This is a genomic window from Pseudomonas sp. B15(2017), from assembly GCF_002113215.1.
Taxonomy (GTDB): domain Bacteria; phylum Pseudomonadota; class Gammaproteobacteria; order Pseudomonadales; family Pseudomonadaceae; genus Aquipseudomonas.
The window spans coordinates 1-215,750 of the sequence record NZ_NEJZ01000013.1; the positions used below are offsets into that span (position 1 = coordinate 1).

The window sequence follows — 215,750 nt, forward strand, 5'->3', positions numbered from 1 at the left end:
AGGTCCGCGTGTAATCACGCTGACTGCGCCTTTTTCCTGTATTCATTACTCCCTCCTGAGAATGGGTCAGAAGGTGTAAACCTTATTCAGGACGAGACACAGACAACAAAAAAGGGCCCACCTTTCGGTGAGCCCTTTCAGACCGCCCAGCAGAGCGGATTTTGTTTGGTAGGCGCGATTGGACTCGAACCAACGACCCCCACCATGTCAAGGTGGTGCTCTAACCAACTGAGCTACGTGCCTGCTGTGAGGCGGCATTCTACGGAATTCCGGAGGGGTGTCAACACCTTTTTTTCACCTAACCCTATGAATATGCAAAATATTTAATTTCGACCCGCCACAAGAAGATTTCCCGGTGGCTGGCGGAGGTTTTTCAACTGGGGTAGGATCGCCTCACTCGTAAAATATATTAAACAGAGGCTGCAGGATGGCGAACACCCCTTACCCAGAGTCTTATTACGCTGCGTCGGCCAACGCCGTACCACCACGCCCTGCCCTGCAGGATGACGTGGAGACGGATGTCTGTGTGATCGGTGCTGGTTATACGGGACTGTCCTCGGCTCTGTTCCTGCTTGAGAACGGTTTTCGCGTGACCGTGCTGGAGGCCGCCAAGGTTGGCTTCGGTGCTTCGGGGCGCAATGGCGGGCAAATCGTCAACAGCTACAGCCGTGACATTGACGTGATCGAACGTAGCGTCGGCCCAAAACAGGCACAACTGCTCGGGCAGATGGCGTTCGAGGGCGGCCGGATCATTCGTGAGCGCATCAGCAAGTACAACATTCAGTGCGACTTGAAGGACGGTGGCGTATTCGCCGCCCTCACCGCCAAGCAAATGGGCCACCTGGAATCGCAGAAGCGCTTGTGGGAACGCTTCGGCCACACCCAACTGGAACTGCTCGATCAACGCCGCATCCGCGAAGTGGTGGCTTGCGATCAATACGTTGGCGGCATGCTCGACATGAGCGGCGGCCACATCCACCCGCTTAACCTTGCTTTGGGCGAAGCCGCTGCCGTGGAATCCCTGGGCGGTGCCATCTATGAACAGTCGCCGGCCGTGCGCATCGAACGTGGCGCCAATCCGATCGTGTACACGCCGCAGGGCAAAGTCAGGGCCAAACTCATCATCGTCGCCGGCAACGCCTACCTCGGCAATCTGGTGCCGGAGCTGGCGGCCAAATCGATGCCGTGCGGTACTCAGGTGATCACCACCGAGCCATTGGGCGATGAGCTGGCGAAATCGCTCCTGCCACAGGACTACTGCGTCGAAGACTGCAATTACCTGCTCGACTACTACCGCCTGACCGGCGACAAACGCCTGATCTTCGGCGGTGGCGTGGTGTATGGCGCGCGGGATCCGGCGAACATCGAGGCGATCATCCGCCCAAAAATGCTCAAGGCCTTCCCGCAGCTCAAGGACGTGAAGATCGACTACGCCTGGACCGGCAATTTCCTGCTGACCCTGTCGCGCCTGCCGCAGGTCGGACGCCTGGGCGACAATATCTATTACTCCCAGGGTTGCAGCGGCCACGGCGTGACGTACACGCATCTGGCCGGCAAGGTATTGGCCGAGGCACTGCGCGGACAAGCCGAGCGCTTCGATGCATTTGCCGATCTGCCGCACTACCCGTTCCCCGGCGGGCAACTGCTGCGCACACCATTTGCCGCACTGGGCGCGTGGTACTACGGACTGCGCGACAAGCTCGGTTTCTGATGAGCAAAAAAAGGGCCGCTGAACAGCGGCCCTTTTAACATCCGGCATCAATCACAACTGATCCCGCGCGATCCCGTTGCGAATCCGCAGGATATCCGCCAGCACCGCCAAAGCGATTTCAGACGGGGTCTTGCTGCCCAGATTAAGGCCGATCGGCGCATGAATCCGCGCCAGCTCGCCCTCCCCCAGACTACCGATCCGGCGCAAGCGCTCGAAGCGCTTCTGTGACGTCTGCAACGAACCCATCACGCCGATGTAGAAAGCCTCGGTGCGTACGGCCTCCATCATCGCCAGATCGTCGATGCGCGGATCGTGGGTCAACGCCACCACCGCCGTATCACGGTGGCACCCGCCATCGGCGATGAACACCGACGGCAGTTGCCGGCGAATCTCCACACCGCTGAGCGATACGCCTTCCAGTACTTCATCACGCGGGTCGCAGAGAATCACTTCGAAGCCGAGACCGACCGCGAATTCCGCACAGGCCTGCGCCACGCTGGAATACCCCGCCAGGAGCAAACGCTGAGCGGCACCGATGCGAATCCGCACCCGGTCGATTTCACGCTCGATCCGTGCACCTTGCTCGCGATCGGCAAACAGGCTACGCGCGCCCGTGGCCAGATCGACCTCGCGAATCAATCGACGCTGCCCCAGCAATGCCGATTCGAGTTCACGCAGGTGCGCCTGCACATCGCAGTCGGCGTCAAATTTCTCTACCAGCACGTCGAGAATGCCACCGCACGGCAGGCTGACCCGCGAGCGCGGATCGTCACCTTCGCCATAACGCACGACGTTGATCGCATCGAGAAACGCACCCTCGGCGACGCGCTCGAGAAAGTCTTCCTCGACGCAACCACCGGACAGCGACCCGATCCACTGCCCGCCGTCGTTCACCGCCAGTAGCGAACCCGGCGCGCGCGGCGCCGAACCGTAGGTCGTCAGGACGGTGCAGAACCAGATGCGCCGCCCCGCCGTCGACCACTCCAGCGCCCGACGCACAACCTGCAGATCGAGATGCTGCATGATCAGTGCGCCTTGTGCTCGATAGACGGGGCGTCAGCCTGAAGCTTCTGCACATCGCCGACCGCCAACTCGGCCGACTGACCACCCCAACCCTGGCGCAGGTAGTTCAGCAGATCGGTCAGCTGTTCGGCACTGAGCTTGTCGGCAAAACCCGGCATTGGCTGCATGTGTTCGAACCCGGCGAATTTCTGTTCGCCGATACCATCCTCGATCACTCGCAACAGGTTGCGTGGGTCTTCCAGGCGCAGCGTAGTGTTGCCGCGCATGGCCACCGCGATGTGCGGCTTGCCCTCGCCCCCGGCCGCGTGACAGCCGGCGCAGACGTTCAAGTATTCCTGTCGGCCGCGTTGAGCGCTGGCACTGAGTTTTTCCAGGGGCACTTCGGTCAGTTCTTTTGCCGCTGGCGGCTTGTCGCCGAGCAGGAAGGTTGCCATCGCTGCCAGATCCGGATCATTCAGGCCCTGAGTGCTGTTGTGGAACACCGGGAACATCTCGTTGAACATCGTGCCCTGGGCGCTCATGCCGTGCTTGAGGAACGTGCTCAGATCTTGATGATTCCAGCCGCGCGCCGCCAGATCAGTGGCCAGCAGGCTCGGTGCCAGATAGCCATTGAGGATGCCGCCGGTCAGGCGCTTGTCCAACTGCATCGCGCCAGGGAGGCCGCGTGGTGTGTGGCATTCGCCGCAGTGGCCGAGCACTTCGACCATGTACTGGCCGCGTTTCCAGGCGTCGCTTTTTCCTTCGGCCGGTTCCAGCTTCAAGGCTTTGCCGTACATCATGTTCCAGCCGATCAAGCCCGGACGGACGTTGAACGGAAAGCTCAGACTTGTCACCGGCGCTGCACGCTCAATCGGCTCGATGGTTTTCAGATACGCATGAATCGCATCCGAATCGGCACGCGGCATCAAGTGATACGAGGTATACGGCATCGCCGGGTACAGATTGGCGCCGTCACGACGCTTGCCTTCGGTGAGCGCGGCGAAGAACTCTTCATCGGTGTAAAGACCGATGCCGTGCTCCTTGCTTGGAGTGATGTTGGTGCCATAGATCGTGCCGAACGGCGACACGATCGGCAGGCCGCCGGCAAACGGCGCGCCGCCTGGTGCTGTATGGCAAGCCATGCAGTCGGCAGCGCGGGCGAGGTATTCGCCGCGCCTGACCTGATCATCCGCGTGCACCGCCAACACAGGCACGGCCAGCCCGACCGCCAGGGTCAGGCGGGTCAGTAATTGCTTCATGCTTAACCCTCCTTGACCAGGCCGAGATCGGTCAGCACGTTGCGGGTGGCGTTGTAGTAACGCACGTACCCGGTGCAACGGCAGACGTGATGGCCGAGGCTGTCCTCGATGACTTGTTCCAGTTTGCTTTTGACGATCGGCTGGCGTTGCAGCTTTTCCACCAGCACGGTTGCGGCGTTGACGAAGCCTGGGGCGCAGTAGCTGCACTGGAAGGCGAATTCGTCGACGAAACGCTGCTGGATCGGGTTCAGCTCGGTGACCTGACCTTGCTCGTCACGTTTGGCGTGGCCTTCGATGGTGCGGACTTTCTTGCCCTCGAAGTAATGCGCGCCGGTGATGCAGGTGCGCACTTCTTCGCTGGTGCCGTCCGGGTTGTCGACGATCACCACGCAGGCGTGACAGATGCCTTGCCCGCAACCCAGGCGCGAGCCGGTGAGGTTCTTGTATTCGTGCAGGTAATCGATCATCGGCAGGTCATCAGGGATGTCCACCGGGCCGACGGATTGACCGTTGAGGGTCAGTTGAAGCGGACGGTTAGCCATTGAGGGCCTCCTTGATGCGCGCAGCAGTGATTGGCAAATCGCGAACACGTTTACCGATGGCGTGGGCCACGGCGTTACCGATGGCACCGACCACCGGGATCATCACCACTTCGGCGATGCCTTTTGACGGGTCGCTTGGGGACAGCGGCGGCAGGATTTCCGACGTCTGCTTCCACACCGCCACATGGCGCGCCATCGGCAGGCGATAACGGTTGAAGTTCCAGTCACCCTCCCCCGGCCCGCCTTCGTACAGCGGCATCTCTTCCATCAAGGCGTGACCGATGCCCATGGCGATTCCGCCTTCCAGCTGGCCACGCACCAGTTCTTCGACCAGTACTCGACCGCATTCCAGCCACGAGTGATGGTTGAGCACTTCGACTTCTGCCGAACCTTTGTTGACCTTCAACTCGACCAGCGTTGCGACCGGGCTGTAGTAGGTCACGGCGGCGTTGTTCAGTTGAACCACCGGATAGGCGATGTTCTGCCGATCCAGCAGGTGGAAACCGGCACTGGTCATCTGTGCCTTTTTCGCTTTTGGCGCACCATCACCGTATTTCACCGCCAGACCGTCGAGCGGCAGACGTTCGCGCACGCCGTCGATGCTGTATTCAGCTTCTGCCCAGCTCCAGCGGTTGAAACCGTGAACCGTGGCGCCAGTAACCAGACCGCGCTCGTGAGCACGCTTGGCCAGCTCTTCGAAGGTCAGCGGCTGCATGCCGTTGGCAGTGAGTTTGCCGTCAACCCAATGCGCATCTTCGCGGCGCACCACGTAGGGGTTGGCCTGGCCGCCGTATGGACCCTGACGCCAGATCTCCAGCGCCGCCGGCCACAGGCCGTGGTTGAACAGCACGCGCGCCGCTTCACGAGTAGCGTGGCTGAAGTAGTAGGCGGAGTTGGTCGCGGACGAGGCCGATGCCAGCTTGCCGACCCAGCGCGGATTGCGCAGGAAGTTGTCCTGCTCGGCCTGGCTCATGATGTAAGGGTTGCCGGCGGTCACCAGCTGCAGTTCATCCCACTCGGTTTCACCGGTCTTCACATCGTGAGCCGCGCTGCCGAGGAAGTCAGCCACCACCAACGCTTGCGAGGTGGACATGCCGGTACCGATCTCGATACCGATGTGCCGCAGGGAAATGCGCCCGTCGGCGGTGAACTCGATGCTGGCCATCGGCGCTTCGGAACCGGTGCCGAAGTCTTTCTGGCAAATGGCGAAACCTACGCCATACCAGTTGTCCGGGTCTGCCGCTTCACGCTGTTTCTTGATCGCGTCGCGGTTTTTCCAGACTTCGTGCAGCGAAGCCTTGTCGAGAATTTCGTGCAGGCGCAACGCACCGGCCGGGATCGCACCCTGGGTGTTTTTCATCCCAGAACGCAACGCATTCTTGCGGCGCAGATCAATCGCGTCGACACCAAGGCGATCGGCAATTTCGTCGACCATCATCTCGGTGGAAGCCATGCTCTGCAGCGTGCCGTAGCCGCGCATCGAACCCGCCTCAACCGCGCGAGAATGGTAAGCGGTGACCTGCAGGTCGTTCTGCGACATGTAGTAGATAGACTGCGCCGCCGTGGCGCCAACGGCCGCTACCGACGGGCTGTAGTTGATCCGGCCGCCACCGTCGACGCTCATCTCGGCACGGAAAATCTTGAAGCTGTGATCGGTCTTGTCCACTGCCAACTGGTAGCGAATGTCGAACGGGTGACGCTTGATGCCGCTCTGGAACTGCTCGTAGCGGTCGTTGGCCAGGCGGATCGGCACACCTGCGCCGTACAACGCTGCCAGAGCCGCGTAGTAGACGAAAATGTTGTGGTCCTTGGAGCCGTAACCGACGGTGTAACCCGGGTGCATGTTCAGGTTCGCCAGGCCGAAACGCGACGGCCCGATCATCTTCGCGGTCTCGGTAGCGGTTTCCAGCGGACATTGGGTGGCGACGACGAAATGCAGGGTCTTGGTCGCCGGGTCGTACCAGCCGTTACCGTTGTCCGGTTCCATTGCGGCCGGTTCGATCGACGGGGTTTTGTAGCGCTCGTCGAACACCAGCCAGTTGTCCGGCGGGGTGTCGATCTCTTTCTTCATGCGGTCGGCGTAAAACAGGCCGCGCTCGGTCAGGTTGCCGTGCAGGTTCGGCTGGGAATTCCACACCGGACGACGGTTTTTCAGCATCGGGAACAGGATCGAATCCTTGAGGCTGGCGAACTCATCCTCGTCCGCCGACGTCGGGCCACCGACGCGCACGTAGCGGAAACTGCCATAGGGATCGCCTTCGTAGAACGGTACTTGGGCACCGTAACGAATTGCCTTGTCATTGAATTTGAGTTTGTTCTTGGCCTGGCGGAAACGCTCGAAGTCGTTCCAGATCAGGATCGCGACCGGGTGACCGATGAACATCGGTACCTTGCCTTCCGGCAGTAGAGGATCCGGCGCGTGCTCTTCAGGGAACACGATGCCGTCCTTGTCCAGATCGGCGGCGGTAACGATACGATCAGGCTGCAGATCGGCGCCGAGCCACGACAGGTCGTATCCGTCGTAGATGCGGTCGGCCTTGATGGTTTTCAGCAACATGGCGTGGCCTTGCTGCTGGGGCCAGCCCGGCATGTCCTTGGAACGGATGTCGCGGGCAAATACCTTGCTGCCGCAGACCTTGGACAAGGCATCGTTACGCTGGCGTGCCTTGCCATTGTTGCCGAGCCACTGCTCGGACGGCACGGTCACGCTGTTTTCCATCAAGGCACCGAGCGCCTGACTGCTGAGCGGTGTGAGTGTAACGCTCACACCCGCCACCAGCCCGCCCTGAAGGAACGAGCGCCGGGATATTTCACGGTTGGACATGGATCATCCTCTGGACGGTTATGGATCCGCCCTTCTGGTTATCTACTGGGAATCTCGAGTCTTGCAGAAGCCCTTTTTGGCTAAACAAAGGGCGTGATGACAGTGCAAAGCTGACCGAAAGGTTAACTTTAAAGGTTTCTGGGCTCGCAGCAAACAACCAGTTACAAAAATTTGACCAAAGAATCAAAAATCAATGCGGCATTGCAGCGCAGCGGCCCGTGGCCGCAGGCCAGATTGCGCGGCAGCATCGAACGAGCCACGGCTCGCGCTCATCGCCGGCTAAAGAGGAGAAGTTTGGGAAAGGTCAAATTTCAGACACAAAAAACCCCGGTCTTTCGACCAGGGTCTTTGCTATCGATTCCGAATCAACCAGAGGTTGCTTTCGGTGTCTCAAGGCGTTCAGTAGTCCTTGAAACAGATATGGCGCAGCGGACGGGACTCGAACCCGCGACCCCCGGCGTGACAGGCCGGTATTCTAACCGACTGAACTACCGCTGCGTATCGCTTTGAGCTTGAACTCAAGTAACTCGTTTGACTGAAAGCTTCGGTGCTTTTCAATCGCGAACCAGACAGTGCCTGATTCGTTAAATATGGCGCAGCGGACGGGACTCGAACCCGCGACCCCCGGCGTGACAGGCCGGTATTCTAACCGACTGAACTACCGCTGCGCGTCGGTGCAGGCACTTTCAGCCTACGTTCTTGCTTACGCAAGTATCTCGGGAGTGGTGGGTGATGACGGGATCGAACCGCCGACATTCTGCTTGTAAGGCAGACGCTCTCCCAGCTGAGCTAATCACCCGTTTGCATCTCCGAGGCCGCGAAATTTACGCAGGTAGCGAACCTAAGTCAATAGCAGGATTGAAGTTTTTCTAAAAAAGACGAAATTGCTTCATTCCGTATAAATCATCTTCTTGGTCATGCCGCCATCGACCACGAATTCCTGCCCGGTCACAAACCCTGCATTCTTCGACAGCAACCACGCCACCATCGCCGCAACGTCCTCGACCGTACCTACCCTGCCCGCAGGATGCTGGGCATGATCGGTATCGCTCAGCGGCTCCGCGCGTCGGGCAGAAGGGTCCCGCGCATCGATCCAGCCCGGGCTGACCGCATTGACGCGAATCTCCGGCCCCAGACTGACCGCCAGCGCGTGCGTCAGTGCCAGCAATCCGCCCTTGCTCGCGGCATACGCCTCCGAATCCGGCTCCGACTGCGCCGCACGGGTCGAGGCCAGATTGACGATCGCACCGTTGTGCGCACGCAGATACGGCGCGCAGTGCTTGGCCAGCAACATCGGCCCACCGAGGTTCACTGCCAGCACCCGATTCCAGTAAGCCAGATCGAGGCTTTCCAGCGTGATGTTGTGCGGATCGGCCACGGCAGCATTGCACACCAGCGCATCCAGGCGGCCAAACTGCCCGAGCACTTCCGCGACTCCGAGCGCCACCTGACTTTCGTCCGCCACGTCCATGGCGATGAACCAGGCGTTTTCGCCCAGCACCTTTGCCACTTTCGAACCCCGCGCACGATCCAGGTCCGTCAGCACCACCTGCCAGCCTTCGCTGATCAGCCACGCTGCGATTCCCAGACCTATCCCGCGCGCAGCACCCGTGACCAATGCAACGCGGCCATGGGTGCCAGTCTTCGGCGTAGGCAACTCGATCACAACGCCGCCAGGCCGCGTGACAGGTCGGCTTGCAGGTCAGCCACGTCTTCCAGACCGACCGCAATGCGGATAAGACTGTCACGAATCCCGGCAGCTTCACGTTCCTGCGGCGCCAGACGGCCGTGGGACGTCGTGCTCGGGTGAGTGATGGTGGTCTTGCTGTCACCGAGATTGGCGGTGATCGAAATCAAACGGGTCGCATCGATGAAACGCCAAGCGCCCTCTTTGCCACCCTTCACCTCAAAACTGACAACTGCGCCGAAGCCTTTTTGTTGACGCCGAGCCAACTCGTGTTGCGGATGGCTCTTGAGACCGGCGTAATGCACCTTCTCGATGCCGTCCTGCTGCTCCAGCCATTCAGCCAGTTGCTGGGCGTTGGCGCAGTGCGCCTTCATCCGCAGGTTCAGGGTTTCCAGACCCTTGAGGAAGATCCAGGCGTTGAACGGGCTCAGGGTCGGCCCGGCCGTCCTCAGGAAACCGACGACTTCTTTCATCTGCTCGCTGCGACCAGCAACCACGCCGCCCATGCAACGGCCCTGGCCATCGATGAACTTGGTGGCCGAGTGCACAACGATATCTGCGCCCAACTTCAGCGGCTGCTGCAAGGCAGGCGTGCAGAAGCAGTTGTCGACCACCAGCATCGCGCCCTTGGCGTGCGCGATTTCCGACAGCGCGGTGATATCCACCAGCTCAGCCAACGGATTGGACGGCGACTCGACGAACAGCAATTTGGTGTTGGACTTGATCGCTGCGTCCCAGGCCGACAGATCGGCCAACGGCACATAATCGACTTCCACGCCAAAACGCTTGAAGTACTTCTCGAACAGGCTGATGGTCGAACCGAATACGCTGCGCGACACCAGCACATGATCGCCGGCACTGCACAGGCTCATCACCACCGCCATGATCGCGGCCATGCCGGTCGCCGTGGCCACCGCTTGCTCGGCGCTTTCCAGCGCCGCAATGCGCTCTTCGAACGCGCGGACGGTCGGGTTGGTGTAGCGCGAGTAAACGTTGCCCGGCACTTCCCCGGCAAACCGTGCGGCGGCGTCAGCGGCGGTACGGAACACGTAGCTGGAAGTGAAGAACATCGGATCACCGTGCTCGCCTTCCGGCGTACGGTGCTGACCGGCACGTACGGCCAGGGTATCGAACGCTACGCCTTCGAGGTCGCTGTCCAGCCGACCGGCATCCCATTCCTGACTCATGCTGTCACTCCTTGCCCTTTTCTCGATAAATAAAAAGTCTTTTGCCAGATACAAAACCGGCCCCTAAGGGCCGGTTGAAACTCAGTTGTTGTACAGATCAATGATCGCACTGACCGCCTGGGTCTTGACCTTCGAGGCATCGTTGCGTGCCTGTTCGATCTTGTTCAGGTAAGCCTCGTCGACGTCGCCGGTGACGTACTTGCCGTCGAACACTGCACAATCGAAGTTTTCGATCTTGATCTTGCCGCCACCAACCGCTTCGATCAAGTCAGGCAGATCCTGATAGATCAGCCAGTCGGCGCCGATCAGATCAGCCACATCCTGGGTCGAACGGTTGTGCGCGATCAACTCGTGAGCGCTCGGCATGTCGATGCCGTAAACGTTCGGGAAGCGAACGGCCGGAGCCGCCGAGCAGAAGTAGACGTTTTTCGCGCCGGCTTCACGGGCCATCTGGATGATCTGCTTGCAGGTGGTGCCGCGAACGATCGAGTCGTCCACCAGCATCACGTTCTTGCCGCGGAATTCCAGCTCGATGGCGTTGAGCTTCTGACGTACCGACTTCTTGCGCGCAGCCTGGCCGGGCATGATGAAGGTACGACCGATGTAACGGTTCTTGACGAAGCCTTCGCGGAATTTCACGCCCAGATGGTTGGCCAGCTCCAGCGCGGCAGTGCGGCTGGTGTCCGGAATAGGGATGACCACGTCGATGTCGTGCTCCGGGCGCTCGCGCAGGATCTTCTCGGCCAGCTTTTCACCCATGCGCAGACGGGCCTTGTAGACCGACACGCCGTCGATGATCGAATCCGGACGCGCCAGGTAGACGTGCTCGAAGATGCACGGGGTCAGGGACGGGTTGGTCGCGCATTGACGGGTGTGCAGCTTGCCGTCTTCAGTGATGTACACCGCTTCGCCCGGCGCCAGGTCGCGAATCAGGGTGAAGCCGAGCACGTCCAGCGAAACGCTTTCGGAGGCGATCATGTACTCGACGCCTTCGTCGGTGTGACGCTGGCCGAACACGATCGGACGGATGCCGTGCGGATCACGGAAGCCGACGATGCCGTAACCGGTCACCATTGCCACGACGGCGTAACCACCGACGCAACGGTTGTGCACGTCGGTCACGGCGGCAAACACGTCTTCTTCGGTCGGTTGCAGCTTGCCGCGCTGGGCCAGCTCATGGGCGAACACGTTGAGCAACACTTCCGAGTCGGAACTGGTGTTGACGTGACGCAGATCGGATTCGTAGATCTCTTTGGCCAACTGTTCAACGTTGGTCAGGTTACCGTTGTGCGCCAGGGTGATGCCGTACGGCGAGTTGACGTAGAACGGCTGAGCCTCGGCCGACGTCGAGCTGCCGGCAGTCGGGTAACGGACGTGGCCGATACCCATGTGGCCGACCAGGCGCTGCATGTGACGCTGCTGAAACACGTCACGCACCAGGCCATTGTCCTTGCGCAAGAACAACCGGCCATCATGGCTGGTCACGATACCGGCAGCGTCCTGGCCGCGGTGCTGGAGCACGGTTAGCGCGTCATACAGCGCCTGATTGACGTTCGACTTACCGACGATACCGACGATGCCACACATGCGACGCAACCCCTACTTAATGGATCTGAACTGAACAACACTCACTGAGGCGTTTTGGCCGACGGCAAGAGTTGTTCCTTGAACGGAATATCAGCGGGTACGCTGATTCCGCTGGCAAGCCACTGACTGCTCCACCCAAGAATCAGGTTTTTGGACCAGTCTGCGACCAATAGAAACTTTGGCACGAGCTGTGATTCTTTCCACCACCCGTCCTGCTGTACCGGCCCCAGGCTCAATAGCCCGACCGCCACGACCACCAGCAACACGCCACGCGCAGCGCCGAAGGCCATGCCGAGGAATCGATCGGTCCCGGACAACCCGGTGACGCGAACCAACTCGCCGATAAGATAATTGATCATTGCGCCCACGATCAGTGTGGCGACAAACATGATGGCACAGCCCGTGATCACACGAGCCGACGGTGTTTCGATGTATCCGGCGAGGTACTCGGACAGTGAGCCACCGAACATCCAGGCAACAACTCCTGCGATGATCCAGGTCACCAGCGACAATGCTTCTTTGACGAAGCCGCGGCTCAAACTGATCAAAGCGGAGATGGCGATGATTGCAACGATCGCCCAGTCAACCCAGGTAAATGGCACAGTGCAGCCTACAGACGGATAAGGCGGCGCATTTTAGCAGAGCGCAGGGCTGTCGGTAAGCTGCGAATGTCAGTGCATTTCAATCGGGGCGATAGATTTCAGCCACGCTCAGGCTGGAAGCGCACCACAAACCCCTTCAGGTTCTGCTGGCGGCTCAAAAGATCACGCAGACGATCGGCTTCGGCGCGCTCGATCAGCGGACCGACGAACACCCGGTTCTTGCCATCGGCGGAACGGATGTAAGCGTTATAGCCCTGGCTACGCAGGGTTTTCTGCAGGCTTTCGGCGCTGGCGCGACTCGACAGACTGGCCAGTTGCACCGACCAGCTCACCGACAGGCCATTGGCGTCGACGCGGCTTTGAGTGGTATCAGGCTTGGTGGAAAGCGCGGCGATCGGCTGAGCAGGTGCTGTAGCAGGTTTTACCACCGGAGCGGGAGCCGGAGCCGGCGCAACCGGTTTGGCTACCGGCGCCGGAGCCGGGGCTGGTGCAGCGGAAGCAATCGGCGCTGCTGGCGCCGATTGCTCGGCGACTTCGTCATCGCTTGGTACTGGCTCTTGCGGCAGAACCTGCGGCTCGGGCACGGCCACGGTTTCCATCTGGATTTGCGCCACGGCAGGCGCTTGCGGCGCTGCCGGTGCCTCGACGGTTACCTGACGCTGTTCATCCTGACGGGAAAACAGCATCGGCAGGAAAATCACCGCCAGCGCCACCAGCACCAGGGCACCGACCATGCGCTGCTTGTACGCTTTATCCAGCAAAGCCATTTGCCGCTTCCTCCGTGGAGCGCCGAGACAGCCATTCGAGGGCCTCGGCGACACAATAAAATGATCCGAACAGCAAGATCTCGTCGTCGCTGGTGGCCACTGCACACTGCCCTTCCAAAGCGGCCGCCACGCTGTCATAAGACGTGACCGACGCGCCAAGGTTCTGCAGTGCAGCATTCAATTCGGCCACCGGACGCGCACGCGGCGAATCCAACGGCGCCACCGCCCAATGCTGGACGCTGGCATTCAATTCACCGATGACACCGTCCAGATCCTTGTCCGCCAACAGGCCGAACACCGCCAGACGCTTGCCGACCGGCGGACGCGCAGCCAGACGCCGCGCCAGATATTCCGCCGCATGCGGGTTATGGCCAACGTCCAGCAGCAGATTCAGACGCTTGCCATTCCATTCGAACGAACGACGATCAAGACGACCGACCACGCGAGTCGCCTGCAACGCCGCAACAATCTGCCCGGCATTCCATGGCAAACCGAGCAGCAGATAAGCCTGCAACGCCAGCGCGGCGTTCTCCATCGGCAGATCGAGCAAAGGCAAATCGTGCAGCTCGACGAGCTGACCCTCAGCATCGGTGCCGCGCCATTGCCAGAACTGATCCGTGATACCCAGATCGAAATCACGCCCGCGCAGGAAGAACGGGCAAGCCAGCTCGCGCGCCTTGTCCAGCAGGGGTTGTGGAGGATTCAGATCGCCGCACAGCGCGGGTTTGCCCTGACGGAAAATACCGGCCTTCTCGAAAGCCACGGATTCGCGGGTATTGCCCAGGTAATCGGCATGATCGACGCCAATGCTGGTGACCAGCGCGATATCGGCATCGACCACGTTGACCGTGTCCAGGCGCCCGCCCAGCCCGACTTCCAGCACCACCGCGTCGAGCCCGGCCTGTTGAAACAGCCAGAACGCCGCCAGGGTGCCCATTTCGAAGTAAGTCAGGGAAGTGTCGCCGCGCCCCGCCTCGACCGCTGCGAAGGCTTCGCACAACTGCGCATCAGTGGCTTCGACGCCATTGAGCTGCACCCGCTCGTTGTAACGCAACAGGTGCGGAGAATTGTAGACACCGACGTTGAGGCCCTGCGCCCGCAGCAATGAAGCCATGAAAGCGCAGGTCGAACCCTTGCCGTTGGTGCCAGTGACCGTAATCACCCGTGGCGCCGGCTGGCCCAGTCCCATGCGGGACGCTACCTGTTGCGAACGCTCCAGCCCCATGTCGATGGCCGATGGATGCAACTGTTCGAGGTAGGCGAGCCACTCGCCAAGGGTGCGCTCGGTCATACGTTGGCAGGCACCGGCGGAACGACGATCGGCTCAACAGGTGCAGCGACAAATGTCGGCGTGGGCTGACCAGTCAGCTGCGCCAACAGGTTGCCCAGACGCGGACGCAGCTCGCGACGGTCGATGATCAGGTCGATTGCACCGTGTTCCAGCAGGAATTCGCTGCGCTGGAAGCCTTCCGGCAGTTTTTCACGCACGGTCTGCTCGATTACGCGCGGACCGGCAAAGCCGATCAGGGCTTTTGGCTCGCCGACAATCACGTCACCCAGCATCGCCAGACTGGCGGAAACGCCGCCGTAGACCGGGTCGGTCAGCACGGAGATGAACGGAATGCCTTCTTCACGCAGACGCGCCAGCACAGCCGACGTCTTGGCCATCTGCATCAACGAGATCAGGGCTTCCTGCATCCGCGCACCACCGGAGGCGGAGAAGCAGACCATCGGGCAACGGTTTTCCAGCGCGTAGTTGGCGGCGCGCACAAAGCGCTCACCGACGATGGCGCCCATGGAGCCGCCCATGAAGCTGAATTCGAACGCCGAAACCACGACAGGCATGCCCAGCAGGGTGCCGCTCATGGAAACCAGCGCGTCTTTCTCGCCGGTCTGCTTCTGCGCAGCAGTCAGGCGATCCTTGTACTTCTTGCCGTCACGAAATTTCAGACGGTCAACCGGCTCCAGGTCGGCACCCAGCTCAACACGACCTTCTGCATCCAGGAAGATGTCGATGCGCGCGCGTGCCCCGATGCGCATGTGGTGGTTGCATTTAGGGCAAACGTCCAGGGTCTTTTCCAGCTCCGGACGATACAGCACGGCCTCGCAGGACGGGCATTTGTGCCACAGACCTTCAGGCACCGAGCTCTTCTTGACCTCGGAACGCATGATCGAAGGGATCAGCTTGTCTACCAACCAGTTGCTCATGCTTTCTTTCTCCAGTACCGGCGGCCCGAACGCTCTGGTTCGCGGCCCCGCGTATGCCCTTCAGCTAAATTCATGTGTGGCGATGATCGTCCGGGCTGCCGGGTCAGCGGAACTGACCTGCGTACACCCCGAAAAGACCCTCAGCCTCTTTTCTACAGAGCTGTGGACGGCGGCAGTCTGCCAGCCGTCACATCAGCGTACGGCGTTGATGAATGCACGAATCTTTGCGTGATCCTTGATGCCCTTGCTCGCCTCCACCCCACCGCTGACATCCACCGCATACGGCCGCACCCGGGCGACCGCATCGGCGACGTTCTCCGGCGTCAGGCCGCCGGCCAGAATCAACGGCTTGCTCAAGCCTTGCGGAATCAATGACCAGTCAAACGCTTCGCCGGTTCCGCCGGGCACGCCTTCGACATAAGTGTCGAGCAGCACGCCGCTGGCACTCGGGTAGGCATCGCAGGCGGCGGCAATGTCATCGCCCGCCTTGACCCGCAAGGCCTTGATGTATGGCCGGTGCCAGCCTTCACACTCGGCGGCGGTTTCGTCGCCGTGGAACTGCAGCAGATCCAGCGGCACGGCATCGAGGATTTCCCCAAGCTCGCAGCGGCTGGCATTGACGAACAGCCCGACCGTGGTCACGAACGGCGGCAAGGCGGCGATGATCGCCCGCGCCTGCTGCACGGTCACCGCCCGGGGACTTTTGGCGTAGAACACAAATCCGATGGCATCGGCCCCGGCCTCGACGGCTGCCAACGCATCTTCCATGCGGGTAATCCCGCAAATCTTGCTGCGAACGGCTGACATGTCGATAAAAACCCCAAGGCAAACCCGAGAAAGTCCCGGATGGTAACAAATGCGTTCGAGGGCGTCAGCCGTCAAGTTCCGAGAAACCCGTAAGGAAATGTGGCCCGATGAAACGCTCGGGCAACGGGAACTCGTCGTGGTACTCGACCTGCACCAGATACAGACCGAACGGATGCGCCGTGACGCCGCCGGAACGCCGCTCGCGACTCTCCAGCACTTCTTTCATCCACTCCACCGGCCGCTCGCCCGCACCGATGGTCATCAGCACGCCGGCGATGTTGCGAACCATGTGGTGCAGGAACGCGTTAGCGCGGATATCCAGAACGATCATTTTGCCGTGACGGGTCACGCGCAAGTGATGCATCTTCTTGATCGGCGACTTGGCCTGGCACTGGCCAGCACGGAAGGCACTGAAATCATGGGTACCGATCAGGTACTGCGCGGCTTCGGCCATGCGTTCGACGTCCAGCGGACGGTGATTCCAGGTGATCTCTTCGTTGAGATGCGCCGGGCGGATCTGATCGTTGTAGATCACGTAGCGATAGCGTCGGGCAATTGCCTTGAATCGCGCATGGAAATGCGCCGGCATGACCTTCGCCCAACTGACGCTGATGTCGTGGGGCAGATTGATGTTGGCGCCCATGACCCAGGCCTTCAGCGAGCGGTCGACCCGGGTATCGAAATGCACCACTTGCCCGCAGGCATGCACACCGGCGTCAGTGCGCCCGGCGCATTGCAGCGAGATCGGCGAATCGGCGACCTTCGACAGGGCGTTTTCCAGGGTTTCCTGCACGGTGAGCACACCGGTGGACTGGCGCTGCCAGCCGCTGTAGCGCGAGCCCTTGTATTCAACGCCCAGCGCGACGCGGAAAAAGCCTTCGGGGGCCATTTCGGCGGCCGGGTTATCTATGTTTGCCAAGTCGGTACAGCCTGCTGATCTACAAAGGCGGGCATTATAAGGCGGCGGGACGGGGAAACCAGACCCAAACAAAAACGGCAGCCTCATGGGCTGCCGTTTTGTTTAGTGCTGAATGCCGACTCAGGCCAGATGCGAGAGCATTTCGCTCGCTTCGCTCTTCTGCTTGTCGTTCCCCTCGCTGATGACTTCATTGAGGATATCCCGTGCACCGTCGTTGTCGCCCATGTCGATGTAGGCCTGAGCCAGATCGAGTTTGGTAGCGGCTTCGTCGGTGCCGGACAGGAAGTCGAAGTCATCCTCACCCAGATCATCGCCCAACGCGGCATCAGCTTCGGTGAAGCTTGGCTCGTTGATGCTACTCGACAGGCGATCCAGCTCGGCGTTGACGTCGTCCAGTTCGGCGGCGAACGCATCCGGCTCGGCAGGCGCCGCGTCCATTTCGTCAGCCAGAGACAGGTCGAAATCGGCTGGCAGTTCCAGATCGTCCTGCGGCACGTCGGCCACGGCCGGGGTGTCGACCAGCGGCAGATCCTTCACGCCTTCGTCCAGATCCAGCAGGAAATCATCGTCCGCCAGCTCGACCGGCGTAGGCGCAGGATCGGCACCGAGGTCCAGATCCAGGTCGAAGTCCGACAGGTCGTCGAGGTTTTCCTTGATGTCGGTCTGCTGTTGCAGAACCGACTCGAAGCTCAAATCGTCGTCAGTCGGGAATGCGTCCAGCTCGACCGGCGCTTCCGGCTCGACAGCAGCCACAGGTTCTACCGGCGTGATGTTGTCGAGATCGTCGAGGCTCAGGTCGAAAGCGCTGTCCAGTTCGTTATCTGCCGCAGCAGGCGCTTCAGGCTCATCGAGCAACAGCTCCTTGACGTATTCCGCGTCCAGCTCGGCAGCAATGGCCGCTGCTGCCAGGCCGCTGGCCGCGACGACCGCCATGGCCGGGAAGCGGCTTTTCAGCTCTTCGACCTTGGCGAAGTTGTCGCCATTGGCAACCAGTTGGCGCTCCTGACCGACGAAGGCATCGCGATCACCCTGGCGACCGTAAACTTCCATCAGTTTCAGACGCAGATCGCTGCGCTGCGGCTCCAGGCTCACGCCCTCCTCCAGCAACGCGGCGGCCTGGTTCAGACGACCGCCGTCGATGTGCGACTGCGCCTTGTCCAGCACGTCGTCGGAACGCTCGGCAGCCGGCGCCACCAACGGCGCGGCGATCGGCTCGGCCATTACCACCGGAGCAACCACGGCAGCGGCAGCAGGTGCCGGAGCCGGAGCCGGAGCCGGAGCCGGGGTCAGCTTGACGCTGGCGGCTGGTACTTCCAGACCTTCGAAGCTGCTTTCCGGCAGGTCGAAGTCCTGGGAGAAGGATTGTTCCTCCAGAGCACGGGCCATACGCAAGTGCTTTTCGGCTTCCTGTTGCGCCTTGCGGCGACGCGCCAGCAGCAACAGCAGGAGCAGCAGAACCACTGCACCGCCACCAACCAGACCCAGCAGGATCGGATTGGTCAGCAGTTCATTGAAGTTCTTCTCGTCATCGGCGGCGGGCGTGGTTTCAACCACAGGCTCGACAACCGGCTCGACCGGGGCCGGAGCAGCAGCCTCAGGCACAGGCGCGGCCGGAGCAGCCTCTGCCGGAGTTGCCGGCGGCGTGGCAGCCAGTTCCGCGGTGATCGCCGGCACCACTGGCGCAGTGGCAGCGCCGGCAGTGGCAGCGCCCGAGCCTTCGGCCTGCATTTTCGCCAGTTGATTGTTCTTCAGCTCGATCAGGCGCTGCAGCTTGTCCAGCTGACTTTGCAGATCGGCCATGCGGCTTTTCAGTTCTTCGTTGTCGCGACGGGTGGTGTCGAGACTTTCCTGGGTCACCGCCAGTTTGTTGCTCAGGGCCTTGGCATCGCCGGCCGGCCCCTTGCCACGCGCCTTGGCGCTTTCGGCGGACACCAGGCTCAGGTTGTCCTTGGTGTTTTGCGCAGCGCCGGTATTGGCGCGACCACGATTGGTCGCATCGAGCTGCTGCTGACCGGTGCCCGGCCTGGCCGCATAACGACGGCCCTGACGCCAGGCTTCGTTCTGCGCGGCCACTTCGGCAATGGCCTTGGATTGCGGTAGCGCAGTGCTTTGCACCTGATCCGGCAGACGCAGCACCTGACCGGTTTTCAGGCGGTTGATGTTGCCGTCGATGAACGCGTCCGGGTTCAGGGCCTGGATCGCCAGCATGGTCTGCTGCACCGAACCGCCGTTGCGCGCCTTGGCGGCGATTTCCCACAGGGTGTCGCGCGGCGTGGTGGTGTGGGTCGAATGCGTGGCACCGGTGGTCGGTGCGGTGATGGTTTGCGCTGGCGCCGGTTGAGCGGCAGCATCAGCGGTCTGCGGCGAGAACTTCGACGGATCCAGCAGGACGCTGTAGTCACGCAGCAGACGGCCGTTTGGCCACATCACCTGCACGAGGAATTTCACCATCGGTTCCGACAGCGGCTTGCTCGACGTTACGCGCAGCACGCTTTTGCCGCTGGCGTTGAGCACCGGGGTGAAGGTCAGATCATTGAGGAAGGCCTGGCGATCGACGCCGGCCTTGGCGAAATCTTCCGGCGAGGCCAGGCTCGGCACCACTTCGGCAGCGGTCAGATCCTTGACATCGAGCAGCTCGATTTCCGCCACCAGCGGCTGGTTCAGGGTCGACTTCAGGGTCAGCTCCCCGAGCCCGAGGGCATGCGCCATACCGGAGGACAGCGCCGAGGCGGCCGCTATTGCTAACACCAGTTTGCGAACTTGAACCATAGCCTCTTCCTTTGTTTGAACGTTCCTCGGCCAGCGAGAAGATGTTGATTGTCGCTGCCGTAAGGCATTGCGCGCGACGACGACAGCATGCCGCGCGCGATCATTTCTTTGATGCCCCGGAAAGTCCCGGAGGGTGACACGTCATCGAGTGCTCGGGGCAAGCATAGCGCTCACCTAGAATCAGTCGACAAATTGTTGCCAAGTATCTTTTACAGCAGGTCTTTTATCAACAACTCGGCGACCTGCACGGCGTTGAGGGCCGCACCCTTGCGTACGTTATCTGACGTCAGCCACAGATTAAGTTCCGACGGCTCGTCGACACCGGCGCGCACCCGCCCGACATAGACCACGTCCTGCCCGACCGCATCACCGACAGCAGTCGGATAATCGCCGGCCTCCACCAGCTCGATACCCTCGGCATCTTCAAGCGCAGCATTGACCTTTTCCAGGTCGACCGCGCTCGCTGACTGCAAGGTCACGCTAAAGCTATCGCCAAAAAACACCGGGGCTTGAATGCAAGTCGCGGAAATCTTTAAAGAAGGCTGCGCCAGCACCTGACGCAGTTCGCGCACCAGGCGCTTTTCCAGCAGCGTATGGCCTTGCGCATCCGGCGTACCGACCTGGGCCAGTACGTTGAATGCCACCTGCCGATCAAAGAATTTCGGCTCCAGCGGACGCAGATTCAACAGTTCAGCGGTCTGGCGCGCCAGCTCGGAGACTGCTTCGCGCCCCTGAGCGGAAATGGCCAGACTGGCGGTGACATGCACGTATTGCAGCTCGATCAGCTCGCGCAATGGCGCCAGCACCACGGCCAGCGCAGTGGCCGACGGGCTCGGGCTGCTGACCTGAAACGGCGCTTTCAGACCGGCCAACACCTCGACATTGGCTTCCGGCACCACTTGCGGGGCCTGGTCGGCCGGCAAGGCACCGGACAGATCGATCAGCGAACAACCCGCGGCATGAGCGCGAGCCGCGTAACTCAGGGTGACCGCAGGCCCCGCGGTAAAGAAAACCAGTTTGACCTTGGCGAAGTCGAACTCATCGACCTCACGCACCCGCACGTTCTTGCCACGATACGACACTGAGCTGCCAGCCGATTCGCTGCTGGCCAACAGATGCAGTGTGCCAACCGGGAAGTCGCGCTCTTCGAGAATCTGCACAAGCGTTTCGCCGACAGTACCGGTGGCGCCGATCACGGCAATATCAAGGGTCTGGGTCATGTTGCTACCTCTGGCGAAACGGGGGGAGCGGCACTTTACCGGGTGAGTCGCACACAGGCAATTCGCGCCCGCCGCGAAGAGCGGACGCGGAGCGTCCATGGCTGCATTTCCCACACAGAGCGTGGGAACGATCAACAGGTACAAAAAAACCCGCGCCTCTTGCAAGGCGCGGGTTCTTTCATTGCGTCAAGCGATCAACGCTCCAGCAGGATCCGCAGCATGCGACGCAGCGGCTCGGCAGCGCCCCACAGCAACTGGTCGCCGACGGTGAACGCGCCAACGAACTGCGAACCCATGTTCAGCTTGCGCAAACGACCGACCGGTACGTTCAGCGTGCCGGTGACTTTCGTCGGGCTCAGCTCCTGCATGCTGATTTCACGGTTGTTCGGCACCAGCTTGACCCAAGGGTTGTGCTGGCTGATCAACCCTTCGATGTCGGCGATCGGCACATCCTTGTTCAGCTTGATGGTCAGCGCCTGGCTGTGGCAACGCATGGCGCCGATGCGCACGCAGATGCCGTCGACCGGGATCGGGCTCTTGAAGCGGCCGAGGATCTTGTTGGTTTCGGCCTGGGCCTTCCACTCTTCACGACTCTGGCCGTTCGGCAGTTCCTTGTCGATCCAAGGGATCAGGCTGCCGGCCAGCGGCACGCCGAAGTTTTCGGTCGGGTATGCGTCGCTGCGCATGGCTTCGGCCACACGACGGTCGATGTCGAGAATCGCGCTGGCCGGATCGGCCAGTTGATCGGCGACAGCGGCGTGGGTCGCCCCCATCTGCTTGATCAGTTCACGCATGTTCTGCGCGCCGGCACCCGAGGCCGCCTGATAGGTCATGGCGCTCATCCACTCGACCAGACCGGCCTCGAACAGGCCGCCCAGGCCCATCAGCATCAGGCTGACGGTGCAGTTGCCGCCGATGTAGTTCTTGGTGCCCGCGTCGAGCTGCTGGTCGATGACCTTGCGGTTGACCGGGTCGAGGATGATGACGGCGTCGTCGTTCATCCGCAGGCTCGAGGCCGCGTCGATCCAGTAACCCTGCCAGCCGGCTTCGCGCAGCTTGGGGAATACTTCGCTGGTGTAGTCGCCGCCCTGGCAGGTCAGGATCACGTCGAGGGTCTTCAGCTCTTCAATGCTGTAAGCGTCCTTGAGCGGAGCAATGTCCTTGCCCACGGACGGGCCTTGGCCACCGACATTGGAAGTGGTGAAAAACACCGGCTCGATAAGATCGAAATCCTGCTCTTCCAGCATCCGCTGCATGAGCACGGAACCGACCATGCCGCGCCAACCGATCAGACCTACACGTTTCATCGCAACTACACCTTCTTGAAAAGTGGGCCGCTGCTTTGTATTGAATTTCGCAGCGGGCCCGAGAGATTACAGATTCCGCAGCGCGGCGACTACTGCGTCACCCATTTCCTGCGTACCGACTTTAGTGCAACCGGTCGAAAAGATGTCGCCGGTGCGCAGGCCTTGATCCAGCACCACGCTGACCGCTTTCTCGATGGCATCCGCCGCTTCGTGCAGATTGAAGCTGTAACGCAGCATCATCGACACCGACAGGATGGTCGCCAGCGGGTTGGCGATGCCTTGGCCGGCGATGTCCGGTGCCGAACCGTGGCAAGGCTCGTACATGCCCTTGTTGTTGGCATCCAGCGAGGCCGACGGCAGCATGCCGATGGAGCCGGTGAGCATCGACGCTTCGTCGGACAGAATGTCGCCGAACATGTTGTCGGTGACGATCACGTCGAACTGCTTCGGTGCGCGCACCAGTTGCATGGCGGCGTTGTCGACGTACATGTGACTCAGTTCGACTTCAGGGTAATCCTTGGCCACCTGCTCGACCACTTCACGCCACAACTGGCTGGACGCCAGCACGTTGGCCTTGTCCACCGAGCACAGCTTCTTGCCGCGGACCATGGCCATGTCGAAACCGACACGGGCGATGCGGCGGATTTCGCTTTCGCTGTACGGCAGCGTGTCGTAGGACTGGCGCTCGCCGTTTTCCAGGGTACGAGTGCCGCGCGGCGCACCGAAATAGATGCCGCCGGTCAGCTCACGGACGATCAGGATGTCCAGGCCGGAAACGATTTCCGGTTTCAGGCTCGAAGCGTCAGCCAGTTGCGGGTAAAGGATCGCCGGACGCAGGTTGCCGAACAGGCCCAGTTGCGCACGGATTTTCAGCAGGCCGCGCTCGGGGCGGATGTCACGCTCGATGGTGTCCCATTTCGGGCCGCCCACGGCGCCCAGCAGCACGGCATCGGCAGCGCGAGCGCGATCGAGCGTTTCGTCGGCCAGCGGCACGCCGTGCTTGTCGATGGCGGCGCCACCGATCACGTCATGGCTCAGCTCGAAACCCAGGCTGTACTTGTCGTTGGCCAGCTCCAGCACCTTGACCGCTTCGGCCATGATTTCCGGACCAATACCGTCGCCTGGGAGAATCAGAATCTGCTTGCTCATGCTTTCCTCGTGTCTTCAATCGGTGCCCCATCGACTGGCGCGCCCGGAAAAATGCTTGTCGTTCTAAGTTTATTTCTCGGCCCAGAGCACCAGTACATCTGTACTGAACGATCCATCAGCCTCAATCTCAAAATATTCGCGCACTTCGTTGCCCATCGATTGCTGCAACTGGCGGATCGCGGCGCGCATCACTTCTGGCGTGCGCATGCGCTCGACCCAACTGCTGTACTCCAGACGCAGGCGCTGACGCGTGGTGCTGCGTGTGTGCAGACCGGCCTCGCTGACCTGGCGCAACCACTCACCGGCCGAATAATCGCGCACATGACTGGTGTCGCGCAGCACTTCGACGCTCTGCAGATAGGTGTCGAACAGCGGACTGCCCGGCGACAGCACATCAATGAATGCCGCCACGCCGCCCGGTTTCAGCACCCGGCGCACTTCGCGCAAGGCCACGCCGAGGTCGCTCCAGTGGTGCGCCGAATAGCGGCTGAACACGAAGTCGAATTCGCCATCGGCAAACGGCAGACGCTCGGCGGCGCCGTTGACCGTGGACACGTTGCTCAATCCGCGATCAACGGCAGCGGCGGCGACCACGTCGAGCATCTGCTGCGACAGGTCGTACGCGACCACTTCCTTCACCAACGGAGCAACGTGAAAACTCACGTGCCCGGCGCCGCAACCCAGATCCAGCACCCGCGCCTCGCCCTGCCCCGCCAGCTCAGCCTGCAGCAGCGCAAATTCAGTGCCTTGAGCGTGAACGGCGCTGCTCAGGTAGGCGGCGGCCTGCTCACCGAATTGCTTTTGTACAACCTGACTGTGGGCGGTGCTGGTCATGGTCACATCCTGATTCCTATGTTGTTTGAACTGCCCTTTTCGCGAGCAAGCTCGCTCCCACAGGGGAATGCACTTCAAATGTGGGAGCGGGCTTGCCCGCGAAGGGGCCAGCCCTGACTACATCATCTCGAATCAATCACGCGTCGCGGAACAACCACGGCTGGCTCGCGCGATGCCGGGCTTCAAACGCGGCAATGGCATCGCCGTCCTGCAGGGTCAGGCCGATGTCGTCCAGGCCATTGAGCAGGCAGTGTTTGCGGAAGGCATCGATCTCGAAGCGATAGACCTTGCCGTTCGGGCTGGTCACGGTCTGTTCTTGCAGATCGATCTGCAACTGATAGCCCGGCTCGGCCTCGACCTGCTTGAACAGCTCGTCGACCTCTGCGTCGCTCAGGATGATCGGCAGCAAACCGTTCTTGAAGCTGTTGTTGAAGAAGATGTCGGCGTAGCTCGGCGCGATGATGCTGCGGAACCCGTATTCTTCCAGCGCCCACGGCGCGTGCTCACGGCTGGAACCGCAACCGAAGTTCTCGCGGGCCAGCAACACGCTGGCGCCTTGATAACGCTCGGCGTTGAGCACGAATTCCTTGTTCAGCGGGCGCTTGGAGTTGTCCTGATACGGCTGCCCCACATCGAGATAACGCCATTCGTCGAACAGGTTCGGGCCGAAGCCGGTGCGCTTGATCGATTTCAAGAACTGCTTCGGGATGATCTGGTCGGTGTCGACGTTGGCACGATCCAGAGGCGCGACAAGGCCGGTGTGCTGGGTAAAAGCTTTCATGCTGCGCTCCTCAGATCAATTCACGAACGTCGATGAAACGACCGTTCACCGCCGCCGCAGCGGCCATGGCCGGGCTGACGAGGTGGGTACGGCCACCGGCGCCCTGACGGCCTTCGAAGTTACGGTTGGAGGTCGACGCACAGTGCTCGCCGGACTCCAAACGGTCCGGGTTCATCGCCAGGCACATCGAGCAACCCGGCTCGCGCCACTCGAAACCGGCTTCCAGGAAAATCTTGTCCAGACCTTCGGCTTCAGCCTGTGCCTTCACCAGACCCGAACCCGGCACCACGATGGCCTGTTTGATGGTCGACGCAACTTTGCGGCCCTTGGCGATCACCGCGGCAGCGCGCAAATCTTCGATGCGCGAGTTGGTGCAGGAGCCGATGAATACGCGATCGAGCTGAATATCTGTGATCGCCTGATTGGCGGTCAAACCCATGTATTTCAAGGCACGGACGATCGAGTCGCGTTTGACCAGATCCATTTCCTTGGCCGGGTCCGGCACGTTCTGATCAACGGCCAAGACCATTTCCGGCGAAGTGCCCCAGCTGACCTGCGGCTTGATCTGCGCGGCGTCGAGCTCGACCACGGTGTCAAAATGCGCGTCGGCGTCGGACACCAGATCTTTCCAGGACTCGACCGCCAGATCCCACTCGGCGCCTTTCGGTGCGAACGGACGACCCTTGACGTAATCCACCGTCTTCTGGTCCGCCGCTACCAGACCCACGCGGGCGCCGGCTTCGATGGACATGTTGCAGATGGTCATGCGGCCTTCGATCGACAGATCACGGATCGCGCTGCCGGCGAACTCGATGGCATGGCCATTACCGCCAGCCGTGCCGATCTTGCCAATGACGGCGAGGACGATGTCCTTGGCGGTCACGCCGAACGGCAACTGGCCTTCGACGCGCACCAGCATGTTCTTCATTTTCTTGGCGACCAGGCACTGGGTGGCGAGTACGTGCTCGACCTCGGAAGTGCCAATACCGTGAGCCAGGGCGCCGAACGCGCCGTGAGTCGAGGTGTGCGAGTCGCCGCAGACCACGGTCATGCCCGGCAAGGTCGCGCCCTGCTCCGGGCTGATCACGTGGACAATGCCCTGTCGCACGTCATTCATCTTGAACTCGACGATGCCGTATTCATCGCAGTTGTCATCGAGGGTCTGAACCTGCAAACGCGAGACCTGGTCGGCAATGGCTTCGATGCCGCCCTTGCGCTCCGGGGTGGTCGGTACGTTGTGGTCCGGGGTGGCGATGTTGGCATCGATGCGCCACGGCTTGCGCCCGGCCAGACGCAAGCCTTCGAAGGCCTGCGGCGAGGTCACTTCGTGAATGATGTGACGATCGATATAGATCAGCGCCGAGCCATCGTCGCGCTGCTTGACCAAATGCGAATCCCAGAGCTTGTCGTAGAGCGTTTTGCCGGCCATCAGACGGTTCCTCATCAGCTTGTTTCTATGCCCTGGGCTTATCAATAACCCTTTGGCTTGTGAGGCCGATCCTATGGGGTTAGATTAAATAACTCAAATTCATATTTTTTATGCTTTGGATAACCAGCTGGAATACAAACATGGACCTGGCCAACCTCAATGCTTTTATCGCGATTGCAGAAACCGGAAGCTTCTCCGGCGCCGGTGAACGCCTGCACCTGACGCAACCGGCCATCAGCAAACGCATCGCCGGGCTGGAGCAGCAATTGAATGTGCGACTGTTCGACCGGCTCGGTCGTGAAGTGGGCCTGACCGAGGCCGGCCGGGCCCTGTTGCCACGGGCTTATCAGATTCTCAACGTGCTGGACGACACGCGCCGCGCCCTGACCAACCTGACCGGCGAAGTCACGGGCCGCCTGACCCTGGCCACCAGTCACCACATCGGTCTGCACCGCTTGCCGCCCTTATTAAGGGAATACACTCGCCGCTACCCACAGGTTGCGTTGGATATTCAGTTCCTCGATTCGGAAGTGGCCTACGAAGAGATTCTTCACGGCCGGGCGGAACTGGCGGTCATCACGCTCGCGCCGGAACCACATACGCTGGTCAAGGCCACGCCGGTCTGGGATGACCCGCTGGATTTCGTGGTCGCCCCCGAACATTCATTGATCAGCAACGGCGCCGTCACATTGGCGGACATTGCCGGTCATCCGGCAGTTTTCCCCGGCGGCAACACCTTCACCCACCATATTGTCCAACGGCTGTTCGAGGCTCAGGGCCTGACGCCGAACATCGCGATGAGCACCAACTACCTGGAAACCATCAAGATGATGGTGTCGATCGGCCTGGCGTGGAGCGTTTTGCCGCGCACGATGCTCGATGAACAGGTGGCGCGCATACCTTTACCGGGCATACAGCTCCGTCGCCAGCTAGGCTATATCCTGCACACTGAAAGGACGCTGTCGAATGCTGCACGGGCATTTATGGCCCTGCTGGACGCTCAAATCGATCTGCCAGGGACTCTCGGCTAACTTGTGCTACTCCTATAGAGCTGCCGTCCCTGTGCCAAACGCCCACATCAGCTCAAGGCCCCTTAACAATGCCGAAATCTGTTGACCGTATTCCGCCGATGCCGCGTATTCAGGCCATTGATCCACGGCGTTCCGAGCAGAGCTGGGAGAGCGCGCCGCAATTGCTCGCGGCGCTCAACGGCGCTCGGCTTGGCGCCTGGTATTGGGATATCGAGCGCGGGCAGATCAGTTGGTCGCGCGGCACTCAGGCCCTGTTCGGCTTCGACCCGCGGCAACCGCTGCCCGAAGACCTGGAATACCTCGACTTGTTGCCGCCGGAAGACCGGGCGAAAACCATTCGCGCCTTCCACGCGGTCATCGCCGGCGCGCCGCTGGAACAGGCGATGCACCACCGCATCCGCTGGCCCGACGGCAGCCTGCACTGGCTGGAAATCAACGGCAGCCTGCTGCCGGACAAACACGGCCGGCCCCGAATGATCGGGGTCATCCGCGAAATCACCCACCAAAGGCAAAGGGAACAGGCGCTCAGCAGCTCTGAAAAACGTTTCGCCACGCTGTTTCACCTGTGCCCGAACATGGTGCTGCTGACCCGTCAGGAGGACGGCCTGATCAGCGAGGCCAACCAGTATTTCGAAAGCTTGTTCGGCTGGCCGGTGCAGAGCGCCATCGGTCGCACCACCCTGGAGCTGGGCCTGTGGGTCCATCCCGAACAACGGGCGGAGCTGGTCAAGAAGACCAAGGCCAAGGGCGAACTGATCAGCATGGAGGTGCAGTTCCGCGCCAGCAACGGCCAGATCCACGACGGCATCCTCAGCGCGCAAAAGGTCGAACTCGAAGGCCAGCCGTACCTGCTCAGCACCTTTCTCGACACCACCGAACGCAAGGCCGCCGAGCATGCCCTGAAGGACAGTCAGGAACGCCTCGACCTGGCGCTGGATTCGGCACAGCTCGGCACCTGGGACTGGCACATTCCCAGCGGCATGCTCTACGGCTCGGCCCGGGCCGCGCAATTGCACGGTCTTGAGCCGAAACCATTTCATGAATCGTTCGAAGAATTCTTCGAGGGCGTCCCCGGCGAAGAGCGCGACAGCATGCGCGACGCCTATCGCAGCCTGCGCGAAGGCCCGGCGGGCAATTATCAGCTGACTTACCGCGTGCAACTGCCGGATGGCAGCTCGCGCTACCTGGAAAGCCGCGCCCGCCTCTATCGCGACGACAACGGCGTACCGCTGCGGATGGCCGGCACCCTGCTGGACATCACCGATCAGGTCGAGCGCGAACAACGACTGGTGGCTTCGGAAGAGAAATTCGCCACGCTGTTCCAGGTCAGTCCCGACCCGATATGCGTGACGCGCCAGGAAACCGGGGAATTCATCGAGATCAATTCCAGCTTTTCCCAGACTTTCGGCTGGAGCGCCAGCGATGTGATCGGCCATACCGCCGAAGAAATCGGCCTGTGGGACGCCTCGGCGAAAAGTCTGCAACGCATCGAACGGGTGATCCGCGAACAGGGCCTGAGCAATGTCGCGATCATCGTCCAGCACAAAGACGGCCAGTCGCTGACCTGCGTGATTTCCAGCCGCCAGATCAGCGTTGGCAACCAGCCGTGCATCGTCACCACATTGCGCGACATTACTCAGCAACAGCGCTCGGAAGCGGCACTCAAGGCCAGTGAAGAGAAATTCGCCAAGGCGTTTCACTCAAGCCCCGACGCCATCACCATCACCGAACGCGACACCGGGCGCTATCTGGAGGTCAATGACGGTTTCTGCCGCCTGACCGGTTACCGCGCCGACGAAGTGGTGGGTAAAACCGTGTATCAGATCGGCATCTGGGCCGAGGAAAAACAGCGTTCGGCGTTGCTCGCCGAACTTCAGATCAAAGGCCGCGTGCATCATCAGGAAATGCTCGGGCGCAACAAGCGCGGCGAGATACTGACGGTGGAAGTCTCGGTCGAACCGATCACCCTCAATGAAACCGCCTGCCTGTTGCTCACGGCCCGGGATGTCAGCCTGCTGAAGAACGCCGAGGCGCAGATCCGCCACCTGGCCTATCACGATCCGCTGACCAACCTGCCCAACCGCGCGCTGCTGATGGATCGACTGAGCCAGCAGATCGCCCTGCTCAAGCGCCACAACCTGCGAGGCGCGCTGCTGTTTCTCGATCTGGATCACTTCAAGCACATCAACGACTCACTGGGTCACCCGGTCGGCGACACCGTGCTGAAAATCATCACCGCGCGGCTTGAAGCCAGCGTACGCATGGAAGACACCGTGGCGCGGCTCGGTGGCGATGAATTCGTGGTGCTGCTCAGCGGCCTGGAAGGCACGCGTAATGAAGTCAGCGCCCAGGTGCGCGAGCTGGCCGACACCATTCGCGAGTTGCTGTCGGAGCCGATGTTCCTCGACGGCCAGCGCCTGCAAGTGACGCCGAGCATCGGCGTGGCGCTGATTCCCGATCACGGCTCGACGCCGACCGATCTGCTCAAACGTGCCGACATTGCGCTGTACCGCGCCAAGGATTCCGGACGAAATACCACGCAGATGTACCACAACACCATGCAGAAAGCGGCCAGCGAACGGCTGCGTATGGAGACCGACCTGCGCCTGGCGCTGTCCCGGGGGGAATTCGACGTTCATTACCAACCGCAGATCGACGCCCGGGACAATCGCATCATCGGCGCTGAAGCCCTGGTGCGCTGGAACCACCCGGAACTCGGCGCGCAATCGCCCGCCGAATTCATCAAGGTCCTGGAGGACAGCGGGCTGATTCTGGAGGTCGGCACCTGGATCCTCGATGAGGCGTGCGAAGCTTTCAAGCAATTGATCGCCGAACAGCTGATCGATCCTCTGGCCTTCACCCTGTGCGTGAACATCAGCCCCCGGCAGTTCCGCCAGAACGACTTCGTCGAGCGCATCGAGCACAGCATGAGCAGCCACGGCCTGCCCTGCTCACTGCTGAAACTGGAAATTACCGAAGGCATCGTCATCCAGAACCTGGAAGACACCATCAGCAAAATGCGTCGCCTGAAAAAACTCGGCGTGAGCTTTGCCATGGACGATTTCGGCACCGGCTATTCATCGCTGACCTACCTGAAGCGATTGCCGGTGGACACGCTGAAGATCGATCAATCGTTTATCCGTGACGCCACCAGCGACCCCAACGACGCCGAAATCATCCGCGCCATTGTCGCCATGGCCCGCAGCCTGGAACTGGAAGTGATCGCCGAAGGCGTGGAAACCCCGGAACAGCTGGCCTTCCTGCAGGGGCTGGGTTGCCATTTGTATCAGGGTTATCTGCACAGCCGGCCGTTGCCGCTGGAGGGGTTGAAAGGATTGCTGGAATGACGGGCACAAAAAAGGGCGCCTTTCGGCGCCCTTCTTCCCGGTCGGCTTATTGCAGGACCGGCTTCTCCGCCCCGTTGATCGGGATGCGCTTGGCTTTCGCTTCTTCCGGGATCACTCGCAGCAGGTCAATGCTCAACAGACCGTTACGCAGGTCGGCAGCCTTGATCTCGATGTGATCGGCCAGGCGGAAGGACAGCTTGAATGCACGTTGGGCGATGCCCTGGTGCAGGAAAGTGACACCTTCGTTCGCGTCACGCTTGCCGCCACTGATGGTCAGCACACCTTTCTCGACTTGCAGTTCCAGGTCTTCTTCCTGGAAACCGGCCGCCGCCACGACGATGCGGTATTGATCGTCACCGTGTTTTTCGACGTTGTAAGGAGGATAGCTGCTGCCTGGCTCGTTGCGCAGGGCGGTTTCGAACAGGTCGTTGAAACGGTCGAAACCTACCGAGGAACGGAACAGTGGAGCGAGGGAAAATGCAGTACTCATGGTTCAAATCTCCTGAAAACAATCAGCAAGTTTTTTTGTCTCCGCGACCCGAATTCGGCATCGCGTAACCCTTAGATAGGGACCTGCATTTTGTTTTCAAGAGACGATTTGAAGATTTTTTTCAGGCCGCTTCGGCGACCGGCAAGCCCAGCAAACGCGAGACCTGATCCGGTTCGGTTTCGCGGCGAAGCACGGTAAACAGCTCGGTGGCTTCGGAATAATTGCGGGTCAGCATCGCCAGCCATTGCTTCAGGCGGCCCGGCGATTGACGCGCGGTCATCTGTGCCTTGGCTTGCAGCCAGAAGTCCTGGATCAGCGGCAGCAGCTCGGCCCAGGTCATCTCGACGACTTCCTCGCCGGCACGAGCGGCGGCGATCTGACGGGCCAGATCCGGACGCGACACCAGGCCACGACCGAGCATGATGTCTTCGACACCGCTGATTTCCCGGCAGCGACGCCAGTCTTCGACGCTCCAGATGTCGCCATTGGCAAACACCGGCACCTTGACCACGTCCTGCACACGCGGAATCCACTCCCAATGCGCCGGCGGTTTGTAGCCGTCCATCTTGGTCCGGGCGTGAACCACGATGTGCTCGGCACCGCCCTCGGCCAGCGCCGTGGCGCATACCAGCGAACCATCGGGGCTGTCGAAACCCAGGCGCATCTTGGCAGTGACCGGAATGTGCGCAGGGACAGCGCGACGGACGTGCTCGACGATCTGGTTGAGCAGTTCCGGCTCCTTGAGCAGAACCGCACCGCCACGGGACTTGTTGACGGTCTTGGCGGGGCAGCCGAAGTTCAGGTCAATCACCTCAGAACCCAACTCGCAGGCCAGTGCCGCGTTTTCCGCCAGGCACACCGGATCGGAACCCAGCAACTGCACGCGCAGTGGCACGCCGGAAGCCGTGCGCGCACCGTTGAGCAGTTCGGGGCCGAACTTGTGGAAATAGGCCGGGGTCAGCAACTGATCGTTGACCCGGATGAACTCGGTCACACACCAGTCAATACCGCCGACACGGGTCAGGACATCGCGCAGGATGTCGTCGACCAACCCTTCCATCGGCGCCAGAGCAATTTGCATGGGAAACACACACTCAAGGAAAAACGTGCGGCAGTTTACTGGGTTTCGCGGGTTAAACCCATGTCCGCTGTCTGGATGGCCGGGCCGTAGCCTTCGATGAACTCGGCGGGCATGCGCTTGGGCCTGCCGGTCGACAGCTCAATGCAGACGAAGGTGGTCTGGGCGCGCAGCAGCGTGGCGTTGTCGCTAGGGCGAATCAACTGGAAGTGACGGGTCATTTTCAGGCGCTGATCCCAATCGACGATCCAGGTCGCCAGTTGCAGCTCGTCGCCTTCGTAGGCAGCCGCCAGGTAATCGATTTCGTGTCGTACAACGGCCATTGCCCGATCCAGACGCCGGTACTCGACCAGATCCAGACCCAGGCGCTGCGAGTGGCGCCAGGCGCAGCGCTCGAGCCAGGTCACGTACACCGCGTTGTTGGCGTGGCCCAGCCCGTCGATGTCCTCGGCGCCCACTTGCAGATCAATGGTAAACGGCGTCGCCCGATCCCAGCCCATGCCCTACTCCCGGTCAGATTATTCAAACGGGGCAGTGTAACGGATGACTACGCCGATTGCCGCGCCTGAAGGCTTCGCCCGGCCAGCAGTGATAACACACCATCAATCACCCGAGGGTCGGCCAGCACTCGCTGATGGCCGCCGGTTTCCAGACGCAGCAAGCGGCTGTCGAACCAGGATTCGTGGATCAGTCGGGATTCCTTGACCGGGACGAAAGTGTCGTCCTCGGCATGTACGATCAGGCCTGGCATATCCAGTTGATAGTGGGCGACATCGAGCGTGGCTGCGCGCATGCCAACGTCCTGCTCGACTTGACGAATGAACGCGGAACGAGCTCTGGGTGGCATACCGACGTAGCGGGCGAATCCGCGCAAAACACCAAGGATTCGCGCCGGAGCGGCGATGCTCACCAGGGTTTCAGTGCGCAAGCCCAATTGCACGGCGAGCATGGCGCTGGCACCACCCATGGAGTGGCCAATGACCGCTTGCAACGGTGGCAACTCTGCAGCGGCCTCAAGCATCGCACGAGCGAACAACACCACATTGGCTTCGCGCCCCGGCGAGCGGCCGTGGGCCGGGCCATCCAGCGCGACAACGGTGTAACCCGCTTCAACCAGCGCCGTGATCAACGCGGCAAACTGGGTGGGCCGCCCTTCCCAGCCGTGCATCAGCAAGACAGTCGGGCCTTGCCCCCAACGCAGGGCCGAGAGACCGAAACGCAACGTGATGCGCTCGGATTTCTCCAGCAGCGGCAATTCCCAGTCCCGCGGCGCATTCGCGCGCGGCGTCATGAACGCCAGCCGCATTTTGCTCGCCACCAGTTTCGGTGCAAACCAGCCCAAGGTGCCATTAACGCCACGAACCCACTTCAACGTGCTCATCGCTCTCTCCTCGGGCTTGTAGCCTTCAGGTCAACGCACCGCCGACTTGGCGGCACGCAGCAATCGATCGGATAAATCCCCAGGACCCAACGCCCTCGCGAGCGCCAGACCACCTACCATCAAGGCCACGTCGGCCAACGCTTTATCGGTGTCTTCCGGCGTTGCGGCCAACTGCGCAATCATCAATTCCAGGTGTTCGTTCAATGCGATCCGGAACGCTTCTGGCAGACGGCCCAGCTCACCAATGGAGGCCGGAATCGGGCACGCCGAATCGCTGGAATCGCGATGTTTGCGCGACAGGTAGAACGCAGCCACCAGGGCGCGGCGCTCTTCACCGGTCAGCTCGCTGTCCATGTCGGCAATCAGGTCGCGACGGCGACCGAGCAATTGCTTGAACGCCTCGAGCATCATTGCGTCCTTGCTTTCGAAGTGCGCGTAGAAGCCACCGACGGTCAGGCCGGCAGCACCCATCACTTCGCCCACGCTCGGTTCAGCGGGGCCGCGCTGGATCAGTGCAGCGCTGGCGGCCTTGAGAATGCGTTCGCGGGTTTGAGCTTTCTTGTCGTTCATCGTCGCCTCCGAATATTACGATAGCAATATTATTCTCATAATAATATTCCGCAAGTCACACGCGTGACCGCTGGTCTGAAGCACAGTGTTAAGGAAAAAGAGGATTTGGCCAAACGCCAGACAAACAAAAGGGCCATTCAATAATTGAATGACCCTTATAAAATCCCGCAAAGCGGGTAATCGTGGCGTCCCCTAGGGGACTCGAACCCCTGTTACCGCCGTGAAAGGGCGGTGTCCTAGGCCACTAGACGAAGGGGACACAAACCTTCTATACAACTGATCAGCGCTGAGTACTGATCGATTCAAGGCCGGTGTGGCCAGACCTTGAACTGTAAATTGGTGGAGCTAAGCGGGATCGAACCGCTGACCTCCTGCATGCCATGCAGGCGCTCTCCCAGCTGAGCTATAGCCCCGAATTTTTCGCCTCTCGGCGGAGCGACATCTTGCAACATCGCTTCTGTAAAACTGGCGTCCCCTAGGGGACTCGAACCCCTGTTACCGCCGTGAAAGGGCGGTGTCCTAGGCCACTAGACGAAGGGGACGCAAACCCTTCTATACAACTGATCAACGCTGAGTGTTGATCGCTTCGAAGCCGGTGTGGCCAGGCTTCGAAGTGTAAATTGGTGGAGCTAGACGGGATCGAACCGTCGACCTCTTGCATGCCATGCAAGCGCTCTCCCAGCTGAGCTATAGCCCCTCATCGTTGATGTCATCGCTGAGGACGGGGCGAATCTTAAGGGCGTATCGAAAGGCTGTCAAACTTATTTTTGAAAAATTTCAAAATTTTTTGTCGGCATAACAATCACTTACCATCCTCCCCCCATAAATTCGGGAGAAAACGCCGAAGGACGGGATCAAAAGATCCTGACCTGCGGCGCATCCTGCAGAGTCAAACCCAATCAGGCGATGGCGCCCAACAGCTTTTCCCACTCTTTGTTTTCTTTCTTCGACACGCCGCCCAGCAGGTCAATCGCCTGGCGCAGACGGAAACGGGTCAGGTCCGGCCCGAGGATTTCCATCGCATCAAGCACCGACACCGAGCTCGCCTGACCGGTGATCGCCGCAAACATCAGCGGCATCGCATCACGCAGCTTCAGCTCGAGGGATTCGACCACCGCCTGAATCGTCGCGGTGATGCTGTCCTTCTCCCACTGACGCAGGCTTTCCAGTTTCCACAGGATCAATTGCATCAGTTGACGAACCTGATCACCCGAGAGCTTTTTCGACTCGAACAGCTTGGCATCCGGATTCACGCCACCGGCGAAGAAGAATCCGGCCAGTGGTGCAACCTGGCTGAAAGTTTCGACACGGCCCTGAACGTGCGGCGCGATCTTCATCATGTATTCGGAGTTGAACGCCCACTTCTGTACGCGAGCGGCAAACTCTTCCACCGGCAGGTCACGCAGCCACTGGCCGTTGAGCCACGACAGCTTCTCGATGTCGAAAATCGGCCCGCCCAGCGACACACGCTTGAGGTCGAAGTTGTCGACCATTTCCTGCAGCGAGAACTTCTCGCGCTCGTCCGGCATCGACCAGCCCATGCGGCCCAGGTAGTTGAGCATCGCTTCCGGCATGAAGCCCATGCGCTCGTAGAACGTCACCGACGTCGGGTTCTTGCGCTTGGACAGCTTGCTCTTGTCCGGGTTACGCAGCAGCGGCATGTAGCACAGCTGCGGTTGTTCCCAACCGAAGTATTCATAGAGCAGGATCAGTTTCGGCGCCGACGGCAGCCATTCCTCACCGCGCAGCACGTGGGTGATGCCCATCAGGTGATCGTCGACCACGTTGGCCAGGAAGTACGTCGGCAGGCCGTCGGTCTTCATCAGCACCTGCATGTCCATGCGATCCCACGGGATCTCGACGTCGCCACGCAGCATGTCCGGCACCACGCAGACGCCTTCGGTCGGCACTTTCATGCGGATCACGTGGGGTTCGCCGGCAGCCAGGCGACGGGCGACTTCTTCTTTGGACAGCAGCAGTGCACGGCCGTCGTAACGCGGGGTTTCGCCGCGCGCCATTTGCTCGGCGCGCATCTGGTCCAGCTCTTCGGCGGTGCAGAAGCACGGGAAGGCGTGGCCCATGTCGACCAGTTGCTGGCAGTACTTCTGGTAGATATCGCCGCGCTCGCTTTGACGGTAAGGACCGTGCGGGCCGCCGACGTCCGGGCCTTCGCTCCAGTCGATACCCAGCCAGCGCAAAGCGTCGAAGATCTGCTGTTCGGACTCGCGGGTCGAACGCAACTGATCGGTGTCTTCGATCCGCAGGATGAACTCACCGCCGTGCTGCTTGGCAAAGCAGTAGTTGAACAGTGCGATGTAAGCGGTACCTACGTGGGGATCCCCGGTAGGCGATGGCGCGATGCGAGTGCGGACGGTGGTCATGGCATGTCTCGAAAAGAATGAAAAGCAAAGAACAATCAAGCGGCGAATGGTAACAGGCGACACCCGCCCCGCTCCAGCGGGCAGGGCATTTAAGCCAAGGTTGCGTCTGGAACGCCCGTTGGCCGTGATGAATGGCCGATTATCAACAGACGGCATTTACCGCTCATCGGCTGTATGCCAGATTCGCCTGCTGATAACTTTCCTTACAATTCCTCGACTACAGTTTGCCCATGCCTGCCCAACTCAAGCGTCGCCTGTTCATTTTCCTGTTGCTGGTCCTGTTGATTGCCGGGGGCTTTTTCGCCCATTGGTTTTTCAAGGGCCGCTTTTATGAAAGCACCGACAACGCCTATGTCCAGGGTGAAATCACCCGTGTGTCGAGCCAGTTGAGCGCGCGTATCGACGAAGTGCTGGTGCAGGACAATCAGCACGTGGAAAAAGGCCAATTGCTGATCCGTCTCGAAGGCGATGACTTTCGCCTTGCCGTCGATCGGGCCAACGCCGCCCTCGCCACCCGCGAGGCCGAGCGTCTGCAAGCCCAGAGCAAACTGACCCAGCAAGCCAGCCTGATCGCCGCCAGCGACGCACAAGTGGCCACCACCCAGGCGACACTCGGCCGCTCGCAGGTGGATTTGTCGCGGGCAGAAACCCTGCGCAAACCCGGCTACGTTTCCGAGGAGCGTGTCACCACCCTTTCTGCCGAAGCCCACATCGCCCGCTCGCAAGTGGCCAAGGCGCAAGCCGATGCCCAGAGCCAGCGCCAGCAGGTCAATGCACTGACCGCCGAAGTCAAACGCCTCGACGCGCAGATCGCCAACGCCCGCGCCGACCTTGCCCAGGCCGAACTGAACCTGACCCGCAGCGAAATCCACGCACCGATCAGCGGCCTGATCGGCCAGCGCGCCGCCCGCAACGGGCAAGTTGTGCAGGCCGGCGCCTATCTTTTGTCGATCGTTCCGGACGAAGACATCTGGGTCCAGGCCAACTTCAAGGAAACCCAGATCGGCCACATGCAACCGGGCCAGAAGGCCGAACTGCTCTTCGACGCCTATGGTGATACGCCGATTGAAGCCCGGGTCGACAGCCTGTTCGCCGCCTCCGGCGCGCAGTTCAGCCTGTTGCCGCCGGACAACGCCACCGGCAACTTCACCAAGGTCGTGCAGCGGATTCCGGTCAAGCTGACCTTCAAGGCGGATAACCCGCTGCACGGTAAGATCCGTCCGGGCATGTCCGTCACCGCCACCGTGAACATCAAAGACGCCTCTGACAATGGCCGGTGATTCACTGATCCGCCCGGTCGGCGAACCGACCCGGCGGGACTGGATCGCGGTGATGAGCGTGATGCTCGGCGCCTTCATGGCGGTGCTCGACATCCAGATCACCAACTCATCGCTCAAGGACATTCAAGGCGCCCTGTCGGCGACGCTGGAAGAAGGCTCGTGGATTTCGACGTCTTATCTGGTGGCGGAAATCATCATGATTCCGCTGACCGCCTGGCTGGTGCAGTTGCTGTCGGCCCGGCGGCTGGCGGTGTGGGTTTCGCTGGGTTTTCTGATTTCGTCGCTGCTGTGCTCGATGGCCTGGAGCCTGGAAAGCATGATCGTGTTTCGCGCCATGCAAGGCTTCACCGGCGGCGCGCTGATCCCGCTGGCGTTCACCCTGACGCTGATCAAACTCCCCGAACACCACCGGGCCAAAGGCATGGCCATGTTTGCCATGACCGCCACCTTCGCCCCGTCCATCGGCCCGACCCTCGGCGGCTGGCTCACGGAAAACTGGGGCTGGGAGTACATCTTCTATATCAACATCCCGCCGGGACTGATCATGATCGCCGGGCTGATGTACGGCCTGGAGAAGAAAGAAGCGCACTGGGAACTGCTGAAAAGCACCGATTACACCGGCATTCTCACGCTGGGCGTCGGCCTCGGTTGCTTGCAGGTTTTCCTTGAGGAAGGCCATCGCAAGGACTGGCTGGAATCGAATCTGATAGTGACGCTGGGCAGCATCGCCCTGCTGAGCCTGATCACCTTCGTGATCGTGCAGATCTCCAAGCCCAATCCGCTGATCAACCTGGGCATCCTGCGCAACCGCAATTTCGGTCTGTCGAGTATTTCCAGCCTCGGCATGGGCGTCGGGCTGTACGGCTCGATCTATCTGTTGCCGCTGTACCTGGCACAGATCCAGAACTACAACGCCCTGCAGATCGGTGAGGTGATCATGTGGATGGGCGTGCCGCAGCTGTTTCTGATTCCGCTGGTGCCGAAGCTGATGAAATTCGTCTCGCCAAAATGGCTGTGCACGATCGGTTTTGGCCTGTTCGGGCTGGCGAGTTTTTCATCTGGCGTGCTAAACCCGGATTTTGCCGGGCCGCAGTTCAATCAGATCCAGATTATCCGCGCCCTCGGTCAACCACTGATCATGGTGACCATTTCGCTGATCGCCACGGCTTACATCCTGCCGCAGGACGCGGGCTCGGCGTCAAGTCTGTTCAACATTTTGCGCAACCTCGGCGGCGCCATCGGCATCGCCCTGCTTGCGACGTTGCTGGACGCGCGCACCAAGACTTACTTCGATTACTTGCGTGAAGCGGTGGTGCCGACCAATCCGCAGGTGGCCGAACGCCTGGCGTCGATGACCGATCGGTTCGGCAGTGACACGGCGGCGTTGGGCAAATTAAGCGAGATCGTTCATCAGCAGGCGCTGATCATGGCCTACAACGATGCGTTTCATTTTGTCGGGATTGCGTTGGGGATCAGCATGTTGGCGATCTTGCTCACCAAGAAACTGCCCGCCGGACTGAAGGCCGGGGAGTCTCATTAAGACCGAGTCGCCCCATTCGCGAGCAAGCTCGCTCCCACAGTTTTTTTGTGAACGACACAACTCCAATGTGGGAGCGAGCTTGCTCGCGAAGAGGCCCGACCAAACACTGCAAACCTTCAGACGGCCAAAAGGCGCTCACGCAACTTTGCAATTTCGTCGCGCATTTGCGCCGCCGCTTCGAACTCCAGGTCGCGGGCCAACTGGTACATCTTCTCTTCAAGTTGGCGGATGCGCTTGGTGATCTCGCTCGGCGAGCGCAGTTCGGCTTCGTACTTGGCGCTCTCTTCGGCGGCCTTGGCCATGCCCTTGCGCTTCTTGCTGCGCGAACCGGGCACGGTGGCGCCTTCCATGATGTCGGCGACGTCCTTGAACACACCCTTGGGCGTGATGCCATTGGCCAGGTTGAAGGCGATCTGCTTGTCGCGACGGCGCTCGGTTTCGCCGATGGCGCGCTCCATCGAACCAGTCATGCGATCCGCGTAGAGAATCGCCCGGCCATTGAGGTTACGCGCCGCCCGGCCGATGGTCTGAATCAGCGAGCGCTCGGAACGCAGGAAACCTTCCTTGTCCGCGTCGAGAATCGCCACCAGTGACACTTCCGGCATGTCCAGGCCTTCACGCAGCAGGTTGATCCCCACCAGCACATCGAACGTGCCGAGACGCAGGTCGCGGATGATTTCGACCCGTTCGACGGTGTCGATGTCCGAGTGCAGATAACGCACACGAATGCCGTGGTCGGCCAGGTAATCGGTCAGGTCTTCGGCCATGCGCTTGGTCAGCGTGGTGACCAGCACCCGCTCCTCCAGCGCCACCCGCTTGGTGATTTCCGACAAAAGATCGTCGACCTGGGTCAGCGCCGGGCGTACTTCAACCTGCGGATCGACCAGACCGGTCGGTCGCACCACTTGCTCGATCACCCGACCGGCGTGCTCGGCTTCGTAGTTGCCGGGCGTGGCCGAAACGAAGATCGTCTGCGGGCTCACCCCTTCCCACTCGTCGAAACGCATCGGCCGGTTATCCAGCGCCGATGGCAGGCGGAAACCGTATTCCACCAGTGTTTCCTTACGTGAACGGTCGCCCTTATACATCGCGCCGACCTGCGGCACGCTGACATGGGACTCGTCGATCACCAGCAACGCGTCGGCCGGCAGGTAATCGTAGAGGGTCGGCGGCGGCGCGCCAGCCGGCCGGCCCGACAGGTAGCGCGAGTAGTTCTCGATGCCGTTGCAGTAGCCGAGTTCGAGGATCATCTCCAGGTCGAACCGGGTGCGCTGCTCCAGCCGCTGGGCTTCCACCAGTTTGTTGTTATTGCGCAGGTATTCCAGGCGCTCCTGCAACTCGACCTTGATCCCCTCGATGGCGTCGAGCAAGGTTTCCCGGGGCGTCACGTAGTGGCTCTTCGGGTAAAAGGTGAAACGCGGCAGCTTGCGGATGACCTCACCGGTCAGAGGGTCGAACGCGGAAATACTTTCTACTTCGTCATCGAACAGCTCGATCCGGATCGCTTCGAGGTCGGATTCGGCCGGATAAATGTCGATCACGTCGCCGCGTACCCGAAACGTCGCCCGGGCGAAATCCATGTCGTTGCGGGTGTATTGCAGGTCGGCCAGGCGCCGCACCAGCGCACGCTGATCGAGCTTGTCGCCGCGATCGACGTGCAAGACCATTTTCAAATAGGTTTCCGGGCTGCCCAGACCGTAGATGCACGACACCGTGGTGACGATGATCGCGTCCTTGCGCTCAAGCAAGGCCTTGGTCGCCGACAGCCGCATCTGCTCGATGTGGTCGTTGATCGACGCATCCTTCTCGATGAAGGTGTCGGACGACGGCACATAGGCTTCGGGCTGGTAATAGTCGTAGTAGGAAACGAAGTACTCGACGGCGTTGTTCGGGAAGAACGACTTGAACTCGCCGTACAACTGCGCAGCCAGGGTCTTGTTCGGCGCCAGCACCAGGGTCGGACGCTGCACCTGGGCGATCACGTTGGCGATGCTGAAGGTCTTGCCCGACCCGGTCACCCCGAGCAGCGTCTGGTGCGCCAGCCCGGCTTCGATGCCTTCGACCATCTGGCGAATGGCTTCGGGTTGATCGCCGGCGGGGTCGAAACGGGTGACGAGCTGGAATTCAGACATAAACACCTCTGGAGTCGCGACGCCGACGACAAAGCGCAGGCCCACGAGAAAGACCGCAAACGACCGATGTCGCGCAAGGAAAAACGAAGATTGTGCTGAATGTGGAGCCGATTGCCTCGCCTTTCAAGGCAAACGTCCTACATCCGGTAAAGCTTCTGACAAATCCATTCGACTAACGGTCGAGAAATAATCGGAAAAACTTACCTTAAAAGCCGATTCGCCTGTCGCCATTGATCGATGATGGCCTCTATACTAGCTCCCCGTTTGTGCACCGCTCTAGTGCATTCGGCTGGAGCGCCACACGTCCCTCCACTCTCCATTAGAGCTGCCGTAAAAATGAGCCTGTTCTCCGCTGTCGAAATGGCACCCCGCGATCCAATCCTGGGCCTCAACGAAGCATTCAACGCCGATACCCGGACCAATAAGGTCAATCTCGGGGTGGGTGTGTACTGCAACGAAGAGGGGCGAATTCCACTCCTGCGCGCCGTCATCGAAGCCGAAACCATTCGCGCCGCTCAGCACGCCTCGCGCGGCTACCTGCCAATCGACGGCATCGCCGCTTACGATCAGGCCGTGCAAAAGCTGCTGTTCGGCAATGATTCGCCACTGCTGGCAGCTGGCCGCGTTGTCACCACTCAGGCCGTCGGCGGGACCGGCGCACTGAAAATCGGTGCCGACTTCCTCAAGCAACTGCTGCCGAATGCCGTTGTGGCGATCAGCGACCCGAGCTGGGAAAACCACCGCGCGCTGTTCGAAACCGCCGGTTTCCCGGTGCAGAACTACCGCTACTACGACGCCGCCACCCACGATGTGAACCGTGCCGGCCTGCTGGAAGACCTCAACGCCCTGCCGAACGGCTCGATCATCGTGCTGCACGCCTGCTGCCACAACCCGACCGGCGTCGACCTGAGCCCTTCGGACTGGAACAACGTGCTGGAGGCGGTCAAGGCCAAAGGTCACGTGCCGTTCCTCGACATGGCTTACCAGGGTTTCGGTGACGGCATTGCCGAAGACGCCGCTGCCGTGCGCCTGTTCGCCGAATCCGGCCTGACCTTCTTCGTGTCGAGCTCGTTCTCCAAGTCGTTCTCGCTGTACGGCGAGCGCGTCGGTGCGCTGTCGATCGTCAGCGAATCGAAAGAGGAAAGCGCCCGCGTCCTGTCGCAAGTCAAACGCGTGATCCGCACCAACTACTCCAACCCGCCGACCCACGGTGCAAGCGTGGTCGCCGCCGTGCTGAACAGCCCGGAACTGCGCGCCCAGTGGGAAGCCGAACTGGCCGAGATGCGTCTGCGCATTCGCGGCATGCGCGAGCAGATGGTTGCTCTGCTGGCAAAGAAAGCCCCGCAGCGTGACTTCAGCTTCGTCGGTCGTCAGCGCGGCATGTTCTCCTACTCCGGCCTGACCACCGAACAGGTTCACCGCCTGCGCAACGAGTTCGGCATCTACGCCCTGGACACCGGCCGCATCTGCGTGGCCGCGCTGAACCAGAGCAACATCGAAGCCGTAACAGACGCCATCGTTCAGGTCATCTGATCCGGCGCCGCACTGAAAACGGGAAGCCTTCGGGCTTCCCGTTTTTTATTTGTCTGAAGAAATGCCGCTACACCCTCTAGACTGCACACAGACGATATTTCAGAGAGCCGACATGAAAAACGATGACCTGCGCGCCGACCGCGATGAGCTGGACTACTATCCACCCCGCACCTCGGGCAAACGCGAAAAGAGCCTGGTGCTGCAAGTGGCGGCCGGGGTGTTTCTCGGCGGACTGGCCTTGTGGCTCGTGCAACTGGCGGCCACGGCGTTGTACGCAAAACTGCTGATGGGGACCTTTACCTTCGGTGGCTGAAAGCCGTTCGGTAAAAAAATCACGCCGATGCTTGACTAGTCTTTTTAAATCAGTAACATACGCACCAATTCCGCAATAGCTCAGTTGGTAGAGCAAGTGACTGTTAATCACTGGGTCCCTGGTTCGAGTCCAGGTTGTGGAGCCAAATACAGAGCCCCTGAATCGAAAGATTCAGGGGCTTTTTTGTCGGCATTGAAAAAGTCGGCCCTTTTCTATTCAGCAACAGCTGTCAGACGTGCTCGCTGCTCTTGGCGTGTACCTTTGGCGCGCCATGAACGTGATCCGAATCCGGATCGATCACCGGCACTTCATTGCCATCGCAGTCATGCAGCTTGCCGTCGCTGAAGTAGTCGCCTTCACGCAGCGCTGCCAGATCGCGATAACGCAGGGTCCGCTCTTCTGCCGCCGCAAACACCGACTGCTGATCCGAGTTGCCCGCCGTGAAGTGGTTGAACGCCAGGTTCAGCAGAATTGCCATGATCGCCGACGAGCTGATGCCCGAATGGAAAATGGTCGCGAACCAGCTCGGGAAGTGATCGTAGAAGTTCGGCGCGGCAATCGGGATCATGCCGAAGCCGATCGAGGTGGCAACGATGATCAGGTTGACGTTGTTGCGGTAATCAACCTTGGACAACGTGCGGATGCCACTAGCCGCCACCGTGCCGAACAGCACGATACCGGCGCCGCCGAGCACCGAAGTCGGTACTGCCGCGATGACCCGGCCCATGAACGGCAGCAGGCCGAGGATCACCAGGAAGATACCGCCGGTGGCCACCACATAACGGCTCTTGATCCCGGTCACCGCCACCAGCCCGACGTTCTGGGCGAAGGCGCTCTGGGTGAACGAGCCGAAGATCGGCGCAAACATGCTCGACAGCATGTCCGCCCGCAGGCCGTTGCCCAGACGCTTGGAGTCGACCTTGGTGCCGATGATTTCACCGACTGCCAGGATGTCCGCCGAGGTTTCCACCAGAGTCACCATGACCACAATGCACATCGACAGGATTGCAGCGAAGTGGAAGGTCGGCATGCCGAAATGGAAAGGTGTCGGGAAGCCGAACATCGGGCCCTGGGTGACGTTGGAGAAGTCCGCCATGCCGAGGAACACCGCCAGCACCGTGCCGATCACCATGGCCAACAGGATCGACAGACGCGAGATAGTGGAGCTGCCGACTTTGCTCAGCAGCAACACCAGCACCAGCGTGACCGCCGCCAGACCGATGTTCTGCATGCTGCCGAAGTCAGGCGCGTGACTGTTGCCGCCCATGGCCCAACGTGCAGCCACCGGCATCAGCGTCAGACCGATGGTGGTGATCACGATGCCCGTGACCAGCGGCGGGAAAAACTTGGTGATTCGTGAAAACACCGGCGTGATCAGCAAGCCAATCAGCGACGCCGCAATCACCGCGCCAAGCACCGACTGGAAGCCGCCCTCCCCGCCACTGCTGACAATCGCCACCATAGTGGCAACGCCGGAGAACGACACGCCCTGCACCAGCGGCAACTGACAGCCGAAAAACGGTAAACCCAGGGTTTGCAGCAACGTGGCCAGCCCCCCCGCAAACAATGAAGCAGCAATCAACAGACCAATGTCCGCAGGCGAAAGCCCGGCGGCCTGACCGATGATCAATGGCACCGCGACGATACCGCCATACATGGTCAGAACGTGTTGCAGGCCGTAAGCCATATTCGCGCCGACCCCGAGATTCTCGTCCTCGGGCCGTTGGTGTGAAACATGGGGCGTTTTCATGGTGGGGGAGTTCCCTGGTTTTTGTTATGCGCACACTGTATGCAAGAGTCAGGACAAATGTCCATAGACTTGTATACAACTTATCAGTCACATAATGGTTAGCTAGCCACCCAACCTTCTATCCCGCTGCTTTCATCCCCCACAAATCCGGCAACACATCCTCATTCGAGTCCACGTTTTATCCGCCCAGGCTGAAGTGTTCATGGCGACCGACGGCGCGGCCGCATCCTTTTTTATACATATAAAGTATGCATAATGAAGTCATTCAAGATTCAGTTCGACAAAAGCAAGAATGCTGCCAACGCATTCGAGCCCAGCAAGCGAGGGCAACTTTGCGCAGAGGTGATCAATGAAGGATGAGTACGATTTCAGCCAAGGTAAACGCGGCGCCATCGCGCCCACCAAGGGCAAAACCCGCATCACCATCATGCTCGATGACGCAGTGATCGAAGCCGCGCGCGAGGTCGCTGAGAGCGAGGGCTATGGCTATCAGACGGTAATCAACAACACCCTGCGCCGCGCGTTGCTCGACAGCCGTGGCGCCACTGAGGAACTCGAACATTCAATCGGGCAATTCAGCGCCACCGACCTCAAGAGCCTCGAGAAAAAACTGTCGGCAGCGGTGAACGAGATCCGGCGGGTGCTCGAGCCGGAGGCAAAACCTTAGGTTTCAGACTGGCTGAATCAAGCGCGCCAGCGCCAGACGTGCACCGGGCTGGTGCGGCAAGCGCAGGCCGAACTCCCGTTCCAGCAGTTCGATCAGCTCATCGATATCCGTTACCTCACGCCGCTCGCTCTCGGCGCCCATGCGGTGGATCGCGAAACTGCCGTTGTTCAGCGTACGTCGCCAGCCGTCGCCGGTCCGCGCGACCATCAGGCGCTGGGCGAATGGCGAGTCCGGGTGAGTCGAGACATACCAGTTGCCGAGGGTGTAATCGATGTCTTCCTGGCGTTGCAGGTCAAACAGGTACATCGGCCGCCATTCGCCAGCGACCCTGGCCCGCAGCATGTAGCCATCGGCCTGCACTTCGATGCGATACGGTTCGTGCGGCGTGGATTGCTCAGCGTCGGTATCCAGCACCAGCGGTGCGGTCGGCACCATGCCGCCGAAGCCGACATCGGTGATGTAGCGCACGCCGTCGAGGGTCACCAGACTCAAGCGATGGGTGCGCTCCGTCCAGCTGCCTTCGGGCCGATTAATGACCACACGTCCACTGATGCCCCGCGCCTCGAACCCCAGTTCCAGCAACAGCGCCAGAAACAGATTGTTCAGCTCGTAGCAGTAGCCGCCACGGGCATCGTTAAAGACCTTGCGTTCGATGGAGGGCAGATCGATCAGAACGGGTTCACCACTGAGCGTCGACAGGTTTTCGAAAGGAAAGGCGCCGGTATGGCGCAATTGCAACAGGCGCAGGGTTTCAAGGGTCGGTGCCGGAGGCGCATCGAATCCCAGGCGTTGCAGGTACTGTTTCAGATTCGTCAGGCGTGGCTCGCTCATTGCCGGGTCCTTTTGCATGGGCGCGGATCGTTCCGCCGATGGTCGCCATGTATACGGGATCCGGGCATCGAATCGACAATTGAATTAACCAATCACCTTTTTAGCGTCGTTTACGGGAGTCGATGCGAATCCACGTCGGCGCGTGGTCGCTGGCATGCGGTTCGTTGCGCACCCAGGCATCCACACCGGCCTCATGCAGATAAGGGCTCAGCTTGGGATTGAGCAGCAGATGGTCGATCCGCAGCCCGGAGTTCTTCTGCCAGTGCTGGCGGAAATAATCCCAGAAGGTATACAGCCGATCTTCGGGATAAAGATGCCGCAACGAATCCGTCCAGCCCTGATCCAGCAATCGCTGGTAGCACTCGCGGCTTTGCGGTTGCAACAACGCATCCTTGAGCCAGGATCGAGTGTTGTAGATATCCAGATCCGTGGGCACCACGTTGTAATCGCCGGCCAGCACCACCGGGTGATCGCTGCTTTGCAGATCCCGGGCGTAATTGATCAGGCGCTCGAACCAGGCCAGCTTGTAGTCGAACTTCGGCCCCGGTTGCGGATTGCCATTGGGCAGGTACAGGCACCCCACCAACACCCCGTGCACCGCCGCTTCGAGGTAGCGGCTGTGTTTATCGTCGGGATCGCCGGGCAGACCGCGCCGGCTCTCCAGCGGTTGCGCATCGCGGGCAAGAATTGCCACGCCGTTCCATGACGCCTGACCGTGCCAGATGGCGCCGTAACCGGCGGCCTCCAGATCGGCGGCAGGAAACGCGCTGTCCACCAGCTTCAGTTCCTGCAAACAGACGATGTCCGGCTGCTCGCGCCTCAGCCACTCCAGCAGATTCGGCAGACGGGCCCGCAGGCCGTTGACGTTGAACGTGGCAATGCGCATTTTTTTCATCGTCCGGGTTCCTGCCATTGACCGATAAAAACTGTGACACCAGGCGCACCGCGACGGTTGCGTTGGATCCTCCGTTTACACGCGGTTGCGCAACCATTGCAGGAAACCTTTTTTCGGCACTGTCACCGGTGTTTCTTCCGTCAGTGATTGCGCCTTGTGCAGGCGGAAATCGAGCAGCGCCTTCATCGCGTCGTTGATGTCGTGACGGGCGTCCAGACAGGGTTTGAGATAAGACTTCTCGATGCGATACAGCGCACAGAAGGTCTTGGCGGAGAAGTCGGCCGGCAATGACGTATCGGACAGTATTCCCGCTTCGCCGATCACTTCGCCCGGTCCCATCCGTCCGGACTCGAACGGCGTGCCGTGGCGTTTGAGCGTCACCGAGACCACACCGGATTCGATGATGAACAGGTGATCACTGACCTCGCCGCCCGCAAGAATCACCTCGCCGGCACGGAAAGTTTGCAGGGTCATGTTCTGGCTGAAGGTTTCTTTCTCTTCCTGACGAAGCGTAGAGAAAATCGGCGAGCTGTCGAGCAACGCCCGTGGCCGCGAGAGATTGCTCGACACGCCCGGCTCAACGCTCGACAGCAGATTGACCCCGGACGCCTGCAGGTGCCGGTACGCCAGATCAAACAGCTGATTGCGCACCATACGTTTTTCGCTCATCGAGGCGACAAACCCGCTGATTTCATATTCGGTGCCGGCACTGCTGGAGCTCTTCAGCGCGACACTCGGCGCGGGGCTCTCCAGCAATTGGCGACAGCCCTGCATCGCCCGTTCCAGGGCATCGATCACCGAGCTGGGCCGCGCATGGGGGCTGACCTGCACGCTGACGGCAACCCCGAACATATTGCTCGGCCGGCTGAAGTTGATGATCTTGGCCTTGGCCGCCAGCGAGTTGGGAATCACCGCCATGCTGCCCTGACTGGTTTGCAGGCGCGTGGCGCGCCAGTCGATGTCGGTGACCCGCCCTTCCGTACCGTCGATGGAAATCCAGTCATCCAGTTGATAAGGCTTGGTGGTGTTGAGCACGATCCCGGAAAACACGTCGCTCAAGGTGCTCTGCAACGCCAGACCGACGATGATCGCCAACGCCCCGGACGTCGCCAGTACGCCTTTGACCGGCAGGTCCAGCACGTAGGCCAGCGCCGCGATGATCGCAATCAGGAAGATCACCGCACCCAGCAGATCCTGCAACAGCCGCCCGGTGTGCCCGACCCGCTGCATCATCACCGCGCCGATCAACACCGTCAGGGTGCGCGCGCCGAACAGCCACCAGCCGATCTGCAACCCGGTCGCCGCCAGGTGCAACGGCACGTTGTCGGCCCACGGCGCAGGCTCCATCGGGTTGAGCCCTTCGTTGAACAGCAGAAAGCTGAATAGAGCAAAGATCAGCACCCGTACCAACAGTTTCCACGCACTGCCGTGGGAGCTGATCAGACGCCACAGACCGAGATCGATCAGGATCAGGATCAAGGCGCAAAACAACGGATGATCGGTGAGCAGAGACAGCATCAAACAACTCCGACAGGGGCCAATCGCGAGAAGATCGCACAGATTGGGCTCAGTGTAGGAGTAATTGATTTGGCCGGATGAGTGCCACTGCGCACGCGCGAAAAAAACCGGCAGGCGCGCGTGGCGCCTGCCGGGATTTTCAGCCGTGCATCTGGCCGAAGCGGCCGGACTGGAAGTCGGCAAAAGCCTGGTGGATTTCCTGCTCGGTGTTCATCACGAACGGGCCGTGGCCGACGATCGGCTCGTCAATCGGCTCGCCACTGAGCAGCAACACCACCGCGTCCTGGCTGGCTTCGAGGGTGATTCGCTTGCCATCACGTTCAAACAGCGCCAGTTGCCCTTCGCGCATCGACTCCACACCGTTGATCCGGACCGACCCCTTCAACACCACCAACGCCGTGTTACGGCCTTCGTGCAGATCCAGCGAAAGCAACTTGCCGGTGTTCAGTCGCAGATCCCACACATCGATAGGCGTGAACGTGCGGGACGGGCCCTTCTGACCGTCGAACTCGCCGGCGATCAGGCGCAGGCTGCCGGCGCCGTCCTTGAGCGCGATTTGCGGGATATCACTGTCCAGAATGGTCTGGTAACCCGGCGCGGCCATTTTGTCCTTGGCTGGCAGATTCACCCACAGCTGCACCATTTCCAGGTTGCCGCCGGTTCTGGCGAAATTTTCCGAATGGAATTCTTCATGCAGGATTCCCGAAGCCGCGGTCATCCACTGCACATCGCCCGGGCCAATGGTGCCGCCACTGCCGGTGGAGTCGCGGTGCTGCACTTCGCCTTCGTACACGATGGTGACGGTCTCGAAGCCACGGTGCGGATGCTGGCCCACGCCACGACGTTCGGTGGTCGGGGTGAATTGCGCAGGCCCGGCGTGATCCAGCAGCAGGAACGGGCTGATGTGCTTGCCCAGGTTGTCGTAGGAAAACAGGGTACGCACCGGAAACCCATCGCCGACCCAGTGGCCGCGAGGGCTGGTGTAGATACCGATAAGGTTTTTCATGGTGGACTCCGTCATCAGGTTGATCGTGGGGGCCGATCATAAATTCGCTACGTATTTAGCACTAGTCGGCCAAAACCGTCCTCATCGTTCTATTAATGGAACGATGAGCAAGCGTGGTGATTCGTGACTTTCAGTCAACAGTACTTTGTGCCGACAGCGGTTTTTCCCAAGGAATCAGACGCGGATACTCCTGCTCATTCCCACTGCAACCCCTGGAGTCCTGCATGTCTGTTCCCGCTTTCGGTCTTGGTACGTTTCGTCTGCAAGGTCAGGTGGTCATCGATTCGGTGAGCACTGCCCTTGAGCTCGGTTACCGGGTCATCGACACCGCACAGATCTACGAAAACGAAGCCGACGTGGGCGAGGCCATCGCTGCCAGCGGCATCGCCCGCGACGAACTGTTCATCACCAGCAAGATCTGGATCGCCAACTTCGCCAAAGACCGCCTGATTGAAAGCCTCAAGGAGAGCCTGCAAAAGTTGCAGACCGACTACCTCGACCTGACGCTGATCCACTGGCCGTCGCCGGAAGATCAGGTATCGGTCGAGGAATTCATGGGCGCCCTGCTGGAAGCAAAGCGCCTGGGTCTGACCCGGCAGATCGGCGTGTCCAACTTCACCATCGACCTGATGAAACAGGCAATTGCTGCGGTCGGTGCGCAGAACATCGCCACCAACCAGATCGAACTGCACCCGTACCTGCAAAACCGCAAGGTCGTGGAATTCGCCCGGAGTCAGGGCATTCAGATCACGTCGTACATGACCCTGGCCTATGGTGAAGTGCTGAAGGATCCGCTGATCGTACAGATCGCCGAGCGCCTGCTAGCCACTCCGGCTCAGGTCACCCTGGCGTGGGCGATGCAGTCGGGATACGCGGTGATTCCGTCGTCGACCAAACGCACCAACCTGCAAGGCAACCTGGGCGCCACGGCGTTGACCCTGAGCGACGCCGACATGGCGCTGATCGCCACACTGGATCGCAGCCATCGCCTGACCAGCCCCACAGGCATCGCGCCGCAGTGGGACTGACCGGTCAGGCCTGAAGCTGCTGCGCGAGGTCTTGCATGGCCACGCGCAGCAAATCGATGGCGGCCGTCAATGCCGCGTCGGATTGATCGTCATGGCAGGCTTGCTCAAGTCCTCGACACGCCGAGATCACGCGCTCGGCACCGATCATGTGTGCCCCGCCCGTGACGTGATGCGCCAGATCCCGCAATCCCGCGCGATCACCGTGTCGGCCTGATTCGTCCAGACGCTGCAGGTCGATGCGCAAGCTGCTCAGCACTTCCCCACGCAACTGTTCGATCAGTGGATTGTCGGCGCCTGCCAGTTGCAACAGCGCACTCAGGTCGAACTCGGCCACTGCCGAATCGTCCACGCTGGCCGCCTGCGCGCCCTCCGGTACGGCGGCTATCAGGGCCTGGTTCAATTCGTGCAGCAGCACCGGTTTGAACAGGCAATCGTCCATCCCGGCCGCCCGGCATCGCTGCTTTTCTTCCATCTGTGCATTGGCGGTAAAGCCGAGGATCAGGCAGGGCGCCCTGCCCGTCGCGGCTTCTTCCTGGCGCACTGCTCGCGCCAGCTCGTAACCGTTGAGCCCGTGCATGTTGATATCGGTGATCAGCGCATCGAAGGATTGCCTGCGCCACAGCACCAGCCCCTCTTCACCGCCACCGGAGTCGACGGCGCGATGCCCCAGTTCACTCAACTGCCGACACAACAACAGGCGATTCACCGGATGGTCATCCACGACCAGCACGTTCAGCGACTTCACCGTCGTCGCCACTGGTGGCGGTGCAGCTTCTTGCCCGAGTGGCGCCAGCACAGGCAGCTCCAGGCGCAGCATGAGCTGAGTGCCGCGGTTCAACTCGCTGCTCATCCACAAATCACCGCCCATCATCCGGCACAGGTTGCGACTGATCACCAACCCCAGACCTGAACCGCCATGCGCCACGGACTGATGATCGCCGACCTGTACAAACGGATTGAACAGTCGCTGCTGATCCTCAATGCTGATCCCCCGCCCACTGTCTTCGATGATCACGCCCACTTCAATCAGCCCGTCCCGTTCTGAAAACACGCGCAAGCGCAGGCTCACCTCGCCGTTGTCGGTGAATTTGATGGCATTGCTCAACAGGTTCGACAGCACTTGCTTGAAACGCAGGGGATCGAGCATCACCTCGACGTTGCTGAGCTCATCCAGTTCGACATGCCACAACAATTGTTTCTGCCGGGCCAGACCCTCGAAAATCCGACACACCGACACGACCACTTCGCGCAGATTGGCGCGCTCGGGGGCCAGTGACAAATGCCCGGACTCGATGCGTGCGATGTCGAGAATGTCGCCGATCAATGCCAGCAATTGCTGCCCGGCAGTGGACGCGACTTCGATAGCCTGGCGATCGGTCACGCCTTCATCGGCACGTTTGAGCGCCAGTTCGAGCATGCCGGTCAGGGCATTCATCGGTGTGCGGATTTCATGACTCATGGTCGCCAGAAACGTACTTTTGGCACGATTGGCTTCGTCGGCCGCCTCCTTGGCCTCCTGCAACTGACTTAGCCATTGCTGACGCTGGCGGATCTGCCGACGCTGAAAACCGATCCAGCCCAATGCCAGCAACAGCAACCCGGCAGCAACGGCAAACCCGCGCAATATTTGCTCGCGATGACGCTGCCAATAGCTGTCTTGCAGCACCACGTTACGACTCCAGCGTGCGACCAGACCGTCGATTTCCTGCGGCGCGATGCTCAGCAGTGCCTTGTTCAGAATCGATTGCAACTGAGGCGAGTCGAGCGCCGTGGCCATGGCAACCCGGGCCGGCTGATCGCCCAGCGTGGAGACAATCCGCAAGCGATCGCGGTACTGGTGATCGATCTGGTAGCGCGCCACCAACAACGAACTCAATGTCGCATCAGCCCGCCCGTCGAGCAGCGCCCGTGTGCCATCGGCCGGACTCGGCAACTCGATCAGGTTGATCTGCGGCACATGCTCCAGCAGGTAATCACGCAACGGATCGCCGCGATAAAGCGCCACACGCTTGCCCGTCATGTCGTCCAGGCTACGCGGCCCCTGTGCCTTCGAATCGGCAATCAGCACAAAGGGGCTGTTGACGTACGACCGGGTGAACAGCATTTCTGTTTCGCGCTCGCGGCTCAGTGTCATCACAGACAACAGGTCCAGTTTTCCGCTTCTGAGTTGTTCGACCTGACGATCAAGAGACTGACCGCGCACCACCTCGAACGTCAGCCCGCTGCGCTGACTGATCAGGTTGAGCAGTTGGGCCGCCAGCCCACTGAAGCGACCGTCGGCGTCAAAGAACGCGAGTGGCGCAAAGTCATCGACAGCACCGACCCGCACTACCGGATGCTGATCCAGCCATTGTTGCTCGCTGTCGCTCAGGCTTACCCGCGACTGCGCCGCCCTGTCGGCGCGCCCGGCACTCCAGCGCAACTCCATCGCCAGCCGCTGCTCCATGGGAATCGCCAGCAGGGCTTTGTCGACCAGACGTTTCAAGCGGTTGTTGCTGCGGGTCAGGGCAAAACCGAAGGGGTTGGCGTCCAGGCCCGAGGGCCCGGCCAGTTGCAGGTCGTTTTGAAAATGGGTGTTGATCAGGTAGCTGGCGCTGATGAAATCGCCGAGGTACAGATCATCCCGGCCAAACGCGACGGCGCCGAGGGCATCGAGGATCGATCGATAGCGCTGCAGGGAAGCTTGCGGGTAAGCCTCTTCGATGGTCGAAGCGGGCAGATAGTCGTCCACCATGGCGATGCGTTTGCCGTTGAGATCACTCGGCAACGCCTCATTGAGCCGGGTCAGCCACATCGGCTGATCCTCGGCATAGGCGCGCGACAGCATCAGTTGGGGATCGGCGATTTCGAAGTTGTTCGACGTGCCCAGCAGGTCAAGATCCCCGGCCTTGAGCGCGGCCATGGCGCTTTCGCGGTCGGGATAGCACCAGACCTCGACGGCAATGTTAAGTATCTGGGCGATCGCGTCGGCGTAATCGGCCGTGAGACCTTCCAGTTCATGGCGTTTGCGGGTCAGTTCAAAGGGCGGGTAATCCGGCCAGGAGGCACCGATGCGCAATACCCGGTGCGCGCTCAGCCACTGTCTGTCCTGCTCATCCAGACGAATCTGCACCCCCTCCAGACGGGTGCGGGAGACGATTTCCAGCCTTTGCGCCTCGGAGGCGTGCACTGCGCTTGCAAGCAACAGTATCGACAGAAGCACAACCCGCAGACGACCTATCATGGGGCAACCGATCAAAACAGGCCGTTGCGTTTGACGAACTCTCGCAACACCACCAGCGAGGTCACTCCGAGTTTCTGCATCAAGCGGGTCTTGTAGGTACTGATGGTTTTGTGACTGAGGTTCATCGCCAGAGCAATGTGCTTGTTGGACTCGCCTCTGGCCAGCTTGAGCATGATCTCCATTTCACGGGTGGACAGAAGTGCGATCAGCTCTCGCTCATCGCGATGCGCTTCGGTTTGCCCGGTATTGACCGCAGGCATTTCGGGGAAGTAGGTGTAACCCGACCGCACGGCCTTGATTGCATTTTGCAAATGCTGCATCGAGGCGGACTTGGCGACAAAAGCCATCGCCCCCGCACGTCGGCAGCGCATCAGATAGTGTTCAGGATCGGCCGAGGTGAAAATCACCACCTTGCAGACCAGCCCGACGGCCCTGATGCGCGCCAACACCTCAAGACCACCGAATCCGTTGAGCTTCAGGTCGAGCACGACCAGTTCCGGCGCGTGCTCCCGGAGCATTGGCACCACATCGACACCGCTGGTAGTCACATGAATCGGTTGGTAACCCGCCGACTCCAGAACCAGGCGAAGGGCACCCACCACCACCGGATGATCATCGACGATCAATGCTGAACCCATGACCACTCCCGAGGCGAATACATGCCATGACGCCGCCGATCTTGCATGAACGGGACTATTGGTAGCCGCGCTACAACTGTTGCACGGTGTGAACGCTGGATCACCTGTCAGATCTGACAGTTGTTCGATAGAGCGATCTGTGATTGAGCACGCGATGAGGGCCCAAACGAAGCCTCGACCGAAGTCATCAACTGCTCGATCGCGCGGATTGAAGGCAGAGGCGCAGGACTGGTGATGATCTTTGCGCCAAAGTGCTCGGGAACCCCTGAGGCGTCCGCCGGTTCACCGTAGACCAGCGCCCGCCGGACTTGCGGATGATCAAACAGGAAACCACGAAGATCCGCTATCCCGCCCGCCAGTTCGGCATTGATCACCAGGACATCGAATGGCTCACAGCCGTAATCGACCAGCGTCAGCAGTTCGGCAAGGTTTTGCACCGGGGCAATGCGGTAGTAATCGAGCCCATTGAACAGGCGCTCGATCTTCATCCGGTGAAAGTGCTGCAAGTCGGCGATCAGGATGCGCAGGGTTTTGTCGGTCAACGTGAAAGTCCGGGTAGTCGCTTCAAGTGGCGGCAAGACTACCCAAGCGCCGAGGCTTGCTCTGTAGGACTTTTCCGAAAAAAGATGTCACTCATCCGGACAAAAAAGTTACTCCGTGGTACTCGGACTCCAGAACGCCTGCACCACCAGCGCCGAGGTCGAGATACGCGCTACCAGCGCATCCAGCTCATCACCGTCCACCGAAGTCGTCGCCAGAGTGGCTTCGATCTCGATTTCATCGGCTCCGAAAGCGTGCACATCGACATCACTGGCCGGGTAATTGCTGCGTTCCAGCTCGGCTTCAAGCAGCGCAAACACGGCTTTCTGCTGCGAACGCCGGGCGATGACGTAAACGATGTTGGTGACTTCTGCCGAAACCACATCGAGCGGCTGACGGTTGATGTTGTTGACGATCGGCCGCAGCAAGGTGTTGGCGGCGAGCACGAACAAGGTGCCCAGCACCGCTTCGGCCAGCAGGTCGGCGCCGGCACAGGCGCCGACCGCTGCCGAGGTCCAGAGTGTGGCGGCGGTGTTGAGGCCGCGCACGTTGCCCTCTTCGCGCATGATCACCCCGGCACCGAGAAAGCCGATACCGGACACCACGTAGGCGACCACCCGCACCGCACCTTCGGCACCGGCCAGACGGTTGGCCATGTCGACGAAAATCGCCGCACCGACCGCCACCAGCACGTTGGTGCGCAAACCCGCCGTGCGTTGCCGGTACTGGCGTTCGAAGCCGATCAGGCCGCCGAGGATGAAGGCCGCGCTGAGACTGACCAGGGTGTCGAGCAATGAGGTGAGGTTGAGATTGTTGATGGCTTGCATGTTGAACTCCTTGAAACCGCCCCCCTTGCTCCCACAAGGGGGGAAACTTGCCTGTTACTGCCAGCCGAACCGGCGGATGTAGAAGCCTTTCACGGCCTGAGTCAGTGCCATGTACGCCAGCAGGATCACCGGCAGGAACACGAAGTACATTGACGGCAGCGCCTGCAATTTGAAGTAGTGCGCCAGCGGTCCCATCGGCAGGAAGATGCCCACGGCCATGATGATTGCGGTCATCACCAGCAACGGCATGGCCGCACGGCTTTGCAGGAACGGAATCTTCGGCGTGCGGATCATGTGCACGATCAGCGTCTGGGTCAGCAGTCCCACGACGAACCAGCCGGACTGGAACAGAGTCTGGTGATCCGGGGTGTTGGCATCGAACACGTACCACATCAAGGCGAACGTTGTGATGTCGAAGATCGAGCTGATCGGGCCGAAGAACAGCATGAAGCGCCCCACATCACCCGGCTGCCAGCGCTGCGGCTGTTTCAGCATTTCGTCGTCAACGTTGTCGAACGGGATCGCGATCTGCGAAATGTCATACAACAGGTTCTGCACCAGCAGGTGCATCGGCAGCATCGGCAGAAACGGAATGAACGCACTGGCCACCAGCACCGAGAACACGTTGCCGAAGTTCGAGCTGGCGGTCATCTTGATGTACTTGAGCATGTTGGCGAAGGTCCGGCGCCCTTCCAGCACGCCCTCCTCCAGCACCATCAGGCTCTTCTCCAGCAGGATGATGTCGGCCGCTTCCTTGGCGATGTCCACCGCGCTGTCCACGGAGATCCCGATGTCTGCGGTGCGCAGCGCCGGCGCGTCGTTGATGCCGTCACCCATGAACCCGACCACATGACCGTTGCCCTTGAGGATGCGCACGATGCGCTCCTTGTGCGACGGCGTCAGCCTGGCGAACACGTTGGTGGTTTCCACCGCCACCGCAAGTTCAGCATCGCTCATGCGTTCGATGTCATTGCCCATCAGCAGGCCTTGCTGGGCCAGGCCCACTTCGCGGCAGATCTTGGCGGTCACCAGTTCGTTGTCGCCGGTCAGCACTTTCACGGCCACGCCGTGTTCGGCCAGGGCCTTGAGCGCCGGCGCGGTGCTTTCCTTGGGTGGATCGAGAAACGCCACGTAACCGATCAGCGTCAGCTCCTGCTCGTCGCTCAGGCTGTAAGTGTCGCGCCCTTGCGGCATCGAGCGGGCCGCCACCGCTACCACGCGCAGGCCTTCAGCGTTGAATGCTGCTGTGACCTGACGGATTTTCGCCAGCAATTCATCGCTCAAGGCTTCGTCCACTTCACCGTGACGAACCCGGCTGCACACCGACAGAACCTCTTCCACCGCACCCTTGCAGATCAGTTGATGCGGCTGACCGCGCCCTTCGACCACCACCGACATGCGCCGGCGGTTGAAGTCGAACGGGATTTCATCGACCTTGCGAAACGCCGTGCCGACCTTCAGCTCACGGTGGATTTCCACGTGCTCCAGCACCGCCACATCCAGCAGGTTTTTCAGGCCGGTCTGGTAGTAGCTGTTGAGGTAGGCCATTTCCAGCACGTCATCGGAGTCTTCGCCCCAGACGTCGACGTTGCGTGCCAGGAAAATTTTGTCCTGGGTCAGGGTGCCGGTCTTGTCGGTGCACAGCACGTCCATGGCGCCGAAGTTCTGGATCGCGTCCAGGCGTTTGACGATGACTTTCTTGCGCGACAGAAACACCGCGCCTTTGGCCAGGGTCGAGGTGACGATCATCGGCAGCATTTCCGGGGTCAGGCCCACGGCAATCGACAGCGCGAACAACAGTGCTTCGGTCCAGTCGCCCTTGGTGAAACCGTTGATGAACAACACCAGTGGCGCCATCACGAACATGAAGCGGATCAGCAGCCAGCTGACTTTGTTCACGCCTTGCTGAAACGAAGTCACCGCGCGATCAGTCGCCCCGACCCGCTGCGCCAGCGCACCGAAATAGGTGCTGTTGCCGGTGGTGAGAATCACCGCCACCGCCGTGCCGGACACCACGTTGGTGCCCATGAACAGAATGTTGTCGAGCTCCAGCGGATTGCGCGTATCGCGATCGGCCTGACGCGGGAATTTCTCTACCGGCATCGATTCACCGGTCATCGCTGCCTGGCTGACGAACAGGTCCTTGGCGCTGAGCACCCGACAATCGGCAGGAATCATGTCGCCGGCCGACAGCACGATCAGATCGCCGGGCACCAGCTGTTTGATCGGCAGTTCAGCACGCGGCGCATCCCGGCGCAGCACGGTTGCAGTGTTGCTGACCATCGCTTTGAGCGCATCGGCCGCCTGATTGGATTTGCTTTCCTGCCAGAAGCGCAGCAGCGTCGACAGCACCACCATCGAGAAAATCACGATGGCGGCCTTGAGGTCTTCGGTCAGCCACGAGATCACCGCCAACAGGGTCAGCAGCAGATTGAAAGGGTTTTTGTAGCAATGCCACAGGTGGGTCCACCACGGCAGCGGTTGCTCGTGTTCGACTTCGTTGAGGCCATGCTGCGCACGCAGCACATCGACTTCGAAATCGGTCAGGCCGTCGGTGTGGGTGCCGAGGTTGGTCAGCAGCACGCCGCTGTCGCAATGGGCGGCGTCCACCAGTGTATTGGCCAGAGTGGGCGGCACTTCACGGCTGACCGTGGTGTCGCCGAGGGTTTCCAGCAAGGCCAGGCGACGGAAGTGCCGGGCGATGTGACGGGTCCGCAGGAAGCCTGCGAAAAATTCCTTGAGCGTAAGTTTCATGGCTGTTGCCCCTATGGTCAGCCGGGAAACCGTCGAGCAGGTACGTCCTCGTCCTGGGCACCGCAAAACCGGCACGGCAAGGCGTGGCGCGCCGGTCAGAAAGACAGGCGTGTCGATAGGCTGCAATGACGACGATGAAGTCGACTTCACAGGCTTTTCAGTGTCGATGAGAAGGACGTCGGGACATGACCGGGACCGGTCATGATCGGGATGCCGCTGCTCGCTGTTCGGCGAGACAACGGCACAAAGGAATGCGCGTTATCTTGCCGAGAATCCGCCGGTTACAAGGACCGGCCGACAACTGTCACTCGAACAAGTACCCACTGTGGGTCTCCGCTATTGATGAAAACGCGCGAAGCTTACGCCCCGATATCTGGAGAGTAAACCCGGAAAAGGAAGTGCGTCGGGGAATGTGTCGGGTGTTCAGGAAGGGTTCAGGATTGCCCCCGAGATCGCCGAGATCGTTCCCACGCTCTGCGTGGGAATGCAACCGGGGACGCTCTGCGCCCCATTGGAACGCGGAGCGTCCCTTGAGGCATTCCCACGCAGAGCGTGGGAACGATCAGTGTGGAGGCTGAAAGGATACTTAGCTGGCAGTCGCCAGCAACAGATCCGCCATCGAACGGCTGTGCCCACGGTTCTTGCCATGCTCATACAGCGAGCCGGCAATCTCGTCCGCACGGATCGGCAGGATCGACAACAGCGTATCGCTCAGACCATGGCTGGCCTGGCAGAAGCCCTGCATGTACAGACCGGCCTTGCAGCGCTCGTCGGTGATCAGCTTGTAGTTGCGATCGACTTCGAAGTCGCCCAGGTACTCTTCCAGCGGCGCGAGCAGTTTGCGGTGCATCTGACGCTCGTAACCGGTGGCCAGCACGACCGCGTCGTAGACACGCACGGTGACTTCGCCGGTGGCGTTGTTGCGCACAGTCAGTTCGATACCGCGTTCGGTGGCGGTGGCTTGCTCGACGGTGGTCAGGGTACGGAACGCATGACGGGCAACACCGGAGACCTTCTGGCGGTAGAAGATGCCGTAGATGCGTTCGATCAGGTCGATGTCGACCACCGAGTAGTTGGTGTTGTGGTACTCGTTGACCAGACGCTCACGCTCGCTGCTCTTCTGCTGGAAGATCAGATCAGTGAACTCCGGCGAGAACACTTCGTTGACGAACGGGCTGTCGTCCGCCGGTTTCAGGGCCGAGCCGCGCAGGATCATGTCGACCTGCACCGACGGGAACGAATCGTTCAGATCGATAAAGGCTTCCGCCGCGCTCTGCCCGCCACCGATGATCGCGATGCTCATCGGCTGATTGTTCACGCACGGCTGCTTGGCCATTTCCGCCAGGTACTGCGAGTGGTGGAACACCCGACCGTCGCCCTTCAGCGCCTTGAACGCCTCGGGAATGCGTGGCGTGCCGCCGGCGCTGACCACAACGGAACGCGCGGTGCGCACGAACTGCTGGCCGTCCGTACCACGGGAAATCACCCGCAGCGCTTCAACCTGATGGTTGTGCAGCACCGGCTCGATGGTCAGCACTTCTTCGCCATAGCGGCTCTGTTCGGTGAACTGCGCGGCCACCCAGCGCAGGTAGTCGTTGTACTCCATGCGGCACGGGTAGAAGGTCCCGAGGTTGATGAAGTCCACCAGACGACCGTGGTGCTTGAGGTAGTTGACGAACGAATACGGGCTGGTCGGGTTGCGCAGGGTCACCAGATCCTTGAGGAAGGAAATCTGCAGCTCGCTCTGGGTCGACAGGGTATTGCCGTGCCAGCTGTAGTTGGGTTGCTTGTCGAGAAACAGCACATCCAGCTCGCCCTGGATCGGGCCGCGCTCTTGCAGAGCGATGGCCAGCGCCAGGTTCGAAGGGCCGAAACCGACGCCGATCAGGTCGTGAACGATGGGCGATGCAATTGCCTGTGTCATTTCCAGTGTCCTCTGGATGAACCCCCGAACAGCGCGGAGGAAGAGCTTGGGTGACCGGCCGGCCCGGAGCAGGACAGCAGATCGTCTGTTGAGTAGGAACGAGGACAGTGAAATGAAATTTAACGACGACGGCTCAATGGGCATCCCATTGCTTGATGCGCACGCGGCAATGTTTCATGGCGTTGACGATGTGCTTTTCCACCAGAGCCTTGGAAATGCCAAGGCGCTCGGCGATCTCGGGGTGCGACAGGCCTTCGATCTTGCGCAACAGAAAGCTCTCGCGGCACAGCGGTGAAAGCTCGGCCAGCGCACGCTGCAACATCTCCAGACGTTGACCATGATCGAGGGTGCTGTGGGGGGACGGGGTGAAATAGCGCTCTTCGCTGTCGAGCACTTCCAGCGACTCGACCTGACGCAGGGCATTGCGCCGGTGGTCGTCGATCACCAGGTTCAGCGCGGTGCGATAAAGGAAGGCCCGGGGTTGTTCGATCGGCGTATCGCTGGAACGCTCCAGGACCCGCACATAAGCGTCATGCACCACATCTTCGGCCACCTGACGGTTGCCGAGCTTGGCGTTCAGGAAACACACCAGCTCTCGATAGTAGTTTTCCAACATGACTCCCGGCCGCCTGAATGCGGGTTCTGTCCTTGAGCACACCGTTCTGCTGAGCCGCACAAGGCAGTAGCAAGATAGTGGCAACTTGAGGCGCGTAATTTATAGTAATTCTCATATAGATTTAAAGTGGTGTTTGTCGTTGCCCGACAAATAGTGTCCGGCTATACCTACAGATTGCTGTAACAACCTGTGTCGCCGCTTAAATTCCGCTCCGCTTTCATCGTTTACAGGACAGCTCCCCGTGTCTGTCGCGCCCTGCGGCAGCGTTCAACGGTGCCCGATCCTGCGCACTCCTCTGAATGACGGGCCGATTTCCACTGGCCGGAACCCTGCATGAAACGTCCCCGCCCCGCCCGACGCGCCCTGCTCGTAGTCCTTTGTCTGATCCCTGTTGTCGCCTACGCCGCCTGGCAGATCCTGCCTCCCGGACGGGACAAGTTCGCCACCGTGCAAGTGACCCGCGGCGATATCGAAAGCAGCGTCACCGCGCTGGGCACCCTGCAACCACGGCGTTATGTGGACGTCGGCGCCCAGGCGTCGGGGCAGATCCGCAAGATCCACGTGGAAGTCGGCGACGTGGTCAAGGAAGGTCAACTGCTGGTGGAAATCGATCCGTCCACCCAGAAAGCCAAACTCGACGCCGGACGTTTCTCCATCGAAAACCTCAAGGCCCAGTTGCAGGAACAGAAAGCCCAGCACGAGCTCGCGCAGCAGAAATACCAGCGTCAGCAGAACCTGGCCGCTGGCGGCGCCACCCGCGAAGAAGACGTGCAGACCGCCCGCGCCGAACTGAAAGCCACCCAGGCGCGCATCGACATGTTCCAGGCCCAGATCCGTCAGGCCGAAGCCAGCCTGCGCAGCGATCAGGCCGAGCTCGGCTATACCCGCATTTATGCGCCAATGGCCGGCACCGTGGTTGCCCTCGATGCCCGCGAAGGCCAGACCCTCAACGCCCAACAACAGACACCGCTGATCCTGCGGATCGCCAAGCTGTCGCCGATGACCGTGTGGGCGGAAGTTTCCGAAGCCGATATCGGCCACGTCAAACCGGGCATGACCGCCTACTTCACCACCCTCAGCGGCGGCCATCGACGCTGGACCAGCACCGTGCGGCAAATCCTGCCGGTACCGCCCAAACCCCTGGATCAGACCAGCCAGGGCGGCGGCAGTCCTGCCAGTTCCAGCAAAAGCGGCAGCGCGCGCGTGGTGCTCTATACCGTGCTGCTGGATGTCGACAACGCCGACAACGCACTGATGGCGGAAATGACCACCCAGGTATTCTTCGTCGCCAGCCAGGCAAAAGACGTTCTCACTGCACCGGTTGCCGCCCTGCAAGGCACAGCCACCGCGAACCGGCAGACCGCGCAGGTGATTGCCGCCAATGGCGACATCCAGTCCCGCGAAGTGCACACCGGCATCAGCGACCGCTTGAAAGTCCAGGTGCTGGAAGGCTTGAACGAAGGCGATCACCTGTTGATCGGCCCGGCCGACGGCAGCGGTGGCTAAATGCAGACGCCCTTGATCGACCTGCGGGACATCCGCAAATCCTATGGCGGTGGCGACGCCCCTGAAGTGCATGTGTTGCGCGGGATCGACCTGTCGATCCACGCCGGGGAATTCGTGGCGATTGTCGGCGCGTCCGGCTCCGGCAAATCGACGCTGATGAACATCCTCGGCTGCCTCGACCGGCCCACCTGCGGCGAATACCGTTTCGCCGGGGAAAACGTCGCCGACCTCGACACCGACGAGTTGGCCTGGCTGCGGCGCGAAGCCTTCGGTTTCGTGTTTCAGGGCTATCACCTGATTCCGTCCGGCTCGGCCCAGGAGAACGTCGAGATGCCGGCAATCTACGCCGGCACTCCCGCCGCCGAACGCCACGCCCGCGCTGCCGCCCTGCTCGACCGCCTCGGCCTGGCCTCGCGCACCGGCAACCGCCCCCATCAATTGTCAGGCGGTCAGCAGCAGCGGGTGTCGATCGCCCGGGCACTGATGAACGGCGGCCACATCATCCTCGCCGACGAACCCACCGGCGCCCTCGACAGCCACAGCGGCAAAGAAGTCATGGCGTTGCTTGACGAGCTGGCGAGCCAGGGCCACGTGGTGATCCTGATCACCCACGACCGCGAAGTCGCAGCGCGGGCCAAGCGCATTATCGAGATCCGCGACGGCCTGATCATCAGCGACAGCGCCCAGGACAGTCCCGACGCCCGGACCACAGCCAGCCCAGGCGCCCTGCAAGCGGTCGACCTGCGCAAACGCCTGACCGAGGGCGCACAAGCCTCGGGGGCCTGGAAAGGCGAACTGGTGGACGCTCTGCACGCCGCATGGCGGGTGATGTGGATCAACCGCTTCCGCACCGCGCTGACCCTGCTCGGGATCATCATCGGCGTCGCTTCGGTGGTGGTCATGCTCGCAGTGGGCGAAGGCAGCAAGCGTCAGGTCATGGCGCAGATGGGCGCTTTCGGTTCGAACATCATTTACCTCAGCGGCTCGGCACCCAATCCGCGCACGCCGCCGGGCATCATCACCCTCGATGACGTGGCGGCGCTGGCCAGCCTGCCGCAGGTCAAACGGATCATGCCGGTCAACGGCGCGGAGGCTGGTGTGCGGTTTGGCAACGCCGACCACATGAGCTACGTCGGCGGCAACGACACCAACTTCCCGGCGATCTTCAACTGGCCGGTGGTCGAGGGCAGCTACTTCACCGATGCCGATGAGCGCAACGCCAGCGCGGTGGCGGTGATCGGCAAGAAGGTTCGCGACAAACTGCTCAAGGATGTGCTCAACCCCATCGGCCAATACATCCTGATCGAGAACGTGCCGTTCCAGGTGGTCGGCGTGCTCCAGGAAAAAGGCGCCAGCTCCGGCGATCAGGACAGCGACGACCGCATCGCCATCCCCTACTCCGCTGCCAGCGTGCGGCTGTTCGGCACGCGCAATCCGGAATACGTCGCCATCGCCGCGGCGGATGCACGCAAGGTCAAGGAAGCCGAACACGCCATCGAGCAATTGATGCTGCGCCTGCACAACGGCAAAAAGGATTTCGAACTGACCAACAACGCCGCCATGATCCAGGCCGAAGCGCGCACGCAAAATACCCTGTCGCTGATGCTCGGCTCGATTGCGGCGATTTCGCTGCTGGTCGGCGGGATTGGCGTGATGAACATCATGCTCATGACCGTGCGCGAACGCACCCGCGAGATCGGCATTCGCATGGCCACCGGCGCTCGCCAGCGCGACATTCTGCGGCAGTTCCTCACCGAAGCGGTGATGCTCTCGGTGGTCGGCGGGATCACCGGGATTGGCTTGGCGCTGATCGTCGGCGGCGTGCTGATCCTCAGCGACGTTGCCGTCGCCTTCTCGTTGCTGGCGGTGCTCGGCGCTTTTGGCTGCGCCCTTGTCACCGGCGTTGTCTTCGGCTTCATGCCGGCCCGCAAAGCTGCCCGGCTCGACCCGGTCACGGCCCTTACCAGTGAATGATCGATCTATGAAACCGCGCCTCAGTTTATTGACCGTGTGCCTGTTGCTCAGCGCCTGCGGCAGTCCCGCCCAGCGTCCCGACAGCGGGTTGCAACCGCCCGCCAACTGGCAATCGCCCCACGGCGCCAGCGTCGACCGCATCAATGCGCAATGGTGGAAACAATTCGGCAGCCAGGAACTTGATCGTCTGATCGAACAGGCTCGCGCCGGCAGTTTCGACCTCGCCGCCGCCATGGCCCGGGTACGCCAGGCCCGGGCCGGCACCGTGATCGCCGGCGGCTCACAACTGCCTGAAGTGCAGGCCAGGCTCAATGCCAATCGGCAGAAACTGTTGCGCGGCAATGGCTACAGCCAACTGGACGCCGACAGCAGCAACAAGGCCGTGGATTACTTCGACGCCAATCTGAATGCCAGTTACGAAATCGACTTCTGGGGTGGCAAACAGGCCTTGCGCGACAGTGCGCAATTCGCCTTGCAGGCCAGCGAGTTCGACCGTGCCACGGTGGAGTTGACCTTGTTCGGCAGTGTCGCCGACACCTATGCGCAAACCTTGTCGCTGCGCGAGCAGAGCCGCATTGCCGAACTCAATCTGGCCAACGCGCAAAACGTTTTGAAACTGGTGCAAACGCGTTTTGACTCAGGCTCGGCAACCGCCCTGGAACTGGCTCAGCAGAAAAGCCTGGTAGCCGCCCAGCTACGGCAATTGCCGCGGGTGCAGCAACAGGCCCGGGACGCTTCAATCAGCCTTGCAGCCCTGCTGGGCCGCCCGGTTCAGGAACTTGCGCTGAACCGGGAATCGTTCGATCAACTGCATTGGCCGGAAATCGCCGCGGGCGTGCCAAGCGATCTGCTCAATCGCCGCCCGGACATCGCCCGCGCCGAAGCACAACTGGCCGCCGCCAAGGCCGACGTCAAAGTCGCCCGCGCCGCGATGCTGCCCACTGTCACTTTGAGTGCCAGTATCGGCTCGGGGGCCGACCAGTTCCGCGACGTTCTGCGCAGCCCCTTCTATAACCTGACCGCCGGACTCATCGGGCCGGTCTTCAATAACGGTCGTCTCGGCGCAGAGCGCGACAAGGCCACTGCACGTCAGGATGAACTGCTGCAGAACTATCGCGGCGCGATCATCAACGGCTTCGCCGATGTCGAAAAAGCCTTGAACAGCATTCGCGGCCTCGATGAACAACGGCAATGGCAAAGCGAGGAACTGCGGCAAGCGCAGACGGCGTTCGACATCGCCCAGAGTCGCTACCAGGCCGGCGCAGAGGATTTGCTGACGGTACTGGAAACCCAGCGCACGCTCTATGCCGCGCAGGACTTGAATGTGCAGTTGCGATTGTCGCGAATGCAGGCAAGCATCGCGTTGTACAAGGCGTTGGGCGGCGGCTGGCAGACACTGGCATCACGCTGACCTGCAAATGCAATCGCCAGCAGGCCGAAGCCCACAACATTCATCGATGCAACTGAATGCGTGGGCGTCGACCTGCCGGCGAGTGCAGTGAAGAGCGTCTCAGACCGGCGTCTGTCTGGGCTTCAGATGACGCGCATACCATGGACGCCGCGGCACCTTGCGGAACAACGACGACAACACCTTCTCGTCGTCGCTGAAGGTGATGCGCAGGGCCAGCTTCATGGTTTCCGGATCCATCTCCACGGACTTGCCAGGCTGCAGGCCCGGCACCGTGCTGCAGCCGTGAGTGATCGGCCCGAGCCACGGGTCGGCGACTTCCACCCAGCGTCCCGGTGCAAACCACGGCACACCATTGACCTGCAAGCGACTGACCTCGCCCGGATGAAAGCGTTCGTGCGCGCGGAACCAGTCCTCCAGGCGATCATCGATCCAGCCATGGAACGCCCAGAACACCGGGCTCACATGAGAGGAGAACGGATCACCCAGAAAATCGTTTTCAGCGGCGTACCAGCGCGCGGAAAAATCGGCCGGATCACGCGCAAACGGCACCGGTTGCCCGTTGGAAGGATCGCGCGGCACGGACGCCCAGCGCATGTGCAGCCAGTCGTGCAGCCCCAGTTCAACTTCCGAGCCAAACTGTCCCAGGGTCAGTTTGGCCAGGTAGCGCGGGTCACGGTAGCGCGATTCCCACACCAGGAAATTACTGTGATACGTCTCGGCCGTCTTGATGTCGCTGACCCATTGCGAATATTCGTCATCGTCCTCGGCCAGCCAGGTCGGCGGCAGCGAAGTGCCGTCGTGGTTGTCGAAGTAGGCGGCGAAACCCTGGCGATCGCGGATCAACTCCGGCTGCGGCAGCGGAAAATGCTGCCACGACGGCAGATCCTGCATTGAACGCGCCGTGCCCAGCATGTGGCGGTGCATGAAGAAGAAATCGATCCCCGAACCATTGCGATCCTTGCGCGGGCCACGGGCGTCACGCTCCTTGTCACGCGGGCCGGGCTGCCAGCCGATACCGCGCAGGGCGCCGCGTTTTTCCTCGCTCAAGGTATGCCACTTGTCGCGGCTGGCGTGCCAGAGCTGATGGAACAAGCGGTGCTCGGGAGAGATCAGCCAGGCCAGCAACGTCGGGTTCAACCCTGTGCGTTCGCGGGCCTCGGGGAACACACGCTTGACGGCAATGAAACGATGGTCCTGCGCCGGCAGCATCAAGGGTCGATCAAGGTTGAGGACGCGCCCGCTGAGGCTGCCGCTGCCGGCGTTGCCGAAACCGCCCCAGACTTCATCCAGCGCCATGTTGAATTCGTAGTCCGGTGCACCGTCGGCCGCCGATGTGCTGACCAGACGCCAACTCAATTGCGAGGCTTTGACGTCGGCGAGGTCCGCGAGAATTCGATAGCGCGGCGCCTGTGACGAGCGCAAACGCTCGGCCGTGTCGAGAAAACCGGTCACGCCGCGCCCTTTGTGGGCAACATCGAGAAACACTTCCAGACCGTCTCTGGGCAAACCCGCGATACCGGCGTCATGGCCCTCGAAACGAATCTGCCAGACACCGCGCAACGCATCCGCCAGGCGTTGCCCGGCGACATCCGCGACATCGAACGACGCCTCACCCGGGGTGATCGTCGGATCCGGCTTCGTCCATTCACGATGCCCAAAATACGCTGCAGGCACAGCGGCGCCGGTCAATGCCAGGCCCGCCATGAACCATCGTCGAGAAATCTTCATTGCCCTACCTGTGTCAGCCATGAAGCAGGCTTTATCCAAGCTAGAACGTTTGTTGCAGAGGGAAATTTATGGCGTCCCGGAAAGATCGCAGCCTTGGGCAGTGCCTGCCTCAAGCTGTGTTCTTTCGCGCCAGACCTAAATTACCCGGCTGCTCAGTCGTTCCACCCAGATAGCAAAGGCCCTTGCGCCTGCACCTCGACGGCGAACCTGACTGAGATGGCAATGACAAAACCACGTTCGAAAAAGGCTCTTTACATCGGCCTGCCGCTGGCCCTGGCGATCAGTGCTGCCGCAGGCTTTGCGGTCTGGGAGCACTGGTTCAAGGACAATCCCGGTTACCCGGTCAAAGTCATGCAGCAAGCCGATGCGCTGCAGGATCGCATCCTCTCTTTCGACAGCCACATCACCGTGCCGCTGGATTTCGGCACGGCCGGCAACGAAGCCGACAAGGATGGCAGCGGCCAGTTCGATCTGGTGAAAACCGCCCGCGGACGCCTGTCCGGGGCCGCCCTGACGATCTTCGGCTGGCCGGAAATCTGGAACGGCGCCAACGCGCCACACCGTCCGACTGCCGGGTTTGTCGAAGAAGCACGCTTGGAACAGGAAACCCGCTACAAGATCATCAGCTCCCTGGTGCGCGATTTCCCCAATCAGGTTGCCATCGCCTACACCCCGGACGATTTCCGCCGCCTGCATGGCGAAGGCAAGTTTGCGATTTTCATGAGCATGCTCAACGCCTATCCACTGGGCAACGATCTGAACGCCCTGGACAAGTGGGCCGCACGCGGCATGCGCATGTTCGGTTTCAGTTACGTGGGCAACAACGACTGGGCCGATTCTTCACGACCACTGCCGTTTTTCAATGACACCCGCGATGCGCTTGGCGGTCTGTCGGACATTGGCAAGCAAGCCGTGCATCGCCTCAACGATCTGGGCGTCATCATCGATGTCTCGCAGATGTCGACCAAGGCACTGGAACAGGTCGCACAGCTGAGTCGCGCACCGATCGTGGCCTCCCATTCGGCACCGCGGGCGCTGGTGGATATCCCGCGCAATATCAGCGACCAGGAAATGCAACTGATCAAGAACAGCGGCGGCGTGGTGCAGATCGTCGGTTTCCCGACTTACTTGCGTCCGTTGAGCCAGGCGACCCGGGACAAGCTCAACGCATTGCGGGCCAGGTTTGACCTGCAGCCGTTGCAGGGCCTGGAGATGGCACTGATGCCGGGCGACCCGATCATCACCGTGTGGCCGGAACAACGCTTTGGCGAGTACGCCGGCCAGCTCTACGCAATCGTCGACGAAGAGCCCAAAGCCAACCTCAAGGATTTCGGCGACGCCATTGATTACGCCGTGAAGAAAATCGGTATCGACCATGTCGGGATCAGTTCCGACTTCAACGACGGCGGCGGCCTGGACGGCTGGAAGGACGTCAGCGAAGCGCGCAACGTAACCGCCGAGTTGATCTCCCGTGGTTACAGCGAGGCCGACATTGCCAAATTGTGGGGCGGCAACTTCCTGCGAGTCTGGGAACAGGTACAAAAATCCTCCAAACCTGTCGTCAACCGCTGACACCTCTCGAACAAGCGATCAGAACTCATGACCAACCGTCGTTCTTTCCTCAAGCAGGCCGGCATCCTTGCCGCCGGCCTGCCCCTGGGCGCTGCCATCAACCTGCCGGCCCGCGCCGCCAACCCACAACCGCTCGCCGGGAACAAATGGGACCGATTGCGCCAGCTGTTCGATCAGGATCCGGATTATCTGCATTTCGCCAACTTCCTCGTGACATCCCATCCGCGCCCGGTACGCGAAGCCATCGAACGCTATCGAGTGACCCTCGACCGCAATCCCGGACGGGCGATGGACTGGGATCTGGGTGAAACCGAAAAACGCGAGCAAGCCGTGCGCGAATGGGCCGGTCGCTACCTCAAGGCCAAGCCCGAACAGATCGCCCTCACCGGCAGCACCACCGAAGGTCTGGCGCTGATCTATGGCGGCATCCATGTGCGTGCCGATCAGGAAATTCTCACCACCGAACACGAGCACTACTCAACCCACTACACGCTGGGTTATCGCCAACAGAAAGATGGCGTAAAGGTGCGCAAACTGAAGTTGTTCGACAGCAGCGCAAAGGCGTCCGTCGACGAAATACTGACCCGTATCGACCAGGGCATTCGCCCCGAAACCCGCGTACTGGGCATGACCTGGGTGCAATCGGGCAGCGGCGTGAAACTGCCGATCGGCGAGATCGGCAAACTGGTGGACCGGCACAATCGCCAGCGAGAGGAAAAGGATCGCATCCTGTACGTCGTCGACGGCGTGCATGGTTTCGGTGTCGACGACCTCGACTTCCCCGACATGCACTGCGACTTCTTTATCGCCGGCACCCACAAGTGGATGTTCGGCCCCCGCGGCACCGGGATCATTTGCGCACGCTCCAGCGAACTCAAGGACGTCACCCCGACCATCCCGACCTTCTCTGAAGCCACCACGTTCTCGACCATCATGACCCCCGGCGGGTATCACAGTTTCGAACACCGCTGGGCGCTGGACGAAGCGTTCAAGCTGCATTTGTCGCTGGGCAAGCGCGAGGTGCAAACGCGCATTCACGAACTCAACACCTACGCCAAGAACCGCTTGCTGGAACACCGCTCGATTGAACTGGTGACACCCCGCAGCACCGATCTGTCCGCCGGTTTCACCTTCTTCCGGATCAAGGATCGCGACTGCGATCAGGTCGCCGCCCGGCTCATGCAAAACCGCGTGGTGTGTGACGCGGTGGAGCGCGACGTCGGCCCGGTGATCCGCATCGCACCCGGCCTGCTGAACAGCGAAAACGACATCGAGCGTTTCATGGCCGTACTCGACAAACAGTTGTGACACCCCGCTTTCCTTTAAACGAGATGACTCATGAAACGTGATCTGTTGACCCCTGCCCACGGCGCCAGCGCGCTCAAGGCACTGGCCCTCGCCGCCCTCATGACCGGTCTGCTGCCGAGCGCCGCGCAGGCCGCGACACCGCCCGCCGCAGGCAAAGTATTCAAGGACTGCAAAGACTGCCCGGAAATGGTCGTACTGCCGGCCGGCACCTTCACCATGGGCACGCCGGAGGATGAAGTGGGCCGCGAACCCGACGAGGGCCCGATGCATGAAGTGACCTTCGCCAAACCCTTCGCCATGAGCCGCTTCCAGATCACCGCGGGTGAATGGGACAGCTACATTCGCGAGAGCGGTGCGGTGATCGCCAACGGCGACACGCGCCCTGGTCGCGAGTGCATCGCAAGCAAACCGCGCTACCCGCAAACCCCGCGTCAGCCGGCCGTGTGCATGGATTTCCAGGACATCAAGAACTACGTCGCCTGGCTGTCGAAAAAAACCGGGCAGAAATACAGCATGCTCAGCGAAGCCCAGCGCGAATACGGTGCCCGGGCAGGATCCAAAGGACCGTTCCCCTTCCCGTTCGACGAGGGCAAGGGCTACAGCATCGCCAAACACGCCAACACCTACGGCCCGGCGGACGGTTACAGCTTCAGCTCGCCGGTGGGCAGCTACCCGGCCAATGCCTTTGGCCTGTACGACATGCACGGCAATGTCTATGAGTGGGTCGAAGACTGCTATCACCCGGACTACAACGGTGCGCCAACCGATGGCAGCGCGTGGCTTGAACCCAACTGCGAGACCCTGCGCATTCGCGGCAATGACTGGGGTGAAGCGCCGGTATTCTCCCGCTCGGGCAACCGCAACGACATCGATCCGAAAACCCGTGGCGACTGGATCGGTTTCCGTGTCGTGCGTGAGTTGTAATCGGCAGTAACGCTTCTCCCCCTCCCCCGGTCGCCGCCAGTCGGCGACCGTCTAAATTACGCACCGGATCAGACGTTCTACTGGGTATCTGCCTTACGACCCAAGGAACTGTCCTGTCATGACCCAGCCTACGCGCGGTGCAATTCATGAATTGTTCACCCTACTCAAACCTTTTCGGCTCGTCGTCGCACTGTCGGTCATTCTGGGTATGGTCGGTGGCCTGAGTGTCACGGTCCTGCTGGCCACCATCAATAATGCGCTGCACTCCGAATCCGGTCTGACCCAAGGCGTAGTCGCGCTGTTCGGCGGCCTGTGCGTGCTGGCACTGCTCAGCTCGATCTGTTCGGACATCGGCACCAACTATGTCGGCCAGCACATCATCGCCACCCTGCGCAAACAGCTGGGCGAGAAAGTGCTGTCGGCACCGATCGAGCAGATTGAACGCTATCGCAGCCATCGCCTGATTCCGGTGCTGACGCACGACGTTGACACCATCAGCGACTTCGCCTTCGCCTTCGCCCCCCTGGCCATCTCGCTGACCGTCACCCTCGGTTGCATGGGCTACCTGGCGATGCTGTCGTGGCCAATGTTCCTGATCATGGTCGTGGCGATCCTGATCGGCACTGGCATCCAGTACTTCGCCCAGGGGCGCGGGATCAAGGGCTTCTTCGCCGCCCGTGACGCTGAAGACGAACTGCAAAAGCACTACAACGCGATTGCCGAAGGCGCCAAGGAACTGCGCATTCATCGCCCGCGCCGCCAGCGCATGTTCAACAGCGGCATCAAGGGCACTGCCGATTTCATCTGCAAGACCCAGATCAAATCGATCAACACGTTCGTGATTGCCAAGAGTTTCGGCTCGATGCTGTTCTTTGTGGTCATCGGTCTGGCGCTGGCCCTGCAATCGTTCTGGCCCAGCGCTGACAAAACCGTGATGAGCGGTTTTGTTCTGGTGCTGCTGTACATGAAAGGTCCGCTGGAACACCTGGTCGGCACCTTGCCGGTGGTCAGCCGCGCGCAGATCGCCTTCCGCCGCATCGCTGAACTGTCGGCGCAATTCTCCTCGCCCGAGCCGCATCTGCTGCTCAGCGATCATGGCCAGAAAGCCGAGCCGGTGCAGAGCCTGGAACTCAAAGACGTGCGCTACGCCTTCCCGGCCGTGGGCGAGGCCAACCCGTTCACGCTGGGGCCGGTGAACCTGAAGATCGAACAAGGCGACATCGTCTTCATCGTCGGCGAGAACGGCTGCGGCAAGACCACCCTGATCAAACTGCTGCTGGGTCTGTATCCGCCGCAGCAGGGAGAAATCCGCCTCAACGGCGAATGCGTGACCGCCCTCACCCGCGATGATTACCGCCAGTTGTTCACCACGGTCTTTGCCGACTACTACCTGTTCGATGACGTGGTGCAAGGCGATACGCACATTCCCGACGATGCCAACAAATACCTGCAACGCCTGGAAATCGCCCACAAGGTCAGCGTGCAGGACGGCAGCTTCACCACCACTGACCTGTCCACCGGGCAGCGCAAGCGTCTGGCGCTGGTCAATGCGTGGCTGGAGGAGCGCCCGGTGCTGGTGTTCGACGAATGGGCCGCGGATCAGGACCCGACCTTCCGCCGGATCTTCTACACCGAGCTGCTGCCCGACCTCAAACGACTGGGCAAGACCATCATCGTGATCTCCCACGATGACCGTTATTTCGATGTCGCCGACCAGTTGGTGCGCATGGATGCCGGCAAAGTCAAAACCGCGCTCAACCCGGCCTGATACGCCAACCGCTCAGGGATGAGCTGATCCCGCTTTCGCGCGATAGCAGAGTTCTTCGCAGGTCGCGGGATTTTTTCCGGTTTTTACGCAGTGTTGCGTCTAATTATCATTAACTAATAAAACTGCACTCGCACTTCAGGAGCATCCCGAGCAAATGCAAGCCTTAAAGTTGTCCCGCACCCCTCTGGCCGAGGCCATCTCCCGCCGCAATCCGCGTGGCGCAATGCTGTCAGGTGCTCTGCTGACGCTGATGCTATTGGGCAGCACCCAGGTTCAAGCGACGCCGGTCGACGTCAACATCCCTGCGCAACCGCTGTCCCGGGCACTGCAACAGCTTGGGCAACAAGCCAATCTGCAGATTCTCTACAGCCCGGAATCCCTGGCTGGCCTGAACTCGACCGCGGTATCCGGTCACCTGGAACCGAAACAGGCGCTGGACAACTTGCTGCTGGGGAGCGGCATGACCTATCAACTGACCGGCAACTCGGTTTCGCTGGTGCCAGCCACCGGTGCAGACGCGGGAAACGCGCTGGAGCTGGGCGCGGTATCGATTTCCGGCAAGGCGCCGGGCTCGACCACTGAAGGGTCCGGGCTGTACACCACGTACTCGTCCAGCAGTTCGACGCGTCTGAACCTGACTCCCAAGGAAACCCCGCAGTCACTGACCGTCATGACCCGTCAGCGCCTGGACGACCAGCACCTGACCAACCTCAGCGATACCCTCGACGCCACTCCGGGCATCATCGTGCTGCGTGACGGTCAGGGCGCCGAGTCCGACGGCTACTTCTCCCGTGGTTTCGAGATCCAGAACTTCGAAATCGACGGCGTGCCGACCGTCAAGCGCATGGACAACTACACCCAGAGCATGGCGATGTACGACCGGGTGGAAGTGGTGCGTGGCGCCACCGGCCTGATCAGCGGCCTGGGCAGCCCTTCGGCCACCATCAACCTGATCCGCAAGCGCCCGACCGCCGAGGCTCAGGCCAGCGTCACCGCCGAGGCCGGCAACTGGGATCGCTACGGCACCGGTTTCGATGTCTCCGGGCCGTTGACCGAAACCGGCAACATCCGTGGCCGTCTGGTCGGCGACTTCAAGACCGAACAGTCCTGGATTGACCGCTACAAGCAGGATTCGCAGCTGATGTATGGCATCACCGAATTCGACCTGAGCGAAGACACCTTGCTGACCATGGGCTTCAGCTACCAGCGCACCGACGTCGATTCGCCAATGCGTTCGGGCCTGCCGACGCGCTTCACCGACGGTTCGCGCACCAACCTCAAGCGTTCCCTGAACTCGGCGCAGACCTGGTCTTACAACGACCACGAACAAACCAGCTTCTTCACCTCGATCGAACAACAGTTCGGCAACGGCTGGAGCGGCAAGGTTGAACTGACTCACTCCGAAAACAAATTCGACGAGGTCTTCAACTACGTCAACGGCACCCTGAACCCAGACGGCAGCGGCACCACCCAACTGCCGGTACGCTTCTCCGGCACCCCGCGCCAGAACAACATCGACGCCTACCTGACCGGCCCGTTCGGCCTGCTGGGTCGCGAGCACGAGCTGATCGCCGGTGTGACCCTGTCCAACTACTACGAAAACGTGCCGAGCTACGGTGGCTGGAAAACCGACTACTCCAATTCCCCGGCCGGTGCCATCGACAACCTGCTGAACTGGAACGGCAACTCGGTCAAACCCGAATTCAACGTCACCGGCAAATCCACCGTCGATGAAACGCAATACGCCGCTTACCTGGCCACCCGGCTGCGCGCCACCGATGACCTGAGCATCCTGCTCGGCAGCCGCGTGGTCGACTGGCATCGTGACACCGAAGACAAGCCGTACGGCGCAGCAGAAACCAAGACCAAAGAATCGGAAACCGGTGTCTACATTCCTTACGCGGGTGTGGTCTACGACGTTAACGACACCTGGTCGCTGTATGCCAGCTACACCAAGATCTTCAACCCGCAATCGTCCTGGGTTCGCGACATCAACAACAAGCCTCTGGATCCGATGGAAGGCACCGGCTACGAAGTCGGCGTCAAGGGCAGCCACTTCGATGGCAAGCTGAACTCCAGCTTCGCGCTGTTCAAGATCGAGCAGGACAACCTGGCGATCTGGATCGACACCCCGGGCGGCAACACCTACAAGTCCGAACAGGGCACCACCACCAAAGGTGCTGAATTCACCCTCGATGGCGAACTGGCCGAAGGCTGGCAAGCGTCTGCCGGTTACGCCTATGCCGTCAGCACCGATGCCGATGACAACCGCATCGTCACCACCCTGCCCCGTCACAGCCTCAAGACCTTCACCAGCTATCGCCTGCCGGGCATCCTGGACAAAGTCACCGTCGGCGGCGGCGTGAACTGGCAGAGCAAGACCGGTGCCGACCTGCATACCTTCCAGCAAGGCAGCTACGCCGTCACCAACCTGCTGGCACGCTACGACATCAGCAAAAACCTCAGCGCCTCGGTCAACCTGAACAACGTATTCGACCGCGAATACCTCAGCTATGCCGGCGACCACGGCATGTACGGCGCACCGCGCAACATCATGACCGGCTTCAAGTACACGTTCTGATTTAACCGCTGCAATACAAAAAGCGCCCCGGTCTGACCGGGGCGCTTTTTTTTGGGATGAACGTTTAATGACACAGCAAAGCATGCGGAAGGAAGCCAGGTGTAATTCGAACTACACCAACGGCAGACAAGGTTTCAAACCGGAACAGCCAAGCGCCTGAAACCGGACGTCACGACCGGCCTCTTCGCGAGCAGGCTCGCTCCCACAGGGACGGGTATTGAAGGCCTGATGTGGAATGAAGCGCACATCAGGCCAGGTCGGATCAGACCGTTTCGGGATACATCACGGTGCGCAGCACGCTCACCAGTTCCTGATAGATCGCCTCGACCTCCTCGGTGACCATGCGCATGCGTAAAAAGTCATGCACGTGGCCGCCGAACTCGCGGCATTCGAGCAAGCCGCCCGACGCCGCCAGACGCTCGGCGTAGGCGCGGCCTTCATCGACCAGCGGATCGAAACCGGCCAGCGCCACGTAGGCCGGGGCTGCGCCGTTGAGGTCGGGGCTCAGCAGTGGCGAGAAGCGCCAGTCGCGGCGATCCTCGATGCTGCGGGCGTAGTGCTGGTAGAACCATTCCAGCGTTTCGCTTTCCAGCAGGTAGCCTTCACCGAGCAAGTCCATCGACTCTCGGCGCTGCGAGGCGTCGGTCACCGGGTAGCAGAGCAATTGCAGGCACGGTTTCAGCGCGCCGGGGGCGCGTGCCTCAAGTGCCAGCACGGTCGCCAGCGTGGCGCCGACGCTGTCGCCGCCAAACACCAGGCGCGACAGATCGAGATCGAATTCGCCGGCCCGTTCGCGCAGCCAATCCAGGGCATCGGCACAATCGTGCAACGCCACCGGGAATTTGTGTTCCGGCGCGCGGCGGTAACCCACCGACAGCACCGCACACGGTGTGCGCGCGCAGAACTCACGGCAAATACCGTCATGGGAGTCGAGGCTGCCGACGACGAAACCACCGCCGTGCAAAAACAGCAGCACCGGCAAGACACCGTCCTTGTGCAACGGACGGTACAGCCGCAAGGTCAGCTCGGCGCCGTCGCGGGCAAGGTGTCGCACCTCATTCACTTCGACATCCGGCACCTCCCAACGCATCTGTTGCGAGGACTGCTCGAACGCCTCCCGGGCCTGCTCGGGTGTCCCTTGGTGAAACGCAACGTTCCGACTGTCTTCGACCAGATCAAGAAACGCCGCTACTTCCGAATTCAATGACATGCACCCCATCCCGGGCCGATGCGCACAATGCGCACCGGCCCTCTCAAAAAGTTAAAGACCGGCTCAACCCGCCGACTGTTGCAGGCAATGCTCGACCAGCGCTTCCAGCTCGGCCTGATACTGCTGCATCAAGGTCTCGATGGTGCTTGGGCGGAAGCGACGGGTGCTGTACATGCAACGCATCGACAGCTTGCCGTCGAACACCTGACCGACAATTTCCAGCCAGTTGCCGAGGTTGGCATCCAGGCTGTAGACATCGCCGATGTGCTCGTGCGCCGGCATCAACATCGCCTGCTCGTCAAAGGTCTGGTCGAACTGTCCCAGATAGTTGAAGGTCAGCCGCGCCTGGGGCAACGCCGCCAGACGCTGTTGCACCGATGCATCCGCCATGTAGCGCAGCGCGCCGTAGCCGACGCCTTTCTGCGGCACAGCAGCCAACTGCTCGCGGACCGCCAGGATCGAAGCGCCAAAATCCTGCTCCGCCAACGGCGCCAGCCGCACCGGGAACATGGTGGTGAACCAGCCAAGCGTGCGGCTCAGATCCAGCCCTTCGACCAGGTCCTCACGACCGTGCCCTTCCAGTTGCACCAGCACCGACTCGGCCTCGCTCCAGCGACACAGCACACGACCGAGGGCAGTCAGCAGCAGATCGTTGATCTGGGTGCCGTACACCGCCGGCGCCTGTTTGAGCAGTTGCCCGGTGCGGGTGGCGTCGAGCCCCATGAACGCTTCTTCGCGAAAACGCACCAGGTTCTTGCCGCGCGGGTTGTCACACGGCAGATCCTTGCCCGGCTGATCCAGTTGTCCGAGCCAGTAATCCAGCTCTTGCCCGACCAGTGCCGGCACCTGCGCCGCCAGGCCATCGGCCCAGGCGCGATAGCTGCTGGTACGCTGCGCCAGTTGCGGCTCGCGACCCTGGCTGAACGCCTCGTACGCGAGTTGCAGGTCTTGCAGGAACACCCGCCACGACACCGCATCGATTACCAGGTGATGCACCACCAACAGCAAGCGCACCTCGCCGTCCGGCAGATTCACCAGCAGGCCGCGCATCAGTGGCCCTTCGAGCAGGTTGAGGCTGCGCTGCGCTTCGTTGACCAGTGCGTCGAGTTGCTCGATGTCGCTGATCTCACGCTGCCACAGCAACGGGTTGTGCTCGGCGATGCACAAGCTGTCCTGCAGCGTTTGATAGTGCTGCAACCAGCGGCCCTGATCCTGATAGAAGCGCAGCCGCAATGAGTCGTGCTGCGCCAGCATCAACCGCAGCGTCTGCTCCAGCGCCGGGGCATCCAGCGCCTGGCGCGATCGCAGCATCATCGCCTGGTTGAAATGATGCGGTTCGCTCATCCCCTCGGCGAAGAACCATTCCTGGATCGGCAACAGACCAAACGCCCCCGCCTGCGCTACATGACTGCTGTCGGCGGTCTGGCTCGAGCGCGCGACCGCTTGCTGGTCGAACAGGTTGCCAATGGTCTGGAAGCGCATCAGGTCGCGCAGCTTGATGTCCAGTTTCAGTTGCGGATGGTTCCGCGCCCGGGAAATCACTTGCAGGCTGAGAATCGAATCACCGCCCAACTCGAAGAAGTTGTCGCTGATACCGACCTGCTCCACTTGCAGGACATCGGCCCAGATCTCGGCCAGCCACGTTTCCTGCTCGTTGCGCGGCGCCTGATATTGATCGGCGCAAAACTCAGGCTCGGGCAGCGCCTTGCGGTCCAGTTTGCCGTTCGGCGAGATCGGCAGGCGTGCCAGACTCATGATCTGCAGCGGCACCATGTATTCGGGCAACTGTGCGCGCAACAGGGTCTTCAGACGCTCGCCGGCGTTGTCGTCGGTGCTGACCACATAGCCGATCAACTGTTTGCCGGAGACGCCGTCACGGGCGATGACCACGGCATCGGTGACACCGTCCTGAGCGCGCAGGCAGGCTTCGATTTCACCCAGTTCGATGCGGAAACCGCGAATCTTCACCTGATGGTCGGCGCGGCCGACGTAATCGAGGATGCCGTCATGGCGCAGGCGCACCAGGTCGCCGCTGCGGTACAGACGGCTGCCCGGTGCCCCGAACGGATCCGGCACGAAGCGCTCGGCGGTGATGGCCGCACGGCCATGGTAACCACGGGCAACCCCGTAGCCGCCGATATACAACTGGCCGGACAAGTCCTGTGGCAGCGGATTGAGATCGTCGTCCAGTACCCACAGCGAGCGTTGGCCGACCACTCGCCCGATCGGCGCATAGGCGGCAGCGCAGGCTTCATTGTTCGGCGCTTTCCAGAGCATTGGCGTGACCACGGTTTCGGTCGGGCCGTAACCGTTGGTGATGTACTGCGGTTGCAACACGCGGCGCACTTGCGCCAGGGTCTGCTCCGGCACCGCGTCACCCCCAAGGCAGTAAATGCGCACCTTCGGCACGGCCATGCCGCTGGCCTCGACATACTCAGCCACCTGTTTGAGGTAGGCCGGCGGGAAGCAGGCAATATCGATCGAACGGTTGAGCAAGGCGTGGCTGGTCTGCTCCGGTGTCCACAGTTCATGATCGCGCAGCACCAGCGTGCCGCCAAAGGCCAGCGTGGTCAGCCAGCGTTCATGGGCGCCGTCGAACGCGAACGACATGAAGTGCAACTCGCGCGTGCCGGCATCCATCTCGTACAACTCACGGATTGCCTGGCAATGCATGCTCAGCGGTCCGTGGGTCACCGCCACACCTTTGGGCAAACCGGTGGAGCCCGAGGTGTAGATCAGGTAGGCGAGGCTGTCATCACAGGTCTGTACTTGCGGGGCCGTGTCGGGGTACTGATTGCCGTCGAAAAGGTCGAGATCAAGCAATGGCAGGTTCGCCGGCAATGGCAAACGCTGGCTGGCGGCGCCACGGCTGATCATCTGACGCATGCCGGAGTCTTCGATCATGAAAGCCAGGCGATCGGCCGGATAGTCGATGTCCAGCGGCACATAGGCAGCGCCGCTTTTGAACACGGCGAGCAGAGCCACCAGTATGTCGAGCGAACGTTCCAGTGCGACACCGATCAGCACTTCCGGACCGGCACCCGCGGCGATCAAATGATGCGCCAGCTGATTGGCACGGCACTCGAGTTGCGCGTAGCTCAACTGTTCGGCACCACATTCGGCGGCAATGGCCTCAGGGCGTTGCGCGGCAATCATCGCCGGCAACAGCGCGCGCCGATGCACCGCCGCCGGTTCTGCGCCCCACTGTTGCAAGGCCTGCCATTGTGGCGCGGCCAGACGCTGCAGGTTGCCCAGACGCTCCGTCGGCTGCCGCATCATGCTGTGCAGCAACACTTCCATGGTCTGGCGGATCCGCTCGACCGCTTCGACACTGAAACGATCACGCAGGAACAGGTACTCGATGGAGAACTCTTCTCCCAGATGCACCGCCAGGTCCATCGGGAAATTGGTCACGTCATGGCTCGCCGAGGCGCCGAAGCGCAGGCCGCCCGGTGCCTGTTCCAGACGCTGGTCGATCGGGTAGTTCTCGAACACGATGATGCTGTCGAACAAGGCTTGCCCGCCCTGCCCCGACCAACGCTGAATATCCGCCAGCGGTGCGTGAGCATGTTCACGCAGATCGAGGTTATAGGCCTGCAGACTGCTCAGCCAGGCATTCAGCGGCTGCGCCGGATCGAGGGTCTGGATCACCGGCAAGGTGTTGATGAACAGCCCCAGCATGTTGCCGGCATTCGGCAACCCTTCCGGGCGCCCGGCCACGGTGGCACCGAACGCCACGCTGTGCTGACCGGTGTAGCGCTGCAACAACAGCAACCATGCGCCTTGAATCAAGGTGTTGGCGGTAATGCCCTGAGCCCGGCAATGCTGCTGCAACAAGGCGGTCTGCTGCGCATCCCAACGGGTGTACAACGCCTGGTGGCCGTGCTCGGCGGATTCATGACGCGGGTGCATCGCCTGGCTCAGCGCGGTCGGTTCCACCAGTGTCTGCAAGTGGCCGCGCCAGAACTGCTCGAGTTGCGCCGAATCCTGCTGCTGCAACCACGCGATAAAGTCGCGGTAACGACCGCTCTCGCCCTCGATCTGGCCGGTGGCGTAGTGCTGCAGGACCTCGCCGAACAACTGCGAACTGCTCCAGCCGTCCATCAGGATGTGATGGCTGGTCCAGATCAACTGGTACTTGTCGGCGTCCAGACGAATCAGGCGCGTGCGTTGCAACGGCATGCGATCCAGCTCAAAACCCTGAACCCGCTGCTGGCGGGCGAACTCGGCGAGTTGCGCCTCATCCATCGGCGTGTCCAGCGCTTGCAGGTCAACAATGCCCTGACGGTGGACGACCTGCACCGGTGACGCCTGGCTGTCTTGCCAGTGGAACGACGTGCGCAGGATTTCGTGACGCTGCACCACGCATTCCCACGCGGCACGGAAGCGTTCGATATCGAGGCCTTCGACCGACAGGTTGAGCTGGTTGACGTAAAGATCGTCGCCATCATCGGACAAGGTGTGGAACAGCATGCCCTGCTGCATCGGCGACAACGGATAGATGTCTTCGATGTCCGCGACCGGCACCGGCAAACCGTCCAGACGTGCCTGGTCCAGCGCCGCCAGCGGGAAGTCCGACGGCGTCAGGCCGTGGTTGCCCGGGGTCACGCAGTGTTCGATCAGCGCCGTCAGTTCACGCCCGTATTCATCGGCCACGGCCTGCACGGTCGCGGTGTCGAACATTTGCTCGCTGAAGCTCCACGACAGGCTCAGTTCACCGCCATACACCTGACCGTTGACCGACAGCCAGTTGCCCAGCGGGGCCTGTTCGCCGAGGTCACTGCCGGCGCTTTCGCCGGCCGGCAGGAACAGCGCGGCTTCGTCGAACTGGCTATCGAACTGGCCAAGGTAGTTGAAGGTGATTTTGGGCACAGGCAGCGCTGCCAGCGTCTCACGCGCCGAGGCATCGCCCAGATAACGCAAGGCGCCAAAACCGATGCCCTTGTGGGGAATCGCACGCAGTTGCTCCTTGATCTGTTTGATCGATTCAGCGAAACCGCTGGCCGGCGTCAGGTGTACCGGGAACACGCTGGTGAACCAGCCGAGGGTGCGGCTCAGATCGATATCGTCGAACAGGTCTTCACGACCATGACCTTCCAGCTGAATCAGTGCCGAAGCATGCCCGTTCCAGCGACTGATGACCCGCGCCAGTGCGGTCAGCAGCAAGTCGTTGACCTGCGTGCGATAAGCCGCCGGGGCCTGTTGCAACAATTGTCGGGTCAGCTCCGGCGCAAGGCGCGTCTGCACACTTTGCGCGTAGCGGTTTTCCAGGCTGCCGTCCGGATGTTCGCACGGCAAAGTGGCGGTCGCCCCGCGCAAGTGCTCACGCCAGAAGGCCTGCTCGTCATCGAGGCTGGCGGTGTGTGCCTGCAAGCGTTCGGCCCAGGCTTTGAAGGCGCTGGTCTTGGCCGGCAACGCGACCTCGCGCCCGGCCTGGATCTGGCTGAACGCGGTTTGCAGATCTTCCAGCAGGATCCGCCACGAGACACCATCGACCACCAGGTGATGCACCACCAGCATCAAGCGCTGAGTGTGATCCGGCAGATCGAACAACACACCGCGCAGCAGCGGCCCGTCGAGCAGATCGAGACTGCCCTGGGCCTGCTGACAGATCCCTTCGATGTCAGCCGAATCCGTCAGCGTGCGCTGCCAGAGCAGTTCCTGCACAGGCTCGGGCGGGCGGTGCGTGGCGGTCCAGCCTTCAGTCGTTTCAATGAACGACAGGCGCAAGGCATCGTGATGCGCAACCAGTGCCTGAAGCACCTGCGCGACGGTCCCGGCATGCAGAGTCATCGCCGGTTTGAGCAGCAGCGACTGGTTCCAGTGATGCCGCTCGGGGATCTCGCTGGCGAAGAACCATTGCTGGAACGGCAACAACGGCGTCGCCCCGCTGACCGGCCCCTGATCGATGCTCAGCACCGTGCCGCCCGATTGTGCGACCGCCGCCAGTGCCTGCACGGTCTGGTGCTGGAACAGATCCTTGGGCGTGAACTGGATACCGGCCTGCCGCGCACGGCCGACCACTTGAATCGAGATGATCGAATCACCACCCAGTTCGAAGAAGTTGTCCGTAGCGCTGACCCGCTCAAGGCGCAGGACATCGGCCCAGATCGTGGCGATGCGTTGCTCCATGTCATTGCGCGGCGCCACGTAGCTGTTCTGCATCAGGCTGGCGTCCGGTGCCGGCAGCGCCTTGCGGTCCAGTTTGCCGTTCGGGGTCACCGGCAGGTTCGACAGCACCATCAAGTGCGCCGGCACCATGTGCGCCGGCAGACTCTCCTTGAGGGCGTCGCGCACGCTGTCGCGCCATTCGCCCAGTTGTGCCTCCTCCACCGGCTGCGTCGGTACCAGATAGGCCACCAGTTGCTTGCCGCTTGGCCCGGTGTGCGCCAGCACCACGGCTTCACGCACCCGGCTCAACTCCAGCAGGCGCGCTTCGATTTCGCCCAGTTCGATGCGGAAACCACGGATTTTCACCTGATTGTCGACGCGGCCCTGATAGTCGAACACGCCATCGGCGCGTTCACGCACCAGGTCTCCGCTGCGGTACAGACGACCGCCCGGCGCCCCGAACGGATCGGGTACGAAGCGTTCAGCGGTCATCGCCGGACGATCCAGATAACCCCGGGCCAGTCCGGTGCCGCCCAGATACAACTCACCCATCACGCCCTGTGGCAATGCGTTGAGGTCAGCGCTGAGCACGCAGGTGCTGCGGTCGCCGATCCGCGTACCGATCGGCGCATAGGCCGCGCCGCACACGTCGCCGCGCCCGGCCTTCCAGATCAACGGGGTGACCACGGTTTCGGTCGGCCCGTAACCGTTGATGATGTGCTGTGGCGCCAGCGCCGCACGCGCCCGTTCGAAACTGTCGTTGGGCACGGCATCGCCGCCGAAACAGTAGATGCGCACCGCTGGCGGCTGGCCGACCTGTTCGGCGTGCTCGGCCAATTGCTGCAAGTACACCGGCGGGAACGCCGCCACCGTCACGCCGTGCTGTTGCATGGCGGCATAGGTCTGCTCCGGACTCCACAGACTGTCATCGCGCAGCAACAGCCGCGAGCCATGGGTCAGCGGGGTCAACCAGCGTTCATGAGCGCCGTCGAAAGCGAACGACATGAAGTGCAGCTCGCAATCGTCCGGGGTCATTTCATAGCGCTGACCGATCGCCTGGCAATGCATCGCCAGCGGTCCGTGTTCCACGCATACACCCTTGGGCTGGCCGGTGGAACCGGAGGTGTAAATCACGTAAGCAAGGTTTTGCGGGTGCACCTCGACCTGCGGCGCCACGTCTGGCCACTCGGCGGTCGGCAACGTGTCCAGATCCAGTGCGCGCAAACCGGTGCTCAGCGGCAACCGCGGGCGCAGTTGCGAATCGCTGAGCAACAGCGCGATGCCCGAATCTTCGATCAGATAGGCCAGGCGCTCGCGCGGATAACCGGCATCCAGTGGCACATAGGCGCCGCCGGCCTTGAGCACCGCGAGCAAGGCCACCAGCATCGATGGGCTGCGCGGCAGGGCGACGCCGACACGCACTTCCGGCCCGACGCCTTCATGGATCAGCACATGCGCGAGGCGGTTTGCCCGGCTTTCAAGCTCGGCGAAAGTCAACGCCTGATCGCCACAACGCACGGCTTCCCGTTGCGCCTGCTGCGCCGCGATCACCGCGATGCGCTGATGCACCAGCAACGGATCCGTGCACGGTTGCGCACGATTGCTGTCCTGCAGACGGCGCTGTTCTTCACCGCTGAGCAGGGTCAACGCGCCGAGACGCGCATTCGCCGACTGCACGAACTGCTCCAGCAACGAAGCCAGTTGCGCGTGCAAACGCACAATCGCCTGCGCGCTGAAACGGGCGGCGGCAAAGCTGTAATGCACCGACAGGGTTTCGCCGAGGTTGACCCCGACCGTCAGCGGGAAGTTGGTTTGTTCACGGGTGTCGACCGCGCCGAAATTCAGACCCAGCGACGAGCCTTGCTCCAGCGCTTCGGAGATCGGGTAGTTCTCGAACACCAACAGGTTGTCGAACAGGCCATCGCTGCCCTGCCCCGACCAGCGCTGGATATCGGCCAGTGGCGTGTGTTCGAAATCACGCAGGCCAACGTTGAGTTCCTGCACGGTTTGCAGCCACTGGCTGACCGTCAGTTGCGGCTCTGGACGGGCAATCACCGGCAGGGTGTTGATGAACAGGCCGACCTGCTGCTCGACCCCCGGCAGATTGGCCGGACGCCCCGACACAGTGGCGCCGAAGGCCACGGTCGATTGCCCGGTGTAACGTTGCAACAGCAACAGCCACGCCGCTTGCACCAGGGTGTTGAGGGTGACTTTTTGCTGACGGGCAAACTCGCTCAAGCGCAATGTGCCCGTGGCGTCGATCCACTGCTGATAGTGCCCGGTACCGCCCTCGGCGCTCGTCGACCGATCCGCCAGCCCCTGGGCCAGGCGGGTTGGCTCATCAAATTGAGCCAGACGCTCGAGCCAGAATTGCTCGCTGAGCTGACTGTCCTGACGCTGCAGCCAGGCGATGTAATCGCTGTAGCGGCCAATGGGCGCTGCAGGCACCTGCCCGGCATAGCGTTGCAGCACTTCACCGAGTAACTGCGAGTTGCTCCAGCCGTCGAGCAAAATGTGGTGGCTGGTGTAGAGCAGTTCGTGGCGGTCTTGCGCGGTGCGCACCACCACCAGGCGCAACAGTGGCACCTCGTTCAGATCGAACGGACGGTTGCGTTCGGCCTCGGCCAGCGCATCCAGCGCTTCGCCCGGTTGGCCGCGCCAGTCGTGAACGGTGAACGGCAGCGTGGCCGAGCGTTCGACGATTTGCAGCGGCTGAGCCTGCGCCCCGCCCCAGACAAACCGCGTGCGCAGAATGTCATGGGCCTCCAGCGCCGCTTGCCAGGCCTGACGGAAACGCTCGACATCAAGCCCTTCCACCGACACCCGCATCTGGTTGATGTAATCGCCCGAACCCTGTTCGTACAGGGTGTGGAACAGCATGCCCTGTTGCATCGGCGACAGCGGATAGATGTTGTTCACCGATGGCGGATCGGTGATCAGCGTATCGAGCTGCGCCTGAGTCAGGTCAGCCAGCGGGAAGTCCGACGGCGTCACACCGCGGTTGTGCGCCTCACAGCAATGGGCGATCAGCGCATTGAGCTCTTGTGCATAGTCGTCAGCCAGACGCTGGATCGTCGCCTGATTGAACATTTCGTGGCTGAACGACCAGCTGAGGCTGAGCTCACCGCCGTAGACCTTGCCGTTGATGTCCAGCCAGTTGGCCAACGGTGCCAGCGAACTCTGCTCGCGGCCGGTGCTTTCACTGGCGGGCACGAACAGCGCGGCCTCGTCGAACTGGCTGTCGAACTGCCCCAGATAGTTGAAGGTAATGCGCGGCACCGGCTGCGCGGCGAGCGTCTGCCGCGCGTGTTCGTCGCCCAGGTAACGCAGGGCACCAAAGCCCAGGCCCTTGTTCGGTACGCCACGCAGCTGTTCCTTGACCGCCTTCAGCGAGTCGGCCAGGCCCATGGCCGCGGTCAGACGCACCGGGAACAGGCTGGTGAACCAACCCACGGTTCGGCTCAGGTCGATGTCGTCGAACAGCGCTTCACGGCCATGACCTTCGAGCTGGATCAGGGTCGAGGCCTGACCGGTCCAGCGGCAGATCACCCGCGCCAGCGCCGTCAGCAGCAGATCGTTGATCTGCGTGCGATAGGCGGCGGGCGCCTGCTGCAACAGTTGGCGGGTCTGATCCGCATTCAGGCGGGTTTCCACGCTCACCGCGTGACGGTTCTGCAAGCTTGCCGCAGGGTTGTCACAAGGCAGATCGGCGGGCGCTTCACCCAACTGGCCGGCCCACCACGTCAGTTCCTGTTGCAGCTCTCCACCGGCGAACGCTTGCAGGCGTTGCGCCCAGTCCTTGAACGGGCTGGTCTTGGCCGGCAGTTTGACTGTCTGGCCGTTCTGCAGCTGCTCGCAAGCGTTCTGCAAATCTTCCAGCAACACGCGCCAGGACACACCGTCGACCACCAGGTGATGGATCGCCAGCAACAGGCGCTGGCTGCCATCGGCCACATTCAGCAGCACGGCGCGCAACAGCGGGCCGTATTGCAAATCGAGGCTGCCTTGCGCGGCGTCGCACACCGCTTCGATTTCGTCGGCGTGCTGCACGCTCGCCTGTTGCAGCAACGGCCGGTTATCCGGCGCGCGGTGCGTGGCCGTCCAGCCTTCGGCACCTTCGCTGAAGCTCAGGCGCAAGGCGTCGTGATGCGCAACCAGTGCCTGCAAGGCGTGCTCGAGGACATCGGCATCGACCGCTTGCGAAGGTTTCAGCAGCAACGACTGGTTCCAGCGCTGACGCTCGGGAATCGCCAGCTCGAAGAATCGTTGCTGGAACGGCAGCAACGGCGTGCTGCCGGTGACGGCGCCCTGCTCGATGCCGAACGCCGCGTCGCCACGCTGGGCGACCCGGGCCAGACCTTGCACGGTCTGGTACTGGAACAAATCCTTGGGGGTGATGCGCAGGCCGGCCTGACGTGCACGGCTGACCACCTGGATGGAGATGATCGAATCGCCGCCAAGGGCAAAGAAGTTATCCGTGACGCCCACCTGTTCCAGCCCGAGCACGGCTTGCCAGATCTCGCACAATTGCCGTTCGTTGTCGTTACCCGGCGCCAGATAGGTGTGCTGCTCCAGCGCTGCGTCAGGTTTGGGCAGCGCCTTGCGATCAAGCTTGCCGTTGGGGGTCAGCGGCAGTTTTTCGAGGAACAGCCAATGCGCCGGCACCATGTATTCGGGCAGGTGCTCGCGCAGAGCGGTCTTGAGCACTTCGCGCAGCCGCGCTTGTTCTTCGGCGTTACCCAGGGCAGCGCTCGGCACGATGCAGGCGACCAGTTGCTGACCGCTCGCGCCTTCCTGCGCCAGCACCGCCAGCTCGCGCACCGTGTCTTGTTGCAGCAAACGCGCTTCGATCTCACCCAGCTCGATGCGGAAACCACGCACCTTGACCTGATGGTCGATACGCCCGACGTATTGCAGGTTGCCGTCAGGCTGATAACGCGTCAGGTCACCGGTACGGTAGAAACGCTCGCCCGGAGCGCCGAACGGGTTCGGCAGATACTTTTCTGCGGTCAACGCCGGCCGGGCCAGATAACCGCGGGTGATGCCGGCACCGGCCAGGTACAGTTCGGCGGCGACGCCTTGCGGCACCGGTTGCAACTCGCCATCGAGGACATAGCTGGCGGTGTGTTTCAGCGGCCGGCCGATGCTCGGCTGGCCACCCGCCATGCGCCGTGTCCAGGTTGAATAGGTGGTGTCTTCCGATGGGCCGTACAGGTCGAAAACATGCTCGACCGTCGGTTGCGCATACAAGGTGTCGACCAGCGACTGCTTGAGCGGCTCACCGGCCAGATTGATGATGCGCACGCTCGGCGGGATCTCGCCGCTGCGTTGCAGGGCGGCAATCGCCGACGGCACGGTGTTGATCAGGCGCACCTGATCGCGGGCCGGCAACTGCGGCAACTCCAGCGCATTGCGGGCGATGATCAGCGAACCACCGTTGGCCAGAGTGACAAACAGCTCCCACACCGACAGGTCGAAACACACCGACGTCGAAGCCAGCACGCCTTGAATATCGTCGCGGCTGTACACCGATTGCGACCAGTCGATCAGCGCCAGTACGTTGCGATGGGCAATCGCCACGCCTTTCGGTTTGCCGGTCGAACCGGAGGTGTAAATCACATACGCCAGATTGTCGGCCGACACCCGCGTTTGCGGCGCATGCGCCGGATACGCGGCGAAATCCTCGGCGGCGTTGTCCATCAGCAGCACGTCGGTGTCCGCCGCTGTCGCCAGACTGGCGGCGACGTCCCGTTCGGTCAGCAGGCACAGCGCCCGGCTGTCTTCGAGCATGTAGGCGACGCGGTCGGCCGGGTAATCCGGGTCGAGCGGCACGTACACGCCCCCGGCCTTGAGCACGGCCAGCAGCGCGACCAGCAGATTCTCCGAACGCTGCATCGCCACGCCGACGCGCACCTCCGGACCGACGCCTCGCTCGATCAACGCATGCGCCAACGGGTTGGCCCGTGCTTCAAGCTCGGCATAGGTCAGATGCCGCTCGGCGAACGTCACCGCGCGTGCATTCGGGGTCTGCGCGGCCTGCCGGGCGATCAACTGATGAATGCACAGGTCGCTGGCAAACGGTGCGTCGACAGGGTTCCAGTCGTGCAGCAATACCTGCCGCTCACTGGCATCAAGCAACGGCAATTCGCCGACACGTTGTTGCGCATCGCTGACGATGCCCTTGAGCAACGCCTGCAAATGCCTGCCCATACGCTCGATGGAGGCGGCTTCGAACAGGTCCGTGGCGTAGATCAGCGAGGCCCACACGCCCTCCGGCGATTCGTGGGTTTCCAGGGTCAGGTCGAACTGCGCCGTGAGGCTGTCCCAGTTCACGCTTTCAACCGCCAGCCCCGGCAACTGCATGGCCTGCCGGGCCTGCCGCGCGCCACTCTGATGGTTGAACATCACCTGGAACAACGGGCTGCGGCTCAGGCTGCGTTCCGGCGCCAGGGCTTCGACCAATTGCTCGAACGGCAGATCCTGATGCGCCTGCGCGCCCAGCGCCGCTTGCCTGGCCTGGGCCAGCAAGGCGCTGAACGTCATGCTGCTGTCGAGGGTGGCGCGCAAAACCTGGGTGTTGACGAAAAAGCCGATCAGCCCTTCGGTTTCCGCGCGGTTGCGGTTGGCAATCGGCACGCCGATGCGAATGTCGTCCTGACCGCTGTAGCGATGCAGCAAGGTCTGGAACGCGGCCAGCAACAGCATGAACATCGTCACGCCTTCACGGCGCGCAAGGTCCTGCAGGCCTTTGCTCAACGCCGCGTCCAGCTGCATGTCCAGACGTGCACCGCGATAGCTTTGCACCAGCGGGCGCGGATGATCGGCCGGCAGTTCCAGCACGCCCGGATCCGAGCCCAGATGTTCGACCCAATAGCTCAATTGCCGCTCGCGCTCACCGGCGTCCATCCAGCTGCGTTGCCACTGGGCGAAATCGGCGTACTGGATCGGCAACGGTGCCAGCGTGGCCGGTGCGCCCTGACTGAACCCGGCATAGAGTTCGATCAGTTCGCCGACCATCACTTGCATCGACCAGCCATCGGAAATGATGTGATGTTGCACCATCACCAGAACGTGATCGTCCGGTGCCAGCCGCAGCAGGCAGACCCGCAGCAAGGTGTCCTGTTCCAGATCGAACGGGCGGGCAATCTCGGCTTCGATGGCCGCGCGCAAACGCGGCTCATCGACTTCGCCCTCCAGCTCGCGAACCTCGATCTGCAAGGCAAACGGTGCCTTGATCAGCTGAATGGCCCTGTCCTGATCACCTCGGGCAAAGCCGGTGCGCAGACTTTCGTGACGCTCGATCAGCGTATCGAAACTGCGCTGCAGCACCGCCATGTCCAGGGCGCCGCGCAAGCGCAACGCCGTGGGAATGTGGTACGCCGCGCTGTCCGGCTCCATCTGCCAGAGAAACCACTGCCGCTCCTGGGCATAAGACAAAAGCAGCGGTTCACCTTCGGCGCGCCGGAAAATCGGCGCGATGCCATAAAGGTTAATGCCCTGTTTGCCCAGTAGAATCGCCAGCGCCTTGCGTTTCTCGGGAGAAAGCGCGCCTACCGATTCAATCAACTGCTGCATGCCGTGGTCCTCTCAGGAAATCAGTTTTTCAAGTTCATCTGCTGATAAACGATTGAGAGCCTCCAAGGATTTAGCCAAAACATCATGAACGGGCTGCAAATCGGGTTGCAGGGCTTGTACGGCTTCGCTGAAAGCCGCCAGATCGGCACTGGCGAACAGGCTGGCCAACGGCACTTCGAAGCCCAGCAACTCACGCAGACGCAGGGCCACCTGCGTGGCCAGCAGCGAATGACCGCCGAGCTCGAAGAAATTGTCTGTCAGGCCGACCCGCTCCAGTTTCAGGACATCGGCCCAGACCCCGGCGATCTGCCGTTGCAGTTCAGTTTCAGGCGCCACATAGCTGTGTTGCAGCAGGCTGGCGTCCGGTTGTGGCAGGGCCTTGCTATCAAGCTTGCCGTTGGCGGTCAGCGGCAGGCTGTCGAGGAGCAACAGGTGCGCCGGCACCATGTAATCCGGCAAGTTGTGCTTGAGCGCCTGGCGCAGGCGTTCACGCCACTGACCCTGCTGGTCGAGCTCGACCGACTGATCGGCCACCAGATACGCAACCAGTTGCACGCCGCCGGCGCCTGGCTGATCCAGCACCACGGCCTGACGGATTTGCGGCAGCGCCAACAGTTGCGCCTCGATTTCACCCAGCTCGATACGGAAGCCACGGATCTTCACCTGATGGTCGATACGCCCGGCGTACTCGATCCGGCCATCGGCGCGATAGCGCGCCAGGTCACCGGTGCGGTACAGCCGCGCACCGTCGCCAGCGAACGGGTTCGGCACGAAACGCAAGGCGCTGAGGTCGGCACGCTTGAGATAACCGCGTGCCAACCCGGCACCGCTGACGTGCAACTCGCCGATGCAGCCCTTGGCCACCGGTTTCAGGTCGGCGTCGAGCACGTACCAGCCCAGATCCGGGATCGGCTCGCCCAGCGGGCTGCCGGCATCCTGTTCGAGATCGGCCAGGGTCAACGGTCGGTAGGTCACATGAACCGTGGTTTCAGTGATGCCGTACATGTTGATCAGCTGTGGCGCGGCATCGCCGAAGCGTTCGAACCATGGACGCAGGCTGCGCACTTCCAGCGCTTCACCGCCAAACACGACGTAACGCAACGACAGTTGCGGAACCTGCGGCGCATCGCAAGCGACTTGCATCAGTTGCTTGAATGCCGACGGCGTCTGGTTGAGCACGGTGATGCGCTCACGGCACAGCAGCGCATGAAACTCCTGCGGCGAGCGGCTGACGCTGTGCGGTACGATCACCAGACGCCCGCCATGCAACAGTGCGCCGAAGATTTCCCAGACCGAAAAGTCAAACGCATACGAGTGGAACAGCGTCCAGCGGTCCTCGGCACCGAAGTTGAACCAGGGCTGCGTGGCCTCGAACAGACGCAGCACGTTGTCGTGAGCCAGCAGCGTACCTTTCGGCTTGCCGGTGGAGCCCGAGGTGTAGATCACGTAAGCGAGGCTGGCGCTGTCGGCCCAGACCTGCGGATCGGTTGCCAATTGATCCTGCCAGCGGCTGTCATCACCCAGCAGCAGGGTTTCGACGCGCTCGGCAACCTCCAGATGATCGAGCACACCCGGCTGCATCAGCAGCAAGGCAATGCCGCTGTCTTCGATCATGTATTGCAGGCGCTCGGCCGGGTACTGCGGATCCAGCGGCAGGTAAGCCCCGCCAGCCTTGAGGATGGCGACCAGGCCGACGATCATTTCGATCGAGCGCTCGGCTGCCAGCCCCACCAGCACATCGGCCCCGACGCCCCGCGCGATCAGAGCATGGGCCAGGCGGTTGGCCCGGGCGTTGAGTTCGCCGTAGCTCAATTGCTCCTCGCCCAGGCTCACGGCAATCGCCTGCGGCGCCCGCCGCACTTGCGCTTCGATCAGCTGTGGCAAGGTGCGGGTTTGCGCAAAGGTGGCCGGCGCGCGGTTCCAGTCGTGCAACATCGCCTGTTGTTGTGCGTCATCGAACAGGCTCAGATCGGCCAGCAGACGTTGCGCGGGCGAGTCGGCCATTTGCTGCAACAGGTGCTGCAGGTGACCCGCGATCTGCTCGATCTGCGCTGCGCTGAAATGCTGACGGGCATAGGCGAACTGCAACGACAGGCTGTCGCTCAGGTCCACCAGCACCGTCAACGGCAGGTTGGTCTGCTCCTGGCTGCGCGCCTGGTCGAAACGCAAGCCTTGCGGCGCACCGTTGTTCAGCGCCTCCGACACCGGGTAGTTCTCGAACACCAGCAGGCTGTCGAACAAGCCTTCACCGCGTTGCCCGGACCAGCGCTGAATGTCCGCCAGTGGCGTGTATTCGAATTCGCGCATGGCCAGGTTCAGCGCCTGCACGGTTTGCAGCCACTCACCGAGGGATTGCTCGACACGCGGGGTGGCGATCACCGGCAGCGTGTTGATGAACAGACCGATCTGTTGCTCGACACCTGGCAACTCGGCCGGACGCCCGGCGACCGTAGCGCCGAACGCCACGGTCGGTTGCCCGGTGTAACGCTGCAACAGCAGCAGCCAGGCGGCCTGCACCACGGTGTTGAGGGTGACCTTGTGCTGACGGGCGAACGCCCCCAGACGTTGTGTCTGCTCACGGTCCAGCCAATGGGTCTGCTGGTCGTAACCGCTCTGGCCGGCAGTCGCCAGTGTATCGAGGCAACTGCGGGCCAGATGGGTCGGCTCGTCCAGGTCGGCCAGACGCTCCGTCCAGAAACGCTCGCTGGCCTGACCGTCCTGACGCTGCAGCCAGCCGATGTAATCGCCATAGCGGCCCACCGGCGCGGCCGGGGTTTCACCGGCGTAGCGTTGCATCACTTCGCCGAGCAACTGCGAGTTGCTCCAGCCGTCCATGAGAATGTGATGGCTGGTGTAGATCATCTCGAAGCGGTCATCGCCGGTGCGGACCAGCACCAGGCGCAGCAAGGGCGCCTGCAACAGGTCGAAGCCTTGTTGCAGTTGCTCCTGCGCCAGCCCGTCGAGCGCTCCCGCCAGGTCAGGCCGACCGCGCCAGTCATGCAGGCTGAACGGCAATTGGGCACGACGCTGGACGATTTGCAGCGGCTGCTCCTGCTCGGAGATCCACACGAAGCGCGTGCGCAGAATCGCATGCCGATCGACGGCGCCCTGCCAGGCCTGACGCAAACGCTCGGGATCAAGACCTTCGACGCTGACGCGCATCTGGTTGATGTAATCCCCCGAACCCTGTTCGTACAGGCTGTGGAACAACATGCCCTGTTGCATCGGCGACAGTGGGTAGATGTCTTCGACCTCGGCACCGGCGTGCGGCAAGGCATCGAGCTGTTGCTGGTTGAGCGGCGCCAACGGAAAGTCCGACGGCGTGACGCCGGCATTGCGTGCAGCGCAGCAATGCTCGATCAGCGCCGCCAGTTCGCTCACGTACTCATCCGCCAGACGTTGAATGGTCGCTTCATCGAACATCTCGCGGCTGAACGTCCAGCCCAGACTCAGCTCGCCACCGTAGACCTGACCATTGAGCTCCAGCCAGTTGCCCAGCGGCGCCAACGGACTTTGTTCGTCCCCGGCCTTTTCGCTGGCCGGGGCGAACAGTGTGCCGTCATCGAACTGGCTGTCGAATTGCCCGAGGTAGTTGAACGTGATGCGCGGTGTCGGCAGCGCCGCCAGCTCGCGGCGGGTCGCTTCATCACCGAAGTAACGCAGCACGCCAAAGCCCAGGCCCTTGCCGGGAATCGCCCGCAACTGTTCCTTGATCTGCTTGATTGAACCGTCGAGCGACGCGGTCGGGCTCAGGCGCACCGGGAACAGACTGGTGAACCAGCCGACGCTGCGACTCAGGTCAAGGTCGTCAAACAGGTCTTCACGACCGTGCCCTTCCAGCTGTATCAGGGTCGAAGCCTGCCCCGTCCAGCGGCAGATGACCCGGGCCAGCGCGGTCATCAGCAGGTCATTGACCTGAGTGCGATACGCCGCCGGCGCCTGTTGCAGCAGTTGTCGGGTCAGCGCTTGATCGAGGCGCGTCTGTACGGTGTGCGCATCGCGGTTTTGCAGACGGGCCTGCGGATTGATGCACGGCAGGTCGACGGGCGCATCAGCCAGTTGTGCGCGCCACAGATCGAGTTCACCCGCCAGTTGCGGCGCGTGCTGTTGCAAGCGTTCGGCCCAGTGCTTGAAGGCGCTGGTCCTGGCCGGCAGGCGCAGGGGTTTGCCGTCGATGCGCTGTTGATAAGCGCTTTGCAAATCTTCCAGCAGAATCCGCCAGGACACCCCGTCCACCACCAAGTGGTGCACCACCAGCAACAAGCGTTGTGAACCATCGGCCAGGCTCACCAGCAAGCCACGCAACAGCGGACCTTGAGCCAGGTCGAAGCTGCGCTGCGCCGCAAGGCAGGCGTCCTGCAACTGTTGTTCATCGCTGACCGAAGCCTGCATCAACAGCGCGTGCCTGACGGTTGTTGCGTGGTGATTCGCGGTCCAGCCGTCGGTGGTTTCAGTGAACGACAGGCGCAAGGCATCGTGATGCGCAACCAACGCCTGCAAGGCTTGTTCAAGTGCATCGGCCTCAATGCAGATCGCCGGCTTGAGCATCACCGACTGGTTCCAGTGATGACGCTCGGCAATGTCCGTCGCGAAGAACCACTGCTGGAACGGCAGCAACGGCGTGGCACCGCTGACCGGGCCCTGGTCGATCTGCCCCGCACCATCGCCCAGCGTCGCGACGCCTGCCAGTGCCTGGACGGTCTGATACTGGAACAAGTCCTTGGGGGTAAAGCGGATACCGGCCTGACGGGCACGGGCCACCACTTGAATCGAAATGATCGAATCACCGCCCAGTTCAAAGAAGTTATCGCCCAGCCCTACTCGCGGCAGCTTCAGCACATCAGCCCACACCGCCGCGATACGTTGCTCCAGCTCATTGCGCGGCGCGATGTATTCGGCCTTGCCGGCGCCCAATTCGGGTTTCGGCAGCGCCTTGCGATCCAGCTTGCCGTTGGGGCTCAACGGCATCTGCGCAAGATTCAGCCACTGATTGGGCACCATGTACTCCGGCAGTCCGGCGTGCAGGTGGCGCATCAGGCTGTCGCGCCAGTCTGCGCTTTCTTCGTTCAACACCACGTAAGCGGTCAGCAGCTTGCCGTCGATCACCAGCACCGCCGCCTCACGGACGTTGCCATGCTCCAGCAGACGCGCTTCGATTTCACCGAGCTCGATACGCAAGCCGCGCAGCTTGACCTGATGGTCGATCCGGCCGGCGTATTCGATCACGCCGTCGGCGCGGTAGCGCGCCAGGTCGCCGGTGCGGTAGATCCGCTCGCCATCGCCATAGGGGCTGACGGCAAAACGTTCGGCGGTCAGCGCCGGACGCTGGTGGTAACCGCGTGCCAGGCCGACGCCCGCCAGGTACAACTCGCCGAGCACACCGGTCGGCACCGGCTCGAGGTTGTCGTCAAGGATGTAGCAGCCGAGGTTGGCAATCGGCTGTCCGATCGGCACGCTGTCGCGGCCCTCCTCCACACACGTCCAGTGCGTGACGTCGATGGCGGCCTCCGTCGGGCCGTAAAGGTTGTAAAGCCCGGCCGCCGGCAGTTTGGCGAAGACTTGCTGTTGCGCGTCCGCCGGCAGCGCTTCGCCACTGCACACGATGCGTTGCAGGCGGGTGCACGTGGCGACGTCGGCGTCCTGCAGGAAGGCTTGCAACATCGACGGCACAAAGTGCAGCGTGGTGATGTGTTCGCGGTTGATCAACGCCACCAGTCTTGCCGGATCGCGGTGATCGCCCGGCGCTGCGACGACCAGCCGTGCGCCGGTCATCAATGGCCAGAAGAACTCCCACACCGAAACGTCAAAGCTGAACGGCGTCTTCTGCAGCACGCTGTCGCCCGCGCCGATCTCATAGGCCTGTTGCATCCAGCACAGACGGTTGGTCAGGGCGACATGACGGTTGCCGGCACCTTTCGGTTTGCCGGTGGAACCGGAGGTGTAGATCACATAGGCGAGGTTTTCACCGGTGACCGCCACGGCCGGATTGTCGCTGGCGAAGCCCTCAAGCGATTCCTCGAGCAACAGGGTTTGCACCTGCCCGCTCAATGGCAAGGCATCGAGCAGATGCGCCTGAGTCAGCAACAGCTGCACGCCGCTGTCTTCGATCATGTAGGCCAGGCGATCCTGCGGGTATTCCGGGTCGAGCGGCACGTAGGCACCCCCGGCCTTGAGCACGGCCAACAGACCGACGACCATTTCGATCGAACGTTCGGCAGCGATGCCGACCAGGCTTTCAGGCCCGACACCCTGCGCCATCAGCTTGTGCGCCAGGCGGTTGGCGCGGGCATTGAGCTGCGCGTAGCTCAGGCATTCGTCGGCGAACTTCAGCGCCGGGGCGCCCGGGGTGCGCAGCACTTGCGCTTCGATCAACTGCTGCACGCTCAGGTGTAGCGGGTATTCGGTGGCAGTGGCGTTCCAGTCTTCGAGGATCTGCTGGCGCTCTTGCGCGGCGAGCATCGGCAACGCGGCGATCGCTTGCTGCGGCTCAGCGACAATCGCCCGCAACAATGCCTGCCAATGTTCGAACAGGCGCGCAATGGTCGACGCTTCAAACAAGTCGCTGGCGTAGGTCAGGCTGACCATCAGCCCGGCGGCGGTTTCCGTGGTGTCCAGGGTCAGGTCGAATTGTGCGGTGGCGCTGTTCCACGGCAGGCCTTCGATGCGTAAATCCGCCACATCGGTGACCGGCGCCGCATCGCGCTGGTGGTTGAACAGCACCTGGAACAACGGGCTGTGGCTGAGGCTGCGCTCTGGCGCCAGCGCTTCCACCAATTGCTCAAACGGCAGATCCTGATGCGCCTGGGCGCCCATTGCAGCCTGCCGTGTCTGCGCCAGCAGATCACGGAAACTCGGGTCGCCGGCAAACTGTGCACGCATCACCTGGGTGTTGACGAAGAAGCCGATCAGGCCCTCGGTTTCGGCGCGGTTGCGGTTGGCAATCGGCACGCCGACGCGGATATCGTCCTGACCGCTGTAGCGGTGCAACAGGGTCTGGAACGAGGCCAGCAGGAGCATGAACATCGTCACGCCCTCACGTCGGGCAAGCTCCTGCAATTGCATGCTCAACGCGGGCTCCAATGGTGCATCCAGTCGCGCGCCGCGGTAGCTCTGCACCGCCGGACGCGAATGATCGAGCGGCAGCTCCAGCACCGGTTGTTCGCCGCCCAGTTGGCCCACCCAATAATCGAGCTGACGCTGACGCTCGCCCGCCTCCATCCACTGCCGTTGCCACTGCGCGAAATCGGCGTATTGCAGCGCCAGCGCGGGCAGTTCGAGCGGTTGGCCGGCGCGTTGTGCGGCATACATCGCCATCAGTTCGCGCACCATCACTTGCATCGACCAGCCGTCAGAAACGATGTGGTGCTGAGTGATCACCAGCACGTGATCATCCGCCGCCAGACGCAGCAGGCTGACGCGCAGCAGCGGCCCGTTCAGCAGATCGAACGGCTGGCGAATCTGCGCCTGCACCCAGTTCGAAAGAGTGTCCTCGGCGTCGAGGCTGTGCTGTTCAATCGTCAGTTGGCCCTGCGCATGAATCACCTGCACAGTGCGCTCGTCGTCCTGACGGAACGTGGTGCGCAACGGCTCGTGACGCGCCACCAGTTGATTGAAGCTGTTCTGCAACGCGGCGATGTCCAGCGCACCGCGCAAGCGCAGCGCACTTGGCACGTGGTAAGCGGCGCTGTCCGGCTCCAGCTGCCAGAGGAACCACTGCCGCTCCTGGGCATAAGACAACGCCAGTGCATCACCGCGTTGCAGCGCCGTCATCGGCACGCTTTCGCTGTGTTGCAGGGTGGCGCAGGCGGCGGCAAAGGCTTGCAGCGTCGGTTGCTCGAACAGGGTGCGCATCGGCACATCAATTTTGAGTGTCTGGCGGACCCGGGAAATCACTTGGGTAGCCAGCAGCGAATGGCCGCCTCGTTCGAAGAAGTGATCGTTGAGCCCCACCGCGCCGGACTCCAGCACGGCTTCCCAGATCTGCGCCAGCTGCACTTGCAGCAAGGTTTGCGGCGCTGCATGAACGCACCGGGCCTGGCTCAGCTCGACTTTTGGCAGCGCGGTGCGATCAAGTTTGCCGTTGTTGTTCAGGGGCAATGCGTCCAGCGCCAGCAGGTGCGCCGGCACCATGTAATCCGGCAGCACCTGTTGCAGCGAAGCCTTGAGCGAGTCCAGCCACTGCGCCTGCGCGGTCGCAGGTTCGGTGCCTGTTTCGGGCACCACGTAAGCCACCAGCTGCGCGCCGCCCGGAAAATCCTGAGCGATCACGGCCGCGGCGCGCACGCCCTCCTGCGCTTGCAGGCAGGCTTCGATTTCACCCATCTCGATGCGCAAGCCACGAATCTTCACCTGGTGGTCGATACGTCCGGCGTACTCCAGATCAGCGTTTTCGTTGTAACGCGCCAGGTCGCCACTGCGATACAGACGCGCCCCCGCCTCGCTGGCAAACGGGTCTGGCAGGAAGCGTTCGGCGGTGAGGGCCGGACGATCGAAATACTGCTGGGCCAGACAGGCGCTCGCGCCGATGCACAACTCGCCCACACCACCGGCCGACAACAATTGCCCGGCGCTGTCGAGCACGTACAACGCGCGGCCGGGAATGGCCCGGCCAATCGGAATGCCGAAGGTGTCGCTGGCATCGCTCAGGCGGCAGTCGTGAACGCTCGACACCACCGTCGCCTCGGTCGGACCGTAGGTGTTGAGCAAGCGTACGTGGCTCAGCCCTGCTTCGTGCCACAGGCGCAGGCCTTCGACCGACATGGCTTCGCCACCGACATGCACCTGGCGCAACGCGCCCAGACTCACGACGTTGCCGCCAGCGCATTCACGCGCCAGCAAGAACCAGTAAGCTGCCGGCAAGTCCGCCAGCGTCACGCCGTGGCCGACGATCTCGTCCGCCAACCGGATCACATCCCAGAGTTCGTCGCCGCGCATGATCAGCGCTGCGCCGACACACAGCGGCGGGTAACACTGCTCGACAAAACCGTCGAAGCTGAAGGTCGCAAATTGCAGCACGCGATCATCGGCAGTCAGCGCCGAATACTCGGCACCGGTCTGGCAGAACTCGCGCAGCGCCGCGTGAGCAATCGCCACGCCTTTTGGCTGACCGGTGGAGCCCGAGGTGTAAATCACGTAGGCCAGGTCATCGACCGTGGCGTGATTCAGCGGATCGCTGTCCGGGTAAGCGTCCAGCGTTTCGATGAGGTCGCCCAGTTGCAAATACTCCAGGCCCGCCGCAAGCGGCACGTCTTGCAGGAGAGCGGATTCGTCGAGCAGCAGATCGACCCGGCTGTCTTCGATCATGTAGGCCAGACGCTGGGCCGGGTAGTTGGCATCAAGCGGCACGTAGGCGGCGCCCGTTTTCAGCACCGCCAGCAGGCTGACGATCATTTGCGGGCCACGGCGCAGCGCCAGGCCGACACGTTTGCCCGGCGCCGCACCGCTGGCCAGCAGACGGTGGGCCAGGCGATTCGCCTGGCGGTTCAGTTCGTCATAGCTCAGGCGCTGGTCACCGCACTGTACGGCCAGGGCCTGCGGTGTGGCTTTGGCCTGCGCGGCAATACGCTCGTGCACCAGCCCGGTGTGCTGCAGCAGCAGCGCGGGTGGCCGGCAGTGGGCGAGCATGGCGTGTGTGGCGGCTTCATCGAGCAGCGTCAGGTTGCCGAGGCAATCTGTGGCGTCGGCGATCAGTTGCTCAAGCAAGTGGCGCAGGTTGGCGCAGAGCCTGTGCACCTGGGCGGCGCTGAATCGCGCAGCGTCGTAGCTCATCTCCAGGCTCAGCGTGGCGCCGAGTTCGATACCCAGCGTCAGCGGATAGTGAGTGCGTTCGTGGTTGTGCAGGTTGCCGAAGGTCAACCCGGCCGGAGCGCCCTGTTTCAGCGCCTCGGCGACCGGGAAGTTTTCGAACACCAGCAGGCTGTCGAACAGCGCCGAGCCCTGCTGCCCTGCCCAGCCCTGAATGTCGTACAGCGGCACATGTTCGAACTCGCGCAGAGCCAGGTTCTGCGCTTGCAGATCACTCAGCCACTGGCCGACGCGGTGATCCGGGCGCGGGTTGCACACCAGCGGCAAGGTGTTGATGAACAGCCCCAGTTGCTGCTCGATGCCCGGCAGCGGCGCCGAACGACCGGCCACTGTGGCGCCGAACGCTACGCAATCCTGCCCGGTGTAGCGTTGCAGCAACAGGCTCCAGGCCGCTTGCAGCAACGTGTTGAGGGTGACTTTCTGCTGACGGGCGAACTCGCCCAGACGCCGCGTTGCAGCTTCGTCGATCACCTCGCGATGCTCGTCAGTGCCATGGCCGCCCACGGGCGGACGCAGGGCATCGGCAAGCAGCGTCGGCGCCTGCAACGGCGCCAGCGCAGCCTTCCAGAACGCCTTGCCGGCGTCTGCCGATTGCTGCTGCAACCAGCCCATGTAATCGCGGTAATGCCCGACCGGCGCCGGCAGTGAGCGCCCGGCGGGGTAGTGAGAAATCACCTCGCCGAGCAACTGGGCATTACTCCAGCCGTCCATCAGGATGTGATGGCTGGTGTAGATCAAATGCCAGTGATCGGCGCCGGTGCGCACCAGTTTCAGGCGCAGCAGCGGCGCGCAGTCGAGTTCGAAACCCTGCGCCCGCTCAGTCTCGGCCAGCGCATCGGTGTCGGTGTTGTCCAGCACTTGCAGCGGCAGTTGCACCTGACGGCTGATCACCTGATGGGCGCTGTCCAGGCCTTGCCAGTGGAAGCTGCTGCGCAGCACGTCATGACGCGCCAGCGCCGCTTGCCAGGCACTGGCAAAACGCTGCGGATCGAGGCCCTGAATGTCCAGACGCATCTGGCTGATGTAAGCCTCGGCCTGCGGTTCATACAAGGTATGAAACAGCATGCCCTGCTGCATCGGCGACAGCGGATAGACATCTTCGATGACAGCAGCGGCGACCGGCAACGCATCCAGTTGCGCCTGGCTGATGCGCGCCAGCGGGAAGTCCGATGGCGTGGCTTGCGCAGTGTCGAGGGCGCAGCAGTGCTCGATCAGCGCCGTCAGTTCGACCGCGTAGCGATCAGCCAGGCTTTGCACGGTGGCACGGTCGAACATCTGTGAACTGAAGCCCCAACTCAGGCTCAATTGGCCGCCGTAGACCTGGCCTTCGACGGTCAGCCAGTTGTCCAGCGGCGCCTGTGAATCCTGGGCGACACCGCCGGACTCGGCGGATGGCACCAGCAGCGCCTGCTCATCGAACTGACGGTCGAACTGCCCCAGATAGTTGAAGGTGATGCGCGGCGCAGGCAATGCGGCCAGTTCTTCGCGCACCGACGGCGCGGCCAGATAACGCAGCACGCCATAACCCAGACCTTTGTCCGGCACCCCACGCAGTTGTTCCTTGATCGCCTTGATCGAACCGTCGAGATCCTCGGTCGCCACCAGATTGACGGCGAACAGGCTGGTGAACCAGCCGATGGTGCGCGTCAGGTCGATGTCGTCGAACAGGTCTTCACGACCATGGCCTTCCAGTTGAATCAGGGTGCCGGGCTGCCCGCTCCAGCCACTGATGGTCCGCGCCAGGGCCGTCAGCAACAGATCGTTGACTTGCGTGCGATACGCCGCCGGTGCCTGTTGCAACAATTGGCGCGTGCGCTCGGCGTCCAGACGCCATTCGATCTTTTCCCCGAAACGGTTTTGCAGGCTGCCCTCAGGACGTTCGCACGGCAGATCCCGTGCGCCGTTGTGCTGGGCTTTCCAGTAAACCAGTTGATCGTCGAAGCGCGCAGCCTCGGTGCTCAGGCGCGCAGTCCAGCTCTGGAACGCGCTGGTCTTGGCCGGCAATTGCACGCCACCGCCCGCCGCGAGCTGTTCGTAGGCTTGCTGCAAATCTTCCAGCAACACACGCCAGGACACGCCGTCGACCACCAGGTGATGGAGGATCAGCGACAAGCGCTGAGTGCCATCGGCCATGCTCACCAACACGGCACGCAACAACGGCCCGCTGGCCAGATCAAGACTGCGTTGGGCTTCGTCGCAATGGGCGGTCAGTTGCTCGGCCGTTTCGGCCGTGCGCTGCCACAGGTCAGCGCGTTCGAGCTGTGCGGCGTACGCTTGCTGCCAGCCTTCGGCACCCTCGACAAAACGCAGGCGCAAGGCATCGTGATGATTGATCACATGGGTCAACGCGGCGTCGAGCCACTGAGCATTCAGCGCCTCGCGCGGGGTCAGCAGCAGGGACTGGTTCCAGTGCTCACGCCGGGGCATCGCGCGGCTGAAGAACTGCTGCTGGATCGGCCCCAACAAGGCTTCGCCCGTGGCCGGCGCCTGATCCACCGAACTGTGACGGTCGAGGATCGCGACCAGCGCCAGACTGCGCACCGTCTGATACTGGAACAGATCGCGCGGGCTGATACGGATCCCGGCCTGCCGCGCGCGGCTGACCACTTGAATCGAAATGATCGAATCGCCGCCCAGCTCGAAGAAGTTGTCTTCCAGACCCACGCGTTGCAAACCGAGCACGTCTTCCCAGATCGCCGCCAGGGCTTTCTGCATGGCATCCTGCGGCGCGACAAAAGCTTGCTGCGGCGCGGCATCCGGCTGCGGCAAGGCTTTGCGATCCAGCTTGCCGTTGGCGGTGACCGGCAACCTGGCCAGCGTCATCAGGTAAGTCGGCACCATGAATTCCGGCAGGCTGCCGAGCAGCCAGGCCTTGACGTCCTGTTGCCACTGTTCGTCTGCCTGAGCGGTTTCCAGCACCAGGTAGCCGACCAGATGTTTACCACCCTGCACCAGCACCACGGCTTCGCGCACCAGCGGATGCTGCATCAGGCGGGTTTCGATTTCGCCCAGCTCGATACGCAAGCCACGCAGCTTCACCTGATGGTCGAGACGCCCGAGGTATTCGATGACGCCGTCGGCACGCTGGCGGACCCGGTCACCGGTGCGGTACAGGCGCGCGCCTTCGTGGAAGGGGCACGGTACAAAACGCTCAGCGGTCAGTGCCGGACGCTGGTGATAACTGCGCGCCAGCCCCGCTCCGCCCAAATACAACTCACCCGCCACGCCGCTCGGCACCGGCAACAGTTCGGCGTCGAGCACATGGGTGCGCAGGTTGGCGATGGGCCGCCCGATCGGCACGCTGTCGGCGCCTTCGTCGACACAGGTCCAGTGGGTGACGTCGATGGCCGCTTCGGTCGGGCCGTACAAGTTGTAGAGTCCGGCATTCGGCAGTTTGGCGAACACTTGCAGTTGCGCGTCCAGCGGCAGCGCTTCGCCGCTGCAGACAATCCGTTTGAGCCCGACACAGGCCTCGACGCCCGGCTCATGAATGAACGCCTGCAACATCGACGGGACAAAGTGCAGCGTGCTGATGCCGTAGCGGTTGATGGTCTCGATCAACAGCGACGGATCGCGGTGCGCGCCCGGCGCTGCCACGACCAGACGCGCACCGGTCAGCAGCGGCCAGAAAAACTCCCAGACCGACACGTCAAAGCTGAACGGGGTTTTCTGCAGCACCGAATCGCTGGCATCCAGTGCGTAAGCCTCCTGCATCCAGCACAACCGGTTGACCAGCGCCGCATGACTGTTGCCGGCGCCTTTGGGTTTACCGGTGGAACCGGAGGTGTAAATCACGTACGCGAGGTTTTGCGGATCTACGCCGCCCTCGACACGGCTTTCGCTGTAGCGATCCAGCCAGTCGGCTTCCTGATCGAGGGTAATCACTTTCACCCCGGCAGTCGGCAGCGACGACAGCAGCGCACTCTGGGTCAGCAGCAAGGTGATGCCGCTGTCCTCGATCATGTAGGCCAGGCGCTCTTGCGGGTACTCCGGATCCAGCGGCACATAGGCGCCGCCAGCCTTGAGAATCGCCAGCAGGCCAATCACCATTTCCAGCGAACGCTCGACGCAGATCCCCACCAGGCTGTCGGCGCGCACGCCTTGCTCACGCAACAGATGAGCCAGTTGGTTGGCTCGCGCATCCAGTTGCGCGTAGCTCAGGGTTTGTTCGCCGAACACCAGCGCCGGTGCATCCGGGGTACGGGCCACCTGGGCTTCGATCAATTGATGAACGGGTTGCCCGGTCGGATAAACCGCTGTCGTCGCGTTCCAGGCATGAACCAGCCTGTGCTGCTCATCTGCGTCCAGCAATGGCAGTTCACCAACGCGTTGCGCGGGATCAGCGACCATGGCCTTGAGCAGACGCAACCAGTGGCGCGCCATACGCTCGATGGTCGGCGCGTCGAACAGATCGCTGGCGTAAGTCAGGGCGGCGTGCAGCTTGCCGCCCTTCTCGTAGGTGTCGAGTGTCAGGTCAAACTGAGTGGTGCGGCTTTGCCAGTCGAGGCTGTCGAGCACCAGGCCCGACGCGGTGCCGAGGGCGGCGATATCGGCCACCTGCGGCTGGTGGTTGTACATCACCTGGAACAGCGGTGTGTGACTGAGGCTGCGCTCCAGTTTCAGTGCTTCGACCAGTTGCTCGAACGGCAGATCCTGATGCGCCTGGGCGCCGAGCGCCGTCTCTTTGATCGCCTGCAACAACGCATCGACGCGGGTCTGGCCATCGATCTGGGTGCGCAGCACCTGGGTGTTGACGAAGAAACCGATCAGGCCTTCGATCTCGGCGCGATTGCGGTTGGCAATCGGCACGCCGACACGGATATCGGTCTGCCCGGTGTAACGGTGCAGCAGCGCATTGAACGCGCCAAGCAACAACATGAACAAGGTGACCTGATGCTGTTGCGCGGTGGTGCGCAACTGGTCGGCCAACGGGCCGTCGACGGCAAACTCGTAGCGCGTACCGCGATAGCTCGGCATGGCCGGACGCGAATGGTCCAGCGGCAGTTCCAGCACCGGATGCTCGTCGCCCAGCTGCGCCTGCCAGTACTCCAGTTGCCGCGCTTGCTCGCCAGCCTCCAGCCAGCGACGCTGCCACAGCGCGTAATCGCTGTACTGAACCGGCAGGGCCGCCAGCGCCGGCAACTGGCCGGCGTCAAAGGCGTCATAGCAGCGGATGAATTCGTCGATCAGCACATTCATCGACCAGCCATCGGAAACGATGTGGTGCAGGGTCAGCAGCAAGACGTGCTCCTGCTCGGCGAGCTTGAGCAACGTCACCCGCAGCAACGGCCCGACCGCCAGATCGAACGGCAACACCGATTGCTGCTCGGCGGCACGCACGACAGCCTGCTCGCGCTCGGTGGCCGGCAGCGCACTGAAATCTTCGTGCTGGATGTTCAAGGAAGTCGGGGCCGGCACTTGCAGCAGGCTGTCATCCGCCTGGCGCTGGAACACCGTGCGCAAGGTTTCATGTCGCTCCACCAGCGCAGCAAATGCCTGCTCCAGCGCTGACAGGTTCAGCCGTCCGGTCAGGCGCACCGCGCCCGGCAAGTTGTAGGCGCCGCTGTGCGGATCCAGTTGCCAGAGAAACCACATCCGTTGCTGCGCGTAAGACAACGCCTGGCGATCGTCGGCCTCGATCCCGGCGGGAATCGGGAAACGGGCGAAATCCACGCCCTCCTTTTGCAGGGCCGCGAGGAACATCTGGCGCTTTTCCAGGGGCAACCCGATAAACCGGCGAGCAAGTTTCAAGGAGTCTTCAGCATTCATTTCTCAGCATCCGGATCAGTAGGCAGGAAGCACAAAGGCACGTCGTCCCTATAAAACGAATGCACACCGGAAAAATTAGCGAATGAGAAGAAGTATCAGCAGGTCAGCGGCAAGCCCAAAGCTGCGAGCTGAAAGAAGAAACGACTACAGGCAGACAGCCTGCAGTCGTCGATTGAAAATTCAGGCAATGGCGGGCATCGAGTGCCGGCGGTGATGTACGTCGAGCTGATCCTTGATGACCTTCAGCACTTTGGCCTCGTGTTCATGGATGAAGAAATGACCGCCGGCCAGCATGTCCACCGAGAAACTGCCGAGGGTTTCCTTGCTCCAGCCGATCAATTGCTCGGTGGTCGCGCGATCAGTGGTACCGCCCAGCACATGCACCGGGCATTTGAGCAGCGGGCGCTGGATCGGCTGAAAACGTCCGCACAACAGGAAGTCGGCACGCAGTACCGGCAGGGTCAGGCTCATCAATTCGGCGTTGGCGAGAATGTCTTCGCTGGTGCCATTCAAGGTGCGCAACTGCTCGATCAGTTCGGCATCGCTCTTGGGTTCGGCGAAACCGCGGTCATAGTCACTGCGCAGCGTCGGCGCCGCCGTACCGGAGGCGAACAATGCAACCGGCTCCGGCAATCCCAGGGCGCGCAAGGCATGGGCCAGCTCGCAGGCCAGCAGCGCGCCGAGGCTGTGGCCGAAAATGGCATAAGGCGCGCGCAGGGTCGTTTGCAGTTCGCTGGCCAATTGACGGGCCAGCGCGCGCATATCGGTTTGCAGCGCTTCGCCAAAACGTGCGCCGCGACCCGGCAGCTCGACCGGTTGCAGCGTCAGCCACTGCGGCAATTTGCGTCGCCAGCGGCTGTAGACCATGGCACTGGCGCCCGAATAAGGAAGGCACAGCAATGTCAGCTGAGTCACCCGGCTTACCTCGAAAAGTTGTCTGTATAGAAGAACGAAGGCAGCCCTGCAGAAATTAGCCCGCGCGCGTCTGTTCAGTCATTTCAAGTGGCGGAAACTCTGCACCGCGGAGCCCAGCACCACCGCCCCGGCGGCAATCGCCAGCCAGAAACCGCTGCGGGCGCCGAACGCATCCACCAATGCGCCGGAACCGGCAGCGCCGATGGCCACACCGATGCTCAGGCCGGTGACCAGCCAGGTCAGGCCTTCGGTGAGCTTGGCCGGCGGCACGATGCGTTCGATCAACGCCATCGCCACGATCAGGGTCGGCGAGAAGAACAGCCCGGCGATGAACACCGCGACAGCCAAGCCGAAAATGTTGCTTGCCAGCAGCAACGGCAACGTGGTCACCGCTGTCGCCAGACCGCCGTAGAGAAACAGGCGCGGCAGCGGCAGTTTCGAACGCATCGCGCCGAAGGCAATGCCGGCCAGACAGGAACCGATGGCGTACACCGACAACACGATGCTGGCCGCCGCCGGCTGGCCCTGCTGTTGGGCGAACGCGACGCTGACCACATCCACCACGCCGACAATCACGCCCATGGCGAGCATCAACGCCAGCAACCATTGCACGTCGGTCGAACGAATGATCGAACCCTGATGCTGCGACTCACGCGGATGCACCGGCGGCTCGGTGCTGCGCTGGGCAACAAACGCCGTCACGCCAATCGCCAGCATGATCAGCGCCGCCAGTGGCCCGGCCTCGGGAAACACGCCAACGCACAGCCCCACCGACAACGGCGGGCCGACGATGAAGCAGACCTCGTCGAGCACCGACTCCAGTGCATAGGCGGTCTGCAATTGCGGCTGGCCGCGATAGATTTCGGTCCAGCGTGCCCGCGCCATCGCCGACATGCTCGGCATGCATCCGGCAAGTGCGGCGCAGACAAACAGGGTCCAGGTCGGCGCCTGCAAACGGGTGCACAGCAGCAACATCAGCAGCGCGCCCCCGCCGATCAGCGCCGCCACCGGCAGCACTCGCCCCTGACCGAAGCGATCCACCAGTCGTGACACCTGCGGCGCGCAAAACGCCGTGGCCAGGGCAAACGTCGCTGCCACCCCACCCGCCAACGCGTAGCCGCCGGTCAATTGCGAGAGCATCGTGATCACGCCGATGCCGGTCATGGAAATCGGCATGCGCGCGATCATCGCGGCCATCACAAAGGCCCGGGCGCCGGGGGCGTTGAACAACTCGCGGTAAGGGTTTGCCATCGGATGCAGCCTCATCAGGGGCGGCCAAGTTGCCACAAAGCCTGACGGGCGGGGAAGCGAGGAATTGTTGGTGGAATGTGAAGTCCCCAACGCGCGCAGGGCCAATCGCTGCTGCGTTGATCGTTCCCACGTCGAGGCGTCGAACCGTCCGCGTGGGAGTGCATCCCGGGACGCTCCGCGCCCCATGCGGACTCGGGAACGCCCAAGAGAAACCTGTCGATCATTTCATGTACGCGGATGAACTCTCGCCGCCGGCCATCAGTCAGCTAAATAAGCCCCCAACCCAAGGCGCAACCCTGCATGCAGATTTCCCTCGCCCGCCAAGTGGCTGTTGTCACCGGCGCCAGTTCCGGCATCGGCCACGGCGCCGCCAAAGCTCTGGCCGCCGCCGGTGCTGCCGTCGTCATCAACTACAACCGCCAGGCCGAGCCGGCCGAAGCGCTGGCCCGGCAGATCGTCGCCGACGGCGGTCAGGCCATCGCCATAGGCGCGGATGTATCGAAGGAAGAAGATGTAGAGCGGCTGTTCCAACAGACCCTCGATACCTTCGGAACACTGGACATTCTGGTGGCCAATTCCGGCCTGCAAAAAGACGCGGCGGCTGTGGATATGTCGCTGGACGACTGGAACACGGTAATCGGCGTCAACCTCACCGGCCAGTTCCTCTGCGCTCGCGCCGCGCTGCAGATCTTCAACCGCCAGGGCGTGCGCGAAGGCGTGTCCCGGGCTGCCGGCAAGATCATCCACATAAGCTCGGTGCACCAGCGCATTCCCTGGGCCGGGCACGTCAATTACGCAGCGTCCAAGGGCGGCGTCGATCAGTTGATGCAGACTCTGGCCCAGGAGGTCAGCCACCAGCGAATCCGCATCAACGGCATCGCGCCGGGGGCGATCCGCACGGCGATCAATAAGGACGCCACCGAAGGCGACGCGGGCCAGGCCCTGCTCAAACTCATCCCTTACGGGCGCATCGGCGATGTCGAGGACGTGGCCAATGCGGCGGTGTTCCTCGCCTCCGATGCCTCCGACTACATCGTCGGCACCACCCTGTTCATCGACGGCGGCATGAGCCTCTATCCGGAGTTCCGTGGCAATGGTTGAGCATCAATCCGAACGACAAAGCCCCATCGACGCCCACGGCATCATTGGCGACCTGCGCAGCGCCGCGCTGATCAATGACAAGGGCAGCGTGGATTTTTTCTGCTGGCCGGAGTTCGACAGCCCGTCGATCTTCTGCTCGCTGCTCGATACCCCCGATGCGGGGATTTTCCAGTTGGCCCCGGACCTGCCCGACGCCCGGCGCGAGCAGATTTACCTGCCGGACACCAACGTTTTGCAGACCCGTTGGCTCAGCGATCACGCCGTGGTGGAAATCACCGATCTGCTGCCCATCGGCGACAACGACGATGCACTGCCGCTGTTGATGCGCCGGGTGCGGGTGGTCAGCGGGCAGGCGACGTTTCACCTGCGCTGCGCCGTTCGGCACGACTATGCCCGCGCGCAAACCCGCGCCGTTATCGATCAAAAGGATGTGCTGTTCAGCGCCAGCGGGCAGCCAACACTGCGGCTGGCCTCGGACCAGCCCTTGAGCGTCGGTCAGGACGCCGCCGTCGCGCAATTCACCCTCAAGCAGGATCAGACCGCCGCGTTCATGCTCGGCGCCAGCGATGATCCGCGCTTTGCCGAAGGCGCCGCGCAGTTGTGTATCGAGCGCACGCTGAAGTTCTGGCGCGACTGGATCGGCCAGTCCAACTACCGCGGTCGCTGGCGGGAAATGGTCAACCGCTCGGCCCTGGCCCTGAAGCTGCTGACCTCGCGCCAGCACGGCGCGATCCTCGCCGCCGCCACCTTCGGCCTGCCGGAAACCCCCGGCGGCGAACGCAACTGGGACTATCGCTACACCTGGATCCGCGATGCCTCGTTCACCGTCTACGCCTTCATGCGCCTGGGTTTTGTCGACGAGGCCAACGGCTACATGCGCTGGCTACGCGGGCGGGTCAGCGATTGCAGCGGCCATCGGATGAAGCTGAACATCCTCTACGCGATCGACGGTCGCCAGGAACTCCCGGAAACCGAACTCACGCATTTATCCGGACACGGCGGCGCAAAACCGGTGCGCATCGGCAATGGCGCCTACGACCAGATCCAGCTGGATATCTTCGGCGAACTGATGGACGCCGTTTATCTGGTCAACAAGTACGGCGACGCGATTTCCCACGAAGGCTGGAAACATGTGATGGAAGTCATCGATCAGGTCTGTGAGACCTGGCAGACCAAGGATGTAGGCATCTGGGAAATGCGCGGTGAGCAACATCACTTCCTTCATTCACGACTGATGTGCTGGGTGGCGCTGGACCGGGCGATCCGCCTGGCCTCGAAACGCTCGCTGCCGGCGCCCTTCGCCCGCTGGGACCAGACCCGCCAGGCAATCCACGCCGACATCTGGGACAACTTCTGGAACGAAGAGCATGGGCATTTCGTGCAATACCAGGGCGGCACGGCGCTCGATGGCTCGATGCTGCTGATGCCGCTGGTGCGTTTTGTCAGCGCCAAGGATCCGAAATGGCTGGCGACGCTGGAAGCCATCGAAAAACACTTGGTGCGTGACGGCATGGTTTATCGCTATCGCAATGACGATGCCGGCATCGATGGTTTGTCCGGCACTGAGGGCGCCTTTGCCGCGTGCTCGTTCTGGTACGTCGAATGCCTGGCCCGCGCCGGGCAAGTGGAAAAGGCCCATCTGGAGTTCGAGCAACTGCTGCGTTATGCCAATCCACTTGGGTTGTACGCGGAGGAATTCGATAACCGTGGCCGGCATCTGGGTAATACGCCACAGGCATTGACCCACCTGGCGCTGATCAGCGCGGCGAGTTTTCTGGATCGCAAGTTGAGTGGGGAGAAGAATTACTGGCAGCCGTAGTCATATTTCTTCGCCAGAGCCTGTAAGAAAAATCGCAACTCCAATTGCCGTTTGTAGGAAGGCCACCGACGAACGGCAAACAACCCCGAGCCTTGCCCTTGGCGGGCCGGCCCACACAATCTATTCCTTTCGATACAACTGGTTGATGGCACGGCCTGCAAAAACCTGCCAACCCCGTGTAACGCTTGGCCCGCAACTCGCACTTACACCCCGAAATACCTTGTTGCCAGCTGTTACATCCACCCCTACCATCCACCGCAACGGGCACAGCGGAGCTGTCCAATAAAAACCCGATTCAAGGAACCAGAATGAGCCAACGCATCCACCGCCCCATCGATTCCCCTCTGCGTACGGGCCTAACCCGCGACGAACTGTGGGAAGCCGCCGACAAGGGCCTGATCAAATGCTGGGAAATCGGCCGCCAGCGCGCCGCCCGCTTCCCCGACCTCGCCCAACGCTGCAGCGCCGACGAACTGCCGGTGCTGGGCTGGAAAGGCGGGGTCAGCCGCAGCCTGAAGAAGAATGAAAAGTACGGATCGCTGAAATACCTGGCCCAGTGGCAAGGGTTGCGTGGCGAGGATCTGGATATTGATTTGGGTTCAGAGCGGGTCATGACCTGCTCGCGGACGAAAATGGTGGTGACGTTTACGCCGGATCGCAGCAAGTATTTCAATCAGGTGGCGGAAGCTGAAACTTGAGGAATCCCGTATGACCCAAGCCGTGATGCCGTTTTGCAAGACTGAAAGTCTGACCATCGCCTATGAGCATCACGGCCCTGAAGACGGCGCGCCGGTCATCCTGCTTCACGGCTTCCCCTACTCCCCCCGCGCCTACGACGAAATCGCCCCGTTCCTCGCCGCCGAGGGTTATCGAGTGATCGTGCCGTACTTGCGCGGTTACGGCCCGACCCGTTTCAACAGCGCGGACACGTTGCGTTCCGGCCAGCAAGCGGCGCTGGCTCAGGATCTGCTGGATCTGATGGATGCGCTGGGTATCGAGCAAGCGACGTTGTGCGGTTACGACTGGGGCGGTCGGGCGGCTTGCATTGTGGCGGCGTTGTATCCCGAGCGGGTGCGTGGGTTGGTGACGGGCGATGGCTACAACCTGCAAGACATTCCGAATTCGGTCCAGCCGCTGGATCCGCAGAGCGAGCACCGTTATTGGTATCAGTACTACTTCCACACACCCCGTGGCGTTGCAGGGCTGACGCAGAATCGTCGGGCGCTGTGCGAGTTGCTGTGGCAATTGTGGTCACCGACCTGGGCGCGGAACGCCGAGCGTTATCCACTGAGTGCGCCGGCGTTCGACAACCCGGATTTCGTCGAGGTGGTGATTCACTCTTATCGCCATCGGTTCATGTACGCGCCGGGTGATCCGGCGCTGGAAGGCATGGAGCAGGCGCTGGAGAAACAACCGGCGATCAGCGTTCCGACGATTTCGCTGTGCGGTGCCGATGATGGCGTCGGCCCGGCTCCGGAAGACGATGAAGATGCGCAGCACTTCACCGGGGTTTACGAGCGGCGGGTGCTGGCGGGTGTCGGGCACAACATTCCCGAAGAAGCGCCGGGCGAAACGCTCAAGGCATTACTGGACCTGCTCCAGCGCTGACCGAAAACCGCTCCCGATACGCCTGCGGCGTCACGCCCATGGCCCGCAGGAAACTGCGTCTTAACGTCTCTTCACTGCCAAAACCACAATTGGCCGCGACCCGCTTGATCGGCAACCCGGTATCGCTCAGCAAGCGACGCGCGGTTTCGACGCGGATCAGTTCGATGGCCCGGGCCGGGGTCTGGCCGGTGTCGGCGCGGTAGTGGCGCACGAAGCTGCGTTCGCTCATGCCGGCCTGTTCGGCGAGGGTCGGGATGCCCAGATCGCAAGTCAGGTGTTCGGCGATCCACGCGTGCAGATCATCGAAGCGGTTGCCCTGTTTTTGCAGTGACAGCGTCACGCTGAATTGCGACTGCCCGCCCGGTCGCTTGAGGAACACCACCAGTTGCCGGGCGACGTCCAGGGCCATGTCGCGGCCGAGATCGTCTTCGACCATGGCCAGCGCCAGGTCGATGCCGGCGGTGACGCCCGCCGAGGTCCAGACCGGGCCGTCGTTGATGAAGATCGGATTGGGCTCGACCTGCAAGCGTGGATGTCGCTGCGCTAGTTGCTCGCAACGGGTCCAGTGGGTGACGACCCGGCGACCGTCGAGCCAGCCGCTGGCGGCCAGCAAAAACGCCCCCGTACAGACCGAAGCCACGCGTCGGCAGCCATTGGCATGTTCGCGCACCCAACTCACCAATTCGGCGTCTTCGGCAGCGGCGTAAACGCCCCAGCCACCGGCGATGATCAGCGTATCGCTGGGCTGTTTCGGCAGCGGCTCGGCCAGCATCGCCAGCCCGGCGGAGGAGTTCACCGCCCCGCCGCCGCTGGCGATGACCAATGGCGCGTAAGGCGCAGGCAAACCCTGCTGGCGGGCGATATCGTTGGCCGAGGCGAAAACCTGCAACGGCCCGGTGACATCAAGCAATTGCACATTGGCGAAGGCGAGTACGTGGATAGTTTTCGGCATTTGGCGTAATTCGAGGGCTTATTGGCGTATGCGCCAAAACCTACGCGCCTACAGTGAAGACGTCTACCCCCCTTTTCACGGAGAAGAACCATGGCGCTGCAGATCGGTTTTCTGTTGTTTCCCCAAGTGCAGCAACTCGACCTGACCGGCCCGTATGACGTGCTGGCCTCGTTGCCGGACGTGCAGGTGCATCTGGTCTGGAAGGATCTGGTGCCGGTGACTTCCAGCACCGGGTTGCTGCTGAAACCGACCACGACCTTCGAGGATTGCCCGGATCTGGACGTCATCTGCGTACCCGGCGGCGCCGGGGTCGGGGCGTTGATGGAAGATGAGCAGACGCTGGCGTTCATCAAGGCGCAAGCCGCGCAGGCGCGTTACGTGACGTCGGTGTGCACCGGTTCGCTGGTGCTCGGGGCGGCGGGTCTGTTGCAGGGCAAACGGGCGACCACGCATTGGGCTTATCACGATCTGCTGCCGACACTGGGCGCGATCGCGGTGAAGGATCGGGTGGTGCGCGACGGCAATCTGTTTACCGGGGGCGGCATCACGGCCGGGATCGATTTTGCCCTGACCCTGTCGCAGGAACTGGTCGGCGTCGACACCGCGCAGCTGGTGCAGTTGCAGCTGGAATATGCGCCGGCGCCGCCGTTTGATGCGGGCAGCCCGGACACTGCGCCGAGCGGGATTGTCGATGAGGCGCGCAAGCGTGCGGCACCTTCGCTGAAACTGCGCCGGGAAATCACCGAGCGCGCGGCGGCGAAGCTCAATCTGCGCTGATTCGTGCGCAGCACAGGCCCTGTGGGGATCCACAGGGCCCGCGTCCCGGTTTTCCCCTACACCTTCACTTGTCCCCTCGCCCCCGGACGTGTAGAAAGCCTGTCCACAAATCGTGCACAAGGACTTTCCATGACCGCTCTGCCATGGCTCTATCTCGGGCTTCTCAGCCTTGGTTACGGATTAGCGCTGAGTTTCGGCCAGCTCGGCTGGCTGGCGCTGATCTCCATTGCACTGCTGGTTTTCGCCGGTTACGCCGTGCGCCAGCAAACCGTGCCGGTCGGGCGATATCTCGGCCATGGCCTGTTTATCGTGCTGGCGCTGGCGCTGGCCCTGCACTGGCTTCCGGGCTTCTACAACGGCCGGGTCATCGAACCGCAGCGCTTCACCGACAACGCGGTGCCGTTCTCGATGTACCTGAATCTCGACAAACCACTGATTGGCTTCTGGCTGCTGCTGGTCTGCCCATGGATCGTCGCGCGGCGCTCGTTGCGCCTGACCGTCTACGCGACCGCGCTGGCACTGACGCTGAGCGTGATTCTGGCGTTGGGCGGCGCGGTGTTGCTGGGCATGATCACCTGGGCGCCGAAATGGCCCGACCAAGCGTGGCTGTGGGTGCTGAACAATCTGCTGCTGGTGACGCTGGTCGAAGAAGCGCTGTTTCGCGGCTATATACAGGGCGGCCTCAGCCGGCGTTTCAAACATCTGCCTTACGGCGAAAACCTCGCGCTGCTGCTTGCGTCCCTGCTGTTCGGCCTGGTGCATGTGGGCGCTGGCTGGCAATGGGTGCTGCTGGCGAGCCTGGCGGGTGTCGGCTATGGTCTGGCCTATCGTTTCGGCGGGCTTGGTGCGGCAATCGCCACGCACTTTGGCCTGAACCTGCTGCATTTCGGTCTGTTCACCTATCCGATGCTCGCGGGTTGAAGCAAGGGCCGTTTTGCGACGCCGTACTTATAAATGAAAAAAAACTTCAATAAATCGCCGACCCCGCCGACAACCCTTCAAAGCCTTGCGGATTGAAAAACCATGCGTAATAACCAGCCCATTACACAACGCGAACGGACTTTCCCGGCTCAGCAGCGGTTGATTTCCACAACCGATGCCAAGGGCGTGATCACCTACTGCAACGACGCGTTCGTCGAAATCAGCGGGTTTTCGCGTGAGGAACTGATCCGTGCGCCGCACAACCTGGTTCGTCACCCCGACGTCCCGGCGGCGGTGTTTGCGCACATGTGGGGCACACTGAAACAAGGCTTGCCATGGATGGGCATTGTCAAGAATCGCTGCAAGACCGGTGATCATTACTGGGTGAACGCCTATGTAACGCCGGTGTTCGATGGCAATCAGGTGGTCGGTTACGAGTCGGTGCGGGTCAAACCCACCGCCGAACAGATCCGCCGTGCCGAAGCGCTCTACCAACGCATCAACCAGGGCAAGTCGGCGATTCCACAAACAGACAAGTGGCTGCCGGTGCTGCAGGACTGGCTGCCGTTCATTCTGGTCAGCCAGTTGAGCTTCATGATCGGCGCCACCCTGAACTCGCAGTGGGGCTTCGCCCTCGCCGCCGGCCTGTCGGTGCCGCTGGGCCTGCTGGGTCTGCAATGGCAACAACGCGGGCTCAAGCGCCTGCTGCGTCTGGCCGAGCAGACCACCTCCGACCCGTTGATCGCGCAGATGTACACCGACAGCCGTGGCCCTCAGGCGCGTCTGGAGATGTCGATCCTGAGCCAGGAAGCCCGCCTGAAAACCTGCCTGACCCGTCTGCAGGACACCGCCGAGCACCTGACCGATCAGGCCAAACAGTCCGACGCCCTGGCGCACAACAGCTCCACCGGTCTGGAACGTCAGCGCGTGGAAACCGAACAGGTCGCCACCGCCGTCAACCAGATGGCCGCCACCACGCAAGAAGTGGCGAGCCACGTACAGCGCACCGCCGACGCCACCCAGGAAGCCAACCGCCTGACCGGTCGCGGCCGCGATATCGCCGGTGAAACCCGCGAAGCCATCCAGCGCCTGTCTGTCGTCGTCGGCGAAACCGGCCTGACCGTCACCCAACTGGCCAAGGACAGCGACGAAATCGGCGGTGTGGTTGATGTGATCAAAGGCATCGCCGACCAGACCAACCTGCTGGCGCTCAACGCTGCAATTGAAGCCGCCCGCGCTGGCGAAATGGGCCGCGGTTTTGCCGTGGTGGCCGACGAAGTCCGCCAACTGGCGCAACGCACCAGCGAATCCACCGGCCAGATCCACGCCCTGATCGCCAAGCTGCAACAGACTGCGTCCAGCGCCGTACAAACCATGGAAGCCGGCCATCGCCAGGCGGAAGAAGGTGTGGCACGGGTTCTGGAAGCGGATCAGGCCCTGGTCGGCATCAGCGAAGCAGTGGCCAACATCACCGACATGACCACCCAGATCGCCGCCGCGACCGAAGAGCAAAGTGCCGTGGCTGAAGAAATCAGCCGCAACATCAGCAACATCTCGGAACTGGCGGACCAGACCTCGGAACAGGCGCATAACTCGGCGTTGCTGAGTGAAGAGCTGACCAAGACGGCCAACACGCAATACTCGTTGGTGGAGCGGTTTAACCGCTGATTGTTCTGGCAATAAAAACCCCGGACAGCGAAAGCTTCCGGGGTTTTTTGTTTGTTATTTACGGCGATTGACGACTACTGCGGCAAACGAAGCTTGTCCAGCAGACGATTCACCAGCAGCTCGTTCAACATGATCAGCTGTTGCAGCGCCAGCAACGGTTTGCGCTCAGGACCTTTCACCGAGTTGGCGATATTGCCGGCCATGGCGTTGGCTGACGACAGTGATTCGCAGGCTTCGACCAGCAGTGTTTCGTCATCGAGCGTGGGATCGACCATGTAGATGGGGCGGGCCTTGGGCGGGAAGTACTTCGGGATTTCGGGGCCGAGGTAATAGTCGAGTGCGCGGTCGGCGGCTGCTTTTGTCTTTTGGGACTCAAGCTCGGGGTCGTTGGAGGTTGGATCGGTTTCTGGCGGGTTTGGTGTGGCTTTGAACATAGATGTAACTCCTATCGCAGACTTCAAGGAGCCATCACCCACGCTACCAAACGATGGGTGGCGGCCATACGCGGGTTGGTAGACCGGCTGCAATAGGAACCCGGCGCTCACGAATGAGCCCCACGCATGACCACCATAAAACCGAGCCCCAAGAAAAGGACTGCATACGGTGTTGCCACACAGCTATTACAGACGGGCTACCAAACCCGATCACTGTTTTTCAGTGACAGGGAAACGATATAGCCCTCTCCAAGCCGCGTAAGCCGGCGGATTCTGGCGTACGTGTAGGCAACGACGCAAGGTGTTGTAGCCCTTATGGCGTAACGGTTCGTGTACTTTAAACGCCGTTTCGGAATTACGTTTACGCACAGAAAACAAGCAGATACTTCCCTGCTGCAATCCGCATGGCTTCTCACCACTCAACACGATGAGCGTTAGCTCGAGTACCGCTTTTGATCTTGATCCACGGGCGACGTCGGAAGGCTGAGTGGAGGGATTTATCCGGGGGTGGGAGCGCAGCGACCGTGCGGCGCAGCCGCATGCATCGAGAGGAGGTGCAGCGAAGCAAACCGTAGGCGATGCCCCCCGGATGAATCCCGGAGCGAAGGAACCCCGAGCTTTAGCGAGTGGGCCGGACGTAGGAGCAAGCGTTTTTGGTTACTTTTGGGGCGTTTGCCAAAAGTGACCCGCCGTAAGGGCGGAACCCTAAGCAGCCATAACCGCAGCAACGGATATACACCCAAAAACCAAACCTCACCGAAGAAACCCGGCAACCCTCTCCGCCGCCGAAGCCAAATGCTGCTCCTGCGTAAACCCGGAAACCTTCAGCGGCTTCAAATCATGATCCCCAGAGGCCAACCAAAAAACCTCAATACTCGGCGATAGATCGTAAGCCCCGACAGCGTCCCGATTGCCAAGCGCATCCCGCTCCCCCTGAACAATCAGCGTCCGAGTCCGCAAAGAAGCCAAATGCTCAACCCGCGGTTTCTCAGGTTTCCCAACCGCATAAAACGGATACCCCAGACAAACCAAAGCATCCGCGCCAAGCTCATCGGCAAGAAGACTGGCCATCCGCCCCCCCATCGACTTGCCGCCAACCGCCAAAACCCCAGCGACATGAAGTCGCACCAAGCCATACACCTCACGCCAACATTCGAGCAACTTCGGCGCCGGATTCGGCGGGCGTTTGCTGCCATCAACCCGCCGCTGCGCCATATAAGGAAACTCAAACCGCAACACGTTGATACCAAGCCCGGCAAGGCGCCCAGCCATATCGTTCATCCAGTCGCTGTCCATCGGCGCCCCGGCACCATGGGCAAGAATGAGCGTCGCCGAAGCCTCCCCAACAGCGGCATCCCAAAGCCACCCGTGATCCCGCAGGCACTGCGCCCATTGATCCCCGTCAATACTGGCCTTGTGCTGTTTGTCCATGCTTGCCTCGCTTTTAGTCTGCCTATAACTCCAGGCGAAGGACGCGCTGCCTGTTTGTCGCAAGCGCACTCACTTCGGCTGAACCGTGGATGGGGAACCATGAACACTTCTATCAGTACCGCCTACAACTACAAGGTGGTCCGCCAATTCGCCATTATGACGGTGGTGTGGGGCATCGTCGGCATGGGGCTCGGGGTTTTTCTCGCGGCTCAATTGGTCTGGCCCGAACTCAACTTCAACCTGCCGTGGACCAGCTTCGGACGCCTGCGCCCGCTGCACACCAACGCGGTGATCTTCGCGTTCGGTGGCTGTGCCTTGTTCGCCAGTTCGTTCTACTCGGTGCAGCGCACCTGCCAGACGCAACTGTTCGCGCCGCAAATCGCCGCCTTCTGCTTCTGGGGCTGGCAGCTTGTGATCCTGCTGGCGGCCATCAGCCTGCCACTGGGTTACACCAGCTCCAAGGAATACGCCGAGCTGGAATGGCCAATCGACATTCTGATCACCATCGTCTGGGTCGCCTACGCCATCGTGTTCTTCGGCACGATCATGCAGCGCAAGACCAAACACATTTATGTGGGCAACTGGTTTTTCGGCGCGTTCATCATCACCGTGGCGATCCTGCACATCGTCAACAACCTTGAGTTGCCGGTGAGCTTCACCAAGTCCTACTCGGTATACGCCGGTGCAACCGATGCGATGGTGCAATGGTGGTACGGCCACAACGCAGTAGGCTTTTTCCTCACCGCCGGTTTCCTCGGGATGATGTACTACTTCGTGCCGAAACAGGCCGAACGTCCGGTGTATTCGTATCGCCTGTCGATCGTGCACTTCTGGGCGCTGATCACCCTGTACATCTGGGCCGGCCCGCACCACCTGCACTACACCGCGCTGCCGGACTGGGCGCAGTCGCTGGGCATGGTGATGTCGCTGATTCTGCTGGCCCCGAGCTGGGGCGGCATGATCAACGGCATGATGACCCTGTCGGGCGCCTGGCATAAGTTGCGCAGCGACCCGATCCTGCGCTTTTTGGTGGTGTCGCTGGCGTTCTACGGCATGTCGACCTTCGAAGGTCCGATGATGGCGATCAAGACCGTCAACGCCCTCTCCCACTACACCGACTGGACCATCGGTCACGTACACGCCGGCGCCCTCGGCTGGGTGGCGATGATTTCCATCGGCGCGCTGTACCACATGATCCCGAAAGTCTTCGGCAAAGAGCAGATGCACAGCATCGGCCTGATCAACGCGCACTTCTGGCTCGCGACCATCGGCACCGTGCTCTACATCGCTTCGATGTGGGTCAACGGCATCGCCCAGGGCCTGATGTGGCGTGCGGTGAACGAGGACGGCACGCTGACCTATTCATTCGTCGAAACCCTGGTGGCCAGCCACCCGGGCTTCGTCGTGCGGTTGATCGGCGGGGCGATCTTCCTCAGCGGCATGTTGCTGATGGCTTACAACACCTGGCGCACCGTGCGGGCCTCGCAGCCTGCTGACGTCGTTGCTGCCGCGCAGATGGTCTGAGGAGTCCGCCATGAAACACGAAACGATTGAAAAGAACGTCGGCCTGCTGATGCTGCTGATGGTGTTCGCCGTGAGCATTGGCGGCCTGACCCAGATCGTCCCGCTGTTCTTCCAGGATGTGACCAACAAACCGGTGGAAGGCATGAAGCCCTACACCGCGCTGCAACTGGAAGGCCGCGACATCTACATCCGCGAAGGCTGCGTCGGTTGCCACTCGCAGATGATCCGTCCGTTCCGCGCCGAAACCGAACGCTACGGCCACTATTCGGTGGCTGGGGAAAGCGTGTGGGATCACCCGTTCCTGTGGGGTTCCAAGCGTACCGGTCCGGACCTGGCCCGGGTCGGTTCGCGTTACTCGGATGACTGGCACCGTGCGCACTTGTACAACCCGCGCAACGTCGTGCCGGAATCGAAAATGCCGGCCTACCCGTGGCTGGTTACCCAGCCGGTCGACAGCAGCCACACCGAAACCAAGCTCAAGGTCATGCGCACCCTCGGCGTGCCGTACACCGACGACGACATCAGCGGTGCGGTGGCCAGCCTCAAGGGCAAGACCGAAATGGACGCCCTCGTCTCCTACCTGCAAGTGCTTGGCACTGCGATCAAGAGCAAGAGGTGATTGAGATGGCCTTTGAAATGAGCGCGGGGCTGATTCGCGGCCTCGGCACGGTCGTGGTGTTCGTGGCCTTCGTCGGCCTGACCCTGTGGGTGTTCAACCGCAAGCGCACGCCGGAATTTGCCGAAGCGCGCCTGCTGCCGTTTGCCGACGAGCCGCAACCCGACCCAACCCCTGCAACTGAAACAAGGAGTACCCGGTCATGACCACCTTCTGGAGTACGTGGATCTGCGTACTGACCATCGGCAGCCTGATCGGCCTGACCTGGCTGCTGGTCGGCACCCGTCGGGGCGAAACCAAGGGCAGCGTCGACCAGACCATGGGCCACAGCTTCGACGGCATCGAGGAGTACGACAACCCGCTGCCGCAGTGGTGGTTCATGCTGTTTGCCGGCACGCTGGTGTTTTCCGTGGGCTATCTGATCCTTTATCCGGGCCTCGGCAACTGGAAAGGCATCCTGCCCGGCTACGAGGACGGCTGGACCGGCGTCCACGAGTGGGAAAAGGAAATGAGCAAGGCCGACGCCAAATTCGGGCCGATCTTCGCCAAGTTCGCCGCGATGCCGGTGGAAGAAGTGGCGAAGGATCCGCAGGCGCTGAAAATGGGTGGCCGTCTGTTCGCCTCCAACTGCTCGGTGTGCCATGGCTCGGATGCCAAAGGCGCGTTCGGCTTCCCTAACCTCGCCGACAAGGACTGGCGTTGGGGCGGCAGCGCCGAAACCATCAAGACCACCATCATGGGTGGCCGGATGGCGGCGATGCCGGCGTGGGGTGAAGTGCTGGGCGAGGCTGGCGTGAAAAACGTTGCCGCCTATGTGCGTCATGAACTGGCGGGGCTGCCATTGCCGGCGGACAACAAGGCGGATCTGCAAGCCGGTCAGCAGGCGTTCAGCACCACCTGCATCGCCTGCCACGGGGCAAACGGCCAGGGCACTGAAGCCATGGGCGCGCCGAATCTGACGCACCCGGCCGGTTTCATCTACGGCACCAGCCTGACCCAGCTCGAGCAAACCATTCGCCATGGCCGTCAAGGCCACATGCCCGCTCAGAACGAGCTGCTCGGTAACGATAAAGTGCAGTTGCTGGCTGCTTATGTGTACAGCCTTAGCAATGGATTGAATACAGAAAAACTGATTACCGAGGACAATAAAAAGTAATCATTGCGTACAAAACTGCCGCACGTTTCCAGTGCGGCAGTTTCCAGCCCCTTTGCGACGCATTGTCGCACCCCTTCACCCCCTCTCCTTTCGGTTACCCGGATTCGGGTCTACGCTTGCTCGATGCGGACTGGCCCGTGCCGGTTCCAGGTCGACCCCGAGCGAGGCGTTGAACGAATCGGCTGACTGACATGGCCGCAAAGGCCGGTAGATACCGGCTGTCGTGCCGATTACCGTCCGTCACCCGAACCGAGCGTTCGAACACACCCCGTTACATCCGACCGGGACCCCTCGCTTTTTTCGTCCGCTGCGACATTTTGCCCGAGGGCAATTTTGTCCTTACGCGGCGCATGGAAAGGCCGCAGAATCAGCGTTGGAAAGCATTGACCCAGGTCATGGCGCGTTGCATTGACCCCCTGCTTTCTACATACTTGCGGCCGATTTTAATCCTAATAAAACACCCAAACCGTGGAACCTTAGAATGAGCACAGCAATCAGTCCGACTGCTTATAACTATAAGGTAGTCCGCCAGTTCGCCATCATGACGGTGGTCTGGGGGATCCTTGGCATGGGGCTCGGTGTCTTCATCGCCTCGCAACTGGTCTGGCCGGAGCTGAATTTCGGTCTGCCGTGGACGAGCTTTGGACGCCTGCGCCCGTTGCACACAAACCTGGTGATTTTCGCCTTCGGTGGTTGTGCACTGTTTGCCACTTCCTACTATGTCGTGCAGCGAACCTGCCAGACGCGACTGATTTCCGACAGCCTCGCGGCCTTCACCTTCTGGGGATGGCAAGCGGTCATCGTCGGCGCGATCATTACCTTGCCGCTGGGTTACACCACCACCAAGGAATACGCGGAACTGGAATGGCCTCTCGCCATTCTGCTGGCCATTGTCTGGGTCACCTACGGTCTGGTGTTCTTCGGCACCATCACCAAGCGCAAGACCAAACACATCTATGTCGGTAACTGGTTCTACGGTGCGTTCATCGTGGTGACCGCGATGCTGCACATCGTCAACCACATGTCGCTGCCGGTCAGCCTGTTCAAGTCCTACTCGGCCTACTCGGGCGCCACCGACGCGATGATCCAGTGGTGGTACGGCCACAACGCCGTGGGCTTCTTCCTGACCACCGGTTTCCTGGGGATGATGTACTACTTCGTGCCGAAACAGGCCGAACGTCCGATCTACTCCTATCGTCTGTCGATCGTGCACTTCTGGGCGCTGATCACCCTGTACATCTGGGCCGGCCCGCACCACCTGCACTACACCGCTCTGCCGGACTGGGCACAATCGCTGGGCATGGCAATGTCGATCATCCTGCTGGCGCCGAGCTGGGGCGGCATGATCAACGGCATGATGACCCTGTCGGGCGCCTGGCATAAGCTGCGCACCGACCCGATCCTGCGTTTCCTCGTGGTATCGCTGGCGTTCTACGGCATGTCGACCTTCGAAGGTCCGATGATGGCGATCAAGACCGTCAACTCGCTCTCGCACTACACCGACTGGACCATCGGCCACGTACACGCCGGTGCACTCGGCTGGGTAGCGATGATCTCGATCGGCGCGATCTACCACATGATCCCGAAACTGTTCGGCCGCGCGCAGATGCACAGCGTCGGTCTGATCAACGCGCACTTCTGGCTCGCGACCATCGGTACCGTGCTGTACATCGCTTCGATGTGGGTCAACGGCATCACCCAAGGCCTGATGTGGCGTGCAATCAACGACGACGGCACCCTCACCTACTCGTTCGTCGAAGCGCTGCAGGCCAGCCATCCTGGCTACATCGTCCGTGCCCTGGGCGGTGCGTTCTTCGCCAGCGGCATGCTGTTGATGGCCTACAACGTGTGGCGCACCGTTCGCGCCTCGGACCCGGCTGAAGCTGAAGCCGCCGCCAAGATCGCCGTAGTTGGAGCTCACTGATGAAGCATGAAGCTGTCGAGAAGAATATTGGCCTGCTGGCCTTCTTCATGGTCATCGCCGTCAGCGTCGGTGGCCTGACCCAAATCGTTCCGCTGTTCTTCCAGGACGTCACCAACAAGCCGGTCGAAGGCATGAAGCCGCGCACCGCCCTTGAACTGGAAGGCCGCGACGTTTACATCGCCAACGGCTGTGTCGGCTGCCACTCGCAGATGATCCGTCCGTTCCGTGCCGAAACCGAACGCTACGGCCATTACTCGGTCGCCGGTGAAAGCGTCTGGGATCACCCGTTCCTGTGGGGTTCCAAGCGTACCGGCCCGGACCTGGCCCGCGTTGGCGGTCGTTACTCCGATGACTGGCAGCGTGCGCACTTGTACAACCCGCGCAACGTAGTGCCTGAGTCGAAAATGCCGGCCTACCCGTTCCTCGTAGAAAACAAGCTCGATGGCAAAGACACGGCCAGGAAAATGGAAGTGTTGCGCACGCTCGGCGTCCCTTACACCGACGAAGACATCGCCGGTGCCAGGGATGCCGTGAAGGGCAAAACCGAAATGGACGCGCTGGTGGCCTATCTGCAAGGCCTGGGCACCATCATCAAAAGCAAACGGTGATTCTTGATGGATATCGGGATGATTCGAGGCCTGGGCACCGTTGTCGTGATGGTCGCCTTCATCGGCCTGGCGTTGTGGGTGTTCAGCCCCAAGCGCAAGTCGGAGTTTGAAGACGCGACCTTGCTGCCCTTCGCGGATGATCCCGAAGCCATCAAGCACGTCGAGCAAGCTTCTAGGAGTAACAAAGAATGACTACATTCTGGAGTCTGTACGTCACAGTCCTCAGTCTCGGTACGATCTTTTCCCTGACCTGGCTGTTGCTGTCGACCCGCAAGGGTCAGCGCGCCGAGCAGACCGACGAGACGGTCGGCCACTCCTTCGACGGGATCGAGGAGTACGACAACCCGCTGCCGAAATGGTGGTTCATGCTGTTCGTGGGCACCATCGTGTTCGCGTTGGGTTATCTGGTGCTGTACCCGGGCCTGGGCAGCTGGAAAGGTCTGCTGCCGGGCTACAACTACCTCGATACCGAGAAGCAGACCCCGTTCGCCAACGGCCAGACCGGCTGGACCGGCGTTCACGAGTGGGAAAAGGAAATGGCTCGCTCGGACGCCAAGTTCGGTCCGATCTTCGCCAAGTTCGCGGCGATGCCGATCGAGGAAGTCGCGAAGGATCCGCAAGCCCTGAAGATGGGTGGCCGTCTGTTCGCCTCCAACTGCTCGGTCTGCCACGGTTCCGACGCCAAGGGCGCTTATGGTTTCCCTAACCTGACCGACGCCGACTGGCGCTGGGGCGGCGAACCGGAAACCATCAAGACCACCATCATGGGCGGTCGTCACGCCGTGATGCCGGCCTGGGCGGAAGTGATCGGTGAGCAAGGCGTGGCCGATGTGGCCGCGTTCGTGCTGACCAATCTGGATGGCCGCAAGCTGCCGGAAGGCACCAAGGCGGATCCGGCCAACGGCCAGAAACTGTTCGCTGCCAACTGCGTGGCGTGCCACGGTCCGGAAGGCAAAGGCACCCCGGCAATGGGCGCCCCGAACCTGACCCACCCGGCCGCGTTCATCTACGGCTCGAGCTTCGCGCAGCTGCAGCAGACCATCCGTTACGGCCGCCAGGGCCAGATGCCTGCCCAGGAACAACTGCAAGGCAACGACAAGGTTCACCTGCTGGCGGCTTATGTTTACAGCCTGTCCCACGGTGAAAAACCAGCGGAAGCCGAGGCCCAGTAAGGCCAACGTTTGAAGCAAAAAAAACGGCCCCGCCAATGAGAATTGGCGGGGCCGTTGCTTATGGCCGACTGGCCCAGATGGATTTCAGCGGAACCGTGTCCGCGAATTGCGGTTTTTGCCAATCATTGTTCTCGATCAGATTGCCATGCAGTTGCTTGCGATCATCCGAAAAGCTAGCTGTCAGGGACGTCTGCTGGGACGCTGCGCCGCTGAGAAACGAACCTCTCCGACATTTTTCGAGTACGCAGATCAATCTGTGGGGCTAAAAGAACCACATCGCAGCTTCACATCTCGCAACCGAAATTCGTTGGGCACATTGGCTGGCAAGCGATAACGTCCTTCGGCAGCCGATGCGCTGCGACCTCACAACTCATCTTGCAAGGAAGGCATACGATGAACGAACAACATCAGAATCAGGACGGTGATGAGCCGATTCAAACGGATGAACAGACGCCACAAAATGATGTGACCGATAGCAACAGCCTGAAACGACAAAAGCGCTCCACGAAAGGCAATGTCGCAGCTGACAGAAAAAAAGGCACCGGTGGAATGGATAGCCTTGGCGGCGGCCGGATACTGTGACCGACCGATGAAAGCGGCTGCGTCTGCTCTTGTGCAGCGCAGCCGCCTCGATGTCAGCAGTGCCTGTCGTCTATAGTCAATTGATCTGCATCATGCTTTGCTGCATTCGCTACACCATTCAGGTTTTTTCCCCAACGCGACCAAAGGTCGCACCCGTTCGTCGGTGGTACAGGCGTATCATTGGGCCACTGCAACACCCCTTTTTGACCCCGGTCGGCACGTATCGACCGAGGCATTTTTCCACTGCCGTGGGATGCAATGATGAGCAACCAGATTCCGGTACACGACGTCACGCCGCCCGACAAGAACGCGAACAACAGCGTCGATCTTTACGCCGCTCGAGAAAAAATCTACACAAGAGCTTTCACCGGCCTGTTCCGCAATCTGCGGATGATGGGCGGCACGGCGCTGTTCCTGTTGTATTTCGGTACGGTGTGGCTGAACTGGGGCGGCCATCAGGCCGTGTGGTGGAACCTGCCGGAACGCAAGTTCTTCATTTTCGGCGCCACCTTCTGGCCCCAGGATTTCATCCTGCTTTCGGGCCTGCTGATCATTGCCGCATTCGGCCTGTTCTTCATCACGGTGTATGCCGGCCGGGTCTGGTGCGGTTATACCTGCCCACAAAGCGTGTGGACGTGGATTTTCATGTGGTGCGAAAAGGTCACCGAAGGCGACCGCAACCAGCGCATCAAGCTGGACAAGGCGCCGATGAGTGCCAACAAGTTCCTGCGCAAGTTCGCCAAGCACGCCATGTGGTTGCTGATCGGTTTCGTCACCGGCATGACCTTCGTCGGCTACTTCTCGCCGATCCGTGAACTGGTCTTTGACTTCTTCACCGGGCAAGCCGATGGCTGGTCGTATTTCTGGGTCGGCTTCTTCACCCTCGCCACGTACGGCAACGCCGGCTGGTTGCGGGAGCAGGTGTGCATCTACATGTGTCCGTATGCGCGCTTCCAGAGCGTGATGTTCGACAAGGACACCCTGATTGTTTCCTACGACCCGCGGCGCGGCGAAAGCCGTGGCCCGCGCAAGAAAGGCGTCGACTACAAGGCCCTGGGCCTGGGCGACTGCATCGACTGCACCATGTGCGTTCAGGTCTGCCCGACCGGCATCGACATCCGCGACGGCCTGCAGATCGAGTGCATCGGTTGCGCCGCATGCATCGACGCCTGCGACAGCATCATGGACAAGATGGATTACCCGCGCGGGCTGATCAGCTACACCACCGAACACAATTTGTCCGGGCAGAAGACCCATAAACTGCGCCCGCGCCTGATCGGCTACGCCGTGGTGCTGCTGGCGATGATCAGCCTGTTGGTGACCGCATTCTTCATGCGTTCGCTGGTGGGTTTCGACGTCAGCAAAGACCGCGTGCTTTACCGTGAAAACGCCGAAGGCCGGATCGAAAACGTCTACAGCCTGAAGATCATGAACAAGGATCAGCGCGACCACACTTATGTGCTGGAAGCTGCCGGCTTGCCGGATCTGCGCCTGCAAGGCAAACGCGAGATCAAGGTGCCGGCCGGGGAAATCTTCAGCATGCCGGTCGAACTGTCGAGCGCACCTGAACAATTGCCATCGAGCACCAACGAGGTGAAATTCATCCTCAAGGATGCCGATGACGACAGCGTCCACGTAGAAGCCAAGAGCCGTTTCATCGGCCCACAAAATCGTTGAGAGAACTGAACATGCCCGCAGCAAACACCGCAAGTCCCTGGTACAAGCACCTTTGGCCATGGATCATCATCGGGATTCTGGCCTGTTCGGTGACCCTGACGCTGTCCATGGTGACCATTGCGGTGAACAACCCGGACAACCTGGTCAACGATAACTACTACGAGGCCGGCAAAGGCATCAACCGTTCACTGGATCGCGAACTGCTGGCGCAGACCCTGAAGATGCGCGCTGCCGTGCATCTGGATGATGTCACCGGCGAAGTCGATCTGCGCCTGAGCGGCGACAGCCAGCCGAAAACCCTGGAACTGAACCTGATCTCGCCGACTCAACCGGAGAAGGATCGCAAGATTGTCCTGGCCCGCAGCGAGACCGAACAGGGCCGGTACATCGGCCAGTTGAGCGACAAGATCGAAGGCCGGCGTTTTGTTGAATTGCTGGGCACCCAGGACGATCACGTGTGGCGGATGTTCGAGGAAGAGCTGGTCAGCCATGACAAGGATTTGTTGCTCGGTGATGAGCCGTTGCAGGGCGCTGAAGACCTGAAGCACTAAGCCTGACTCTGATCGCACCCACGCTCTGCGTGGGCACGCAGCCACGGACGCTCCGCGTCCCGGCCGAAGCGGACGCGGAGCGTCCGTGGAGGCAGTCCCACGCGGAACGTGGGAACGATCATCGGAAAGCCTCATGACCATTCCAGTCCCCTGCTACCACTGCGCCCTGCCCGTCCCGTCCGGCAGCCGCTTCACCGCCGTCGTGCTCGGGGAATCCCGCGAGTTCTGCTGCCCCGGCTGTCAGGCGGTGGCCGAAGCCATCGTCGCCGGTGGCCTGGAAAGCTATTACCAGCATCGCAGCGAAGCCTCGGCCAACCCCGAAGCGCTGCCGGTGCAACTGGTCGATGAGCTTGAGTTGTACGACCGCGCCGACGTGCAACAACCCTTCGTGCGCCACGAAGGTGAACTGGCCGAAACCACGCTGCTGATGGAAGGCATCAGTTGCGCCGCGTGCGGCTGGCTGATCGAGAAACACCTGCGCACGCTGCCCGCCGTGGCCGAGGCGCGGTTGAACCTGTCCAATCATCGCCTGCATGTGCGCTGGGCTGACGCTCAGTTGCCGCTGAGCCAGATCCTCAGCGAACTGCGCCACATTGGCTATGCCGCACACCCGTATCAGGCCGACCGCGCGAGCGAACAACTGGCCAGCGAAAACCGCCTCGCCCTGCGCCAACTCGGCGTCGCCGGCCTGCTGTGGTTCCAGGCGATGATGGCGACCATGGCTACCTGGCCGGAATTCAACATCGATCTCAGCCCGGAGCTGCACACCATCCTGCGCTGGGTCGCGCTGTTCCTCACCACGCCGATTGTGTTCTACAGCTGCGCGCCGTTTTTCAAGGGCGCCATGCGTGACCTGCGCACCCGTCACCTGACCATGGACGTCTCGGTGTCGCTGGCGATCGGCGCGGCGTATGTCGCCGGGATCTGGACCTCGATCACCGGGGTCGGCGAACTGTATTTCGACGCGGTGGGCATGTTCGCGCTGTTCCTGCTTGCCGGGCGCTACCTCGAACGCCGCGCCCGCGAGCGCACCGCCGCTGCCACCGCGCAACTGGTCAATCTGTTGCCCGCCTCGTGTCTGCGTCTCGACGATGCCGGCCAGAGTGAACGCATCCTGCTCAGCGAACTGCGCCTCGGTGATCGGGTGCTGGTGCAGCCCGGCTCGGTGCTGCCAGCGGACGGCAAGATCCTCGATGGCCAGTCGAGCATCGACGAATCGGTGCTGACCGGCGAATACCTGCCGCAGCCGCGCGCCATAGGCGATGCTGTCACCGCCGGCACGCTGAACGTGGAAGGCGCGCTGACCGTCGAGGTGCAGGCGCTGGGCCAGGACACACGACTGTCGGCCATCGTCCGCCTGCTGGATCGCGCCCAGGCAGAAAAACCACGGCTGGCGGAAATCGCCGACCGCGCTGCGCAGTGGTTTTTGTTGTTGTCGCTGATCGCGGCGGCCGCCATTGGCCTGCTGTGGTGGGAGCTGGATTCGTCGCGAGCATTCTGGATCGTCCTTGCCATGCTGGTGGCGACCTGCCCGTGCGCGCTGTCGCTGGCGACGCCAACCGCCCTCACCGCCGCCACCGGCACCCTGCACAAACTCGGCCTGCTACTGACGCGCGGCCATGTGCTGGAAGGCCTGAACCAGATCGACACGGTGATTTTCGACAAGACCGGCACCCTCACCGAAGGCCGACTGGTGCTGCGTTCGATCCGACCGCTTGGCGCCCTCGATAGCGATCAATGCCTGAGCCTCGCCGCCGCCCTGGAAAACCGTTCGGAACACCCGATCGCCCGCGCCTTCGGTCGCGCGCCACTGGCTGCCGAAGACGTCCACAGCACGCCTGGCCTGGGGCTTGAAGGGTCGGTCGATGAGCAGCGTTTGCGCATCGGTCAAGCGGCGTTTGTGTGTGATCTCAGCGGCGCGCCGGTGCCTTCGATGCCGAAGGAACCGGGTCAATGGCTACTGCTCGGTGACCGTCAGGGGCCGCTGGCCTGGTTCGCCCTCGACGACCGTCTGCGCGATGACGCCCCGGCCCTGCTCGCCGCATGCAAGGCGCGCGGCTGGCGCACGCTGCTGCTGTCGGGCGACAGTTCGCCGATGGTCGCCAGCGTCGCCGCCGAACTGGGCATCGATGAGGCGCGCGGCGGTCTGCGCCCGGACGACAAGTTGCAAGTGCTGCAACAACTGCACAAGGACGGCCGCAAGGTGTTGATGCTCGGTGACGGGGTCAACGATGTGCCGGTACTGGCCGCCGCCGACATCAGCGTGGCCATGGGCTCGGCCACCGATCTTGCGAAAACCAGCGCCGACGCAGTGTTGCTGTCCAACCGTCTCGACGCACTGGTACAAGCCTTCACGCTGGCCCGCCGCACCCGCCGGGTGATCATCGAGAACCTGTTGTGGGCCGCGCTGTACAATGGCCTCATGTTGCCGTTCGCCGCCCTCGGCTGGATCACTCCGGTGTGGGCCGCCGTCGGCATGTCGATCAGTTCGCTGACCGTGGTGCTCAACGCCCTGCGCCTGACTCGCCTGCCGAGCGCGCCGGCCGTCAACCCCACGTCAGAAACCCGCCCGCTGCCGGCCTGAGCCGCGCGGGCATGGAGTACAGATGCCAGCTCTCTACGTGATGATTCCGGCCGCGCTGCTGATCGTGGCCATCGCCGTCTACATCTTTTTCTGGGCGGTGGACAGCGGCCAGTACGACGACCTCGACAGCCCGGCCCACAGCATCCTGTTCGACGATCAGGATCCGAACCATACCGCCGCTGTGGACGAAGCCAACCCCGCGAAACCGGACGACAAGGCGCCACCCCATGCTTGAACTGGCGCCGCTGCTGGTGTCTGCGTTGATTCTCGGCCTGCTCGGCGGCGGGCATTGCCTGGGCATGTGCGGTGGTCTGATGGGCGCGCTGACCCTGGCGATTCCCAAGGAACAACGCAGCCGACGCTTTCGATTGCTGCTGGCCTATAACCTCGGGCGGATTCTCAGCTATGCCACGGCGGGATTGCTGATCGGACTGGCGGGATGGGCCGTGGCGAACAGTCCTGCTGCGCTGTTCATGCGCGTGCTTGCGGGTTTGCTGCTGATCGCCATGGGCCTGTATCTGGCAGGCTGGTGGAGCGGCCTGACTCGCATCGAAAGCCTCGGTCGCGGGCTGTGGCGCTACATTCAGCCTGTCGCCAATCGCCTGCTGCCGGTGTCGAGCCTGCCCCGGGCTTTATTGCTCGGCGCACTGTGGGGCTGGCTGCCGTGCGGGCTGGTTTACAGCACGTTGCTGTGGTCGGCCAGTCAGGGCAATGCTCTCGACAGTGCATTGCTGATGCTCGCTTTCGGGCTCGGCACTTGGCCGGTGCTGCTGGCGACCGGCCTCGCGGCCGAGCGGGTCACGGCGCTGTTGCGCAAACGCAGCGTGCGCATGGCCGGCGGCCTGCTGGTGATCCTGTTCGGCATCTGGACTCTGCCGGGCCCGCACCAGCACTGGCTGATGGGCCACTGATCCCGTTGATGCAAATCAAGATGCTTTTTCGCGCCCTCCCCTAGACTCGGCACACTGCCAGCCTATCCGGGGGAATGCCCGCATGCTCGACGCCATTCGTTGGGACACCGATTTGATCCGCCGCTACGACCTGGCGGGGCCGCGCTACACCTCGTACCCGACGGCCGTACAATTTCACAGTCAGGTCGGCACCTTCGACCTGTTCCACGCCCTGCGCGACAGCCGCAAGGCCCTGCGCCCGTTGTCGCTGTACGTGCACGTGCCGTTCTGCGCGAATATTTGCTACTACTGCGCCTGCAACAAGGTCATCACCAAAGATCGCGGCCGCGCGCTGCCGTATCTGCAACGGCTCGAGCAGGAAATCCAGCTGATCGCCTGCCACCTCGACCCCGCACAGAAAGTCGAGCAACTGCACTTCGGCGGCGGCACGCCGACCTTTCTCAGCCACGACGAACTGCGCCAGTTGATGGCGCACCTGCGCAAGCACTTCAATCTGCTGGACGATGATTCCGGCGACTACGGCATCGAGATTGACCCGCGCGAAGCCGACTGGTCGACCATGGGCCTGCTGCGCGAATTAGGCTTCAACCGGGTCAGTATCGGCCTGCAAGACCTCGACCCGGCGGTACAACGGGCGGTCAATCGCCTGCAAAGCCTGGAAGAAACCCGCGCGGTGATCGACGCAGCGCGGACTCTGCAATTTCGCTCGATCAACATCGACCTGATCTACGGCCTGCCCAAACAGACCCCGGACAATTTCGCCCGCACCGTTGAGGAAGTCATCAGCCTGCAACCGGACCGACTCTCGGTGTTCAACTACGCGCACCTGCCGGAACGCTTCATGCCACAGCGGCGGATCAACGGCAACGAACTGCCAAGCCCGGCGCAGAAACTGGAAATGCTGCAACGCACCATCGAACAACTGACCGCCGCCGGCTATCGCTACATCGGCATGGACCACTTCGCCCTGCCCGACGATGAACTGGCGATTGCTCAGGAAGAATCGACCCTGCAGCGCAACTTCCAGGGCTACACCACTCACGGTCATTGCGACCTGATCGGGCTGGGCGTGTCGGCCATCAGCCAGATCGGCGACCTGTACTGCCAGAACAGCAGCGACCTCAATCACTACCAGAACACCCTCGCCGGCGCGCAACTGGCCACCAGTCGTGGTCTGGTGTGTAACGCTGACGATCGCCTGCGTCGTGCAGTGATCCAGCAACTGATCTGCAATTTCAGCCTGGATTTCGCCGAGATCGAACGTAGCTTCAACATCGATTTTCAGGGTTATTTCGGCGCGCTCTGGCCGCAATTGCAGGGCATGGCGCAGGACGGGCTGATCGAACTGGATCGCGAGCGCATCACCGTGCTGCCGGCCGGTCGCCTGCTGGTACGTTCGGTGTGCATGGTGTTCGACGCCTACCTGGAACAGCAAAACCGCCAGCGTTTCTCGCGGGTGATCTAGCTTTTCCAAGCACAACGCAGGGGTTGTCCGGGTATCACGGTCATCGAAACGGTGCCTTGCACGCCGTCCGAGACACGTTTATCGGCCGTCATCCCTGCGGCTTCATGCCTTGGGGGCAATCTCGCCACAGGCTGGCCTGAATGTCCTCCGCTGGGTTACCCTTACGCCTTATGTGTGTTTTCCCACAAGGATTTAAGAAATGTCCGAGCCAGTTAAACTGCGCGCTCACAACCAGGCTAATTGCAAGGATTGCAGCCTGGCCCCTCTCTGCCTGCCACTTTCGCTGAATCTGGAAGACATGGATGCGCTGGACGAAATCGTTAAACGTGGCCGCCCGCTGAAAAAGGGTGAGTTCCTGTTCCGTCAGGGCGACACCTTCGATTCCGTTTATGCAGTACGCTCCGGCGCCCTGAAGACCTTCAGCCTGAGCGACACCGGCGAAGAACAACTGACCGGTTTCCACCTGCCGAGCGAACTGGTCGGGCTGTCCGGCATGGACACCGAGAAACACCCGGTTTCCGCCCAGGCGCTGGAAACCACTTCGGTTTGCGAAATTCCCTTCGAGCGCCTCGACGAACTGGCCCTGCAACTGCCGCAGCTGCGCCGTCAGTTGATGCGCGTGATGAGCCGCGAAATCCGCGATGACCAGCAAATGATGTTGCTGCTGTCGAAGAAAACCGCCGACGAGCGCATCGCCACGTTCCTGGTCAACCTGTCGGCGCGTTTTCGCGCTCGCGGCTTCTCGGCCAACCAGTTCCGCCTGAGCATGTCCCGCAATGAAATCGGCAACTACCTGGGGCTGGCGGTGGAAACCGTGTCCCGGGTTTTCACCCGCTTCCAGCAGAACGAACTGATCGCAGCCGAGGGCAAGGAAATCCATATCCTCGACCCGATCCAGCTCTGCGCCCTGGCCGGCGGCTCGCTCGAAGTCTGATCTCGACCCGCGGCCGAGCGTATCGTTTCAGCCGCGGGTATACTGCGCCGTTTGCAGCCCTGCCAGGACACCTCGACGATGGTCTTCGACTCCTTCGACATCAAATCCCTGATCCGCCCCGTGATCGACTTCCCGAAACCGGGTGTGATCTTTCGCGACATCACCCCGCTGTTCCAGTCGCCCAAGGCCCTGCGCCTTGTGATGGACAGCTTCGCCCACCGCTATGTGGAAGCCGACTTCACCCACATCGGCGCGATGGACGCTCGCGGTTTCCTGATCGGGTCGGTGCTGGCCTATCAGCTGAACAAGCCGCTGGTGCTGTTTCGCAAGCAAGGCAAACTGCCGGCGGATGTGCTGGCCGAAGGCTACGCAACCGAGTACGGCGAAGCGTTCCTCGAAGTGCACGCCGACAGCCTGTGTGAAGGCGATTCGGTGGTGATGTTCGATGACCTGATCGCCACCGGTGGCACGCTGATCGCAGCGGCCAACCTGATCCGCCGCATGGGCGCCCGTGTTCACGAAGCGGCGGCGATCATTGATCTGCCGGAGCTGGGTGGTTCGCAGCGTCTTGAGGACATGGGGATTGCGACGTTCTGCCTGACGCAGTTTGCCCTGACTGACAAGTAAAACCCCGCGCCCGATCGTTCCCACGCTCTGCGTGGGAATGCCTCAACGGACGCTCCGCGTTCGGCTTTGGAAGGGACGCGGAGCGTCCCGGGCTGCATTCCCACGCAGAGCGTGGGAACGATCAACACCGAGGATTACAGTCCCATCTGCTTGCTGATGATCTCGTTCATCACTTCCCGCGTCCCGCCGCCAATCGACAGAATGCGGTTATCCCGGTACAGCCGCTCCACCAGGCTTTCGCGCATATAACCCAGCCCGCCAAGAATCTGCACCGCCTCGTTGGTAATGCGATCCGAAGTGTCCGTGGCAAAGTTCTTGGCCATGGAGATTTCCTTGATCACGCTCTGCCCCGCCGCCATCTTCGCCGCCTGCCGGTAGGTGAACTCCCGCGAGACTTCCAGCGCCGTGGCCATTTCCGCAAGGCGATGCTTGATCACCTGGAACTTGCCGATGGGCTTGCCGAACGCCTGCCGCTCCTTCGCCCATTTCAGGCTCTCTTCCAGCGCCAGTTGCGCGGTCATGTTGGCCATCAAGGCCAACGCCAGACGCTCGCTCTGAAAGTTGCCCATGATGCAGGCAAACCCCATGTTCTGCGCGCCGATCAGATTGCCCACCGGCACCGGACAATCGTCGAAGAACAATTCAGCGGTGTCCGACGCCCACCAGCCCATTTTCTTCAGTTGCCGGCCAACGGTGAAACCGGGTGTGCCCTTCTCGATCAGTAGCAGGCTGATGCCGGCAAAACCGGGCGCACCGGTACGCACCGCGACGGTGTAGTAATCGGCGCGCACGCCACTGGTGATAAAGGTTTTGCTGCCGCTGACCCGGTAATGATCGCCATCGCGCACGGCGCGGGTCTGCAGGTTGGCGACGTCGGAGCCGCCGCCCGGCTCGGTCACTGCCAGGGCGCTGATCTTCTCGCCGCTGAGCACTTGAGGGACGACGCGGTCACGGACTTCGGGCCGGGCCCATTTGACGATCGGCGGCAAACCGATATCAAGCGAACCGAGCCCGGCTACAAGCCCGCCGGAACCACAACGCATCAGTTCTTCGCTGGCGGCGATCTTGGCGAACAGATCTCCTTCGTGACTGCCACCCAGCGCTTCGGGGTAACCGATGCCGAGGATGCCGGCCGCACCGGCCTTGAGGTAAAGCTCACGGGGGAAGCTTTCGGCTTCTTCCCACGTATCGATGTCCGGCAGGATCTCGCGCTCGACGAAACGTCTGACGCTGTCGCGGACCAATTGGTGGCTGGGGTCGAAGTATTCCTGGAAGGCGGGCATCGGCGAACTCCATGGAAGGGTTCGCCGAACTTAACCGAGCGCTTGCTTGGTTTTCAACAGGATTGTGTGGCTCAGAGGGAAATCGGCTTGCGCCCTGCAAACGAGTGAGCCAGCGTACCGCCGTCCACCAGTTCCAGTTCGCCACCCAACGGTACGCCGTGAGCGATGCGCGAGGCGATCAGGCCTTTGCTCTGCAGCAACTGAGCAATGTAGTGGGCGGTTGCTTCACCTTCCACGGTCGGGTTGGTGGCGAGGATGACTTCGGTGAAGGTGCCCGCCTCTTCGATCCGCGCCATCAATTGCGGGATGCCGATGGCTTCCGGTCCCAGGCCGTCCAGCGGCGACAGGTGCCCCTTGAGCACGAAGTAGCGACCGCGGAACCCGGTCTGCTCGACCGCGTAGACATCCATCGGCCCTTCCACCACGCACAACAGCGTGTCGTCGCGGCGGGTGTCGGCGCATTGCGGGCACAGATCGTCTTCGGTCAGCGTGCGGCACTGACGGCAGTGTCCGACCCCCTCCATGGCCTGGCTCAGGGCCTGGGCCAGGCGCGTGCCGCCGCTGCGGTCACGCTCGAGCAACTGCAACGCCATACGCTGGGCAGTTTTCTGACCCACGCCCGGCAAAGTTCGCAGGGCGTCGATCAGTTGGCGAATCAAAGGGCTGAAGCTCATGGGGAAAAAGTCCGACAAAACGACGAGACGCGGTTTATACCCGCGCCTCCGGCCAGCGTCAAATCCTCAGTCCTGTGCAACCTTCACCACCAGTTTGCCGAAGTTACGCCCCTCCAGCAGCCCGATAAACGCCTGCGGTGCCTGCTCCAGGCCCTCGACCACGTCCTCGCGGAATTTCACCTTGCCATCGCGCACCCACGGCACCATGGCGCTGATGAATTCCGGCTGACGGTCGCCATAGTCGTCAAACACGATGAAGCCCTGAATCCGTACGCGTTTGGTCAGCAAGGTGCGTTGCAAGGCAGGCAAGCGATCCGGGCCTTTCGGCGCTTCCGAGGCGTTGTAGCCGGCGATCAGGCCGCACAGCGGGATCCGCGCCTTGGGATTGAGCAGAGGGACGACCGCATCGAAAACATGGCCGCCAACGTTTTCGTAATAGATGTCGATGCCATTGGGACAGGCCTTGGCCAGTTGCTCGGCAAAGTCCGGTGCCTTGTGATCGATGCAGGCGTCGAAGCCCAATTGCTCGACCACGTATTTGCACTTCTCGGCACCACCGGCCACGCCGACGGCGCGCAGGCCTTTGATCTTCGCCACCTGGCCGACCACCGAGCCCACTGCACCGGAAGCGGCGGCGACCACCAGAGTCTCCCCTTCTTTTGGCTGGCCGATGTCCATCAGGCCCATGTAGGCGGTCATGCCGGGCATGCCCAGCACGCCGAGGGCCATCGACGGGCTCGGCAGGCCGGACGGGATCGGGATGATGTTGCGGCCGTCGCTGATGCTGTGGCTTTGCCAGCCGGTGGCACCCACCACCAGATCGCCGGGGTGGAATTTCGGATGACGCGACTGTTCTACACGGCTGACAGCGCCGCCGGTCATCACCTCGCCGACCTGTACCGGCGCCGCGTAGGACGGCGCATCACTCATGCGCCCGCGCATGTAGGGATCGAGTGACAGGTACAGGGTCTTGAGCAACACCTGGCCGTCTTCAAGGTCCGGCAGCGCCTCGCGCTCCAGACGGAAGTTCTCGGGCGTTGGCGCGCCCACCGGTCGCGAGGCCAGCACGAAGCGTTGATTGAGGGTCAGAGAGTCGGACATGTCAGCGTCTCCTTTGAATGATGAATTCGGTGGTATAGGGAGCAGACCTTGGTGGGGATGGTGCGTTCCGTTTGATAAGCGATGGTCGAGGTATCGAATCGTCTACTTTGTCGGGGTCAGTCCAGAGCGTGGGAACGATCAACAGGCCAAAAAAATGCCAGGCACGATGCCTGGCATTTTTTGTCGCTCATCCAACCCGCCAAGGCGAATCAGAACGGCAGTTTCATACCGGCCGGCAGGTTCATGCCAGCGGTCATGCTGCCCATTTTCGCCTGGCTGTTGGCTTCGATCTGACGCACGGCGGCGTTGACGGCTGCAGCCACCAGATCCTCGACCACTTCACGGTCGTCTTCGTCCAGGCCTGGCAGTACGCTCGGGTCGATGCTGACCTTCTTCACGTCATGACGGCCGGTCATCACCACGGTGACCAGATCGCCACCGGCTTTGCCGGTGACTTCGGCGTTGGCCAGTTCTTCCTGCATCTTGGCCATTTTTTCCTGCATTTGCTGCGCCTGCTTCATCAGGCCGGCCATGCCACCTTTCATCATGGGAATCACCTCAAAAGTACTTGGATCAAAACAGCGCCCGGCCACACAGGCCGGACGCCCTCAGTTATTAGCCCTGACTGACCAGGGCGTCGACAGGTTCAATAGTATCGTGTCGCACGACCGCACCGAACTGCTGGACCATCTGCTGGATGAACGGATCGCCGTGGATCGACTCCTCCGCCTCGCGCTGACGGTTGGCACGGCGCCGGGACGCGGCCTGGGCCGGGGTTTCCTGCTCGGGCTTGATCAGCTCGATGGTCAGGGTCAGCGTGCGTCCGTGGAACTGGTTCAGCGCATCGTTCAGACGACGCTGCTGGGTGGCGTTGAACAAGGCACTGTGGGCCGGGTCCAGGTGCATCAGCCAATGGTCGCCATCGACCGCGATCAGCGTGCAGTTGGCGGCGATGCTTCCGGTCATGCCGGAGATCGGCAGTTGCGGGAACAGCTCCAGCCATTGCAGGGCCAGACCTGTGGCCGGCGCGGCGGCAGGTTCCGGCTCGGGTTCGGGAGCCGGTTCTGCGGCGTGTTCGCTGGCCAGATCGTCGAGGTAACTGTAGGCCGAATCCATGTCCGGCTCGATGTAGTCCTCGTCGAGCGGCGGCTCGTCGTCCATGTCCATGCCCGGTGTGGCGGCATCGACTTCGGCCACTGACGGCTCGGGGATCGGCGCGGCGGCCCACTCCGGGGCGTCCGGCACGACGCTGTCCGGGGTCGGCAGCGGCATAGGCGGCAGATCCGGCTGTTCGGCGGTGGTTTCCAGCACGGGCTCGACCGCTGGCTGCTGCCCAGGCGCAGGTTCTACCGGGTCATTCCACGGCAGGTCGACGACTTCTTCGGCCACGACCGGCTCGGGTTCTGGCTCAGGAACGGGTTCAGGCGCAATCACCGCGGCAACCGGTACAGGCTCGGGAACAGGCGCAGGCGCAGGTGCCGGTGCCGGTGCAACCACCGGAGCCGGCGCAACAGCGGCAGCCACTACCGGCGCAGGTTTCGGCGCGGCAGCCACTGAGTTTGCGGAATCAACTGTGGCCTGGCTGATCCCCACTGGCTTTAGCGGTTGCCTCGGGGCATCCGCCGTGTCTGCCGGCCGGAAGGCCAGCATCCGCAGCAGCACCATTTCGAAACCGCCTCGCGGGTCCGGCGCCAGCGGCAAGTCGCGGCGGCCGATCAGGCCCATCTGGTAATAGAACTGGACGTCTTCGGCCGGCAGGGCCTGGGCCAGCGCCAGCACCCGGTCACGGTCGCCGTGGCCGTTATCGACACCTTCCGGCAGGGCCTGGGCGATGGCGACGCGGTGCAGCACGTTGAGAATTTCCGAGAGCACGCCGTTCCAGTCCGGACCCTGTTCGGCCAGGTGACGCACGGCTTCGAGCAACGCCTTGGCATCACCTTCGATCAGCGCGTGCAGCACGTCGTAAACCTGGCCGTGATCCAGCGTACCGAGCATTGCCCGCACATCGGCGGCCAGCACCTTGCCTTCACCGAAGGCGATGGCCTGGTCGGTCAGGCTCATGGCGTCACGCATCGAACCGTCGGCGGCGCGGCCGAGCAGCCACAGGGCGTCGTCTTCGAACGGTACGTTTTCGGCGGTCAGGACATGAGTCAAATGCTCGACCACACGCTCAGGTGTCATGTTCTTCAGGGAGAACTGCAGGCATCGCGACAAAATCGTTGCCGGAAGTTTCTGCGGGTCGGTGGTCGCCAGGATGAACTTGACGTAGGGCGGTGGCTCTTCGAGGGTTTTCAACAGCGCATTGAAGGAATGGCTGGAGAGCATGTGCACTTCGTCGATCAGGTAGACCTTGAAGCGACCGCGGCTCGGGGCGTATTGCACGTTGTCGAGCAGCTCGCGGGTGTCCTCGACCTTGGTCCGGCTCGCGGCGTCGATCTCGATCAGGTCGACGAAACGACCTTCATCGATCTCGCGGCACACCGAACACTCGCCGCACGGGCTTGAAGTGATACCTGTTTCACAGTTCAGGCATTTGGCGATGATCCGCGCAATCGTGGTCTTGCCAACGCCCCGCGTACCGGTGAAGAGGTAGGCGTGGTGCAGGCGCTGGCTGTCCAAGGCATTGATCAGAGCCTTGAGCACATGGGTCTGGCCGACCATTTCGCGGAACGAGCGCGGACGCCATTTACGTGCAAGAACCTGATAACTCATCGAAAACCGTCGCGGCAAAGGAAGCAGAAGCGGCTAATGCTAGCGGAGCAAGGGCAAAATTGCATCCGGTGTGCTCGTCTATTCTGGCTAAGCTGCATGAGCGAGGGCTTTTGTCGGCTCGGGATCGGGAATTACCGGAGCATTTATGCGGTGGGCCGTGGGGGCATTACTGGGATTGAGCCTGAGCGCGATGGCGTCGCAACCGCCGCTGCGCTTCGTCGTTGCCGACAGCTGGGCGATGCCGATGGTGCAGATCGAACGCGGCCGCCCGACCCAGGGCATCCTTTACGACATCATGCTCAGCCTGGCGACTCAGGTTGGCGTGCCGGCGCAATTTCACGTCCTGCCCCGCAACCGCGTGCAGAACGCCATGGAACACGGCGAAGTCGATGTGCGCTGCTATGCCGCACAATCCTGGCTGCCGAATCTGTCCGGGGATTACATCTGGAGCATTCCGCTGTTCTTTCAGCGTGATCTGCTGATCAGCCGCCAGGACCAGCCGCCCAGCGCCGATCCGGCCCTCCTGCCCCGCCAGTCGATCGGCACCGTGCTCGGCTACAGCTACCCCACGCTGCAACCGACATTCGACACCGACCGACTATGGCGCGAAGACGCGCGTAACCAGGCGCAGGTACTCGACAAACTAATGGCCGGCCGCTACCGCTACGCCGTGAGCAATCAATGGACCCTGGACTGGTTCAATCAGCGCCTGATGCCGCAGCAGCAACTGCAAGCGGTGGCGGTGTTGCAGGAACAGAAGATCGGCTGCTATGTGCGCAACGACCCGGACGTGCCGGTGCAGCGGATATTGAGGACATTGCTGCGGATGAAAATGTCGGGGGAAATTGATGACATTATCCGGCTGTATACCGGAGGATCGGCCAGTGAACCGTGAGCCGGGCCTTCAATGCCCCGCCGTATCGCGAAATTGCTGGTACTCGTGATACTCGACCCACGCCACCACATCGTACGGCACATAAAGCTTCAGCCTGGCGCGGGAGATGGCGATGTACACGGCGCAGATCCGCTGATCGAACGCGTAGGCATCCTTGAATTTCTCGTTGGTCAGCAACCCCGGCGTCAGCAGGACCTTGTCGAACTCCATGCCCCCCGCCTCTTGCGCGAGCATCAACAGGCAGCCATTGCCGGCGTTGTCGATCATTCGGTTCAGGCGCGTCAGGTCGGCAATCATGAAGCCGTTTTCCAGCTTGTCCTTGACCCGCAGAAACGATTCGTCGAACCGGTTTACGTCGCACACCGCTTGCCAGTCAGGCAGGTCGCTGAAATACGGATGCACGCCGTTTTCGCTGAATTCAGAACGGTAGAAATCCGGTTTGAACAGTTCGATGGCGGTGGCCATGAAATGCTTCAGATCATCCTGGGTTCGCTTGTCCGGGAATCTGAACTTGCGGTTGGAATCGTGCAGATGGATCGCCCAGATCATGCTGTCCCATGGCGATGCCGTCAGCACCACGCAACCTTCGGACGGCACGAAGCCTTCCGGGTATTCCTTGATGACGACGTCAGCATCACTGGCACCCTCGAACGGAATCTTGCCCTTCTGCGAGTGCCGGGCGATCAGCGGATTGACCAGCCGTTCGACATTGCGCCCCGAACGCACGGAATAGCTGATATCGCTCTGGCGAACCTCACGGTGCCGCTTGACCGGCACGCCGCTGGCCTGCTGATACTCGTCGCCGAGGGTGATCAGCACCTGACGCCCGCGCTCGATGATCTGCAACAGCGACCCGGGAATGTCCTGACTCTCGTCGATCAGCACGTGCGTGTAGCGCGCCGGCACCACGCAACCAGCGATGCAGGCCCGCTTGATCATCAGTAGCGCTTCGAAGCCGGTCTGGCTGCCCCACGCCGGATTGAGTTCGAGGTAGCCCCACACCCGGCTCGAATATTCCAGCAACACCTGAGCGTCGACGCTGGAGAGCGGCTGGTTGAAATGCGGCAGATGCTTCGCCGAAAAGGTGTGATCGCGGAAGCGGCAGTAGCGTTCGATCACTTTGAGGCAGAGTTCAAGGGTCGCCTGCCCGTCGTGGTGGCGAAAACCGAAGATATTCAGTTCCTGCGCCAGCGCCTGCCGGGTCGGGATTCGCCCTCCCTCCGCCTGCGGCCTGCGCCCGAGCATCAGCGACTGCGCAAACGCCAGGAAGGTCTTGCCGGCCTTCTTCTCGCTCGGCCCCGCCATCCGCTGGCGAAGCACCTCCAGTTTGGCCGGGGTGCGCGCCAGCAACAGCGTCTTTTCCGGGCGCAGATGTTCCAGCAAGGCCACCAGCAGATGGCTTTTGCCGATCCCTGCGTAACCTTGAACGTGCAGATCTTCGTCCAGGTTGGCGCGGAAGGTTCTGACCAGTTTGTCCTGGGCCGGGCTCAACCAGCGCTCGCGGTAACGGGGCGTCACTATCGGCTGGCTGAACGGGTCATGGCGGCGATGACGCCGGACTTTGTATTCGAAATCCCACTGACCATCGGGCAACAAGTAGTCGCGCGCCGATATTTCTTCAGCCAACAGAAAACGCAGGTTCAGAGGATTAAGAACCTTCAGACCGAAATACAATTTGCGCGGGTCGAACAGCCGCCGGGCTTCTGACAACAGACCAGCCGTCGCTGACTGACGTTTTTCGACAGCCCAGGCCAAGAGTTTGGCCAGAATCTTTTCCGCCGCAATTGCGCCGAGATCCTGCTCTTTCGTCTGCACCAGATTCTGAATAACCAGCACCGCCGCCAATTCCGGATCGGTCAGGCTCTCGAGCGCTGTTGCGCCCTCCGCCTGCAACAGGTTCGCGCAGGTTTCATCCGTGACGGGCAAGAACACAGGGCTGGATAAATCGGAATGTTCCGGGAGCATAAAACCTCGCGACCTGGGCACAACCCCTGAGGTCGATCCCGGTCAGACTCTTCATTCATTTCGGTTGTGGCGAGTATGCGCGATTGCAGGAGAAATGATTACCCCGTGTCGACGCCATCGCGAGCAGGGTGTGCTGACTCGAACGACGAATCGCAGGCATAAAAAAACCGCAGTGGGCGAAACCCATGCAGTTCTGTCTGACTCGTTCGATGTTCGTTAAGGTGGTAACCCTACCAGCCACACCCCGGCACACAATGTTCCCGCTGTGGCTGCTGCCTTCCGGCTCTGACCAGGTTCACGGGTAATCGTTGCGGGGGGACCGATAGGGTCACCATAACGACACTCGCCTGTCGGCGAGCCGCGCCATTGTACCTATCTGAGACGAAGTTACAACCGCTCGTTGCAGATAAAAAACATGAAGGGCTTCAAGCACTTGCTATTGCGCCTGAAGCACCTCGTCCGCGCGGCCGCCCTCTTGCTGGATCACCAGATGAATGAAGTGCAGCTTGGCGATCGCCGCAGGCGGCAGGACGAATGGATAGAAATCCGGCTGGCCCATGCTGCGCGACAGTTCGTTGAGCATGCCGGCCAGTTCGATCCACGCATTGACGAACGACAGGAACGCCGCGCCGCCGGGATGCTCGGGGTCGTACAACGTGCTGGACGGGAACGGCTGGTAATCCAGGTCCATCTCCCGGGCGCTCATGCCAAAGCCCAGCGCGGTATCCACCGCGTCCATCATATGCAGGTAATGCGCCCAGGTTTCCGCCCAGTCTTCCCATGGGTGCATGGTGGCGTAGGCGCTGACGTAATGCTGCGACCAGTCGGCCGGTGCGCCCTGCTGATAATGGCGCTCAAGTGCCTCGGCATAACTGGCGCGTTCGTCGCCGAACAGGTTGCGGAATGAACCCAGCCAAGGGCTGTTGGCGATCAACCGATCCCAGTAGTAATGCCCGACCTCATGGCGAAAATGCCCGAGCAGCGTGCGATAGGGTTCGTGCATCTGCGCCCGGACCTGCTCGCGGTGGGCGTCGTCGGCTTCTGCGATGTCGAGGGTGATCAGGCCATTGGCGTGGCCGGTCATCGGCGCATTGCCTTGCAGATCGACGCCGATGAAATCGAAGGCCAGGCCGGTTTCTTCGTCGACGGTTTTCGGGATGACCGGCAGGCCGAGGCCAATCAGTTGCGCCACCAGTCGCCGCTTGGCGATTTCCACCTTGCGCCAGCGCTCGGGGTTTTCCGGGACGGACAGGTCGGGAATGGTGCGATTCAGAGCGCAGGCCGCGCACAGGGTGTCGTGATCGTTGGCGGGCAGCAGCCAGTTGCAGCCGGCCGGAGTGTCGAGATTGGCGCAACGCCGGAACAGCCCGGCCTCGGGATCGACGTCCAGCGTCCAGGTGTTCTCTTGCGGCCCCGCTTGCAGCGAGGTCAGCCGACTGTGTTCCGGTTGATAACCCAGCGCCGCGTTGCAGGCCAGGCACTGGCTGTTGCGAAAGAACAGCGACTGGCCGCAGCGGCACGGCCAGACCTTGCTGTTGCGCGAGGATTCGCCCATGAACGGCGCGACGATGCGGGAACTGAGCTGCTCGAAAAAGCGGTACATGGCGATCTCTCCCTGGGGCTTGCCAAGACTAGATCATTCCCGCACGCAGATCGTTCCCGCGCTCTGCGTGGGAATGCATACCGTGACGCTCTGCGTCACAGCGGACGCGGAGCGTCCGGGCGGTATTCCCACGCGGAGCGCATCTGTCGATCAATCAGGCACTGATACCGTGCCCTTTCAGGAACCCGATAAACGCCTCTTCATCCATCACTTTCACGCCCAGCTCGTTGGCCTTGGTCAGTTTCGACCCGGCGCCCGGTCCGGCCACCACGCAATGAGTCTTGGCCGACACGGAACCCGCAACCTTGGCGCCGAGGCTTTCCAGGTGTTCCTTGGCGACATCGCGACTCATCAGCTCGACCTTGCCGGTCAGCACCCAGGTTTCGCCGGCCAGCGGCAGGCCTTCGACGACTTTCTTTTCGCTCTGCCAGTGCATGCCGAAATCGCGCAGTTGCTTCTCGGCGTCTTCAGCCAGTTGACGATGCTCGGGCAAGGCGAAGAACCCGCGAACCGAGTTGGCCTGTTTCTCCGGCAATGCCTGACGCATGTCCAGCCAGTCAGCGTTCATCACCCCTTCCAGCGATTCGAACTTGTCCGCCAGTTTCTGCGCCCCGCCCGGGCCCACCGAAGGAATGTGCAGCTTGTCGAGGAAGCCGCCCAGCGTGGTACTCGCGGCAAACTCGGCACCCAACTCGCCCTGGTCCTGAATCTGCAAACCGTGGCCCAGCAGTTCGCTGATCACCTGCCGGTTGTGCGCATCCTCGAAGAAGCTGTGAATCTCGTGCGCCACTTCCAGGCCGATGTCCGGCAGGTACGTCAGCACTTGCGGCAAGGCTTGCTGGACACGCTCCAGCGATCCCAGCGAACGCGCCAGCACTTTGGCCGTCTCCTCGCCGACATCCGGAATGCCCAGCGCATAGATGAAGCGCGCCAGCCCCGGCTTCTTGCTGTCTTCGATGGCAGCCAGCAACTTGTTGCTCGACACTTCGGCGAAGCCTTCGAGGTCGACGATGTCCTCGAACTTCAGCGCGTAAAGATCAGCCGGCGAACTGACCAGACCTTCGTCCACCAGTTGCTCGACACTCTTGTCGCCAAGGCCTTCGATGTCCATCGCCCGGCGCGATACGAAGTGAATGATCGCCTGCTTGAGTTGCGCACCGCAGGCCAGTCGGCCGACGCAACGATACACCGCGCCCTCACTGATGGTTTCCTTGCCCTTGCTGCGCTTGACCAGTTGCGTGCGCTCGACGTGCGAGCCACACACCGGACAGTTCTCGGGAATCTGCACCGGCCGCGCGTCTTCCGGGCGACGCTCGGCAACGACTTGCACCACTTGCGGAATCACATCACCGGCGCGGCGAATGATCACCGTGTCGCCGATCATCAGGCCCAGCCGGGCGACTTCGTCCATGTTGTGCAGCGTTGCATTGGCCACGGTCACACCTGCGACCTTGACCGGTTTCAAGCGCGCCACAGGCGTGACGGCGCCGGTGCGGCCGACCTGGAATTCCACGTCGAGCAGTTCGGTGAGCTCTTCCATGGCCGGGAATTTGTGGGCGATGGCCCAGCGCGGTTCGCGGGCGCGGAAGCCCAGTTCGCGCTGGTCGGCAATGCTGTTGACCTTGAACACCACACCGTCGATTTCGTAAGCCAGCGAATTACGGCGCTCGCCGATATCGCGGTAGTAATCCAGGCATTCGCCGATGCCTTTGGCCAGTTTCAATTCATGGCTGATCGGCAGACCCCAGGCTTGCAGCTGCTTGAGGTTGCCGATGTGAGTGTCGGAAATATCGTGAGAGACCTGGCCGATGCCGTAGCAGCAGAATTCCAGCGGACGGTTGGCGGTGATCTTCGAATCCAGCTGACGCAGGCTGCCGGCGGCGGCGTTGCGCGGGTTGGCGAAGGTCTTGCCGCCGATTTCCAGTTGCGAGGCGTTGAGGCGCTCGAAACCGGCCTTGGACATGAACACTTCGCCGCGCACTTCCAGGGTCGCCGGCCAGCCCGTGCCGTGCAGCTTCAGCGGGATGTTGCGCACGGTGCGCACGTTGACGCTGATGTCTTCACCGGTGGTGCCGTCGCCGCGTGTGGCGCCACGCACCAGCACACCGTCCTGATACAGCAGGCTGACCGCCAGGCCATCGAGTTTCGGTTCGCAACTGTATTCCACCGCCGCGCCACCGCCGAACAGGTCACCGGCCGGCAGATCCAGACCTTCGGTCACCCGGCGGTCGAACTCGCGCATGTCGGTTTCTTCGAAGGCGTTGCCGAGGCTGAGCATCGGCACCTCATGACGCACCTGGGTGAACGCGGTCAGGGCCACGCTACCGACACGTTGGGTAGGCGAGTCGCTGGTGATCAGTTCCGGATTGGCCGCTTCCAGCGCCTTGAGCTCGTGGAACAACCGGTCGTACTCGGCATCCGGAATGCTCGGCTCATCGAGGACGTGGTAACGGTAGTTGTGCTGATCGAGTTCAGCGCGCAGCTCTAGAATGCGGTCTTTGGCGGCAGTCATGGGTGTTCTCTCATAAAGCAAAAGAGCAGCCGAGGCTGCTCAATCTATTTTGCCGATTGCCCCTTTATTGCGAGGCAACCTTTTCAATCAACGCTTCTGGGTCAGGGCGCGGCGTTCGAATTCGACGATGCGCTGACGGTAGTGCTCGATGGTCTGCGCGGTCAGGACGCTGCGCTGGTCATCTTTCAACTCGCCGTTCAGTTCCTGGGACAGCTTGCGGGCTGCCGCCACCATCACGTCGAAGGCCTGCTTCGGATGACGCGGGCCTGGCAGGCCGAGGAAGAAGCTCACCGCCGGGGTGCTGAAGTGGTCGATGTCGTCCAGATCGAAGATGCCCGGCTTGACCGCGTTGGCCATGGAGAACAGCACTTCGCCGTTGCCGGCCATGCTTTCGTGACGGTGGAAGATATCCATCTCGCCGAAACGCAGACCGCTTTCCAGAATGTTCTGCAGCAGTGCCGGGCCCTTGAAGCCGGCCGGGTCGCGGCAGATCACGCTGATCACCAGCACTTCTTCGGCTTGCGGCTGATCTTTATCGGCCACTGCCGGCGACGACTTGGCGGCAGGCTCGACGAAATCATCGTCGCGGCTGCTGAAGCTCGGACCGCCGTCCAGATCCAGATCGAGGTTCAGGTCGCCCTGGGCCGGACCGTTGCTGCCACGCTTGCCGCGCTTGGAACCGGATTCGCGAGGCTCGCGTGCTTCGCGGGCCGGCATGCTCACCGATGGCAGATCGTGTTCGTCCAGTTGCGGCTCTTTATGGGTGTCCAGCACACGGGCCGGGCCCAACAGCTCGGCGCTGGTGTCCTCGTCCGGCAGGTTGGACAGACTTCGGTCAAGACGGAATTTCAGTTTTCCCTTGCCGCCGCGCATACGGCGCCAGCCATCGAAAAGAATACCGGCTATCACAATGATGCCGATGACGATCAGCCACTCGCGCAGACCGATTTCCATGTAATCCCGTGCCTCTATAAAAAATGCTGAAAAATAAGGGGTTTACACTGTGCAAACCGCTTTAAAACGTGGCGCCAACTCTATGTTCTGACAGGCGTTTTGCCCACGTATACGAAAAATTGACATTAAACTAGCACGACCAAAGACAACTTTACACCGTCTGTCTCATTGGCTTGCGCGATTATGTCGATTGGCCAGCCATTCGAAACCGGTAAATAAGTCCTACGGACTACAAATACCTTTTCCGACAGCGCCGGCTCAGGCATCCACCATCGCCATCGCCTCCTCGACATCCACGGCTACCAGTCGCGAACAACCCGGCTCGTGCATCGTCACGCCCATCAACTGGTCAGCCATTTCCATGGCGATCTTGTTGTGGGTGATATAGATGAACTGCACAGTCTGCGACATCTCCTTGACCAATCGTGCGTAGCGTCCAACGTTAGCGTCATCCAGCGGTGCGTCAACTTCATCGAGCATGCAGAACGGCGCCGGATTCAACTTGAAGATCGCAAAAACCAGTGCCAGTGCCGTCAGGGCTTTCTCGCCACCGGAGAGCAAATGGATGGTGCTGTTCTTCTTGCCGGGCGGTTGCGCCATGATCGTCACCCCTGTATCGAGTAGATCTTCGCCCGTCAGTTCCAAATACGCGCGTCCACCACCGAAAACTTTCGGGAAAAGCGCCTGTAAACCGCCATTGATCTGATCAAAGGTATCTTTGAAACGGTTACGGGTTTCCTTGTCGATCTTGCGGATGACGTTTTCCAGCGTCTCAAGGGCTTCGACCAGATCGGCGTCCTGAGCATCCAGATAACGTTTACGCTCGGATTGTTGCTGGTATTCGTCGATCGCCGCGAGGTTGATCGCGCCCAGGCGCTGAATGCGCGCGGCGATGCGCTCGAGTTCTTCTTCGGCGCCCTTCTCGCTGGCCTCGGCGGTCAGGGTGTTGAGCACGCCGTGCAGATCGTAGCCGTCTTCCAGCAGTTGATCCTGCAGAGCCTTGCGGCGCACGGTCAGGGCCTGCCATTCCATGCGTTGCTGTTCGAGCTGGCCACGGATCATTTGCGATTGCTGCTCGGCCTGGGTCCGGCGTTTTTCCGCGTCGCGCAGTTCGCGGTCGGCGTCTTCCAGCGCGATCTGGGCGGTCTTGAGTTCATCGTCGACGCTCATGCGCTTGTCGAGCAACTCTTCGAGTTTGAGGCGCAACTCTTCCAGCGGCGCCTCGCCCTCCTCCAGATTCAGGCTGAGCTGTTCGCGTTTTTCGGTGAGGCGCTCGGCCTGCATTTCCAGACGTTCAAGGGCCTGGCGGGTCGAATCATGCTGCGCGCGCAGCGAGCCCAGACGCACGGCCAATTGATGGGCGTGATCCTTGTGCTGGCGCGCTTCCTGACGCACCCGATCCAGCCGCTCGCGCAGGCTGTCTCGCTGGGCCAGCAGCAATTCGCGCTGTTCGGTGTCCAGGGCCATGGCGTCGAGGGCGTCCTGCAGCTGGATCCGCGCTTCGCCGATGTTTTCGTGTTCCAGTTCGCGCTGTTCGGCGAGCTCGACCAGTTCTTCGTCGAGTCGGGTGCGACGCAGATTCAACTGCTCGGCCTTGGCTTTGCCGGCGGACAGTTGAGCTTTCAGCTCGCCTTGCTGACGGGCCTCGTCTTGCAGCAAACGACGCAAATGCTCGCGACCGTTTTCCTGCTGACGCTGTTGCGCGCGCAGAGTCTGTAAACGGGTTTCCATGGCCTCGACCGTGGCTTCGCGCTCTTCGCGCTCCGCATGCAGCGTTTCGATTTCCTGGCCACGCGCAAGCATGCCGCTTTCGGCTTCGCTGGCGCGGCGCACCCGCAGGAAATGCCGGCCGACCCAGTAACCGTCGCGGCTGATCAGGCTCTGCCCGGCAGCCAGCTGGCCGCGCAGGGCCAGCGCCTGCTCAAGACTGTCGACCGGTTTGACCTGAGCGAGCCAGGGCGACAGATCAACCAGTGCCTCGACCTTGTCCAGCAGGCTGCCGGCCACGCGCACGCCGTCATTGCCGGGGCTGAGCAAACGCAGATCACCCTGGGCGAAACCGGACAGATCGAAGCCGTCGAAATCGTCCACCAGCACCGCTTGCAGGTCGGCACCGAGCACGGTCTCCACCGCCAGCTCCCAACCGGCCTCGACCTTCAGGCCTTCGGCCAGACGCGGACGCTCGGCAAGGTTGTGTTCCTTCAGCCATTCAGCGGTGCCCGTGCCCGGATCGAGCGCGGCCTGCTGCAAGGCTTCCAGCGATGCCAGGCGACCGTTGAGACGCTGCAAATCGCCCTGCGCCTGCTGCTGCGCGGTCAGCGCCTGCTGCAACTCCTGGCGCAGTTGCTCAAGTTTTTCGACCTGGGCTGCTTCGCTGGTCTGCAAATCTTCAAGGGTGGCTTCGGACTCCGCGAGCTGTTCGCTGAGCTCCATGATCGCCGCGTCTTCCGGATCGGCCGAGAGCAACGCCCGCTCTTCGCCCAGACGTTTTTGCCGATCGGCCAGACGCTCCAGACTGGTTTCCAACTGCTGGATGCGCGACTGCTGCACTTCGGCCTGACGGCGGGGTTCGGCGGCGGTCAGGTTGAAGGCGTCCCATTGCTCCTGCCAGCCGTGCATGACGGTTTCGGAATCTTCCAGCGCCGCGGCGGCCTCTTCGGCGGCAGCGTTGGTGATTTCCTGCTCGGGGGTCAGTTGATCGAGCTCTTCGCCGAGGGTCAGCAGCAAGGTACGGTCGTGGCCCAGGTGCGATTCGGTTTCCAGGCGCGCGCGCTCTGCCTCTTTCAGATCGTCCTGCAATTGGCGCAAACGCTGCTGGCCGTGCTGGATGCTCTGCTCGACCCGGGCGATGTCGCCGCCGACCGAATAGAAGCGCCCCTGCACCAGATTGAAGCGCTCGGACAGGTCATGGTGACCGTCGCGCAGGCGTTCAATGGCCGCGTCGGCGTTGCGCTGCTCGGCGACCAGCGCTTCGAAGCTGATCTCCTGGTTGCCGATGATCGATTCGCGCTGGCCGACCTGATCGTTCAGATCCTGCCAGCGCAGGGCCGACAGTTGCGCCTTGAGCTGGCGCTCTTCGGCCTTGTATTCCTGATACTTCTTGGCGGCCTCGGCCTGACGGTGAAGGCGTTCGAGCTGGCGTTCGAGTTCTTCACGCAGGTCGGTCAGGCGGGCAAGGTTTTCGTGGGTGCGGCGGATGCGGTTCTCGGTCTCGCGCCGGCGCTCCTTGTATTTGGAAATACCAGCGGCTTCTTCGATGAAGTTGCGCAGGTCTTCGGGCTTGGACTCGATCAGCTTGGAGATCATCCCCTGCTCGATGATCGAGTAGCTGCGCGGGCCGAGGCCGGTGCCGAGGAAGATGTCGGTGATGTCGCGGCGACGGCATTTGGCGCCGTTCAAGTAATAAGTGGTCTGGCTGTCGCGGGTCACTTTGCGGCGGATCGAAATTTCCGCGTACGCCGCCCACTCGCCCAGCAGGGTGCCGTCGGAGTTGTCGAATACCAGTTCGATGCTCGCCTGGCTCACCGGTTTGCGGCTGGTCGAGCCGTTGAAGATGACGTCGGTCATCGACTCGCCGCGCAGATTCTTGGCCGAGCTTTCGCCCATTACCCAGCGCACGGCGTCGATGATGTTCGATTTGCCGCAACCGTTCGGCCCGACGACCGCCGCCATGTTGCTGGGGAAGTTCACCGTGGTCGGATCGACGAAGGATTTGAACCCCGCCAGTTTGATGCACTTGAGCCGCAAGGTCAGGCAACCGTCAGGGCGGCCACCACCAGATCGCAGCTGCGCTGGGCGTAAGCCGTCAGCACGATGCGGATCTGCGGCAGGTCACGGGCGAGGACGGCGGCGAGCAAGCGTTCGAACAGTTCGAGGAATTCGCTCATCTCGGCCTTGCGCTGCTCCAGCGCAAGGAAATACGCACGGCTCATGGCCGGTTGCAGGTTCTCGACGGTTTCCTGCAGGTACGGGTTGTTGGCGAACGGATACGCGGCGCGCATCACGTTGAAGCTTTCGTCGACGAAGGTGCGAATGTCCTGACGCTCGTAGCTGGCGGTCAGGCGCTGCTGGATCTGCACGAACGGCGCCATGTCGGACTGGACTTGCCAGCCATTGGCCACCGCGTTGCCGAGCAGGATGTACAGCTCGCTCATCAACGTGCACAGGCTCTGCACCTTGTGCGCCGTAAGCTCAGTGACGTGGGCGCCGCGGCGCGGCAGGATCGCGATCAGGTGACGGCGCTCGAGGATCAGCAAGGCTTCGCGGACCGAGCCGCGGCTGACGTTCAGCGCCAGCGTGACCTTCTGTTCCTGGATGCGCTCTCCCGGCTTCATTTCGCCGCGAATGATCCGTTCGGCGAGGTGGTGAGCGATTTGCTCGGCGAGGCTGTCCGGCGCCTTGAACGTCATGGTTGTCCTTCAAACTCTTCGATCTGCACAAGCGGCGCAGTGTAGCGCAATGCGCGGTCATGGCGGAGTGCCCGCACAGCGGTTTTTGGCACGAATCCCGCAAAAAAGCGCTTGATCCCATAAGGGTCAATACTGAAGAGACACGTGGTTGAGCGACAAAACGGTTTTTCCTGACCTTTAAGTCAGAAAACCATTGACCGAAAAGTCAGACCTGCTAAATTCGGCTCAAGTCGCTCAACAACAATAATGAGTCTGCGAGGCCTTCCGTGATCCAGTTTTTACTTAACCAGGAACTCCGTAGCGAGCACGCCCTGGACCCGAACCTGACTGTGCTCAACTACCTGCGCGAACACGTGGGTAAACCCGGCACCAAAGAAGGCTGCGCCAGCGGTGACTGCGGCGCCTGTACGGTGGTGGTCGGCGAGTTGCAGACGGATGACGATGGCCGCGAGCGCATTCGCTATCGCAGCCTCAACTCGTGCCTGACGTTCGTTTCGTCGCTGCACGGCAAACAACTCATCAGCGTCGAAGACCTCAAGCACAAGGGCGAACTGCACAGCGTGCAGAAAGCCATGGTCGAGTGCCACGGTTCGCAGTGCGGTTTCTGCACCCCCGGTTTCGTGATGTCGTTGTTCGCCCTGCAAAAGAACAGCGATGCGCCGGACCATGCCAAGGCCCACGAAGCGCTGGCCGGCAATCTCTGCCGCTGCACCGGCTACCGGCCGATCCTGGCCGCCGCCGAGCAATCCTGCTGCGGCAAGCAGCCTGACCAGTTCGACGCCGGTGAGGCGCAAACCATTGCCCGCCTCAAAGCCATTGCCCCGACATCGATCGGCGAACTCAACAGCGGCGACAAACGCTGCCTGGTGCCGCTGACCGTGGCCGATCTGGCCGACCTCTACGATGCTTATCCACAGGCCCGCCTGTTGGCCGGCGGCACCGACCTGGCGCTGGAAGTCACGCAGTTCCACCGCACCCTGCCGGTGATGATCTACGTGGGCAACGTCGCCGAAATGAAGCGCATCGAGCACTTCGAGGATCGCATCGAAATCGGCGCCGCCACCGCCCTCTCCGACTGCTACGAAGTGTTGAACGCCGAGTACCCGGACTTCGGCGAGCTGCTGCACCGCTTCGCCTCCCTGCAGATCCGCAACCAGGGCACCCTCGGCGGCAACATCGGCAACGCCTCGCCCATTGGTGACTCGCCGCCCCTGCTGATCGCCCTCGGCGCGCAGATCGTGTTGTGCAAGGGCGAGACGCGCCGCACGCTGGCGCTCGAGGATTACTTCATCGATTACCGGGTCACCGCGCGCCAGGAAAGCGAATTCATCGAGAAAATCATCGTGCCTCGCGCCACGGCCGAGCAGCGTTTCCGCGCCTACAAAGTCTCCAAGCGTCTGGACGATGACATCTCCGCCGTCTGCGCCGCGTTCAACCTGCGCGTCGAAAACGGCGTGATCACCGACGCCCGCGTCGCCTTCGGCGGCATGGCCGCGATCCCGAAACGCGCCGCTCATTGTGAAGCCGTGCTGCTCGGCCAGCCGTTCAACAACGCGGTGGTCGAACGTGCCTGCACTGCGCTGGGCGAGGATTTCACTCCGCTCTCGGACTTCCGCGCCAGCAAGGAATACCGCCTGCTCAGCGCGCAGAACCTGCTGCGCAAATACTTCATCGAACTGCAAACACCGCACATCGAGACTCGGGTGACCGCTTATGTCTAACCATCACGGCGTAGAGAAAACACAAGCTGAACTGGCTGAACTGTTCGCCAGGGACCTGACCACCGGCGTCGGCCGCAGCGTCAAGCACGACAGCGCCGCCAAGCATGTGTCCGGTGAAGCGCAGTACATCGATGACCGCCTGGAATTCCCTAACCAGTTGCACGTTTACGCACGGTTGTCGGATCGCGCCCACGCAAAAATCATCAGCATCGACACCAAACCCTGCTACGCCTTCGAAGGTGTGCGCATCGCCATCACTCACGAAGACGTTCCGGGCCTGAAAGACATCGGCCCGTTGATGCCGGGCGATCCGCTGCTGGCCATCGATGACGTGCAGTTCGTCGGTCAACCGGTACTGGCGGTGGCCGCCAAAGACCTCGAAACCGCTCGCAAGGCCGCGATGGCCGCGATCATCGAATACGAAGATCTGGAGCCGGTGCTGGACGTGGTCGAAGCCCTGCGCAAACGCCACTTCGTACTCGACAGCCACACCCACCAGCGCGGGGATTCGGCCAACGCCTTGGCCACGGCCGAGCACCGCATCCAAGGCACGCTGCACATCGGCGGTCAGGAACACTTTTATCTGGAGACGCAGATTTCCTCGGTAATGCCGACCGAAGACGGCGGCATGATCGTCTACTGCTCGACCCAGAACCCCACCGAAGTGCAGAAACTGGTGGCCGAAGTCCTCGACGTGTCGATGAACAAGATCGTGGTCGACATGCGCCGCATGGGCGGTGGTTTCGGCGGCAAGGAAACCCAGGCCGCAAGCCCGGCATGCCTGTGCGCAGTGATCGCGCACCTCACCGGCCAGCCGACCAAGATGCGCCTGCCTCGGGTCGAAGACATGCTGATGACCGGCAAGCGTCACCCGTTCTATGTCGAGTACGACGTGGGCTTCGACAGCAACGGGCGCCTGCACGGGATCGCGATGGATCTGGCCGGCAACTGCGGCTGCTCGCCTGACCTGTCGGCCTCGATCGTTGACCGTGCGATGTTCCACTCGGACAACTCGTACTACCTCGGCGATGCGACCATCAACGGTCACCGCTGCAAGACCAACACCGCGTCGAACACCGCGTATCGGGGTTTCGGCGGCCCGCAAGGGATGGTCGCGATCGAAGAAGTGATGGACGCCATCGCCCGTCACCTCAACCTCGATCCGCTGGCCGTGCGCAAGGCCAACTACTACGGCAAGACCGAGCGCAACGTCACCCACTACTACCAGACTGTCGAGCACAACATGCTCGAAGAGATGACCGCCGAGCTGGAAGAAAGCAGCCAGTATGCCGAACGCCGCGAAGCGATCCGTCGCTACAACGCCAATAGCCCGATCCTGAAAAAAGGCCTGGCGCTGACCCCGGTGAAGTTCGGCATTTCCTTCACCGCCAGCTTCCTCAACCAGGCGGGTGCGCTGGTGCACGTCTATACCGACGGCAGCATCCACCTGAACCACGGCGGCACGGAAATGGGCCAGGGCCTGAACACCAAAGTCGCGCAGGTCGTGGCCGAAGTGTTCCAGGTGGAAATGGATCGCGTGCAGATCACCGCGACCAACACCGACAAGGTGCCGAACACCTCGCCTACGGCGGCCTCCAGCGGTGCTGACCTGAACGGTAAAGCCGCACAGAACGCGGCGGAAATCATCAAGCAACGCCTCGTTGAATTTGCGGCGCGGCACTACAAGGTCAGCGAAGAAGACGTGGAATTCCACAACGGCCACGTCCGTGTGCGCGACCACATCATGACCTTCGAAGCGTTGATTCAGCTGGCGTATTTCAATCAGGTGTCGCTGTCGAGCACCGGGTTCTACAAGACCCCGAAAATCTACTACGACCGCAGCCAGGCCCGTGGTCGGCCGTTCTACTACTTCGCCTTCGGCGCGGCGTGCTGCGAAGTGATCGTCGACACCCTGACCGGCGAGTACAAGATGCTGCGCACCGACATCCTCCACGACGTCGGCGCCTCGCTGAACCCGGCCATCGACATCGGCCAGGTCGAGGGCGGCTTTGTCCAGGGCATGGGCTGGCTGACCATGGAAGAACTGGTGTGGAACAACAAGGGCAAGCTGATGACCAACGGCCCGGCCAGCTACAAGATCCCGGCCGTGGCGGACATGCCGCTGGACCTGCGGGTGAAACTGGTGGAAAACCGCAAGAACCCGGAAGACACGGTGTTCCACTCCAAGGCAGTGGGTGAGCCGCCGTTCATGCTCGGCATCGCCGCGTGGTGCGCGATCAAGGATGCGGTGGCCAGCCTCGGCGACTACAAGCATCAACCGAAGATCGACGCGCCGGCGACCCCGGAGCGGGTGTTGTGGGGTTGCGAGCAGATGCGCCAGCTCAAGGCGGTGAAGGCCGTCGAAGCTGAAACCGAGGTTGTTTGATGATCGTTCCCACGCCTGCGTGGGAATGCAGCCCGCGACGCTCTGCGTCGCATCCTGAACAGCGGACGCGGAGCGTCCAGTGATGCATTCCCACGCGACGGTTCGACGCCTCGACGTGGGAACGATCTGAGAGGTGAGATATGTACAACTGGATCGACGCCCTCGCCGACCTGCAGAACCAGGGCGAACCCTGTGTTCTGGTGACGATCATCGAAGAGCTCGGCTCGACGCCGCGCAATGCCGGCTCGAAAATGGTCGTCAGCGCCCGCCAGATGTTCGACACCATCGGTGGCGGGCACCTGGAATACAAAGCCATGCAGATCGCTCGCGAGATGCTCGCCAGCGGCAAGCAGGACACCCATCTGGAGCGCTTCAGCCTCGGCGCCAGTCTGGGCCAGTGCTGCGGCGGCGCGACGGTGCTGCTGTTCGAACCGATGGGCCAGGTGCAGGCGCAGATCGCCGTGTTCGGCGCCGGTCATGTCGGTCGCGCACTGGTGCCCTTGCTCGCCAGCCTGCCCTGCCGGGTGCGCTGGATCGACTCCCGGGAGGAGGAATTCCCCGAGCAGATTCCCCACGGCGTGCGCAAAATCGTCGCCGAAGAGCCTGTGGATGAAATCGACGACCTGCCCGCCGGCAGCTACTGCATCGTCATGACCCACAACCATCAGTTGGATCTGGAACTCACCGCAGCGATCCTCAAGCGCAACGATTTCACCTGGTTCGGCCTGATCGGCTCGAAAACCAAACGGGCCAAGTTCGAACATCGCCTGCGTGACCGTGGTTTCGACGCCAGCGTCCTGCAACGCATGCGCTGCCCGATGGGCATCGGTGAAGTCAAAGGCAAGTTGCCTGTAGAAATCGCCATCTCCATCGCCGGCGAAATCATCGCCACCTATAACGCCAATTTCGGCCAGCACACCGCCAGTGCCGAACCGATTGCCAAACTGCTGCCGGTTTCCCGGCGCAGTCAGGCCGCCACACTCAAAGCCTCAAACTGATTAGAGAACCCTCATGCCTCTGACTCGCAAAGCCTACCGCGCCGCCATCCTGCACAGCATCGCCGACCCTGCCGAGGTCGGCATCGAAGCCTCCTACGAGTATTTCGAGGATGGCCTGCTGGTGGTCGATGGCGGCAAGATCAGCGCCCTCGGCCACGCCAGCGAACTGCTGCCGACCCTGCCGGCGGACATCGAGATCACGCATCACAAGGATGCGCTGATCACCCCGGGCTTCATCGACACCCACATCCACCTGCCGCAGACCGGCATGGTCGGCGCCTATGGCGAGCAACTGCTGGACTGGCTGAACACCTACACCTTCCCTTGCGAAAGCCAGTTCGCCGACAAGGCCCACGCCGATGAAGTGGCGGACATCTTCATCAAGGAACTGCTGCGCAACGGCACCACCACCGCGCTGGTGTTCGGCAGCGTGCATCCGCAATCGGTGAACTCGTTCTTCGAAGCGGCAGAGAAGCTGGATCTGCGGATGATCGCCGGCAAGGTGATGATGGACCGCAACGCGCCGGACTACCTGACCGACACCCCGGAATCGAGCTACGTCGACAGCAAGGCGCTGATCGAGCGCTGGCACGGCAAGGGCCGTCTGCACTATGCCGTCACCCCGCGATTCGCCCCGACCAGCACCCCGGAACAGCTGACGCTCGCCGGTCAGTTGCTCAGCGAATACCCGGATCTGTACATGCAGACCCACATCAGCGAAAACCTCAAGGAAGTCGAGTGGGTCAAGGAGCTGTTTCCGGAGCGCAAGGGCTATCTGGACGTCTACGATCACTACCAATTGCTCGGCGAGCGCTCGGTGTTCGCCCACGGCGTGCATCTGTGCGACGACGAATGCGCACGCCTGGCGCAGACCGGTTCGGCGGTCGCGTTCTGCCCGACCTCGAACTTCTTCCTCGGCAGCGGCCTGTTCAACCTGCCGATGGCCGAGAAGCACAAACTGAACGTCGGGCTCGGGACTGACGTCGGCGGCGGCACCAGTTTTTCGTTGCTGCAAACCCTGAACGAAGCCTACAAGGTGATGCAGTTGCAAGGCGCACGCCTGAGCCCGTTCAAGTCGCTGTACCTCGCCACCCTCGGTGGCGCGCGGGCCCTGCGTCTGGAAGACAAGATCGGCAACCTGCAACCGGGCTCCGACGCCGACTTCCTGGTGCTGGACTACAACGCCACGCCGCTGATGAGCTATCGCTTGAAGCAGGCCAACAACATTGCTGAAACGCTGTTCGTGCTGATGACCCTGGGCGATGACCGCACCATAGCTCAGACCTACGCGGCGGGCGCGCTGGTGCACCAGCGCTAACTGATTGCTCGATTGTTCCCACGCTCTGCGTGGGAATGCCTCTGGGGACGCTCCGCGTCCAGTGACGCGGAGCGTCACGGGCTGAATTCCCACGCGGACGGTTCGACGCCTCGACGTGGGAACGATCAGGAGAGCAAAAAAATCCCCCGGCACTTTGCAGTCCGGGGGATTTTTATTGCCTGTCGATTCGCCTCAGAGCTTGACCGCCGGCCGCCCCGGCTTCTTGGTCTGCAACAGGTGCGAGAACACTGCATGCAGATCGTCCGAAGCGCTTTCTTCGTCGAGGTTGAGCTTGCTGTCGATGTGATCCATGTGATGCATCATCAGGTCCACTGCCAGCTCGCCGTTGCGCGCTTCGATGGCGTCGATCAACTGGGTGTGCTCGTCGTAGGAACAGTGCGAACGGTTGCCGCTTTCATATTGGGCGATGATCAGCGACGTTTGCGAAACCAGGCTGCGCTGGAAACTGATCAACGGCGCATTCTTCGCTGCCTCGGCCAGTTTCAGGTGGAATTCACCCGAGAGACGGATGCCGGCGCCGCGATCGCCACGGGAGAAGCTGTCGCGCTCGTCGTTGACCATCTGGCGCAATTCGGCGATCTGCTCGGCGGTGGCGTGTTGCACGGCCAGCTCGGTGATCGCGCGCTCCACCAGACGCCGGGCGAGAAACACCTGACGCGCCTCTTCAACGCTCGGGCTGGCGACGACCGCGCCACGGTTCGGCCGCAACAGCACCACGCCTTCATGGGCCAGACGCGAGAGCGCGCGGCGAATGATGGTGCGGCTGACCCCGAAAATTTCCCCCAGCGCTTCTTCGCTCAACTTTGTGCCGGGCGCCAGGCGCTGTTCGAGGATGGCCTCGAAGATATGCGCATAGACGATGTCGTCCTGGGTTCCGCTGCGGCCGGCTTTGCCTGCTCGCGGTTGTTTCTTGAGGGGTTGCAACTGTTCGTTCATGGGCACTCGAGTCGGGAAGAACGGCGGCGAATTGACCGTGACTGTAATACGGCACAGTGGGTCGCTGGCAAGTATCGCGTAAAAAACAGCGCGATTGTACACAATGGAAGGTGGCAACACGACTGTACGGCTGTTTGTGGCTTTGGCTGTATTGCAACGCTTCGTTACGTTTGAGTTTAGGCTTGATCGCAGAATCCGCGATCCCTGTGGGAGCGAGCTTGCTCGCGATAGCGGTTGGACATTCAACTCCAATGTCGACTGTTCCGCCGTCATCGCGAGCAAGCTCGCTCCCACAAGGGTTTCGCATAGCAGCAAATATCTTCATTGGTACAAGGAATACCGCTGTCATGAACGAAATTACCCACACCCGACTGCGCCCGCTGGCGGACACTTCGCCCTCCGCCATCGTCGCCGGGTTCATCGCGATGATGACCGGCTACACCAGTTCGCTGGTGCTGATGTTCCAGGCAGGGCAAGCGGCGGGCCTGACCAGCGGGCAGATTTCTTCGTGGATCTGGGCGATCTCCATCGGCATGGCGGTGTGTTCGATCGGCCTGTCGCTGCGTTATCGCACGCCGATCACCATCGCCTGGTCGACGCCCGGCGCGGCGCTGTTGATCACCAGCCTTGGCGGCGTGACCTATGGCGAAGCGATTGGCGCCTATATCACCTGCGCGGTGCTGGTGACCATTTGCGGCTTGACCGGCAGCTTCGAACGGCTGGTGAAAAAGATCCCGGCCTCCCTCGCCGCGGCGCTGCTGGCAGGGATTCTGTTCAAGATCGGCAGCGAAATCTTCGTCGCCGCGCAGCACCGCACCGGCCTGGTGCTGGGGATGTTCTTCACTTATCTGATCGTCAAACGCCTGTCGCCCCGTTATGCGGTGCTCGCTGCGCTGCTGATCGGCACCGCGCTGTCGGGCGTCATGGGGTTGCTGGACTTCAGCGGTTTTCACCTGGAGGTGGCGACACCGGTCTGGACCACGCCGCATTTTTCCCTGGCCGCGACCATCAGCATCGGCATCCCGCTGTTTGTGGTAGCGATGACCTCGCAAAACATGCCCGGCATCGCCGTATTGCGGGCCGATGGCTACAACGTTCCGGCCTCGCCGCTGATCACCGCCACCGGCATCGCGTCGCTGTTGCTGGCGCCGTTCGGTTCCCACGGCATCAACCTCGCAGCGATTAGCGCGGCGATCTGCACCGGGCCGCATGCCCATGAGGATCGCAACAAACGCTACACGGCAGCCGTGTGGTGCGGGATTTTCTACGGGATTGCCGGGGTGTTCGGCGCCACATTGGCGGCACTGTTTGCCGCACTGCCCAAGGAGCTGGTGCTGTCGATTGCCGCTTTGGCCCTGTTCGGCTCGATCATCAACGGCTTGAGCATCGCCATGACCGAAGTGAAGGAGCGGGAAGCGGCGCTGATCACCTTCATGGTCACGGCGTCGGGGCTGACGCTGTTTTCCATCGGTTCGGCCTTCTGGGGGATTGTCGCGGGGGTGTTGACCTTGCTGATCCTCAACTGGCGAAAGGCATAAAAAAACGGCGACCTTCGGGTCGCCGTTCTTCATTTCGGAATCAAGCCTTGTTGATCGGCTTTTCCGGATACCAGACGTCCAGCAGCGGGCTGATTTCAGTCTTGGTCAGCTCGGTGCGGGTTTTCAGCCAGGCTTCCACGGCAGCGCGCTGCTCTTCGGAAACCGAACCACGCTTCTGCAGGCAAACCAGACCGAAGCCTTCGCCGCCGACATAGCCCAGACCATTGGCGTCCATGGCTTCTTTGATGAAGGCTTCGAGGAAAGCATCAATGGCTTCTTCGGACAGATCTTCTTTGAAGTCCAGGTTCAGTTCGAAACCCAGCTCTTGAAATTCATCGACGCACAGTTTTTTGCGCAGACGCTGGGAACGGTTAGTCGCCATTGGAACAATCCTCTTAAGTAATAACGGCCGGCACTTTACCAGTTTAAGGCGGCGATTGCCCGCCTATCCGGGACGTGCGTACGACCGCCTGTAAAAAAATAACGAATTGACGCCCTTGCGAAAGGCACAAGCTGTTACACCTTGGGGCATAATGCCGACACTTTCATGACCACTGAGGGCCTTTTCATCCATGTCCTCGTCTTTTTTCCCCTCGGCTGTAGGGTTTTATTTCATATGATCAAATCGTTGCGTCCTCTGCTCCTGGCCGGCCTTCTTCTCCCCTTGGCCCTGCCCGTCTCCGCTGCCACCATCAACACCGCCCTGACCCCCAACGTCGAAAAAGCCCTCAAGGCCAGCAAGCTGCAGCCCACTGCCCTGTCGCTGGTGATGGTGCCGCTGGACGGTCCGGGCACGCCGACCGTGTACAACGCCGACGTGTCGGTCAACCCGGCCTCGACCATGAAGCTGGTCACCACTTACGCGGCGCTGGAAATGCTCGGCCCCAACCACCAGTGGAAAACCGAGTTCTACACCGACGGCGACCTTAACGGCGGGATTCTCAACGGCAACCTCTACCTCAAGGGTGGTGGCGATCCGAAACTGAACATGGAAAAACTCTGGCTGCTGATGCGCGACCTGCGCGCCAACGGCGTGACTCAGGTCACCGGTGATCTGGTACTGGATCGCAGCTTCTTTGTGCAGCCGCAACTGCCGGAATTCAACGATGACGGCAACGACGAGAACAAGCCGTTTCTGGTCAAGCCGGATTCGCTGCTGGTCAACCTCAAGGCCCTGCGTTTCGTGGCCCGCAATGACAATGGCCGGGTGTTGATCTCGGTCGAGCCGCCGATTGCCAGCATCAATATCCAAAACACCGTCAAGGCACTCAATTCCAAACAATGCACCGGCGGCGTGCGCTACAACCCGGTGCCGCAGGCCGATGGCAGCGTGACAGTGACCGTGGCCGGCCAATTGGGCGAAGGCTGCAGCTCGCAGACTTATCTGTCGCTGCTCGACCACGCAACCTACACCGCCGGCGCCGTGCGGGCGATCTGGAAGGAACTGGGCGGCAGCATCCAGGGCAAGGATCGTCTGGCCCCGACCCCGAGCAGCGCCAAAGTGCTGGCCCGGGCGTTCTCGCCGGATCTGGCGGAAATCATCCGCGACATCAACAAATACAGTAACAACACCATGGCTCAGCAACTGTTCCTGAGCCTGGGCCAGAGATTCCGCAACGACGCCGATGGCGATGACGCCAAGGCTGCGCAACGCGTGGTCCGTCAGTGGCTGGCGAAGAAAGGCATCACCGCGCCGCACCTGGTGATGGAGAACGGCTCCGGTCTGTCGCGTTCCGAGCGAGTCAGCGCCCGGGAAATGGCCAACATGCTGCAAGCGGCCTGGCACAGCCCATATGCTGCCGAATACATCAGCTCGCTGCCGATTGCCGGCACCGACGGCACCATGCGCAAACGCCTGAAGACCACCGCGATGCGCGGCGAAGCCCACGTCAAGACCGGTACCCTGAACACCGTACGGGCGATTGCCGGCTTCAGCCGCGACGTCAACGGCAACACCTGGGCGGTGGTGGCGATCCTCAACGACAAGGCCCCGTTCGGCGCCTCGTCGGTGCTGGATCAGGTGCTGCTGGATCTGTATAAACAGCCGCGGACGCCGCAGACCGCTTCGGTTTTGTAACCCTGTAAATGATTGCTCCCACGCTCTGCGTGGGAACAATCATCACAGCCGAAACTGCCGCCCCCCCCCCAAAAAACCTGATTGTTCCCACGCTCCGCGTGGGAATACAGCCCGTGACGCTCTGCGTCACTGGACGCGGAGCGTCCCCGGAGGCATTCCCACGCAGAGCGTGGGAACGATCAGGTGGCAGAGGGGCTCAGTTCATCTGCCGCTCGACCCGATCCCGTCCGCCCTGCTTCGCCGCGTACACCCCGGAATCCGCCCGTAGCAACAGCGCGTCCGCGCCCTCTCCCGGTCGCCAGCTGGCAATCCCGAAACTGGCCGTCACCACCCCCACCACGTCGATCGGCGCACTGCGCAGGCTGTGCCATAACTCTTCGGCCAGCATGAGGGCGTGATCACCGTCGATGTCCGGGCACAGCACCATGAACTCCTCGCCGCCCAACCGGCAGAACACGTCGGTACGCCGCAGACGATGGCCGATGCGCTCGCAGACCGCCTGCAACACGCGGTCGCCCACCGCATGACCGTACTGATCGTTGATCCGTTTGAAGTGGTCGATGTCGAGCATGATCACCGACAACTCACCACCGCCACGCTCTACACGCGCCATTTCGGTGGTCAGGCGCTCCTGGAAATAGCGCCGGTTGTGAATCCCGGTCAGAGCGTCGGTCACCGACAATGCACGCAACTCTTCTTCGACGCGCTTCAGATCGGAGATGTCGGAAATGTAACCGTGCCACAGCACGCCGCCGCCCGGCAGTTCCTCCGGGGTCGCCTCGCCACGAACCCAGCGCAGGCCGCGTTCGGGCAACTGCACGCGGTATTCCTCGCGCCACGGACTGAGGTTGTCCGCCGAGGCGCGGATCGACTTGCGCACACGACTGACGTCCTGCGGATGGATGCGGGTGAAGATCGCTTCGGCGTTGAGCAGCAGCACGTCCGGCTCCAGCTCGTAGATTTCGCGAATCCCGTCGCTGGCGTAGATCACACTGAAGCGCCCGTCGAACTCCATTTTGAATTGATAGATCCCGCCGGGAACGTGGGCGCTGAGCTTCTTCAACAGCACGTCCCGTGCGGCCAGCGCTTCGTGCACGCGCTTGCGCTCGGTGATGTCGATGCAGATCGCCAGGTGTCCGACCCACAGCCCCTGCTCGTCCAGCACCGGTGTGGCAAGCATGTTCACCGGCAGGTGGCTGCCATCCTTGCGTACCAGCGTCCACTCCCGCGCTTCGTGCCCGCCGACTTCGCCGCCCTCCACCAGCATCGCCTGACAGGTCGGAATGACCTTGCCATAACGGGTGCTGAGCTCCGCCGCACGAGCCACCAGTTCCCGGGGAAAGTGCAGGTTTTCCAGGGTCATGTGGCCGACCACTTCGTTGCTGTGATAACCGAGCATCTGCTCGGCGCCGGGGTTGAAGGTGTTGATCACGCCGCGCAGATCGGTGGCGATGATTGCAACCTGGGTTGCCGCGTTCAGCACCCCGCGCAGCTGGCCGTGAGTGCCGCGCAGTTCCTGTTCACGCTCATGCAGTTCCTGAGTGCGCAACTCGACCATGCGCAACGCGCGCTGGCGCTGACTGACCAGCACATAAAGCAGCGCGCTCAGCAGGAGACTGAGCAATCCGCCCAGCACCACCACGCTGCCAACCGACGAATGGTTGGCCTGCATGAACGCTTCGCTGGGAAGAATATCCACCTGATAGTCGTGATCGGCCATGCGCACCAGCCGGGTGGCGGACAGATCGCTTGGCGCCGGTTCATTGGTCGACTCGAACAACACTTCATGTTGATCGCTGTTGGACAGATCGAGAATGCGCACTGACAGATAGTCATTGAGTGCGTCCGGCAAGCCGTCCGCCAGCAGTTGACGCATGCTGATCACTGCCATCACATAACCGAAAGAGACGTTTTCGCCCTGACGAACCACTGGCGCGACCAGCAGGACGCCGCGTGCATAAGCCGGCTCGATAGACACCAGATGCATCGGCTGCGACACCGCCAGACCGTGGAGCTGGTCAGCCCGTTCAAGGGTCGATCGGCGCAACGGTTGCGCCAGCAAGTCATACCCCAGCGGCGAGCCGAGCCGACTCTGGGTCTGGCTGTACACCACCACGACGTATTCATCGCGAGCCGCGGCCAGTTGCAGTTCGCCGCGTGCATTGAGTTCGCGCACGCTGAAGGTGGTCAGGCCCTCGTCTCGCACCTGTTTCTCGAACGCTGCACGCTCGGCGCCGCTCACCCGCAAGGCGAACGAATAGGCCTGGGTGCGCAGTAATAAAGGTCGGGTGTAGCCGTCGAATTCGGCGCGGGACACCGATTCGGAGTTGGCGAAGAACCGTCGCAGGCCATCGAGGCGTTGCTCCTGATCCTGAAAGCGTTCTTCGATGCGGCTGTAGCGCTCGTTGGCCAGTAGCTGAAAGCGTTGGCGCAACTGGCTGTGAAACTGATTGAGGGTGCCCCAGGCGAGCAGCCCCGTGAGAATCCCGCCGGCGAGCAATACCAGCAGCGCGACCAGCCAGGCCGAGACTTCTTCGCTGATAAAACCCAATATCTTCGGGCGCACGGGGTGCAACGACATAAAAGCCACTCACTACGTCAGCATCTGCGGGAAAAACCCCATCGGCCGTGTGTGAGTTATAGCTATTAGCCACTAATTTGGCTAGCTCTGGACGGATCCAAGAGCCTTTAAAAATCAAGGCTCTGTGGATCCAATTTTGCAGAGTGTCAACGAGCCGTGATTTTCCAGGCGCGATGGATCTTGCCGTTGCGGGCGAAATCCGGGTCGATGGTGCTGGCGGTGATTTCCTCGACCGCGTAACGCTCGGCCAGGTTGTCCTCGAGCTGGAACTTGCGGAAGTTGTTGGAGAAGTACAACACCCCGCCCGCTGCCAGGCGCGCCATGGCCAGGTCGATCAACTGCACCTGGTCACGCTGTACGTCGAAGATGCCTTCCATGCGCTTGGAGTTGGAGAAGGTCGGCGGATCGATGAAGATCAGGTCGTACTCTTCGCGGCAGTTTTCCAGCCACGCCATCACATCGCCCTGCTCCAGACGGTTCTTGTCGGAGAAGCCGTTGAGCGACAGGTTGCGACGCGCCCAGTCGAGGTAGGTTTTCGACAGGTCGACGCTGGTGGTGCTGCGCGCGCCGCCCTTGGCCGCGTGTACGCTGGCGGTCGCGGTGTAGCAGAACAGGTTGAGGAAGCGCTTGCCGGCGGCCTCTTTCTGGATCCGCATGCGCATCGGCCGGTGATCGAGGAACAGTCCGGTGTCGAGGTAATCGGTGAGGTTGACCAGCAACTTCACGCCGCCCTCGGTCACTTCATTGAACTTGCCCTGGGCCGCCTGACGCTCGTACTGCCTGGTGCCGCTCTGACGCTCGCGGCGCTTGACCACCACGCGGCTCTTGTCGATGTTCAGCGCCTGAGGGATGGCCGCCAACGCATCGAACATGCGGATCGAGGCCTTTTCCGGGTCGATCGACTTCGGCGCGGCGTACTCCTGAACGTGCACCCAGTCGTGGTACAGGTCGATGGCCATCGCGTATTCCGGCATGTCCGCATCGTAGACGCGGTAGCAATCGATGCCTTCGCGCTTGACCCACTTGCCCAACGCCTTGAGGTTCTTTTGCAGGCGATTGGCAAACATCTGCCCGCCTTCGCTCAGGCGCGGCTGCTCGATCACTGGCGCGGGGGCCGGCGTCGGTTTGATCGGATTGCCGTTCTTGTTGAACTTGCGCTCTTGCGGCTCGTTCGGCGTCTGGTCGTAAGCGGCTTGCTCGCGCTCGGCCTGGCGTTGCTCCGGAGTACGGCGCTCGCCGGTGACGAACTGATCCGGCAGGACTTTGATCAACAGCAGCTTGCACGGCAGTGCGCCGTTCCAGAACGAATACTGTTTGTGGCTGCGGATGCCCATGCGCTTGCCAAGGTCCGGTGCGCCGGTGAACACCGCCGCCTCCCAGTTCAGGCAGGCCTGACGCAGACGCTCGCCAAGGTTCTGGTAGAGGTACAACAGGCTGGCTTCATCACCCAGACGCTCACCGTACGGCGGGTTGCAGATGACCAGACCTTTCTGGTTCTGGTCCGGACGCGGTTCGAAGGTCGCGACTTCGCCCTGATAGATCTTGATCCACTCGCTCAGGCCGGCGCGCTCGACGTTGTTGCGGCCTGGCTGAATCAGCCGTGGGTCGGCTTCATAACCACGGATCCACAGCGGTGGTTTGGCCAGACCGGCGGCGGCGCGCTCGACGGCTTCTTCGTGGAGCTTTTTCCACAGCGCCGGTACGTGACCGAGCCAGGCGGTGAAGCCCCATTGCTCGCGACGCAGGTTCGGCGCCATATCGGCGGCGATCATGCCGGCTTCGACCAGGAACGTGCCGACACCGCACATCGGGTCAGCCAGCGCGCCACCTTCGGCGGCAATGCGCGGCCAGCCGGAACGGATCAGGATCGCGGCCGCGAGGTTTTCCTTCAGCGGCGCAGCGCCCTGCTGCAAGCGGTAGCCGCGCTGGTGCAGGCTGTGGCCGGAAAGGTCGAGGGACAGAATCGCTTCGCCGCGATCCAGACGCAGGTGAATGCGCAGGTCCGGGTTGAGCTTGTCGATGCTTGGTCGGTCGCCCTGCGGGGTGCGCAGTTTGTCGACGATGGCGTCCTTGACCTTCAGGGCGCCGAAGTGAGTGTTGTCGATGCCTGAACCGTGGCCGCTGAATTCCACGGCCAGGGTGCCGTCGGCCAGCATGTGATCCTGCCAGTCGAGGTCGAGTACGCCGTGGTACAGGTCTTCGGCGTTTTTCATCGGGAAACGCTTGAGCACCAGCAGCACCCGGTTGGCCAGACGCGACCAGAGGCACAGACGATAAGCGGTTTCCATGGTCGCCATGCCACGCACGGCGGAGGTGTGTTCGCGGGCCTCTTCAAGGCCAAGCCCGACGGCTTCCTCGATGAGCAGGCCTTCAAGGCCTTTGGGGCAAGTGAGGAAGAGTTCGAAACGGTCGGACATGGTTTTTTCACAGCCTTTGGCTAATGAACCGGCAACGCATTGCCGGTCCGGTTTTCAATCAGGCGCTTTTCTACAAGAACGCCCGCGTGGCACGAAGGTGTGCCGTTCCATCCCCGCTGCTCGGGTTAAAAGAGCTTAGATGCCGGGACAGATAAAGAAGTTGAAGCAACAAAATGACTCAAAGCAACCCTTCGTCGAATAGTAACCCAGCGTAAACGTGGGTCATTCTCACTAAAGGATTAACCTCATCATCCAGCGCGGGGCCGATCATACCGGGGTTTGGCCAATAAACACTGGATAAATACGCGGTTACTTATGGCCATAGCATCTTTTTCGTTACGTCCTTATGACAAAACGGTCATTCCATCGATGTGACTCATTGGTTAGAACTGCACACAGGTTGACGTCGCAACGGCGTCAACACCTTGGCTCGCCACGCCGGCAGCGAGCCGCCAACGGCAGAGTTTTTCTGCCAGACCTCAATTGAGGTCGACGCGACAAAAACAGTCAACAAGTGAGGGAAACACCCTATGAGAAGACTTAAGCGTGATCCGTTGGAAAGAGCTTTTTTGCGCGGATATCAATATGGCGTTGGTGGCAAATCCCGTGAGCTTTGCCCATTTACTCTACCGTCGGTACGTCAAGCCTGGATCAACGGCTGGCGAGAAGGACGCGGCGACAACTGGGACGGTATGACCGGCACTGCGGGAATCCACAGACTCAACGAACTTCACGCCGTCGGCTGACACAGGGCACTTATTGCGACACGACAATCTGATTTCGTAAAAACCTGATCACCATGCACGTCCTTCCCGGACGGCGGGCCACGGCCCAGGGGCTCCTTCGAGGAGCCCTTTTTTATGCCTGCCACATTATTTATGCCATACACAAAACCTGTGGGAGCGACGGTGCGACGACTCGACTTGCTCGCGATGGCGGTGCATCAGTCACACGAAATGTTGACTGAACGGACGCCATCGCGAGCAAGCTCGCTCTCACAAAGGATCAGCGTTTGGCGGCGATGGCGTCCACCGATTCGCGGATCAGCGCCGGGCCCTTGTAAATGAAGCCGGAATAAATCTGCACCAGGCTCGCGCCGGCAGCGATCTTCTCGGCCGCATGCTTGCCTTCGGTGATGCCGCCCGCCGCGATGATCGGCAGCTTGCCGCCCAGCTCGGACGCCAGCACCTTCACGGTGTGGGTGCTCTTCTCACGCACCGGAGCGCCGGACAGACCGCCCGCCTCGTCACCGTGTTCCATGCCTTCGACACCCACGCGGCTGAGGGTGGTGTTGGTGGCGATCACCGCGTCCATCCCGGTTTCGATCAACGCCTGGGCGACTTGCGCGGTTTCTTCGTCGGTCATGTCCGGCGCGATCTTGATCGCCAGCGGTACATGTTTGCCGTGGCGCAGGGCCAGTTCGGCGCGGCGGGTGGCCAGGTCTGCCAGCAATTGCTTGAGCGAATCGCCGAATTGCAGGCTGCGCAGGCCCGGAGTGTTCGGCGAACTGACGTTGACCGTGACGTAACTGGCGTGGGCGTAGACCTTGTCCAGGCAGATCAGATAGTCCTCAACCGCGCGCTCGACCGGGGTGTCGAAGTTCTTGCCGATGTTGATCCCCAGCACGCCCTTGTATTTGGCCGCCGCCACCCGCGCCAGCAGGTTATCCACACCGAGGTTGTTGAAACCCATGCGATTGATGATCGCCTCGGCTTCCGGCAGGCGGAAAATCCGTGGTTTCGGGTTGCCCGGCTGCGGGCGCGGGGTCACGGTGCCGATTTCGACAAAACCGAAACCCAGCTGCGCGAAGCCGTCGATGGCCGCGCCGTTCTTGTCCAGACCGGCCGCCAGACCGACAGGGTTCGGGAATTGCAGGCCCATGACATTCACCGGCAGCGACGCCGGAGCCTTGCACAGCAAGCCGTTGAGGCCCAAACGCCCGCCCGCGCCGATCAGATCCAGCGACAGATCGTGGGAGGTTTCCGGGGAAAGTTTGAACAACAGCTGACGGGCCAGGGTGTACATGGGCGGCTATGACTCGGGCGGCGAAAAGAGGCGGCGATTATAGCCGGGCATCGCCCCAGCGCGCGAGGCGCACGGGTAAATCCGTGCGCATGGCATATGCCTTGCACCTTCCCCGGCATCAGCCCGCAGGCCAATGGTGGCGTGCAGGCAAGGACAATGGCGTCGTCTCTCGGTTTTGCGCGGGCAAAGCCTGGGACGACGTTTTTTTTGAGGGTAGCTTTTATGACTCTAACCTCCGCCGGGCCGCTGGCCTGGGTCAACGGCAGCGATGCCCCGGAAAAAAGCGCGATCAACCTCGGCTTCATGGCCTTGAGCGACTGCGCCTCGCTGGTGGTCGCCGCCACCCAGGGCTTTGCCCAGCCTTACGGCCTGACCCTGAACCTCAAGCGCCAAAGCTCCTGGGCCAACCTGCGGGACAACCTGGTCAGCGGCGAACTCGATGCCGCCCACAGCCTCTACGGCCTGATCTACGCGGTGCACCTGGGCATCGGCGGTGTCGCGCCGACCGACATGGCGGTGCTGATGGGCCTGAACCAGAACGGTCAGAGCCTCAACCTGTCCCACGGTTTGCAGGGCCTGGGCGTGACCGGTCCTGAAGCACTGCACCGGCATGTGCACCAAACCCGCGCAAAACTGACCTTCGCCCAGACCTTCCCGACCGGCACCCATGCCATGTGGCTTTATTACTGGCTGGCGAGCCAGGGCATTCATCCGTTGCAGGATGTCGACAGCGTGGTCGTGCCGCCGCCGCAAATGGTCGCGCACTTGCAAGCCGGACGCATTGATGGCTTCTGCGTCGGCGAGCCGTGGGCGGCCAGCGCCGTACAGCAGGATCTCGGCTTCACATTGGCGACAAGCCAGACCATCTGGCCCGATCACCCGGAGAAAGTCCTTGGCTGCACCCGCGCCTTCGTCGACCAATATCCCAACACCGCCCGCGCGCTGGTGATGGCGATCCTCGAGGCCAGCCGCTTCATCGAAGAAAGCCCGGAAAACCGCCGCAGCACCGCCCAGTTGCTGAGCGCGGCAGAATACCTCGACGCCCCGCTGTCCTGCATCGAACCGCGCTTTCTCGGCGACTACGACGATGGCCTCGGTCATCGCTGGCAGGATCCGCACGCGCTGCGTTTTCATGGCGATGGCGCGGTGAATCTGCCGTACCTGTCAGATGGGATGTGGTTCATGACCCAGTTCCGCCGCTGGGGTTTGCTGCGCGATGACCCGGACTACCTCGCCGTCGCCCGTCAGGTGCAACAACTGGAGATCTATCGCGACGCGGCGACTGCCATGGGCGTCGCGGCCTGGGGCAAGGACATGCGCAGCAGCCAGTTGATCGACGGCAAAATCTGGGACGGCAGCGACCCGGCCGCCTATGCCCGAAGCTTCAAGCTGCACGCGCTGAGCGACAGCGCGCCCCTTCTCGCCCAGCGCTGACAGGAGACCGCGAACATGCTGCGCATTCTGCTGATCAACGACACCGCGAAAAAAGTCGGACGCCTGAAAGCCGCGCTGACCGAGGCCGGTTTCGAGGTGATCGACGAGTCGGGTCTGACCATCGACCTGCCGGCGCGCGTCGAAACGGTGCGTCCGGACGTAATCCTGATCGATACCGAGTCACCGAGCCGCGATGTAATGGAGCAAGTGGTGCTGGTCAGCCGCGATCAGCCCCGGCCGATCGTGATGTTCACCGACGAACATGATCCTGGCGTGATGCGTCAGGCGATCAAGTCCGGGGTCAGTGCCTACATTGTTGAAGGCATTCACGCACAACGCTTGCAGCCGATTCTCGATGTGGCCATGGCCCGCTTCGAAAGCGATCAGGCCTTGCGCGCCCAGCTACAGGCCCGCGACCAGCAACTGGCCGAGCGCAAGCGCATCGAACTGGCCAAGGGGTTGCTGATGAGAATGAAGGACTGCAACGAAGAAGAGGCCTACACCCTGATGCGCCGCCAGGCCATGAGTCGTCAGCAGAAACTGATTCAGGTCGCTGAACAGATCATTGCCATGAGCGAGTTGCTGGGCTGAAGTGCTCCCCCACATTGATCGTTCCCACGCTCCGCGTGGGAATGCAGCCATGGACGCTCCGCGTCCGCTTCTGAACGTGACGGATGCGTTTGCACGCAAAGCGTGGAAACAAGCCACACCGATCTGGCACAAATCTCGCTAAGCATTACGCACAGGTAACCAACGGCGGTTGCCCCACCCACGACAAAGACGTCGCTCACCTTCTTCGCCCCCTTCGGCGATCCGGGTAGCGGCGTTTTTGCGTTTTGGCCCCACAGCCCGGGGCCGGTGGTGCGGCCGTGGCGGCGCCCCACTGTGCTGGTTCTGACTCCTTCTCGAGATTCTCTACAGCTGAGGTGCGCGATGAATAAAAGCTTCTGGAAATCCGGCCACACCCCGACTCTGTTCGCGGCCTTCCTGTATTTCGACCTGAGCTTCATGGTCTGGTACTTGCTCGGCCCGCTGGCGGTGCAGATTGCCGCCGACCTGCATCTGACTACCCAACAGCGCGGGCTCGTGGTGGCGACGCCGATTCTGGCCGGCGCGGTGCTGCGCTTTGCGATGGGCATGCTCGCCGATCGCCTGTCGCCGAAAACCGCCGGGCTGATCGGCCAGGTGATCGTGATCTGCGCGCTGCTCGGCGCCTGGAAACTCGGCATCCACAGTTATGAACAGGCTTTGCTGCTTGGCCTGTTCCTCGGCATGGCCGGCGCCTCGTTCGCTGTGGCCCTGCCGCTGGCCTCGCAGTGGTATCCCCCGGAGCATCAAGGCAAGGCGATGGGCATCGCCGGGGCGGGCAATTCCGGCACCGTGTTCGCGGCGTTGATTGCCCCGGTTTTGGCGGCGGCGTTCGGCTGGAGCAATGTGTTCGGTTTCGCCCTGATTCCGCTGATCCTGACCCTGGTGCTGTTCGCCTGGCTGGCGAAGAACGCGCCCGAGCGGCCGAAAGCCAAATCCATGGCCGACTATTTCAAGGCCCTGGGTGATCGCGACAGCTGGTGGTTCATGTTTTTTTACAGCGTCACCTTCGGCGGCTTCATCGGCCTGGCCAGCGCCCTGCCCGGCTACTTCAACGATCAATACGGCCTGAGCCCGGTGACCGCCGGTTACTACACCGCCGCCTGCGTGTTCGGTGGCAGCCTGATGCGTCCACTGGGCGGCGCGCTGGCTGACCGTTTCGGTGGCATCCGCACCCTCTTGGCGATGTACACGGTTGCAGCGGTTTGTATAGCAGCGGTCGGCTTCAACCTGCCAAGTTCCTACGCGGCGCTGGCACTTTTCGTCTGCACCATGCTCGGCCTCGGCGCAGGTAATGGCGCGGTTTTTCAACTGGTGCCGCAGCGTTTCCGTCGCGAAATCGGCGTGATGACCGGGCTGATCGGCATGGCCGGTGGCATCGGCGGGTTTGCCCTGGCGGCAGGCATGGGCGCGATCAAACAGAGCACCGGCAGCTATCAACTGGCGCTGTGGTTGTTCGCCAGCCTTGGCGTATTGGCGTGGTTCGGTCTGCACGGTGTCAAACGTCGCTGGCGAACCACTTGGGGTTCGGCGGCCGTGACCGCTGCCCGGGTCTGAGGCCCGAATGGCTCTGCAACTGAGTTTCGCCGAAGCCAGCGCCACCGGACCACGCGCGGAAAACCAGGACGCCTTGCGCCTGGTCACGCCGGCCCCGGCGCTGGCTGCGAGCAAAGGTTTTCTGTTCGCCATCGCCGACGGCGTCAGCCAGTGCGCCGATGGCGGGCTGGCCGCGCGCTCGACTTTGCAGGCACTGGCGCTGGATTACTACGCCACCCCGGAAACCTGGAGCGTGGCCCAGGCCCTCGATCGTCTGTTGCTCGCACAAAACCGCTGGTTGCAGGCCAACGGTGGCGGTCAGCCGCTGCTCACCACGATCAGTGCACTGGTCCTGCGTGGCCGGCGGTTTACCCTGGCGCACGTCGGTGATTGCCGGGTCTATCGCTGGCACGCCGAGACCTTGCAGCGGATCAGCGAGGATCACGTCTGGGATCAGCCGGGCATGCAGCACGTGCTCAAGCGCGCACTGGGACTGGATCAGCATCTGGTGCTGGATTTTCTCGACGGCGAACTGCGTGACGGCGAATGTTTCGTGCTGCTCAGTGATGGCGTGTGGGCAGCGCTCGGCGACACCGCTATCGCCGCAATTTTGCGCGATCAGCCGGACCTGCACAGCGCTGCGCAAACACTGGTCAACGCTGCGCACCTGGCCGGCAGTCAGGACAACGCCAGTGCGCTGTTGGTGCGGGTAGATGCCGTCGGGGAGGCCAGCCTTGGCGATGCGCTGGTTCATTTGCAGCAGTGGCCTCTGCCCCCGCAGTTGAAACCGGGTCAGGTTTTTGAAGGCTGGCGGGTTCAAGAGGTTATAGGGCGCAGCCAACAATCGTTGCTGTATCGAGTGCTCGATGGTCAGGGCCAGACCTGGCTGTTGAAAACTTTGCCCGCACAATGGGCGGACGATGCCCAGGCCGGCCAGGCCTTGCTGACGGAAGAATGGTTTCTCAAACGCGTCGCCGGGCGGCATTTTCCTGAAGTCCATAGCGCCGGACAGCGTCAGCATTTGTACTACGTGATGCGTGAATATTCGGGGACAACCCTGGCGCAGTTGTTTGAACAACGCGGCCCGCTGCCACTGGCTCAATGGCAGGATCTGGCCGAACGTCTGCTGCGGGCAGTCGGCCTGTTGCATCGACGGCAGATCCTGCACCGCGACATCAAACCGGAAAACCTGCATCTGGGGGACGACGGCGAGCTGCGCCTGCTGGATTTCGGCCTGGCGTATTGCCCCGGCCTGTCGCAGGACGCACCGTCGACCTTGCCCGGAACCCCGAGCTACATCGCGCCGGAAGCCTTTCAAGGCGTAGCACCCAGCGCGCAACAGGATCTGTATGCGGTGGGCGTGACCTTGTATTTCCTGCTCACCGGGCACTTTCCCTATGGCGAGATCGAAGCCTTCCAGCGCCCGCGTTTCGGGGTGCCGGTGAGTGCCGGGCGATATCGCCCGGATCTGCCGGAGTGGCTGGCGCAGTGTCTGGAGCGCGGTGTGGCGGCCGATCCCTTGCAACGCTATGAAACCGCCGAGGAATGGCTGCTGACTCTGGAGCAAGGTGAGCGCCGCAGCCTGAACGTACGCCCTCGCCCCTTGCTGGAACGCGAGCCGCTGAAGGTCTGGCGGACTTTGGCGTTGCTGGCGTTGCTGGGCAATCTGGTGCTGCTGTTTCTGTTGTTTCATGGCTGATGCGGCGCTCCATAAACGGGCGTGCCGCTTCCATTCAGTGCAAAAACCACAATGAACATCTGGCCAATTCCTGCATTACCCCAGTGAATTCGCGGCTTACCGCGACTTGGCACAGCCACTGCATTAACGTTTTCAACTGACATAAAAGCCCGACCTTCAACGACGAAGGCCGGGCTTCCCGAGAGAACGGGACAAGGACAAAGGCGTCCTCGCCAGGTAACTGGCGGGACGCCTTTTTTGTTTGCGCCATTTTTGTCGAGCAAGGCCTGACTGCCCACAGGAGGCAAGCCCGATGCTCCCGGAGAATCTGATGAAAAAACTCAAACTGGTGATGATCGGCAATGGCATGGCCGGGGTTCGTACCCTGGAAGAACTGCTCAAGCTCAGCAACGAGCTGTACGACATCACGGTCTTCGGCGCCGAACCGCACACCAACTACAACCGCATCCTGCTATCGCCGGTATTGGCCGGCGAACAGACCTTCGAAGAGATCGTGCTCAACGACCTCGACTGGTACCTGGAAAACGGCATCAAACTGCTGCTCAACCGCAAAGTGGTCGAGATCGACCGGGTCAAACGCCGGGTGATCGCCGAGGATGGCACTGAGGCCGAATACGACCGCCTGCTGATCGCCACTGGCTCGACCCCGTTCATCCTGCCGATCCCCGGCAACACCTTGCAGGGCGTGATCGGGTACCGCGACATCGCCGACACCCAGGCGATGATCGATACCGCCAAGACTCACAAACACGCCGTGGTGATCGGTGGCGGTTTGCTCGGCCTCGAAGCCGCCAACGGCCTGATGCTGCGCGGCATGCACGTCACCGTGGTGCACCTCGGTGAATGGCTGCTGGAGCGGCAACTGGACAAGACCAGCGGCCAGCTCCTGCAAACCGCCCTCGAATCCCGTGGCCTGCACTTTCGCCTGTGCGAACAGACCCAGGCCCTGCACGACGCCGGCAATGGTCGGGTCGGCTCGGTGCAATTCAAGAACGGCGACATCATTCCTGCCGATCTGGTCGTCATGGCCGCCGGCATTCGCCCCAACACCGAACTCGCGGAAAAGGCCGGCATCCCGTGCAATCGCGGGATTCTGGTCAACGACACCCTGCAAACCTACGACCCGCGCATCTATGCCATCGGCGAATGCGCCAGCCACCGTGGCATTGCCTACGGCCTGGTGGCGCCGCTGTTCGAACAGGCCAAGGTCTGCGCCAACCACTTGGCGCAACTGGGTTTCGCGCGCTATCAGGGCTCAGTGACGTCGACCAAGTTGAAAGTCACCGGCATCGACCTGTTTTCCGCCGGCGACTTCATGGGCGGCGAAGGCACCGAGACCATCACCCTCTCCGACCCGATCGGCGGGGTGTACAAAAAACTGGTGATCAAGGATGACGTGCTGGTCGGCGCGTGTCTGTACGGCGATACGGCAGATGGCGGTTGGTATTTCCGGCAGATTCGTGAGAATCACGCCATCGGCGAGATCCGCGATCACTTAATGTTCGGAGAAAACGCAATTGGCGACGTAGGACATCAGGGCCAGGACAAGGCCATGAGCATGGCCGACAACGCCGAAGTCTGCGGCTGCAACGGCGTGTGCAAGGGCACCATCGTCAAGGCGATTCAGGAGCACGGGCTGTTCAGCGTCGACGAAGTGAAGAAACACACCAAGGCCGCCAGCTCCTGTGGCTCTTGCGCCGGCCTGGTCGAGCAGATCCTGATCAACACCGTCGGCGGCGCGGCAGACGTCAAACCGAAAAGCGAAAAAGCCATCTGCGGTTGCAGCGATCTCAACCATGGCCAGATTCGCCAGGCCATTCGCGAACAGCATTTGCTGACCATCGCCGGCACCATGAGCTACCTCAACTGGCGCACGCCGAACGGTTGCGCCACTTGCCGGCCGGCCCTCAACTACTACCTGATTTCCACCTGGCCCGGCGAAGCCAAGGACGATCCGCAGTCGCGCCTGATCAACGAACGGGCCCACGCCAACATCCAGAAGGACGGCACCTACTCGGTGGTACCACGGATGTGGGGCGGCGTGACCAACCCGTCGGAACTGCGGCGGATCGCCGACGTGGCGGACAAATATCAGGTGCCGATGGTCAAGGTCACCGGCGGTCAGCGCATCGACTTGCTGGGGATCAAGAAGCAGGATCTGCCCGGCGTGTGGAAAGACCTCGACATGCCGTCGGGCCACGCCTACGGCAAATCGATCCGCACCGTGAAAACCTGCGTCGGCAGCGAGTTCTGCCGCTTCGGCACGCAGAATTCGACCCAGTTGGGCATCGATCTCGAACACGACCTGTTCAACATGTGGTCGCCGCACAAAGTGAAACTGGCGGTCTCCGGATGCCCACGCAACTGTTCGGAAGCGGGGATTAAAGACGTAGGAATCATCGGAGTCGATTCCGGCTGGGAGATGTACATCGGTGGCAACGGCGGGATCAAGACCGAAGTCGCCGAATTCTTCGTCAAGCTCAAGACTGCCGAGGAGGTCCGCGAATACAACGGCGCGTTCCTGCAGCTGTACCGCGAAGAAGCCTTCTACCTCGAACGCACCGTGCATTACCTGCAACGGGTCGGCATGGAGCACATCAAGAAAGCCGTGCTGGAAGATCCCGAGCGCCGCAAGGCCCTGAACGAGCGCCTGCAATTCTCCCTGTCGTTCGAACAGGACCCGTGGAAAGAACGCCTCGCCCAGCCGCAACTTAAGAAAGAATTCGACGTGATCCCTGTGAAAAACCTGGAGGTGCCGGCATGAACTGGCTCGATATCTGTGCCCTGGAAGAGATCAACGCCCTCGGTTCGCGGATCATCGCCGGGCCCAAAGGTGACATTGCGATCTTTCGTACAAGCGACGACGAAGTCTTCGCACTCGATGACCGCTGCCCGCACAAGGGCGGCCCATTGTCCCAAGGCCTGATTTACGGCAAGCGCGTGGCCTGCCCACTGCATAACTGGCAGATCGATCTGCAATCCGGCGAAGCCCAGGCGCCGGACGTCGGTTGCGCACATCATCACCCGGCCCGGGTGGAAAACGGCCGCGTGCAACTGGCCCTGCGGGACGCCGTCTGATGAACCGCCAGACGACCGCCTCGACCTGCTGCTATTGCGGGGTCGGCTGCGGCGTGCTGATCGAGCATGACGGCGAGCACATCCTCGGCGTCAGCGGCGATCCGGCGCACCCGGCCAACTTCGGCAAACTGTGCAGCAAAGGCTCGACCCTGCACCTGACCGGTGATCTTGCGGCCCGGGCTTTGTACCCGGAATTGCGCCTGGGCAAAGGCCTGGCGCGCAGCCGCTGCGACTGGGACACCGCGCTGGACCATGCCACCCAGGTCTTCGCCGAAACCATCGCCGAACACGGCCCGGACAGCGTGGCGTTCTACATCTCCGGGCAGTTGCTGACCGAGGACTACTACGCCTTCAACAAACTGGCGCGGGCGCTGGTCGGTACCAACAACATCGACAGCAATTCGCGGCTGTGCATGTCTTCGGCGGTGGTCGGCTACAAGCGCAGCCTCGGCGCCGACGCCCCACCGTGCAGCTATGAAGACCTGGAATCGAGCGATTGCGTGGTGATCGTCGGCAGTAACATGGCCTACGCTCATCCGGTACTTTTTCGCCGCCTCGAAGAAGCCAAGTCCCACCGCCCTCACATGAAAGTCGTCGTCATCGACCCTCGACGCACCGACACCTGCGATCTGGCCGACCTGCATCTGGCGATTCTGCCGGGCACCGATGTCGCCTTGTTCCATGGGATTTTGCATCTGCTGTTGTGGGAAGACTGGATCGACCGTGACTTCATCAAGGCCCACACCGAAGGACTCGCCGGGCTGAAAAGTCTGGTGCGCGATTACACCCCGGCCATGGTTTCGCAGCTTTGCGGGATCAGTGCCGAGCAGTTGCAGCAATGCGCCGAATGGATCGGCACCGCGCCGAGTTTTCTCTCGCTGTGGTGCATGGGCCTGAACCAGTCCACCGCCGGCAGCGCGAAGAACAGTGCGCTGATCAACCTGCACCTGGCCACCGGGCAGATCGGCCGACCGGGGGCAGGACCTTTCTCTTTGACCGGTCAGCCGAATGCCATGGGCGGGCGGGAAACCGGCAGTCTCTCCAACCTGTTGCCCGGTCATCGCGAAGTAGCCAATCCGGAGCACCGCGCCGAAGTGGCGGCGTATTGGGGTGTGGATAAGCTGCCGGAAAACACCGGGCTCAGCGCCATCGAACTGTTTGAACAGGTGCGCAGCGGCCGGATCAAGGCGCTGTGGATCGCCTGCACCAACCCCGCGCAATCGATGCCGGACCAGAACGCCGTGCGCGCCGCGCTGGAAGCTTGTCCGTTCGTGGTATTGCAGGAAGCGTTTCGTACCACCGAAACCGCGGCGTTTGCCGACCTGCTGTTGCCGGCGGCCAGTTGGGGCGAGAAGGAAGGTTCGGTGACCAACTCTGAACGGCGGATTTCCCACGTACGCAAAGCTATTGCCGCACCGGGTGAAGCGCGTCCGGACTGGGCGATCACGGTAGATTTCGCACAACGCCTGGAGAAACGTCTGCGCCCGCAACAACCGGGGCTGTTTGCCTTCGAGCAATCGGCGCAACTGTTTGACGAGTACAAACAACTGACCCGGGGGCGCGATCTGGATTTGTCCGGGATCAGCCACGGATTGATTGATGAGCTGGGGCCACAGCAATGGCCCTTCCCCGCTGGCGCCCGCCAGGGTACAGCCCGGCTGTATGGCGACGGGATCTTTCCTACACCGAACGGGCGCGCGCAATTCGTTGCCGATCCCTATCGCGCCGCCAAGGAACAACGCGACGCGCGCTTTCCCCTGACCCTGATCACCGGCCGCCTGCGCGATCAATGGCACGGTATGAGCCGCACGGGAACGGCGGCGCAGTTGTTCGGCCATGTCAGCGAAGCGGTGTTGGGCCTGCACCCGGACGAGTTGCGCCGCCACCGCTTGCAGTCGGGGGATTTGGTGAGTCTGAAAAGTCGTCGGGGCGCGGTGGTCGTGGCGGTCGCCAGCGATGACAGCGTACGTCCGGGCCAGGCGTTCCTGCCGATGCACTGGGGCGATCGTTTCCTCAAGGGCGGCGTGAACAGCCTGACCCTGCCGGCTTTTGATCCTTTGTCGAAACAACCGGAACTCAAGCACAGCGGTGTGCGGCTGGAACCGGTGGAGTTGCCATGGCAACTGTTCGCACTGATCGAGGGCGATGTTCAACGGCACTTCGAGGCGCTTCGACCGCTCTGTGAGGCTTTTTCCTACACAAGTATCAGCCTTGTCGGACGTGAACGGCCTGCGTTGTTGATACGTGCAGCCAGCGTTATGGCGCCAGAGCCGCAATTGCTGCATGAAATCGACCAATGCCTGGCCCTGATCGAGGGGCCGGTGCTGGCTTATGACGATCCACGCCGTGCCATCGGCAAGCGGGTACGCATCGAAAACGGGCGAATCACTGCGATTCGCCTCGCTGGCGAAACCCTCGCTCAGCACTGGTTGCAAGGCCTGTGGCTGGAGGGTCGCGCCGACGAACAACTGCGGCGCTGGCTGCTGGCACCGATGAGTGCACCGCCGGGCAATGCCGGCACGCCGGTTGTGGCGGACAAGACCCTGTGCAATTGCAAGAACGTCAGCCACAGCGCGGTCTGCGCCGGTATTGGTGAAGGTCTGGATCTGCAGGGTTTGAAAAACAAGTTGGGATGCGGCACGCAATGCGGTTCCTGCGTCCCGGAAATCAAGCGTTTGCTGGCCGCCGAAGTGCGTCCGGTCGCCGTCATTTAAAGAGGAAACACCATGAGCGCGAAAGTCTGGTTGGTGGGCGCAGGTCCCGGTGATCCTGAGCTGCTGACGCTTAAAGCAGTGCGTGCCTTGCGCGAAGCCGAGGTGGTGCTGATCGACGATCTGGTCAATGAGGCGGTACTTGAGCACTGCCCTGCTGCGCGAATCATTGCGGTCGGCAAACGCGGCGGCTGCCGCTCAACGCCCCAAGCATTCATCCATCGGCTGATGCTGCGTTACGCCCGTCAGGGCAAATGCGTGGTGCGACTCAAGGGCGGCGATCCGTGCATTTTCGGGCGTGGAGGTGAAGAAGCGCAGTGGTTGCGTGAGCGCGGGGTCGAGGTGGAGTTGGCCAATGGCATCACCGCCGGGCTTGCGGGCGCGACCCAATGTGATATTCCGCTGACGTTGCGCGGCGTGGCCCGGGGCGTGACGCTGGTCACCGCTCACACCCAGGACGACAGCCAGTTGAACTGGCGGGCGCTGGCGCAAGGCGGAACGACGCTGGTGATTTACATGGGGGTGGCGAAGCTCGGCGAGATTCGCGAGCAGCTCTTGGCGGGGGGGATGGCGACGGATACGCCAGTGGCGATGATCGAGAATGCCTCGTTGCCGGAACAACGCGAATGCCGTAGCGACCTGGCAGCCATGGAAAACGATGCCCTTGATTTCCGGCTCAAGAGCCCTGCGATTCTGGTCATAGGCGCCGTCGCAGCCGCTGCGACCCAGGTCGATTCGATTGACTGGGCAGCCGAACGCCTGGCCTGACAATCCTCGGTTTACCCAAATCGCAGGCAAAGAAAAGCCCGGCATAAGCCGGGCTTTTCTCGCAGCGGCAGCTAATTACTTAGCTTGAGCTTCAACCTGCGCTTCTACGCGACGGTTAACAGCACGGCCAGCTTCAGTTTTGTTGTCAGCAACTGGGCGGGATTCGCCGTAGCCGATCGACTGAATGCGGGACGATTCAACACCGTACTGGTTGGTCAGAACTTGCTTAACGGCGTTTGCACGACGCTCGGACAGTTTCTGGTTGTAAGCGTCAGGACCGACGGAGTCAGTGTGACCTTCAACAGTAGTGGTGGTGGATGGGTACTGCTTCATGAAGTCAGCCAGGTTTTTGATGTCGCCGTAGCTGTTTGGCTTCACAACCGACTTGTCGAAGTCGAACTTCACGTCCAGCTCAACACGAACAACTTCAGCAACTGCCGGGCAGCCATCAGCGTCAACAGTTACGTTGGCTGGGGTGTCTGGGCACTTGTCAACGTTGTCGCATACGCCGTCGTTGTCGCTGTCGGAGCAGACTTCAGCCGGAGCTGGAACTGGAGCAGCAGCTGGCTTGGAGCCGCCACCGAAGTTCACACCGATACCGACGCTAGGAGCCCACTCGGTGTCGCCCTGGTCGATGTTGTATTGAGCTTCAACGCCAGCACGGGCGTAGAAGTTCTCGGTGAAGTACAGCTTGGCACCGCCGCCAACGTTGGCGAAGGTAGAACGGTTACGACCGCCAGTGCCGTTCTGGCCGATGCTTTGATCGGAGAAACCAGCCGATACGTATGGACGCAGCATGTCGCCTGGGTTGTTGAAGTGGTACAGAGCGTCCAGAGCGGTGTTGGCGCCCTTGATGTTACGACCGTCGTCGGAACGCACGTTGTGCACTTCGTCGTAGCCCAGACGCAGTTCAACGTCGTCGGTCAGGAAGTAACCGATCGAGCCGCCGAACAGGTTGCCGTTGTTCTTGAAGTTACGAGCGCTGTCGAATTGTTCTTTCTTTGCGAAGCCTTCGATTTCAACTGCGCCTTGGCCTTGTGCCAGAGCGCCGAAAGAAGTGGCGGCAATCAAAGAACCAATGGCCAAGCCCAAGGTGTTTTTCAGTTTCATCCGTTAAATCCCCATCTGGTGATTGTGAAGCAGTCCCGCAAACCGGGGGACAACTCGGCGGCAAGTCTATCAGAACTTGCCTACACGTAAGAGATATTTGCGCCGAACTAAGTTTCAGCAATGCCTGCAAATTTCTCACGCAATTTATCAAGAGCACGTTTGTAACGCATTTTTGTCGCACTCAAACCCATGTGCATGATGTCTGCGATCTCCTGGAACTCCAGCTCTGCGACAAATCGTAGCACCAGAATTTCCCGATCAATCGGGTTCACATACACCAGCCAGCGATCCAGTCCACCCTTTTCCTCGGGTTTTGGCGCCTTTTCTTCAGACGCTTCCTCAAGGGGGTCAAGACTCAGTGCGTCCATCAAGCGACGCTTTCGCCGTTCCTTCCGATACTGTGTGATGCATTCGTTGTACGTGATGCTGTAGAGCCATGTCTTGAACTTTGATTTCCCCTCGAAGTTCTTCAGGCCGTACAGCACCTTAAGCATCACTTCCTGACAGACATCGTCTGCATCGCGATCGTTCCCAAGATATCGTGCACAGACGTTAAATAATGTCCGCTGGTAACGCCGCATCAGTTCTTCATAGGCGCGCGTCACGTGAAACAGCTCGGTATGCGAGCGCGCGACCAACTCCTCGTCAGAGAGCTCGCGGGGGTCGTAGCGCGTGGATAGCGTTTGGGCTTTATTCAAAACAAGTCGTGCCGACAGTCAGGTCAATGTCCACCGCAGCCAGCATCAGCTGGCATTTTGCGGCGGCATACATTAGCAGGGTTTGCCGGGTTAGCGGCTACTCACATGCTGCTCCAGCAGGATCCGATTGGAGAGAGAGACTAGCTCACCCTCATCGGTCAGCAATGTGGTCTTAACCGTGCCGATCTCTTCGATCTGGCCTTCGACCTCGCCAATACGCACTTGTTGCCCAACCTGATACAACTCACGCACATAGATTCCCGCAAGAATCTGACCGGCAATTTCCCGGCTTCCCAAACCCATGGCCAAGGCAACAGCCAGACCAACGGTAATCAATACGATGACGATCACATGGTTCAGCAGGTCGGTCTTGACCTCCAGCTGACTGATCGCGACCGAAATGCTGATGATGATCACCAGGCCCTGGGCGATTCGCCCAAGTCCTGAAGCGTAGTCCAGGCCTACGCCTTCTGCCGCCCCGCGAACCAGGCCATTGGCCAGTTGCGCGAGCAGGACGCCCACCAGCAACACCAGCGCGGCACCGAATACTTTCGGCAAATACAGCGCGAGCATGTCAAGCGTAGCTGAAACTCGCTCAAGTCCAAGGGATTCTGCTGCCGATACCAGGAAAATCAGCAGAACGAACCAATAGACGATCTTGCCGATCAGGGTCGAGATCGGCACTTGCAGCCCCGCGCGGGACATCAATTTTGTCAGGCCGGTGCCGCCCATCAGGCGATCGAGACCCAGTTTGGCCAGCAATTTGGACAGCAAGGTGTCCAGCAACTTGGCCACGACAAAACCCAATAGCAGCACAACCAGTGCGCCGAACAGGTTCGGAATGAAATTAGCGACTTTGGTCCACAACGCAGTCATTGCAGTGACGAGGCTCTGAGTCCAGAGATCAAGTTCCATATTCAATCAGCCTTATCAGCAGTGCGAGCGGTAGGTTTACGGAGACGGGAGACCGGCGCGACATGGGCCGAGCCGTTGTTCAGGGCGATCATCAGCGCGGGCAGCCAGCGGCCCAGCAGGCTGAACAGATCGCCGGCGCCCACCTGGCGGTTGGCGGTTTTGAGTACGCGGCCCAGGCAGGCATCGTCGTCGCGGCCGGACGGCGAGGCGTTGAGCATGTCGCGCAAAGACTGTTCAAACGGATCGTGCATACGCACCTCTCGTGATGTCTGTGAAAGACGCGGGCAAATTTGGTCGGGTCACATGGCGCATCTTCATACCCAGCGCAAACGGCGGAACAACCACCATTGTCCGAGGGCCAGGGCGAGCACTGTCAGGCAGGCGATCAGGAAACCATAAGGGCTGCTCGAGAACGGAATGCCGCCAACGTTGATGCCCAGCAGACCGGTCAGAAAACTCATCGGCAGAAAGATGCAGGTGATGATCCCGAAGCGGTACATGGTGCGGTTCATGCGCACGCTCAAGCGCCGGTCTTCGGCGTCCAGCACAAGCCCCACGCGCTCTCGGGTCAATTCGAGCTCTTCGAGATAACGGGTCAGGCTGTTGTTCAATTCGTTCCAGTAGTCGGCATCGTCATCGACGAACCACGGCAGTTTTATCCTTGTCAGCTGTCCGAAAATATCCCGCTGCGGTGCCAGAAAACGCTTGAGTCCGGCGGCCCTGCGACGGATGTGCAAAATGGCGCCATGCTCGGGGGTATACCGTTCGTCGGCATCCAGTTTTTCTTCCTCTTCATCGACCACTTCAGAGAGGCAAGTCACCAGATCCTGCACCTTGTTGGTGAGGAGTTGCGCCAGATACAGCATCAGTTCGGACGAAGTTTTCGGCCCCTTGCCCTCGCCCAACATCACCAGCAACTCGTCGGTGGCTCGCAGCGGACGCAATCGCAGGGAAATCACTCGCTGGGCCGAAGCGAAAATGCGCACCGACACCATGTCTTCCGGCTCGGCGCCCGGGTTGAGATTGACCCCGCGCAAAAACAGCAGCAGCTCGGAATCCGGCAACGGCAACAGACGTGGACGAGTATTTTCTTCCAGCAATAGATCGCAAGCGAACTCGTTGAGCCCACTGGATTTGCGCAGCCAGGTCTGGGTCTGCGGGTGACTGCGATCCCAGTGCAGCCACAGGCTTTCATGAGCCTGCAACTGCAGATCGTCGAGATCAGTCCGGGCTATCGAACGCGCACCGCCTTTACCGTCCAGCACCAGGGCATGCACCAGCCCCCACTGCGCGTTTTCTTCCTCGAACATCCTCACCCCTATGGTTACCGCGATTTATTCAGGCATTTTCAGCGGACTTGGCGAGATGATCACGCCATTGTTGTCCGCATAGATGTACTGGCCGGGATGGAAAGTGACACCCGCAAACGTCACCGGCACGTTGAGGTCGCCGATACCGCGCTTGTCCGTTTTCATTGGGTGACTGGCCAGGGCCTGCACGCCAAGATCGGTCTGGGCGATGACGTCGACGTCACGGATGCAGCCGTAGATGACCAGCCCTTCCCACCCGTTTTTCGAGGCTTTCTCGGCGAGCATGTCGCCCAGCAATGCACGGCGCAGTGAACCGCCACCATCCACCACCAGCACCTTGCCATTACCCTTGAGTTCGACCTGCTCCTTGACCAGCGAATTGTCTTCGAAGCACTTGATGGTCACGATCTCGCCGCCGAACGAATCACGGCCGCCGAAATTGCTGAACATCGGGTCCAGCACCTGAACCAGCTCCGGATAGGCGTCGCACAGGTCAGGCGTAAGGTAATGGTTCATCGAATAACTCCTGTAACAAGGAAGACGATCAAGGATGTCGCACACTTCTGAGACGAGTTCCGGCGGTCGCTGTTTACCTTAGCCCATGTCATGGTCACTGAACGAACCTGAACACAAGCTGAAACGGAATAGCAAAACAGTCACCAAATATGACCAGAACCGTCCAGCGCGTCATATCTTAGCCGCAAGCCGACCCGAACGAAATGCCCTTTTCAGGGCGCCGCACTCAGACCGCTGCCGCCAGATCCGGCTTCTCACCGAGCAACGACGTGTGCTGATCCGCCAGCCAACGCGCCACCAGCGGCCAGACTTCAGCCTGCGCCGCCTTGCTCACCAGCATTTCGACATGCCCGAACTGATCATTGAAACCCTGCTCACGGCCCAGGTTGATGAACTGCTTGTGCTCGGAGCCGATCTGCTCGAACAGCTTGCGGCACGCCCAGGCCGGATCCTGGTGATCGCCTGCCGCGCTCACCGCCAACACCGGAACCCGCACATCGGCAAGACCTGCCCACCAATCCTTGTCCTTGTCGCCGAAACGACCGAACAGGCCGTACCAGCGCATGCTTTCCAGCGCCAGACCGATCGGTTCGTCTTCCGGGCCGCGCTTGAGCCGCGAGCCTGACAATTGGGCAAAACGCTTGAGAATGAAGCGCCCACCCCATTCCACCGGCGGAATCTTCAGCGGCCAGTATGTGCGGCTGACCTGGGTGCCGAAAAACGCCGCCGACGCCACCGCAGGCTCACCCAGGTATTCGCCGCCCAGTGCGGCGGCCAACGTGATGCCCCCCAGCGAGTGGCCGATCCAGTGCGGAATCTGCCCGCTCTGCTCACGCACAAACGCGGCAATCGCCGGCAGATCGTAACGGGCATAGTCGGCGACGCGGTTGCGGCGGTAGTCCTCGTTACGCCGGGACAAACCGTGACCGCGCATTTCCGGGATCCACACATCGAATCCCAGACGCGTCAGATACGCGCCCAGGCCCAGGCCCTTCGGCGAAAACCAGAAGCGCCGGTTGGAAAAACTGCCGTGCAGCAAGATCACCGGCACGCCGCGCGATGCCGGCTCATCGGCCATGCCGAGACGGGTCACTGCGATTTCCACGGACCAGTCAGGGCTGTTGCCCGGTTTCAAACGGTAAACGTCTTCGCTCAGATCACCGCGTCGTTCGGCGCTGATCAGGGCGACAGGAAATAGGTTGCTGCTGCTTTGCATGATGCTCTTGCACAAAAAAGGGCGGCATCCGGAGAGCTCGCCCTACTTCAATCTTAAAGCCCCGCCCCGGTTCACCGGGCCGAGGCTTCATTCACGGCTTATTCCGCCGCCTGGCCTTCGGCAAGGAAGAACCAGGTTTCCAGCACGGTGTCCGGGTTCAGCGACACGCTTTCGATGCCCTGCTCCATCAGCCACTTGGCGAGGTCCGGGTGGTCCGAAGGGCCCTGACCGCAGATGCCGATGTACTTGCCGGCCTTGTTGCACGCGGCAATTGCGTTGGCCAACAGCTTCTTGACCGCCGGATTACGCTCGTCGAACAGGTGCGCGATGATCCCGGAGTCGCGGTCCAGACCCAGCGTCAGCTGAGTCAGGTCGTTGGAGCCGATCGAGAAACCGTCGAAGAATTCGAGGAATTCTTCAGCCAGGATCGCGTTGGATGGCAGTTCGCACATCATGATCACGCGCAGACCGTTGTCGCCACGGGCCAGGCCGTTTTCGGCGAGCAGATCCACCACCTGGCTGGCTTCGCCGAGGGTACGGACGAACGGCACCATGATTTCGACGTTGGTCAGGCCCATCTCGTTGCGCACGCGCTTCAGCGCACGGCACTCGAGTTCGAAGCAGTCACGGAACGATTCGCTGATGTAACGCGAAGCGCCACGGAAGCCCAGCATCGGGTTTTCTTCTTCCGGCTCGTACAGTTTGCCGCCGATCAGGTTGGCGTATTCGTTGGACTTGAAGTCCGACAGACGCACGATGACCTTCTTCGGTGCGAACGCAGCAGCCAGGGTGCTGATGCCCTCAACCAGTTTTTCGACGTAGAAGCCGACCGGATCGTCGTAACCGGCGATGCGTTTGTCGACGCTTTCCTTGATGTCCTGCGGCAGGCCGTCGTAGTTCAGCAGCGCTTTCGGGTGGACGCCGATCATGCGGTTGATGATGAATTCCAGGCGGGCCAGGCCCACACCGGCGTTCGGCAGTTGCGCGAAGTCGAAGGCGCGGTCCGGGTTGCCGACGTTCATCATGATCTTGAACGGCAGCTCCGGCATGGCGTCCACGGAGTTCTTCTTGACGTCGAAGCCCAGTTCGCCTTCGAAGATGTAACCGGTGTCGCCTTCGGCGCAGGACACGGTCACGCCCTGGCCATCCTTCAGCAGTTGGGTGGCGTTGCCGCAACCGACCACTGCCGGAATACCCAGCTCACGGGCGATGATCGCCGCGTGGCAGGTACGGCCGCCACGGTTGGTCACGATAGCGCTGGCGCGCTTCATTACCGGTTCCCAGTCCGGGTCGGTCATGTCGGAGACCAGCACGTCACCCGGCTGGACCTTGTCCATCTCGGAGACGTCCTTGATGATCCGTACCTTGCCCGCGCCGATGCGCTGACCGATGGCACGGCCTTCAACCAATACGGTGCCGGTTTCTTTCAGCAGGTAACGTTCCATGACGTTGGCCTGGGTGCGGCTTTTCACGGTTTCCGGACGGGCCTGCACGATGTAGAGCTTGCCGTCGTCACCGTCCTTGGCCCACTCGATGTCCATCGGGCAGCCATAGTGCTTCTCGATGATCATCGCCTGCTTGGCCAGCTCGCTGACTTCAGCGTCGGTCAGGCAGAAACGTGCGCGATCGGTCTTGTCGACTTCAACGGTTTTCACAGAACGACCGGCCTTGGCCTCGTCGCCGTAGATCATCTTGATGGCTTTGCTGCCCAGGTTGCGACGCAGGATCGCCGGACGACCGGCAGCCAGCGTGCCCTTGTGGACATAGAATTCGTCCGGGTTCACCGCGCCTTGTACGACGGTTTCGCCCAGACCGTAGGCGCCGGTGATGAACACTACGTCACGGAAGCCGGATTCGGTATCGAGGGTGAACATCACGCCGGCGGTGCCGGTTTCCGAACGCACCATGCGCTGCACGCCGGCCGACAGGGCGACCAGCTTGTGGTCGAAGCCCTGGTGCACGCGGTAGGAAATGGCACGGTCGTTGAAAAGGGAGGCGAACACTTCCTTGGCCGCGCGGATGACGTTGTCAACGCCACGGATGTTCAGGAAGGTTTCCTGCTGACCGGCGAACGAAGCGTCCGGCAAGTCTTCGGCGGTGGCGGAGGAACGCACGGCCACGGCCACATCAGGATTACCGGCCGACAGCGCGGCGAACGCGGTGCGGATCTCGGTGTTCAGTTTTTCAGGGAATTCGGCCTCCATGATCCATTGGCGGATCTGGGCGCCGGTCTTGGCCAGGGCATTGACGTCATCGACGTCCAGCGCATCGAGGGCCTTGTGGATCTGATCGTTCAGACCGCTCAGTTCCAGGAAGTCGCGATAGGCTTGCGCCGTGGTGGCGAAGCCGCCGGGGACCGAAACACCGGCACCGGCCAGGTTACTGATCATCTCGCCCAGGGATGCGTTCTTGCCCCCCACATGCTCAACATCGTGTTTGCCGAGCTTATCGAGGGAAACTACGTACTCTACCAAGGTGATCTCTCCACTAACTGTGTTGGAAAAGCTCAGAAACCGGCGGCTCGGGGGAGCGTTGGCCGGCTGTATGGCCTGGACCTGGAAAATAAGTGAGAATGCGGGCCGATGGCGGCCGGCAAATCGCGCCTATCATATCCAGAAATGCTCATTAGCTTAAGGCCCAAGGTGCAAATGAAACGATCTGCTTTCTTTATCTCCGATGGCACCGGTATCACCGCCGAAACCCTGGGTCAAAGCCTTCTGGCGCAGTTCGAAAACATTACCTTCAGCAAATTCACGCGGCCGTACATCGACAGCGTTGAAAAAGCGCGGGCCATGGTACAACAAATCAACAAAGCCGCTGAAACCGACGGTTTCCGGCCGATCATCTTCGACACCATCGTCAATCAGGACATCCGTGAGATTCTCGCAACCTCCAATGGTTTCATGATCGACATCTTCTCGACGTTCCTCGCCCCGCTCGAGCAGGAATTGACCGAGCATTCTTCCTACACCGTCGGCAAATCCCACTCCATCGGCCATAACTCCAACTACATGGAGCGGATCGAGGCGGTGAACTTCGCCCTCGACAACGACGATGGCGCCCGTACGCACTATTACGACAAGGCCGATCTGATACTAGTGGGCGTGTCGCGTTGTGGTAAGACGCCGACGTGCCTGTACATGGCGATGCAGTTCGGCATCCGCGCGGCCAACTACCCGCTGACCGAAGACGACATGGAACGCCTGCAACTGCCGGCCGCCCTGCGCGCCCACCAGCACAAGCTGTTCGGCCTGACCATCGACCCGGACCGCCTCACCGCGATCCGCAACGAACGCAAGCCCAACAGCCGTTATTCGAGCTACGCCCAGTGCGAGTTCGAAGTCCGCGAGGTGGAAAACCTGTTCCGCCGCGAGAACATTCCGCACATCAACTCCACGCATTTTTCGGTGGAAGAAATCTCCGCGAAGATCCTCGTGGAAAAAGGCGTGGAGCGGCGTTTCAAATAGATTTGTAGCGCCCTTGCAGCCGCCATCGCTGGCAAGCCAGCTCCCACAGGGTTTTGTGGTGTACGCAGATTTTGCATTCACAACAAAACCCTGTGGGAGCGTGGCTTGCCCGCGAAGAACGATCACGCAGTCCCTCAGATAACAAACAAATCGACAAACCGGTTCACCGGCGTGGCTTCAAGCCGCGCCTGATCCTTGCACAGCGCCACAATCTCCCCGCTGCGCTGCCCGGTGAACCGGGTGGCCAGATTTGCCCTGAACTTGTCCTCCAGCAATGGGATACCCTCGGCGCGGCGCCGGCGATGCCCGATCGGGTATTCCACCACCACGTTTTCCGTGCTCGAACCGTCCTTGAAAAACACCTGCACCGCATTTGCAATCGAGCGTTTGTCGGCTTCGAGGTATTCGCGGGTGAAACGCGGATCCTCGACGATGACCATTTTCTCGCGCAGCACGTCGATGACCGGATGGGCCTTGTGGAAATCATCCTCGTAGTGCTCGGCCACCAGATTGCCGAACGCCAGCGGCACAGCGGTCATGTACTGGAGACAGTGATCACGGTCGGCGGCGTTGGCCAACGGCCCGACCTTGGAAATGATGCGGATCGCCGATTCGTGGGTGGTGATGACGATCCGGTCGATTTCATGCAGACGATTGCGCACTTGCGGGTGCAGGGCCACGGCGGCTTCGCAGGCGGTTTGCGCGTGGAATTCGGCGGGGAAACTGATCTTGAACAAAACGTTTTCCATCACGTAACTGCCGAACGGCCGCGAGAAGCTGAAGGCGCGTTTGTCTTCGGGCTTGAGCGCCAGATCGTTGTTGGTGTGGCTGAAGAGAACGTCGTAAAAGCCCCATTGTCTGGCAGTCAAGACGCCGGGAATCCCCATTTCGCCACGCATCGCGATATCCGCCAGCCGCACGCCCCGGCTCGATGCATCCCCTGCCGCCCAGGATTTTCGCGAGCCGGCGTTCGGCGCATGGCGGTAAGTACGCAATGCCTGACCATCGGCGAACGCATGGGACAACGCGGATAACAGCTGCTCACGGTTGGCGCCCATCAGTTTGGCGGTCACGGCAGTCGAGGCGACTTTCACCAGAATGACGTGATCGAGTCCTACGCGGTTGAAGGAGTTTTCCAGGGCAATCACGCCCTGAATCTCGTGGGCCATGATCATCGCTTCGAGCACATCGCGCACCGTCAGCGGCGCCTCGCCATTGGCCAGACGCTTTTGCGACAGGTGATCGGCCACCGCGAGAATCCCGCCGAGATTGTCCGACGGATGACCCCATTCAGCGGCGAGCCAGGTGTCGTTGTAATCGAGCCAGCGCACGATGCAGCCGATGTCCCACGCGGCTTTCACCGGGTCGAGGCGGTAGGACGTGCCAGGCACTCGGGCGCCGAACGGCACGACGGTGCCTTCGACGATGGGGCCAAGGTGTTTGGTGCATTCAGGGAAACGCAGGGCCAGCAGGCCGCAGCCCAGGGTGTCCATCAGGCAGTTGCGGGCGGTGTCGAGGGCTTCGGCGGATTCGATTTTACAGGTGAGGACGTAATCGGCGATGTCCTGCAGGACACGGTCGTAGTCGGGACGGTTGTTCAGGTCGACGTTGGCGCTCATGTTCGATTCACTCTTCAAAGTGGTTCGTTGATGGGACCTCGGTTCAGGGCTAATTTTTCTTGTTATTTAAATGCGCAAAGCGCTGAGAGCGATCAGGCTCGCTCTCAGCGAATGTTCGTCAGAACGAATCCCCAGGCACGCGGACGTAACCTTCCATCAGGACGCGCGCACTACGGCTCATGATCGCTTTCTTCACGATCCATTCACCGTTTTCCAGACTGGCCTCAGCCCCGACGCGCAACGTTCCGGACGGATGCCCGAACCGCACCGCATTCCGCTCAATACCGCCCGCCGCGAGGTTTACCAAGGTGCCGGAAATGGCCGCGGCGGTACCAATCGCCACCGCCGCCGTGCCCATCATCGCGTGGTGCAGCTTGCCCATCGACAACGCCCGCACCAGCAAATCCACATCACCGGCGCCAATCGTCTTGCCACTGGACGCCACGTAATCCGCAGGCTTGGCCACGAAAGCCACCTTAGGCGTGTGCTGACGCTTGGCCGCTTCATCCAGATTGGAAATCAGCCCCATGCGCAAAGCACCGTAAGCGCGAATGGTCTCGAACATCTGCAACGCTTTCGGGTCGCTGTTGATCGCGCTCTGCAATTCGGTCCCGGTGTAACCAATATCTTCAGCGTTGACGAAGATCGTCGGGATACCCGCGTTGATCATCGTCGCCTTGAGCGTGCCGACGCCCGGCACTTCCAGCTCATCGATCAGGTTGCCGGTGGGGAACATCGAGCCACCGCCGCCCTCTTCTTCCGCCGCCGGGTCCAGGAATTCGACCTGGACTTCGGCCGCCGGAAAGGTCACGCCGTCGAGTTCGAAATCACCGGTTTCCTGGACTTCGCCATTGGTGATCGGCACGTGGGCAATGATGGTTTTGCCGATATTGGCCTGCCACACGCGAACCACCGCCACGCCGTTGTGCGGAATGCGGCTGGCGTCCACCAGGCCATTGCTGATGGCGAACGAACCGACCGCTGCCGACAGGTTGCCGCAGTTGCCGCTCCAGTCCACGAACGGCTTGTCGATGGACACCTGACCGAACAGGTAATCGACGTCGTGATCGGCCTTGATGCTTTTCGACAGGATCACGGTTTTGCTGGTGCTGGAAGTGGCGCCGCCCATGCCGTCGATCTGTTTGTCGTAGGGGTCGGGGCTGCCGATTACCCGCAGCAACAGGGCATCGCGGGTCGGGCCGGGAATTTGCGCCGCTTCAGGCAGGTCGGTGAGGCTGAAAAACACGCCTTTGCTGGTGCCGCCACGCATGTAGGTAGCGGGGATTTTGATCTGCGGTGCGAACTTAGCTGCGTGAGCCATGGTGCTCCTTATCCGCAAACGCGGGTCTACTGACCCGCGCTCGCACTAACTGATTTAAACGGCAACCGCCGACTCTTCGAGGAAGTCCTGAGCGAAGCGCTGCAATACGCCGCCGGCCTCGTAGATCGACACTTCTTCGGCGGTGTCGAGGCGGCAGGTCACCGGTACGTCGACGCGCTCGCCGTTCTTGCGATGGATCACCAGCGTCAGGTCGGCGCGAGGGGTGCGCTCGCCGATCACGTCGTAGGTTTCGCTGCCGTCGATACCCAGGGTCTTGCGGTCGGTGCCCGGTTTGAATTCCAGCGGCAACACGCCCATGCCCACCAGGTTGGTGCGGTGAATGCGCTCGAAACCTTCGGCGACAATCGCTTCCACACCCGCCAGACGCACGCCTTTGGCCGCCCAGTCGCGGGATGAACCCTGGCCGTAGTCGGCGCCGGCGATGATGATCAGCGGCTGCTTGCGTTCCATGTAGGTTTCGATGGCTTCCCACATGCGCATCACTTTGCCTTCCGGCTCAACGCGCGCCAGCGAACCCTGCTTGACCTTGCCGTTTTCCACGACCATTTCGTTGAACAGTTTCGGGTTGGCGAAGGTCGCACGCTGCGCGGTCAAGTGGTCGCCACGGTGGGTCGCGTAGGAGTTGAAGTCCTCTTCCGGCAGGCCCATTTTCGCCAGGTACTCACCGGCGGCGCTGTCGAGCATGATCGCGTTCGACGGCGACAGGTGATCGGTGGTGATGTTGTCCGGCAGCACCGCCAGCGGGCGCATGCCCTTGAGCGGCCGCGCCCCGGCCAGCGCACCTTCCCAGTACGGAGGACGGCGGATGTAGGTGCTCATTTCGCGCCAGTCGTACAGCGGCGTGACTTTCGGGCCGGTGTCTTCATGGACGGCGAACATCGGAATGTAGACCTGACGGAACTGCTCAGGCTTGACCGAAGATTTCACCACCGCGTCGATTTCTTCGTCGCTCGGCCAGATGTCTTTCAGGCGGATTTCCTTGCCGTCGACCACGCCGAGCACGTCTTTTTCGATGTCGAAACGGATGGTCCCGGCAATCGCGTAGGCCACCACCAGCGGCGGCGAAGCGAGGAACGCCTGCTTGGCGTACGGGTGAATCCGCCCGTCGAAGTTGCGGTTGCCGGACAGCACAGCGGTGGCGTACAGATCGCGGTCGATGATTTCTTGTTGAATCACCGGATCCAGCGCCCCGGACATGCCGTTGCAGGTTGTGCAGGCAAACGCGACGACGCCGAAACCGAGCTGCTCCAGCTCCGTGGTCAGCCCTGCTTCATCGAGGTACAGCGCCACGGTTTTCGAACCCGGCGCCAGCGACGACTTGACCCACGGCTTGCGGGTCAGCCCGAGCTTGTTGGCATTGCGCGCCAGCAGGCCGGCGGCAATCACGTTGCGCGGGTTGCTGGTGTTGGTGCAACTGGTGATGGCAGCGATGATCACTGCGCCGTCGGGCATTTGCCCCGGCACGTCTTCCCACTGGCCGGCGATACCTTTGGCCGCCAGATCCGACACCGCCACACGGGCGTGCGGGTTGCTCGGGCCGGCCATGTTGCGCACCACAGAAGACAGATCGAAGGTCAGGCCGCGCTCGTATTGCGCACCTTTCAGGCTGTCGGCCCACAGACCGATCTGATTGGCGTACTGCTCGACCAGTTGCACTTGCTGGTCTTCACGACCGGTGAGTTTCAGGTAATCGATGGTCTGCTGGTCGATGTAGAACATCGCCGCCGTAGCGCCGTATTCCGGAGCCATGTTGGAGATGGTGGCGCGATCGCCTAGGGTCAACGCGCTAGCACCTTCACCGAAGAACTCCAGCCATGCGCCGACCACTTTCTGTTTGCGCAGGTACTCGGTCAGCGCCAGTACCATGTCGGTGGCGGTGATACCCGGTTGCAGCTTGCCGGTCAGTTCGACGCCGACGCTTTCCGGCAGGCGCATCCATGACGCGCGGCCAAGCATCACGCTCTCGGCTTCAAGCCCACCGACGCCGATGGCAATCACGCCCAGGGCATCGACGTGCGGGGTGTGGCTGTCGGTGCCGACGCAGGTGTCCGGGAATGCCACGCCGTCGCGCACCTGGATCACCGGGGACATTTTCTCCAGGTTGATCTGGTGCATGATGCCGTTACCCGGCGGGATCACGTCGACGTTTTTGAACGCCTTCCTGGTCCAGTTGATGAAGTGGAATCGGTCTTCGTTGCGACGGTCTTCGATGGCGCGGTTTTTCTCGAACGCCTGCTTGTCAAAACCGCCCGCCTCCACCGCCAGCGAGTGGTCGACGATCAATTGCGTCGGCACCACCGGGTTGACCTGCGCCGGGTCGCCGCCCTGCTGGGCAATCGCGTCGCGCAGGCCGGCCAGATCCACCAGCGCGGTCTGGCCGAGAATGTCGTGGCACACCACGCGGGCCGGGAACCACGGGAAGTCGAGGTCGCGTTTGCGCTCGATCAGTTGTTTCAGGGAATCGGTGAGCGTGGCCGGGTCGCAGCGACGCACGAGGTTTTCCGCCAGCACGCGGGAGGTGTACGGCAGGGTGTCGTAGCTGCCGGGCTGGATCGCATCGACAGCCGCACGGACGTCGAAAAAGTCCAGCGGCGTGCCGGGCAGGTTCTTGCGAAATTCTGTGTTCATCGGTCAGGACTCGGTCACGGTGATAACAAAAAGGTGGGGCCTGGCACGGGTCTCAAGATTCACACAGCCCCTTGTGGGAGCGAGCTTGCTCGCGAAAGCGGACTGACATTCAACACTGATGTCGACTGATGTACCGCAATCGCGAGCAAGCTCGCTCCCACAGGGTGTATCGGTGTTCTCAAGCTCCAGGTCAGCCCACCATTCAGCGACGTTCGATTGGCACGAACTTGCGCTGTTCGACGCCTACATACTCGGCGCTTGGACGGATGATGCGGTTGTTGGCGCGCTGTTCGAACACGTGCGCCGCCCAGCCGGTCAGGCGCGAGCAGACGAAGATCGGGGTGAACAGCTTGGTCGGGATGCCCATGAAGTGGTACGCCGAGGCATGGTAGAAGTCGGCGTTGGGGAACAGTTTCTTCTGCTCCCACATGGTCTTGTCGATGGCTTCGGAAACGGGGAACAACACCTTGTCGCCCACTTCGTCGGCGAGTTTTTTCGACCAGCCCTTGATCACCTCGTTGCGCGGATCGCTGTCCTTATAGATCGCGTGGCCGAAGCCCATGATCTTGTCCTTGCGCTCGAGCATGCCGAGGGTGCCTTTGATCGCCTCTTCCGGCGACGAGAAGCGCTCGATCATTTCCATCGCCGCTTCGTTGGCGCCGCCGTGCAGCGGGCCGCGCAGCGAGCCGATGGCTGCCGTGATGCACGAGTACAGATCGGACAGGGTCGAAGCACACACCCGAGCGGTGAAGGTCGAGGCGTTGAATTCGTGCTCGGCGTAGAGGATCAGCGACACGTTCATCACTTTGACGTGCAGTTCACTCGGTTTCTTGTCGTGCAGCAGGTGCAGGAAGTGGCCGCCGATGGACGGCTCGTCCGTCACGCAATTGATGCGTTTGCCGTCGTGGCTGAAGCGATACCAGTAGCACATGATCGCCGGGAACGCGGCCAGCAGGCGGTCGGTCTTGTCGCGTTGCTCGGAGAAGTCTTTCTCCGGTTCGATGTTGCCCAGGAACGAGCAACCGGTACGCATCACGTCCATCGGGTGGGCGTCGGCGGGGATGCGTTCCAGCACTTCTTTCAGCGCTTGCGGCAGGTCGCGCAGCTTGCTCAGTTTGCCTTGATAGTCGGCGAGTTGTGCCTGGGTCGGCAGCTCTCCGTAGAGCAGCAGGTACGCCACTTCTTCAAATTGTGCGTCTGCCGCCAGTTCGCGCACGTCATAGCCGCGATAGGTCAGCCCGGCACCGGCCTGGCCCACGGTGGACAGTGCGGTTTGCCCGGCAACCTGGCCCCGGAGCCCGGCGCCACTGAGTACTTTTGCTTCAGCCATTGTTGTCTCCAATCTTGAATTTATTAGGGAGTACAGTTGCGGCTTACTTCTTCGCCGCAAACAACGCGTCGAGCTTCTGCTCGAAGGTGTGGTAATCGATGCGATCGTAAAGCTCCATGCGAGTCTGCATGGTGTCGATGACATTCTGCTGAGTGCCGTCGCGGCGGATCGCGGTGTAGACGTTTTCCGCAGCCTTGTTCATCGCGCGGAACGCCGACAGCGGGTACAGCACCAGCGACACATCTGCTCCCGCAAGCTGCTCGGTGGTGTACAGCGGCGTCGAGCCGAATTCGGTGATGTTTGCCAGGATCGGCGCTTTCACGCGGCTGGCGAACAGCTTGTACATCTCCAGTTCAGTGATGGCTTCCGGGAAGATCATGTCGGCGCCGGCCTCGATGCACGCGGCAGCGCGATCCAGTGCCGATTCCAGACCTTCAACGGCCAACGCGTCGGTGCGGGCCATGATCACGAAGCTGTCGTCGGTGCGAGCATCGACGGCGGCCTTGATGCGGTCGACCATTTCCTGCTGGGTCACGATCTCTTTATTGGGGCGGTGGCCGCAGCGCTTGGCGCCGACCTGGTCTTCGATGTGAATCGCCGCCGCGCCGAACTTGATCATCGACTTCACGGTGCGGGCCACGTTGAACGCCGAGGCGCCGAAACCGGTGTCCACGTCTACCAGCAGCGGCAGGTCGCAGACATCGGTGATGCGGCGCACGTCGGTCAGTACGTCATCCAGGCCGGTGATGCCCAGGTCCGGTACGCCGAGGGAGCCGGCAGCCACCCCGCCACCCGACAGGTAAATCGCCTTGAAACCGGCGCGCTTGGCCAGCAGCGCGTGGTTGGCGTTGATCGCCCCGACCACTTGCAGCGGATGTTCGCTGGCGACCGCATCGCGGAAACGCTGGCCTGGAGTGCTCTTGTTGGAACTCATGACTCACCTCGTTCAGTGGCTGTCTTGTTGTCGGCGCCGTCCTGGTAGTGACGGGCGATGTTGCGTTTCGAGGCGCCGATGTGACGGCGCATCAACAATTCCGCGAGCTCGCCGTCACGGTCGGCGATGGCATCGAGAATCCGGTGGTGTTCGGCAAAGGCCTGGCGCGGGCGGTTGGGCGTGGTGGAAAACTGGATGCGGTACATGCGCACCAGCTGGTAGAGCTCGCCGCAGAGCATTTGCGTGAGGGTGCGGTTGCCGCTGCCCTGGATGATCCGGTAGTGGAAGTCGAAGTCGCCTTCCTGCTGGTAGTAACCGACGCCGGCCTGAAACGCCGCGTCGCGCTCATGGGTTTCCAGCACCCGGCGCAGTTCGTCGATTTCTTCGACGCTCATGCGTTCGGCCGCCAGACGGCAGGCCATGCCTTCGAGGGATTCGCGGATTTCGTAGAGTTCGAGCAATTCGGCATGGCTGAGCGACACCACCCGCGCACCGACGTGCGGTACGCGCACCAGCAGACGCTGGCCTTCCAGACGATGGATCGCTTCGCGCAGCGGCCCACGGCTGATGCCATAGGTGCGCGCCAGTTCCGGCTCGGAGATCTTGCTGCCCGGAGCGATCTCACCTTTGACGATGGCCGCCTGAATGCGCCGGAAGACGTTTTCCGAGAGCGTCTCGGAGTCGTCGCCATTGATCACCGGGGGATCGAGTTGATCCAGCATATTGTCGACACCTTCAAATCCAATGCGGCAAAAACTAGCGAATCAACCCGCATCAGTCAAAGGATAAATCGAGATTGTCGACAATCGTCTAACAAGCCTTCAAATCAACCCCAAGGGTTATAGACCGGTCCCGACGCTGGCGCCATAAAACCACCGTGCTAGAATGCCGCCCGCATTTGCGAGTCATTTGCACGGCTTGTCATAAAAAGCTGATAGGCACACGAAGGCGCATGGGCAGACAGGATTACCTGATGCCATGGCCCTGAACCGAGAAACGGAACGCTGCTCGCCAGGATTTATGAGACTCAAGCCCTTCCCCACATTCTTTGCATTGTTTTGCCTGCCCGGCCTTGCTGCGGCGGGGGAAAAGACCGTGTACGGCCTCAACGAATACGCTGCCCTCGACGGGATCAACCTGGAAGTGGCGGCGAAACTCGACACCGGGGCGAAAACCGCCTCCCTGAGCGCCCGCGACATTAAACGCTTCAAGCGCAACGGCGAGTCCTGGGTACGTTTCTACCTGGCCATCGACGCCGCGCATTCGCACCCGATCGAACGGCCGCTGGCCCGGGTCAGCAAGATCAAGCGCCGCGCCGGCGACTACGACCCGGAAGAAGGCAAGAAGTACACCGCCCGCCCGGTGATCGAGCTGGACATCTGCATGGGTTCGGCAATGCGCAGCATCGAAGTGAACCTGACCGACCGTAGTGCGTTCCAATACCCGCTTTTGATTGGCTCCGAGGCGCTGAAACGCTTCGATGCGCTGGTCGATCCCAGTCTTAAATACGCTGCCGGCAAACCCGCCTGCACCATCGCCGCTCATACCGCCGAGTAATTTCCATGCGTTCTCTAACCTTCCACCTGAAAGTCTTGATCACCATCCTGGTGTTGCTGGGCGTTTCGGTTACGGCCTATCAGATTTTCGTGCTCGGCATTCCGGTGACCGAAGATGCCACCGACGACTTGTGGAACATCGACGCCAAGGTCGAGTTCGTCGCCAGCACCAAGGATCCGGTGAAGATCCAGATGTTCGTGCCGCCCCTGAGCCGCGATTACGTCAGCCTCAATGAAAGCTTTATCTCCAACAATTACGGCGTGGCGGTCAACCGGGTCGACGGCAACCGCAAGGTCACGTGGTCGGCACGCCGGGCCAAGGGCAACCAGACCCTTTATTACCGTCTGGTGCTGACCAAGCGTTACACCGCTGAAAAAACCAAGATCAAGGGCCCGACGTTCCGTGACAGCATGGCCATCGAAGGCCCGGAAAAGATCGCCGCCGAAGCCCTGCTCGCCCCGATCCGCCAGCACTCGGCCGACGTCGAGACCTTCATTGGCGAAGCGATCAAACGCGTCAACAACGTCAACGACGACAACGTGAAACTGCTGCTGGCCGGCGATCCGTCGACGCCGCACAAAGCCAAAATCGTCGAATTGCTGCTGTCCATCGCCCACGTGCCGGTGGAAAAAGTCCACACCATCCGCCTCGTCGCCGATCAACCACAAACCCCTGAACTGTGGCTGCGCAGCTTCAACGGCACCGACTGGCTGTACTTCAACCCGGAAACCGGCGAGCAAGGCCTGCCCACTGACCGCCTGCTGTGGTGGAGCGGTGATGAAAACCTGATCACCGTCGACGGCGGCAAGAAAGCCAACGTGACCTTCAGCCTGAACAACAGCGAGATGAACGCGATTCGTCTGGCCAAGCTGACCGATGAAAACACCGACGCCAACTTCCTTGAATACTCGCTGTACGGCCTGCCGCTGCAAACCCAGCAGACCTTCATGATCATGGTGATGATCCCGATCGGCGTGCTGGTGATCCTGATCCTGCGCAACCTGATCGGCCTGCAGACCCTCGGCACGTTCACGCCGGTGCTGATCGCCCTGGCCTTCCGCGAGACGCAGTTGGGTTTCGGCATCCTGCTGTTTACCGTGATCACCGCACTTGGTTTGTCACTGCGCTCGTATCTGGAACATTTGAAGCTGCAAATGCTGCCGCGCCTGTCGGTGGTGCTGACCTTCGTGGTGGTGCTGATTGCGGCGATCAGCCTGTTCAGTCACAAGCTCGGACTTGAGCGCGGTCTGTCGGTAGCGCTGTTCCCGATGGTAATTCTGACCATGACCATCGAGCGCCTGTCGATCACCTGGGAAGAACGCGGCGCCAGCCATGCCATGAAAGTGGCGATCGGCACGCTGTTCGCGGCGTCCCTGGCGCACCTGATCATGACTGTTCCGGAACTGGTGTACTTCGTATTCACCTTCCCGGCGATCCTGCTGATTCTGGTGGGCTTCATGCTGGCCATGGGTCGCTACCGCGGTTATCGCCTGACCGAGCTGGTGCGTTTCAAGGCATTCCTGAAGAAGGCTGACGGCTGATGTTCGGTTTCTGGAAGACCTGGAAGGCCCTGGAAGCCCGGGGCATCATGGGCATCAATCGGCGTAACGCCGACTACGTGCTCAAGTACAACAAGCGCAGCCTGTACCCGATCGTCGATGACAAGATCATCACCAAGGAACGCGCAATCAAGGCCGGCATTCACGTGCCGGAACTGTATGGCGTGATTTCCACGGAGAAGGAAATCGACAAGCTCGGCGAGATCATCGGCGGGCGCAACGACTTCGTGATCAAGCCGGCCCAGGGCGCCGGCGGTGACGGCATCATCGTGGTCGCCGACCGTTTCGAGGGCCGCTATCGCACGGTGTCGGGCAAGATCATTGCCCATGAAGAGCTGGAGCATCATATCTCCAGCATCCTCACCGGTCTGTATTCGCTGGGCGGCCATCGCGATCGGGCGCTGATCGAATATCGGGTGACCCCGGACCAGATCTTCAAAAGCATCAGCTACGAAGGCGTGCCGGACATCCGCATCATCGTGCTGATGGGTTACCCGGTGATGGCGATGCTGCGCCTGCCGACCCGTCAATCCGGCGGCAAGGCCAACCTGCACCAGGGCGCCATCGGCGTCGGCGTCGACCTGGCTACCGGCCTGACCCTGCGCGGTACGTGGCTGAACAACATCATCACCAAACACCCGGACACCACCAACGCGGTGGACAGCGTGCAACTGCCCTACTGGGACGGTTTCATGAAGCTCGCGGCCGGTTGCTATGAGCTGTGTGGCCTGGGTTACATCGGCGTGGACATGGTGCTGGATCAGGAAAAAGGCCCGCTGATTCTGGAGCTGAATGCGCGGCCGGGGCTGAACATTCAGATTGCCAATGATTGCGGCCTGACGTTACGCACCCATGCGGTGGAAGCGCATCTGGAAGAGCTCAAGGCGCGCGGGGTGACGGAGTCGGTTGAAGAGCGCGTGGCGTTTGCTCAGGAGTTGTTTGGGCATGTTCCGGCGGTCGAAGGCTGACATCGTTCATGATCGTTCCCACGCTCCGCGTGGTAACGCCACCATGGACGCTCCGCGTCCATGGTGACGCGGAGCGTCACGGGATGCATTCCCACGCAGAGCGTGGGAACGATCAAGCGATCGAGCGCGATACCTGCCGCCAATCTGCCAATCCACGACATCCCCTCTAGGAGCCATTCCCGGAGGGGACTACAATCCCCTCCCCGCCTCGATGGCCGATCTGCCCCGCCCATGTTGACCTGTTCCGTACACCCGCTGCCCTACCGCGCCAACCCCGCCGACTATTTCGCGGCCGTCCGCCACGCGCCCGGCGCCGTGCTGCTCGACAGTGGCCGGCCGAGTGCCGACCGTGGCCGTTATGACCTGCTCAGTGCCTGGCCGCTGGAACAGCTGGCGGTTTTGCCGGACGAGCGCGGCGACCATTTCCTGCAACGTCTGCGGGACAATCTGACCCGATTGGGCGAAGCGCAATTGCCCGACGGGTACGAATTGCCCTTCGCTGGCGGCCTGATCGGTTACCTGAGCTACGACTTCGGTCGGCATCTGGAAAACCTGCCGAGCCAGGCCCGGGATGACCTGCAACTGCCCGATGCACGTTTTGGTCTGTACGACTGGGCCTTGATCAGCGATCACCAATCGGCCACCAGCCAATTGGTGTTTCACCCCTCTGTCAGCGCCAGCGAGAAACAGCGGCTGATCGATGTATTCAGCCAACCGGCAAGCACCGCTCTGACCCCGTTCAAGCTCAACAACCCGATGGCAGCCGATCTTTCGGCCGATGAATACCGTCAGGCATTCGAGCGCATCCAGCATTACATCCAGGCCGGCGACTGCTATCAGGTCAACTTCGCTCAACGTTTCCGCGCACCGTGCCAGGGCGATCCATGGCTGGCCTACTGCAAATTGCGCGAAGCCTGCCCGACACCGTTTTCAGGATTTCAGAGCCTGCCCGACGGCAATGCGGTGTTGAGCCTGTCGCCCGAGCGCTTCGTTAAAGTCAGCCAGCGTCAGGTGGAAACCCGCCCGATCAAGGGCACCCGCCCCCGTGGCGCGACCCCGGCCGAAGACGCGGCGAACGCTGCCGAACTGCTGGCCAGCCCGAAGGATCGCGCGGAAAACCTGATGATCGTCGACCTGCTGCGCAACGACCTGGGCCGCACTTGCCGCATCGGCTCGGTGCGGGTGCCGGAGTTGTTCAGCCTGGAAAGTTATCCGAACGTGCATCACCTGGTCAGCAGCGTGACCGGTGAGCTGGCGGAAGATCGCGACGCTCTTGACCTGATCGCCGGCAGCTTCCCCGGCGGCTCGATCACCGGCGCACCGAAGATCCGTGCGATGCAGATCATCGACGAACTGGAGCCGACCCGACGCGGTTTGTATTGCGGTTCGTTGCTGTACCTGGACGTGCGCGGCGAGATGGACAGCTCCATCGCCATTCGCAGTCTGCTGGTAAAGGATGGACAGGTGTGCTGCTGGGGCGGCGGCGGGATCGTCGCCGATTCGGACTGGCAGGCGGAGTATCAGGAGTCGATCACCAAGGTCAGAGTGCTGCTCGAAACCCTGCAGAACCTCTGACCAGGACGCTTGATCGTTCCCGTGTCGCGGCGACTGCGGTGATCGTTCCCACGCTCCCCGTGGGAATGCAGCCCGGGACGCTCTGCGTCCCAAAGCGGACGCAGAGCGTCCATTGAGGCATTCCCACGCAGAGCGTGGGAACGATCATGTGGTTGCTACAAAGTCAGGTCGCGGTTCGAAGCCTTGAGGAATTCCTGCTTCAACTCGGCAAACGTATGCACCGCCGGAAACTGCGGAAACTCGCGAATCACGTTATCCGGCGCATGGAACAGAATCCCCGCATCCGCTTCGCCCAGCATGCTGGTGTCGTTATAGGAATCCCCCGCCGCAATTACACGGTAATACAGGCTCTTGAAGGCCAGAACCGACTGACGCTTCGGATCTTTCTGACGCAACTGGTAGCTCGTCACCCGCCCGGTGTCATCGGTAATCAGTCGGTGACAGAGCAAGGTCGGAAAGCCCAGCTGACGCATCAGCGGCTGGGAAAACTCATAGAAGGTGTCCGACAGAATCACCACCTGAAACCGCTCGTGCAGCCAGTTGACGAACTCCGCAGCGCCGTCCAGTGGCTTGAGGGTGGCGATCACTTCCTGAATGTCCGAAAGTTTCAGGCCATGCTCGTCGAGGATGCGCAGGCGCTGCTTCATCAGCACGTCGTAGTCGGGAATGTCCCGGGTGGTGGCCTTGAGCGATTCGATTCCGGTTTTTTCGGCGAAGGCGATCCAGATTTCCGGCACCAGCACCCCTTCAAGATCAAGACAGGCGATTTCCACAAGACACTCCCGTTTGTAATGTTTATTGAGTCGAGCGAGCCCGAACTCTAGCGGCTCGACCTGGAGCGCGCAACGCAGAGGCTACCCCGGCGGACGTTGCTTTTTGTTACCATCGCCGCCATATAGAGCGCCCAGCGCCACCGACCTGTAGGAAGCCGCCCTGATGAGCCCAACGTTCGACGTCGTGGAACTCGCCACGACCTATGCCAACAAATCCGCGCAGGACATCCTCAAACTCGCGTTCGCCGAGTTCGGCGATGACCTGTGGATATCTTTCAGCGGCGCCGAGGATGTGGTGCTGGTGGACATGGCCTGGAAGCTGAACAAGAACGTCAAAGTGTTCAGTCTCGACACCGGCCGCCTGCATCCGGAGACCTACCGCTTCATCGATCAGGTGCGCGAGCACTACAAGATCGACATCGAACTGATCTCGCCGGACTACACGAAACTTGAACCGTTCGTGAAGGAAAAAGGCCTGTTCAGTTTCTACAAGGACGGCCATGGCGAATGCTGCGGGATCCGCAAGATCGAGCCGCTGCGCCGCAAACTGTCCGGCGTCAAAGCCTGGGCCACCGGCCAGCGCCGCGACCAGAGCCCCGGGACCCGCAGCGCTGTTGCGGTGATGGAAATCGATACAGCGTTCTCCACCCCGGAGCGCACCTTGTACAAATTCAACCCGCTTGCACAGATGACCAGTGAGGAAATCTGGGGCTACATCCGCATGCTGGAGCTGCCGTACAACAGTCTGCATGAGCGCGGTTTCATCAGCATCGGCTGCGAACCGTGCACCCGCCCTGTCCTGCCGAACCAGCACGAGCGAGAGGGTCGCTGGTGGTGGGAAGAAGCGACCCAGAAGGAATGCGGGTTGCATGCCGGGAATATCATCAGCAAGGGGTAAATCCCCAGCCCCGATGATGCGACTGTGGGAGCCAATCAGCTCCCACAGTGTTCTCTACCCGCCTTGAAAAATGTGTACACACGAATGTCACCATCGGTGCCATTTATGTGTGCACTTTTCGTTTCTGCGCCCTGAAAAGTTACATCAAGCTCCAGAAGCACTCCCTCCAGACGCTCGCAAAAATTCCTTTCGAAAAATAAATACCTGTTCGAACGGTCAATTTATATCGCCCGTATTTCAACGACTTGGCGCTCTTCAATAACTTTTCGAAATCAGCGGTCTTTTTCATAGATCGCGGACTGGCACAGATCTGGCTTTAGTGCATACATGTTTTGTATACAAAACCGCAAAACATGAACCCACACTTTCGATCCGCAAGCCTGAAGCGCCCTATCCCGTACAGGCTGCAGATGCCCCGTAACCAGTGATGTTCCAGCGCTGCGACGAAGATCTGCCGAGCCCGAGCGCTCATGCACAGTCATCGCCGCCTGAACATCAGGAGCCTGCCGGAATGCGTACGAGTCTCTCCAACAACAACATCGCGCTGAATCTGCCCGCCTCTTCCACCCTCGACCACAGCGCGCCCGGTGACGGCATCACCGAACCGCTGCAACTGAGCCCGCGTCTGCACAACAGTGACCTCGCACCGACCAGGGTCGAAGGACGGCGCTGGGGCAAATACAGCATCTTCGCCCTGTGGACCAACGATGTGCACAACATCGCCAACTACTCGTTTGCCATCGGTCTGTACGCCCTGGGGCTGGGCGGCTGGCAGATTCTGCTGTCGCTGGGGATCGGCGCGGCGCTGGTGTACTTCTTCATGAACCTGTCCGGTTACATGGGGCAGAAAACCGGCGTGCCGTTTCCGGTGATCAGCCGGATCAGTTTCGGCATTCACGGGGCGCAGATTCCTGCATTGATCCGGGCGGTGATCGCCATCGCCTGGTTCGGGATCCAGACGTACCTGGCGTCGGTGGTATTTCGCGTGTTGCTCACGGCGATCCATCCCGGATTCGCCGATTACGACCACAACTCGATCCTCGGCCTGTCGAGCCTGGGGTGGGTGTGTTTCGTGGCGATCTGGTTCGTGCAATTGGCGATCCTCGCCTACGGCATGGAAATGGTCCGCCGCTACGAAGCCTTCGCCGGGCCGGTGATTCTGCTGACCGTCGCCTGCCTCGCCGCGTGGATGTACACCCAGGCCAACGCGACCATCGCCTGGTCAATCCGCGAGCCACTGACCGGCGGCGAGATGTGGCGCAACATTTTTGCCGGCGGTGCCTTGTGGCTGGCGATCTACGGCACGCTGATCCTCAACTTTTGCGACTTCGCTCGTTCCTCGCCGTGCCGCAAAACGATCAAGGTCGGAAACTTCTGGGGTCTGCCGGTAAATATTCTGGTGTTCGCCGGGATCACCGTCCTGCTGTGCGGTGCGCAATTTCAGATCAACGGACGGATCATCGAAAGCCCGACCGAGATCATCGCTTCGATCCCCAATACGTTCTTTCTGGTGCTCGGCTGTCTGGCCTTTCTGATCGTCACCGTGGCGGTGAACATCATGGCCAACTTCGTCGCCCCGGCCTTCGTGCTCAGCAACCTGGCGCCGAAGTATCTGACTTTCCGTCGCGCCGGGCTGATCAGCGCAACGATTGCCGTGCTGATTCTGCCGTGGAATCTCTACAACAGCCCGCTGGTGATCGTGTATTTCCTGTCCGGCCTCGGCGCCCTGCTCGGCCCACTGTACGGCGTGATCATGGTCGACTACTGGCTGATCCGCAAAGGCCGGATCCATGTGCCGCAGCTGTACAGCGAAAGCCCGAACGGGGCGTATTACTACAGCCGCGGGGTCAATCTGCGGGCGGTCGCGGCATTCATTCCGGCCGCGCTCATCGCCATCGTCCTGGCACTGGTGCCGGGCTTCCATAACGTTTCACCCTTCTCCTGGCTGATCGGCGCCGGCATTGCCGGGATGCTCTACCTGATCATCGCCAAACGCCAGCCGCACTACGCCGATGTGGATGGTGAAGCCATTGCCGTCGACAACGTCAGCCACTGAATCTTTTGGCGGCTCTTCACAGGGCCGCAGAACCAACCGTAATAAGGACTTCCCATGCGAATTCTCGTGGTCAACGTCAACACCACCGAATCCATCACCCAGGCCATCGCCCGTTCGGCGCAGACTGTCGCCTCGCCCGGCACCGAGATTGTCGGCCTGACCCCGCATTTCGGCGCCGATTCAGTCGAGGGCAATTTCGAAAGTTATCTGGCCGCCATCGCCGTGATGGACCGGGTGATGTCCTACGACCAGCCGTTCGACGCCGTGATTCAGGCCGGCTACGGCGAACACGGTCGCGAAGGTTTGCAGGAACTGCTCAACGTACCCGTGGTGGACATCACCGATGCGGCGGCGAGCACTGCGATGTTTCTGGGCCATGCGTATTCGGTGGTCACCACACTGGATCGCACAGTGCCGCTGATCGAGGATCGGCTGAAACTGTCCGGCCTGTGGGACCGCTGCGCCTCGGTGCGCGCCAGTGGCCTGGCGGTTCTGGAGCTGGAGCACGAGCCGCAACGGGCGTTGGAAGCGATCGTGCATCAGGCGGAACTGGCGGTCATTCAGGATAAGGCCGAAGTGATCTGCCTCGGCTGCGGCGGCATGGCCGGACTTGATGAGAAGATTCGTCAGCGCACCGGAGTACCGGTGGTGGATGGCGTCACTGCGGCCGTGACCATCGCCGAATCGCTGGTGCGACTGGGGCTGTCGACATCCAAGGTGCGCACGTATGCGACGCCGCGTCCAAAAACCATCATCGGTTGGCCAGCTCGTTTTGCGCGTTGAACCGTTCGGCAAGGCCCAGGGTTGAAAACTGCTCGATGACAAAATCGACGAACGCACGAGTCTTGCCCGGCAACAGTTTGTGTTCAGCGTAATAGATGGAGATGTTGCCATCGTCGACGTACCAGTCCGGCAGGACGCGCTGCAAAGTCCCCGCCTCAAGGTAGCCGACGGCGAACGGCATGCTCACCAGCGCGATCCCCAACCCCTGCGCCGCCGTGGCGCAGGCGGCTTCGGAATCGCTCATGGTCATTCGGGCCTTGAGGGTCAGCGGGCTGTGTGGTCGGGTGCGATGCGTCAGCTGCCAGGAGCGTACACGCCCGGTTTGCGGTGAGCGGATCAGGATGCCGTCGTGCAACTTAAGGTCGTCCGGCTCGTTGATCGGTGCGTACCGATCCAGATAATCGGCGCAAGCCACCAATACCCGATGCGCCGGCGTCAGCCTGCGCGCCACCACGCCTTGGGGCAATTCGAAACCACCACCAATCGCCGCATCGAAACCCTGGCCGATCAAATCGACCTGACGGTTATCGAAGTGCCAGTCCGGGTTGATCGCCGGAAACCTTTTCAGGAACTCTCCCAACAACGGCACGATGTACAAGCGGCCGAACACCGTGCCCATGCTGACTTTCAGTGTGCCCGCCGGTTGCCCGCCAGCGCTGGCCAGATTGTTTACCGCATTCTGGATGGTGGTCAGGCTGCCGCTGACCTCACTCAGAAACAATTGCCCCGCTTCCGTCAGAGTCAACCGACGGGTGCTACGCTGGAACAGCCTCACGCCGAGGCGCACTTCCAGTTTCGCCACGCTTTTGCCCACGGCGGCCGGTGTCAGGCTCAGGCGTCGTGCGGCTTCGGCAAAGCTGCCGACTTCGGCGCTGCGCACGAAGCATTCGATACTGCTGAAGGTTTCCATGGCCACCACTCTAAACTTTTGGTTTACACAGACTATAGCAACCACGGTCTACTCGCCTGGGGGCGAGAGGCAGATACTCGACACCACACCAAGGCAGCCCGCCTTGAAACTTCTGGAGATCGAACATGACCACTCAACACCTCAGCGGTAAAGTCGCTCTGATTCAAGGCGGCTCTCGCGGCATCGGTGCCGCCATTGTCAAACGTCTGGCCGCTGAAGGCGCCGCGGTTGCCTTTACCTACGTCAGCTCGGCCGCCAAGGCTGAAGAACTGCAAAACAGCATCACTGCCACCGGCGGCAAAGCCCTGGCGATCAAGGCTGACAGCGCCGACGCCGACGCCATCCGCAACGCGGTGAACGCCACTGTCGAAACCTTTGGCCGCCTCGACATTCTGGTCAACAACGCCGGTGTGCTGGCCGTCGCGCCGCTGGAAGACTTCAAACTGGAAGACTTCGACCAGACCCTGGCAATCAACGTACGCAGCGTGTTCATCGCCAGCCAGGAAGCCGCCAAACACATGGGCGAAGGCTCGCGCATCATCAACATCGGCAGCACCAACGCCGACCGCATGCCCTTCGCCGGTGGCGGCGTGTATGCGATGAGCAAGTCCGCCCTGGTCGGCCTGACCAAAGGCCTGGCCCGCGACCTCGGTCCACGCGGTATCACCATCAACAACGTGCAACCCGGCCCGGTCGATACCGACATGAACCCGGCTCACGGCGATTTTGCCGACAGTCTGATACCGTTGATGGCAGTGGGTCGCTACGGCAAGGCCGAAGAGATCGCCAGCTTCGTTGCCTACCTGGCAAGCCCGGAGGCTGGTTACATCACCGGTGCGAGCCTGACCATCGATGGCGGTTTCGGCGCCTGATTGATCAGATGGTCGATAACGAAAAACGCCGCCCTCCTTTAACAGAGGGGCGGCGTTTTTATGTCGGCGGTTTGATCAGGCCCAGTCGAGCGCCGGCAATCCGCATGCACTCGGCGTGAACGCTTTCAATGTACGAAGAATCCCGTCGGCGTGTGCGTATTTTTCATCGGCCATGGCGGCATCGGGAATGGCGATGGCGGTCATGCCGGCTGCTTTCGCGGCTGTCACGCCGAACGGTGAATCTTCGAACACCAGGCAATCTTGCGGCGCAACACCCAGGCGCCGAGCGGCGGTGAGGAAGATGTCCGGCGCCGGCTTGGCCGCGCCGACTTCCGGATCGTCAGCGGTAACAATGAAGTCGAACAACGCGAACCAGTCGCGGTGCAACGTGGTTTTCTGACCGAACGACTGGCGCGATGAACTGGTGCCGACCGCAATCGGAATGTTGTGCGCCTTGAGGTGGCGGATCAGTTCCTCGGCACCCGGCATCGCCTGCGCGGTGGGAAAGCGCTCGCGCATCAGTGGCTCGCGGATCACCAGAAACTCTTCGGCGGTAATCGGCAGATCCAGCGCCTCGACCACATAACGGGCCAGATCACCGGCGCCACGCCCGATAATGTTCTGCTTGATGCTCCAGTCGAACGTGCGCCCGTAACGCTCGGCAATCAGCGAGGTGACCTCGGTGTAGATGCCTTCGGTGTCCAGCAGCAAACCGTCCATATCGAAAATCACGGCCTTGATCGGGCCGAACGCCTTCAGCGGTGCATTCATCATCGGATCCGTTATCAAAGACATCCCGGGCGGCGTGGGGAGCGCCGCTGCTCGGATCTGATTAAAGGTTTCAGCAGCATAACGAGCGTGGCCGAGGTTGAGCAACGGGCAATGTCGGTTGTCCGCCGAACGCTCTCCCGCACATTTAGAGAATTGCCCTACAGACATCGCCTACTCGGCTGACTTCTTTCCTGTTTGATCCCCCGCAAAGTTTCGCGCCATTCCCCTGATGCGCGCGAGTGACTGCATGCTTCCATCTGACCAGCTCCTGAAACTGAACAACAGCATTGGTTTGCTGGTGGTCGCTGCGCTGAACCCTGACAAGCCTGACGTCGAAAAGCTGGTTCGTGAGTTTCGCCTTTGTCTCAACAACTATGACGCCTGGGCCGAGCAGTTCTGGACGGTAACCGCGCTGGGTGTCGAGCAAGTGTTCCAGGTCGGCAACGACGTCCGGCTCAGTGCACCGGTTACCAGCCGCAAACCCATCAGTTCCTCCGTGGCCATGTGCTCCGCCACGGGCTCCCTGACGCTGGTGCACATGTTCGAAGCCGCGCGGTTTGTGCCGATCGGCGATACGCCCGTGATCCTTGAACCGGTCATTTCCGACGTCGACGGTGTTCCGGGTTTTGGCGAACCGCGGCGTTACACCATCGGCCCCGGCGGCATTCTCAAGGTCGACGACTGCGACCGGGGCCAGCGTTATCGCATCACCTTCTTTCCCGATGTTTCCGCGGCGCATATCCAGACGTTGTACGCCTCGTATCAGGGCCTTCTTGATGGTCTGGAAGGCTGGTTGCGTGAGGAATGGAAAGGGTTTCAACCGCAGTGGACGGAGTTTTCCAGCGCCGGTTTAAGCGAGCGTTACGGGCAGTTGCAACAGGCTGACTGGCACGGTTTCGAATCCGCGCTGAACGGTGTCTGGGATGACGTGAAACAGCTGTTTGCCTTGCTCGCCGACTTGCAGGCCAACAGTGAAAAACTTCTGCAATACCTGTCCAGCGTTGAACTGGATGCCTTGCTCGAGGCGTCCACCGAGGCCATCGCCAACGGCCTGCTGATGCTCAGCGACGAGCCGTTGCTGTTCATTTACCTGGCGGCCTTTACCAGTTGGCTGAAGATGTTGCCGCCGCAGTTTCTGGCCGAGGTGGTGGCTGAGGTACGCGCTGAACTTCTGGTCAGTTTTCTGCTGATGTGCGTGTCAGGTGGCATGGGTGTGCCGCTTCAGTTGAGCACCAAAGTACTGGGCAAGATCAAATCGTCGCGTGCCCGGGAATGGCTGGCGGCTTCGGCGTTGCGACTGGCGCAGATGACCTCGGCGCCCGATCTGACCCGACATGCGGGTGCGTTGAAGCCGTTGATGGTTAATGCGCGGCAGGCGCCGTTGCGACCAACACCCGCTGTCCCGCTGGAGATTCGCACGGCGGATGCACAGATGCTGACGGTTGCGAATCCGGCCGCCATTGTCCGTGACAAGTCCCACGGCATGACGCGAATGGAACGGCATGAGCCTCGCGATGATGCTTCGGATCAGGCGAAAAATCCCAACGGTGACAGCGCCGATTGTGCGCCGTTGACCTGCACCAACGGCTGTCCGGTGTCGATGGTCACCGGGGAAGAACTGCTGACGTTGACTGACGGTGTACTCGATGGGCTGTTGCCGTTCGAGTTCA

The 215,750-nt window shown here is 61.5% G+C and carries 147 protein-coding genes, 9 tRNA genes, 1 other RNA gene and 1 pseudogene; 68 read left to right on the plus strand and 90 right to left on the minus strand.

Going from position 1 to position 215,750, the window contains the following annotated elements:
• Positions 1-166: 166 nt before the first annotated feature.
• Positions 167-243 (minus strand) — tRNA-Val (locus CAF73_RS18955).
• A gap of 184 nt (positions 244-427) precedes the next feature.
• Between CAF73_RS18955 and CAF73_RS18960 the strand changes: the two genes are divergently transcribed.
• On the plus strand, positions 428-1,711 hold the full coding sequence (locus CAF73_RS18960) for an FAD-binding oxidoreductase (RefSeq protein ID WP_085703498.1): 1,284 nt from the start codon (positions 428-430) through the stop codon (positions 1,709-1,711).
• Positions 1,712-1,762: 51 nt separating this feature from the next.
• Here the strand turns inward: CAF73_RS18960 and CAF73_RS18965 are convergent, their stop codons facing one another.
• The 23 genes from CAF73_RS18965 to leuC form a co-directional block, all read right to left on the minus strand.
• Positions 1,763-2,734: an XdhC family protein gene (locus CAF73_RS18965; protein ID WP_085703499.1), complete on the minus strand. Its 972-nt coding sequence runs from the start codon at positions 2,732-2,734 to the stop codon at positions 1,763-1,765.
• 2 nt (positions 2,735-2,736) lie between these two features.
• A complete protein-coding gene (locus tag CAF73_RS18970) occupies positions 2,737-3,972 on the minus strand; it encodes a cytochrome c (RefSeq protein WP_085703500.1) in 1,236 nt (411 codons plus the stop codon).
• Between the two features lie 2 nt (positions 3,973-3,974).
• Positions 3,975-4,514, minus strand: coding sequence for a (2Fe-2S)-binding protein (locus CAF73_RS18975; RefSeq protein WP_007956473.1), 540 nt, complete (start codon positions 4,512-4,514; stop codon positions 3,975-3,977).
• Positions 4,507-7,338: a xanthine dehydrogenase family protein molybdopterin-binding subunit gene (locus CAF73_RS18980; RefSeq protein WP_085703501.1), complete on the minus strand. Its 2,832-nt coding sequence runs from the start codon at positions 7,336-7,338 to the stop codon at positions 4,507-4,509. Before CAF73_RS18980 ends, CAF73_RS18975 begins: the two co-directional genes overlap by 8 nt.
• Before the next feature lie 421 nt (positions 7,339-7,759).
• Positions 7,760-7,836, minus strand: a tRNA-Asp gene (locus CAF73_RS18985).
• A 93-nt stretch (positions 7,837-7,929) separates the two neighbouring features.
• A tRNA-Asp gene (locus tag CAF73_RS18990) sits at positions 7,930-8,006 on the minus strand.
• 55 nt (positions 8,007-8,061) lie between these two features.
• Positions 8,062-8,137 (minus strand) — tRNA-Val (locus tag CAF73_RS18995).
• A gap of 90 nt (positions 8,138-8,227) precedes the next feature.
• Positions 8,228-9,004, minus strand: a complete 777-nt coding sequence (locus CAF73_RS19000; protein ID WP_085701257.1) for an SDR family oxidoreductase — start codon at positions 9,002-9,004, stop codon at positions 8,228-8,230.
• Positions 9,001-10,212: an O-succinylhomoserine sulfhydrylase gene (locus tag CAF73_RS19005; RefSeq protein ID WP_085701258.1), complete on the minus strand. Its 1,212-nt coding sequence runs from the start codon at positions 10,210-10,212 to the stop codon at positions 9,001-9,003. Before CAF73_RS19005 ends, CAF73_RS19000 begins: the two co-directional genes overlap by 4 nt.
• A gap of 81 nt (positions 10,213-10,293) precedes the next feature.
• On the minus strand, positions 10,294-11,799 hold the full coding sequence (purF, locus tag CAF73_RS19010; RefSeq protein WP_007956466.1) for an amidophosphoribosyltransferase: 1,506 nt from the start codon (positions 11,797-11,799) through the stop codon (positions 10,294-10,296).
• 41 nt (positions 11,800-11,840) lie between these two features.
• A complete protein-coding gene (locus CAF73_RS19015) occupies positions 11,841-12,401 on the minus strand; it encodes a CvpA family protein (RefSeq protein ID WP_085701259.1) in 561 nt (186 codons plus the stop codon).
• Positions 12,402-12,499: 98 nt separating this feature from the next.
• Positions 12,500-13,168, minus strand: coding sequence for an SPOR domain-containing protein (locus tag CAF73_RS19020; protein WP_085701260.1), 669 nt, complete (start codon positions 13,166-13,168; stop codon positions 12,500-12,502).
• Positions 13,152-14,459, minus strand: a complete 1,308-nt coding sequence (folC, locus tag CAF73_RS19025) for a bifunctional tetrahydrofolate synthase/dihydrofolate synthase (RefSeq protein ID WP_085701261.1) — start codon at positions 14,457-14,459, stop codon at positions 13,152-13,154. Before folC ends, CAF73_RS19020 begins: the two co-directional genes overlap by 17 nt.
• Positions 14,456-15,376 (minus strand): acetyl-CoA carboxylase, carboxyltransferase subunit beta, encoded by a 921-nt coding sequence (accD, locus tag CAF73_RS19030; RefSeq protein ID WP_085701262.1) that lies wholly within the window; start codon positions 15,374-15,376, stop codon positions 14,456-14,458. Before accD ends, folC begins: the two co-directional genes overlap by 4 nt.
• 192 nt (positions 15,377-15,568) lie before the next feature.
• Positions 15,569-16,183 carry a phosphoribosylanthranilate isomerase gene (locus tag CAF73_RS19035; protein WP_085701263.1) on the minus strand — a complete coding sequence of 205 codons (615 nt, stop codon included), beginning with the start codon at positions 16,181-16,183 and terminating at the stop codon, positions 15,569-15,571.
• 64 nt (positions 16,184-16,247) lie between these two features.
• Positions 16,248-17,072, minus strand: coding sequence for a tRNA pseudouridine(38-40) synthase TruA (truA, locus tag CAF73_RS19040; RefSeq protein WP_085701264.1), 825 nt, complete (start codon positions 17,070-17,072; stop codon positions 16,248-16,250).
• A 150-nt stretch (positions 17,073-17,222) separates the two neighbouring features.
• Positions 17,223-19,871, minus strand: coding sequence for a FimV/HubP family polar landmark protein (locus CAF73_RS19045; RefSeq protein ID WP_085703502.1), 2,649 nt, complete (start codon positions 19,869-19,871; stop codon positions 17,223-17,225).
• 209 nt (positions 19,872-20,080) lie between these two features.
• Positions 20,081-21,091, minus strand: coding sequence for an aspartate-semialdehyde dehydrogenase (locus tag CAF73_RS19050; protein WP_085701266.1), 1,011 nt, complete (start codon positions 21,089-21,091; stop codon positions 20,081-20,083).
• 194 nt (positions 21,092-21,285) lie between these two features.
• Entirely contained in the window at positions 21,286-22,398 is a 1,113-nt protein-coding gene (gene asd, locus CAF73_RS19055; RefSeq protein ID WP_011333354.1) for an aspartate-semialdehyde dehydrogenase, read from the minus strand.
• Positions 22,399-22,464: 66 nt separating this feature from the next.
• Positions 22,465-23,547 carry a 3-isopropylmalate dehydrogenase gene (leuB, locus tag CAF73_RS19060; protein ID WP_085701267.1) on the minus strand — a complete coding sequence of 361 codons (1,083 nt, stop codon included), beginning with the start codon at positions 23,545-23,547 and terminating at the stop codon, positions 22,465-22,467.
• A gap of 69 nt (positions 23,548-23,616) precedes the next feature.
• Complete coding sequence (locus tag CAF73_RS19065; RefSeq protein ID WP_085701268.1) at positions 23,617-24,381, minus strand: class I SAM-dependent methyltransferase; 765 nt, start codon at positions 24,379-24,381, stop codon at positions 23,617-23,619.
• A 136-nt stretch (positions 24,382-24,517) separates the two neighbouring features.
• Positions 24,518-25,162, minus strand: coding sequence for a 3-isopropylmalate dehydratase small subunit (gene leuD, locus CAF73_RS19070; protein WP_085701269.1), 645 nt, complete (start codon positions 25,160-25,162; stop codon positions 24,518-24,520).
• 10 nt (positions 25,163-25,172) lie between these two features.
• Positions 25,173-26,591 (minus strand): 3-isopropylmalate dehydratase large subunit, encoded by a 1,419-nt coding sequence (leuC, locus tag CAF73_RS19075; RefSeq protein WP_074687686.1) that lies wholly within the window; start codon positions 26,589-26,591, stop codon positions 25,173-25,175.
• 140 nt (positions 26,592-26,731) lie between these two features.
• On the opposite strand from leuC, the gene CAF73_RS19080 reads away from it, so the two are divergent.
• Both CAF73_RS19080 and CAF73_RS19085 read left to right on the plus strand, forming a co-directional pair.
• Positions 26,732-27,622, plus strand: a complete 891-nt coding sequence (locus CAF73_RS19080; protein WP_085701270.1) for a LysR family transcriptional regulator — start codon at positions 26,732-26,734, stop codon at positions 27,620-27,622.
• Between the two features lie 68 nt (positions 27,623-27,690).
• Positions 27,691-30,969: a PAS domain S-box protein gene (locus CAF73_RS19085; protein WP_085703503.1), complete on the plus strand. Its 3,279-nt coding sequence runs from the start codon at positions 27,691-27,693 to the stop codon at positions 30,967-30,969.
• Between the two features lie 46 nt (positions 30,970-31,015).
• Here the strand turns inward: CAF73_RS19085 and CAF73_RS19090 are convergent, their stop codons facing one another.
• From CAF73_RS19090 to gltX, 10 genes are all read right to left on the minus strand, one after another.
• Positions 31,016-31,459, minus strand: a complete 444-nt coding sequence (locus tag CAF73_RS19090) for an Hsp20 family protein (RefSeq protein ID WP_065261390.1) — start codon at positions 31,457-31,459, stop codon at positions 31,016-31,018.
• 121 nt (positions 31,460-31,580) lie between these two features.
• Positions 31,581-32,540: a tRNA-dihydrouridine synthase gene (locus tag CAF73_RS19095; protein WP_085703504.1), complete on the minus strand. Its 960-nt coding sequence runs from the start codon at positions 32,538-32,540 to the stop codon at positions 31,581-31,583.
• A gap of 35 nt (positions 32,541-32,575) precedes the next feature.
• A complete protein-coding gene (locus CAF73_RS19100) occupies positions 32,576-33,037 on the minus strand; it encodes a thioesterase family protein (protein ID WP_011333342.1) in 462 nt (153 codons plus the stop codon).
• A 47-nt stretch (positions 33,038-33,084) separates the two neighbouring features.
• Complete coding sequence (locus CAF73_RS19105) at positions 33,085-33,918, minus strand: alpha/beta fold hydrolase (protein ID WP_085700162.1); 834 nt, start codon at positions 33,916-33,918, stop codon at positions 33,085-33,087.
• Between the two features lie 30 nt (positions 33,919-33,948).
• On the minus strand, positions 33,949-34,488 hold the full coding sequence (locus CAF73_RS19110) for a TetR/AcrR family transcriptional regulator (protein ID WP_011333341.1): 540 nt from the start codon (positions 34,486-34,488) through the stop codon (positions 33,949-33,951).
• Positions 34,489-34,671: 183 nt separating this feature from the next.
• A tRNA-Glu gene (locus CAF73_RS19115) sits at positions 34,672-34,747 on the minus strand.
• Between the two features lie 78 nt (positions 34,748-34,825).
• Positions 34,826-34,901, minus strand: a tRNA-Ala gene (locus CAF73_RS19120).
• A gap of 53 nt (positions 34,902-34,954) precedes the next feature.
• Positions 34,955-35,030: transfer RNA gene (locus CAF73_RS19125), tRNA-Glu, on the minus strand.
• Between the two features lie 79 nt (positions 35,031-35,109).
• A tRNA-Ala gene (locus CAF73_RS19130) sits at positions 35,110-35,185 on the minus strand.
• 202 nt (positions 35,186-35,387) lie between these two features.
• A complete protein-coding gene (gene gltX / locus CAF73_RS19135; protein WP_085700163.1) occupies positions 35,388-36,869 on the minus strand; it encodes a glutamate--tRNA ligase in 1,482 nt (493 codons plus the stop codon).
• 230 nt (positions 36,870-37,099) lie between these two features.
• On the opposite strand from gltX, the gene CAF73_RS19140 reads away from it, so the two are divergent.
• A complete protein-coding gene (locus tag CAF73_RS19140; RefSeq protein ID WP_085703505.1) occupies positions 37,100-38,149 on the plus strand; it encodes an HlyD family secretion protein in 1,050 nt (349 codons plus the stop codon).
• 49 nt (positions 38,150-38,198) lie between these two features.
• Positions 38,199-39,689: an MDR family MFS transporter gene (locus tag CAF73_RS19145; RefSeq protein ID WP_170929767.1), complete on the plus strand. Its 1,491-nt coding sequence runs from the start codon at positions 38,199-38,201 to the stop codon at positions 39,687-39,689.
• Between the two features lie 116 nt (positions 39,690-39,805).
• Here the strand turns inward: CAF73_RS19145 and uvrB are convergent, their stop codons facing one another.
• Entirely contained in the window at positions 39,806-41,821 is a 2,016-nt protein-coding gene (gene uvrB, locus CAF73_RS19150) for an excinuclease ABC subunit UvrB (protein WP_085700166.1), read from the minus strand.
• Positions 41,822-42,157: 336 nt separating this feature from the next.
• On the opposite strand from uvrB, the gene CAF73_RS19155 reads away from it, so the two are divergent.
• From CAF73_RS19155 to CAF73_RS19165, 3 genes are all read left to right on the plus strand, one after another.
• Complete coding sequence (locus tag CAF73_RS19155; protein WP_085700167.1) at positions 42,158-43,354, plus strand: amino acid aminotransferase; 1,197 nt, start codon at positions 42,158-42,160, stop codon at positions 43,352-43,354.
• Between the two features lie 112 nt (positions 43,355-43,466).
• A complete protein-coding gene (locus tag CAF73_RS19160; RefSeq protein WP_065257405.1) occupies positions 43,467-43,667 on the plus strand; it encodes a hypothetical protein in 201 nt (66 codons plus the stop codon).
• A 69-nt stretch (positions 43,668-43,736) separates the two neighbouring features.
• A tRNA-Asn gene (locus CAF73_RS19165) sits at positions 43,737-43,812 on the plus strand.
• 84 nt (positions 43,813-43,896) lie between these two features.
• Here the strand turns inward: CAF73_RS19165 and CAF73_RS19170 are convergent.
• Positions 43,897-45,417, minus strand: coding sequence for a nucleobase:cation symporter-2 family protein (locus CAF73_RS19170; RefSeq protein ID WP_085703507.1), 1,521 nt, complete (start codon positions 45,415-45,417; stop codon positions 43,897-43,899).
• Positions 45,418-45,766: 349 nt separating this feature from the next.
• Between CAF73_RS19170 and CAF73_RS19175 the strand changes: the two genes are divergently transcribed.
• Complete coding sequence (locus CAF73_RS19175) at positions 45,767-46,084, plus strand: BrnA antitoxin family protein (RefSeq protein WP_085700169.1); 318 nt, start codon at positions 45,767-45,769, stop codon at positions 46,082-46,084.
• A 3-nt stretch (positions 46,085-46,087) separates the two neighbouring features.
• On the opposite strand, the gene CAF73_RS19180 is transcribed toward CAF73_RS19175, so the two are convergent.
• The 4 genes from CAF73_RS19180 to CAF73_RS19195 all read right to left on the minus strand — a co-directional run bounded on the left by CAF73_RS19180 (position 46,088) and on the right by CAF73_RS19195 (position 50,334).
• Positions 46,088-46,915, minus strand: coding sequence for an arylamine N-acetyltransferase (locus tag CAF73_RS19180; protein WP_085700170.1), 828 nt, complete (start codon positions 46,913-46,915; stop codon positions 46,088-46,090).
• Between the two features lie 100 nt (positions 46,916-47,015).
• Complete coding sequence (locus CAF73_RS19185) at positions 47,016-47,810, minus strand: exodeoxyribonuclease III (RefSeq protein ID WP_085703508.1); 795 nt, start codon at positions 47,808-47,810, stop codon at positions 47,016-47,018.
• Positions 47,811-47,885: 75 nt separating this feature from the next.
• A complete protein-coding gene (locus CAF73_RS19190) occupies positions 47,886-49,328 on the minus strand; it encodes a mechanosensitive ion channel family protein (protein WP_085700172.1) in 1,443 nt (480 codons plus the stop codon).
• 139 nt (positions 49,329-49,467) lie between these two features.
• Positions 49,468-50,334 carry a pirin family protein gene (locus CAF73_RS19195; protein ID WP_085700173.1) on the minus strand — a complete coding sequence of 289 codons (867 nt, stop codon included), beginning with the start codon at positions 50,332-50,334 and terminating at the stop codon, positions 49,468-49,470.
• Positions 50,335-50,558: 224 nt separating this feature from the next.
• Here CAF73_RS19195 and dkgB point away from each other — a divergent pair, with 224 nt between their 5' ends.
• Positions 50,559-51,362 (plus strand): 2,5-didehydrogluconate reductase DkgB, encoded by an 804-nt coding sequence (gene dkgB / locus CAF73_RS19200; protein ID WP_085703509.1) that lies wholly within the window; start codon positions 50,559-50,561, stop codon positions 51,360-51,362.
• Positions 51,363-51,366: 4 nt separating this feature from the next.
• On the opposite strand, the gene CAF73_RS19205 is transcribed toward dkgB, so the two are convergent.
• The 7 genes from CAF73_RS19205 to CAF73_RS19235 all read right to left on the minus strand — a co-directional run bounded on the left by CAF73_RS19205 (position 51,367) and on the right by CAF73_RS19235 (position 61,884).
• Positions 51,367-54,585 carry a transporter substrate-binding domain-containing protein gene (locus CAF73_RS19205; RefSeq protein WP_085703510.1) on the minus strand — a complete coding sequence of 1,073 codons (3,219 nt, stop codon included), beginning with the start codon at positions 54,583-54,585 and terminating at the stop codon, positions 51,367-51,369.
• A gap of 11 nt (positions 54,586-54,596) precedes the next feature.
• Entirely contained in the window at positions 54,597-55,223 is a 627-nt protein-coding gene (locus CAF73_RS19210; protein WP_085700176.1) for a response regulator transcription factor, read from the minus strand.
• 107 nt (positions 55,224-55,330) lie between these two features.
• Positions 55,331-55,765, minus strand: a complete 435-nt coding sequence (locus tag CAF73_RS19215) for a chemotaxis protein CheY (protein WP_085703511.1) — start codon at positions 55,763-55,765, stop codon at positions 55,331-55,333.
• A 108-nt stretch (positions 55,766-55,873) separates the two neighbouring features.
• On the minus strand, positions 55,874-56,590 hold the full coding sequence (locus CAF73_RS19220; RefSeq protein WP_064594791.1) for an MgtC/SapB family protein: 717 nt from the start codon (positions 56,588-56,590) through the stop codon (positions 55,874-55,876).
• Between the two features lie 54 nt (positions 56,591-56,644).
• A complete protein-coding gene (gene mgtA / locus CAF73_RS19225; RefSeq protein WP_085703512.1) occupies positions 56,645-59,344 on the minus strand; it encodes a magnesium-translocating P-type ATPase in 2,700 nt (899 codons plus the stop codon).
• A 586-nt stretch (positions 59,345-59,930) separates the two neighbouring features.
• Complete coding sequence (locus CAF73_RS19230; RefSeq protein WP_085700179.1) at positions 59,931-61,268, minus strand: lysine N(6)-hydroxylase/L-ornithine N(5)-oxygenase family protein; 1,338 nt, start codon at positions 61,266-61,268, stop codon at positions 59,931-59,933.
• Between the two features lie 133 nt (positions 61,269-61,401).
• Positions 61,402-61,884: a sigma-70 family RNA polymerase sigma factor gene (locus CAF73_RS19235; RefSeq protein WP_085700180.1), complete on the minus strand. Its 483-nt coding sequence runs from the start codon at positions 61,882-61,884 to the stop codon at positions 61,402-61,404.
• Positions 61,885-62,217: 333 nt separating this feature from the next.
• On the opposite strand from CAF73_RS19235, the gene CAF73_RS19240 reads away from it, so the two are divergent.
• The 3 genes from CAF73_RS19240 to CAF73_RS19250 are packed head-to-tail and all read left to right on the plus strand — an operon-like array spanning position 62,218 to position 66,775.
• A complete protein-coding gene (locus tag CAF73_RS19240) occupies positions 62,218-63,390 on the plus strand; it encodes an efflux RND transporter periplasmic adaptor subunit (protein WP_085703513.1) in 1,173 nt (390 codons plus the stop codon).
• Positions 63,391-65,364, plus strand: a complete 1,974-nt coding sequence (locus CAF73_RS19245; protein ID WP_085703514.1) for a MacB family efflux pump subunit — start codon at positions 63,391-63,393, stop codon at positions 65,362-65,364. It abuts the gene before it with no gap.
• Between the two features lie 7 nt (positions 65,365-65,371).
• Positions 65,372-66,775, plus strand: coding sequence for an efflux transporter outer membrane subunit (locus CAF73_RS19250; protein WP_085700183.1), 1,404 nt, complete (start codon positions 65,372-65,374; stop codon positions 66,773-66,775).
• 99 nt (positions 66,776-66,874) lie between these two features.
• On the opposite strand, the gene CAF73_RS19255 is transcribed toward CAF73_RS19250, so the two are convergent.
• Complete coding sequence (locus CAF73_RS19255; RefSeq protein ID WP_085700184.1) at positions 66,875-68,503, minus strand: PvdJ/PvdD/PvdP-like protein; 1,629 nt, start codon at positions 68,501-68,503, stop codon at positions 66,875-66,877.
• A gap of 222 nt (positions 68,504-68,725) precedes the next feature.
• Between CAF73_RS19255 and pvdM the strand changes: the two genes are divergently transcribed.
• The 5 genes from pvdM to CAF73_RS19280 all read left to right on the plus strand — a co-directional run bounded on the left by pvdM (position 68,726) and on the right by CAF73_RS19280 (position 76,656).
• Positions 68,726-70,075, plus strand: coding sequence for a pyoverdine-tailoring dipeptidase-like protein PvdM (pvdM, locus tag CAF73_RS19260; protein WP_085700185.1), 1,350 nt, complete (start codon positions 68,726-68,728; stop codon positions 70,073-70,075).
• Between the two features lie 27 nt (positions 70,076-70,102).
• Complete coding sequence (locus CAF73_RS19265; RefSeq protein WP_085703515.1) at positions 70,103-71,383, plus strand: aminotransferase class V-fold PLP-dependent enzyme; 1,281 nt, start codon at positions 70,103-70,105, stop codon at positions 71,381-71,383.
• A gap of 30 nt (positions 71,384-71,413) precedes the next feature.
• On the plus strand, positions 71,414-72,307 hold the full coding sequence (locus tag CAF73_RS19270; RefSeq protein WP_085700187.1) for a formylglycine-generating enzyme family protein: 894 nt from the start codon (positions 71,414-71,416) through the stop codon (positions 72,305-72,307).
• 118 nt (positions 72,308-72,425) lie between these two features.
• Positions 72,426-74,075: a cyclic peptide export ABC transporter gene (locus CAF73_RS19275; RefSeq protein WP_085703516.1), complete on the plus strand. Its 1,650-nt coding sequence runs from the start codon at positions 72,426-72,428 to the stop codon at positions 74,073-74,075.
• A gap of 154 nt (positions 74,076-74,229) precedes the next feature.
• The gene (locus CAF73_RS19280) at positions 74,230-76,656 is read left to right on the plus strand and encodes a TonB-dependent receptor (RefSeq protein ID WP_085700189.1); all 2,427 of its coding nucleotides are present in this window, start codon (positions 74,230-74,232) and stop codon (positions 76,654-76,656) included.
• Positions 76,657-76,918: 262 nt separating this feature from the next.
• Here the strand turns inward: CAF73_RS19280 and CAF73_RS19285 are convergent, their stop codons facing one another.
• From CAF73_RS19285 to CAF73_RS19305, 5 genes are all read right to left on the minus strand, one after another.
• Positions 76,919-77,866: an alpha/beta hydrolase gene (locus tag CAF73_RS19285; RefSeq protein WP_085703517.1), complete on the minus strand. Its 948-nt coding sequence runs from the start codon at positions 77,864-77,866 to the stop codon at positions 76,919-76,921.
• 63 nt (positions 77,867-77,929) lie between these two features.
• Entirely contained in the window at positions 77,930-91,552 is a 13,623-nt protein-coding gene (locus CAF73_RS19290) for a non-ribosomal peptide synthetase (RefSeq protein WP_085703518.1), read from the minus strand.
• 12 nt (positions 91,553-91,564) lie between these two features.
• Positions 91,565-107,125, minus strand: coding sequence for a non-ribosomal peptide synthetase (locus CAF73_RS19295; RefSeq protein WP_085703519.1), 15,561 nt, complete (start codon positions 107,123-107,125; stop codon positions 91,565-91,567).
• Positions 107,126-107,305: 180 nt separating this feature from the next.
• Positions 107,306-108,040, minus strand: coding sequence for a thioesterase II family protein (locus tag CAF73_RS19300; RefSeq protein WP_085700193.1), 735 nt, complete (start codon positions 108,038-108,040; stop codon positions 107,306-107,308).
• A 78-nt stretch (positions 108,041-108,118) separates the two neighbouring features.
• Complete coding sequence (locus CAF73_RS19305; RefSeq protein ID WP_085703520.1) at positions 108,119-109,291, minus strand: MFS transporter; 1,173 nt, start codon at positions 109,289-109,291, stop codon at positions 108,119-108,121.
• Between the two features lie 300 nt (positions 109,292-109,591).
• On the opposite strand from CAF73_RS19305, the gene CAF73_RS19310 reads away from it, so the two are divergent.
• The 4 genes from CAF73_RS19310 (at position 109,592) to CAF73_RS19325 (ending at position 113,819) form a co-directional block, all read left to right on the plus strand.
• Positions 109,592-110,392, plus strand: a complete 801-nt coding sequence (locus CAF73_RS19310) for a glucose 1-dehydrogenase (protein WP_085703521.1) — start codon at positions 109,592-109,594, stop codon at positions 110,390-110,392.
• Complete coding sequence (locus tag CAF73_RS19315) at positions 110,385-112,211, plus strand: glycoside hydrolase family 15 protein (protein WP_085703522.1); 1,827 nt, start codon at positions 110,385-110,387, stop codon at positions 112,209-112,211. The genes CAF73_RS19310 and CAF73_RS19315 overlap by 8 nt, the downstream gene beginning before the upstream one ends.
• A gap of 308 nt (positions 112,212-112,519) precedes the next feature.
• The gene (locus tag CAF73_RS19320; RefSeq protein ID WP_085703523.1) at positions 112,520-112,909 is read left to right on the plus strand and encodes a hypothetical protein; all 390 of its coding nucleotides are present in this window, start codon (positions 112,520-112,522) and stop codon (positions 112,907-112,909) included.
• 10 nt (positions 112,910-112,919) lie between these two features.
• Positions 112,920-113,819, plus strand: a complete 900-nt coding sequence (locus tag CAF73_RS19325) for an alpha/beta fold hydrolase (RefSeq protein ID WP_085703524.1) — start codon at positions 112,920-112,922, stop codon at positions 113,817-113,819.
• On the opposite strand, the gene CAF73_RS19330 is transcribed toward CAF73_RS19325, so the two are convergent.
• On the minus strand, positions 113,788-114,771 hold the full coding sequence (locus CAF73_RS19330; protein WP_085703525.1) for a GlxA family transcriptional regulator: 984 nt from the start codon (positions 114,769-114,771) through the stop codon (positions 113,788-113,790). The two genes, CAF73_RS19325 and CAF73_RS19330, sit on opposite strands and share 32 nt — an antisense overlap.
• 90 nt (positions 114,772-114,861) lie before the next feature.
• Between CAF73_RS19330 and inhA the strand changes: the two genes are divergently transcribed.
• From inhA to CAF73_RS19345, 3 genes are all read left to right on the plus strand, one after another.
• Positions 114,862-115,548, plus strand: a complete 687-nt coding sequence (gene inhA, locus CAF73_RS19335; RefSeq protein ID WP_085703526.1) for an isonitrile hydratase — start codon at positions 114,862-114,864, stop codon at positions 115,546-115,548.
• A gap of 129 nt (positions 115,549-115,677) precedes the next feature.
• Positions 115,678-116,469 carry a CPBP family intramembrane glutamic endopeptidase gene (locus CAF73_RS19340; RefSeq protein ID WP_085700203.1) on the plus strand — a complete coding sequence of 264 codons (792 nt, stop codon included), beginning with the start codon at positions 115,678-115,680 and terminating at the stop codon, positions 116,467-116,469.
• Between the two features lie 102 nt (positions 116,470-116,571).
• Positions 116,572-118,137, plus strand: a complete 1,566-nt coding sequence (locus tag CAF73_RS19345) for a PAS domain-containing methyl-accepting chemotaxis protein (RefSeq protein ID WP_085703527.1) — start codon at positions 116,572-116,574, stop codon at positions 118,135-118,137.
• 74 nt (positions 118,138-118,211) lie between these two features.
• Here the strand turns inward: CAF73_RS19345 and CAF73_RS19350 are convergent, their stop codons facing one another.
• A complete protein-coding gene (locus CAF73_RS19350) occupies positions 118,212-118,571 on the minus strand; it encodes a DUF6124 family protein (protein WP_085703528.1) in 360 nt (119 codons plus the stop codon).
• Positions 118,572-119,324: 753 nt separating this feature from the next.
• Positions 119,325-120,002, minus strand: a complete 678-nt coding sequence (locus tag CAF73_RS19355) for an alpha/beta family hydrolase (protein WP_085703529.1) — start codon at positions 120,000-120,002, stop codon at positions 119,325-119,327.
• Positions 120,003-120,101: 99 nt separating this feature from the next.
• On the opposite strand from CAF73_RS19355, the gene ccoN (CAF73_RS19360) reads away from it, so the two are divergent.
• The 17 genes from ccoN (CAF73_RS19360) to CAF73_RS19440 all read left to right on the plus strand — a co-directional run bounded on the left by ccoN (CAF73_RS19360) (position 120,102) and on the right by CAF73_RS19440 (position 136,333).
• Entirely contained in the window at positions 120,102-121,526 is a 1,425-nt protein-coding gene (gene ccoN, locus CAF73_RS19360) for a cytochrome-c oxidase, cbb3-type subunit I (protein ID WP_085703530.1), read from the plus strand.
• A 10-nt stretch (positions 121,527-121,536) separates the two neighbouring features.
• Positions 121,537-122,145 (plus strand): cytochrome-c oxidase, cbb3-type subunit II, encoded by a 609-nt coding sequence (gene ccoO / locus CAF73_RS19365; RefSeq protein WP_085700207.1) that lies wholly within the window; start codon positions 121,537-121,539, stop codon positions 122,143-122,145.
• 5 nt (positions 122,146-122,150) lie between these two features.
• Entirely contained in the window at positions 122,151-122,348 is a 198-nt protein-coding gene (locus tag CAF73_RS19370) for a cbb3-type cytochrome c oxidase subunit 3 (protein ID WP_085700208.1), read from the plus strand.
• Positions 122,345-123,298 (plus strand): cytochrome-c oxidase, cbb3-type subunit III, encoded by a 954-nt coding sequence (gene ccoP, locus CAF73_RS19375; RefSeq protein WP_085700209.1) that lies wholly within the window; start codon positions 122,345-122,347, stop codon positions 123,296-123,298. The genes CAF73_RS19370 and ccoP (CAF73_RS19375) overlap by 4 nt, the downstream gene beginning before the upstream one ends.
• 481 nt (positions 123,299-123,779) lie before the next feature.
• On the plus strand, positions 123,780-125,222 hold the full coding sequence (gene ccoN, locus CAF73_RS19380) for a cytochrome-c oxidase, cbb3-type subunit I (protein WP_085690137.1): 1,443 nt from the start codon (positions 123,780-123,782) through the stop codon (positions 125,220-125,222).
• A complete protein-coding gene (gene ccoO / locus CAF73_RS19385; RefSeq protein ID WP_085700210.1) occupies positions 125,222-125,830 on the plus strand; it encodes a cytochrome-c oxidase, cbb3-type subunit II in 609 nt (202 codons plus the stop codon). The genes ccoN (CAF73_RS19380) and ccoO (CAF73_RS19385) overlap by 1 nt, the downstream gene beginning before the upstream one ends.
• Positions 125,831-125,836: 6 nt before the next feature.
• Positions 125,837-126,022, plus strand: coding sequence for a CcoQ/FixQ family Cbb3-type cytochrome c oxidase assembly chaperone (locus CAF73_RS19390; RefSeq protein WP_003175465.1), 186 nt, complete (start codon positions 125,837-125,839; stop codon positions 126,020-126,022).
• A complete protein-coding gene (gene ccoP / locus CAF73_RS19395) occupies positions 126,019-127,002 on the plus strand; it encodes a cytochrome-c oxidase, cbb3-type subunit III (RefSeq protein WP_085700211.1) in 984 nt (327 codons plus the stop codon). The genes CAF73_RS19390 and ccoP (CAF73_RS19395) overlap by 4 nt, the downstream gene beginning before the upstream one ends.
• 393 nt (positions 127,003-127,395) lie before the next feature.
• Positions 127,396-127,584: a hypothetical protein gene (locus CAF73_RS29885; protein WP_139834854.1), complete on the plus strand. Its 189-nt coding sequence runs from the start codon at positions 127,396-127,398 to the stop codon at positions 127,582-127,584.
• A 261-nt stretch (positions 127,585-127,845) separates the two neighbouring features.
• Entirely contained in the window at positions 127,846-129,261 is a 1,416-nt protein-coding gene (gene ccoG / locus CAF73_RS19405) for a cytochrome c oxidase accessory protein CcoG (RefSeq protein WP_085700214.1), read from the plus strand.
• An 11-nt stretch (positions 129,262-129,272) separates the two neighbouring features.
• Positions 129,273-129,812, plus strand: a complete 540-nt coding sequence (locus CAF73_RS19410) for a FixH family protein (protein ID WP_085703532.1) — start codon at positions 129,273-129,275, stop codon at positions 129,810-129,812.
• Between the two features lie 133 nt (positions 129,813-129,945).
• Positions 129,946-132,396, plus strand: a complete 2,451-nt coding sequence (locus tag CAF73_RS19415; RefSeq protein WP_085703533.1) for a heavy metal translocating P-type ATPase — start codon at positions 129,946-129,948, stop codon at positions 132,394-132,396.
• Positions 132,397-132,418: 22 nt separating this feature from the next.
• Positions 132,419-132,631: a cbb3-type cytochrome oxidase assembly protein CcoS gene (ccoS, locus tag CAF73_RS19420; RefSeq protein WP_085703534.1), complete on the plus strand. Its 213-nt coding sequence runs from the start codon at positions 132,419-132,421 to the stop codon at positions 132,629-132,631.
• Entirely contained in the window at positions 132,624-133,307 is a 684-nt protein-coding gene (locus tag CAF73_RS19425) for a sulfite exporter TauE/SafE family protein (protein ID WP_039770036.1), read from the plus strand. Before ccoS ends, CAF73_RS19425 begins: the two co-directional genes overlap by 8 nt.
• A gap of 82 nt (positions 133,308-133,389) precedes the next feature.
• The gene (gene hemN, locus CAF73_RS19430; protein WP_011333280.1) at positions 133,390-134,772 is read left to right on the plus strand and encodes an oxygen-independent coproporphyrinogen III oxidase; all 1,383 of its coding nucleotides are present in this window, start codon (positions 133,390-133,392) and stop codon (positions 134,770-134,772) included.
• 199 nt (positions 134,773-134,971) lie between these two features.
• Complete coding sequence (gene fnr, locus CAF73_RS19435; protein ID WP_007951654.1) at positions 134,972-135,706, plus strand: fumarate/nitrate reduction transcriptional regulator Fnr; 735 nt, start codon at positions 134,972-134,974, stop codon at positions 135,704-135,706.
• 78 nt (positions 135,707-135,784) lie between these two features.
• Positions 135,785-136,333 (plus strand): adenine phosphoribosyltransferase, encoded by a 549-nt coding sequence (locus tag CAF73_RS19440; protein ID WP_085700217.1) that lies wholly within the window; start codon positions 135,785-135,787, stop codon positions 136,331-136,333.
• Positions 136,334-136,467: 134 nt separating this feature from the next.
• Here the strand turns inward: CAF73_RS19440 and CAF73_RS19445 are convergent, their stop codons facing one another.
• The 5 genes from CAF73_RS19445 to dnaX form a co-directional block, all read right to left on the minus strand.
• Positions 136,468-137,616: an acyl-CoA dehydrogenase family protein gene (locus CAF73_RS19445; RefSeq protein ID WP_085700218.1), complete on the minus strand. Its 1,149-nt coding sequence runs from the start codon at positions 137,614-137,616 to the stop codon at positions 136,468-136,470.
• A gap of 71 nt (positions 137,617-137,687) precedes the next feature.
• Positions 137,688-138,290 carry a recombination mediator RecR gene (recR, locus tag CAF73_RS19450; protein WP_085700219.1) on the minus strand — a complete coding sequence of 201 codons (603 nt, stop codon included), beginning with the start codon at positions 138,288-138,290 and terminating at the stop codon, positions 137,688-137,690.
• Between the two features lie 66 nt (positions 138,291-138,356).
• The gene (locus CAF73_RS19455) at positions 138,357-139,391 is read right to left on the minus strand and encodes an NADP-dependent oxidoreductase (RefSeq protein ID WP_085703535.1); all 1,035 of its coding nucleotides are present in this window, start codon (positions 139,389-139,391) and stop codon (positions 138,357-138,359) included.
• Between the two features lie 209 nt (positions 139,392-139,600).
• Positions 139,601-139,939, minus strand: coding sequence for a YbaB/EbfC family nucleoid-associated protein (locus tag CAF73_RS19460; protein ID WP_007951650.1), 339 nt, complete (start codon positions 139,937-139,939; stop codon positions 139,601-139,603).
• A 67-nt stretch (positions 139,940-140,006) separates the two neighbouring features.
• Positions 140,007-142,103, minus strand: coding sequence for a DNA polymerase III subunit gamma/tau (gene dnaX / locus CAF73_RS19465; RefSeq protein WP_085703536.1), 2,097 nt, complete (start codon positions 142,101-142,103; stop codon positions 140,007-140,009).
• A 145-nt stretch (positions 142,104-142,248) separates the two neighbouring features.
• On the opposite strand from dnaX, the gene CAF73_RS19470 reads away from it, so the two are divergent.
• Positions 142,249-142,998 carry an ABC transporter substrate-binding protein gene (locus CAF73_RS19470; RefSeq protein ID WP_085703537.1) on the plus strand — a complete coding sequence of 250 codons (750 nt, stop codon included), beginning with the start codon at positions 142,249-142,251 and terminating at the stop codon, positions 142,996-142,998.
• A gap of 9 nt (positions 142,999-143,007) precedes the next feature.
• Here the strand turns inward: CAF73_RS19470 and CAF73_RS19475 are convergent, their stop codons facing one another.
• The 7 genes from CAF73_RS19475 to CAF73_RS19505 form a co-directional block, all read right to left on the minus strand.
• A complete protein-coding gene (locus CAF73_RS19475) occupies positions 143,008-144,963 on the minus strand; it encodes a hypothetical protein (protein ID WP_085703538.1) in 1,956 nt (651 codons plus the stop codon).
• A gap of 228 nt (positions 144,964-145,191) precedes the next feature.
• An RNA gene (gene ffs / locus CAF73_RS19480) (signal recognition particle sRNA small type) lies at positions 145,192-145,288 on the minus strand.
• 111 nt (positions 145,289-145,399) lie between these two features.
• A complete protein-coding gene (locus CAF73_RS19485; RefSeq protein ID WP_085703539.1) occupies positions 145,400-146,566 on the minus strand; it encodes a putative zinc-binding metallopeptidase in 1,167 nt (388 codons plus the stop codon).
• A gap of 154 nt (positions 146,567-146,720) precedes the next feature.
• A complete protein-coding gene (gene ligA, locus CAF73_RS19490; RefSeq protein WP_085703540.1) occupies positions 146,721-149,078 on the minus strand; it encodes an NAD-dependent DNA ligase LigA in 2,358 nt (785 codons plus the stop codon).
• Positions 149,079-149,165: 87 nt separating this feature from the next.
• Positions 149,166-150,032, minus strand: coding sequence for a cell division protein ZipA (zipA, locus tag CAF73_RS19495; RefSeq protein ID WP_064378762.1), 867 nt, complete (start codon positions 150,030-150,032; stop codon positions 149,166-149,168).
• 258 nt (positions 150,033-150,290) lie between these two features.
• A complete protein-coding gene (gene smc, locus CAF73_RS19500) occupies positions 150,291-153,779 on the minus strand; it encodes a chromosome segregation protein SMC (protein ID WP_085700227.1) in 3,489 nt (1,162 codons plus the stop codon).
• A gap of 2 nt (positions 153,780-153,781) precedes the next feature.
• Positions 153,782-154,441, minus strand: a complete 660-nt coding sequence (locus tag CAF73_RS19505; RefSeq protein ID WP_085700228.1) for a GntR family transcriptional regulator — start codon at positions 154,439-154,441, stop codon at positions 153,782-153,784.
• A 266-nt stretch (positions 154,442-154,707) separates the two neighbouring features.
• On the opposite strand from CAF73_RS19505, the gene xdhA reads away from it, so the two are divergent.
• The 4 genes from xdhA (at position 154,708) to guaD (ending at position 160,864) form a co-directional block, all read left to right on the plus strand.
• Positions 154,708-156,162 carry a xanthine dehydrogenase small subunit gene (gene xdhA / locus CAF73_RS19510; protein ID WP_085703541.1) on the plus strand — a complete coding sequence of 485 codons (1,455 nt, stop codon included), beginning with the start codon at positions 154,708-154,710 and terminating at the stop codon, positions 156,160-156,162.
• Entirely contained in the window at positions 156,155-158,548 is a 2,394-nt protein-coding gene (gene xdhB, locus CAF73_RS19515) for a xanthine dehydrogenase molybdopterin binding subunit (RefSeq protein ID WP_085700230.1), read from the plus strand. The genes xdhA and xdhB overlap by 8 nt, the downstream gene beginning before the upstream one ends.
• A 140-nt stretch (positions 158,549-158,688) precedes the next feature.
• Complete coding sequence (xdhC, locus tag CAF73_RS19520; protein ID WP_085703542.1) at positions 158,689-159,546, plus strand: xanthine dehydrogenase accessory protein XdhC; 858 nt, start codon at positions 158,689-158,691, stop codon at positions 159,544-159,546.
• 13 nt (positions 159,547-159,559) lie between these two features.
• A complete protein-coding gene (gene guaD / locus CAF73_RS19525) occupies positions 159,560-160,864 on the plus strand; it encodes a guanine deaminase (protein WP_085700231.1) in 1,305 nt (434 codons plus the stop codon).
• Positions 160,865-161,056: 192 nt separating this feature from the next.
• Here the strand turns inward: guaD and CAF73_RS19530 are convergent, their stop codons facing one another.
• Complete coding sequence (locus tag CAF73_RS19530) at positions 161,057-161,821, minus strand: GntR family transcriptional regulator (RefSeq protein ID WP_007952027.1); 765 nt, start codon at positions 161,819-161,821, stop codon at positions 161,057-161,059.
• A 347-nt stretch (positions 161,822-162,168) separates the two neighbouring features.
• On the opposite strand from CAF73_RS19530, the gene CAF73_RS19535 reads away from it, so the two are divergent.
• Positions 162,169-163,359, plus strand: coding sequence for a benzoate/H(+) symporter BenE family transporter (locus tag CAF73_RS19535; RefSeq protein WP_085700232.1), 1,191 nt, complete (start codon positions 162,169-162,171; stop codon positions 163,357-163,359).
• A 40-nt stretch (positions 163,360-163,399) separates the two neighbouring features.
• Here CAF73_RS19535 and CAF73_RS19540 read toward each other — a convergent pair whose 3' ends face one another.
• A complete protein-coding gene (locus CAF73_RS19540; protein ID WP_085700233.1) occupies positions 163,400-163,741 on the minus strand; it encodes a YggL family protein in 342 nt (113 codons plus the stop codon).
• Positions 163,742-163,975: 234 nt separating this feature from the next.
• Here CAF73_RS19540 and dacB point away from each other — a divergent pair, with 234 nt between their 5' ends.
• Positions 163,976-165,436, plus strand: a complete 1,461-nt coding sequence (gene dacB, locus CAF73_RS19545) for a D-alanyl-D-alanine carboxypeptidase/D-alanyl-D-alanine-endopeptidase (RefSeq protein ID WP_085700234.1) — start codon at positions 163,976-163,978, stop codon at positions 165,434-165,436.
• A gap of 196 nt (positions 165,437-165,632) precedes the next feature.
• Here dacB and CAF73_RS19550 read toward each other — a convergent pair whose 3' ends face one another.
• Together CAF73_RS19550 and rlmKL are read right to left on the minus strand one after the other, a co-directional pair.
• A complete protein-coding gene (locus CAF73_RS19550; protein WP_085703543.1) occupies positions 165,633-168,017 on the minus strand; it encodes a diguanylate cyclase in 2,385 nt (794 codons plus the stop codon).
• A gap of 146 nt (positions 168,018-168,163) precedes the next feature.
• Complete coding sequence (rlmKL, locus tag CAF73_RS19555) at positions 168,164-170,434, minus strand: bifunctional 23S rRNA (guanine(2069)-N(7))-methyltransferase RlmK/23S rRNA (guanine(2445)-N(2))-methyltransferase RlmL (RefSeq protein WP_085700236.1); 2,271 nt, start codon at positions 170,432-170,434, stop codon at positions 168,164-168,166.
• Between the two features lie 530 nt (positions 170,435-170,964).
• Here rlmKL and rmf point away from each other — a divergent pair.
• Complete coding sequence (rmf, locus tag CAF73_RS19560; RefSeq protein WP_003223300.1) at positions 170,965-171,180, plus strand: ribosome modulation factor; 216 nt, start codon at positions 170,965-170,967, stop codon at positions 171,178-171,180.
• A gap of 259 nt (positions 171,181-171,439) precedes the next feature.
• Here rmf and CAF73_RS19565 read toward each other — a convergent pair whose 3' ends face one another.
• Positions 171,440-172,459 carry a quinone-dependent dihydroorotate dehydrogenase gene (locus tag CAF73_RS19565; protein WP_085700237.1) on the minus strand — a complete coding sequence of 340 codons (1,020 nt, stop codon included), beginning with the start codon at positions 172,457-172,459 and terminating at the stop codon, positions 171,440-171,442.
• Positions 172,460-172,681: 222 nt separating this feature from the next.
• Between CAF73_RS19565 and CAF73_RS19570 the strand changes: the two genes are divergently transcribed.
• The 8 genes from CAF73_RS19570 (at position 172,682) to cobA (ending at position 184,273) form a co-directional block, all read left to right on the plus strand.
• Positions 172,682-173,893: a CmpA/NrtA family ABC transporter substrate-binding protein gene (locus CAF73_RS19570; RefSeq protein WP_085703544.1), complete on the plus strand. Its 1,212-nt coding sequence runs from the start codon at positions 172,682-172,684 to the stop codon at positions 173,891-173,893.
• A gap of 15 nt (positions 173,894-173,908) precedes the next feature.
• Positions 173,909-174,484 carry an ANTAR domain-containing response regulator gene (locus tag CAF73_RS19575; RefSeq protein ID WP_085703545.1) on the plus strand — a complete coding sequence of 192 codons (576 nt, stop codon included), beginning with the start codon at positions 173,909-173,911 and terminating at the stop codon, positions 174,482-174,484.
• 342 nt (positions 174,485-174,826) lie between these two features.
• Positions 174,827-176,038 (plus strand): NarK/NasA family nitrate transporter, encoded by a 1,212-nt coding sequence (locus CAF73_RS19585; protein ID WP_085690197.1) that lies wholly within the window; start codon positions 174,827-174,829, stop codon positions 176,036-176,038.
• 7 nt (positions 176,039-176,045) lie between these two features.
• Positions 176,046-177,716, plus strand: a complete 1,671-nt coding sequence (locus CAF73_RS19590; protein WP_085703546.1) for a bifunctional protein-serine/threonine kinase/phosphatase — start codon at positions 176,046-176,048, stop codon at positions 177,714-177,716.
• A gap of 310 nt (positions 177,717-178,026) precedes the next feature.
• Positions 178,027-180,480, plus strand: a complete 2,454-nt coding sequence (nirB, locus tag CAF73_RS19595) for a nitrite reductase large subunit NirB (RefSeq protein WP_085703556.1) — start codon at positions 178,027-178,029, stop codon at positions 180,478-180,480.
• Entirely contained in the window at positions 180,477-180,794 is a 318-nt protein-coding gene (gene nirD / locus CAF73_RS19600; RefSeq protein WP_007951992.1) for a nitrite reductase small subunit NirD, read from the plus strand. The genes nirB and nirD overlap by 4 nt, the downstream gene beginning before the upstream one ends.
• Complete coding sequence (locus CAF73_RS19605; RefSeq protein ID WP_085703547.1) at positions 180,794-183,508, plus strand: nitrate reductase; 2,715 nt, start codon at positions 180,794-180,796, stop codon at positions 183,506-183,508. Before nirD ends, CAF73_RS19605 begins: the two co-directional genes overlap by 1 nt.
• A gap of 12 nt (positions 183,509-183,520) precedes the next feature.
• Entirely contained in the window at positions 183,521-184,273 is a 753-nt protein-coding gene (cobA, locus tag CAF73_RS19610; protein ID WP_085703548.1) for a uroporphyrinogen-III C-methyltransferase, read from the plus strand.
• Positions 184,274-184,348: 75 nt separating this feature from the next.
• Here cobA and CAF73_RS19615 read toward each other — a convergent pair whose 3' ends face one another.
• From CAF73_RS19615 to ppsA, 8 genes are all read right to left on the minus strand, one after another.
• Positions 184,349-185,383 (minus strand): OmpA family protein, encoded by a 1,035-nt coding sequence (locus tag CAF73_RS19615; RefSeq protein ID WP_085700243.1) that lies wholly within the window; start codon positions 185,381-185,383, stop codon positions 184,349-184,351.
• Positions 185,384-185,490: 107 nt separating this feature from the next.
• On the minus strand, positions 185,491-186,081 hold the full coding sequence (sigX, locus tag CAF73_RS19620) for an RNA polymerase sigma factor SigX (protein ID WP_011333251.1): 591 nt from the start codon (positions 186,079-186,081) through the stop codon (positions 185,491-185,493).
• 90 nt (positions 186,082-186,171) lie between these two features.
• Positions 186,172-186,996: a mechanosensitive ion channel domain-containing protein gene (locus tag CAF73_RS19625; RefSeq protein ID WP_007951987.1), complete on the minus strand. Its 825-nt coding sequence runs from the start codon at positions 186,994-186,996 to the stop codon at positions 186,172-186,174.
• A 2-nt stretch (positions 186,997-186,998) separates the two neighbouring features.
• The gene (locus CAF73_RS19630) at positions 186,999-187,247 is read right to left on the minus strand and encodes a CrfX protein (protein WP_085700244.1); all 249 of its coding nucleotides are present in this window, start codon (positions 187,245-187,247) and stop codon (positions 186,999-187,001) included.
• A 63-nt stretch (positions 187,248-187,310) separates the two neighbouring features.
• Entirely contained in the window at positions 187,311-188,306 is a 996-nt protein-coding gene (locus CAF73_RS19635) for a zinc transporter ZntB (protein WP_085700245.1), read from the minus strand.
• A 24-nt stretch (positions 188,307-188,330) separates the two neighbouring features.
• Positions 188,331-188,822, minus strand: a complete 492-nt coding sequence (gene rraA, locus CAF73_RS19640) for a ribonuclease E activity regulator RraA (RefSeq protein ID WP_007951984.1) — start codon at positions 188,820-188,822, stop codon at positions 188,331-188,333.
• Between the two features lie 226 nt (positions 188,823-189,048).
• Entirely contained in the window at positions 189,049-190,038 is a 990-nt protein-coding gene (locus CAF73_RS19645) for an alpha/beta fold hydrolase (protein ID WP_085703549.1), read from the minus strand.
• A gap of 98 nt (positions 190,039-190,136) precedes the next feature.
• The gene (gene ppsA, locus CAF73_RS19650) at positions 190,137-192,512 is read right to left on the minus strand and encodes a phosphoenolpyruvate synthase (RefSeq protein WP_085700247.1); all 2,376 of its coding nucleotides are present in this window, start codon (positions 192,510-192,512) and stop codon (positions 190,137-190,139) included.
• Positions 192,513-192,686: 174 nt separating this feature from the next.
• On the opposite strand from ppsA, the gene CAF73_RS19655 reads away from it, so the two are divergent.
• A complete protein-coding gene (locus CAF73_RS19655) occupies positions 192,687-193,505 on the plus strand; it encodes a pyruvate, water dikinase regulatory protein (protein ID WP_011333245.1) in 819 nt (272 codons plus the stop codon).
• 134 nt (positions 193,506-193,639) lie between these two features.
• Here the strand turns inward: CAF73_RS19655 and prpD are convergent, their stop codons facing one another.
• The 6 genes from prpD to CAF73_RS19685 all read right to left on the minus strand — a co-directional run bounded on the left by prpD (position 193,640) and on the right by CAF73_RS19685 (position 202,077).
• Positions 193,640-195,124 carry a 2-methylcitrate dehydratase gene (gene prpD, locus CAF73_RS19660; protein WP_085700248.1) on the minus strand — a complete coding sequence of 495 codons (1,485 nt, stop codon included), beginning with the start codon at positions 195,122-195,124 and terminating at the stop codon, positions 193,640-193,642.
• Positions 195,125-195,242: 118 nt separating this feature from the next.
• Positions 195,243-196,445 carry a 2-methylaconitate cis-trans isomerase PrpF gene (gene prpF, locus CAF73_RS19665; protein ID WP_085703550.1) on the minus strand — a complete coding sequence of 401 codons (1,203 nt, stop codon included), beginning with the start codon at positions 196,443-196,445 and terminating at the stop codon, positions 195,243-195,245.
• A 54-nt stretch (positions 196,446-196,499) separates the two neighbouring features.
• Positions 196,500-199,094 (minus strand): Fe/S-dependent 2-methylisocitrate dehydratase AcnD, encoded by a 2,595-nt coding sequence (gene acnD, locus CAF73_RS19670; protein WP_085703551.1) that lies wholly within the window; start codon positions 199,092-199,094, stop codon positions 196,500-196,502.
• A 202-nt stretch (positions 199,095-199,296) separates the two neighbouring features.
• A complete protein-coding gene (gene prpC, locus CAF73_RS19675) occupies positions 199,297-200,424 on the minus strand; it encodes a 2-methylcitrate synthase (RefSeq protein ID WP_085703552.1) in 1,128 nt (375 codons plus the stop codon).
• 43 nt (positions 200,425-200,467) lie between these two features.
• Entirely contained in the window at positions 200,468-201,358 is an 891-nt protein-coding gene (gene prpB, locus CAF73_RS19680; protein WP_007951973.1) for a methylisocitrate lyase, read from the minus strand.
• Positions 201,355-202,077 carry a GntR family transcriptional regulator gene (locus CAF73_RS19685; protein ID WP_173892848.1) on the minus strand — a complete coding sequence of 241 codons (723 nt, stop codon included), beginning with the start codon at positions 202,075-202,077 and terminating at the stop codon, positions 201,355-201,357. The genes prpB and CAF73_RS19685 overlap by 4 nt, the downstream gene beginning before the upstream one ends.
• 301 nt (positions 202,078-202,378) lie before the next feature.
• Between CAF73_RS19685 and CAF73_RS19690 the strand changes: the two genes are divergently transcribed.
• The 4 genes from CAF73_RS19690 (at position 202,379) to pabB (ending at position 207,017) form a co-directional block, all read left to right on the plus strand.
• A complete protein-coding gene (locus tag CAF73_RS19690; protein WP_085690221.1) occupies positions 202,379-202,915 on the plus strand; it encodes an ATP-dependent zinc protease in 537 nt (178 codons plus the stop codon).
• Positions 202,916-202,920: 5 nt separating this feature from the next.
• Positions 202,921-204,456: an inactive transglutaminase family protein gene (locus CAF73_RS19695; RefSeq protein ID WP_085700254.1), complete on the plus strand. Its 1,536-nt coding sequence runs from the start codon at positions 202,921-202,923 to the stop codon at positions 204,454-204,456.
• Positions 204,456-205,442, plus strand: a complete 987-nt coding sequence (locus tag CAF73_RS19700) for an alpha-L-glutamate ligase-like protein (RefSeq protein WP_085700255.1) — start codon at positions 204,456-204,458, stop codon at positions 205,440-205,442. Before CAF73_RS19695 ends, CAF73_RS19700 begins: the two co-directional genes overlap by 1 nt.
• A gap of 231 nt (positions 205,443-205,673) precedes the next feature.
• Positions 205,674-207,017, plus strand: coding sequence for an aminodeoxychorismate synthase component I (gene pabB / locus CAF73_RS19705; protein ID WP_085700256.1), 1,344 nt, complete (start codon positions 205,674-205,676; stop codon positions 207,015-207,017).
• Positions 207,018-207,172: 155 nt separating this feature from the next.
• On the opposite strand, the gene thrH is transcribed toward pabB, so the two are convergent.
• Entirely contained in the window at positions 207,173-207,790 is a 618-nt protein-coding gene (gene thrH, locus CAF73_RS19710; RefSeq protein WP_085703553.1) for a bifunctional phosphoserine phosphatase/homoserine phosphotransferase ThrH, read from the minus strand.
• A gap of 163 nt (positions 207,791-207,953) precedes the next feature.
• On the opposite strand from thrH, the gene CAF73_RS19715 reads away from it, so the two are divergent.
• The 3 genes from CAF73_RS19715 to CAF73_RS19725 all read left to right on the plus strand — a co-directional run bounded on the left by CAF73_RS19715 (position 207,954) and on the right by CAF73_RS19725 (position 211,527).
• Entirely contained in the window at positions 207,954-208,688 is a 735-nt protein-coding gene (locus CAF73_RS19715; RefSeq protein WP_085700258.1) for a phosphoadenylyl-sulfate reductase, read from the plus strand.
• Between the two features lie 511 nt (positions 208,689-209,199).
• On the plus strand, positions 209,200-210,744 hold the full coding sequence (locus tag CAF73_RS19720; RefSeq protein ID WP_085703554.1) for an NCS1 family nucleobase:cation symporter-1: 1,545 nt from the start codon (positions 209,200-209,202) through the stop codon (positions 210,742-210,744).
• A gap of 54 nt (positions 210,745-210,798) precedes the next feature.
• The gene (locus tag CAF73_RS19725) at positions 210,799-211,527 is read left to right on the plus strand and encodes an aspartate/glutamate racemase family protein (RefSeq protein ID WP_085703555.1); all 729 of its coding nucleotides are present in this window, start codon (positions 210,799-210,801) and stop codon (positions 211,525-211,527) included.
• Here the strand turns inward: CAF73_RS19725 and CAF73_RS19730 are convergent.
• Positions 211,496-212,437: a LysR family transcriptional regulator gene (locus CAF73_RS19730; RefSeq protein ID WP_085700260.1), complete on the minus strand. Its 942-nt coding sequence runs from the start codon at positions 212,435-212,437 to the stop codon at positions 211,496-211,498. The two genes, CAF73_RS19725 and CAF73_RS19730, sit on opposite strands and share 32 nt — an antisense overlap.
• A gap of 125 nt (positions 212,438-212,562) precedes the next feature.
• On the opposite strand from CAF73_RS19730, the gene CAF73_RS19735 reads away from it, so the two are divergent.
• Positions 212,563-213,309: a 3-oxoacyl-ACP reductase family protein gene (locus CAF73_RS19735; protein WP_085700261.1), complete on the plus strand. Its 747-nt coding sequence runs from the start codon at positions 212,563-212,565 to the stop codon at positions 213,307-213,309.
• Between the two features lie 75 nt (positions 213,310-213,384).
• Here CAF73_RS19735 and CAF73_RS19740 read toward each other — a convergent pair whose 3' ends face one another.
• Positions 213,385-214,080, minus strand: a complete 696-nt coding sequence (locus CAF73_RS19740) for an HAD-IA family hydrolase (protein ID WP_085700262.1) — start codon at positions 214,078-214,080, stop codon at positions 213,385-213,387.
• A 247-nt stretch (positions 214,081-214,327) separates the two neighbouring features.
• Here CAF73_RS19740 and CAF73_RS19745 point away from each other — a divergent pair.
• A pseudogene (locus CAF73_RS19745) lies at positions 214,328-215,750 on the plus strand (type IV secretion protein Rhs); the annotation flags it as partial.

What these genes read in the sequence shown, in the direction of transcription:
- leuD (WP_085701269.1), bottom strand. Translation starts at nt 25,162, where the DNA reads ATGAAAGCTTTTACCCAGCACACCGGCCTTGTCGCGCCTCTGGATCGT.
- CAF73_RS19185 (WP_085703508.1), bottom strand. Translation starts at nt 47,810, where the DNA reads ATGAAAAAAATGCGCATTGCCACGTTCAACGTCAACGGCCTGCGGGCC.
- acnD (WP_085703551.1), bottom strand. Translation starts at nt 199,094, where the DNA reads ATGAACACAGAATTTCGCAAGAACCTGCCCGGCACGCCGCTGGACTTT.
- nirB (WP_085703556.1), top strand. Translation starts at nt 178,027, where the DNA reads ATGAAAAAACTCAAACTGGTGATGATCGGCAATGGCATGGCCGGGGTT.
- CAF73_RS19230 (WP_085700179.1), bottom strand. Translation starts at nt 61,268, where the DNA reads ATGACACAGGCAATTGCATCGCCCATCGTTCACGACCTGATCGGCGTC.
- ligA (WP_085703540.1), bottom strand. Translation starts at nt 149,078, where the DNA reads ATGACTGCCGCCAAAGACCGCATTCTAGAGCTGCGCGCTGAACTCGAT.
- ccoN (WP_085703530.1), top strand. Translation starts at nt 120,102, where the DNA reads ATGAACACTTCTATCAGTACCGCCTACAACTACAAGGTGGTCCGCCAA.
- asd (WP_011333354.1), bottom strand. Translation starts at nt 22,398, where the DNA reads ATGAAACGTGTAGGTCTGATCGGTTGGCGCGGCATGGTCGGTTCCGTG.
- CAF73_RS29885 (WP_139834854.1), top strand. Translation starts at nt 127,396, where the DNA reads ATGAACGAACAACATCAGAATCAGGACGGTGATGAGCCGATTCAAACG.
- CAF73_RS19460 (WP_007951650.1), bottom strand. Translation starts at nt 139,939, where the DNA reads ATGATGAAAGGTGGCATGGCCGGCCTGATGAAGCAGGCGCAGCAAATG.
- CAF73_RS19605 (WP_085703547.1), top strand. Translation starts at nt 180,794, where the DNA reads ATGAACCGCCAGACGACCGCCTCGACCTGCTGCTATTGCGGGGTCGGC.
- purF (WP_007956466.1), bottom strand. Translation starts at nt 11,799, where the DNA reads ATGTGTGGCATCGTCGGTATCGTCGGTAAGTCGAACGTCAATCAGGCG.
- CAF73_RS19310 (WP_085703521.1), top strand. Translation starts at nt 109,592, where the DNA reads ATGCAGATTTCCCTCGCCCGCCAAGTGGCTGTTGTCACCGGCGCCAGT.
- CAF73_RS19415 (WP_085703533.1), top strand. Translation starts at nt 129,946, where the DNA reads ATGACCATTCCAGTCCCCTGCTACCACTGCGCCCTGCCCGTCCCGTCC.
- CAF73_RS19370 (WP_085700208.1), top strand. Translation starts at nt 122,151, where the DNA reads ATGGCCTTTGAAATGAGCGCGGGGCTGATTCGCGGCCTCGGCACGGTC.
- CAF73_RS19005 (WP_085701258.1), bottom strand. Translation starts at nt 10,212, where the DNA reads ATGAGTCAGGAATGGGATGCCGGTCGGCTGGACAGCGACCTCGAAGGC.
- CAF73_RS19540 (WP_085700233.1), bottom strand. Translation starts at nt 163,741, where the DNA reads ATGGCGACTAACCGTTCCCAGCGTCTGCGCAAAAAACTGTGCGTCGAT.
- CAF73_RS19550 (WP_085703543.1), bottom strand. Translation starts at nt 168,017, where the DNA reads ATGTCGTTGCACCCCGTGCGCCCGAAGATATTGGGTTTTATCAGCGAA.
- CAF73_RS19305 (WP_085703520.1), bottom strand. Translation starts at nt 109,291, where the DNA reads ATGGCAAACCCTTACCGCGAGTTGTTCAACGCCCCCGGCGCCCGGGCC.
- recR (WP_085700219.1), bottom strand. Translation starts at nt 138,290, where the DNA reads ATGAGCTTCAGCCCTTTGATTCGCCAACTGATCGACGCCCTGCGAACT.
- folC (WP_085701261.1), bottom strand. Translation starts at nt 14,459, where the DNA reads ATGACCGAGCGCACCCTTGGCGAGTGGCTCGCCTACCTCGAACAGTTG.
- prpB (WP_007951973.1), bottom strand. Translation starts at nt 201,358, where the DNA reads ATGAGTTCCAACAAGAGCACTCCAGGCCAGCGTTTCCGCGATGCGGTC.
- CAF73_RS19020 (WP_085701260.1), bottom strand. Translation starts at nt 13,168, where the DNA reads ATGGCTTTGCTGGATAAAGCGTACAAGCAGCGCATGGTCGGTGCCCTG.
- CAF73_RS19355 (WP_085703529.1), bottom strand. Translation starts at nt 120,002, where the DNA reads ATGGACAAACAGCACAAGGCCAGTATTGACGGGGATCAATGGGCGCAG.
- CAF73_RS19345 (WP_085703527.1), top strand. Translation starts at nt 116,572, where the DNA reads ATGCGTAATAACCAGCCCATTACACAACGCGAACGGACTTTCCCGGCT.
- CAF73_RS19630 (WP_085700244.1), bottom strand. Translation starts at nt 187,247, where the DNA reads ATGCACGATCCGTTTGAACAGTCTTTGCGCGACATGCTCAACGCCTCG.
- CAF73_RS19440 (WP_085700217.1), top strand. Translation starts at nt 135,785, where the DNA reads ATGGTCTTCGACTCCTTCGACATCAAATCCCTGATCCGCCCCGTGATC.
- CAF73_RS19170 (WP_085703507.1), bottom strand. Translation starts at nt 45,417, where the DNA reads ATGAAAACGCCCCATGTTTCACACCAACGGCCCGAGGACGAGAATCTC.
- ccoO (WP_085700207.1), top strand. Translation starts at nt 121,537, where the DNA reads ATGAAACACGAAACGATTGAAAAGAACGTCGGCCTGCTGATGCTGCTG.
- CAF73_RS19190 (WP_085700172.1), bottom strand. Translation starts at nt 49,328, where the DNA reads ATGCTGTCTCTGCTCACCGATCATCCGTTGTTTTGCGCCTTGATCCTG.
- CAF73_RS19655 (WP_011333245.1), top strand. Translation starts at nt 192,687, where the DNA reads ATGAAACGATCTGCTTTCTTTATCTCCGATGGCACCGGTATCACCGCC.
- CAF73_RS19635 (WP_085700245.1), bottom strand. Translation starts at nt 188,306, where the DNA reads ATGTTCGAGGAAGAAAACGCGCAGTGGGGGCTGGTGCATGCCCTGGTG.
- CAF73_RS19340 (WP_085700203.1), top strand. Translation starts at nt 115,678, where the DNA reads ATGACCGCTCTGCCATGGCTCTATCTCGGGCTTCTCAGCCTTGGTTAC.
- CAF73_RS19535 (WP_085700232.1), top strand. Translation starts at nt 162,169, where the DNA reads ATGAACGAAATTACCCACACCCGACTGCGCCCGCTGGCGGACACTTCG.
- CAF73_RS19530 (WP_007952027.1), bottom strand. Translation starts at nt 161,821, where the DNA reads ATGAACGAACAGTTGCAACCCCTCAAGAAACAACCGCGAGCAGGCAAA.
- CAF73_RS19410 (WP_085703532.1), top strand. Translation starts at nt 129,273, where the DNA reads ATGCCCGCAGCAAACACCGCAAGTCCCTGGTACAAGCACCTTTGGCCA.
- CAF73_RS19455 (WP_085703535.1), bottom strand. Translation starts at nt 139,391, where the DNA reads ATGTCCGACTCTCTGACCCTCAATCAACGCTTCGTGCTGGCCTCGCGA.
- CAF73_RS19085 (WP_085703503.1), top strand. Translation starts at nt 27,691, where the DNA reads ATGCCGAAATCTGTTGACCGTATTCCGCCGATGCCGCGTATTCAGGCC.
- CAF73_RS19090 (WP_065261390.1), bottom strand. Translation starts at nt 31,459, where the DNA reads ATGAGTACTGCATTTTCCCTCGCTCCACTGTTCCGTTCCTCGGTAGGT.
- CAF73_RS19100 (WP_011333342.1), bottom strand. Translation starts at nt 33,037, where the DNA reads ATGGGCTGGGATCGGGCGACGCCGTTTACCATTGATCTGCAAGTGGGC.
- CAF73_RS19325 (WP_085703524.1), top strand. Translation starts at nt 112,920, where the DNA reads ATGACCCAAGCCGTGATGCCGTTTTGCAAGACTGAAAGTCTGACCATC.
- CAF73_RS19285 (WP_085703517.1), bottom strand. Translation starts at nt 77,866, where the DNA reads ATGTCATTGAATTCGGAAGTAGCGGCGTTTCTTGATCTGGTCGAAGAC.
- CAF73_RS19315 (WP_085703522.1), top strand. Translation starts at nt 110,385, where the DNA reads ATGGTTGAGCATCAATCCGAACGACAAAGCCCCATCGACGCCCACGGC.
- CAF73_RS19080 (WP_085701270.1), top strand. Translation starts at nt 26,732, where the DNA reads ATGGACCTGGCCAACCTCAATGCTTTTATCGCGATTGCAGAAACCGGA.
- CAF73_RS19590 (WP_085703546.1), top strand. Translation starts at nt 176,046, where the DNA reads ATGGCTCTGCAACTGAGTTTCGCCGAAGCCAGCGCCACCGGACCACGC.
- CAF73_RS19690 (WP_085690221.1), top strand. Translation starts at nt 202,379, where the DNA reads ATGAGACTCAAGCCCTTCCCCACATTCTTTGCATTGTTTTGCCTGCCC.
- zipA (WP_064378762.1), bottom strand. Translation starts at nt 150,032, where the DNA reads ATGGAAATCGGTCTGCGCGAGTGGCTGATCGTCATCGGCATCATTGTG.
- pvdM (WP_085700185.1), top strand. Translation starts at nt 68,726, where the DNA reads ATGACAAAACCACGTTCGAAAAAGGCTCTTTACATCGGCCTGCCGCTG.
- CAF73_RS19245 (WP_085703514.1), top strand. Translation starts at nt 63,391, where the DNA reads ATGCAGACGCCCTTGATCGACCTGCGGGACATCCGCAAATCCTATGGC.
- CAF73_RS19210 (WP_085700176.1), bottom strand. Translation starts at nt 55,223, where the DNA reads ATGGGTTCAGCATTGATCGTCGATGATCATCCGGTGGTGGTGGGTGCC.
- CAF73_RS19570 (WP_085703544.1), top strand. Translation starts at nt 172,682, where the DNA reads ATGACTCTAACCTCCGCCGGGCCGCTGGCCTGGGTCAACGGCAGCGAT.
- ccoN (WP_085690137.1), top strand. Translation starts at nt 123,780, where the DNA reads ATGAGCACAGCAATCAGTCCGACTGCTTATAACTATAAGGTAGTCCGC.
- CAF73_RS19265 (WP_085703515.1), top strand. Translation starts at nt 70,103, where the DNA reads ATGACCAACCGTCGTTCTTTCCTCAAGCAGGCCGGCATCCTTGCCGCC.
- CAF73_RS19270 (WP_085700187.1), top strand. Translation starts at nt 71,414, where the DNA reads ATGAAACGTGATCTGTTGACCCCTGCCCACGGCGCCAGCGCGCTCAAG.
- pabB (WP_085700256.1), top strand. Translation starts at nt 205,674, where the DNA reads ATGTTGACCTGTTCCGTACACCCGCTGCCCTACCGCGCCAACCCCGCC.
- CAF73_RS18960 (WP_085703498.1), top strand. Translation starts at nt 428, where the DNA reads ATGGCGAACACCCCTTACCCAGAGTCTTATTACGCTGCGTCGGCCAAC.
- CAF73_RS19445 (WP_085700218.1), bottom strand. Translation starts at nt 137,616, where the DNA reads ATGCCCGCCTTCCAGGAATACTTCGACCCCAGCCACCAATTGGTCCGC.
- CAF73_RS19175 (WP_085700169.1), top strand. Translation starts at nt 45,767, where the DNA reads ATGAAGGATGAGTACGATTTCAGCCAAGGTAAACGCGGCGCCATCGCG.
- CAF73_RS19575 (WP_085703545.1), top strand. Translation starts at nt 173,909, where the DNA reads ATGCTGCGCATTCTGCTGATCAACGACACCGCGAAAAAAGTCGGACGC.
- CAF73_RS19205 (WP_085703510.1), bottom strand. Translation starts at nt 54,585, where the DNA reads ATGATAGGTCGTCTGCGGGTTGTGCTTCTGTCGATACTGTTGCTTGCA.
- CAF73_RS19645 (WP_085703549.1), bottom strand. Translation starts at nt 190,038, where the DNA reads ATGCAAAGCAGCAGCAACCTATTTCCTGTCGCCCTGATCAGCGCCGAA.
- prpC (WP_085703552.1), bottom strand. Translation starts at nt 200,424, where the DNA reads ATGGCTGAAGCAAAAGTACTCAGTGGCGCCGGGCTCCGGGGCCAGGTT.
- CAF73_RS19295 (WP_085703519.1), bottom strand. Translation starts at nt 107,125, where the DNA reads ATGAATGCTGAAGACTCCTTGAAACTTGCTCGCCGGTTTATCGGGTTG.
- truA (WP_085701264.1), bottom strand. Translation starts at nt 17,072, where the DNA reads ATGGCCCCCGAAGGCTTTTTCCGCGTCGCGCTGGGCGTTGAATACAAG.
- hemN (WP_011333280.1), top strand. Translation starts at nt 133,390, where the DNA reads ATGCTCGACGCCATTCGTTGGGACACCGATTTGATCCGCCGCTACGAC.
- ccoO (WP_085700210.1), top strand. Translation starts at nt 125,222, where the DNA reads ATGAAGCATGAAGCTGTCGAGAAGAATATTGGCCTGCTGGCCTTCTTC.
- dkgB (WP_085703509.1), top strand. Translation starts at nt 50,559, where the DNA reads ATGTCTGTTCCCGCTTTCGGTCTTGGTACGTTTCGTCTGCAAGGTCAG.
- CAF73_RS19095 (WP_085703504.1), bottom strand. Translation starts at nt 32,540, where the DNA reads ATGCAAATTGCTCTGGCGCCGATGGAAGGGTTGGTCGACGACATCCTG.
- CAF73_RS18980 (WP_085703501.1), bottom strand. Translation starts at nt 7,338, where the DNA reads ATGTCCAACCGTGAAATATCCCGGCGCTCGTTCCTTCAGGGCGGGCTG.
- CAF73_RS19505 (WP_085700228.1), bottom strand. Translation starts at nt 154,441, where the DNA reads ATGACGTTCAAGGCGCCGGACAGCCTCGCCGAGCAAATCGCTCACCAC.
- xdhC (WP_085703542.1), top strand. Translation starts at nt 158,689, where the DNA reads ATGTACAACTGGATCGACGCCCTCGCCGACCTGCAGAACCAGGGCGAA.
- ccoP (WP_085700209.1), top strand. Translation starts at nt 122,345, where the DNA reads ATGACCACCTTCTGGAGTACGTGGATCTGCGTACTGACCATCGGCAGC.
- CAF73_RS19390 (WP_003175465.1), top strand. Translation starts at nt 125,837, where the DNA reads ATGGATATCGGGATGATTCGAGGCCTGGGCACCGTTGTCGTGATGGTC.
- CAF73_RS19065 (WP_085701268.1), bottom strand. Translation starts at nt 24,381, where the DNA reads ATGACCAGCACCGCCCACAGTCAGGTTGTACAAAAGCAATTCGGTGAG.
- dacB (WP_085700234.1), top strand. Translation starts at nt 163,976, where the DNA reads ATGATCAAATCGTTGCGTCCTCTGCTCCTGGCCGGCCTTCTTCTCCCC.
- nirD (WP_007951992.1), top strand. Translation starts at nt 180,477, where the DNA reads ATGAACTGGCTCGATATCTGTGCCCTGGAAGAGATCAACGCCCTCGGT.
- CAF73_RS19180 (WP_085700170.1), bottom strand. Translation starts at nt 46,915, where the DNA reads ATGAGCGAGCCACGCCTGACGAATCTGAAACAGTACCTGCAACGCCTG.
- inhA (WP_085703526.1), top strand. Translation starts at nt 114,862, where the DNA reads ATGGCGCTGCAGATCGGTTTTCTGTTGTTTCCCCAAGTGCAGCAACTC.
- CAF73_RS19425 (WP_039770036.1), top strand. Translation starts at nt 132,624, where the DNA reads ATGCTTGAACTGGCGCCGCTGCTGGTGTCTGCGTTGATTCTCGGCCTG.
- CAF73_RS19475 (WP_085703538.1), bottom strand. Translation starts at nt 144,963, where the DNA reads ATGCTCCCGGAACATTCCGATTTATCCAGCCCTGTGTTCTTGCCCGTC.
- leuC (WP_074687686.1), bottom strand. Translation starts at nt 26,591, where the DNA reads ATGGCCGGCAAAACGCTCTACGACAAGCTCTGGGATTCGCATTTGGTC.
- fnr (WP_007951654.1), top strand. Translation starts at nt 134,972, where the DNA reads ATGTCCGAGCCAGTTAAACTGCGCGCTCACAACCAGGCTAATTGCAAG.
- CAF73_RS19740 (WP_085700262.1), bottom strand. Translation starts at nt 214,080, where the DNA reads ATGAATGCACCGCTGAAGGCGTTCGGCCCGATCAAGGCCGTGATTTTC.
- CAF73_RS19280 (WP_085700189.1), top strand. Translation starts at nt 74,230, where the DNA reads ATGCAAGCCTTAAAGTTGTCCCGCACCCCTCTGGCCGAGGCCATCTCC.
- CAF73_RS18965 (WP_085703499.1), bottom strand. Translation starts at nt 2,734, where the DNA reads ATGCAGCATCTCGATCTGCAGGTTGTGCGTCGGGCGCTGGAGTGGTCG.
- guaD (WP_085700231.1), top strand. Translation starts at nt 159,560, where the DNA reads ATGCCTCTGACTCGCAAAGCCTACCGCGCCGCCATCCTGCACAGCATC.
- CAF73_RS19220 (WP_064594791.1), bottom strand. Translation starts at nt 56,590, where the DNA reads ATGCAAGCCATCAACAATCTCAACCTCACCTCATTGCTCGACACCCTG.
- CAF73_RS19155 (WP_085700167.1), top strand. Translation starts at nt 42,158, where the DNA reads ATGAGCCTGTTCTCCGCTGTCGAAATGGCACCCCGCGATCCAATCCTG.
- ccoG (WP_085700214.1), top strand. Translation starts at nt 127,846, where the DNA reads ATGAGCAACCAGATTCCGGTACACGACGTCACGCCGCCCGACAAGAAC.
- CAF73_RS19235 (WP_085700180.1), bottom strand. Translation starts at nt 61,884, where the DNA reads ATGTTGGAAAACTACTATCGAGAGCTGGTGTGTTTCCTGAACGCCAAG.
- CAF73_RS19255 (WP_085700184.1), bottom strand. Translation starts at nt 68,503, where the DNA reads ATGAAGATTTCTCGACGATGGTTCATGGCGGGCCTGGCATTGACCGGC.
- leuB (WP_085701267.1), bottom strand. Translation starts at nt 23,547, where the DNA reads ATGAGCAAGCAGATTCTGATTCTCCCAGGCGACGGTATTGGTCCGGAA.
- CAF73_RS19290 (WP_085703518.1), bottom strand. Translation starts at nt 91,552, where the DNA reads ATGCAGCAGTTGATTGAATCGGTAGGCGCGCTTTCTCCCGAGAAACGC.
- CAF73_RS19140 (WP_085703505.1), top strand. Translation starts at nt 37,100, where the DNA reads ATGCCTGCCCAACTCAAGCGTCGCCTGTTCATTTTCCTGTTGCTGGTC.
- uvrB (WP_085700166.1), bottom strand. Translation starts at nt 41,821, where the DNA reads ATGTCTGAATTCCAGCTCGTCACCCGTTTCGACCCCGCCGGCGATCAA.
- CAF73_RS19250 (WP_085700183.1), top strand. Translation starts at nt 65,372, where the DNA reads ATGAAACCGCGCCTCAGTTTATTGACCGTGTGCCTGTTGCTCAGCGCC.
- ccoS (WP_085703534.1), top strand. Translation starts at nt 132,419, where the DNA reads ATGCCAGCTCTCTACGTGATGATTCCGGCCGCGCTGCTGATCGTGGCC.
- CAF73_RS19720 (WP_085703554.1), top strand. Translation starts at nt 209,200, where the DNA reads ATGCGTACGAGTCTCTCCAACAACAACATCGCGCTGAATCTGCCCGCC.
- CAF73_RS19625 (WP_007951987.1), bottom strand. Translation starts at nt 186,996, where the DNA reads ATGGAACTTGATCTCTGGACTCAGAGCCTCGTCACTGCAATGACTGCG.
- CAF73_RS19240 (WP_085703513.1), top strand. Translation starts at nt 62,218, where the DNA reads ATGAAACGTCCCCGCCCCGCCCGACGCGCCCTGCTCGTAGTCCTTTGT.
- gltX (WP_085700163.1), bottom strand. Translation starts at nt 36,869, where the DNA reads ATGACCACCGTCCGCACTCGCATCGCGCCATCGCCTACCGGGGATCCC.
- CAF73_RS19585 (WP_085690197.1), top strand. Translation starts at nt 174,827, where the DNA reads ATGAATAAAAGCTTCTGGAAATCCGGCCACACCCCGACTCTGTTCGCG.
- CAF73_RS19715 (WP_085700258.1), top strand. Translation starts at nt 207,954, where the DNA reads ATGAGCCCAACGTTCGACGTCGTGGAACTCGCCACGACCTATGCCAAC.
- rmf (WP_003223300.1), top strand. Translation starts at nt 170,965, where the DNA reads ATGAGAAGACTTAAGCGTGATCCGTTGGAAAGAGCTTTTTTGCGCGGA.
- rlmKL (WP_085700236.1), bottom strand. Translation starts at nt 170,434, where the DNA reads ATGTCCGACCGTTTCGAACTCTTCCTCACTTGCCCCAAAGGCCTTGAA.
- dnaX (WP_085703536.1), bottom strand. Translation starts at nt 142,103, where the DNA reads ATGAGTTATCAGGTTCTTGCACGTAAATGGCGTCCGCGCTCGTTCCGC.
- CAF73_RS19330 (WP_085703525.1), bottom strand. Translation starts at nt 114,771, where the DNA reads ATGCCGAAAACTATCCACGTACTCGCCTTCGCCAATGTGCAATTGCTT.
- CAF73_RS19045 (WP_085703502.1), bottom strand. Translation starts at nt 19,871, where the DNA reads ATGGTTCAAGTTCGCAAACTGGTGTTAGCAATAGCGGCCGCCTCGGCG.
- CAF73_RS19470 (WP_085703537.1), top strand. Translation starts at nt 142,249, where the DNA reads ATGCGGTGGGCCGTGGGGGCATTACTGGGATTGAGCCTGAGCGCGATG.
- CAF73_RS19565 (WP_085700237.1), bottom strand. Translation starts at nt 172,459, where the DNA reads ATGTACACCCTGGCCCGTCAGCTGTTGTTCAAACTTTCCCCGGAAACC.
- ccoP (WP_085700211.1), top strand. Translation starts at nt 126,019, where the DNA reads ATGACTACATTCTGGAGTCTGTACGTCACAGTCCTCAGTCTCGGTACG.
- CAF73_RS19110 (WP_011333341.1), bottom strand. Translation starts at nt 34,488, where the DNA reads ATGAACGACAAGAAAGCTCAAACCCGCGAACGCATTCTCAAGGCCGCC.
- mgtA (WP_085703512.1), bottom strand. Translation starts at nt 59,344, where the DNA reads ATGAAACTTACGCTCAAGGAATTTTTCGCAGGCTTCCTGCGGACCCGT.
- CAF73_RS18970 (WP_085703500.1), bottom strand. Translation starts at nt 3,972, where the DNA reads ATGAAGCAATTACTGACCCGCCTGACCCTGGCGGTCGGGCTGGCCGTG.
- CAF73_RS19350 (WP_085703528.1), bottom strand. Translation starts at nt 118,571, where the DNA reads ATGTTCAAAGCCACACCAAACCCGCCAGAAACCGATCCAACCTCCAAC.
- rraA (WP_007951984.1), bottom strand. Translation starts at nt 188,822, where the DNA reads ATGAACCATTACCTTACGCCTGACCTGTGCGACGCCTATCCGGAGCTG.
- prpF (WP_085703550.1), bottom strand. Translation starts at nt 196,445, where the DNA reads ATGGCTCACGCAGCTAAGTTCGCACCGCAGATCAAAATCCCCGCTACC.
- CAF73_RS19035 (WP_085701263.1), bottom strand. Translation starts at nt 16,183, where the DNA reads ATGTCAGCCGTTCGCAGCAAGATTTGCGGGATTACCCGCATGGAAGAT.
- accD (WP_085701262.1), bottom strand. Translation starts at nt 15,376, where the DNA reads ATGAGCAACTGGTTGGTAGACAAGCTGATCCCTTCGATCATGCGTTCC.
- CAF73_RS19615 (WP_085700243.1), bottom strand. Translation starts at nt 185,383, where the DNA reads ATGAAACTGAAAAACACCTTGGGCTTGGCCATTGGTTCTTTGATTGCC.
- xdhB (WP_085700230.1), top strand. Translation starts at nt 156,155, where the DNA reads ATGTCTAACCATCACGGCGTAGAGAAAACACAAGCTGAACTGGCTGAA.
- CAF73_RS19485 (WP_085703539.1), bottom strand. Translation starts at nt 146,566, where the DNA reads ATGTACCGCTTTTTCGAGCAGCTCAGTTCCCGCATCGTCGCGCCGTTC.
- CAF73_RS19735 (WP_085700261.1), top strand. Translation starts at nt 212,563, where the DNA reads ATGACCACTCAACACCTCAGCGGTAAAGTCGCTCTGATTCAAGGCGGC.
- prpD (WP_085700248.1), bottom strand. Translation starts at nt 195,124, where the DNA reads ATGAGCGCCAACGTCGACCTGAACAACCGTCCCGACTACGACCGTGTC.
- CAF73_RS19105 (WP_085700162.1), bottom strand. Translation starts at nt 33,918, where the DNA reads ATGAGCACGTTGAAGTGGGTTCGTGGCGTTAATGGCACCTTGGGCTGG.
- cobA (WP_085703548.1), top strand. Translation starts at nt 183,521, where the DNA reads ATGAGCGCGAAAGTCTGGTTGGTGGGCGCAGGTCCCGGTGATCCTGAG.
- CAF73_RS19050 (WP_085701266.1), bottom strand. Translation starts at nt 21,091, where the DNA reads ATGACCCAGACCCTTGATATTGCCGTGATCGGCGCCACCGGTACTGTC.
- CAF73_RS19725 (WP_085703555.1), top strand. Translation starts at nt 210,799, where the DNA reads ATGCGAATTCTCGTGGTCAACGTCAACACCACCGAATCCATCACCCAG.
- CAF73_RS19275 (WP_085703516.1), top strand. Translation starts at nt 72,426, where the DNA reads ATGACCCAGCCTACGCGCGGTGCAATTCATGAATTGTTCACCCTACTC.
- CAF73_RS19730 (WP_085700260.1), bottom strand. Translation starts at nt 212,437, where the DNA reads ATGGAAACCTTCAGCAGTATCGAATGCTTCGTGCGCAGCGCCGAAGTC.
- CAF73_RS19195 (WP_085700173.1), bottom strand. Translation starts at nt 50,334, where the DNA reads ATGAAAAACCTTATCGGTATCTACACCAGCCCTCGCGGCCACTGGGTC.
- CAF73_RS19695 (WP_085700254.1), top strand. Translation starts at nt 202,921, where the DNA reads ATGCGTTCTCTAACCTTCCACCTGAAAGTCTTGATCACCATCCTGGTG.
- CAF73_RS19700 (WP_085700255.1), top strand. Translation starts at nt 204,456, where the DNA reads ATGTTCGGTTTCTGGAAGACCTGGAAGGCCCTGGAAGCCCGGGGCATC.
- CAF73_RS18975 (WP_007956473.1), bottom strand. Translation starts at nt 4,514, where the DNA reads ATGGCTAACCGTCCGCTTCAACTGACCCTCAACGGTCAATCCGTCGGC.
- CAF73_RS19320 (WP_085703523.1), top strand. Translation starts at nt 112,520, where the DNA reads ATGAGCCAACGCATCCACCGCCCCATCGATTCCCCTCTGCGTACGGGC.
- CAF73_RS19160 (WP_065257405.1), top strand. Translation starts at nt 43,467, where the DNA reads ATGAAAAACGATGACCTGCGCGCCGACCGCGATGAGCTGGACTACTAT.